We start from the raw sequence: 230,686 nt of genomic DNA, 5'->3' as shown, positions 1-230,686 counted from the left end.
GCCGGGGGCCGCCCAGGCCGGCCCCGGGAGGGCGGCGGGGCGCCGCTGTCGGGGCGGGTGGTTCTGCTGCCGCGCCTCAAGGAGCGCGACCGCATCGCCTCGACGCTGGAGCGGGCCGGGGCGGAGGTATTGCGGGCCGCCGCGACCCGGACGGTTCCCGGTGAGGCGGCGGCGCTGGAGGCGACTGCGCGCAGGATCAAGGTGGGCGAGGCGGCCTGGCTGGTGCTCACCTCGGCCCGGACCGTTGAGGCGCTGGCACCGTACCTACACGTTCCGGTGCATTCAACGCTGCGGGTGGCAGTCGTCGGCCCGGCGACCGCGCGCGCCTGGACCGAGCTCACCGGGACCGCCCCCGACCTGGTGGCCCGGGGATCGGCCGCCGCCCTCCTGGAGGAGCCCGCGCTCGCCGGCCCCCCACCAGCCCCGAATGCGGCGCGGCGGGTGCTGCTGCCGGCCTCGGCTCTGGCCGACCCGGCACTGGCGGATCGCCTGCGTCAAGCGGGCTGGGAGGTGGAGCAGGTGGCCGCCTACACGACCATCACGGCCGACGCCCACGACCTGCCCCCGGGGCTGGAGCGCGCGTGGGCCGCCGGCGGCGTGGACATGGTTGTGCTCACCGCCCCGTCCAGCACGCGGGCCGTCCTGGATCTGCTCGGCCCGCCGCCGCGGGGAACTGGGTTGGTTGCCATCGGTGCCACCACGGCGGCGGCCACCCGCGGGCTCGGCCTGCCGGTCGCTGCCGTCGCCTCCTCCCCCACGCCCGAGGGGGTCCTCCAAGCCACCATTGACGCCACCTGGGCCGCCACGGGCCCCGCTCCTGCACCTCAGGAGCCGCCGTGATCGCTGCATACCGGCAAAAGTGTCACGATTGGCGACTTTTCCATCTCCACCGCCGTTCCGGCGCACCTGCCCCTCAGGCATTTGCCCAGGTCAGGGCCAAATACTCGGATGTGTTCGGGAGCCGTAGCCCCAACTCGGGGCCTAAAAGTCGCCATTCGTGACACGAAACCATCCCTCAGCCCCCAAACCTCCACCACCCCGCACAAGCCCATTCCAACGCCTTGGACGACCACAGGAGCTCCTCATGACCGATGCCCTTCGACCGGCCGCCGACTTCCTGTCGCGCCGCTGCGTCCCTGCCCCGCAGGCCCCCACGGTCCGCCCCCGGCGCCTGCGCACCACCCCAGCGATGCGTCGCCTGGCGCGCGAGCACGTCGTGGACCCGGCCGCCCTCATCCTGCCTGTGTTCGTGCGCGAGGACATTGACGCCCCCCGCCCGGTGGAGGCGATGCCGGGAGTCGTCCAGCACACACTGGACTCGCTGCGCCGTGAGGCCGCCGCCTGCGCCGAGGCCGGCGTCGGCGCCATCGACCTGTTCGGCGTGCCCGCCACACGAGACGAGGCCGGCACAGCGGCCTGGGCGGAGGACGGCATCCTCAACCGCGGGATCGCGGCCGTGCGCACGGAGGTCGGGGACGAGGTCGTCGTGTGCGCGGACACCTGCCTGGACGAGTTCACCAGCCACGGCCACTGCGGGCTCATCCGCCCCGACGGTCCGCGCGCCGGCGAGGTCGACAACGACGCCACGCTGGCCACCTACCAGGCGATGGCGATCTCCCAGGCGGAGGCCGGGGCGCACATGGTCTCGCCGTCGGGGATGATGGACGGGCAGGTCGCCGCGATCCGCGCCGCCCTGGACGCCACCGGCCACGACGACGTCGCGATCCTGGCCTACTCGGCGAAGTACGCCTCGGCCTACTTCGGGCCGTTCCGTGAGGCCGTGGGCTCCACGCTCACCGGGGACCGGCGCGCCTACCAGCAGGATCCGGCCAACCGCCGCGAAGGCATGCGCGAGGTGATGCTCGACGTCGCCGAGGGAGCCGACATCGTCATGGTCAAGCCGGCCGGTCCCTACCTAGACGTGCTGGCCGACGTCGCCGCCGCCTCACCGGTGCCGGTGGCCGCCTACCAGGTCAGCGGCGAGTACGCGATGGTGGAGGCGGCCGCGCAGCGCGGGTGGGTCGACCGCGAGCGCGTCATCGCCGAGTCGGTGCTGGGGATCGTGCGCGCGGGGGCGGACATGGTCCTGACCTACTGGGCCCGGGAGATCGCCGAGAACCCGGCCCTGCACTGATACAAGAGCCACGGAGGGCAGGATCGTTCCGGTAGGTTGGGAATCAGCTCCGGCCGGCGCGAGACCACCTCCCGAACCGGCCCTGACCAGTCTCTTCACAGTTTTACCGACAGGATCGCCCGTGACTCAGCAGCCGCGCCCCACAGCCTCCGCCCCCACCAACACGACTCACGCGCCCAACGCCGCCCTGTTCGAAGCGGCTCGCGCCGTCATCCCCGGGGGCGTCGACTCCCCCGTGCGCGCCTTCGGCTCGGTGGGCGGCACGCCGCGGTTCATCGCCTCGGCGAGCGGCGCCCACGTCACCGACGCCGAGGGGCGGAGCTACGTGGACCTGGTGGGCTCGTGGGGCCCGGCGCTCCTGGGCCACGCCCACCCGGAGGTCGTCGACGCAGTCCAGGAGGCCGCCGCCCGCGGCCTGTCCTTCGGCGCCCCCACCGCCACGGAGACGCTTCTGGCCGAGGAGGTGCGCCGCCGGGTTCCGGCCGCACAGAGGGTTCGCTTCGTGTCCACCGGCACCGAGGCGACGATGACGGCCGTGCGCCTGGCCCGCGGCGCCACGGGCCGCGACCTGGTGGTGAAGTTCGCGGGCTGCTACCACGGGCACAGCGACGGCCTGCTCGCGGCGGCCGGCTCGGGCCTGGCCACCGGCGGACTGCCGGGCAGCGCCGGCGTGCCCGCGGCGGTGGCCGCTCAGACGATCGTGCTGCCCTACAACGACGTCACCGCCCTGGAGGCCTGCTTCGCCGAGCGGGGCGCTGAGATCGCCGCGGTCATCACCGAGGGGGCCCCGGCCAACATGGGAATCGTGCCGCCCGCGCCCGGCTTCAACGCCGCGATCCACCGCATCACCGCCGAGCACGGTGCGCTCATGATCCTCGATGAGGTCCTCACCGGCTTCCGCGTGGGCCCGGCCGGCTGGTGGGGGCTGGAGGCCCTCGACGGCTGGACCGCGGACCTGCCGAACGTCGCCGCCGAGACCGCCGCCGGCGCCGGTGACGCCGCTTCTGAGCCCGCCGACGCCGCGGCCCCCTCCTGGCCGGGCGCCGACTGGCGCGAGCGCGCCGCCTGGGTACCGGACCTGGTGACTTTCGGCAAGGTCGTGGGCGGCGGGATGCCGCTGGCCGCCGTCGGCGGACGCACGGAGATCATGGACCTGCTGGCGCCGGACGGCCCCGTCTACCAGGCGGGCACGCTCTCGGGGAACCCGCTGGCCACGGCGGCCGGCCTGGCCACGCTCCAGCTGGCCGACGACGCCGTCTACGCCTCGGTGGCCTCCCGCGCCCAGGCCATCGGCGAGGTGGTCTCGGCGGCCCTGACCGAGCAGGGCGTGCCCCACCGCGTGCAGCGGGCGGGTTCCCTGTTCTCCTTCATGTTCGGTCAGCGGGCCGCCGATCAGGGCGTGGGCGACTACGAGGCCGCCCGCGCCCAGGAGACCTGGCGCTACGGGCCCTTCTTCCACGCCTTCCTCGAGGCGGGGGTGGGCCTGCCGCCGTCGGTCTTCGAGGCCTGGTTCGTCTCGGCCGCGCACGGCGAGGCGGAGCTGGAGGCGATTGCGGCCGCGACCCCGGCGGCCGCTCGCGCCGCGGCCCTGGCCCAGGCGAGCTGACAATCCCTCAGCGAGGCCGCCTGCCCCGTCCCCTTACGGCCGCCAGGGCGGCGGGGCGAGGGCGGCCTCGTAGGCGGCGACGTCGACGTCGGCGTTGAGGCTGATGACGATGCGCATCCGGGAGTCGGGGTGGGCCGCCAGCCAGCGACCGATCGTCTCCAGGGTCACCAGGGCGGCCTGCCGCTTGGGGTAGCCGAAGACGCCCGTGGACAGCGAGCACAGGCCGACACTGCCCAGCCCCGCGGCGTGCGCGACGTTGAGGACGCTCGTGTAGCACGAGGACAGCAGGCGCCGATCCTTCAGGGTCGGCCTGCGCCCGTCCTCGATGACGGGCCCCACCGAGTGGATGACGTGCTGGGCCGGCAGGTGGTAGCCGCCAGTGAAGACGGCCCGGCCGGCGGGCTCCCCGCCCTGACGGCGGGTGGGGTCGAAGGTCTCCGCCCACGTCATGTAGCGGGCGCACTCGGCACGCAGGGCCGGACCGGCGACGGCGTGGATGATGTTGTCGATGCAGCGGTGCCCGGGGGCGAAGCAGCCGAGCATCCCGGAGTTGGCGGCGTTGAGGACGGCGCCGGCGCGCAGGCGGGTGAGGTCGCCGCGCCAGAAGGCGACGTTGCGGCCCAGCAGGCCGGGCACGTGGTCGGTGATGGCCAGGGGCGGGATCTCGGTGGCGTCGATCATGCCGCGCTCGGCGGCCTCGGCCTCCAGGAGGGTGTCGAGGTCGGCGGCGATGTCCTCGGGCAGGGGCGCCGGGGGCCGGGCGGTGAGGAGGAAGTCGAGCATGGTGCGCAGCTCGTCGGGGTCGGTGGGGACCGTGGAGTCGATCCAGTCCGTGGCACCCTCGGGGTCGGAGCGGATGAAGGCGTAGACGAGGTGGCGCACCAGCGCGTCGCGGCCCGAGGCGCCGACGGGGACCGCCCATCGGGCTCTGACAGCGTGACTGACGTGGGACTCCAACTTCACGCGGGCCATCATAGGATATCAAAACGTAATGTTCTGCCCTTGACTGGGCGAGCCGGGTAACAGACGACGACGTCGCCCGGAAACGTTGGGTTCCCGGGCGACGTCGGAGAACCGGAGGGACCGGAGGATGGCCCCACGGCCCCTCGGTGCACGGCAGATCAGGCCTGAGTGCCGGCGGCCTCCTCCTCGGCGATCTTGGCCTTGAGCTCGTCCATGTCGAGCTCGCGCACCTGCGTGATGAGAGAGTCGAGCGCGGAGGCGGGCAGGGCGCCGGCCTCGCGGTAGACCAGCACATTGTCACGGAAGACCATGAGCGTGGGGATCGAGGAGATTCCCAGGGCTCCGGCGAGGTCCCGCTCGGCCTCGGTGTCCACCTTGGCGAAGGTGATGTCGGGGTTGGCCTCGGAGGCCTTCTCGTAGATGGGGCCGAAGCGCATGCACGGACCGCACCAGGAGGCCCAGAAGTCGACGAAGGTGATGCCCTCGCCGTGGATGGTGTCCTTGAACTCGGGGCCGGTGATGTTCTTGGTGGCCATGAGCATTCCTTTCAAGACTGCGGAGACATATCGGTTCCACTGCGGCCAACACGGCCGGGGCCCAACCTATTCCTGGGGCCGTCCGTCCTCTTGACGGGGCCGCCCGGCCTGCATCCAACACCGCTCGACCTCCCGCCGCCTGCAGCCGGGGACATCCTGCGCGTCCAGGGACAGGATTCCGGTCCCCGACGGCGTCGAACGCCCCCGGGCGCACAGAAACGTCCCCGACGAGGTCACCTCCTGTGAACGCGAGTCGGCAGCACCCAACCTGACGACTCCGATAAATTGGACGCCGTGGAGCCATCTGAGGACAGTCCTTTTCTGGACAGGCTCGCGGCCGCCCGCCTCACCGCACGCGAGTTCGACGTCGCCCGTTTCTATGAGGACAACCTGCCCGGCGCCGCTCTGGTCAACCTCGAGGAGGTCTGCTGCGCCGTAGGGGTCTCCTCGGCGACGGTGGGCCGGTTCGCACGCAAGCTCGGATATCCAGACTTCCGCGCCATGAGTCGCAGCCTGCGCACCGGCGTGCGCGAAGAGCTGTCTTTACCGGTTGAGCGCCTTAGGCGGATGCACGATGACGCTGCACCGTCGCCCCAGTCCGTCCTTGAGCAGCGCGTCGGCTCGGCTCAGGAGGTGCTCTCCGGATGCTCCTCCGCAATCGATACGGAGGCCTTCACCCGCGTCTGCGAGCTGGTCGGCGACACCGACCGCCCCCTCTACCTGGGCGCCGTCGCCACGGGACGACCCCTCATGCAGTACTTCGGCCTCCTGCTCTCCTACCTCAGAGGCGGTGTCACCATCCTGGACGGCACCGACCACTGGGCGCACGCCCTGGCCGGACTGGAGGCCGACGCCGTCGTCCTCACTGCGACTTTCGACCGCCACCCGGCACCAGTCGAAGCCCTGCTGCGCCTGGCAGGCCGACGCGGCGCAACCTCGATCCTCCTGACCAATCGGCGCACCGGGCCGCTCGTGCCCCTGGCGGACATCCTTCTGACGACGCCGCTAGTCACCCAGGAGGCGATGTTCCGGACACGGGTGGCCACACTCGTCGTTCTCGAGGCGATTCTGGACGCGGTGGCAGCCGAGCACCCTGAGCACCTCCGCGCCGAGAGGGTCGAGGAGACCTTCATCCTCATGCGCGGTTACCTGTAGTGGCTCCGCCAACCGCCGAACTCCGCCTCGGCCGACGCACCAACGCACCAACGCACCAGCACCGATGGACATATCGGAAGAACGAGCGTTAGTTTACTTCCACAGTCCAACAAAATCGTCACTAAACTGACGATCGGCTCCGCTCACTTTGGAGGAGACCACATGTCGGCCAAACCAACCATCGTCACCAATCCCTTGACCAACCGTGGCACCGCTTTCACCGAGGAGGAGCGGCGTCGGCTCGGACTCATCGGCCGTTTCCCCTCCGCCGTCGAGACCCTTGACCAGCAGGCGACTCGGGCCTACGCACAGCTGACCGCCCAGCCCACGAACCTGGAAAAGTACGTCTTCCTCGACCAGCTCCACAACCGCAACGAGATCCTCTACTACCGGGTGCTCGCCGACCATCTCTCCGAGCTGCTGCCGATCGTCTACGACCCCACGGTCGGCGAGGCCATCAAAAAGTGGAGCCGCGACTACCGGCGGTCGCGCGCCGTCTACCTGTCCGTGGACCGCATCGAGGACGTGCGACCCTCTCTGGAGGGTCTGGGTCTGGGGCCCGATGATGTCGACCTGCTCGTTGTCTCCGATGCCGAGGAGATCCTCGGGATCGGGGACTGGGGCGTCAACGGCACCGACATCTCCGTGGGCAAGCTCGCCGTCTACACGGCGGCCGCCGGCATCCACCCCGAGCGGGCAATCGCCGTCAACCTGGACTGCGGCACGGATAACGAGGCCCTCCTCAATGACCCCGCCTATCTGGGCAACCGTCACGCGCGCGTGCGCGGCGAGCGCTACGACGCACTCATCGACGAGTACCTGTCCGTCGCGGCCGAGCTCTTCCCCCGCGCGCTGCTCCACTTCGAGGACTTCGGCCCGTCCAACGCGCGCCGAATCCTGCTGGCCAACCGGGAGAAGTACCGCATCTTCAACGACGACATGCAGGGCACCGGTGCGATCGTCATCGCCGCGGTGGTCTCCGGCATGAAGGTCACCGGCCAGAGCTTCGCCGACCAGCGCCTGGTCGTCTACGGCGCTGGTACCGCGGGCACCGGCATGGCCGACCAGATCCACGCCGGCATGGTCCGCGACGGGCTCAGCCCCGACGAGGCGCGCTCCCGCATCTGGCTCATCGACCGGGCGGGCCTCATCACCGACGACATGGAGGGCCTGCCCGACTACCAGCAGACCTACGCGCGACCGGCCTCCGAGGTGGCGGACTGGACCCGCGAGCACGGCAGGATCGGCCTGCTTGAGACGGTGCGTCGGGTTCACCCCACGATCCTCATCGGAACCTCCACGGACCACGGGGCCTTCACCCGTGAGGTTATCGAGGAGATGAGTAGCGGCGTCGAGCGCCCCATCGTTCTGCCGCTGTCCAACCCCACCGAGCGGATCGAGGCCATGCCCGCCGACGTCATCACCTGGTCCGGCGGCAAGGCGCTGGTCGCCACCGGCATTCCGGTGGAGCCCTTCGAGTACGAGGGGACCACGTTCACGATCGGCCAGGGCAACAACGCCCTGCTCTACCCGGGCCTGGGGCTGGGGGTCATCGTCTCCGGCGCGAGCCGGGTGACCGACGGCATGCTACTCGCCGCCGCGCAGGCCGTCGCGAGCCAGGTCGATCCCACCAACCCGGGTGCGTCCCTCCTGCCTCCGGTGGAGAACCTGCGCGCATCCTCGGCGACGGTCGCCGTCGCGGTCGCCCGCCAGGCCGAGGCCGACGGCGTCGCCACCGCGAGTCACGACAACCTCATCCAGGCGGTTCAGGACGCCATGTGGCAGCCGGTCTACCCCGAGGTCAAGGCCTGAGCCGCCGGCTGACGGGAGCAGAAAGACGGCGCGCGGCCGGGCTCACCGCCCGGACCGCCACTCTGCTCCTGGACTCAGGCCAGTCCACCCACGCCGCGGTAGCCACCGTTGAACGGCTCAACGAGCTGCTAGGCACCCGTTTCACGTTGCTGCCTACCTGGTCACAGGTCACGCTCGCCGACGCCGATGGGGCCGTAGCCGCGGTCCAAGCCATTCGCCCTGTAGGGGTGCACATGGGACGCGCGACTCTCATCCAGCGCCGTCTGAGTGCCATCAGTTCACTGAGCCTCGACGAGCTGGAGGACCTGCTGGAGAAGGCGGAGGCCCAGCCCTCCAGCCCTACCTGGATGTTCGCCCTGGCGGCGGGCCTCGGCGCGAGTCTGCTGGCCCTTATCTTCGGGGCCCACCACCTGCCGTCAGTCACCCTCGCCTTCGCCGCGGCGGGAGCAGGCGGCCTCGCGCGGCGCGCATTGGCAGAGCGGACGACGGCAGTCACCCAGACCTTTGCCGCCGCTCTTATCGGCGGCCTGGTCGGCGCACTCGCCGTCCACCTCGGCTGGACCGGCACGGCTCGGCTCGTGGCCGTGTGCCCGGGGATGGTGCTCGTGCCCGGCCCCCAGGTCCTCAACGGTGCCATCGAGATCGCCGAGCGCCGCCACGACATGGGCCTGGCACGACTGGCGGACGCCGCGCTGACGATCTTGGCCATTAGTGCGGGCATCATCGGAGGCCTGCTCATCGGCGGCACTGGCCTGCCGCTGAGCGCGACGACCGACGCGATCCCACTGTGGCTCGACGTCCTAGCCGCTGCCGTCCTCGCCATGTGCTATCCGGTGTACTTTTCCATGCCGATCAGGACCTTCGGCTGGGCGTTCCTGGCCGGCGGGCTCGCGCACGCGGCGCACTGGGTCGCACTGACGCGGTGGCAATGGAACGCGCCCGCCTCCTCTCTACTGGCCTGCCTGGTGGCAGGCGGCCTGCTCACGCCGGTGTGCCACTCACGGCACATTCCTTTCGCGGGAGCGGGCTTCGCCGCGGTCGTGGCCCTTGTGCCCGGCGTGTACCTGTTCCGCGCTGCCGCAGGGACACTGAGCCTGGTGGGAGAGGCGCACGCGGAGGCGGCACTGGAGGCGACAGCGAGTGATCTGGCCACGGCCGTCATCATTGTGCTGGCGATGGCAGTCGGGTTGGTGGTGCCCCACCGGATATGGATCCGCCTCGCGCACTAGGGCGTTCCGCGCGTCGGGGGTAGCGCGACCTCCTAGCCAGGGACATTCCACGCGGCCGGATGCGCGCTGCTCCGGAGGGGGACACCCTGCGCGTCCGGGGACAGGATCCCGGTCCCCGACGGCGTCGAACGCCCCCGGCCGCACAGAAATGTCCCCGACGGCGTCGAACGCCCCCACCCGCAGCAAACGGCCCCACAGCCACAGTCGCCGACAGCCACCCACGCATGGCGGTTTCCAGACACCCACCCACCTACGATGTTTGACAAGCCCCCAATATATGCAATCTACTCCCTTGGGATGTCATACAATCGCCATTAGACTGACATCATGGACGTGAGCATGTTCGTCGACGACACCATGGGGGAGCTGGTCGACATCACCGGCTCCGACCCGGTGACCGGCAGCTGGCGGCACAAGGCCTTCATCCCCACGCCACTCAGCTCCGACGAGCCACCCCTCAGCGGAGGCACCTACCGGATGGTGGCAGCAGCCGGCCGTGCACTGGCCGCCCTCGACGCCACAGCCCAACAGCTGCCGAACCCCTACCTGCTGCGAACCCCCTCCCTACGGCGCGAGGCTCAGTCGACGTCGGCCTTGGAGGGGACATACGCCCCCCTGCGCGAGGTGCTCACCGCCGACGATGACGCCCCCACGACCGCCGAGATGACGGAGATCCTCAACTACGTCCGCATGGCCAACAGCGGTTTCCTGTGGGCGCAGGAGAGGCGCCCCATCACCCTGTCACTCATCGAGGACCTTCAAGGCGAGCTCATGCGGGGCACTCCTCTTGAGTCCGCTTCAGGTCGCCTGCGCGACACCCAGGTCATGATCGGCCGCCGCCCCGGTACGCACAGCATGGCCCCGGTCCACGCGTCCCGGTTCATCCCTGTACCGCCCGGGGACCGCCTTCGCGCCGGCGTGCGAGCCCTCGTCGACTGGCTGCATCAGGACCACACGGGAGACATCGACCCGATCATCGCCGCGGGCATGGCCCACTACCAGTTCGAGGCCCTTCACCCCTTCCGGGACGGCAACGGGCGCCTGGGGCGGTTCCTCATCGTGCTCACCCTCCTGAGCTCGGGCGTTCTCAGCGAACCCACGCTGACGGTCTCGCCGTGGTTCGAGGAGCGTCGAGCCGAGTACTACGACGCGCTACTGCGAGTCAGCACCCACGGTGACTGGGACACCTTCCTGGCCTTCTTCTCCCAGGGACTGGCTGCGGCGGCCACCAACACGCGCCACCAGATGCTCGCGCTGGCCGCTGCCCACCAGAGCCTCAAGGAGACGGTGCGCGCCTCCAGCCTGCGGTCCGCTCACGCCCTTGACCTCGTCGACTTCGCGGTCGCGAATCCGAGCTTCACGGTGCGCAAGGTCGAGGCAGCCCTTGGCGTCTCGTACGGGAGAGCCAACAGCCTGGTCGCCCAGCTGACCGACATCGGGGTGTTCGACGTCGTCGAGACCGGCTCGCAAACTCGCCGCTTCGCCGCCCCTGCCGTCCTGAAGGTCCTGCTCGCCTGAGCCCGCCCGCCCCGCCTTCCAAGACGGCCGGGGACGTCCTGCGCTTCCGGGGACAGGATTCCCGTTTCCCGACGCACGGACCACCCCCGGCCGAACAGAAACGTCCCCGACGGCGTCGAACGCCCCGTACGGGGTGAACGGTCCCCATGGGCGGGAGGCGCCCGCCGCCCCCAGACTTGACCCGCCAGAAGCAACCGACCTGCCATCAGTTTTCAGGAGGGCACCCCATGGCGATCTACATCCGCACCCGCCCCACCACGAAGACCAAGGTGCTCGGGTGCCTGTGCGCCCTGGCCGCCGCCGGCATCGCGCTCCTCTACCCGACCGCCCTACTCCTGGACCCCTCCATCCCGAACCCTCTGGGCGAACCCATCGTTAACGATGCCGGGAATCTGGAAGAGCAGTCCCTATCCATTCTGATCGGCGTCATGACCATCTACAGTTTCATGCTGATCGCCATGATCTTCGGTGCGCTCTCCGGCTTCAAGGGCACGGACCGTTGGCTGCCCAAGGACGCGACGATGACCCATCGCGATATCGCATCGGCACGGTTCCTTCACATCTCCCAGAGTCCCGCCAGGCGCGCCGTAGGCATGCTGTGGACGGTGCTTGCAGTCATACTGATCGAGGTCAACCCAGTTATCACAACAGGCATCCCACACCTCCTGATATACAACGAATCGGCCCCAGAGCTGGAGCAGGCCGCCGTGATGGGCATGGCCTTCCTTGTCATCGGGCTGATCGCGGCACTGGTATGGGCCGCCTCGCGTCGGGAGACGATCGCAGTGTGTATGACGCCGCAGGGCATGGCAGCCGTCAAACCATTTCCTCTCGCCCTCCCCCTGCCCTCCGGCCGCAACAACCTCAGCATCCAGGAGGTTCCCGCGCGCTGGGGTCGTGTGAAGGTACAGGCCGCCTACGCCCCACCGACCGGAGGTACCGAGCCAGGCAGGCCAGTTCTCCTCTCGCAGCTCAGTCTGACGGCGAGGCCCTCACGGCTCGACGACGCCCGCGCACAGGTCGAGGCCCGACTCGACGAGGTCTGGCGGGCCGCCCAGCTGGTGCGCACCCCACCCGAGCCGGAGGGGGCAGCCACCGCCCCGACGTCGGCCGAGAAGAAATGTCCCCATCGGTGAACGCAACATGGCCCTGTCCCAAGCGCCGTCTACCATCGGAGCATGCCGACTGACATCGGCCCGGGCACTCGGCTGCGGGCGTGGGAGCGAGCCACGGAGTGGCCGTTGACCGGCGCCGCCGCCGTCATCCTGGGCGTCTACGCCTGGGAGGTGCTCACCAACGCGCAGGGCGGGGCCAAGGACACGGCCGAGCTCGTGATCAACACCGTGTGGGCACTGTTCGGGGTCGACTACCTTGTCCGCCTGGCACTGGCCCCGAGCCGGGGTCACTGGTTCCTCCACCACCTACCCGACCTGGGGATCATCGCTCTGCCGTTCCTGCGGCCGCTGCGGCTCCTGCGCCTGGTGACGCTCGTGAGCGTCATACAGCGCAGCGCCGGCACCGCGTTGCGCGGGCGCATCACCCTGTACACGGTTGGCAGCGCAGCCCTGCTCATCTTCACCTCGGCACTGGCCTCGTTGGATGCGGAGCGTCATGAGCCAGGCACCTCGATCCGGACCTTCGGCCAGGCCCTGTGGTGGGCGCTGACGACGTTCACCACCGTCGGCTACGGCGACTCCGTCCCGGTCTCCACGCAGGGGCGTTTCATCGCAGTGCTGCTCATGATCGGCGGGGTGGCGCTCGCCGGCGTCGTCACGGCGACCCTGGCCTCGTGGATCGTCTCGCTGGTCGAGGAGGAGAACGCAGAGCAGGAGGCCGCCACGCAGGCGCAGGTGGCAGCCCTGCAGCAGCAGGTCAGCGAGCTGAGCGAGCGTATCGACCGCCTTCTGGAGGCACCCGACTCGGGCAGGTGAGAGCACGCTCCACCTCTCGGACCGTCACCGTCCACCACGCAGTAACTGAGCCGGGCAGACCAGTCCTCCTCCCGCGGCTCAGCCCGACGACGGCGCTGCCCTCACGCTCCAGAGGCACCTGCCCCTCTCCCCTCGTGCGCCAACACGGACAGCCGTCCTGACATCACCACATACCGCTATTCGGCGGATCCCAACCGCCGACACGGACGATTTTCTTCACTACACTTCCCGACGACGCACCACCCAGATCGAGCCACTGTGCCACTGCACCCCGGCAACACGCCCGGCACCTCCCAACCCTTGAGAAGAGCAGCATCGCCATATGAACGAGGACAAGCCGTTTCAGCCGCTGCACATACCGGCGGCCGTCATCATCAGCGCCTTCACCGTCATTGCACTCACAGAGATATACGGGCTCGACACCGAATCCACGTCATTCGACTTACCCACAACCATTGTCATCCTCATTTTCTGGATGATCTCTACAGGGGTGGCCGCATGGAATTCCCCGCAAGCGCAAGGGGCCGCAAGCGCGGTATTCACTATCACCGCCCTCATTGGCGAGAAGATACCAACAAGCAGTGAGTACGATCAAGGCGACCTTTCAAGAATCTCTCCTACCTTGTGGGTACTGTCTGGCATCATGTGCGGATCCGCCGTAGCAACATGCACCGCCATCAACCGCATGAGCAAGCATCGCTCGTCTCTCGACATCAAGGGCCTGATTCTCGATAAGATTGCGGTAGTGATACTTGTCAGTATCCTAGCGTCCGCACCTCTTGTCAGCGCATCATATCCACGCCTATGGGCCTCATCCGGAGATCTCGGAGCAGCTATCACTGCTTTCTTTTGCGGTTTCGCAATGACCTCGCTCGCTGGCATGGCGCCCCACGTCTCGTTGATCTACCTGGCTATCACCATCGGCCGCTACTACACGTTCGACGACGCAGATGCGGCGAGGAGCTACCTGGTCGAGACTCTCCCCATCCCTCTTCTCGCCATCTCCGCCACAGTGGGGCTGTTCAGCATGTACCACGACAAGCGGCCACGGTCGACCACGTCGGGGAAAGCCTTAAAATCCAGCACCTCAGCACAGCAAAAGGACGCTCATGAGTCATGAGACCTCATTCCAGCAGCTACGCACGCCAGCGGCGGCTCTCGCCTCCATCACCATCGTCCTCAGCCTGCTGGAGGCCCGGGCTGCAGGCCGGCACGACACTGACACCATCTGGTTCATGCTGGCCCTCATCGGCGTATCGGCCACGCTTCTCGGACTTGTCTCACGGAGTTCGTGCCGCGCTCAAGGGTTATCGGGCACCGTCTTCGCCGTCATCGCAACCACGGCAGTGGACCTGCCGGCGACCGTCGAGGAGCACATCGACATTCACCTCTCCCAAGTCGCACCCACACTGTGGGCACTGTCCGGCATCATGTTCGGCACCGCTGTTGCCACATGCCTGACTCAAGGCGGCTGGCACCGGCGCCTCATACAAAGCGAGGCACCCACAACATCCCTGGCCACCATGTCCGTCCTCGGCTTCCTGCTCGGGATCGTGTTCTCCTTGCCGCTCGTGTCACGTCCCGAGGTATTCACTTCCCTGCACGCGGGAATCCTGCTCGACGCGGCTGTCTACTTCCTCTGCGGCGCCGTCATCACCCTGCTCACCGCGGTGTCCCCGATCGTTCCCCTCACCTGCCTCGTCTCCGTGCTCATCGGCTACGTCGTGACGGATGGCCTCGAGGACGCCGTGCGCTACTCCGTCGCAGTCGTCCCCGTGCCGATCGTCGCCACCGCAGTCACGGTTCAGTTCTTCAACATCCACCGGCTCGCGGCGACGCCGTCGCCCACCGAGCAGTAAGCGAGCCGGGCACTTCTCGCGTGGCCCGACCGAAGAACGGTCGCCTCACGCGAGAAGTGCCCGGCTCGACGAAGAAGGAAAAACCCAGTCAGCCCCGCAGCTCGGCGGCGACCAGCTCGGCGAGCTCGACGGCGTTGAGGGCCGCGCCCTTGCGCAGGTTGTCCCCCACGGCGAAGAACTGCAGGCCGTGGCCCGGAGCGAAGGCCTGGTCGGCACGCAGGCGCCCCACGAAGGTGCCGTCGCGGCCGGCGCCCTTGAGGGGGCTGGGCACGTCCTGGTAGGTGACGCCGGGCGCCGTCTCCAGCAGCTCGCGGGCGCGCTCGACGCTGATCTCGCGCTCGAACTCGGCGTTGATGCTGAGCCCGTGACCGGAGAACACCGGGATGCGCACGCAGGTGCCGGAGACCAGCAGGTCCGGGATCCCCAGGATCTTGCGGGACTCGTTGCGCAGCTTCTGCTCCTCGTCGGTCTCACCGGAGCCGTCACCGGCGTCGTTCCCGGCCCAGGCCACGGCGTTGAAGGCGATGGTGTCGACGTAGACCTCCGGCGCGGGGAACTCGACGGCCCGCCCGTCCAGGGCCAGGCCCTCCATGTCCTCGTTCACGACGGAGCGCACCTGCCCGGCCAGCTCGGCCACCCCGGCCCGCCCCGAGCCGGAGACGGCCTGGTAGGTGGAGACGATGAGGCGGATGAGCCCGGCCTCCTCGTGCAGCACCTTGAGGGCCGGCATGGCCGCCATGGTGGTGCAGTTGGGGTTGGCGATGATGCCCTTGGGGCGCTCGCGCAGCGCGTGCGGGTTGACCTCGCTGACCACGAGCGGCACCTCGGGGTCCTTGCGCCAGGCCGAGGAGTTGTCGACGACGACGGCCCCGGCTGCTGCGAAGCGGGGGGCGTGCTCGCGCGAGGCCGCTCCCCCGGCGGAGAAGATGGCGACGTCGATGCCGGCCAGGTCCGCGGTGGCGACGTCCTCGACCTCGACCTGGGCGCCGCGGAAGTCCACGACGGTCCCGGCGCTGCGGGCAGAGGAGAAGAAACGCACCGAGCGGGCGGGGAAGTCGCGCTCGGCCAGCATGGCGCGCATGACGCGGCCGACCTGGCCGGTGGCCCCCACGACGGCGACGCAGACACCGTCGGCCACTCCGGTGTAGGTGTTCACGGGATTGCTCATCGTCCGGTCCCTCCGTAGACGACCGCCTCGGCGGCCTGGGCGTCGAGGCCGAAGGCGGAGTGGACGGCGCGCACGGCCTCGTCGAGTACGGCGTCGTCGACCACCACCGAGATGCGGATCTCGGAGGTGGAGATCATGTGGATGTTGACCCCGGCCTCGCTCAGCGAGCCGAACAGGCGCGCCGAGACCCCCGGGTTGGAGCGCATACCGGCCCCCACCAGGGACAGGATGCCGATGTCGGGGTTGAAGTGCAGGCTTCGGAAGCCCAGCTCCTCGCGGGCGGCCTCGAGGGCCTCGCGGGCGGTGGCGGAGTCGCCGTCGGGGCAGGTGAAGGAGATGTTGGTCAGGCCGGTCCCCTCGGCGGAGACGTCCTGGACGATCATGTCGATGTTGGCGTCGGTGCCGGCCACGATGGCGAAGATGCGGGCGGCGGCGCCGGGGACGTCGGGCACGCCCACGAGCGTGATCTTGTCCTGGCTGCGGTCGTGGGCGATTCCGGAGATGACGGGGGCTTCCACGTGGTCCTCCTTGGCGTTCGGGCGGGGGCGGGCCTGGGCCCGTGCGGCGATGGCATTGCGGTGCGCGGTGTCGACGACGGAGGCCGAGGGCCCGTCGTCGAGCCCGGCGGGGTCTGAGGACGAGGCCGGGGCGGCTCCCGCGGACTCGTCGGCGGCCTCCGGGCTCGCGGCACTGGGGGCGCTGGGCGCGCTGTCGGTGTCGGCGGCGACGACGTCGTCGAGCTGGGCGGCCACGACCGAGGGCACGAAGGCGCCTTCGCGGCGACCGTCGTAGATCCAGGTCCCGGTCTTGTCGGAGAAGGAGGAGCGCACGTGCAGCGGCACCCCGAAGCGGCGGGCGTACTCCACGGCGCGCAGGTGGAGGATCTTGGCGCCGTGGGCGGCCAGCTCCAGGGTCTCCTCGCTGGAGAGGGACTCGATGCGCTTGGCGGTGGGGACGATGCGGGGGTCGGCGGTGAACAGGCCGTCGACGTCGGTGTAGATCTCGCAGACGTCGGCGTTGAGGGCGGCGGCCAGGGCGACGGCGGTCGTGTCGGAGCCGCCGCGCCCCAAGGTGGTGGTGTCCTCGACCTCGTTGATGCCCTGGAAGCCGGCGACGATGGCGACCGCACCGGTCTGGATGGAGCGGGCCACGCGCTCGGGCAGCACCCCGACGATGGAGGCCTTGCCGTACTTGGAGTCGGTGAGGACACCGGCCTGGGCACCGGTGTAGGCCTGTGCCGGCACGCCGAGCTCGGTGACGGCCATGGCGAGCAGGGCCATGGAGATGCGCTCCCCGGCGGACAACAGGATGTCCATCTCGCGGGCGGGGGCGTCAGTGGTCAGGGCGGCGGCCTGGTCGAGGAGCTCGTCGGTTGTGTCCCCCATCGCGGAGACGACGACAACAACCGTATTGCCGGCCTCGCGGGTGGCGACGATGCGCCGTGCGACGCGCCGCATCGCGTCGACGTCGCTGACGGACGAGCCGCCGTACTTCTGGACGACCAGTGCCATGGGGCGCTCCTCGGGTCCTGGAATCAGTGCGTGTCTAGCATCAGGTGCTCCGCGCCGGAGCGGGCGTCCTGGCAGGGGCTTCCGGGGGTGGAGCCGTCGCCGTGCGGCGCCCACGACGACGTGGCTGGGGCAAGCATACGGTGCGCCGTGTTGCCGGCACATCACGCGGCTCGGAGCCGGCGGCCCACAGCCGGCGGCCAACACTTCGACCGAATCTTCAGAAACGACCCGGAGCCGCGTCGTTTCTGAAGTTTTTGTCGAAGTGTCGGAGTGAGGCGGGCTCGGGCGCGCACCATCGCCGCCGCCCAGGGCATGGACGCCGACGCCGCCCGCCCCCGAGCCCTGGAGATGCTCTCCCTCGTCCACCTCGATGAGATGGCGCGCACGCCCTCCCGGGTCCTCTCCCGCGGCCAGAAGCAGCGCCTGGGCCTGGCCCGCGCCCTCATCCACGCCCCCAAGGTCCTGCTCCTGGACGAGCCGGCCGCCGGCATGGACCCGCGTTCGCGCGCCGACCTGCGTGTCCTGCTGCGCGACCTGGCCTCGGGCGGCACCACGATCCTGCTCTCCAGCCACATCCTGTCGGAGATGGAGGAGATGGTCGACGACGTCGTCTTCATGTCTCACGGGACCGCCGTCGCCTCGCCGTCGGGGTGGGCTCCGGCACCCGACCAGGCGGGTTCCGGCGCCGCAACCCCGGTCGCGGTACGGCGGACCTGGCGGATGCGGGCACTGGACGCCGGGCGCCTGCGCGAGTGGGCGCACTCCACGCAGCTGCCCGTCACGGCTGAGGAGGACGGCGCCGTGCGCGTCCCGGTCGCCGATGACACGGCAGCGGCCCATCTGCTGCGGGAGGCCGTCGAGGCCGGGGTGGAGGTCGTCTCCTTCGCCCCGCTGTCCGGAACCCTGGAGGAGACCTACCTGGCCCTGGAAGGAGAACGCCGATGACCTGGACCGGTGTGCGCACCATCATGGTGCTCGAGCTGCGTCAGCGGGTGAGGGCCACGCGCTGGCGCATCATGCTGGGGATCTGGCTGGCGGTCCTCATCCTGCTGTGCGGCGGGCTGGTGATCACCGTCAAGGTGCTGATGCCCAACAGCTCCAGCACGGAGTACCTCTTGTCCCTCTATGACCTGGTCGTCTGCTTCGTGCTGGGGATCGGGCTCATCGTCGCTCCCACGCTGTCGGCGACGTCCATCAACGGCGACCGGGCCGACGCGACCCTGGCGCTGCTGCAGGCCACGGCGCTGCGCAGCCAGGAGATCGTCGTCGGCAAGCTGCTGGCGGCCTGGGCGTCTGCGCGTGCCGGCCGGCAGGCTGCCGCGCGGTGTGCGTCTGGCCTGACCCTCCCATCGAGCCGGGCAGGTTTCGCGTAGCCCTAGCGTTTTTCCGTCGGGGTGGGCGAAGAGTGCCCGGCTCGGCGCGAGGAGTGGAGGTGGCGGTCAGTCCTCGACGCGACGTCGGCCCTCGAAAGCCCGCCCAAGGGTGACCTCATCGGCGTACTCCAGGTCGGCACCCACGGGCAGGCCGGAGGCGAGCCGGGAGACGGGCACGGCCATGGTGCGCAGCATGCGGGTGAGGTAGGCGGCGGTCGCCTCACCGACGACGTCGGGGTCGGTGGCCAGGATGACCTCCTCGACCTCGCCGTCTCCCAGGCGGCTGAAGAGCTCGCGCACGCGCAGGTCGTCGGGGCCGACACCGTTGATGGGGTCGATGGCGCCACCGAGCACGTGGTAGAGCCCCCGGTACTCGCGGGTGCGCTCGATGGCGACGACGTCCTTGGGCTCCTCGACGACGCAGATGACGCGCTGATCGCGGCGGGGGTCACGGCAGATGGTGCACTGGGGGGCCTCGGCGATGTTGCCGCAGGTCTCGCAGAAGCGGACCTTGGCCTTGACGGCGCGCAGGGCCTCGATGAGGCGCTCGACGGCGGCCGAGTCGGCGGCCAGGACGTGGAAGGCCATGCGCTGGGCGGACTTGGGACCGATGCCGGGCAGCTCGCCGAACTCGTCAATGAGGTCCTGAACGGCGCCTTCGTAGACGGCGGGCATGTCAGCGTCCTTCCTGGGTCACGGTGACCTCTTCGATGACCTGGGCGCCGAGGATCCGCTTGACGACCTCGAGCCCGACGACGCCGGCGTCCTCGGCGTCGGGGTCGTCCTCGCTGGGGGTGTCGTCGGCCAGGGAGTCGGTGTCGGCCTCCTGGGCGGCAGCGCGGGCGGCGGCCATGGCGGCGGCCAGTCGCGAGCCGGCGATGCCCGACGGCGCCCAGGTGGACTCGTCCTCGGGTGGTGCGCTCGAGGCGCTGGGCTCCTCGGGGGCCGGGCCCGGGGTGAAGGGGCTCGACGGCGTCCCCTCCCAGGTGACGGGGGCCAGGCCGGGTGATCCGGCGGTGGTCACCGGGGCGCCAGGGGCGACCGGCGCGCTGCCGGCCCCCGGTGCCTGCGGGGACGGGGAGGAGGACGTCTGCTGGAGGGAGCGGGGGGCCGCCGGAGTCGACGCGGCCCCACCGGGAATCTCCGGCAGGGCGCGCAGACGGTGGACGGTGGCCAGGGGCGCCTCATCGGGCGCCTGCGCGGCGGGCGCGGAGCGGGACTGCGCGGGAGAGGCTGAGGCAGCAGGAGCCGACGTCGGGGCCGGAGCGGGAGCGGACTGGGGGCCGGTGGGCGCGGGTGCCGTGGGCGCTCCCGAGGAGGGCGGGGCGGCGGGCGGCGGGGAGGAGGGCACGGAGGCCGGTGCTGACTGGGTGGGCACGGTTCCACCTCCGGGGACGGCGACCGGCCCCCAGCCGTCGTCCGGGTCGGTACCGCCCGCGGCGGGGGCGGGCGCTGAGGCCGGCGCCGGGGCTGACCCGCCACCGGGGATCGCGACGGGCCCCCAGCCGTCGTCGGGATCGGTGGGGCTGGCGGGAACCGTCGATGCCATCGGGGCCGCGTGGGCGGCGGGCGCCGGGCGCGCGTCAGCGGGGACGGCCGGGGAGGCTGGGGGGACCGCCTGGAACTCGGTGGGGGCGGCAGGATCGGCACCGGCCGGAGCCGGCTGCGGCGCCGGTGAGGTCGCAGTCTCCTGCACGGCGGGGGCCGGGGCGGAGTGGGGTCCCGCGGGGTCGGTGGGCTGAGCGGGGCCGGTAGGCTCGTCGGCACTGATGGCCCCACCGGCATACCCGGAGTCCTCGGCGTAGGGATCGGCGCCCCAGTCGTCCTCGGGCGGGGGCTCGAGGATCGGGGAGCCGTCGTCCCAGGTGGTGGAGGCGGGCCGGTGCACCTCGGGACGGGTGGCCGACTCGACGTCGGTCGGCTGTGCTGCCCCCTGACCTGCCGCCTGGCCGTCGTGGGCAGCACTGGTGGGGTCTTGGGTGGCGAGCGCCTGGGGCGCGGAAGCGGATGAGGCGACTGGCGCACTCGCGGAGCCGTGCAACCCCGCACGTCCGACGCTGTGGCCAGAGCTGGCAGCACTACTGCCGACGACCGGGGCCGCCGCAACCTCGACCGGACCCTGGCCACCGGTGTGCGTCCCGGCGCCGTTGGCGTCCTCCGCCCCGCCACCGGCGGCCGAGCCTGCCGAGTCGAAGGCTCTCGCTTGCGGGACGGCTCCGCCCGGGCCTGCATCGGGGGTGCCGCCGTAGGAGCCCTGCGACCCGCCGAGACCGGTTGTGTGGCCGACGTCGCGACCGGGAGCGCTCGCTTCTCCTGCCCCGGCGGGCGCACCGCCAGGTCCTCCAGGACCGTGCGGGCCTCCTGAGCCTCCCGGGCCTCCTGGGCTTTCCGGCCCGTCGTCACCGGCGACGATGGCGTGCACCTCGAGACGCAGGCCGAGGGCCTGGTGGAGGGCCGCGGAGAAGATGGGGCCGTGCCCGCCGTTCTCGAAGGCTCCCACGAGGCCGGGGGCGGCGAACAGCAGCGTGAAGACGCCCCCGGAGACGGTGCCCGGTCGGGAGTTGGGACCGACGAGCGCCCAGGTGGCGCGCCGCGAGCGCTTAGCCGCCTCGAGGACCTCCTCCCAGCGGGTGCGGATCATCTCCGCGTCGGCCGCCTCGGCCCTGCCCGGGCCGCCGGCGGCGCCGGCGCCTCCCCGGGCAGAAGGAGCCGAGGGCGTGGCAGAGGCCGCCTCCCAACCGGCGTCGGACTGGGGTGCCTGAGGGGCTGCTGGCACACTCGGGACGGCCGGGGCACTGGCCGCCTCAGATCCACGTGAGGGCTGTTCGACCGGTCGCGGGGCCGGCACCGCCGCGGCCGAGGGTGCGGCAGGGGCCGCTCCCCAAGCGACGTCGGACTGGGATGCTTGAGGAGCCTCAGCAGGTGCTGTGCTCCCGGGTCCCCCGGCGTTCTCGGGTCGCCGGCCCCCGCGTCGGCCGGCGGCGTCGGCGGAGGCCCGGCGGGCGATCTGGGCGGCCATCTCGCGTCCGGACCCGGCGGGCGCGGCACCGGCAGCGTCGCCGACCGCACCGGCACCCGCACCACCAAGGGCGGGCGAGGCCGACTGTCCGGCGCTCCCAGCGGGTCCGGCGGGGCCTCCAGCAGCTGCAACACCGTCGGCCCTGGCGGCCCCGCCGGCCGGGATGAGCAGGCGGGCCACGAGCAGCTCGAGCTGGAGGCGCGGGGAGGTGGCGCCGACCATGGCGGTCAGGGCCTGGGCGGTGGTGTCGGCGGCGCGGGAGAGGGCGGCGGCCCCCATGGTGCGGGCCTGAAGGTCCATGCGCTCGAGCTCACCAACCGGCATGGAGCCGAGCGCCGCACCGGCCTCGGAGCCGGCCAGGGCGATGACGAGGAGGTCACGCAGCCGGGTCAGCAGGTCCTCGACGAAGCGGCGGGGGTCGTGCCCGGAGGAGACGACCCGGTCAACCACCCGGAAGACGCCGGCGCCGTCGGATGCCGCGATGGCGTCGACGCACTGGTCGAGCATGGTGGTGTCGGTGTAGCCCAGCAGGGCGACCGCCCGCTGGTAGTCGACGCCGCCGTCGTGCGCCCCGCCGATGAGCTGGTCCATGACGGAGAGGGTGTCGCGCACGGAGCCACCGCCGGCGCGCACCACGAGGGGGAAGACGCCGGGGCCGATCTCGACGCCCTCGGCCTGGCACAGGTGGCCGAGGTAGCCCTCGAGGACGTCGGGCGGGACGAGGCGGAAGGGGTAGTGGTGGGTGCGCGAGCGGATGGTGCCGATGACCTTCTCCGGCTCGGTGGTGGCGAAGATGAACTTCACGTGCGCCGGCGGCTCCTCGACGAGCTTGAGCAGCGCGTTGAAGCCCTGCGCGGTGACCATGTGGGCCTCGTCAAGGATGAAGATCTTGTAGCGGTCGCGGGCCGGGGCGAAGGCGGCGCGCTCGCGCAGGTCTCGGGCGTCGTCGACGCCGTTGTGGCTGGCGGCGTCGATCTCGACGACGTCGAGGCTGCCGGGGCCGCCGGTGGCCAGGTCCCGGCAGGAGGGGCAGGTGCCGCAGGGGGTGTCGGTGGGGGCCTGGGCGCAGTTGAGGCAGCGGGCCAGGATGCGCGCCGACGTCGTCTTGCCGCAGCCGCGTGGGCCGGAGAAGAGGTAGGCGTGGGTGACGCGGTCGGCCCGCAGCGCCGCCATGAGCGGAGCGGTGACGTGGTCCTGCCCGATGACCTCCTGGAAGGTGTCGGGGCGGTAGCGGCGGTACAGAGCGGTGGTCACGGCCCGAGCCTAATCGGCCGGGCCGACCCCGTGCGAGGCACCGGGCGGGTCGGCTCCTATCTGGCACGATAGGGGGAGCCGGTGCGTCGCCGACTGAGAAACGGAGGAACCATGCCCGTCACCGAGGTTCTTGTCACCCGCAATGCCACCTACTCGGCCGAGGTCCTCGCCCGGGGCGGCCTGGCGGCCAAGGGCACGCAGAAGGTCGCCGTCGTCGCGTGCATGGACTCGCGCGTGGACGTCTTCGCGGCCCTGGGGCTCGCCCCGGGCGAGGCGCACGTCATCCGCAACGCCGGCGGCCTGGTCACCGAGGACACGATCCGCTCCCTGACGATCAGCCAGCGGCTGATGGGCACTGAGGAGATCCTCGTCATCCACCACACCGGCTGCGGCATGCTCTCCTTCTCCGACGAGGAGCTGTGCCGCGCCCTGGCGGAGGAGACGGGTGCGCGGCCGACTTGGGCGCCGGGGGCCTTCACCGACCTGGCCGCCAGCGTGCGCCAGTCGATCTCCCGCATCAAGGCCTCGCCGTTCATCCCCCGCACCGATGCCGTACGCGGCTTCGTCCTGGAACTGGCCACCGGCCGCCTGGTGGAGGTCGACGCCGTCGAGGCCTGATCCCCTCAGGCAACCGGTGCACATCAGACCGGCCTCCACCCGAGTACATGAGGACCCCTCGCGCACCCGCCAGAGCCCGCTTACCCTTGCTACCTTCCGGTCCTGGGGGATTCGCTGGATGACGCCGCACGAGGGGCCGAGCGAGAGACTACCCGATCCGGCCCCCGGTTGCGAACCGTCCCAACCAGCCCCGCGTGACAGATCCCACCGCCCCGGGCTGGCCCCGGGGATGGGCGGTCCGATATATTCCTTTCTCGTTGCACGTGGTTGTCGCCGCGTGGAGCGCCTGGAGGATTCGCCTAGTGGCCTATGGCGCACGCTTGGAAAGCGTGTTGGGTGCAAGCCCTCGGGGGTTCGAATCCCCCATCCTCCGCCGCCACCCCGGAATCTCTGCGATTCCGGGGTTTTTGCAGTACTCTCCTCTGCCCCACGGCAGGCGATCCGTAGGGACCTCTCCCCATCGACGACGCCGTCAGCCCCTGCCACGATTGCACCATGCTCACGAAAGCCTCACCCCTGATCGCCCTGCCGACTGCGCTCCTTCTCGCCCTGAGCCTCAGCGCCTGTGATGAGGATGCGGTGAGCATCCCCTCCACTCGCGCCTCCTCCTCAGCCGAGGCCGACTCCACGGAGTCCCCCAAGGACAAGGAGGCCAAGGACTCCGATGACGACTCCTCGACCACTCCCGAGGCCAGCGCCTCAGCCGACTCCAGTACCGGAGCAGAGGGCGACGCCAAGACCGTGGACATCAGCGACCTCAAGACCGGCAACTGCGTCACCGAAATGGTCACCGGCACCAAGCACGGCGAGACGGGCACCACGGGCGCGAAGGTCGTCGACTGCTCCACTCCCCATCAGTACGAGGTGATCGGGACCGGACAGTCCACAGCCTCCAGCTACACCGAGGCCGACACCCCGGAGGAGATCTCCACCGTCTGCACGCCGGTGCTGAAGAGCTATGTGGGGTCTCCCTCCACGGCCGAGAAGTACCAAGTAGCGGCCCTCACCCCCGTGCAGTCCTCCTGGGACCAGGGGGACCACTCATTCACCTGCTTCGCCCAGAACCCGGATGACACACCATTGAACAATTCCATCAAGAACTCCTAGTCTGTCCTCATCGAGCAGGACGGCCGCGCACAGGCGGAGCACCGGCTGAGAAGAGCCACTTCTTCTTTCCCACGTCTCGCGAACACCGTCCTGCCTCCCACTCCGGCCGGGTGGCGACTCTCCGTTTCTCCGTCTCATGTCGCCACCCGGTCCTTATCCCGGATTTTTCAGCCGACTTTGCGACCGTGGTCAGATTCCCGCAGAAAACCGGCACAATCCCACCATTCCGGCTGTTACGGTTCGAGTCATGCGCACCCTGACCTCACTCCTCGCCCTCCCCGTCGCAGCCGCTGTCACCATGGGGCTGACCTCCTGCGGCCTGTTCTCCTCGGAAACCACCACCGCCACCAAGGACCTCGAGGTCGGGCAGTGCTACAACACCGTGAGCAAGGAGTCCGGCGGAAAGAACGCAGTCGGCGAGGTCACCGTGGTCGACTGCTCCAAGGCGCACACCTACGAGGTCATCGCCCAGAGCACCTTCGGCGACGACATCAAGAAGCTCCCCGAAGGAAAAGCACTCGACTCCCTGGGCCAGGGCTTCTGCCTGGGCGAGGACTTCACCAAGTACGTCGGAATCGAGTCCAGCCAGACCAGCTACCAGATCGAGTACCTCATGCCCAGTGACGGCACCTGGGCCCAGGGTGACCGCAAGATCAGCTGCGTCGTCACCCAGGGGGACAAGTCACAGGTCAAGGGCTCGGCCAAGAACTCCAAGAAGTAGCCCCCACCGGTTCCCTCAGCGGCTGAGGGCCCTACTCCGTTGACGACGGCGTTCTGCCCCGGCAACGTCCGGGGACGACGGCGTCCCGTCGCCCACCGGCCCGAGTCCCGCCAGCAGCTCCTCACCTACAGCGCGACCGGTCGCGCGGGTCTGCTGTTTGCCTCCGACCGCTGAGGCATCGGTCCCGATGCTCTCCTGCTCCATGAGGGCGGTGGAGATCATGAGCTTGATGCGGTTGAGCTGGTTGACCTCGCTGGCGCCGGGGTCGTAGTCGATGGCCACGATGTTGGCCTGGGGGTAACGGCGTCGGACCTCGCGGAACATGCCCTTGCCCACCACGTGGTTGGGCAGGCAGGCGAAGGGCTGGCAGCACACGACGTTGGGCACGCCGTGCTCGATGAGCTCGATCATCTCGCCGGTGAGCAGCCAGCCCTCCCCGGCCTGGTTGCCCAGGGAGAGCACCGTCGAGGCCTTGCGGGCCAGCTCGACCGTGGAGGGCTCGATATCGAAGGTACCGCCGGCGGCGCGCAGGGCGGCACGGGCCGGGGCCTGGAGCTGCTCAATGAACCAGACGGCCGCCTTCTTCTTGGCCACACTCCCCTTGCCGATGCCGTAGGCGTCCGCCTCCCACTGGGCAGTTACCAGCCCGGACAGGAAGAAGGGCAGGAGCCCAGGGACGGCCGCCTCGCAGCCCTCGGCCTCGATGACGTCGATGACGTGGTTGTTGGCGTCGGGCTGGAACTTCACCAGGATCTCGCCGACGACGCCGACACGTGGGCGCCGGGGCTCGTCGCGGCGGGGCAGGTCGTTGAACTCGCGGACCATCTCGCGCAGGAGGCGGCGGTAGCCGATGCGCCCGCCCCAGGTGGGGCAGCGGCCCTTGTGCTCGAAGTACTCGGCGATGATGCGGTTCCAGCGATCGACGAGCTCCTGGGTGGAGCCTTCGACCACCTCGTAGGGGCGCACCCGCAGCAGGCAGGTGTTGAGGGTGTCGCCGATGATGATGCCCTGGAGCATCTTGAGGCCCATGGTGGCGGTCAGCTCGAATCCGGGGTTGGACTCGATGCCCTGCAGGGAGATCGCCAGGACCGGCACCTGCGGGTAGCCGGCCTCGCGCAGGCCCTTGCGCAGCATGGCGGCGTAGTTGGTGGCCCGGCAGATGCCGCCGGTCTGGGAGATGGCCACGACGCAGGAGTCCGGGTCGTGGCTGCCGTCGGTGAAGGCGCCGATGAGCTGGCCGATGACCATGATGGCGGGGAAGCAGGCGTCGTTGTTGACGTAGCGCAGGCCCACCTCGAGGTCGTCACGGGTGGCGGACTGAAGCAGCTCGACCTTGTAGCCAAGGCGCCGCATGAGCGGCTCGAGGGGCCGGAAGTGCACGGGGCTCATCTGGGGCATGAGGATGGTGTGGGTGGCGCGCATGGCCTCGGTGAAGACCGGACCGGTGGCCCCCGGCAGCTCCCGCCCTCCGACGGCGCCGCTCGCCTCGCTCCGGTCGGCCGTCTTCTCAACGGTCCGGGCGGCGGCCATCGCGGAGGGCTCATCGACGGGAGCGGTCGTGTCGATCTCGACGGCATCGTCGACAGTGCCATCGGCCTCGTCGCAAGCCTCCCTGACGGCCTCCTCGGCGTGAGCCGTCTTCTCCGCGGCACGGGCCTCGGAGGCGGCGGCCAGGGAGCGCAGGCGGATGGTGGCGGCGCCGAGGTTGGAGACCTCGTCGATCTTGAGGCTCGTGTAGACCCCTCCGGCGGACTCCAGGATCTCCTGGACCTGGTCGGTGGTCAGGGCGTCGACGCCGCAGCCAAACGAGTTGAGCTGGACGAGCTCGAGGTCGTCGCGGGTGGTGACGAGCTCGGCGGCCTGGTAGAGGCGCGAGTGGTAGGCCCACTGGTCGCGCACCCGCAGGCGTCTGGCGACGCCCTGGGTGGCCACGGGCTTGGGAGTGGGCAGGCCGACGCCGGTGACGTCGGACCAGTCGGCGGGCGCCTGCGGGTCGGGGCGGAGCTCGTCCACCCGGCGGCGCAGTGCGGCCACAGCCCGGCTGAGCGCCCCGGTGGCGACGGCGTGCTCGGCGCCGTCCCCGGGGTCGAGGGCCTGGTCCGTGCCGGGTGACGAGCCGGCCTGGCGGGCGATGGCGGCCCAGTCGGTCTTCTTGGGCTTCTTGGGCCTGGCCGGTCTGGCGGGGCGCCCTCCCGACTCAGCTTTCCCGGGCCGGCAGGGCTTACCGGCATCCCCGGTCTCCTCGGAGATCCTGGGCTTCCCGGCCCGCCCTGCAGTCGTGGTGGTCGCGACGTCGGATCCGCCGGCGACCGGCCCGGTGCTGGTCTCGGAGACACCCGGTTCCGGCACCTCGGTGGCTGCGGTGTCGGGCTCGGGCAGGAGGGAGTCCTCGGACAGGACGGCCAGTCCCAGGGTGTTGATGACGTCGGGGACGCCGTGGTTGATCTCGGGGTCGATGTGGTAGGGCCGTCCGGCCAGGACGATTCCCTTGCGGCCGTTATCCTCCATCCACCTCAGGGCGCGGCGGCCCTCGGCGCGCACGTCGGCCTTGAAGGCGGCGTCCTCGGCGAAGCCGGCGGCCACGGACCGGCGCGCCTCGGGCAGGGTGACGCCCCAGTCGGCGAAGACCTCGACGAGCCGTTCGGCCAGGGTGGCGGGGTCGGCCAGGTTGAGGAAGGGGGAGAGCATTCGCACGCCCGAGCCTCCGGAACCTGCTCCTCCCTCAGCGCCGTCGGCGCCCTCGCCACCGTGGGGCCGCCCGTCGCGTACGGCCTCGACGTTGTTGCGGATGACCTCGGGGTAGGTGGCCACGATCGGGCAGTTGAAGTGGTCGGCGACGCCCTGGACGAGCTCGCGCTCGTAGAAGACGCAGGGGAACCAGATCGTCGTGATGCCCTTGGCGATGAGGGCCTCGATGTGCCCGTGGGCGAGCTTGGCCGGGTAGCAGACGTTCTCCGAGGGGATCGTGTCCATGCCGGACTCGAAGAGCTCGTGGTTGGAGCGCCCCGAGATCATGACGCGGAAGCCCAGCGAGGTGAGCACCGTGAACCACAGGGGGTAGTTCTCGTACATGCCCAGCACCCTGGGGATGCCGATGTCCCCGCGCGTGGCCGCGCCCTCGCGCAGGCGCCGGTAGGAGAAGGCCCGCTTGTACTTGTAGTCGTAGAGGTTGGGCAGGTCGGACTTGGTGGCGCGCCGCTCCTGGGTGGCGCCCCGCTCGCAGCGGTTGCCGGAGATGTGGCGCTGACCGTCGTTGAAGGTGGTGATGGTCAACTGGCAGTGGTTCTGGCACAGCTTGCAGGTGGCGGTCTCGGTGGTCAGGCTGAAGCGGGAGAGCTCGCCCAGGCTCATGAGGCCCGAGGGCACGCCGCCGTAGGTGGCCCGGGCGCTCAGGGCCGCACCGAAGCAGCCCATGAGGCCGGCGATGTCGGGGCGCACCACCTCCCGGCCGGTGAGCAGCTCGAAGGCCCGCAGCACCGCGTCATTGAGGAAGGTGCCGCCCTGGACCGAGACCCGTTCGCCGAGCTGGTCGGCGTCCTTGAGCTTGATGACCTTGTACAGGGCATTGCGCACCACCGAGTAGGACAGGCCCGCACTGATCTCCCCCACCGTGGCCGACTCGCGCTGGGCCTGCTTGACCGAGGAGTTCATGAACACGGTGCAGCGGCTGCCCAGGTCCACCGGCCGCTCGGCGTGCAGGGCGGCCTCGGCGAACTCAACGATCTCCAGCCCCATGGACCGGGCGAAGGTCTGCAGGAAGGAGCCGCAGCCGGCCGAGCAGGCCTCGTTGACGCTGATGGAGTCGATGGCGTCGCCCTTGATGCGCAGGTACTTCATGTCCTGGCCGCCGATGTCGATGACCGAGGTGACCCCGGGGTTGAGGTAGGCCGCCGCCCGGTAGTGCGCCATCGTCTCGACGACGCCCTCGTCGATGCGCAGCGCCGCCTTGACCAGGGACTCCCCGTAACCGGTGACGCAGGAGCGCACGATCCGCACGCCATCAGGCATCTCGCGGTGGATGCGGCGCAGGATCTCCACGGCGGCCGTCACCGGGTCGCCCTCGTTGCCGGCGTAGTGCTCCCACACGATCCGCCCGCGCCCGTCCAGGACCACGGCCTTGATCGTCGTCGAGCCGGCGTCGATCCCCAGGAAGCAGTCACCGTCCCGGAACTCCCCGCCCGTCCCCGACGCCGAGGCCGCATGGGGTCCCTCGTCGTCGATACCGTCGAGCTCGTCGTCCGGTACGTCCGGCTCAGGTCCGCTCTCCTCGGAGGGCTTCTCGGGGACCGGCCAGTGGGCCCGCTCAATGTGCGCGCGGGCGTGCCGCTCGCGGAAGGCCTCCAGCTCGGCGGCGTCCTTGAACAGCGGGCGCATCCGGGAGGTGCCCAGGGACAGGGCCTTGCGGGTGGCCAGGCGGGTGGACAGCTCGGAGATCGGCGTCGGCTCGCCCGAGGAGAGCAGGGCGGCGCCGATGGCGACGTAGAGCTGGGCGTTGTCGGGGCATGTGAAGGAGTCGACCTGGTCCGCCAGGGTCCGCTCGAAGGCGGCGCGCAGCTGGGGCAGGAAGTGCAGCGGCCCGCCCAGGAACATGACGTGGCCACGGATGGGACGCCCGCAGGCCAGGCCCGCAATGGTCTGGGTGACGACGGCCTGAAGGACGGAGGCAGCCAGGTCCTCACTCGCAGCACCCTGGTTGATGAGCGGCTGGAGGTCGGACTTGGCGAAGACGCCGCAGCGCGAGGCGATGGGGTAGAGGGTCGTGTGGCGCGAGGCCATATCGTCCAGGCCGGCGGCGTCGGTGTGAAGGAGCTGAGCCATCTGATCGATGAAGGCACCGGTACCGCCCGCGCAGGTGCCGTTCATGCGCTGCTCGGGGGTGGGGTGGAGGTAGGTGATCTTGGCGTCCTCACCACCGAGCTCGATGACGACGTCGGCCCGCGGATCGCACACGCGCACCGTCTCGGTCTCGGCGATGACCTCCTGAACGAAGGGCAGACCCATGAGGGTGGCCAGGGACAGCCCGGCGCTGCCGGTCACCGCCCCACGCACGACGGCGCCCGGATATGCCCGGCCGACCTCCTCCAGCAACCGGGTCAGCTCACCACGCACATCCGCGTTGTGACGACGGTACTCAGCAAACACCGGCGACACCGGACTCCCCGACGCCGAGTCGGCCGGGGCACCCGCAGGCACCTCGGGCAGACGCTCAGGGAGAAGGACCAGCTTGATGGTGGTCGAGCCGATATCCAACCCCATCCGTAGGGCACTGGTGCCGTCTGCCGGGGCACGACCGTCACAGCCCAGGTCCACCGACTGCGCAACCGACCCCGTGGTCGCGGAGGAGGCAAACCTCCGCGAGATGGAGACAGGATCGGGAACAGACATGCTTCACCTCGGCGCGCGCCTACGCCGACCCTCTGTGAGCCGACGACGATGTGGGCTGGACCCCACCGTATCGAGGCGAACCATCAGTCTCAACGGTGTTGAAATGACCGTGCGACCCGCCCTCCACCACCTCGACTTCTTGGTGCAATGACGGCCAGAATCTCCTGCGGTTATGTGACGCCCACTCCAAGAACCTGAACAACGTTGAATATCGCACCGATAAACTTCCCTAAAAATAGGGCGACCGTCACACCCTCTCGGGTTCGCTGACCCCGATCAAGTGCTGTGTTCTCCCGGAACTTCTCCGGTTTCTGCAGGACTGGTCACCACGGGCAGCAGCGGCACTCGTAATCTCCTGGAGTGACCAGTGATGCCCTCAGCGCTCCACAGCCGAGCGCCTCGCCCGAGGAGGTGAGGCTCGATCACCCCCGCCCTGGTCACACACGACGCCGAGGACCCCGGCGTCGGCCGACGACCGGCAGCACCCAGCCACCCTCCACGCGGGATGCGATCCTGACCGCCGCGCGCGAGTCGTTCCTGGCCCTGGGCTACGAGGGCACGACGATCCGGGCAGTGGCCCGCACGGCCGGGGTGGACCCGGCACTCGTGTCGTACTACTTCGGTTCCAAGGGCGATCTGTTCGGGGCGGCCGTCAACCTGAGGGTACGGGCGAGCGAGGAGATCGCGGCCGTCGTCAGCGGGGACCTGCGCTCAGCCGGCCCCCGCCTGGTGAGGCTGTCACTGACCGCCTGGGACGATGCCGCCGGTGGGGCGACCTTCCGCACCCTGCTGCGGTGGATGGCCACGGACGTCAGCTCCCCAGAGGCGATCCAGAGCTACGCGACCGAGCAGATCGCCACCCCCATGGCCGAGGCCCTCAAGCAGTCGGGCCTGTCGGGGATATCAGCACGAGAGAGGGCCACCCTGGCCGGGTCCCAGCTGGTGGGACTGGCCATGATCCGCTACGTGCTGCGCCTGGAACCCGTCGCAAGCGCCAGCGTCGACCATCTGGTGGAGGTCGTCGGGCCGACGATCCAGCACTACCTCACCGGCCCGTTGCGCCCCAGGTGAGTCAACCGGACAGAGACGCAGCAGCCACCGTCGGCGTGATCACCCCAGTCAGCCCGGCCACCACAGTCAACGCGCTACGTCACCACCGGACATACGCATGTAGACATAGACCGTCATGAGAAAGATCATCGGGATGACCACGAGCAGCCCTATGACGGTCAGCAGCCCACCGAAGTAGACGGGGATGATGGTGAGCGCCAGCAGCGGCGCATTACCGCCTTGCCTCATGAGACGGTATGAGCGACCAATCGCCTTGAAGCAGGAGCATCCCTCGTTCATGACAACGACCACCGCCACCCAGCAGAAGTAGCCGACCACCAGGCCTCCGAGGGGGAAGAGGGAGGCGATGGAGCCCGCAAGACCGACGAGCACGAGCGCGGCAGCCGCGTCGAAGCCATGAGGAGGCACAACGAGGGAGCGGAGCGTCACCTTCTCCCCGCGGGCGATCCGAAGCGCGGCGGTATAGAGACCCAGCGCCACCATCAGCCCCCAGAGCAGCGCCATCGGAATCCCGATCGCGGCAATGAGCGCGCCATTGTCCTCACCGACCACGCTGACAAGTCCGGACACCACCAGCGCCATTGCCAGGAGGCTCAGCGGGATCCAGGCGATGATGAGGGGATTGGCGAAGGTCTTGGCCCAGGCCCATTTCAAGGCATCACCCACCTCGATCCGCGGCACCGGAGGCTGCGCGAGGACCATGGAGACGGGTAGCTGCTGGCAGCCGTAGGCCCCGTCGAAGCCCGGCGCCGGGGGCATGTAGCCGTAGTGGCCAGCACCGCTCGACGCGCCAGGAGCTTCAAAAGACTCGGACACGGTGTCTTCTTTCTGGACATGGAAGCATGCTCGCCCCGGTTGGGAACCGGGGCGAGCATACGCGCGATCGGAATACAGTCAGGTCCGACTCAGAAGGTCTCGTAGCGCGCGGAGCTGAGGAAGACGCCGTGGCCGGTCTCGGTGTTACGGCAGGTCATGCCGGTCTCCTCGGAGCTGCACACCCAGGACCCGAAGGTGACGGACTGACCGTACTCCACCACCTGGGGCGAGGAGGCCCCGCCACCGCGGAAGGCCTCATCGAGCGAGAAAGCGCCCTCGCTGCGGCCGCCGAGCTGCGGAGTGCCCCCGGAGCTGAGGTCGAACCACCACTTCGGCGAGCCCGCCTCGTCCCGGCCGTAGGTGCCGTCGGAGCGGTAGGACAGCACACCGCAGCCGGCGAAGTGGGCGGACAGGTCGCAGCCGATGTTGCCCGACGGCGACACGATCATGGCCGTCTTCTCCGAGACGAGGTTGTCCGGAACGAAGGACGTGGCCTGACCGGCCGACTCATCAGCGGGGGCGGCAGGCTCGGAGGGCGCCTGCGCGGTAGCGTCCTTGTCAGCCGGTGCGTCAGCAGGCTTGTCGATGGCCTGATCGGCCGGTTTGTCGGCCGACTTGTCAGAGCTGTCGGAGGGAGCCTGCGCGGGCTGGGCGGCCTCGGAGGACTTCTGCGCCTCAGGAGCCGCGGGCTGCGGCTTCTGAGCGGTCCCGGCGTGGGCCCCGCCGGCGTTGTTCGCGTTGCCCTGAGCCTGCGGGGCCTTGGAGGCACTGCCGCTCTGCTGGCTCGGAGCGTCCGTCTTGCCGGAGGCCGCCACCTTGGTGGCGCCGTTCCCGCCGGCGGCGGGCCGGGGCTCACTGGCCCGCGGGCTCGCAGGGCGGGACTGAGAGCCGGAGGAGGGCTGCTGCGCGGATGAGTTGTTGGAGCCCTTACCGGTGGGGCTCGGGATGCGAGGAGAGGCGTGCCCCGCCTTCTGCCCGGAGGTCGCCTCGGCGCTGGCCGTCGACTGCGCCTTCGCAGATGAGCCCGTAGTGCCCTGCTGATTGGCGTCGGAGGCACCGCCGGACTGACAACCGGCCAGGAGCATGGCGGTCGAGGTGAGAACGACGAGGGACAGGGGAATGGTGAAGCCGCTTCGGCGGACCGCGATGGTCATGGCTGCGGCATCCTTTCGGTCGAGGTCGGTGCAGCCAACACGGTACTAGAGCCCCGAAGAGGAGGGGAACAGTCAGAAAGTCAGGCGTCCCGCCGATTTCCGGCATCAGACGTCCCATCTTCCCAGCAAACCACCAGATATCGCAGTGATAACGCCAATCACAGAGAGATGACGAAATGACCGTTCTACAGGACACATTCCATCTAGTGAGACAGATAACGGAATGGTCCCCCCCTCCTCGGAGGAGTACGCAGAAGGTCCACCCCGGCGGACCAGCACCGCGGACGGGCTGGGGTGTTGGGCGGCCCACGGCTCCCCCACACACCTCCGGTCGCTTCATTCACTAGAATGTTGCCGTGATCTTCAAGGCAGTGCGAGAGAGGCCCCCCTACCCCGACCACGGGGTCACCACTCAGCGCGATTGGGCCGTCATCGCACCTCGACAGATCCGCCTGGCTGACCTCACCACCACCCGCGCGACCCTTGATCTGCGCAGCCTCCTGGATGACGACTCCACCTTCTACGGTGACCTGTTCGCCCACGTCGTCTCCTTCAAGGGGGACCTCTACCTGGAGACCGGCCTGCACCGGGCACTGCGCGCCGCCCTGCAGGGACGCACCGCGATCCACGCCCGCATCCTGGAGGTCACGGAGGACGGGGTGCCGCGGCTCGCCCCTGCGCCGCCGAGCGCCTGACCCTCACCGGCGGCACTCAGTAACTCACACGAGGCCCACGGGCCGCGGCTCGGTCCCATGTCACATCGAGCCCACCACCACCCGATGAGTGCCGTCGTCCATTACTCTGGTTCGCGTGAGTAGTCCCGCAGATCCGCGCACCGAGTACCGGCGGCACATGCAGCACCGTCAGGCCACCGTCATCGGCACCATCCTGGCTGTCATGGTGGTCGCTGTCGCCGTGAGCCTCCTGGTATCGCTGGGCATCCTGCCCGCCTACAACCCGGGCTTCTCGCAGCCCAAGAGCACGGCGACCTACGTGCCCCAGCCCTGCCCGCCCAGCGGCGCCAAGACCGTCGACGTCACCACGATCGAGAAGATCAACATCTACAACGGCTCCGAATCGGTGGGCCTGGCCACCACGGTGCAGCAGGATCTGAAGGAGGCGGACCTGCATATCACCTCGGCGAACGACTGGCCCGGAGGCATCTACAACGGCGAGGTCCAGATCATGGCGTCCAAGGGCGGCCTGATCAATGCCTACTCCCTGGCCCAGATCTTCCCCAACTCCACAGTGCAGCTCGATCGCAGCCTGTCCGACAGCGACACCACGGTCTCGGTGGTCCTGGGCAAGGAGTACCTGCAGAACGCGCTGAAGTCGGACGAGATCAAGCTTCTCGGCGCCGACAAGCCCATCACCGCCCCCAGCGACTGCGTCCCGGCGGACAAGGCCGCCACGAGTAAGCCCAGCTGATCCGGGGCCGCCGAGTCCGGGCGGGATCGCCCAGACGACGCCCCTCCCCCTTCGCCCGAGTGGCAGCCGATGTACGCGGTGCGGCACATCGGCTGCCGCCTTTCTGCGGCACCTGCCAGTGAGGGGCTCAGGAGCGGTTCTCAGCAGCGCCCTCAGCGCCATCGGTGCTCGACGACGTCGGGGCCTCTGCTGGGGACGCGGCCGAGGGGGAGTGAGCGGCGCGGCTGGAGTAGGCCGGCCCCTCCAGCTCGGTGCCGGCGGGGGCCGAGGCCGGGGAGGCCTGCTCCAGGTTGGTGCCGCGCAGCTTCGAGATCCAGCGCATGGTGTGGTAGACGCCGATGGCGGCCGCCGAGCCGAGGGCAATGCCCTTGAAGGTCATGTCGCCCCAAACCAGGGTGTAGTCGGCGATGGCCACGACCATGGACACGGCCGCCGTGTTGAGGTTGACCGGGTCGGAGAAGTCCACGCGGTTCTGCACCCAGATGCGCACCCCCAGCATGCCGATCATGCCGTAGAGGACAGTGGCCGCCCCGCCCAGGACACCGGCCGGGATCGTGGCGATGATCTGGCCGAACTTCGGCAGGAGGGACAGGCCCAGGGCGCTCAGCGCCGCCACCACGTAGGCGGCGGTGGAGTAGACGCGGGTGGCGGCCATGACGCCGATGTTCTCCGCGTAGGTGGTGGTGCCCGAGCCACCGCCGGTGCCGGCGAGCATGGTGGACAGCCCGTCGGCGAACAGGGCCCGGCCGGTGACGTCGTCGAGGTCCTCCCCGGTCATGGCGGAGACGGACTTGACGTGGCCGATGTTCTCGGCGATGAGGACGAGCACCACGGGGATGAACAGGCCCAGGTAGCGCACGTCGAAGGCCGGGGCGTGGAAGTCGGGCAGCCCCAGAACGGGGGCCTTGGCGACGTTGTCGAAGTTGACCTCCCCGCGCAGCATCGCGGTGGCGTAGCCGATGAGCACGCCGATGAGGATCGCCAGTCGCCCGATAATGCCCTTGAACATGACGGTGATGACCAGGATCGAGACGATCGTGACGACCGCCGTCACGGGGCCCTTCGTGACATTGCCCCAGGCCGCGGGGGCCAGGTTGAAGCCGATGAGGGCGACGATCGCGCCGGTGACGATCGGCGGCATGAGACGGTCGATCCAGGCAGACCCGACCAGGTGGACGATGACGCCCACCACCAGCAGGCACAGCCCCACCGAGATGATCCCGCCCTGCGCCAGGGCGGCCCTGTGGGGATCAAGGGGAGCACCGCTGTCACGTGTATAACCGGTCACGGCTCCAATGGGGGCGAGAAGCGCGAAGGAGGAGCCCAGGTAGCTGGGCAGGCGCCCGGAGGTGATGCCCAGGAACAGCAGGGTGCCCACACCGGTGAAGAACAGCGTCGTCGCCGGGTCGAAGCCAGTCAGCAGCGGCACCAGGAAGGTGGCGCCGAACATGGCGACGACGTGCTGGACACCGATGCCGATGGTGCGCGGCCAGGTAAGACGCTCACCGGGGGCGACGACCTCGCCCGGAGCGATGGACCGGCCATCGCCGTGCAGGCGCCAGCCACGAGAGGGGGAAGAGGACACGAGTGAGCTCCTGCCTAAGCAACGAGGGGAATGACTGTGTCCCGTGGGAAATCCACTCGCGGGAGACCCGCGGGACGCTTGGCAGGACCCGGCAGAGCCTGCCGGGACTTCAGCATAGCCCCTGCGCGGGAGGTGCGCGGACCGGGTCCCCTCGCGGGCGCCTGACGGGCCCCTCGCGGGCGTCCGGCCGCCGCCCGGAGTCGTCCGTGGGGAGGATGCCGCCATCGGGCCCCGACGGTGCAAGATGTGGGCATGAGCACCGCCGGGACCTCCCCTCCAGGACAGAGCGCACCGCCCTTTTCGCCGGGTTCGGAGCAGTACGTCAACGGGCTCCCTCCGGGATTCGTCTTCCCCGGCACCGAGAACCTCGACCCGGCAGAGATCTTCTCCGGCCCCGGCTACACGGCACCCCTCCCTCGTACCGACTCCAGGGCGTCGGCCGCCCTGCTCGGTGGACTGCTCAGCTTCATCCCCCTCATCGGCGTCGCCGCGATCTTCCTGGGCATCAGTGCGCTGCGGCGCCTGCGCCACAGCTACGACTCCGGTGAGGGACTGGCCTGGCTGGGGCTCGTTCTGGGAGGAGCCTCCATGGTCCTGTGGTCCTGCATCCTCGTGCTCGTGCTGTTCGTGACCTAGGGCCACACGGCCACACCCTGCCATCAGGTCCCCTACAGTGGTCCCGTGAAGCCTTTCATCATGGTGACTACGCGCCCCGAGCACGAGGCGGCGCAGGACGAGTACGAGTCCTTCCTGGCTCAGAGCGGCCTATCACGCGGCGACCTGCAGCACATCGCCCTGGAGGAGGTCGACTTCCTCGACTCCTTCACCGCGGCCGATGTCTCCGGGGTGCTCATCGGGGCCAGCCCCTACAACGCGGACACGCCGGCGGCTGAGAAGACCCGCAGTCAACGCAACGTCGAGGAGCAGATCCGCGAGCTGCTCGGGGTGGTTCTCAAGGAGGGCATCCCCCTCCTGGCCACCGGCGTCGCGCTGCAGGTGCTGGCCGATTACCTGGGCACCGGGACGCAGGAGGAGTTCGGTGAGGAGCTGGGCGCCGTCGACCTGTTCCTGACGGCGGAGGGTCGCGAGGACCCGGTCCTGGAGGGACTCCCCCAGGTGGTCACGGTGTTCGCAGGCCACTATGAGGGCGTCGGGGAGGTGCCCGCGCACGCGACCCTGCTGGCGAGCTCGCCCGACTGCCCGGTCCAGATGCTGCGCGTGGGCAGGAACGTCTACGCCTGCCAGTTCAACCCCGAGCTCGACGCCGTCCGGTTCGAGCGGCGCGTCAGCATCTACGACGAGGCCGGTTACGGCGACCCGGACATGAGCGAGGACATCCTCACTCAGGCCCGGTCCGCTGAGGCGCACGACGCCGGACAGATCATCCGCAACTTCGTCTCGTACTTCGCACGCGACTGAGCTGCCACTCCTGGGGGCCGGACGCCCCGAAGGACTCGGGGGTACAGGCGCAGCTCCGGAACGGAGAGCCACGACCATCAGGACCTTGCCATGACTTACCCACCTGCCCATCCAGGGCCGCCACAGGAACAGAGCGGCCCATCGAGTCCGTCGTACGCTCCGCAGGCCGCCTACGGCCGACCTCCGGTGAGCGCTCCACAGGGCGGGACGACCTACGGACAAGCGCCGACGCCGGCCGGCTACGGCGCCTACGTGCTCCCTGAACAGGGTGCGATCCCAACGCAGTCGGCGCCTCACTCACCCGGGGCCTCCGCCCTCCCGGGGCAGCCCCATCCGTCTGCGTCCGCACACGTCTTCGCACCGCAGTACCAGCCGCATCAGCAGCAGTACCAGCAGTACCCGCACTACCCACGAGGCGCGGGATCGGACACCGGGGCCGGGTACCTGGTCGGGGCAGTCACCGCCCCGGGCTACTCCGCCCCGGGTTACGCCACCTCCGCCAGACCGCCGCAGCTGGGCGGTGCGCGCCCGGAAGCCACCTCACCTCAGTCCATCGGCACAGGACAGGGTGTTCCGTGGCGCGGTGCGAAGACCCTGGCACTCGTGGCCCTGCTCGCGCTCTCCGCACTGGAGACCGTGAGCTTCATTACTTCTATGAATGTGTACCTTGCGGGCAAGCAAAGCTGGCTCTCCATCTCCAGACTGACGGCCTCACTGATATACCTCAGCATCACACCGAGCCTGTGGTGGCTCTTCCTCGCCGTCCGGCGCCTCTTCCGAAACCAGCCCATTTCCGAGATGACAGGATTAGCGCTGTGGTACGGATTTCTGATGCTCATGCTCCCAACCGGGACCGCCCAGTCCCATCAGGTTCACATCAACGCCGTCATCATTGTTCTTTCTTTCGTCGTCGCCACAGTCGGGGCAGTCGCCACCGTACGACTCAACCAGAGGCTGCAGGAGCCGCGGTCCTGGATCGTGACCCTCGCCGTGGGCTCTTGTCAGTTCATCCTCTTCAACGCGATCCACCGTTTCGCAAATTTAGGCTGGATCACCTACATCTTGGTATCGCAAGGTCGGAGTGTCACTCACTACACGTCACACCTCTGGCTCGTGTGGTCGGAATCCGATGGGGGCGGCATTCCTCTGATACCGAGCCTGGCATTCTCCAGCCTCATCGTCGTCCTTTCGGGTATCAGCTCCATCCAGGCGGCCCGAGGCTCTTACGACAAGATTTTCAAGATAACCTCCATTGCCTGCGCATCCCTGCTGACCCTCTACAACATCATCGTCTCCACCGCCTTCGGAATACTCTCGAGTGACGGACACAGCCACACGCCATCCGAAACCGGTTTCATGCTGCTGACAGTCGTCGTCATCGGGATCATCACCATCGGATCGGCGGTGGCTGCCGCCCGTCAGCTCACCAACCGGGAGTCCGTGAGCGGCATCCAGCAGGGACTTCATGCTGGAGGGGCAGGGGGCATGCAGAACCGCTTCAGCCGGCACCATCGGTCCCAGTCACCGTGGGGGAGCGGATACAGCGGGTACTGAGCCCATCCGGAATCGCGGGTCCAGCACGCAGCGTCGCCCTGGTCATCGACACCGGCCGGCACCTCAAGCACAATGCCACGTATGCGGCAGCCACCTCAACCTCCTCAGAGCAGCCCCAGCCCAACGCCGTCGGGCGCCTCCGAGCATCACCCGGCGACGCCGTACGGCGTGATGCCTGACGGGCCGGCCCCCTCCTCGCCACCCCCGCATGCGCCCTACACACCGGGCCACGTTCCCCAGAGCGGGCAGCGGGCCGACTACCCCCATCTTTTCCGCGGGCAGACAGCTACTCCGACACAGCCGGTGGCCCCGCACCTGTCCAGCATTGGCCAGCCCGCCAGCGGGATCGTCGCCAACGGGACTGATGCCGCCCCCTACTCGGCGGGTCCCACCGCCAGCTTTCCCAGGTTCTCTCCCAGTCCTGCTTCTGTGACCCCGCAGTCGTTCGCCCGGCCATCGATGGTCAGCGCACCGCCACTCGGTGTCACCCACAAGGCCGCCCTCTCCTCACCCGCCCCCTGGAGGCGCGACCGAGTGGCCGCCCTCGTGCTGACGCTGTTAGCAGTTGGGATTCATGTGATATGGGCAATCAATGACGCGTCCGCGCACCCCGCCTTCCCCTCCTTGCAGAATCCCACAACGCAAGACTACTACAAAGCACTGTATTACATTCCACATACATTGGGTGCCTGGTGGCTCATCCTTCTCCCTATTCCCATCATCACCATCACCAGGAACCAAGCCAGTACCATCACGACCGCAGCCGCACTTCAAATATTCTTCATCGACACATTGATCCTTAACAACAGCATCATCGGAAACCCCCTCCCCATTTTGTGTCTTCTGGCCACCGGTGGTGCGGCGATCTTCACGACCCTGATGGGGAGGACCACCCGCCCCCCTCGACAATGGCTGGTCAACCTCGGAATGGCGGTGAACCTATTCCTCCTCGTGTCCATGGCCCATCGACTCATGAGACTGTGCATCCATGGAGAAATATATCAATCGGACCTGAGCGACCATTCAGCCAACGTGTGGATGTCCCCCTCAGGCAGGCCGGACGGTCAGGGAATACCGCTCACTGCCGGGGTGGTCATCATGATCATCGTGGCCACCATCGCCTCGATCAGTCTTTATCTGGGATTCTCATCCCCCACCAGCCGAGCATTCCGCTACACCGTTGGAGTCGCCCCAGCTCTCATGGCGCTGGTCAACATGTATATTCTCTCCGTGTTCGGCTTATCCGGCGCCATCGTCTCCTCGGTGCTCGGTCTGACCAGCATCGGTACGGGTGCCCACCCGCACGCGGAGTTCCGGGCCTGGTTGGCATCGATCCTCCTCGCCCTTCTCGCCATCGGCCTGACGGTGCTCATGCGCCGCAACTCCTGCGTCAGACAGCACACGCCGACGCCCTGGAGCACATCACAGACCTTGACCATTGGGTTACCCAGTGTCGGAGCCGCCGCTCCCACGTACGCCGAAGGTGCACCGACGCACCCATCGGAAGTGACTGGCATCACTCCACCAGGGGCATCCATGCGCCCGTCGGCTCCGAACTCCTGGTGACGGCGCACCACGTCGGTACGCCACTCACCTGGCCACGTCGCCTACCCATGTCACCAAGGAGTTCTCCCATGCGTACTCGCAAGATCGTGTCAGCCGCCCTGCTCGTTGCCGCCCTCGCCGTCGGTACCGCCGCCTGCGGTTCCACGAATGCCGACAAGAACAAGATGGAGCAGACCTCCACCCCCAGCGGCACCATGAGCGACAACAAGATGTCCGATGGCAAGATGAGTGACGGTAAGACCGCCGACACCAAGATGTCCGACGGGAAGATGGCCGACAATGCCACCCCCGACAGCATGTCGGACGGCAAGATGAGCGACGACAAGATGTCGCCCGCCCCCTCGGCCAGCAGTATGTCGGACGGCAAGTAGTGCCCACCCAATGAGCTGATCCTCACGACGCGCGTTGGCCCGTACCCGCCACGGTGGGCACGGGCCAACACACTGACAGACCGGCGGAGGAGGTACTCGACAGAGCTGACAGCGGTCCAGTCGGCAGCGGCAGTCCCGACCCGCGCTCCCGCGGATAGGCTCGGCCGGAGGTTCTGGACCATGCTGACCAGGAAGACGGTCAGGACAGGTCGGCGTACTCCTGTGGCACATCGGCAACAGCCTGAGCGATGGGGGTGTCACCGTCGTAGAAGGGGATGACCTTGCCGATGCTGGCCGGCTCGGCGAGCACGGCGGCGATGACATGAGCCACGTTGCCACGCGACGTCGGTGCCTTCGAGGTCGGGGTGCCCTTGGGGACGCGAGCCACGGTGATGGCACCGGTGGGTTCATCCAGGGTCAGCAGGCCCGGCCCCAGGATCGTCCAGGCCAGGTCGGTGGTCTGCAGGTGTCGGTCTGCCGCGATCTTGGCAATGGCGTAGGCGCGCAGCGGGTGGTCGTCGGGAACCTCGCCGTAGGCGGTGAGGAAGGAGACCATGACGTAGCGCGTGACCCCGGCTGCGGCGGCGGCCTCCATGGAGCGGATGGCGGCGGCGCGGTCGACGGCGTCGGTGCGCTCCGGGCCGCCCTTGCCGCCGGCCCCGGCGGACCAGACGATCGCGTCAGCACCGGCGAAGACCCGAGTGAGCTCAGCGACGTCGGCTTCCTCGACGGACAGGACCAGCGGGGTGGCTCCGGTGGCGGCGACGTCGGCGGAGTGGTCGGGGTTGCGGATGAGGGAGACGACCTCGTGGCCGGCGTCCACCAGCAGCGGGGAGGCCAGCAGCGCGACCTTGCCGTGGCCCCCGATCATGACAATGCGGGACATGCGCGAGTCCTTTCTGTATGTCCTGGGTTTTCGGGATCGATCAGACGATTCGGCCCGGGTGGGTACCCCAGCATTCACCTCGCCCGCACCGCACGCACCCCCTCCCGCGCTGGGCGAACTGGGACACAGAGGCGGGGCGCACCTGTCGACCGCTGCCCCAGTCGCCCTCGCGGCGCGAGGGCACTGCACGAGGGGCGGAGGCCATTGGAAGAGGGTTGTGCGTAGTCATGAGGTGCGGGGGTTCGTGCAGTATGCACAGCCCCTGGCCGGTGCATTGCCACCTTCGTGGAGTAGACGCTCGGAGATGGCATCCCGGGACCACCCCGACCGCATCGGACCTGCGACGAGATCGGCCGCAACCAGCAAGAGCCGACGAAGACCCTGCCGATCCTGTCCTTGCATCACGGAGACGCAGGCCGGCCAAGCATGTGAGCGGGGACCTCTGCACCTCCCATCGGGGATATAGTTGTATCCCAGATGAATGCACCTCTTCAGAGTCTCTAAAAGCCGCCATTCCGCCTGTTAGGCTCTTCGTATGCGACTAGGAGAACCGCCGGGCATACAAACCGGACAGCCCTTGACGTACTACCAGCACCTCTGCACCAGACTTCACGAGTCATCATTTCCCGGGCATGAAGTGCACATCGGCACGATCGAGCTGGGCACCTCAACGAGGGTCATTCACGTCCACATGAAAGATGGTGTGGCCATCATACTGTCTCTCCTCACAGTCGAAGGAGACGCACTCGAAGGAGTCAGCCTCACCTCCTCCCCCACCCTCATCAAGCAGACGCTACAAGAGAAGGGGCATCACAGCTCACTCTTCGACGATATGCTCGTCTTTTATGACGCTCTTACCGTGCTCCACTTTGGCGATGACGGCTCCCCCTCATTCATGGAGTGGTACGACCCGAGTTACTGGGACATAGCCTCGTTCATTGAAGAGACCTTCCCTCAATCATCTCCGAAGCAGCCTTGAGAACGCGTCAGAGCATCCACCGATGAGCAACCACGACGGCCTGGAACCTTAACCGTGAGAACAGAAGCAGAACACAGCCCTCAAGGGCGCACGTCCCCGCTGGGGCGACGTCAGGCCGGCGCCTGATCCTCTGAAGCCCGGATCAACCCCGTCGGACTTCCAGCGCCCGTCAGTCGCGGGCGTGGACGGACACGAAGTTGGCCAGGAGCTTCCAGGAGTCGGAGACGTCGTCGAGGCGCACGCGAGCCTGGAGCTCGGCGAGCTCGTCGTCAGCGAAGTAGCCGTGACCGGCGTAGAAGCCGAGCCGGTGGGCGAGGTAGTCGCCGTCGAGCTCGGGATGGAACTGAGTGGCGTACAGGTTGCTCCCGATCCGGAACATCTGGACTGGGCAGGCCTGGCCGGCCCCCAGGACGACGGCATGGGGCGGCAGCGTCGTGACCGCCTCCTTGTGGGCGACGAAGGCCTGGAAGACCTTCGGGACGCCGGTGCAGATCGGGTCGGCCAGGCCGGCCTCGGTGAGAGTGACCTCGGGGGCGGTGACGGCCTCGCCGTAGGTGGTGTCGACGACGGCGCCCTGGTGGCAGGCGAGCGTGCCGACGCCGTAGCAGGCGCCGAAGAAGGGGAAGTCGGCCGCGACGACGCGGTCGAGCAGTCCGGAGAGCTCGGCCTCGACCCGCTTCTGGGTGGCGGACTTCTTCTCCGGCGGGGTGGAGGCGTTGAAGGGGGAGCCACCCACGAGGATTCCGGACCAGTCGTCCAGGTCGATCTGCGGCAGGGACTGGGACTCCAGGCGCAGGCGACGGAGCGTGGACTCATCCAGGCCGGTGCGCTTGAGGAATGCCTCGTACTCGGCGTCGGCGGGCTCGTCGTCGCTACGGGTGGCCAGGAAGAGGAAGGGTTTCACGAGATGACCTTAACGGGGGCTGGCAGCCTGGGCAGCATCCTTCTCCACGCCGTTCCCAGAATCACGTTCAGGCGCCGGCCCGCAGGCCCCGGAGGACCTCCTCGACGGCGGCCAGGGTGACACCGGAGGCCTGCCTCAGGGAGAGCTGCGCCTGCCCGAGGTTCCCACCGGCGGCCGGGGCGTCGAGGTAGGTCAGGGCGGAGACCGCCACGCCCCTTGCGGCCAGGACCATGGCCTCGGCCACGGAGTCGGTGACGGCGGCGTCGGCACCCAGGGAGGCCAGGGCGCGGGACTCGGCCGGGCTCGGACGCAGCGGCCCGGGCACGAGTGCGACCACGGAGCTGCCGCTCACGCCGCGAAGGCCCCCCAGACGCTCGGTGAGCCTCGCGTCCCAGCCCGCCGAGACCATGCCGGCGGCCGGGAAGAGAGGGCCACCGAAGACGTTGAGGTGGTCGGCGACGACGCGCACCTGGCCCGGCGCCGGCCCTCCGGCCACGTCACCGGAGCCGCGCAGCGGTGTGGCGCGGGTGACGAGCAGGGCGGCGCGCAGGCGGGCCCCACTGGCGATGCGGGCCAGCGCCGTCGCACTGCGTGCGGCCTCGCCCTCGTACATGCTGGTGCGACCGCGGGCGACGAGAACACCGAGACCACCGCGCTCGTAGGACATGAGAGCGTCCTCCTGGCCGGGAGCGCCTGGAGCCTGGACACCGGGCAGGAAGGACAGGCGCACACGGGCCGATGGGCGGCCCCAGGCCTGGTCGAGATCGCGCAGGAAGGCGGGCTCGGCGATGACGAGGAGGTCATGGCGGGCGCGACCCGTGGCCAGGAGGATGGAGGCGCCGTCGGGGTCCTCGTCCCAGATTCCTGGTGGGGCGGACTGCTGGACCATGGATTCTCCTCGGGTGCGCCCGGGTCGGGCGATGGGACAGGGAACGATGGCCGGCGTTGGAAGCCGGTCAGGGTGGAGCGAAGTCTACGCGAAGACGCCGGCGACCGCCGCCGAGATGAGGCCCTTCCGCACTCACCAACAAAAACTTCAGAATCGACGCGGCTCCGGGTCGATTATGAAGATTCTGTCGATCTGTGTGCGGGCCGGCGGGCAGGGCGGAAGACGGGGTCGACCAGGCCCGGTGCGGCCACGCCTCCGCGATCTACATCGTGCGGTTGAAGTAGATGTTCCCTCCGATGAAGCTCACCAGCTGGAGCCACAGGACGACAACCAGGGCCGGCTTCATCGACCCTCCGAAGGCACCCACGGCACCAACAACAACATTGCCGAAGAAGCCGACGACGCCGGTGAGCGCCCAGGCCCGCTGCGAGGCGGCCCTGTCCCGCTCGTCCTCACGCTTCTCGAGCTCACGGACGAAGAAGGTCTCGTATCCGCGCCTCTTGGCGAAGATCAGGGCGACGTAGACGAGCATCATGGCCGACGCCCCACTGGCGCCACCGTAGAGGAAGCCGTTGGACATCGGGATCGTCAACGCCGCCACCCACAGAAGGATCACGACGACGACAACGTAGGCCATGCGCCCGACGGCGGGCGGCCGAGGTCTGGTGGCCTTCAGGCCCTCCCGAGCACTCGACGTCGAACCGGAGGAGGACGAACCGGTGGCCGCAGCGGAGGAAGGAGTGGGCGTGGGCTCTGACTCAGACATGGAAGATCTCCTCAACAGTGGTCTCGAAGTAGCGGGCAATGGCGATGGCCAAGGGAAGGGAGGGGTCGTACTTGCCCTTCTCGATGGAGTTGATGCTCTGTCTGGAGACGCCCAGGGCGGCTCCGAGCTGGGCCTGAGTGAGACCGCGGGCCTCGCGCAGGCCGCGCACGTCGTTATCCATGGTCCTCACCGCCCGGGGCGCGGCGAGACAATCGGCTCATGCCGCAGCCGCGTTCCGGACGGCACGCAGTCTCGGTGACAGCCACGCGACACCGATGATGGACACGCTGACCAGGGCGGCGCCGATGAGGTGAACGACCAGCAGAAGTGGTCCGGAGGAGACATGACCACCCGCTGGGAACACGAAGCCCACCACGATTCCGGTGGGGAGGGAGCAGACGAGACCGGCTTGCTGCGCGCCGAGCTTCTTGAGGAGCTCGGGCGCCTCCTCGGCACGGACCTCGGGCAGACGGCGAGCCGAGTACCGGTAGACGAGCAGATAGAGGACGATCCCGGCGACAAGGCCGCCAACCACCCCGGCGACGAAGGTGACACCGGAGGAGGTCGACGACGCGGCGGCCAGGGCAGGAGAAGCGGAGACGGCGGAGAACATGGCGATCATCCCTTGAATAGCCACTCACCCCCGAGAGAGGGTGTCATGTTTGCTTGACATGTCTAGTGTGCTTGACAGGACGCACCATGTCAAGCGTGCTTCACTCGGAAAATCCGGGCCGCCGGCACCCACCCCGCACTCACCGACAAAAACTTCAGAATCGACGCGGCTCCGGGTCGATTCTGAAGATTCTGTCGATCTGCGTGCAGTCCAGGCGGCGCACCACCTTCACGCAAACGTTATTGCACGTGATGTGCAAGGACAAAGGAGTGTCACCTACTATCCCACCATGGTTGAGCGCATGTACACCATTAATGCACTAATCGATCAAGTTCGATCAATCGTTACGGAGTTCTTCACTCAGGAGGGCTGGACCGTCGCCCCCTTCTCCGCCGACACCCTCCAGATCTCCCGCGGTAAGAGGGGCATGTCCATCTCCTTCGGCGCGCTCATGGGCAGCAACTTCTATCTCTCGCAGAACCTTCAGTTCGGGACCGGACCGCACGGCGAGACCCTGGTGCGTTACCTCTCCTCGACGGGGTCGGCCTTCATCGGCGGCGCCCTGGGTATGCGCAAGGCCGTCAAGGCCCACGCCGAGTACTCCGAGAAGCTCGCCGACGCGCTGCAGTCGCGAGACATCCTCATGAGCGTGAGGTAGCCGCCGGCACCTGCGCGCCTCCCCTCTCATCTCATCCCTGTCCACCCACTGCGCCTCCGGTCCTCCGTCGGCCGGAGGCCTTCTGCTGCTCAGCACCCCTCAGGCGGTCCGACGTCGGCCCCGCACCTACGGCCGCTCCCTCACCGGGCACAATCAGGGCATGACTCGTACCGGGCCGCAGGGCCGCACGCAGCCTTCGCAGACCGACCCCATCGGGGCACTGCTCTCCTCGCCCCCGGACCTGCCGGTGGTCGGGGTTCTGCCCGAGCTGCGCGAGCGCCTTCGCCCCGCCCCTTCCGGTTCTGACGACGTCGCCCCCTGCCTGGTCCTCACCGCCCCGCCCGGCACCGGTAAGACGACACTCATCCCGCCGCTCCTGGCCGACGTCCTGACCAACGTCCCTGCCGGCACCCCGCAACGCGCCCCGGAACGCGGGCCGGGCCGCGTCGTCGTCACCCAGCCACGGCGCATCGCCGCCCGCGCGGCCGCCCGCCGCCTGGCCGACCTCCTGGGGGAGGGGGTCGGCGGCACCGTCGGATACGCGGTGCGCGGGGAGCGGCGCGCCGGCCCGGACACGCGGATCGAGGTCGTCACCGCCGGTCTCCTTCTGCGCCGTCTCCAACGGGACCCGGAGCTGGCCGGCATCAACGCCGTCATCCTCGACGAGGTCCACGAGCGCTCCTTGGACAGCGACCTGCTCCTGGCCCTTCTGACGGACGCGCGTGCCGCCCTGCGCGAGGACCTCACCCTCGTGGCCATGTCCGCCACGCTCGACGCCGACCGCCTGCGCCCCATCCTGGGCGGCTCGTCGGACGACCCCGCCCCGCTGGTGGAGGTGCCCGGCCGACTCCACCCTCTCGAAGAGGTGTGGGCGCCGCCGGGGCGCACCGGTCGCCTGGGGCCGCGCGGGGTGCCGCGGGAGTTCCTCGCCCACGTCGCCGCCACCGTGGAGCGGGCCCTGGCCGAGCGCTCCGGTGACGTCCTGGTCTTCCTGCCCGGCGCCCGCGAGGTCGACGGCGTCGTCTCCCGCCTGCGCGGCGCGGTTCCTGCGGGCGTGGACGTCCTGCCGCTGCACGGCCGCCTGCCCGCGAGCGCCCAGGACGCGGCCCTGGCCCTGAGCCCGGCGGGGCGGCGGCGCGTCGTGGTGGCCACGAACGTGGCGGAGTCGTCGTTGACGGTGCCCGGGGTGCGGGTGGTGGTGGACTCCACGCTGGCGCGCGAGCCGCGCCTGGACGTGGCCCGCTCCATGAGTGGCCTGGTGACGGTGGGGGTCTCGCGGGCGGCCGGGGTGCAGCGGGCCGGGCGTGCGGGTCGCGAGGGTCCCGGCGTCGTCTACCGCTGCTGCTCGCCGACGGACTGGGCGCGCTCGCCGCTGGCTCCGACCCCGGAGATCCTCTCGGCCGACCTCACCGGTGCGGCCCTGGAGCTGGCCGTGTGGGGCGTGCCCGACGGCGCGGGTCTGGCCTGGGTGGATGAGCCGCCGGCTGCTGCGCTGGGGGCCGCCCGGGAGGCGTTGGAGCGCCTGGGCCTGGCCGGAGGAGATGGCGTGACGCCCCTGGGGCGGGCGGTGGCCGGTCTGCCGGCGGACGTGCGGGAGGCGCGGGCCCTGCTGGCGACGGCACCGGTGCTGGGGGCGCGACGGGCGGCCCGGGCTACGGCGCTGCTGACCGCCGACCTGCGTGCGCCCGGCGGGGACCTGACGGCACTGGCCCGACATGTGCGCAGCGGCGGGGCCGGGTCGGGGGCGTGGAAGGCGGAGGCGCGCCGACTGGAGCAGGCCTGCCGGCGCTCCGTCTCCGAGCAGCTGGAGCACACCGAGGACCCGGTCTCCACGAGCGCAACCCCGCAGGCACCGAGCGCGACGAGTGGGTCGGGCTCGCCGGCCACGGGCCGCGGCCGGGATGTCGCGGGGAGGCCCGACGGCGTCGGCGGAGGCGCTCGCCGGTCCGGGAGTGGTGAGGAGACCGCGTCAGGTGACCTGGAGTCGGCGGTGGCGCTGGTGGCCGGGACGGCGCAGCCGCAGTGGATCGCGCGACGTCGGGGGCCGGCTCCCCGGGCGGGCAAGGAGGCGCACTACGCGAGCGTCGCCGGGACCGGGCTGCGCCTGCCGGCGGGCTCGGCACTGGCGGAGTCCGAGTGGCTGGCGGTGGCGGGCGTGGACCTGACCGGTGGGCGTGGGGACGCACTTGTCCGGGCCGCGGCGCCCCTCGATGAGCGGACGGCCCTGGAGCTGGCCGGGGCCTGGCTGGCCGAGGAGGAGCGCGCCGTCTGGGAGGGCGGGCGGCTGCGCACGGAGCGTCTGCGCCGCCTGGGGGCCATCACGCTCGCCACCACCCCGGGGCCGCTGCCGGGTCCGAATCAGGTGGCGGGCGCCGTCGTCGCACAGGTGCGCGCCGAGGGGGCCGATGCCGGCCTGGACGTGCTGCCGTGGGATGAGGAGGCTCGCGGCCTGCGCGCCCGCCTGGCCCTGCTGCATGAGCACCTGGGTGAGCCCTGGCCGGATATGAGTGATGCGGCCCTGGCGGAGCGGGCCGAGGAGTGGCTGGCACCGGCGGTGATGAGCCTGGTCGGGCAGTCGGGCGGGTCGGCGTCGTCGGGCTCGGGGGGCCGGCGTTTCAGCCTGGAGCGGCTGGACGTGGCCCAGGCGCTGCGGGCGCTGCTGCCGTGGCCGCAGGCGGCGCGCCTGGACGAGCTGGTGCCTGAGCGTCTGGAGGTTCCCTCGGGCTCACAGGTGCGGGTGGACTACACCGCGATGGTCGGCGGCTCGGCCGGTGCCGCGGGCTCAGCGGGCTCGGCCGACGCCGGGCGGGCGGGTCGGCCGGTGCTGGCGGTGCGGGTCCAGGAGTGCTTCGGGTGGGCGGCCACGCCGCGGATCGTCGAGGGCAGGGTGGCGGTGCTGCTGCACCTCCTGTCGCCGGCGCGCCGTCCCGTGGCGGTCACCGACGACCTGGCCTCCTTCTGGGAGCAGGGCTATCCGCAGGTGCGCGCCGAGATGCGGGGCCGCTACCCCAAGCACGCCTGGCCGGAGGACCCGTGGAACGCGCCCGCCACGAGGGGGACCGGGCGGCGTCGGTAGGCGGGGGCGAAGCCCACCGTGCGGCGAGGAGTCACCAGGTGGAGGCGTCCAGGCGGCTGAAGCGGAAGCCTGTGGGGTTGCGCTCGGTGTCGGGGTCGGCGTCGGGCACGACGTATCCGACGATCTGAAGGTTCCAGGTGCCGCGCCCGCCCCACAGGGTGGCCGTGGTGCGGGTGCGGCCGCGCACCACCGGGAAGCCGGCGATCGTGTCCGCCTGGACGGAGAGCACCTCGTGGTCGTGGTAGCGCATGGCGCCGTTGGCGATGTCGCCGAGCCACTCGACCTTGGGCTGGGGGTAGCCGGTCATGTGGGTCAGGACGCAGTAGTCGGTGAGCAGGGCGTCGATCGCCTTGGTGTCACCGGCGACCATGGCGTCGCACAGGAGTGAGTAGAGGTCGGCGGCCGCACGGGGCGCGATCTCGGAGGCGTGGGGGTGCGGGCGGACCTGGGTGCGGGAACGGGACAGGGGGCGGGATTCGTGGGGACGGCGACTCATAGGCTAAGAGTAAGGCCCGACGCCAAATATATGGGGGACCAAGAGCGTTCCTGCGGCCGGGTCGGGCATGTCGTACGAACGACATGAGGCGTCTACTCCACGAAGGTGGGAATGCACTGGCCAGGGGTTGTGCGTACTGCACGAGCCCCCGCACCGCGTGGAGTGCACCCACCCCTCCCCCAGTAGCACCCCACCCTCGTGCATTACGGGCATCTCACGACGTCGATCAGCCGGCGGCGGCCTGATCAAAACGGCCAACGGCAAAGCAAGAAACGGGGAGGGCCCGCCGTGCAGCTCGTGGCTGCACGGCGGGCCCTCCCGTGGTGGCGGTAGCGCTGGGATTCGAACCCAGGGTGGCTATGAACCACACAGACTTTCGAGATCTGCACCTTCGGCCGCTCGGACACGCTACCTCGCCTATGAGGTTACACGGACGTCGCCCCGCGCCCCAATGCGACGTCCTGCGGTATCAGTCACGACCGACGTCGCTCCCGGCTGGCCCGGTCGGATGGGCCCCCGTCAGCGGCGGTCGGCGAAGAAGGCGGTCAGAAGGTCCTGGGACTGCTGGGCGCGCAGGCCGGCGCGCACCTCGACCTGGTGGTTGGAGCGGGTGTCACGCACGACGTCGCGCACCGAGCCGCAGGCCCCGGTCCGGGGCTCCCAGGCCCCCAGGACGAGTCGGGCCACCCGGGCCAGGACGATCGCACCGGCGCACATGGTGCACGGCTCGAGGGTGACCACGAGGGTGCAGCCGTCCAGGTGGGAGTCGCCCAGGGCGGCGCCGGCGGCGCGCAGGGCGCGGATCTCGGCGTGCGCCGTCGGATCGTGCTCGGCCTCGCGGGCGTTGGCGGCCTCGGCCAGGACGGTCCCGTCCGGCGAGAGCACGACGGCGCCCACCGGCACCTCCCCCACCTCACCGGCCGCGCGGGCCAGCTCCAGGGCGCGCACCATGGCGGCGTCGATGGCCGGGGTGGCGGCCGGACTGGCAGCCGAGCCGACGACCGCGCCGCCGGCCCGCCCCCGGGCGACACCCGCCTGCCCACCGAGTGCGCCGGCGTCAGAGCCCGGGCCGGAGGTGCTCGGCGGCTGAGCAGAAGGTGAGGACGTCACGAGTTCATTATCTCGTTATAGGCTCCCCACAACATGCCCGGGCTCAGACAGCCACCCCGCCCCCACCGGTCCCCGGCGCCTCGCTCCCGGTATCGAGGCAACCCCAACGCCCCCGGGCGCGCCCGGGGCCAGCGCCCCAAACCCCACGAAGACCCCGTGAAGACCCCGTGAAGACCCCCATGAAGAACGGAGCAGGTCGGTGAGCCGGTCCCCCGAATCGAGCGATAAGAGCGAGCCCGCAGCAGGCGACCCCTCAGAGGGCTCCTCCCCGCCGGCCCCGTCGTCGGACCGCCTCTCACCGCTACGGCTCCCCAGCGGCTCCCTCCCCGGCGCACTGCTCGGCAAGCTGCCGGGCAAGCAGCCCCTCAACCCGGTGGTGTTCTTCGTGTCGGCCACCATCATCGCGATCGTCGCCCTGGCCGCGATCGTGGTCCCCGACGTCGTCAAGAGCGCCTTCGGGGCGGCCGTGACCTGGACGAGCCGATGGTTCGGCTCCTTCTACATCCTGCTCATCACGGCCGCGCTCGTCTTCATCCTGACCCTGGCCTTCTCCCGGTTCGGGCGCATCCGCCTGGGCCCGGACAACTCGACGCCGGACTTCTCCACCTTCGCCTGGACGGCCATGCTCTTCGCCGCCGGCATCGGCACCGAGATCCTGTTCTTCGCCGTCGCCGAACCGGTCGACCAGTACGTGCACCCGCCCACCGGCGACGCCCAGGCCACTCCCCAGGCCGACCGCGCCCGCGAGGCCATCGTCCTGTCCCTGTTCCACTACGGCATCTCCGGCTGGGGCCTGTACGCCCTGGTGGGTCTGGCCATGGCCTACTTCGCCTACCGACGCCGCGACACGCTCACGCTGCGCTCCACCCTGCGCCCGCTGCTGGGGCGGCACACCGAGGGCGTCATCGGTGACATCGTCGACGCCGCGGCGCTGGTCGGCGGGGTCTTCGGCATCGCGGCCTCACTGGGGGTCGGCGTCGTCCAGCTGAACGTGGCCCTCAACATCCTGTTCGGGCTGCCGCAGGGCTTCCCCACCCAGATCGGACTGACCGCCCTGGCCGTCGTCATGGCCACCGTCTCGGCCGTCTCCGGCGTCGACCGGGGCGTGCGCGTCCTGTCCACCATCAACGTGCTGCTGGCCATCGGCCTGGCCCTATGGGTGCTCGTCACCGGTGACGCCGCCTTCCTCATCGACGCGCTCATCGGCTCCATCGGGGACTTCTTCACCCGCTTCCCGCAGCTGACGCTGGAGACCTACGCCTACAACCGGCCCGAGGACTGGCTCAACGCCTGGACCCTGTTCTTCTGGGCCTGGTGGATCGCGTGGGCGGCCTTCGTGGGCATGTTCCTGGCCCGCATCTCACGCGGCCGCACCATCCGCCAGTTCGTGCTCGGCAGCCTCCTGCTGCCCTTCTGCTACATCCTCATGTGGGTGGCGATCTTCGGCAACCACGCCCTGGACCTGGTCATCCGCGGCAACGGCGAGTTCCGGGACATCACCCTGGAGCGACCCGAGCAGGGGCTGTACTGGCTCCTGGAGCACCTACCGGGCCAGAAGATCCTCATCGCCCTGGCCCTGTTCGTCGGGATCCTCTTCTACGTCACCAGCGCCGACTCCGGCGCCCTGGTCATGGCCAACCTCTCCAGCCGCATCCGCTCGGCGCGCCAGGACGCCGCCCCCTGGCTGCGGATCTTCTGGGCCACCCTGACCGGGATCCTCACCATCGCCATGCTCGTGGCCGGAGGCATCCCCATCCTGCAACAGGCCACCATCGTCATGGCGCTGCCCTTCTCCGGGGTCCTCATCCTCATCATGTACACCCTGTGGCGCTCCCTAAGCACCGAGGACACCTACAACCAGGCCCTGAGCCGGGCCGACCGCAACCGGGCCCTGGGCTTCAACGGGTCGGCCGCGGGGCTGGAGCAGACGCCCTGGCGCGAGCGCCTGGCACACACCCTCAACTCGGTGTCCCCCGACGAGGCCGGCAACGCCATGGAGCGGCGCATCGTGCCGGCCCTAGAGGCGGTGGCCACCGAGCTGCGCAAGGAGAACGTCTCCGCCGAGGTCTTCGTCGAGGGCCCCGAGGCCCAGGACCCCGACGACGAGCGCACCTTCCTGGGGCGCGCCAGCCTGGTAGTCGCCTCCCACCCGGCCACCGACAGCGGCGAGGAGCAGTCCAGCTCCATCGACTCCTTCCGCTACGTGGTGCGCATGGTGGTCACACCGGTGCCCACCTACGGCTTCGCCGTCCACGAGGCCGACGACCTCACGGTGCGCCTCGAGGTGCGCCCGCACAGCGGCGGCCAGGGCTACGACGTCGTCGACTGGAACTCCGACCAGGTGGCGCACGACGTCCTCGACCACTACGAGCGCTGGCTGGAGTACGTGGGCACCTCCGAGAAGACCGAGTCCCGGTACTCGCGCCGGCTCTGAGACGCGCTCGGCCGCGCCCCTCTCCGGTCTTCCACCGCCGGAGACGTTCCGCGCTGCCGGGGGGCTGCCGGGGGTCAGTCCGCCTCGACCGTGTAGGAGGCGAGGCGCTCCTGGAAGGCGGGGTCGTAGTGGTTGACGACGCCCTGCCCCTCGTCGAGGGCGGCGATGGTCCGCATGTCGGCGTCGTCGAGCTGGAAGTCGGTGACGTCGAGGTTGGTGATCATGCGCTCGCGGTGGACCGTCTTGGGGATGACGATGATGTCCAGCTGGATGAGGTAGCGCAGGGCCACCTGGGCGGCGGTCTTGCCGTACTTCTCGCCGACCTCGGTGAGCACCGGGTGGGTGAAGATGTTGTTGCGGCCCTGGGCCAGCGGCCCCCAGGACTCCAGGGCGGTGCCGTACTTGGCGTACCAGGCGCGGTTGTCGGCCTGCTGGCTGAAGACGTGGGTCTCCATCTGGTTGACGGCCGGAGGCACCTCGACGTGCTGCGCCAGATCCATGAACCGGTCGGGGAAGAAGTTGGAGACGCCGATGGCGCGGACCTTGCCGGCGGCCAGGGCCTTCTCCATGGCGCGGTAGGTGCCGTAGTAGTCGCCGAAGGGCTGGTGGACGAGCAGCAGGTCGATGTAGTCGGTGCCCAGGCGGCGCAGCGAGCCGTCGATGGAGCGGGCGGCGCGCTCGTCCCCGGCGTTGGAGATCCACACCTTGGTAGTGACGAAGATGTCCTCGCGGGGCAGTCCACTGGCAGCGACGGCCGCGCCCACGCCCTCCTCGTTGCGGTAGGCCTGGGCGGTGTCGACGTGCCGGTAACCGACCTCGAAGGCCTCGAGCACGGCCCGCTCGGTCTCCTCCGGCGGGGTCAGGAAGACGCCGTAGCCGATCTGCGGGATGTCCACGCCGTTGTTGAGAGTGATGGTGGGGGCAGTGCCGTTGGCCATGAGTTCTCCTTCGATGCGGTCGGTGACGGCAACCTAGCCCCGCAGGCGGGCGCGACGTCAGCCCCGTTCGCCCCCGGCCCAACCCGCGTGCGCGCGCCGTCCCGACCCCGGCCACGTGTCTGGGCCTGAACCTGGCCGCACAGAACCGTGGTCACCGGGAACTAAAACGGCCCAGTGTCCAACACAACGGGACCTCGGCGGAGACTCGGACACCGGCGCTGCTTCCAGCCCGCCGGGGCGACGTGGCCACGCCGTGAGCGCGGACGAGGCCGGCGCGCGTTGTGAGGGTACGGCCTGGGCTGCGGGATTAGGCTGTCCCCATGCGCCTCCACGTTGCCGATCACCCTCTCATCGACCACAAGCTCTCCGTCCTGCGTGACGAGAGGACTCCGTCGGCGGTCTTCCGCCAGCTGGTGGACGAGCTCGTCACCCTGCTCGCCTACGAGGCCACCCGTGAGGTGCGCACCGAGGAGGTGGAGATCCGCACCCCCGTGGCGCCGGCCCAGTGCCGCCGCCTGGCCGCCCCGCGGCCGATCGTGGTGCCGATCCTGCGCGCGGGCCTGGGGATGCTCGAGGGCATGACCCGCCTGCTGCCCACGGCGGAGGTCGGCTTCCTGGGGATGAAGCGCGACGAGGACACCCTGGAGGTGGAGACCTACGCCAACCGCCTGCCCGACGACCTCTCAGGCCGCCAGTGCTTCGTCGTCGACCCCATGCTCGCCACCGGCCACACCCTCGTGGCCGCCATCGACTACCTGCTTGAGCGCGGGGCGCGCGATGTCACCGCGCTGTGCCTCATCGCCGCCCCCGAGGGGGTCAAGACGCTGGAGGAGGCGGTCGGCGAGCGCGCGAACGTCACGGTGGTGACCGCCGGGGTGGACGAGCGGCTCAACGAGCACGCCTACATCGTCCCCGGTCTCGGCGACGCCGGGGACCGCCTTTACGGCATCGTCGACTGAATCGCGCCCCCGTCCGACTGCCTCCTCCAGTGTCCCGCAGCCCGACGACAGCAGCGGTTCCTCCTACGGTTCGAACTCACCCTCCTGCGCATCCGGGGCGGCAAGCCCTCAGGACAGTGACATCGTTGAGTTGGCAGCACGCACCCCACCCCCATCGTTAAATATTATAAATACTACAGTTTCGCTAAGCTACTCAACATAAGAGAACTCTCACGCTCACCTGTGGTCCCTCTAGGGCTGGCTCGTGACAGTTGAGGCATGAACACCTCACGCCGCATCCTCGCCCTGGCTCTGCTCATGCTCGTCCCGGTGGCGCTGGCGCTGGCCGCCGAGTTCATGGCCGTCGTCCCCGGCCCGCCCGCGCAGCCCAGCCCGGTCCACCTGACCTCTGCTGGCCAAGGGGGCTGATGCTGATGACCACCGTCCCCTCGTCTCCGCCCCCACTGGCCGGCGACCCGGTCTCCGGCCCCTCCGTGCCCGCCCGGCTGCGCATCGTCGCCTGGATGCTGTTCGTCGTCGCCCTGGGGCTGACCAGCATGATCGTCTCCGTGCGCTCCACCCTCATGGCGGACATCTCCCGCTCCGCCAACGCCGACGTCACCCACGAGGTCAAGGAGCTGCAGAACTTCGCCGCCACCGGCGTCGACCCGCGCACCTCCCGGCCCTTCACCTCCACCACCCGCCTCATGGAGGTCTACCGGGACGGCCAGCAGCTCACCGACCGCGAGGCCGTCATCATCTACAACCACTCCACCGGCAAGGCCACTCAGGCCTCCGGCGCCTCCGCCCCGACCCTGAACCCGACCAGCACGGATCCCCTGTTCGTCAAGATGCTGCAGACGCCGTCGGGCGCCACCTCCTACGGCAGCGGGGAGGTCCGCTGGGCCCGGGTCGAGCTCGAGCCCGACAACCCCTCCCAGCACCTGTCCGTCATCACCATGAGCTTCACCGCCTCGCGCGTGGACCAGCTCAACGCCACGATCTGGCTCATGGTCGGCATCAGCGCGGCCGTCCTGGTCCTCACCGGCGTCGTCGGCCTGTTGGTGGCCCGCCAGATCCTGCGGCCCCTGCACGACCTGCGCACCGCGGCCGCCTCGGTCTCCACCCAGGACCTCAACCGCCGCCTGCCCGTCAAGGGCCGCGATGACATCGCCGGCCTGACCGAGGAGTTCAACGGCATGCTGGACCGACTCCAGGAGGCCTTCGACGGCCAGACCCAGTTCGTCCTGCGCGCCCACCAGGAGATCTCCGGTCCCCTGGCCGTCATGGACGCGCGCCTGGCCAGCCAGCCGGCCACCCGCACCGTCCTCCAGCAACGCGCCCAGATCGCCGAGCTGCAGCGGGTCCTCGACGACCTCCAGTCCCTCACCCAGGCCGAACGGCGCGACTTCGCCCACCTCACCCCCGACGTCGACGTCACCGAGCTGGCCCGCACCCTGTGCGACGACGTCGAGGCCATGGCCCCGGACCGCTGGAGCCTCGACCTCAGGGCCCGCGGCACGGCCACACTCGACGTCGAGCGCCTGCGTCAGGCCACCGGCCACCTCGCCCGCAACGGGCTGCAGCACGGCGACGGCCCCCTCACCCTCACCGTCGCCCCCGGCACCGACGGCTACGGCCGCAGCGGGCTGGAGATCTCTGTGACGGACCGGGGTCCCGGACTGTCCGACGACGACGTCGACTGGCTCTTCGAACGCTTCACGCACGGCGAGGCGGACGGCAGGCCGCGCGGCAGCGGCCTGGGCCTGGCCATCGTGCGGGCCATCGCCGACGCCCACGACGGCACCGTCTTCGCCGTCTCCGCCTCGGGCCAGGGCGCCACCGTCGGCCTGCGCATCCCGGCCGACAGCTCCTGGAACCTCTCCTCGGACCACGATCCCGCCGCCGTCGTCTCCCCGGCCACCGCCCCCTCCTCACGCACCTCGGCGGCCACGGCGCCCCGGGTGAGCGACGGAGAGCCGGCGGCCGCCCACGATGACGGTGCCCACGATGACGCCGCCCACAATGGCCGCGCGCACGGCGCCTCGGGAGAGGAGGCCGGCTCATGACCACCGCGACTGACTCCGTCGCCTCCTTCGAGACCGATGTGCCCACCATGCGCGAGACCCTGCCGCTCTCCCTGGCCAGGAGCGGCGAGCCGGCCCCGGCCCGGCGCCTGCCGTGGCGGCGCATCATCTCCGCCGCCCTCGCCGTGTGCCTGTGCGCGGCCGTGGGCGTGGCCGCCTGGCGCGCCGGCGGCGCCGAGGGGAGCCTGACCGTCACCGGTGCTCTCACCCTCATCATCTTCATCGCCTCGGTGTGGGCCTGGGCCTTCACCAGCGTGGACGACACCTACATCTCCCTGGGGGCCGCCACCGCCCTGGTCCTCACCGGCGCCCTGAGCCCGGACGAGATGTTCGCCAGCCTCGGCGACGACACGATCTGGCTGCTGGTGGCGGCCTTCGTCATCGCCGTCGGGGTGAGCGCCTCGGGCCTGACGGGCCGCCTGGCGGCCTGGCTGGTCACCGGCACCGACCACCCGCGCGTCCTGCTCCACCTGGTGACGGCCGCGATCGTCGCCACCGTCTTCGCGGCCCCCTCCACCTCGGGTCGGGCCGCCCTGCTGCTGCCGGTCTACACGGCCCTGGCCGGCGCGCTGCGCACCGGGTCGGGCGACGACGACGCCCTGGCGGCCTCCCGCAAGCGGCTCATCCACGCCCTGTCGATCATCTTCCCCACCGTCATCCTGCTGTCCGCGGTCGGCTCCTTCCTGGGGGCGGGCGCCCACCTGGTGACCTCCCACATCGTCGCCTCGGCCGGCGGGCAGGAGTTCTCCTTCGCCGGCTGGCTGCTGCTGGGCCTGCCCCTGGCGGCCCTGTCCAGCCACCTGTCCACCGAGCTCATCGTGTGGCTGTTCACCCGCAAGGAGGACATGCGCCGTCGGGTGCGCGTCGACATCGCCGACCTCGCGGCGGCCTCCCCGACGCCGGTCACCGGCCCCCTGACTCAGGCCGAGAACCGGGCCGCCCTGCTCGTCGGCACGGTCGTGGTGCTGTGGTGCACCGAGGCCCTGCACGGGATCGACCCGGCCATCGTGGCCCTCCTGGGGGTCCTGGTGACCTCGCTACCCGGTTACGGCTCGGTGGCTCTGCGCAAGGCCCTGGCCAAGGCGCCCTGGTCTCTGCTGGTCTTCATGGCGGCCACCCTCGCCATGGGGGACGCGCTGGTGTCCACCGGCGCCGCGAAGTGGGTGGCGACCTCGGCCTTCAACGCCGTGAGGATCCACTCCCCCTGGCCCTTCATGCTGGTCGTCGTGGTGCTCTCGACGGCGTCGCACCTGGTCATCCAGTCGCGTTCGGCCCGCTCGGCCGTCCTCATCCCGATCGTCGTGGCCCTGTCCCCGGCGGTGGGTGTCAGCCCGGCCGCGGCGGCCTTCGCCTCGACCGCCGCCGCGGGCTTCTGCCACACGCTGCCGTCCTCGGCCAAGCCCGTGGCCATGTTCTCCGACATCGAGGGCATGGAGACCTTCTCCCCCGACGACCTGCGGCGCCTGTCGCTGCTCCTCGGCCCCCTCATGGTGGTCCTGGTCATGGCCTGCAGCGCCTGGCTGTGGCCGCTGCTGGGCCTGAGCTGGTGAGGCCGGGACGCCCACTGCGCCCCGGCTCCCGCCCTGTCCCCTGAGAACCCCGTACACACTGCACTCCTGGAGGAAAGTCATGCCCACGTCCATTCCCACCCGTATTCTCGTCGCCCCCTCCGGATTCAAGGAGAGCCTGTCGCCTGAGGGGGTGTGCCAGGCGGTGGCCGCCGGGGTGCGCCGCCTCCTTCCCGGCGCCGTCGTCGTCGAGCTGCCCCTGGTCGACGGCGGTGAGGGCTCGGCGGCCACGATGGCCCGAGCCACCGGCGGCGACCTCGTCACCACCCGCGTCACCGGCCCCGTCGGTGATCCGGTCGACTCCTACCTGGCCCGGCTGGGCGGCTCGGCCCAGGGGACCTGGCTGGTGGAGATGGCCGCGGCGGCCGGCCTGCGCCTGGTACCCGCCGGGATGCGCGACCCCGGCGCCACGACGACCACCGGCGTCGGCGAGCTCATCTCCGTGGCCCTCGACAACGGGGCCCGACGCATCATCATCGGCTGCGGCGACTCGGGGACCTGCGACGGCGGGGCCGGCGCACTCGTCGCCCTGGGCGCCCGGCTCCTGGACGCAGGCGGCGATGAGGTCGACCCGATCGGTTCGAACCTGGCCCGGATCCAGCGGATCGAGATCTCCGGCATGGACCACCGCCTGCGCGACGTCGAGGTCCTCGTGGCCGGTAACATGCACAACCTCCTCACCGGTGAGCGCGGCGTGGCCCGCGTGTTCGGGCCGCAGAAGGGGGCGAGCCCGGAGCAGGTGGAGGCGCTCGAGGCGGGCCTGGTCCACTGGGCCGGACTGCTCACCGAGGCCTTCCCGGCCCAGGCGGCCCACCGCGACCTGCTCACCGGCCCCGGGACCGGTGCCTCGGGCGGCCTGGGGGCCGGGCTCGCCGCAGGACTGGGGGCCAGACTGTACTCGCGCTTCGACGTCCTCATGGATGCCGACCTGTGCGGCGTCGACCTCGATGCCCAGATCGACCGCGCCGATCTGGTCATCACCGCCGAGGGCGCCGTCGACTTCCAGACGCCGCGCGGCAAGATCCCCGCCGAGGTGGGACGCCGGGCCAAGCTGGCAGGCAAACCGGTCATCGCGTTGGCCGGCTCACTCGGTCAGGGATCCGAGGCCGTCCACGCCGCCGGGATCGACGCCGTCATGGGCATCATCCCGGTCCCCATGGACCTGCCCGAGGCCGTCTCCCGCGCCGACGAGCTCGTCACCGACGCCACCGAGCGGGCGCTTCGCCTCATCCTCCTGGGCGCCGCCATCGCCGCCTGAGGCACCCGCACGGGCGGGGACGTTCTGCGCCGCCGGGTGCCATCGGCTCCCGCCGGGGACACCCCACGCGTACGGGGACAGGAATCCTGTCCCCGACGGCGTCGAACGTCCCCGCTCGGACAGAAATGTCCCCGGCCGCCAGGACACACATCTCAACCACCACTCTTGTACCAAGCGACGGCGATTTGGACGCGGTCACGCAAGTGGAGCTTGGCCAGGATTCGGCTGACGTTGCGGCGCACGGAGGCGGGCTGCAGCACGAGCCGCTCGGCAATCTCCTCGTTCGACATGCCTTCCGCAATGAGCCGAGCCACGTCGAGCTCCCTGGGCGTGAGCGCCCCGAACCTCTCCCGCAGCCCCTCGCGCTGCGCACCGGACAGCGCCCGCGGAACCCCACGCGCAATGAGCTCCTTGGTGACGCGCGGCGTGAGCACGGCATCGCCCTGCGCCACCGCCCGCACCGCCTGAGCGAGCTGCGCAGCACGCACATCCTTGAGCAGGAACCCCGAGGCCCCCACCTCCAGCGCCCCGAAGGCGTAGTCGTCCTCGTCGTAGGTGGTCAGCACCAGCACCTTCACTGTCGGGAACCGCCGCGCCATCGCCCGGGTCGCGCTGATCCCGTCCATGCCCGGCATGCGCACATCCATGAGCACGACGTCGGGCAACCCCGTTGACCGGTTCAGCCCCTCCAGGACCTCCAGCGCCTCCTGCCCGTCACCGGCCTCCGCCACCACGCGCAGATCCGGCGCCTTACGGATCATGAGTGCCAGCCCCAGGCGCGCGTAACGCTGATCATCCACGATCATGACCGACGTCGGCCTCAGCCCCTCCGACTCCGCGCCCACGCCTCAGCCCTCACCGCGAGTTCTCGGCACCGTCGCCGCGACCCGCCAGCCGCCGTCGCACTCGGGCCCCCAGTCCAGTGAACCTGCCGCAGCCTCGACCCGGTCCCGCAACCGCAGCAGGCCGGTCCCTTCCACAGCCCCACCACGGCGGTCGTCGTCTTCCCCACCGCTGTCACTCGAGGCGCCGTCGTTGCGAACCGTCACCGTCACCGCCGACTCGCCGTGGTCCCAGGACACCTGCACCTGCGACAGTGCGGGCGCGTGCCGCACCGCGTTGGTGAGCGCCTCCCGGGTGAGCGCGAAGCACAGGTCGGCCTGCCCGGCATCGTCGGCCCGCTGCCCGGTCTCAGCGAAGACGACCGTGACGCCCAGCGACCTCACCCTGCCGACAACGCTCCTGATCTCATCCCAGGGCCGGTGCCCGGCACCGTCCCGGTCCGGTGAGTCCGCCGGCTCACCCTCGGCGTCGGCCAGGGCCCTGACCGCCCGGCGCGTCTGCTCCAGGCACTCCCGGGCCACCTCGTTGATGCCACCGAGCGCCTCGTCAACCTCCGGGTCGACGCTGCCGGCCAGCCCCTCGGACAGGGCGATGATCGTGGTCAGGCCGTGCCCCACGGAGTCGTGCAGCTCGGCAGCGATACCGGCCCGGTTCACCGCGCGGTCGCGCTCGGCCCGAAGCACCCGGAAGCGCTCCCGCTCGGTTTTGGCCTCGGCTTGCGCCGCCCGCCAGTTCGCGACGCTGCGCGCAAGCATGGCCACGATGGCCGTCAGCAGGACGGCGACCACCTGGCTGAGCCACTCCTCCATCAGAATCCCTGGCGGGGCCACCAGGACCGCGCTGGCCGTCGCCATGAGGCAGGCCGCGCCGATCACCGCGAGGTGCTGACACAGCGGGAGCCGAATCACCGCGCTCCCCAGCGCCACCAGCACCGGGAAGAGGAAGAAGTTGTTGAGCCCCAGTGCCGAGGCCACCACGTACACGGCACACTCGGCCAGAAAGACCGCCAGCGGGTACCTGTGTCTCGCAGTGAGGAGTGCCGTGGACCCCATGGCCGCCAGAACGAGAATCGCGAAGCCGATTCTGGTTGGGGCGATCCCTGCAACCAGGCCGCCGTCGCCGACGCGGCCGGTCAGCACCGCGCTGCCGATCATGCCGCCCTGGTAGGTGGCGCACAGGATGAGGAGCAGCGTGGACAGGATGCCGGGGCCGGCCTGCGCGGGCGCCGGCTGGCGCACCCACTCCCCCAGCGTCCGCCAGTCGATCCGCATCCTCATGGCCGACGACGAACTACGCTCTGCACCGAACACCAGCGCCCCTCCTCCCCGTTGCGTCCGTACCCTACGCCGCTAGATCTGAGCCCCGACCGCAGCCAGCGGGCCGCCAAGCGCGGTTGCGGCAAGGGGAGAACGCCATCGGTCAGCCCTGGGAGCGGAGGTCCTTGAGGACTTGGCGCAGCTCGGCAGGGTCGTCATCGTAGGCGCCCATCGCCTGAGCGTCGGCCACCATGTCCGACAGGGCCTCATTCGCTGCCCGCCGCTGACGCTCACGGAACTCCAGCACGTCAGTGAGGAACAAGCGACGATGCCGTCTGACCTTCTCGAACGGGATCTCGCCGGCCTCCAGCATCCTGACCAGCGTCGGCCGCGAGATGCCCAGCATGTCAGCCGCCTCCTGGGTCGTCAGACGCTGGTCCTGCGGCGCCACCGTGACAGCCAGACCTCGACGCATCGCATCCACGACCTGAAGAAGGGCTTCAGCCACGGCGGGTGGGAGGTCAATCGTCTCACCATTGATGGTCAGCGCCGCACCGGAGGACGCCTCAAGTTCCGTCACCAGCTCGGTGAAGCGCCCGGCGACATCCTCCTCGGGAAGGTAGGTCTTGCTCTCAATCGTCACGGTCATGGCGCACTCCTACACTGCTGTTCGTCCACTGTTTTCGAGTTGATCGTTTTGAGCGATTTGAGTGTAGGGCTTGGTGGGCGTTGACACAAGGCGGGGCGCTATCACTTCTGCCAGTCTCCTCGAGCCCCAGGCAACCAGCGGCCTCTGCTCGACCTACTCCAGCCCGTCTCACTCGGCCGCCAGGACGGTGCCGATCGGGGTCCGGGTGGCGCCCCGGATCGGAGCGAGTAGCACCGCGACCAGGGCCAGCAAGGACAGGAGGGCCACCAGCAGCACTGGCCCGACGCCGGGGCGCACTACCAGCGGCATCCCCGCCCTGACGTAGAAAAGGGACTCGCCGGCCGTGGTCACCACCAGTGGCACGAGCGAGATCAGCAGGGCCGTCCCCACGTACAGGCCCGCCTCGATGACCACCTGCCGGCACACGCCGCGCACCGTGCTCCCGGCGCAGCGCAGCACCGCGAGCTCACGCTGCCGGGACCGGGAGGACATGCCGACGACGGCCACGGCCCCCAGCAGCGCCACGGCCCCGAGGATCGTCGCCAGCACCAGCGAGTCCACCTGGTTGATCGCCACGTTCAGGCGCGCCGCCTCCACCACCGCCTGCCCCGTGGCGAGACTGGTCGTGAGTGCCGCGGTGAAGGAGATCGCCAGGGCCAGCAGGCCGATGGCACTCGCCGACGACTCGCTGCGCCACAGCGCCGAACGCCGCGCGATGAGCCACGGTCCACCCAGCCGCGCCAGCGGCGCCGACCACAGCCGCAGCAGCCGCGGGATGAGCGCGGGCGCCAGCAGCACCACGAGGACCGCGAGCAGGAGCGATGCCAGGATCGCCTGGCCCCCACCGGTCGGCCATCCGTCGATCTTCCTTCCCGGCGGAGCCAGAAAAGCGAGGAGCAGCTGCCCCGCGCATGCGAGCGCCCAGAGTCCGGCCAGGATCCGTCGCCCCACACCCATGCGCCGTCGCCCACTCGGGGCCGCATCGCGAACCGCCTCCACGGCGGGCGTCCTCACCGCGGCGCGCGCCGGGCCCACGGCCCCCAGGACCGCGACGGCGACCACAACCACCATGGTGAGCAGCAAGGTCATCGGCGTCTGGGCGACCTCGATCCGCCCCATACGCGCCGCTGCCAGGCGGGTGAGCACCGAGGCAAAGGGCTGGGCCGCCACCTGCCCCAGCAGGATCCCGGGCACACAGGCCACCAGGCCCAGCACCGCCACGGTGGCAAGGACGGCGGCGAGCACCTGGCGGGGCAGGGCGCCAGCCAACCGCCACAGGGCCCAGCTCGTGCGCAGTGCCTGCACGCAGGACTGCCCGACGACGGCCACCACCGGAACCGTCACCATCGCCGTGTAGAAGGCGACCGAGATACCGGGAACGACGAGCTCGGCCGGGTCCACGCCCGCCGCCCGCGCCGCGGCGACGACGTCGGGACGAGTGACGGTCATGCGGTGCACCAGGCAGACATTGATGAGCCCCGCGGCAAGAGCCAGCACCGCCACCGTCCCCGACCAGGCCCGCCACTGGGCGGCCAGGGCGCGCAGCGTGTAGCGGGTCATGCCGCAGCTCCCGTCTGGTTGACGGCGGCCAGCAGCTCGTCGGGGGTGGCACCGCGGCGGCGGTCGACGATACGGCCATCGCGCATGATGAGTACGCTCTCCGCCAGGGCTGCGGCCCCCAGGTCGTGCGTCACAAGGACGACGGCGGCCCCATCGTCGGCCAGGCGCCGCAGCTCGGCCAGGACGAAGGCGGCCGAGCGGGTGTCCAGGGCCCCGGTGGGCTCATCGGCGAAGACGACCGGTGGACGACGGTAGAGGACCCGGCCCAGGGCGACGCGCTGCTGCTCGCCGCCCGAGAGCGTGGTCGCGACCGCGTCGGCGCGCGACTCCAGTCCCAACCCGGCCAGGACCTCCCGCACCCTCACCGAATCGGGGCGCCGTCCGGCCAGAGTGTCGGATATCGTGATGTTCTCCCGCACCGTCAGGTAGGGCACGAGGTTGTAGGCCTGGAAGACGAAGCCCACCCGGTCGCGGTAGAGCTCGGCCACCCGCGCCGCCGGGAGCCCGCCGAGGTCGCGCCCCATGAGCGAGACGCGGCCCGACGTCGCCGGCTCCAGCCCGGCCAGGCACAGCAGCGCCGTCGACTTGCCCGAGCCGCTGGGGCCGACCAGTGCCGTCACCCGCCCCGGCATCATCGTGCAGGAGATGCCGTGCAGGATCTCGATCGGTTCCCCGCCGGGGGTCGGGAAGGACTTGCGCAGATCGCGCGCCTCCACAGCGGCCGGAACGACCGCGCCTCCGACACCGATGGCACCACTCGCCCCATCCGCACCGCCCAGGCCACCAAGATCTCCGGTTGTACGTCCCCGCATTGGCTGAGCCGACCGGCCCTGCTGTGTCCGTTCACGTCGAGCTGCCATGGCCCTGAACCGTCCTCTCACCTGCAAATCCACCGGTACCGCTGGACGCCGTCGGGCGCCCGCGGTTCAACCTAGGCGGACACTTGGGTCCCAGGACCCGCAGACCGCGAACTGTCCACAGATGATGACAACCGGACCCACCGACAACGCGGCGGGGACATTCTGCGCGGCCGGGTGCCCCCGGCCGTGTCGAAGGCCCCGACCACGACAACACAAGGGCCGGTCGCGGTCAGCCCTTCGACCAACCACGCCCGGCCCCGCACACGGACCTGTGACAGGCCCGCAGCCTTACGACATCAGAACGCCGCGACGACGGCCCCGTCGGGCCAGGTCTTGTTGATGTAGTCACGCAGCTTCTCATCGTTGAGGAGCTTGGCGAGCTTCTTGAGGTACTCGTTGTCCTTGTCGTCCTTGCGCACGACGAGCTGGTTGGGGTACTCGGAGTCCTTGCCGCCCTTCTCCAGGACGAGCGCGTCCTTCTTGGGGTTCAGCCCGGCGTCGATGGCGTAGTTGCCGTTGATGACCGCGGCCTCGGCGTCCGGCATCGACTTGTAGACCTGGGCGCCGTCGACCGTGGTGAACTTCAGCTTCTTGGGGTTGGAGGTCACGTCGGTGTCGCTGGGTAGCTCGGCGGACTTGTCCAGCTCGATGAGCCCGGCCTGGGCCAGGAGCTTGAGGCCGCGGGCCGTGTTGGCCGGGTCGTTGTTGAGGACGATCGTGCCGCCCTCCTTGATCTCCTTGACGTCCTTGTAGCCCTTGGAGGTGTAGATGCCCATGGGCTCGATGTGGACGTCGGCGATGGAGACGAAGTCGTAGCCCTTCTCCTTGTTCTGCTGGGCCAGGAAGTTGGGGGTCTGGTAGAAGTTGGCGGCCAGCGAGCCGTCCTCCAGCGAGGAGTTGGGGGTCTGGTAGTCGTTGATCTCCTTGATGTCCAGCTTGATACCGGAACCCTTGGTGAGGTTGTCCTGGACCCACTTGAGGATCTCGACGTGGGGCTTGGGGGTGGCACCGATGGTGATCGTGGCGGTGTCGCCGTCGACCTTGATGCCCTGGACGTCGCCGCCCTTACCGGACTTGGAGCAGGCGGCCAGGGTGAGGGCGGCGGCGGTGGCCAGGCCGCCGGCGATGACGGTGCGCCGGGAGATGGAGGAGGACATGGTGGTTCCTTTCGCGGGGCCGGGCGGCCCCAGTGACGGGAGGGAGGAAAGGCTTGACAGTGCTGGGGCCGACGACGTGGCCGACCGGTTCCAGGCGGCTCAGCGCGCTTACCCGGCTGGTGATCGCCTCAGCGGTGGTTCACCAGCCGGCTGAGCATGTCGCCGACGAGCTGGATGATGCCGACGATGAGGACGATGACGACCACGGTGATGACCATGACGTCCACCTGGTTGCGCTGGTACCCGTACTGGATGGCGAGGTCACCCACGCCGCCGCCGCCGACGGCGCCGGCCATGGCGGAGTAGCCCAGGAGGGTGATGATGGTGACGGTGGCCGACTGGATGAGGATCGGCAGGGCCTCGCGCACGAGGACGCCCCAGGTGATCTGCAGGCCGGAGGCACCCATCATGAGGGCCGCCTCGACCTTGCCGTGATCGACGTCGTTGATGGCCGTCTCCACCAGGCGCGCGTAGAAGGGGATCGCGCCGATGGTCAGCGGGACGCAGGCCGCCTGCCACCCCAGGGAGGTGCCCACGAGGATCCGGGTGATCGGGATGAGGGCCACCATGAGGATGATGAAGGGCATGGAGCGTCCGATATTGACGATCTGCGAGAGCACCCAGTACAGGGGCGGGTTGCGGAACTGGCCCCGTTTGCCGGTAGAGACCAGGGCGAGCCCCAGCAGAAGCCCGAGGACAACCGTCACGGCCCCGGAGACGAAGGTCATCGACAGGGTCTCAACGAGGGCGTAGCCGAGCTTGTTCTGGATGGCCGGGTTGTCGAACCAGGTGCGACTGCTCGGCACCGCGGCCTGGGTCAGCGGAAGGAGGATCGAGTTCATGAGCGGACCTCCGCAGCAATACCGGCGTGACGCAGGGTGCTCACGGCCTGTTCGGTGTCGGATCCGGGGACGGTGACGGCCAGGCGCCCGATCTGGGCCTGCCCGATCGTCTCGAAGACGCCGGCGGCGATGTCCCCGCCGAGCTCGGCGACCATGGACATGAGGGCGACGGCGGCCGGCTGGCCCGGGTGGGCGGTGATGGAGACGTCGATGACGCTCTCCCCGTGGGCGACGGCGGCCTCAGGCACCTTCGGGAAGGGCACGATCTCGCGTGAGAGCCGGGAGCCGACGTCGAGCACGATGTCCTCCAGGCGACCGCTCTCGACGATCTGCCCGGCCTCGAGCAGGCTGACGGAGTCGCAGACCTGGCGGACCACGCTCATCTCGTGGGTGATGATGATGACGGTCAGGCCCAGGGTGTCGCGAACGTTCTTGATGAGGTCGAGGATGGAGCGGGTGGTCTCCGGGTCCAGGGCGGAGGTGGGCTCGTCGCACAGGAGGACGGCCGGGTCGTCGGCCAGCGCCCGGGCGATGCCGACGCGCTGCTTCTGACCGCCGGAGAGCTGGGAGGGGTAGGAGGCGCCGCGGTCGGCCAGGCCCACGAGGTCGAGCATGCGCCTGACGATCGGGTGACGCCTCCCGCCGGGGACGCCCGCGAGCGCCAGCGGGTAGGCGATGTTCTGCGCCGTGGTGCGCTGGTCGAGAAGGTTGGCGTGCTGGAAGACCATGCCGATGCGGCGTCGGGCCTCACGCAGCTGACCGGGCGACAGGGCGGTCATGTCCTGGCCGGCGACGCTCACGTGACCACTGGTGGGGCGCTCCAGGGAGGTCAGGCAGCGCACGAGCGTGGACTTGCCGGCCCCGGAGGTGCCGACGATGCCATGGATGGAGCCGGCGGCGACGTCGAGGCTGAGCCCGTCCAGGGCCCGCACCTCCTTACCGCTGCGCAGGCGGTAGACCTTGTGGACGTCCCGCAGGGAGATCATGGGGGCGTCGGCGGAGCCGTCCTCCTCGGCGTCGGTGCTTGCGGCCTCGGGGCTCTCAGGTTCGGTGTCCCGGGGCTCGGCGCTCACGCCCTCCCCGGGCTCGACGCGCGGGGAGTCGGAGGAGTCGTTCTCCTCGGACCGGCCGGGCTCGGCGGTCGACTGTTCGCTTGTGCTCACGTATTCCTCCATCGTTCCTGGCGGAAGCACCCGCACCATGAAGGGGGTTGCTGCAATGTCGTCGAGCCAGGTCTCTCGGTTGCTCTGGATGGCCGCGAATAACTTACGCAGCGCCGCCTTCGCGACGCAAGCGACGCCACTGCCAAGGGACCGAGGTCACGCCCGCACCCGGCGGCAGGGACCACTGTGCGGGCCGGGTCCGCGGCCCGCCGGTCCCTCCCTGCCGCTCGACCCGGCCGTGATCGGCGTTTCAGCAACATCCTGGCTATTCCCAGGTCGCGTGTCGGCGACGCTACTCGCACTGCACAGGGCGACGTGCTTGGATCTGCCCATGAGTGCGACCTCAGAGCCGACCGCCCCCGACATCCTGGGTGAGCCGTGGGTGGCCCGCCGCATCCCGGTGACCGAGTCGCCCACGAAGGCCCCCGGCGCCGATCACGCCGTGCTCGTCTTCCAGCGTGAGGCGGCCGGTCGGGCCAGCCGGCCACGGCACTCGCGCGCGGTGCTCTATCTGCACGGCCGCAGCGACTACTTCTTCCAGACCCACCTGGCGCAGGCCTACCTCGACGCCGGTTTCGAGTTCTACGCGCTGGACCTGCGGGCCTGCGGGCGGGCCGGTACCGGGCACGCCTCACCGCACGACGTGCGCGACCTGCGCGTCCATGACGAGGAGATCGCCGAGGCCCTGCGCATCATCCGCTCCGAGCACGGGCACGACGTCGTCGTCCTCAACGGGCACTCGACCGGCGGACTGCAGGCGGTCATCTGGGCGGCCGACCACCCCGGGACCGTGGACGCGCTCGTCCTCAACTCCCCGTGGCTGGACCTGCGCGGATCGGCGCTGGTGCGCTCCTACGGCTCGGCCTGCGTGGACCTTGTCTCGCGACGGGACCCCGAGCGGGTCATCGGCGAGCCGGGCAGGGGCGATGAGGACAACTACGTGGCGGCCCTCCACCGGCGCTGGCGCGGAGAGTGGGACTGGGACCTGGCGCTCAAGCCGACGCCGTCCTTCCCGGTGCGGGCCGGGTTCCTGGCGGGGATCCGGCGTCTGCAGCGCGAGGTCCACCACGGGCTGGGGATCCGCGTGCCGATCCTCGTGTGCTGCTCAACGGCCAGCAGTGGCGTCAAGGCGACCCTGGAGGAGGCGCAGCGCTCCGACGTCGTCCTCGACGTGGAGCAGATCATCGACCGCTCCCAGTACCTGGGCGATGACGTGACCGTCCGCCAGATTCCCGAGGGCGTCCACGACCTGGCCCTGTCCGGGCCGCTGGCGCGTGCCGAGTACCTTCAGGCCGTCATGCGCTGGCTGGACAACCGCCTGCACTGAGCCGTCAGTCGAGGAGCGCGGCGAGCTCGTCGGCGAGCTCATCACTGACCCGTTCGACGACCTCCAGGGTGTCGACGAAGTCGGCCATGGTGCCGTACCAGGGGTCGGGCACGTTGAGGACGCTGCGGGAGGCCCCGCCCGCGACGACGGCCTCGGCCTGCTGGGCGGAGGCCGGGTCGAGCTCGCGGTACATGCGGATGCGGGTGGGCTCCGCCCCGAGTCCCGCGGCGCGGCGCTGGAGGACGTTCCAGTGGGAGTCGGTCATGGCCAGCAGGAGGTCGGCCTCGGCGATCTCGGCGTCGGTGACGCGGTGGGCGGTGTGGGAGGCGATGGCGCTGTCCGTGGCGCGCGAGACGTCGTCGGCGCCGGCGCCGTAGCCGGCCTCGGTCAGGACACGGCGGGCCCGGGAGTCGATGGGGTTGCCGCGCTCCTCGTCGGAGACGCCGGCGGAGGTGACGGTCACGCCGCCCGGTCCGGAGTCGGGGATGCCGGCGGCGGCGAGGCGGTCGCGCAGGACGATCTCGGCCGTGGCGGAGCGGCAGATGTTGCCGGTGCACACCATGATGACGCGGTAGGGACCCGCGCCGCGGGGGCCGGGTAGCGAGGCGGGCGCCGGGGCGGTTGAAGAGGTGGAGGCTGCGGAGGTTGTCTCGGTGCTGGCGTCGGAGGAGCTCACGCCCCCGAGCCTTGCGCACGCCGCGGTCGCCTGTCCACTGAGGTCGACTGAGGTGAGGCGTCCGCGCGTTCGTACCCTCCACCCCTCGAATGCGCGGCATGAGGTACGAACGCGACGTCGGCAAGAGGCCACTGCGGGGCCCCGGCTAGAGCGCGCGGCCCTCGAGGACGTCGGCGACCCAGGAGCGGGCCACGACGAAGTCCTTGTCGCTGGTGCCGGCCAGGACCGCCGTCGGGCGGGCGTCCAGCCGCGGGTAGGAGCCCAGGAACCGCACCACCGGGCAGGTGCGGTGCAGCCCGATGAGGGCCGCCTGGACCCGCTCCTCGCGCACGTGCCCCTCAACGTCGATGGAGAAGCGGTAGCGCCCCAGGGAGTCGCCCACGGGCCGGGACTCGATGCGTGAGAGGTTGACGCCGCGGGCGCTGAACTGCTCGAGCATGTCCAGCAGCGCGCCGGAGCGGTCGTGGGGGAGGTGGACGAGCAGGGTGGTCTTGTCGGCGCCGGTGGGCTCACCCGCGCGGCCGGGCCGGGTCACCTTCACGAAACGGGTGACGGCGTCGGGGTTGTCCGCCACGCCCCCGGCTATGACCTCCAGCCCGTACTCCTTGGCGGCCAGCGGGTTGCACAGGACGGCCTGGAACCCGGTGTCCCCGTCGGTGGTGGCCAGCGCGCGGGCGGGCGCCGACGTGGAGGTCCCGGCCACGTACACGGCCTCGGGGAGGTTCTGGTGGACCCAGCCGCGGCACTGGGCCCAGGCGTGCGGGTGGGTGGAGATGGCGCGCACGTCCTCCAGGCGGGTACCGGGCCGGCCGGCCAGGACGAAGGTGATCGGCACGGCCATCTCGGCGGCGATGACCAGGGGCGTGGAGGCCACGAGGTTGTCCAGCGTGGCGTTGACCCCGCCCTCGACGGAGTTCTCAATGGGCACGACGGCGGCCTCCACCGTGCGCTCGCGCAGGTGGTTCAGGGCGGTGGGCACGTCCGGGCACGGGTCGAGCTCGACGTCAGCGGGGGCGACCTGGCGCAGCGCCATCTCGGTAAAGGTGCCGGCCGGCCCCAGGAAGGACCAGAGCGGAGCGGGAGCAGTCATGGGCACAGGGTAGCCAGTCCGGGCCGCCGGGCCGGTGGCGGCTTGCTCCGTGGAACACGGGAGCCCTCCCGCGACGGCGGCGGGCCTGGCAGGCTGGAGCCATGAGTGTTTTCCGCAAGCACGACGACGGCCCGGTCTCCACCGCCCTGGAGGCCCAGGGCCTGACCTGGCTCGCCGAGGCGATGGCCGACGGCGGGGCGCACGTGGTGCCGGTGACCAGCGGTCCGGGCTGGCTGGAGGAGCCGCGGCTGACGACGACCGGCGTGACCCCGGCCGGGGCGGAGGCCTTCGGCCGGGCGCTGGCCGTCACCCACGCGGCGGGTGCCCCGGCCTTCGGGGCGGCGCCTCCCGGCTGGGACGGCCGGGCGCAGATGGGCCGCTCGGACATCCGGCTGCGGCCGCACGCCGCGGAGGAGGGCGAGCCGCGCCGCTGGGGCGAGTTCTACGCCGAGGACCGGATCCTGCCCTACCTGCAGCCCAGTCGGGACAACGGCTCGATCAGTGTGGGTGGGGCCCGCGTCGTCGAACGGCTGTGTGAGCGGCTGCGCGACGGAGACTTCGACACCGACCAGCCGGCCCTGGTGCGCGCCGGTGCCCGCGAGCGCGGCGCACGGGTCGCGGTGGCCCGCACGCACGGGGACCTGTGGTGCGGCAATGTCCTGTGGACCCCGGCCGACGAGGCCGCCCAGTGGGCGCCGTCCCGGGCCGGGCTCGGGCCGCAGGTGTCCGCCCCCGAGACGGTTGACGGGCCGACGGTGGTCGGCGTGCTCATCGACCCGATGGCGCAGGGCGCGCACGCCGAGACCGACCTGGCGGCCCTGGGCGTGTTCGGGCAGCGCTACCTGGATCGCATCTACGCGGCCTACCACGAGGTCTCGCCGCTGGCGGAGGGCTGGCGCGAGCGGGTGGGCCTCCACTCCTGGCACATCATCATGATTCACGCCTTCCTCTTCGGTGGGGGCTATGGCGGGGAGGCGGTCGCCGTGGCCCGCCAGTACCTGTGAGCCGATGCCGGCCAGGACATCGCACCCATTTTGTCCGCCTGGGACGACTTTGAAACCGGCTAGGAGAAGAGCCGTCCGCGTTTGTGCTGGTCAAAGCAATTTGCCTGCGCGTCGACCAGCAGAGACGACGTCAAAGTCGTCCCATCTGGACACTTTTCGGGCTACGAGGCCCCGTAGGCTGGCCGGGTGAGACCTCGACGACGTCAACAGCGCCTGGTGCGCGCGGTCGTGTACGTCCTCGTGCTGCTGGTGGTCATCGGCATGATCCTGGCGGTGGTGGGTCCGACGCTGGCCACCGCGGCTCCAACGGTGTCGGCGCCCCAGCCGGCCTCCGATGCCGCCTCGTCCTCGCGGCCGGCGCCGGTGATCGTCCTGGGGACGAACAATCTCACCTGGGCGGACCTGCGGGAACAGGCCTCCCATGACGGCGTCGGTGGGGACTCCGGCTCTCCCGGCGTCGGCTCGGCGGCCGCCCGCCTGCTGGCCTTCGCCTCCCGGGGCGAGCCGATGAATCTGTCCGTGCGCACTCCGGCGGACCGCACCTGCCCGGCCGACGCCTGGCTCACCCTGGGCCGGGGCAAGCGCGCGAGCGCCATCGAACCGGCTGCTTCCTGCGCCGGCCCCACTGCCGCGATCCCTCGCGACACCCCCCTGGTCGGGGCGCTCGGGCATGACGTCTCGATCCAGACCGTCGGCCCCGGCACGCAGCTGGCCATGGGAGCACCGGGGGGCTCAGCGAACAGGCCCGCCCCCTTGACCCCTTCGGTGGCCGAGGCCCTGGCCGCCGGCGCGGACCTCACGATGGTCGACACCGCCCGGGACGCCTCCACCGACGCCGAGCGGATCACCGCCCTCGACGACGCCCTGCGCACGGTCCAGGAGCAGGCGCGTCCCGGCACCCGCCTCGTCATCGCCTCCCTGGCCGACGACGAGGCCCCCGGCCCGCAGATGGCGGTCCTGCCCGCGGGTACGACCAGTGCGCGAGGCACCTCCGACGGCCTCGTCATCGGCGACTCCACGCACCAGCCGGGCCTGGCCCAGCTGACCGACCTCACCCCGACTCTCGTGTCCGCCCTGGCCGGCCGCCACGACCCGGCCTTCGACGGTCGGGCGCTCACGCTGCCCGAGACCGGCCGCGCGGGCACCGCAACAGCCGCCGCTGGCGCGGCCACTGGGGACGCCCGCATCTCGCGGCTCGCCGACGACGCCCTGCACGCCCGCGCCTCTCAGGCCACAGTGATGCCGGCCGGCGCCCTGCTCATGGGGCTGACCGTGGCGCTCCTGGTCTGGGCGGCCGTCGCGCTGCGCGACCCGGGGGCGAGCCGGCGTGAGCCCCTCCGCCGCCGGGTCACCCGGGTGGCCGTCTACCTCAGCGCCCTGCCGACGGCGTTGCTGCTGGTCAATGCTGTCCCATGGTGGCGCGTGGGGGCCCGGGCCGGTTCCCCCTCGGGGTGGGCCTCGGTCGTCGCCATGGCTGCAGCCGCGCTGGTCGCGGCCGGGATTGCGGGACTGGCCGCCGGTATCGCGGCCCTGGCGCGGCGGCACAGGCGGCCCCTCCCTGCCACCTCACCGAGTCCGTCGCCCTCAGCACTCTGCGCCACGGCCACCGCTGAGCCGGTCGGATCCCCCGATACCCCCTCCGCGCGGGGGGAGGCCTCGGCCGAGCCGCAACCGGACGAGGCCGGCAGTCCCGCTCCCGCCTTGTCGTCCCCGTCCATGAGCGGGGCGAGCCTGACGGCGCTGCTGGTGGCGGTGGCGATCCCGCTGGCCTGGCTGGTCGACGCCGCTGCGGGCGCCTCCCTGGCCTTCAACAGCCCGCTGGGAATGAACGCGGTGGTGGCGGGCCGTTTCTACGGGGTGTCGAATACGGCCTTCGCGCTGGTGGCCGGCGCGCTCGTCGTCGTCATCGCCGGCGCCTGGGTGGCGCTGGGCGGCGGCCGGCGGACCGCGCTGCTGGTGACGGCCCTGCTGGGCGGGGCGGCGTTGATCGTTGATGGCGCCCCGCAGCTGGGCGCGGACGTGGGCGGCGCCCTGACGCTGGTGCCGACGCTGGCCTTCCTCGGTGCGGGCCTGGCGGGCCTGCGCCTGAGCTGGCGGCGCTGGCTGGGCATCGGGACCGCAACAGTCCTGGTGGTGAGCGGGTTCGCCGTCGTCGATCTTCTCCGGCCCGGTGGGCCCACGCACCTGGGACGCTTCGCCCGTCAGGTGGCCGACGGCTCGGCCGCCGGCGTGCTGGGGCGCAAGGCGTACGCACTGGTCGGCCCCTTCATCACGAGGCCGCTCACGGCGATCGCCCTGGCCTGCACCGCGGCCCTCGCGGCCGCGGCCCTGTGGTGGGGGCGCCGCCAGGTGGGGGCCTGGCGCTCCGGCACAAGCCCCTACGCCTGGCTCGCCCCCGCCGCCCACGGGGACATGGTCCACGCTGAGGGACCGGATTCCTGTCCCCCCACGCGCGGAGTACCCCTGTCCGGGCGATGGGGGACGACGGCGCTGAAGTCCTTGGGGGTGCTGACCCTCGTGGCCGTCCTGGTCAACGACTCCGGCGTCACGATGGCCGGCTTCATCCTGGCAGCCGCCGCCCCCGCCCTGCTGGCGCTGATGCTGTCCGGGAGAGAGCCGGCGCGCTAGCGCTCGGCCGTCTCCGAGGCAGCCGCCTGCGAGCCGTCAGTATCGTGCGGCTTGTCCGCAGCCTCGACGTCGTCGTCGGCCTTGGGGGGCTGCGGCACGGCGCGGTAGGTGAAGAAGTGGTCCTGCTCGGCGGCCGCCTTCTCGAAGGAGGCGCGCGGCACGCGGTGGCGGCGCAGCTTGCGCCGGGTCACGGCCCGCAGGACGTCCTTGTACTGGGAGGCCCGGTGCATCGTGCCGGCCCGGTCGTTACCGGTGATGCGGTGCGTGATGTCGCAGGGGACCTCGATGACGGCGAGTCCGGCCACGAGGACGTCGATGGTCAGACCGACCTCCACCCCCCAGCCGTCGGCCAGGGGCACCGCCTTCTCGTAGGCCTCACGGGTCAGACATCGCTGACCGGACAGCGGCGCCACCGGCAGCCACCCGGTGGCCAGTGAGATGGCCCGCCTGGCGGCGCGCACGACCCGGCCGCGGCCACCGGCCCCGGACTGCTTGGGGGGCACCGCGATGGACATGTCGGCGACGCCGTCGACGACCGGGGGCACCAGCTCGGCGCAGGAGGCGGCCGAGTCCCCCAGGTCGGCGTCGATGAACATCAGCAGCCGGGCGGGACCGTCGGAGTAGTCGCGCATGGCGACGACGGAGGCCCCGGTCTCCATGGCGGAGGCCTTCCCGCGCGAGACGGAGTGGCGGACCGTCACGGCGCCGGCGGCGCGGGCGTGGTCCTGAGTTCCATCGGTCGAGCCGTCGTCGACGACGATGACGAGGTCCACCCGCGGAATGGAGCGGCAGGCCCGCACAGTGGTGGCGATGCGCTCAGCCTCATCCTTGGCAGGGATGACCACGGCAACGCGCTGGTCGGGCCGCTTGTTGGAACTCACGCCCCCAGGGTATCCAGACTCCCGGCCTCCAGCCGATACCTGAGCGCCCCGTTACCGCGCGCCCGTCTTGTGAGGCCCGTCAAGTTCTCTGCTTTCGTCCTACGGGGCGCGGATTCTTCAGGCTCCCCGCGCAGTGGACGCGCGCCGGCGACACCCTGAGCACCTCTCGCCAGCCACAGCGACACGCCGGTGTGAGGCAGCAGGAAGGCAACCACCCCCAGCCTTTCTTCAGTGATTTTGTGTCAAACCTTCATCATAGGACCACGGTCCCCGGAGAAACTGAGAAATCTTGCTGCAATGAATCACATTTCCTCATTCAGGCGCTAAAGTTGCCCGTTTCGGCATGTCACACCCGGTTCTCGTGGCACAGTGGAGGTAAGGAGCCCGTCAACGGAGCCGGGTTCCGCCGGCGCATTTCGCGTCCTTCCGTGTGCCGGGGCGACTCCCCTGCCGCCCCGGCACGCCTTGGCCCTCAACGCGAACCGCCCAGCCGCAGCACTCGCCACCCCGGCTCATCGATGCAGGAAGCAGAGCATTCACGTCGCGGCGCGCCCGCCTCCGACAGATCCCGTCGGGCGCAACGGAGACATGACCGGCCCACGGGCAACCCCGGGGGCCGGCCGACGAACGGCCGGCCCCCGCTGCTCCGCCTCTGCATCCTTCGTGCAGGTCAGTGCAAGGCGCTTGCGAGCAGATCGAGCCCCACGCTGCCCAGGTCGATGCCCCGGTTGTGGAAGGCGCGCAGGTCCAGCTCACCACCCTCGGCTCGGGCCTGCGCCTGGGCGCTGCGCCGACCGGCCCGCCAGACCCGCTCACCCACTGCGTAGGCCAGCGGCTGGGCCGGCCACCCCAGGTGCCGGGAGACCTCGAAGCGCAGGCGCCCTTCGGAGATCACGGTGTGGTGGCGCAGCACGGCGGTGACGGTCGCCCGGTTCCACTCGCGGCCGGCTCCCGGGAGGGCCGCGACATCATCGGGCACGGGGATCCGGGAGTGGACGCCCAGGTCCACGAGGACCCGGGCCAGGCGCCAGCGGCGGGCCGCCAAACGGCCGAAGCGGTCCTCGGGCGTGGGCATGAGCCCGAGCTCGTCGGCGAGGGACTCGGCGTACAGGCCCCAGCCCTCGTCGCATCCGGGGACGGACCCCAGGTAGCGCTGCCAGGCGGTCAGGCGCGTGCTGGTGGCGTGCGCACCGACGTGGACGTGGTGGCCCGGGACCGACTCGTGCAGGACCGTGGTGCGCTCCATCCACGGCCACACCAGCTGCTCGCCGTCGGCCAGGGAGCGCATGACGATGCCGGGCCGGCGCTCCCCGCCGGTACCGCGCGGCTCCTCGTAGTGGACGGCGCCGTCTCCGAGCTCCCCGAGGCGCACCCAGGGGCGGCCCAGGCCGTCGGGCGGGTCGAGGAACCGGCCGACAACGGCGTCCCAGGCCTCGTCGGCGACCTCCTGCGCCCAGGTCGTGTAGTCCTCCGGGCGCAGGGCGTGGGTCGGGTCGGCGCGCAGGTGCCGGTTGAGGCTGCCGGCATCGGCGCCGGCCCCCAGGACGTCGACGGCGATGGCGTCCTGCTCGGCGATGACCCGCCCCAGCTCCTCGGTGGCCCAGGCGTAGGTCTCCTCGGGGTCCACCCGGGTACCCAGGACGCGGCGCATCCACAGGGCGTGGCGCTGAGGGCCGACCCCCTCGGCCTGGGGCGCCCGCGGCGAGAGCGTCGTGCGCAGGTGCGAGGCGAAGTCCAGCGCAGCGCGGCGGGCGACGATGTCCGCCTCCTGGAGCTGTACGTGCAGGGTGGCCGGCAGGTCCTCGGGCAGTCCCCGGGTCCGGCGTCGGGCGAGGTCGCGCGCCTGCCCGGCGACGACGTCGACCTGGCTGAGCGGGGCGATCGCACCGGTCTCGGCCGAGGCGGCCAGGGAGGCGGCCAGCCCCTCCAGGGCGGCGGGCAGCGCCTCCAGGCGGGTGCGGTGGAGGTTCCAGGCGTCCTCCCACTTGGCCTCGGCCTCGGCGAGGTCCGCCTCGTCGGAGCCGGCGCGGTCGGGGGTCTCGGGGGGCCGGCGCAGCTGGCGGGCGATCTGCTGGAACGGCGAGGAGAGGAAACCGAGGTTGCCTCCCTCCTCCCCGGCGGAGATGAACTGGATGGAGGTCTCCAGACGCTCCAGGAGGTGGCGGCGCAGAAGCTCGTCGGAGCCGGTCGAGCGGTCGACGGCGGCCACGCGGTGACGCAGGGAGCGCTCGGCACTGAGGCGCTCGGACAGTCCCGCGGGCGAGTAGTCGGGCAGGATGGCTCCGCCGGGCAGGCCGGTGCGGGCGGCCGCCTCGGGATCGTGGGCGCACAGGAGCTGGGCGTACTCGTCGGCAAGATCGCGCAGGACGACGCTGGCAGCCGCGGTCTCGGAAGGTGAGCGGACCGAGGAGCGGGTGGCGGCCTGGGCGGAGGTGTGAGCGGCGGGCGCCCCGGAGGCCGCCGCCTCGACCTCACGCACGCTCAAGGGGGCACCGGCCGTGCGGACGGCTCGCCAGGTTCCTGAGCTCGGGTGCTGCGGGTGGACTGGCGGCCGCTCGGGTGGCCCGGTGCTCACCGGGCTGGTGACGGACGCAGGTGTGACGTCCGCTGCACCGGTGGGGGCGTCCTGCGTGCGGGAGACGGTCGGAGGTACAGCGGGTCCGGATGGAGAGTGGTTCGAGGGGTCATCGGTCATGACAACAGGCCTTTCGCTTCACTCGCCGCATGGCGTGCGGGCCCGGCGGCGACATTGCCGTCTCACCAGGGTGCCAGGAACCGAAACAAAGGTCCATAGGCATCATGGATCTGACAGCGAAAAGAAGTGGATGAATCGGAGGGCGTCCCACCCCGCGGGAAGGCGGCGGACGCGGATGGGAACTGGTGCTGGTCTGATCCCGAGGTGCGAGACTCGGTGACGAGCCCGGGCCGGTCCCTCAGTAGCGGACGTAGCGGACGCGGGGAGCCGCGACCCACCCCCTCTGATCGGCGCGGTCACCCGAAGGCGGAGGCCGGAGATCAGCGGGTGGCTACTGGATAGCGGTCGAGAGGCATCGATGGCGCCGACCGACCGATGAACAAGGACGCAGCAGGTTGACGCGCACGGCCGTCGACCGCGGCGCGGAGCCGCAAACGGTACGAGTCATCAGTGCTCCTCTCATCCTGGACGGGCCGGGCCGCCCCGGCGCGAGGTGTTCGTCGTGCTGTCGTCCTGCGGTGATGGACGTGACACGATTCAATGACGCCGTGCCGACGGTGTCAAGGATCTGCGGCCACGGTTCACCCGTACCGATATGCGCGCAGGTCAGAGGCATCTCGGTGACTCTCCGACTTCGCCGCGCTGCCGCCGTTGGCAGCGCTCACAGGCAGGTGGCCCCCGCCTTCGAGCCACATCGGCCAGGCCCGATCCGACCACATCGTGGTCACTCGTCATTGACAGCGAGTGCCACGTGTGCGCAACCATGTCCCACCCCATCCTCCTCGACGTGCACCCGCTGTTGGCACCGACCAGCGGTGAGGTGGAGCTTCAGTGCGCGCAACGAGGAAGCGACCCGACGCCGCTTCATCTCCTAGTGTGGTCCTGCCTGCAGGGCTACACCCAGCTCATCGCCGTCGGCGCCACCACCGCCGACGCCGCCTTCATCCGCGCAGCCCTGCGCACCATCGTCACGATTGGAGACAGCTGATGACAGCCAAGAAGACCCTCAAGAAGACCGGCGACCGCACTCTCATCGTCTACGCCCACCCCTACGACGGCTCCTTCAACCACGCCATACTCGAGGCCGCCACCTCCGCCCTGGACAAGGCGGGCAGGCCCTACGACGTCGTCGATCTCTACGCCGACGGCTTCGACCCGCGCATGCCCGCTGAGGAGCTGGCCCTGTTCACGGAGGGCGGCACGCTGGACCCGCTCGTGAGCCACTACCAGAAGCTCATCGAGGGGGCCTCGCGCATCATTGTCATCTGCCCGATCTGGTGGAGCGAAGTGCCCTCCATCGTCAAGGGCTTCGTCGACAAGGTCATGAAGCAGAACTGGGCGTACCACCCCACGGCCTCCGGGGTGAAAGGGCACCTCACCCACATCAAACAGGTCCTGGTGCTCACGACCTCGACCGCCCCGACCTGGTTCCTGCGCCGGTTCTGCGGCAACTACGTCGGCTCGGTGTTCCTGGGCGCCGCCATCAAGCAGGTGGGCATGCACGGGCGGACCTGGGTCAACTTCGGCAAGGTGGGCAAGGTCAGCCGACGCCAGCACAAGAAGCACCTCAAGCGCGTGGCCCGGCTCGTGGTGAAGTGACGCATGAGCCCCAGCATCACCGCAGAGCGCCTGGCCGAACTGAACTCGGGACGAGACGAGTCCCGAAACCTGGCAGAGGTCCTAGCCATCAGCCACTCCACGCTTCTGACGCAGGTGGTGCCGGAGGCGCCCGAGGAGCTGGTGGAGGCGGCCAGGCACGCCGACTCGCTCGGCATCCTGGCCCGCATGCAGGCCATGGGCGAAGCGCTGTCTGCGCACCTGGGTCGCTCCGCCTGCTTGGATCTCACTGACCACCCGGCGGACACAGTCCGGGGCTGGGCAGTCTTCGCCCTGGTCGCTCAGGAGAAGGACGCCGACGTCGACACGCTGTTGGCCCTGGCACGACCGGCTGCGGACGACCCGCACTTCGGAGTGCGCGAGTGGTCATGGATGGCAGTGCGTCCGCACCTGGTGCCCCAGCTCGACGAGGCGATCCGCGCGCTGCGGCCATGGACCTCGGACCCCTCGGAGCGCATTCGGCGCTTCGCCAGTGAGGCGCTGCGTCCACGCGGCGTGTGGGCACGGCACATCCCCGCACTCAAGAAGGAGCCCGAACGGGGCCTTCCGCTGCTCGAGCCGCTGCGTGCCGACTCCTCCCACTATGTGCAGGACTCCGTGGCGAACTGGGTCAACGACGCCGCCAAGACCCAGCCCACCTGGGCCATGGAGCTCTGCGGGCGCTGGCAGGAGGAGTCGCCCACCCCGGCCACTGAACGGATCATCAAGCGAGCACTGCGCTCGATCCGGCGGTGACAGCGGCCAGAGGTCGTCGAGTCCGGTCAGGACCGCCCTCCCAGTAGTCACGTGGGTGGTGGGTTCTGGGGGGAATGCCCCCGTCCGTCAGTAGGACCGTGGAGGTACGGCATACTTCGGTGGTGCCTGAAACCACGCGCCTTCCGTTGAGCCGATGGCGTCTGCTCCCCCGCCGCCTGGTCCAGTTCGCCCTCCTGGAGCTGGCCTGCTGTGCCTTCGCCATCGCCATCTTCGTCGGGCTCGCGGTCAGCGCCCTGATCTGGAGCCATACGGATCCTCCGATCGCCCGCTACGACGCCCTGCTGATCTACGTCGTCGTGGTGCAGATCGCCTTCGTGGCCCTGAAGCAGGAGACCTGGCGCGAGCTCGGCGTCATCTGCACATTCCACCTCATCGGGCTGGCGCTGGAGGTGTTCAAGGTCCGCACCGGCTCCTGGGCCTATCCGGACGCGGGGGCGGTGCGCATCGGCGGGGTGCCGGTCTTCTCCGGATTCATGTACGCCTCCGTCGGCTCCTACATCTGCCAGGCCTTCCGGCGCCTCGACCTGCACGTGGGAGGCTTTCGGTGGTGGCCGGTGAGTCTGCTGGCCGTGGCCGCCTACCTCAACTTCTTCACCCACCACGTCATCGTCGACCTGCGCTGGGTGATCGCCGCCGGTTTCCTCATCGCCTTGTGGGGAAGCGCCGTCCACTTCACTGTCGGCGGGGACCGCTACTGGATGCCGACGACGGTGGCCTTCATCCTCATCGGGGGATTCCTCTGGCTGGCGGAGAACCTGGCCACGGCGTTGAGCGCCTGGCGCTACCCCGACCAGGCCGACGGCTGGCACCTGGTGCACGCCGGCAAGTTCGGCAGCTGGGCGCTGCTCATCTCGCTCAGCTTCGTGCTCGTCGCCGCAGTCAAGGCGAAGGAGGGCACCCTCTACGGACGCGGCCTGCCGCGCGTGACCCGCCGGCGCCTGCGCATCGCCGAGACCTGAGCAACGCCGAGCCGGGCGTTCTTCGCGGTGCCCAACAGAAGTTCCGTAGGGCTGCGAGAAGAGTGCCCGGCTCGGCGAAAAAGGGTCAGAGGTTGACCTGGCGGGAGATGATGCCTGCCTTGGCGCGGCGGACCTCAGGGCTCAGGGGGCTGGAATCGGCCAGTGCGGCGTCCAGGCGCTTACCCATGGCCTGCAGCGGCTTGGTGAGCTCCTCGGCCTCCGTACCCGGGACCAGCTCCCACACCGGGATGGCCAGGCCGTTGGCCCGGAAGGCGCCGACGAAGCGCGCCCCCTCCTCCAGGTCGGACTCGCGCGCGGCGTGGATGCGGGCGAAGGCGTTGAAGAACTCGTCCTCGTCCTCCCCGCGCGCCCAGCGCACGAACTCCTTGGTACCCAGCCGGCACCAGTAGGCGTGCTCGACGCCGGGAACAGGCCGGGTCGGGGCGATCTCCTCCTTGGCGCGCTCGATGGCCTCCTCAATGACCTGGCGGGCCTGCGCGTCACCGGCACCGGCCTGGGGGTCGACCCAGAAGTCGAAGGTCTCGCGCACGGAGACCACCGGCGGCTCGCTGGTGTCGAGGATGTCCTGGAGGCGCGGACCAGGCTCAGGCAGTCCGTCGGTGCGCAGGGCCTGCCCCTCGGGCAGCTCAAGAGTCGCCAGGACGGCGGCGGCGACGTCGCGGGAGGCGTCCCCGGAGTGCATGGAGGTCTGCATGGCCACGAGGACCTCGCCGTCGGAGCGCTTGAGCCCCTGAACGAACTCGGGAAGGAGCGTGACGAGCTGGACCTGATGGCCGCCGTACTCCTCGGTCAGGCGCACGGTGGCCGTGGCGGCCGGGATGATCTGGGCCATCGCCACGAGGTCCTCCTCGGCCGGCAGACCGGCGAAGGGGCGGGCGACGAACTCGATGCTCTGCTTGCGGGGCTTGGCCGACGCGGCGGCCGGACGGCGCCCGTGGCGCTTCTTCTTCGACATGCCCGCCAGCCTACCGGCCGCATCGCACCCCTCCCAGGCCGACGACGGCCCGTCGCCGCCCCATGGCGCTGTTCACTCGCGGTTCACGGCAGCTCTCCCCATCGCCCTGCCGTCACATCACAGGCAGAACGACAACGACGCCGCGAGAAGTAGTGAATGCTATCCCCATGCGATTCAGTGCGGCGAACCTTCGGCACCTGTGTGTGCGTCTTGCTCGAACGATCTTCCGAAGTCGTTCACTCACCGCCGCGCTCGTCCTCATCATGGTGACCGCGTCCCTGTCCATCGCCCAGGCGTGGGCACGACAGGGCCCCGTCATGGCCTCCTCGCTCACCGAGCCGAAGGCGCCGGCCTTCTCAACCTGGCAGGCGCCGGCCGAGACGAACGAGACCATCTCCTGCGGTCCCTCCACCGACACGCGTCCTCCGGCCGGGGCGACGTGGCGCGAAGCATGGCGCTTGACAACGGACACCACCCAAAACATGCAGATCAGCTATCCACACGTCTCAAGATGCGGAAAATATTTTGTTGTTGAATCAGCCCCGAAGGACACTCCTGTGGGCTTGACGGGATATCACCTCGAAGGCAATCAGCTAAAAGAAATATGGAAAGTACCATCTAAGAGCGCCGATGCCTGGGGTGGCAATCCCTGGTGGGGAGGTCACATGGTTCTCAGGTATGAACTTCTTAACCCCATCAATGGAACCATTGAACGTGCACCCTGGTCAACCGACGACTTACCCTACGTCATGTCCTCCGAGCTCGCCCTCACGTGCAACATGTATGAACACACCAACCACTGTGCTGCCTGGGAGTGGAATAATGGAGCGCCAAAACAGCGCTGGGAGCGTCAATACGACCAGCAAGTTGAACCTGTCGCCTTCGGGGTCGCGGGAGACGGTTCCACACCAAGCCCCCTCGTCCATCTATCTCAGCCAGAAGGACACAGCCTGCAGTCCAACAGTACTGGCATCATGAACCTCGCAGATGGAACGATCACCACACTTTTCAATGAAATCACTCCTGGCGCAGAAGCCGACTACATACCGGCCCGAGACGGATGGGTCCGCATCCCTAAAAAATCTGACACCGCCGAGACCTACTCCCTCCAGGGGGAGCGTATTGGATCGTTTACTCTATCGGGAAGCACCGCTCCACTTCTCATCTCTGAGTCCGGGATCCCGACTCTGGAACAGTTCCAGAAGGCCTACGAATCAGGAGACACGTCCTGGGCAAAATACGTCATCGAATGCACCACGAAAAACGCGTGCACATTCAATGGAAGCCCAATAACCCTTCCATTCGAGCGCTCCTTCGTCTACGCGCCAGCACGAGGCGAGCTCCAGATCCACTGGAACCTGTCCAGCGATCAACAAGTTCTGGCCGTCTCAACCTACAGAATAGGCGGCGTAGATCAAGAGGTGAACGACAGAACATCCCTTGTCATCGATACGCAGACCGCGCACGTCATCACACCCCCTACTTCCTCATCACACATCATCACGAGCTTGGGCGACTCAGGACTCATGGTAGGAATTCAGGGATCTGAAATCGTTGGGTACACGCCGAGCTGAACTAGTCAACTGGCACGCTGGACGTTATGACCGCCTCAACGACTGCTTCCTGTCGCTGCTCAAGCGCCGCGACCACGAGATCAATGACGCCAGACAGCTCATCCAGCTCGGCCAACGCCTCAACTGGGGCCGCCTCACGCTTGTCGAGCTCAACGGTCAGCTCTCCGAGCCTCCGATTCTGTTGGGCCACCCATCGTGCGATGCTCTCACGGTCGACGGCACTACGCCGACGCACCAATCCGGCCATTCGCATGACTGCTCTCAATTTCTCCAGGATCGGCTCCTGCTGCTTCTCCCAAGCTCGCGACCATGTGGGCGACATCGTCAATATTGAAACCGTATCCACAATAACGTCATCACCATCGTCGAGTGCCGCCGAACGCTCCTGCAGGCTCTTCGCGCTGTCATACACGCTTTTACCGAACCAGTCGAGACCCTGCGGGTCACCGAACTCCTGCCACGCAAGCGTCACATTACGGTAGTCCCGCTCAAAACGCTCATAGCGCGCTGCGAGCTCTCGCGATTCGGGAGCACTTGGATCAAGGGTGCCTACTCGCAGAGCAGTCGAGTCATAATCATAGGTCACTTGTCCATAGGAACTGGCCGCGAGCCTTGCCATCCGACGAGAAATAATACCGCGACGAAGATAGAAAAATAATTTTCCTGCGCCCCAAAGGCTTATGACGGCAGCAATGGCGACGGCTGCACGTGCACGTCCACTACCGTAGGCACCCAAGTACGTCTCAGCCCTATTTCCAATAGCCAGAACGCCACCATTCCAGTCCTGGTGAGAGAACTGTGTCACCGCGGCATCCTGAATGGCGACCTGCTCCGAACGCTTAAGCGATACGTCAGCGCCCGGATACACGCCGACCTGATGAGCGCGGGGCGCCACCGCTATGATAACGACCCCTTCTTTCCAGTTCCTATAGTCAACCGTTCTAATATCGTTCTTGTACTCCAACTCCTGGTCTGCGAATGACGCCACAGCCGCGTCCAGGTTCGTATTCCCCCATCCGGTCAGAGAAATGACCTCCAAACGAATGTCCTGACGGAACCTCAACTCCCCCAGCTCACGCTCCAACAACTCACGATCAAACACTCCCGCTTGGTCATGCACACTGACAGTCGGCGCATAACCCAGCATCGGGGAGAAAAAGATCGTGACCGGCAGCGTAAGAATCATGGCCGCGAACAGCAATACACTGGCCGCAAATGAGATCGCGCTCGACGCCCCGCCTCCTTCACGTTCATGTTTTTTTTGAGTCATGTGCGCCTCAACCCACCCTTTCGCTTCTTCTTGGCCTTGAACTTTTCGTCCACTGCCGGCATCGCTATGGCATAAAAATAAGCATCTGATATGTCACGGACTGGCGAGTACACAGACATGGGGCCCGGAGTATCCGTCCTCAAGGCAACAAAGGAAGCGGCCGGAGATTGGGGGTTCATACGAACAGTCACGGAAACATTGGAGAACTCATGACCTTCATCAGCAGATTTTGAGGGTGTCACGTAGTACACACCATGGGCGCCCACTCTAAACTGAGGCCTGGAGGGAGGCTTCGTAGCACTCTTCAGGCCCTGCCGACTTTCTTCGCGGTAGCGCAGTAGGTATTTTCGATATTTTTCATAATACTCCCGGCTAGATTTACCCCGAAATAACTCATCGACCGCTTGCTCTGCGAACTTTTTTGCCTCGGTGGAGAGGCGAGTCAGTTCACGAAGAGCATCGGACGGGGGCATTGTTCGGGTTAATACCTTCGTGGCAGTAGCATCAAGCTCGGCCCGCTTCAGTTTCACCCATTTCAGCGCCTCATGAGAGAATGATTCATGTTCCTTCGGGACATAGGAGAAGATACGTGCTACTGCCGCAATATCTCGCTGCACGAGCTCGTACTCGTTTTCCCATGATTCCTGCCAGGCTCCTTTCCTCGTTAAAAGCTGCGCACAGTTGACAACCGTTTGCTGCATGGCGCGGAGCTGCACGGAGTAGGACTTGGCATACTCAGCAAGACGACCACGCCTCATTCCGTACCACTGAAGTCCGACGGGGTCCCCTATGATCTTCCAGGCGCGCTCAAGTCGGCGATAGTGCCGCTGAAGCACCTTATACCGGGCGATCACTTGAACGCCGTAGATGTCGCCAGCAGGGATGAGTCGAAGGTAGCCAATGACGGCCGCACGCCCGGCCATCGCCTGCGAGTACGCCTCACGCGCCTCTTCAATGCCGGCCATCGCCCGTTTCCCTCGACCCAAATAGTATCGAATCCACTTGTTCGCAGCGATGAAGAAGATGAAGAATAACGTGAACTGAGCACACATCCTGGCAGGATCCAACTGATATCCAATGTATTCGGATGCGACTTCTGCTGATTCTATAACGCGCCCATCATCGTCGTCAGATATAATTTTCCATTCTGCGACATCCCATACCTCCTCCCTTCCCTTCTCACTGATATGCAACTGGGATCCGTAGTAGTACCCGGCTACCTGCCCCTCCAGACTTTCGTCATAGTTGGCGTTGGGCGCACCGGCGATCACGAACACGTTGTCGGCCCAGTGCTCAGAATCAGTCCATGATATCCAGGGGACGTCAGTGGGATGGGTGCGGGCGTAGTTCTGAACCTCCTGCTCAAGGTTCTGAACTCTCGAGCTGTTCACATCCACCACAGCGATGTGAGTCGGCTGCCGAAAGGTGAGCTTCTCAAGTTCCGCCTTGACATGGTCCTGATGAAGAACACCGGGCTCATCATGGATCTCCACCGTCGGGTGAAATTGTTTCGCGGGGTAGAAGGGGGATTGTCCACCGTTGATGATGAATGGTGCGACCACAAGCGCCACACCAATGAGGAGATTACCCGCATACCCGAGGATCGCTCGTATCCCACCGAGCTCAGAGACTGTTGGCAGCTTTTTCACAGAGCAGTACCCCCAGAATTTAGGGCTGCGTCCGTCCGAGTCGCGGCGCCGGCATTCACAGCGGCGTCGAGCTCGGCCAAACTGGCCGTCCTCTCGGCGAGACGAGTGGCCTGAGCGAGAACACCGCGCCCGAACCACTGAGCACCGCAAGGTTCCCCGAAGTCCTTCCACTGCTGGCTGACGGTGTCATACTCGTCGCGGAATCGTCGGTAGTCGGAACCAACGTCCCGGCTCTGGCGGGACCCCTCCGGCAGGGTTCCCGCCTGCAGCTCGGTGAGATCGTAGGTGTAGACGATCCGCATCATGTCCCGGTACGCCACTTGAGCTCGCCGCCGGGCGGTCATCCCCCGCCATATGTAGAAGGCAAGCCATCCGCTCCCCGCCATGAAGGCGAGGATCGCACCGGCCACCCGCATCATCGTGCTGCTTCCATCGCCTGACCCGATGTAGGTCGCCAGCTGCCGCCCCATCGCCACAGTCCCACCATCCCAGTCACCCTGGGCGTAGTGGCTTCCCGCCGCGTTCTCGATGGCTGTGCGCTTGTCGGCAGACAGCTGCAGGTCCTTCGCCGCGTAGCAACGCACCCAGTGAGACTCGGGTGCCACCACGAAGAGGACCGTTCCGTCCACCAGGCTATCGACGTCGGAGCCCTTGAGCCAGGAGGAGCCTTGTGCGCCGTCACCCGCGTACTTGACAGTCTCCTCATCAATGTTGCTGATACCGGCTCCGGGAACCGAGAGCACCGCGATGCGAACCTCACGATCGTAGTTCTGCTCCTCCAGGCCGCGGCGAAGAGTCTGCTCGTGATAGATGCCGGCCTCGTCGCGAACGTCCACGTCAGGACGATGTCCAGATGCGGAAGGATACAGGAGCGCCGCCGGCAGAAGCAGGATCGCGATCAACGCTCCCGCAATATTCATCACAAAACATGTGACCGCACGAAGACCTCCAAGATGGACAATCGTAGATTGTTTCATGACATTCCTTGTTGATAATCGAGCCGGCCTCGAACGATGTACCGCTTCTACTCTCAGCAGGTCGAGGTTAGCAGCATCAATTATCTGATTTAAACCGCATAAATTTGACTCTTCGTACTTGAGAGGTAAGGTAGGTGAAACCTATTAAGAGTATAGGTGAGGGTAGTGCATCGTTGCGGTGAGTAAAGATCGAGGTCCCCCGGTGGTGGGAGCTGTCACACAGAGTAACTGAGAGACCTCGACGTGCCTGAGAAGATTACCTTCACCTGCCCTGAGCTGACGGCCTTTCTGAGCCTGCACGCCCTGGGATTCCGCGGCCTCATCCGCACCGGAGGCCTCAAAGACCACCTGACAACAACCACTCGAACCCCACGATAGGCCCCACCTAGCACACCCTCGAACGCGAAGAGCCGATATCCATTTCGACGCACCATCACCGTGATGACGGACATATGCCAGAACCTCCTCATTGAGGGACGCCTCATTCACTTTAGGAATAGTGAGCACAACAACATGCACTTTTCGTCGGAACTCCATGCTCTTAATTTCCGCCACCAATGGAGCCGGCTGAAAGAGATGAGCGTCGTCGCGAACCTCTACTGTTGGATGATATTCTCCCCCGAACGGTCAGAACCACATGACCGGAAGCGATGAGATCAGTACCAGACACAGCATAATATTGGACACGAATGCAGTCACTGCCCTCAGACCCCCAGCACGTATCAGCATCGACGATCGCATTGTCATCACGTCCTCTCGCTGATGACGGAAATTCTTAACATGACTCAGAAGCTGGATGATGAACCGGCTCCTGAGAAGTCACCCCCGCTGTAGTCTACGGAGGAGCTGCTTCCCGAGTACCCTGACGATCCATCTCCACCCGAATAGGAGGACGACCCCGAGGTCGTCGACACATAGGATGCGGCGGATTCGTACCCCACCACCAGATCGGATACCGAGGTGAAGGAGCCGAGCCATCCCGCCCCTTCCCAGCCCGACGAGGAAGCATCGCCACCAAGCGGTGAGCCGGAGAACTGGTAAGTATTCGAGCTGTGGTTACTCCCACCGTCGTCGCTGGAGAATAACCATTGCCCCGCACGCACAACATCATGTTCTGAATCTAGTGACGCGAAATAACGACGGCGACGTTCTTCGGCGTACTTGGACGTATCGGCATTCACTGCGCGACGCATGAGATCCAAAGCCTTCTCCCGAACTGATTGCGCCGTCCTCTCCAGCTCGTCAAGAGCATCGGAAGGACGTATCCTGCCGCTCGCCAACGCTATTTCTATATCGCCGAGGCGCGAGCGCTGCTCCTTGATCCACTTCCGCTCCTTCTTCACACCTAGAGGCACGTCCCGAGACGCGGAGATCGTATCGCAAAGCGATCTCAACGCCTGCAGGTCCTCCTGCACCCGCCCTTGCTCGTTCTCCCATGCCTTCTCCCAGGTCGATGACATGTTGAGGATGGATGCTGTGTTTGAGATCGTCGCCCCAAGCGACTCCAGCATAACAGCGCGCTTCTTCAATCTGGACACACGCTTCAGCATTCTCCAGGCGAACCACTGCGGTCCGCGAGGATGCCCGAATGCTTGCAAGTCTCTAGTGATGCTCGCATACTCCTGGCAGTACCACCGGTACCACATCCTCACTCGAGCCCCATACGGTTCATTCTCAGGGATGGTGCGCATATTCAGCTTGACATCCTCGTCACCGAGGGAGACTCGAGAGTAGCTCTCCGTCAGCTCCTTCCCAACAACTCTTGCACGCAGGCCACGACGCAGGTACTTCCGGAGCGCCCATATTCCGATGATGCTTGCCGGAGCCGGGATGATGAAGGTGGTGAGCCAGCTCCCTTCAGCGGGGCGCCCTAACAGGTCGGCCGTCTTCTTCGCCATTGCCAGGATTCCATCATCCCACTTATGGTCATTGAATGCCTTTTTTGCAGCACTTTGGATCGACGCTTGCTGACTCAAGGGCAGGCGCACATCCTTCCCGAAGTAACACCCCACCTTCCTGGAATCGGGTGCGACTGCAAGGATAACAGTACCGTCACTCCAGTAGTTGGAGTTGGATGAGGAGATCCACGGCCTTGGAGAATTCTGATGAGCGCGAGCATACTTGAGCACCTCACCGTTGAGGTCATCAATCATGTATCCGGGCACCGAGACGACCACGACGTGAACATCTTGACGAAAGCCCACACCCCTTATACTGTCCGCCACTGATTCGTTTGAAAGAATACGGGCCCTGTCATCGATCTCCACCGTTGGGTGATGCGTTCTTCCGAAGGGCCAGAACCACATGACGGGAAGTGACAGGATGAGCGCTGTAAGCACTGACACACTGACAATAAAACTCAGGGACGAGGACGTCGCCCTCAGAATCCGGAAAGCTACCCTCAACACAATCACCTCTTGCCAAGATGATGATGACGCCAAGGCGATCCTGCGCCTTGGAGCACCCGTCGAATCGCATCAAAGGCAGTGACGCGCATCAACATCATTCCGTCGAAAGAATGGCACACACCCCCACGCCGACTATTAAATTGTTCATTCACTTCTGCTGTATTCATGTTTGTGTTCGCTTCAGGGATTCTTGGGACTGGGATCTGGACGGGCTGGAGTACCGGGTATCAGTATCCCGGAAAGCTCCCATCCCCGAGGAAGCTTCGGGTCGCCGCATGCCGTCGGGGACTCACATGGCTCACATGACCCAGATGACTCACGGCGTCATCATCGGTCCACTGCCCGTCCCCGGCTCCGCCGGCGATTCCCACAGTATCCGGCCACCCATCGATGCCTCGTCGGCCTTGCACCTCGGCTCCAGGAAGACCAAGGGACGGCTCCGCACCGGCCGCGCAGAGCGACAGGCAGTTCACTGACCGGCGGACGTCGGCCCCGATCCAGGAGAGCTCATCGAGCGCCACGGAGGGCTGCAGCCGGCCGGCTGCCAGCTCGGCAGTCATCTCACTGAGACGCTGATGGTGGGCCCGGACAAGCTCGCGCGCCTCCACCGTGCCACCGGGAGTGAAGGCACAGGAGTCGATCCACTGGCACAGGTCCAGGAGCAGGTCGAGATCCTCCAGGACGGGACGCTGCTCGTCGAACCAGATCCGCTCCCAGTGGGAGGACAGGGTCAGGAAGGCGGCATGTCCGACGATGGCGTTCTCGGTCAAGTCCAGTACGGCCGAGCGCCGCTCGAGCTCGGTGACCCTCCCGAGCATCCCGGGCTCGAACCACTGGGTGCCGCGCGGGCTGCCGAGGTCCTGCCAGGAGCGGGTCAGATTCTCGTACTCGTCACGCAACCAGCGGTAGTCGGCCATGACCCGGGCGCTGCGCGCCTCCCCCTCCGGGACGAGGCGCGCCTGGAGCTCAGTGACCTCGTAGTCGTAGGTGACCCGGGAGTAGGCACGCCGAGCCTCCCGGGCCATCCGGCGAACGGACAGACCGCGCCGCAGGTAGTAGGCGATCCCGCCTACGCCCAGAAGGGCCGGCAGCAGCGTGACAGCAGCGAGGGCGGGCTCCCACATCGCCACGGCCATCGGAGAGAGCGCGGCCGCCAGGCCCGCAGTCATGATGGCGCAGAAGGACAGCAGCGAGCGGATGCCACCGAGGCGGACAACGAGAGGAAGGTGCGTGGGCGGCATCCGTCGTCCTCTCGTCGCGTCTCGAAGGGGCTGGCCAACCGGCGGTCCCGCGGCCGCCCGCCGCGCCACATCCTTCCCAGCGGCCCGGTCCTCTGCCATGGGGAGAGCAACACAAGTGCCGGCCCGGTCTCCCGCAGTCATCCGGGCGGAGCCTGGCCTGTACTGCACGAGGGCCGGGGCCTGCTGGAGGAGGGTCGGGGGTACTCCACGAAGGCCCGACCTACGTGCAGTACGCACACCCCCTGGCCAGTACACTCCGCCCCTCCCTCAGTAGGCCGACCCGGGGCCGGCTCGGGACCGGCTCAGGATCGAGCGGCGATGGCCTCGATCTCGACGCCGGCCCCCAGCGGCAGGGCGGCCACGCCGAAGGCGGCCCGGGCCGGGAGGGCCTCACCGGTGAAGTAGCGGGCGTAGACCTCGTTGACGGCGGCGAAGTCGGCGATGTCGGCGAGCAGGACCGTGGTCTTGACGACGTCGTCGTACCCGAGCCCGGCCTCGGCCAGGATGGCGCCCACGTTCTTGAGGACCTGCTCGGCCTGGGCCTGGATGTCGCCCTCGACGAGCGCGCCGGTGGCCGGGTCGAGCGGCACCTGCCCGGAGACGAAAACGAGCGAGCCGGCCTCCTGACCGGTGGAGACGCCCTGGGAGTAGGGGCCGACGGCGGCGGGGGCGTTGGTCGTGGCGATACGGCTGACGGTCATGGTTCCTCGTTCCTCCTGGACACTGGGATTCGGCCGCGTCCCTGATGAACGGAGCGGCGGTCCGGGTGGCAGCGCAGTGACGCCGACGCCCGGGCCAGAGTACCCACGCCCAAGGACAGGCCGGGGTTGGGGCCCACCGGTCAACCGCACTTCCCGCCGGGCCCTCGCAGCGGGGTTCCCCGCAGCGTCGTCGGGCGGTATCCCGGCCTCGCCGACCACCGTGTCCCGGCCTCGGAACGACTGTTGTTTCGCACAGCGAAACGGGCTGATCCGACCAGTGGCACGTGACACACTGTGCCCATGCACCCACGCGCAGGACAGCCAGCACAGCCCGAAGACCTCATCGACGTCGACGAGGTCGTCTCCGCCTACTACGACCTCGTTCCCGACCCCGCCGTCCCGGCTCAGAAGGTCGTCTTCGGCACCTCCGGGCACCGCGGCTCCTCTCTGGACACCGCCTTCAATGAGGCCCACATCGTGGCCACGACCGCCGCCATCGTGGAGTACCGCCGCTCCCAGGGCACCGACGGCCCGCTCTACCTGGGGCGTGACACGCACGCCCTGTCCGAGCCCGCCTGGCGCACCGCCGTCGAGGTGCTCGCCGGGGCCGGGGTGACCACCGCCGTCGACGCCCGTGGCGCCTACACGCCCACCCCGGCCGTCTCGCACTCCATCCTCCTGGCCAACGGCGCCGGGACCGAGGCGGGGGTGCGCACGAGCGGACCGGGTCTGGCCGACGGCATCGTGGTGACCCCCTCCCACAACCCGCCGCGCGACGGCGGCTTCAAGTACAACCCGCCCACCGGCGGCCCGGCCGGCTCGGAGTCCACCACGTGGATCGCCAACCGCGCCAACGAGCTGCTCGCCTCCGGCTGGCAGGACGTCCCGCGGGTCCCGGTCCCCGAGGCGCTCGACGGCCCCCACGTCGTCAAGCACGACTACCTGGAGACCTACGTCGCCGACCTGGAGAGCGTCATCGACCTTGAGGCGATCCGCAAGGCCGGCGTGCGCATCGGGGCCGACCCGCTGGGCGGCGCCTCGGTGGACTACTGGGGCGCGATCGGTGAGCGCTACGGCCTGGAGCTCACGGTGGTCAACCCCGAGGTGGACCCGGCCTGGCACTTCATGACCCTGGACTGGGACGGCAAGATCCGCATGGACTGCTCCTCACCCAACGCCATGGCCTCGCTGCGCTCCACGATGACGCCCGACGCCGAGGGCAGGACCCCCTACGACGTCGCCACCGGGAACGACGCCGACTCCGACCGCCACGGCATCGTCACCCCCGACGGCGGGCTGATGAACCCCAACCACTTCCTGGCCGTGGCCATCGAGTACCTCTTCACTCACCGGCCCGGCTGGCCCGCCGACGCCGCCGTCGGCAAGACCCTGGTCTCCTCCAGCCTCATCGACCGGGTGGCCGCCGCCATCGGGCGCACTCTCATCGAGGTGCCGGTGGGCTTCAAGCACTTCGTGCCCGGGCTGCTCGACGGCTCCATCGGCTTCGGCGGCGAGGAGAGCGCGGGGGCGTCCTTCCTGCGCAAGGACGGCACCGTGTGGACCACGGACAAGGACGGCATCATCCTGGCCCTGCTGGCCAGCGAGATCATCGCCGTCACCGGCAAGTCCCCCTCCCAGCTGCACGAGGAACAGGTGGAGCGCTTCGGCGCCAGCGCCTACGCCCGCATCGACGCCGCCGCCTCCAAGGAGGAGAAGGCCAAGCTCGCCGCCCTGGCCGCCGAGGACGTGACCGCCACCGAGCTGGCCGGCCAGGAGATCACCGCCCGGCTGGTCGATGCGCCCGGCAACGGGGCCGCCATCGGCGGGCTCAAGGTCACCACCGAGGACGCCTGGTTCGCCGCGCGCCCCTCGGGCACGGAGGACGTCTACAAGATCTACGCCGAGTCCTTCCAGGGTGCCGACCACCTGGCCCAGGTGCAGGAGGAGGCCAAGAAGGTAGTCTCCGCGGCCCTGGGCGGCTGACGGCAGGCTGACACAGGCGCGCGGAGACGCTGGCGAATGCTCGACGTCGGGCGACCGACTGGTGAAAATATGGGTATGGGCACCACCGATTCCCCGGTTCTCCACATTCGCACGGCTCGGACGGCCCGGGCGGAGCAGGCTCAGGATGCGGCCATGGCCGCCGCACTGGAGGCCATTTGCTTCCCACCCGAGTATGCGGCCAGTCCAGCCACGATCGCCGAGCGGATGGCCACCTACGCCGACCACTTCTGGCTCATCGAGGACGAGGGCGGCATGCTGCTGGCTCTGGTCAACGGACCGTGCACCCATGAGCGCGATCTGAGTGACGAGATGTACGAGACCCCCACGATGCACGACCCTGACGGGGCCTGGCAGATGATCCTCGGCGTCGCCACGGCGCCGGCTGCCCAAGGGCAGGGGCTGGCCACCCGCCTGCTGCGCACCGTCACCGAGACGACGCGCGTCCACGGCCGTCAGGGTCTGGTGCTCACCTGCCTCGACGACCTCGTGCGCTTCTATGCGCGCCTGGGGTTCGTCGACGAGGGCCTGTCCGCCTCCCACCACGGCGGCGTGCCCTGGCACCAGATGCGGCTCACCCTGTCCTGACCGCCCCACAGCACACCACCCACGGGGACATTCCACGCGGCCGGGTGCGTGCCGCCCCGGACGGGCGCGCTCGACGCCGTCGGGAACAAGGAATCCCGTCCCCTCACGCGCAAGGTGTCCCCAGCCGCGAGCATAAGTCCCCGACCACTGGCGGGGGTGAGCGATTAGGGTGGGGGTGTGAGTCAGTCCCGCCCGTCGAGGCCCTCCACGCACCACGTCGAGCACTCCTCCACGCACACCGATCCCGCAGGCCCCGAGCAGGCCGCCGGGTCGGAGGGATCCCCTGTGTCTCCCGAGCCCACCGGCTCCGTGACGAGCCCGGCCGCCGTGTCGGCCGACCAGGCCCTGACACCGCCGGGAGTCACCTCGGCACCAGCCGGCACCACCGCTCCGCGCCACGCCCCTTCTCAGCAGTCCCGGCCCGGACCGCAGGACGACATCATGCTGGCCACCGGCCGCCCCCGGCAGGTCGAGCGCCCCAAGCCCCCCACCCAGGAGCAGATCCGCCGCCAGCCCGGCCGCAAGGCCTGGGTGCCCAACCAGCACGGTGCCTGGTCGATGCTGGTGCTGCCGCCGATCGTCGGCTGGGTGGTGGGCGGCTTCAGCTGGGTGAACCTCCTGTTCCTGCCGACATGGTGGGGCGGCTACCTCACGTACTGGTCCTGGTCGCAGTGGCTGCGCACCCGCTCGGCCCGCAAGCGCGCCATCATCATGCTGCCGCTCCTGGTCTACACCGGTTGGACGGCCTCACTGGCGCTCATCACCCTGCTCGTGGCGCCCTACCTCATCCAGTGGGCGGTGCCGCTGCTGCCGCTGTTCGCCATCGCGCTGCACCAGGTGTGGCGCGGTCACGAGCGCTCGCTGCTCTCGGGGCTGTCGACGACGATGGCCGCATCCCTCATGGCGGCCGTCACCTACAGCCTGGCGGTGCACGGCGAAGGCGGCTTCCTGGGCCTGGGAACACCGAGCTCTCCCCTACCGGGGGCCTCCCCCAGCGGTGCCCTGACGGGCTGGTCCTGGATGTGGCTGGTCACCGCACTGACGGCCGCCTACTTCGGCGGGACCGTGCCCTATATCAAGTCGATGATCCGCGAGCGCTTCAACTATGTGCTGCTGGCCGGCACGGTGGCGGCGCACACAGTGGTGGCGGTGGTGACGTGGTGGCTGGCGTCGTCGGGGATGCTGCCGTGGGGGCACGCCGTTCTGTGGGTGGTGCTGACCGTGCGGTCGCTGGTCATGCCGCTGTGGCAGTGGCGGCTGGTGCGCAGGCGCCACCGCCCGCTGCGCCCGGGGACGATGGGCATCGTCGAGGTCGTCATGTGCGTGGCCTTCCTGGTGACCATCTCGGTGTGACGAGGCCTGCGACGACGCCGCTCCATCGGGCCTCAGTGCTCTGTGCGCCAGGCGGCCGCGGCGGCCAGGACCTTCTCGTTGTCCGACGTCGTCCCGATGGAGACCCGCACCCCCTCGCCGGCGAAGGGCCGCACGAGGATGCCGGCGGCACGGAAGTGCTCGGCCAGCGCCGTCGTCTCCTGCCCCGCACCGAGCCAGAAGAAGTTGCCCTGGGCCTCGGGCACCTGCCAGCCCTGGGTGCGCAGGGCGTCCACGACCCGGTCGCGCTCGGCGGCGACGGCGGCCGAGCGCTCGGCGGTGCGGGCCAGCTCACCCTCCCCCAGGGCGGCGACGGCCGCGGCCTGTGCGGGCAGGTTGACTCCGAAGGGCGTGGCCACGGAGCCGATGGCGGCAGCCAGGACCGGCTCGCACACGAGGTAGCCCACGCGCATCCCGGCCAGGGCGTGGGCCTTGGAGAAGGTCCGTGAGACCACGAGGTTGGGGGCTCCGGCCAGGAGGGTGAGGGCGTCGCCGGCCCGCGGGTCGGTGACGAAGTCGAGGTAGGCCTCGTCGATGAGGACGACGACGTCGCGCGGCACCCCGGCCACGAGCTCAGCCAGCTCGTCGGCGGTCAGGATCGTCCCGGTGGGGTTGTTGGGGGTGCAGGCCATGACCACGCGGGTGCGGGGGGTGATGGCCGCCAGCATGGCGGGCACGTCGTGGCGGGCGTCGGTGGTCAGCGGGACGCGCACGGCCCGGGCCCCGGCGACGGCCACGCAGATCGGGTAGGCCTCGAAGGAGCGCCAGGGGATGACGACCTCGTCGCCGGGCCGGCAGACGGCGTCGAGCAGGTGCTGGATGAGGGCGACCGAGCCGTTGCCGACAACGACCTGCTCGGCCTCCACGCCCCAGCGGCGGGCGAGGGCCTGCATCAGGGTCTCCCCGGTCATCTCCGGGTAGCGGTTGACCCCGGTGGCGGCGCGGGTGATGGCCTCGACGACCGCGTCCTGCGGCGGGTAGGGCAGCTCGTTGGAGGAGAGCTTGGCGATCTGCGCCGCTGCGGCGGCGTCGGGGCGGGCCCCGGGCACGTAAGTGGGCAGGGCGGCGACGTCGGGGCGGATGCGGACCGTCGTCGAGGGACCGTTCTCCGAGCCCGCGGCGGGGGCCGCCGACTTCGGTCCGCCGGGCACTGGGGTCGCTGCAGGAGTCATGCCCCCATCTTGGCACCGGCACAGGTTGCCCAGGCACAATGCACCCATGGAGATCGTGGCACGAACCATTGGAAACGCGGCCGGTCTGTGGCTGGCCACGCGCCTGATGTCCGGGCTGAGCGTGCCCGAGGAGGCGGGCACCTCCCGGATGTGGCTGAACCTGCTGGTCCTGGGCCTGGTGCTGGCGCTGGTGAACTCGCTCATCAAGCCGGTGACGAAGTTCCTGACGCTGCCGCTCTACATCATCACCTTCGGGCTGTTCGCCCTGGTGGTCAACGGTGCGATGCTCTCGCTGACGGGGTGGCTCACCGACCACATCGCGGCCTTGGGCGCCGGCGGCTCGGTGCCGCTGGGGCTGGAGGTCTCCTCCTTCGGCTCGGCGGTGGTCGGCTCGATCATCATCTCGGTGATCTCCTCGATCATCGCCGCGATACTCGTGCGCCGCGAGGACTGACGCCGACGACGTCGGCCGCTCCAGCTGATACCGACCAGCGCCTCCCGGCGCCGGTGGGCATCACCCACGGGTCGGTCATCGTCGACTCGGCGCGCGCCTGCAACCTCATGACCCACAACACCTAGTGCTGGCCCGTCGGCTGCGGGGCCGGGGTGGGCAGCGGGTAGGAAGGCTTCGCCGACGGCACTGCACCCCGGTAGGTGGTGCCGCCCTTGTAGACCCCGTTGGGGTCGGTGTTGCGCTGGATCGCGAAGGTGTACTCGGTGGTGGTCGTCCCCTGCTCGCCGGCTCCCGAGGCGTGCGAGAAGGACTTGTTCCAGTCGGCCAGCTCGGGGGCCTTGTCCTCCAGACCCTCAGTGGCCTGGGCGTAGGCAGTGGAGGCGTGGGGGTAGCCGTTCGTGCTCGTCTGATGGGTGTCGAGCATGGCGACCTGCCGGTGGGGGCCGGTGGGTGTGGGGGCGGCGTCGAGCCCGGGGACGGCGTCACCGGTGTTCTCCAGGTGGAGGGCGCGGACGTCGTCGGGGATGTCGGCTCCCGCGGTGGGGGAGCCGGCGGTGAGGAGCGTGGTGATGTTGTAGCGGTCCTGGATCGCCGGGTCGGCGGCGATGTTGGAGACGGTGATTCCGCCCTGGGAGTGGCCGTAGAGGGCGACCTCCTCCCCCGGTTTGATGCCGGCCTGGCGCATGGCGGTGACGACGCCGCTCTCCATGGCCGTGGGCGTGCCTCCCACGCCCTCGAGATTGGTGAGCAGGTCCTGCGGCTCGCCGTCACCGACGGTCCAGTCGGTGGTGCCGGGGACGTAGACGACCCAGGAGACGCGGCCGTCGGCGTGCTCGACCCGCTGGATGGAGATGACCCCCGCCTCCTCGTTGCCCTGCCCCAGGGAGTTCCTGGAGGACTGCACCTCCTGGCAGTGGGTGATGGTCTCGGAGATGCTCTGCGGGGACCTGGCCTCCTTGCCCTTACCGGTCATGCCGGGCTTCACGGGACTGGCGAGCCCGAAGGGGTCCTTGGCGGCGGGCGGGAGCACAGTGGTTCCGTTGCCACCGACGGGGGTGACCATGATGCCGGTCTGGGTGCCGTAGACCCCCGCCCCCACTGCGACGGCATCCGCCCCCAGGGTCATGGTGACGCGCTGCATGGGCGTGAGGCTCTTAGTGTCGACGGTCTGCGTCCCCACGGTGACCTGTCCGGGGAGGCGCTGCTTCGCCCAGGGGTCGAGGCGCTCGGAGACCTGTTGGAGGTAGGTCTGGACCGTGGCGGCCTCCCGCCCGGTCTTGGCGTTATTGAGCCAGCGCGTCAGCAGGACGATCCTGACGAGGTCCTCCTTGACCCACTGCTCGGTGGTCGGGTCGCTGAGCAGGAGCTGGAGGGCCTCAACGGCGGCCTGGCCGTCCTCGTTGTTCTCCAGCAGCTTGTAGAGCATCCAGCCCGCCACCGGCGACGACGCCAGCACCGCTGAGATCGTGGGGAAGTGAGCGGTGAGGGAGGACCCCAGAGCCAGCTGGAGGAGGCCGGAGTCGAAGGCCCGGACGTCCACGGGCCCCACGAGGCCGCCACCGGGAGTGGCGCCGCCCTCGGCCAGGGTGTGGGCCTGGGAGCAGGCGATGACGTCGGAGGCGATGCCGCGCAGGGCGCTGGCAACGTCTTGGAGCGATCCCGGCCCCGTGCTCAACGCCTCCAAGGCCTGCAGGGCGTCAGACTTCTCCAGATCGACATCGAGACCGCTATGGACAACACCGTCATCAGTACCCTCATCGCGAAGGAAACGAGGAGTAATAGAAAGATCCTCGCTTTCCTGAATAGGAACGCACTGACCATTAACATCCTTCCACCGTCTGGCCGGAGGGGAAAAAACATTCGAGTCAAGAGGGTCGAATTGAAGTGGAGGTGACGGCGGAGGCGGCGCCGTACTCACTTCGGTGATCGCGTTGGCGACGAGTGTTCGCGCGTCATCGAGGGATCCGGCGGCTGAGGTGAGACTGCTGGCCAGGGAATCGAGGTCGTTCGTGTTCACGGAGACGGCTCCACCCGCCACCACCACGGCGGCGCCCCCGCCCCAGATGGTCCAGGTGTGGCCGGTGTCCTCCGGAGCCGGCCCGGCGTACGGGGCGGGAGGAGTCTTGGGTTTCGGGGGCGACGACTTGGAAGCCGGCGATTCCGTCGCGTGGGGGTCCTGCTTCCAGGCTGGGTACGGACCGCTGGAGTCGTCCATGGCGACCGGGCTCATGACGGACTCGTTCCAACCGGCCCAACCGACGAGTTACGTGACTCGATGACACTGACCTTGGAGGAGGCCGTGTCATAACGCGTCGCCAACGCGCTCAAGAGCCCGGAGGCCTTGGTGAGCGCCGTCTGGCAGGCGGTGGAGTCCGCCCCCACCCAGCTGGCGGGGACCGATGTGGGGAACAGGGCGACGGCGTGGTCATAGTCCGACCTGGAGTGTGACAGTGAGAAAGACATGACTCGACGGTAGGGCGCCTCCGAGGCGACCGCAGCGCCCGCCTACGGCCCTGTGGACCGGCCTTGCAGGCCGGCGCCTGTGGCCCCCGGTGGACCGCGCGCCGGGAGAAGGGCTCGACGAGCTACGGCAGCCCGGCCCCAGCCGCGTATCCGCTCAGTAAAGGACTCGGCCCGCGGTCCGGTCTCCCGGACCGCGGGCCCAAGCCTCGCGAGGTCCTCCTGCTACCCGGCTTCCCATAAGGCCGGGGAGGCGGATCCTCCTTCACCAGAACGTCCGGTCCGGGCTCCCTAAGACCCGTTCCAGACTCGGAGACCTGCCAGTCATCGGGCTCCCCAACCCTCGTGACCGGTTCCGTCCGGCGGCAGTAACTATGTAACCCACCGATCCTGGACAGACCCCCCGGATTCCCCTATGAACACGCTGAGAAATAGGCGCCATTCCGCCGTTTTCACGTAGCCTGCACCACATTCCGGCGATTACCCAGAATACTCCGGCACTTCTTCAGGGCCGTTCCCACGGCTTGCCCATCAAACCGAGGCCGGTGGCCTGCGCAGACACACGACGGCGTCGGCCCGCCGCCCCTCCTGGCCGTCGGGCCCCGTCGCCCGCCTCTGGCGCTCCTCGCCGACGACGACCTCCCAGCCGGCGGTCGCCTCGGCCAGGCCCTCGAGGAGCTCGGCGGCCGTGTAGGTCCGGGCATGGTGGGTGTGCCAGGGCGGGTTGACGGCGTGCACCGCCGCGAGCAGGTGCCCGCCGGGGGCGACGCGGGCAGCGGCGTCGGACAGGAGGGCCACGAGGTCCAGGGAGCCCGGCTCGGTCCCGCCGTGGACGTAGAAGCTCGTCACCAGGTCGAAGGGGCCGGCCGGCAGGCCGTCTCCGGCGTCGTGCACGCGGCCGGTCACGCGCGAGGAGATCCCGAGCCGCTCGGCCTGCCGGGTCAGGCGTCCGATGGCGGTGGCGGACAGGTCCAGCCCGATCACCCGCCAGCCGCGCTCGGCCAGCCACAGGACGTCGGCGCCCTCGCCGCAGCCGATCTCCAGGGCGGTCCCGGGGCTCCAGTCGGTGGCGAGCTCCGGCAGCCAGTCATTGGGGCGGCCCGACCAGAGCTGCTCGACCGAGGCGTAGCGCTCCTCCCAGCGGGAGGCGGAGTGAGCTGCGTCGGGCTGCGGATCAGAGTGCTGCTGGCGGGGCTGCGTCATGGCTGGATCCTACCGACGCCGGGTCACCCGGCAGGCGGTTCGGCGACGGCGCCCGGCGGCCGGACGGGGACGCGAGCGCGTCACCGATCTATCCTCTGCCTCATGACGATCGACACCTCCTGGGTCGCCCAGCGCAATGCCGCCTTCCTCGCCGACCCCGCCGCCCGCCTGGCCGGGAACGCCGTCGCCACCACGGACGTGGAGCAGGTCTCCCTGGATCGGGCCGTGGTGACCTCCATCGACACATCCGTGTCCGACCTCGTCCCGGACGCCTCGATCACCGATCAGAAGCAGTCAGGGCGCTGCTGGGCCTTCGCCGGCCTCAACGTGCTGCGCGCCTCCATGATCAAGGACCTCGAGCTCGACTCCCTGGAGCTGAGCCAGTCCTTCCCCTTCTTCTACGACAAGCTGGAGAAGGCCAACGCCTTTCTCACCCGCGTCATCGCCGAGGCGGACCGCCCCCTGGATGACCGAGAGGTCGTTGCCTCCCTGTACTCCCCCATCCCCGACGGCGGCTGGTGGCCGGAGTTCGCGCGCCTGGTGGCCAAGTACGGGCTCGTGCCGGCCTACGCCATGCCGGACACGGTCTCGGCCGGTGACTCCGAGGCGATGAACGAGCACCTGGCCACGCTGCTGCGGCGCACGGCCCTGCGGCTGCGGGCCGCGGTGGCCGACGGCGTCGACCCCGAGCCGCTGCGAGTAGCGGCCCTGGAGCAGGTTCACCGGATGCTGTGCATCCACCTGGGGCCCCCGCCCGAGGAGTTCGTGTGGCAGTACCGCGATAAGAACAAGGAGTTTCACCGGGTCGGGACGCTCACTCCGCGACAGTTCGCGCAGCGCTACGTCACCGGGGTGGAGGAGTTCGTGGTCCTGGCCCACGACCCGCGCCCCGAGATCGCGGTCAACACGCGCTACGGCATGGGGCGCAGCGACGTCATGGTGGGCGAACCGGTCCAGGACCACGTCACCGCCGAGCTCGAGGTGCTCAAGGCCGCCGCGATCGCCGCGATCCAGGACGGCGAGCCGGTGTGGTTCGCCTGCGACGTCGCCAGGCAGCGGGACAAGAAGGCCGGGATCTGGGACGCCGCCCTGCACGACTACAAGGGCCTGTACGGGGTGGAGCTGTCGATGACGAAGGCCGAGCGGCTGGTGGCGCGCGAGTCGGCGCTCACGCACGCCATGTGCCTGACCGGTGTCGACCTGGTCGACGGCGTCCCACGGCGCTGGCGGGTGGAGAACTCCTGGGGTGACAAGCTCGGGGACAAGGGCTTTCACACGATGAGCGACTCCTGGTTCGACGAGTACGTCTTCGAGGTCGTCGTGCGCGCGAGCCGCCTGCCGGAAGAGGTCCGCGCCGCCCTGGAGACCGAGCCCGTCATACTGCCCAGCTGGGACCCGATGGCCTGAGTATCCCGAGCATCGGTGCTGGTTCTCCGGCGCCGGCACCCCGGCACGTCGGCCTCACCGCCTCCGACGTCCCCGGACGTCTCTGGAGTTCTTTCGGCATTTTCTCCCCTGTTGTCAGCAGGGGTCCCTAAGGAATCCCACATCCATTCCGGTTATGGTTCGCCTTAGCGTGAGATCACGCGAGATCAGACGACCGGGAGGCGGGCACGCAGATGGCACGTGGCGGGAGGGGATTCCAAGGCACAGTGCTCAAGGCACTGCGCGTGCCGGAGCACAAGCTCACGGTCACCGGGGTGCGCGAGCTGGCGCCCTACACGGAGCTGACCGTCCACTGCCCGAGCCTGCTGGGCGCCGACACCGCCATCCTGCCACCCACCACCTGGGTGCGGATGTGGATCCAGCAGGGGGGCCGCCAGCACCAGCGCGCCTACACCCTTACCCGCATCAACCGCGCGCACGCCACCGCCATCATCCTGGTCCTGCACCATGAGCCCAGCGGCCCCGCGTCACGGTGGGCGAAGCGGGTCAAGCCGGGAGCCACCGTGTCCGTCCAGCTCATGGGCGGCACCAGCTACCGTCTGCCGTCTCCCGGCGACCGGATGCTGCTGGTGGGCGACAGGGCCTCCGCGCCCGCACTCGCCGACGCCGTCGCCGCCTCCCCGGCGAGCAACCGGGCCACCGTCGTCATGCTGGCGCCCGAGGACGGCTTCCTGCCCCTGGCCGCGCGCGACCATCGGCTCATCCGTGTGGACCCCGAGGTCTCCGAGGAGAAGCTGCTGGCCGCCGTCGACCGCACCTTGTGGGCGGACACCGGGGACCTGGCACTGGAGTGGGTCTGGATCGCGCTGGAGAGCAGCGCCACCAAGGCGGTGCGGCGCCACCTGATCGCCTCCGGCATGAGCCGGCGCAGCATCCAGCACCAGGCCTACTGGATCCGCGGCCGAGCCATGGGCGTGGCCTCCGAAAACTAACCCCAAGGTAGCACCGGGCAAGGGGGCGAATGTACCCTGGAGCCGTTCATCAACGCGACATGTTCACCGAGGTGCTCTCCATGCGACTCATCAAGCTCGCCATCTTCGTCCTCGCCCTCACCGTCCTGACCACCTCAATCGGGAGCATGCTGTTCGGGTGGCAGCTCAGCCGCCTCAACTCATCACTGTGCATGCTCCTGCTCGGCCTTCTCCTGCTGCGAGCCCAGAACTCGGATCCAGGCAAGCAAAACCTGCCGCCGGCAGGAATCCGGATGCTGGGAGCTATCGGGCTCATCATCTCAACGCTCATTCTCGCGCAGGGCCTCTACCGGTCCGACCTCGTCGTACTCCTCACCCTGCCCGCAGTGGGCCTGCTGGGCTACGTCCTGGTACGCAGCCTGAGGGAGTGGCAGGCCCGTGAGGTCACCACGAGCACGTCCTCAGCCCGATAGGGCACGTCACCCGCCGGCTTGGATCCGGTCCAGGATCTCGGGAACACGCCGAGTGATTGCCACCCAGAAAAGGCTGTCATCCATCGAGCGATAGCCTGCGTGTGCCGCAATATTGCGTGTGGTTCGAATGGCCCGACGCTCGGCGTCCAGATTCTCACGATCATGGAGCCTTGATGCGTTCTGCCTGGCACGTGGAGTGAAGCGGGCCCGTTGACGATCCTCGTTCACAGTGGCACCGCCTCGAGCAGCTCGTCGGACACCGCACGCGCCCCGGACTCCACCTGCGTCAAGACCGACTCGCTCAAGCCTGCACGCTGGGCCAAGTGAACCCGTGAGAGCCCTGCATCCAGACGCGCAGCACGAATGAGTGCCGGTGCGTCATCAGTACGGAAGCGACCCATGAGGTCAGCATATGGCACAACCAGCCGCTCGGGCCCTGCGACGACGTCGGTCGAGAACGTACTTTCGCCCCGAGGACTGCGCTGGCCCCCAGACGACTGGAGGCGGAGCCACGTCGTTCGGGGGAGAAGGACGTCCTCGGGGCAAGACGCAGTCCCCGACATGCGCCGTTCGGAATCAGCGCCGCCGCACACAGCGGTAGCGGCGGCGCCCCGGCCAGCGCGGGTCCGATGGCGCAGGGCCGATGTCGAAATCGAGCGCCCGATAGAAGCCGACGGCGTCATCGTCGGTCTCGGCGACAACCTGCCCAGACACACTGACAAGAGCATCAACGAGCGCCCGCCCGATTCCGTCGCCACGTAGCCCCGGAGCCACGGCAATGTACTCCAGCACGACGCCATCGGGTCGAGACACGTAGGCGGCCACAGAGGTGGGCGCACCCTGCGGACCCGTGCCCACAACCTCCACGACAGCCAGCTCCTCGGTGAGGATCCTACGTAGCTCGGCGTCGGGCAGTCCCGCGGCCTCGCGCATAAGGACCAGCATCTGCTCACTGGCCAGGTCTTCCCCCACCAGCCGTCTGACCGCCGGTCTCGTCGACATCCACACTCCCTCCACGGGCTCGTGATCTCTGGGCGGCACAGCACCTATGGCATCACAGAGCCATTGCATTTTCGCTGGTCAGAGCCAATTTTAGGGATGCGGGACCGACCTGCCGTGTAGGTTGACGGCAACCGGGTAGTGCTCCCCGTCAACGATGACGGGCCACTTGTTGAAAACACCACAAGAATCCGGCAGGATTTTGCCTGGTCGTACCACTCCCCATGATATCCGCCCACGAGGTCACTAGTATGCGACTCCTCCCTCCTCTCGTCTCCACTCTTGCCACCACCGTTCTGGTCCTCACCTTCGGCAGCGCCTTCTTCGGCTGGGAGACCTCCCTCCTGACGCCTTTGAGCCTGCTGACGGTCAGCCTCATCATGCTCCAGGCCCAGCACGTGCAGCAGGCTGAGCCGGCCCGCCCCATCCCCGGGCCACCGATCCCGGTACTGAGCGCCATCGGCCTCGGACTGGCGATCGCCCTGCTCGGCCACGGCCTCTACAACCACGACGCCGTCGCCGCCGTCAATCTGCCGGCGGCCGGGATCCTGCTCTACGTCGTCGTCAACGCCTACCGCCAGCGCAAGCCCGCCCCGCAGCCCGTCTTCATCACCACCCCGGAGGCTCCCCTCGCCGAATAGGCCCAGGTCTTGCGCACGACAGCGCCTACGGGTATAAATTGTAGTGAGCAAAGACTCCGCACTTCCTACGGGAACTGCGAGCTTACCCCCTGGTGATATGCTGCGGCACCCAGGGGGTCGCTTGTTCCTCCTGAAGCTTCCAAGGTGACGGTCTGATCATCGAGCCGAAGAACCTGCTGGTCGCCGTGTGTGATGTAGCGACGATAGGTATGGGAGACCATGTCCGGAAGCCACAATAGGTGCTCGATCGCTGGCGACACGTGCTTCACAATAGTATGACGAGGCACAAGCCCGCGCCTACGCGCCTGCTTGATCGTGTACAGGTCTCGATCCGCGTCCTTGATGGCACGCTGCCTCTCGAGGACGAACATGGACACCGGCGACCATGTGACACCTTCATCAGGGCCCGAACCAGCCAGCGCCACCACCAACGTGTGCAAACACGCTTGGCGCATGCTTTTCGCGTCACCTTCCGTTCCAAGAGAACTGTGCACCGAGATAACGCATGTGTCCTTGTAGCTGGCCAGATAGTCGAGCATGTCGGCGATCTTGTCTCGCCCTTCCGCGCGCTGAGCGAACTCAACAGTGTGCCAGTAGTCCCCGTCAGCAATGCGCGTGAGATCCTCACGGGTACCGAGTAGATCCTTCCGACGCAGCAGCACCGCCGTCATTGTGTAGAAAGGCGACTCACCAGGCTTCGCCTCCCCGGGCAGGCGATAGGACTCATCCACGAAGGCGACCAGGCTTTCATCGTTGGGCAGCCCCTTGTAATGACTGCGAAGAAGTTCCACCTCACCGCCATAATGTGTGCTGACCACGATGGGACTCCTCTGGCATCGCAACGAGAGAAGACTATCTTAAGGAAGTCGGTACGGCTTCTCCACGCTCTCTGAGCATCCTGTCTTCATCACCACCCCGGAGGCTCCCCTCGCAGAGATCGGCGGCAACCTGCCACAATGAGCGGCATGGTCGATCTCTCCACCGTCTCCCCCGCCATCGCACTGGGCCCCCTGGACGGCCGCTACCGCGCCGTCGCCGCACCGCTGGTCAACCACCTCTCCGAGGCCGCCCTCAACCGGGCCCGCCTGCAGGTCGAGGTCGAGTGGCTCATCCACCTCACCGACGGCGGCGTCCTGCCCGGAGCGCCCCGCCTGAGTGACTCCGAGAAGGCCTACCTGCGCGGCGTCGTCGAGGACTTCGGGGCCGAGGAGATCGCCGAGCTCGGCGCCATCGAGGCCGAGACCCGCCACGACGTCAAGGCCGTCGAGTACCTCCTCAAGCGGCGCCTGGCCGCGGCCGCTCAGGCCCCCGGCGTCGTCGGCGCCGACGGTGGCTCCACCGTGCTGCCCACGGTCGGCGAGATCGTCCACATCTTCTGCACCAGCGAGGACATCAACAACCTCTCCTACGCCCTGACGATCCGGGGCGCCGTCGAACAGGTGTGGCTGCCGGCCGCCCGCGGGCTGGTCGAGGACCTGGCCGCCATGGCCCACGAGCACGCCGACGCCGCCATGCTGGCGCGCACTCACGGCCAGCCGGCCACCCCCACGACGCTCGGCAAGGAGCTGGCGGTCCTGGCCCACCGGCTGCGCCGTCAGGTGCGCCGCGTCGAGGCATCCGAGTACCTGGGCAAGATCAACGGTGCCACCGGCACCTTCGGCGCGCACGTCGTCTCCGTGCCCGGCGTCGACTGGCAGGCCGTGGGCCGCGGCTTCGTGGAGCACCTGGGCCTGACCTGGAACCCGCTGACCACGCAGATCGAGTCCCACGACTGGCAGGCCGAGCTCTACTCCGACGTCGCCCGCTTCAACCGGATCGCCCACAACCTGGCCACGGACGTGTGGACCTACATCTCGCTGGGCTACTTCCACCAGCGCCTGAGCGCGCAGGGCTCCACCGGCTCGTCGACCATGCCGCACAAGGTCAACCCGATCCGCTTCGAGAACGGCGAGGCCAACCTGGAGATCTCCTGCTCGCTGCTGGACACGCTGGCCGCCACACTCGTCACCTCCCGCCTCCAGCGGGACCTCACCGACTCCACCACGCAGCGCAACGTGGGCGTGGCCCTGGGGCACTCGCTGCTGGCCGTGGACAACATCCGGCGGGGCCTGGCCGGGCTCGACGTCGACCGCGCCCGCCTGGAGGAGGACCTCGAGGCGACCTGGGAGGTGCTCGGCGAGCCCGTCCAGCAGGCGATGCGGGCGGCATCCGTCGCCGGGGCGACCGGCATGGCCGACCCCTACGAGCGCCTCAAGGAGCTCACCCGCGGCAAGAAGGTCACGCCCGAGGGGATGCGCGAGTTCATCTCCGGGCTCGGCATGCCCGACGACGTCGAGGCGCGCCTCCTGGCCCTGACGCCCGCCACCTACACGGGCCTGGCCGCCGAGCTCGTCTCCCACCTGGACGACTGAGGGCGCACCGGCGGGTCCGGCACTGGCACAGACCGCCAGCCGGCCAGCAGTTCCTTTATGGACACATGACGTCCTTCATCGACACTCATGGTCGTTGATCGACACTTTCGGGCCCTTCATCAACACTCTACGGCCCTTCATGGACATCTCATCGACACTTCATGGACACTCTGGGACCCTTCATCGACACTTTATGTACAATTGACATGTGATTGTCGATCTGACTGACCTCACGGAAGCCCTCGCTCGTTTGGCACTGGAGGGCGGCGACTGCCTTGAGATCGAGGCGAAGACATTCTCCGAGTACTCCCGCAACGCCCTCGGTCCCACACTGTCGGCCTTCGCGAATCTTCCTGGAGGCGGCACCATCCTCCTGGGTGTCGGCGAGGATCCGGTGTCCGTCGTCGGAGTCCAGGACCCGCACGAGCTCCAGCAGGCCCTCATCTCCCAGGCTCGTCAGGGCTTCTCCACCGAGATCGCTGTCGATACGCACGCCATCACCGTTGAGGGCAAGACCGTCGTCGCCGCCAACGTGCAGGAAGTTCCCGTCAACAGCAAGCCATGCCGGTGGAGGGAGACGGGGGCGGCGTACCTCCGCCAGTACGACGGCGACTACCGCATGTCGCAGCAGGAGGAGCAGCAGCTCCTTCTGCGCCACCAACGTCCTCGGCAGGACTCCGTTGCCGTTCCCGGCACCTCCATCGACAGCCTCGACAACGATCTGGTTCAGCGCTTTCTCCGAGCGGTTCGCGCCGGCTCCACCGCGCTCGGCGGACAGTCTGATACCGAGGTCCTCCTCAACCTGAACATCCTCACCGAGGACGGAGAGGCGACCCGGGCAGGGCTGTACGCGCTGGGCCGTTATCCCCAGAGGCAGTTCCCCGGCCTGTCCATCACAGCCGCCGTCACCGACACGAATGACGCGGTCAGGGCAACAGATCGGCTCACGATCGCGGGCCCCCTGCCTCAGATGCTCGCCGACGCCGTTGACTGGGTCGCACGCACCACGCAGACACGCATCCAGTTCGGGGATGACGGACATGGCCGCGATGTCCACGAGTTCCCGCTCGTCGCGGTTCGTGAGCTCATCGCCAACGCTCTCGTCCACCGAGACCTCTCCGAGCCCGCGCTGTCGAAGGGGATTGAGATTCGTCTGCTGCACGACCGCCTCGTCATCTCCAGCCCAGGTGGTCTGTGGGGGCTGAGCGTGGATCAGCTCGGCACACGAGACGGGAAGTCTGCGGTCAACGAGCACCTCTACACCATCTGCACCTTCGCCACGGACCACGAGGGACGGCGCGTGATCGAAGGCCTGGGCTCCGGTATTCGGGAGGTCCGTCGCGCCCTGCGAGAGGCAGACATGGAACCCGTCCGCTTTCAGGACACCGGCGTGCGCTTCACGGCTCTGCTTCCCCGAAGCGCGCTCCTCTCACCTGAGGATCTCACCTGGTTGTCCGGCCTTGAAGCCCAGGGCTTCGGCATCGAGCAGCGCCACGCACTGGTCGAGATGCGGCACGGAAAGTCGTGGACGAACTCCTCCTATCGCCGTCGCTTCGGCTGCGACTCCCAGCAGGCCCGTCGTCAACTCCAGGAGCTGGTGAACCGGGGCTACGCCGAGGCCCAAGGACAACGCGGCTCCACCTCCTACGTTCTTGCCTCCGACAGCACTCGACCGACTTCCGACACCACAGACATAGCTGTTCCCCCAGAGATCTCCGCCCTGTCCACCAACACGCCCGCCGTCTGGGCCAGCCTCGAGGACGGGCCGCGCACGCGCCAGCAGATCGTCGAGGCCACAGGCCTGTCACCGCGCCAGGTGACGTACGCGCTCAAACATCTCGAGGAGGCCGGATTCGTTGAGAAAGACGGCCGTCGAGGTGACACCACCACCACGTACCGCCGCGCCTGATGGGCGGGCCCGCCAAAGTCATCTCCCATCTGGACGACTGAGGGCGCGCCAGCGGGTCCGGCAATGGCCCAGTGTCCACAGCGCTGACATCAGCGCGCCAGCCGTCGAAGCGCCTGGCACAGATCGTTGGAATCCCAGGGTTTCTTCTCAGGCTGGGAGGTCAGTGCAGTGTTGATGTCAGCACCGTGGACACTTCCGGTCCTTCATCGACACTCCACGGCCCTTCATGAACACCTCATCGACACTTCATGCACACTCTGGCGCCCTTCATCGACAATCAGGGGCCTTCTCATGGCCACTTCGGCGCGTTTCGGGGTTCAGGGGCCAGGCAGTGCCCAGCTACCCGACGGCGGCTGAGGGCTGGGCCGGGGGCACGGCGCCCCCGGTCAGGAGCTGGCGGGCGCACAGCCCGGCGACGCACTCCTCGGCCGGGTTGAGGCCGAGCCGGTTGACGTCGATGTGCAGCAGGTCCAGGGCCCGGCGCCCACCGGTGCCCGCCCCCATGACTCCGATGGCGCGCCCGGCGTCGTCGGCCAGCTCGCCGATGGCACCGGCCGCCTGGCTCCAGGACGGGATCTCATCGAACTGGAACTCGATGACCTCCAGCAGCTGCTGAACAATCGGCCCCAGGGCGCTGCCGTCGCGCAGGTGCGCGGGAAGCCGTGATCCCCACATCCGCAGGTGGGCGGAGAGCAGCTCGGCCTCGGGCAGCGGCGCACTGCGGGCCGCCAGCGCCAGGAACCGCGCCGCCAGGGCCGCCCGCGGCACCGGCCTCGGGATCTGCCAGACCTGGTGGTCCAGGCACCATCGGCTGGAGACGTAGAAGTGGCGCTCGGCCTCCTCGACACCGGCCACTCCCCCGTACTTGTCGTACTCGGGGCCGTAGACACCGAAGGTGATGCCGGGCCGGCTGGCGCCGATCCCGCCGGTCATCGGGTCCGAGACGAGGCGCTGGACCGTGCGCGCCTCGGCCTGCTGGGCCACGGCCCCCAGCTCGCGCATGCTCGCGTAGGCCTCATCCAGAACGCCCTCGACGGCCTTGAGCCGCAACCGGATGTGGTGGCCGCGCAGGTCGACGAAGCGCAGGAAGTGCGCCGAACGGATGTCCCACTGGCCGCGGGCCCGGGTCAGCCACTGGGCGACCTCGGGCAGCAGGGCGTCGGTGTCGTCCCCGCCGGCGCAGTAGATCCGCGCATACAGCCAGCCGACCCCCTCGCGCTGACCAGCCATCGCCGCCCCCCGCTGACGCATCGAGCTGTGCTGGGCGCGCAGGTTGCCGAAGTCGGCGGCCGCCATCTCCAGGGGCTGGATCCCCGGGATCGAGCCACCCACCTGCGGAGTCACGCCTCCCTGGCCGGACGGGTCGGACTGAATGGACTGGCTGGACTGATCGGGCTGCCCAGCGCGCTCCGCCTGCTCACCGGCCCGCGAGCGCCCCCCGAGCCAGCGCAGCCTGCGGGAGCGGATGAGCCGGCTGGGCTGGTTGCGCTGCTCGCGCCGGTTGGACTGGGCGTCGTCGTGGGCGCTCATGCCATGCCTCCCAGGTTCTTGGGCCACTGGAGCCCCACCAGGTACTCGGCCACCGTCGGCTCGCCGTCCTGGGTGAGTCCCAGGGCCTGGCCGCGGGCCGGGAGGGCCTCGACGAAGCTGATGTGGGCGGCGCCGGGGTCGATCCAGCCGCGCAGCGCCAGCAGCGAGACCGGCGAGGTGAGGTCCACGTAGCGGGGCTTGTGCTGGTCGAAGGTGGCGCCCTGGGAGGGCATGTGCTGGTGAACGAACACCTCCGTCGGTATGTCCCACTGCTTGCGCAGGTCGTCCATGTGCAGCAGGGTCGTGGTCAGGTCGCGGTCCATGAGCGGGGCGATCCGGTCGGCCGGGAAGGTCCAGGACTCGCGCCGGGTGACCAGCCGGCCGGCCACGGTCCGCTCGGCGTGCGTCACCTCGTCGGGCAGGGGCCCGTTCAGGTCCCGACGGCGGCTGGTCCAGTGGTCCGCGAACGGGGGCAGCCGGGACCACGGGTCGCTCAGCAGCACCAGCCAGGACAGGTAGCCGCCCAGGAGGTACTGGGGTGTCAGGCCCAGGTAGGCCAGTCCCACGGGCCCGGCGTCGTCGGCCAGGAACAGGGTGCTCGTGGCCGGGTCGTGGAGGAGCCGCAGGGAGCTGAGGGGGACCGCGTCCGGCGCTCCCGGCTCACCGGGCAGGCCCAGCGGCGGCAGGAGTCCGCAGGAGACGGCCTGACCGGTGTTGCACTCGGTGCTGGCCTGGATCTCCAGGACCCGCTCGGTGCCCCAGGCGGTGCGGATCCGTGTGGCCAGGCGCTCCCGGAAGCCGGAGCCCAGGAGCCGGTGGAAGCGGGCCTGGAGGGAGCCGTTGGCGTTGGTGAAGGCGTTGACGACGGTCAGGCCCCCGCCGGCGGCGTAGGTCCGGGCGCTGGGGGCCACCGGCTGGAGGAAGGCGCCCAGGTGCCTGGGCGAGCCGGAGTGCCCGCCGGACAGGGCGGCGCGCTCCTCATCAGGGCCGGCGGCGTAGTCGAGCCCGGCGGCGCGCAGCATCTCCTGGTCGCCGTCGGGGGCGTGGGCGATGGTCATGAAGAAGGCCAGCGGGTCCTTGCACACCCCGCCGTTTCCGAACAGGGAGACGAAGCGGGCCACCATGAGGTCGTAGATGTGGGAGCGGGCCACCCAGGGGTCGGCGAGCTCGCCCAGGGTCTTGACGTCCTGCTCGAAGGGGGCGTCCTCGAGGGGGTCGACCCAGCTGCGGGTGGACTCGCGGTCCTCGTAGAGGAAGCCGCTGGGGCGCTCGCCGAGCTCGCCGTCGGGGAAGACGCGCTCGGCCAGGCGCACCGTGCGGTTGAGGAGCTCGGCGCGGCCGGGCCCGTCGGCGGCGCCGACGGCGTCGTCGAGCCGGGCCAGCCAGGCCAGGTCCTTGCCCCACTGGCGCTGCTGCTCCGGTGAGAGTGAGGCGGCCAGCAGCGGGAAGGGGTTCTCCCCGCGGTACCAGGGCACGTGCGGCACGATGGCGCCGGAGGCCAGCAGCCGCTCCAGGCGCAGGCGGGGGTCGGCGCCGCCCACTCGCTCGCAGGCGTCGCGCACGCTGAGCACGGCGTGCATGCCGCCGCCGGTCAGGGCGTCGTGGGTCTCCTGGAGCCAGCGGGCGGGCTGGACACTCTCCTGGCGGAAGACCATGCCGTTGCCGTACTCGTGCTCGCCGAGGACGGTCAGCGTCTCCGCCTCGGCCTCACTGGGCGGGTACTGGCCGTAGGCGCCGGCCGCGCCTGGGCCGGGATCGGCGCTGTAGGCCCGACGCACGGGGGCGGGCTCGAGGTAGAGGGCGCTGTCGGGGGCCAGGTCCTGGGCGGTGGTACTCAGGATGCGGTAGGCCAGGTGGGTGGCCACCATGCGGTGGCTGCGACCGGTGGAGGGCCGGCCCGCCTCGTTGACGGTGGTCAGCCCCGAGAAGGGGCTGGTCTTGAGGGCGGCCCGGGTGGCCAGGGTGTAGAGGGTGCGCAGGACGCGGGGGTCCTCGAGCCTGCGACCGCGGGCGGCCAGGGTGGAGATGAGGGCCGGGGCGGCGATCGCCAGGGCCTCCTGGTAGCCGGGCTCGTCGAGGCCGGCCGCCAGCAGCTCGCGGCTGCGGTCCAGGTCGACGTCGACCAGGACGGCCAGGCGCGCGCGGGTCTCCTCCTTGCGGGCCACCAGGGCGTCCCAGCGCTCCAGCAGCGCGCGCAGCTCAGCGGGCAGGGCGGCCAGGACCTCCTCGGACAGGCCGGTGGCGCGCCCCTGGAAGACGCGGCGCTTGGCGCGCAGGACCGGGCGGCGCTCGGTCTTGTCCAGGGTGGGGACGATCTCGTAGAGCGGGTCGAGCAGCTGCTTCGCGGCGCCGTCGAGCACCTCGTCGAGCCGGCGCAGGTAGTCCAGGTTGCCGATGACGGCGGCGCTGGTCTCGGGGACGGCCCGCACCGGGAGCCCGCCCAGACGCACGAGGGTCGGCAGGGCCACGGCGGGCTGGGCCAGGGCCGGGGGCTCCGGCTCCGATGCCGGTACCGACGCTGGTACGGCGGAGGACGGAGCGGACGGGATGGGCTCCCCGGGGGTCACGGCGGATACGGGCTGCGGCTGTGGCTGTCGGGAGGGGGAGGCACCGGCACGAGAGAGAACCGGCTGCGTCATAGGAGGAAACCTTTCACGAGGGCGTACAGCCAGTAGCCTATCCATACAATGCTCATCACGAAGGCCAGCAGTCCGAGAAGAGAGCACGCCAGCCCGTAGATGAAGTAGCCCCAGCGCACCGCGGGCCGCATGACGGCCAGGGCCGGCGGCAGGGGCTGGCGCCTCAGGACGCAGCGCAGCACGAACATGGATCGCCCGCGCAGGTTGACCGAGCCGGTGGCCGCCTCGATGGCGGCGACGCCGTCGGACTGGGTGAGGGGGTTGAGGTTGGTGACGAGCATCGTGAGCTGGAAGGCGCACAGGGTCAGGGCGACCTGGCGCACTGTTCCCGTCGAGGCCCAGGCGATGGCCGCCTCCAGGCCGCAGACGACGCCGTCGGAGAAGATGCCGGCCAGGGCCAGCATGGTCAGTCCGCTCCGGGAGCGCACCCGGTAGGAGTCGGTGCGGTCGACGTAGGCGATGGGGATCGCCCAGAACATGAGCGCCACCCCCAGTCCCCGGATGGGGGTGCCCAGGTAGCCGGCGACGATGGCGTGCCAGGACTCGTGCAGCAGGATGCTCACCAGCTGGATCGCCACCGCCGTGACGAGGACGAGGACACCGGGGCGGGGCCCACCGGCCAGGGAGCTGAGCACCATGGCCCCGGCCGCGTAGCCGCAGGTCGCCAGTGCCAGGAAGACCCAGCTGAGCGCGGGGGCCGGTAGGCGCTGGAGCAGGGTGACGATCGGGGCGACGATCCGGTGGTACTTGCGGGCGATGATGATGCGGGGCAGCCACCAGCCCCCGCTGCGGCGGGGCCTCTCGACCTTGAGGTGGCGGGCCTGGCGGGGCTGGGCGGTGTGGCGTCCGCGGGTGCGCCTGGTGCGCACCGGGGCCTCAGGGACGGCGGGGGCGGGTTCGCCGCCTGCCAGGAGGCCCTTGTCGCGCAGGTTGTCGACCAGGCCCGTGATGCGCTGGGCGCCCGCCTCGTCGATGTCCTGGGGCAGCTCCTCGATGATGGTCGGCAGGGGGCGCACCCCGTCGAACTGGCCCACGATGAAGGCGGCGGCCGCGCCGAGCCTGTGGTACTTGCCCGAGTCGGAGTCGAACAGCATCGGCTGGTCGTCCATCCCGACGATGAGGCTCACGCCGCGGCGCAGGCGCGGGATCGGAGACGTCGGGGGGCTACCAGGGCTCGTCGGCGGGCTCGTCGGCGTGCTCATCACCGTGCTCATCACCGTGCTCATCGTGGGCTCGTGGCTCCCTCAGGTCGGTTCGCGGGGCTCCGGGGTACCGCGAGTGGCGGGCAGGAGACCCCGGTCCCCTACCCGCCACCATGGGGTCGTCAGCAGGACGTCGTCGATGCGCTGGCTGCGCAGGACGGGCACGAGGCCGAGGCGGCGCTGGCCGGGCACGAGGCCGAGGCGGCACTGGCCGGGCAGGACGCGCTGGCGTGGCTGAAGGCACAACCCAGGGCGTTGCCCTCGGGCAGCTCCTCGACGCCGAAGTCACTGTCGGCGAGGGTGAGATCAATCGAGCTGTTCGTCATATGCTGTTCACCTCCTTCTCTCAGATGTCTTGTGGGCAGGAGCGGGGCCCGTTCGGGCCCCGGGGGTCCGGTCTGCCGGGACCGGGCCCCAACCCCGCGAACGGGGTGGTCTGTGGGACTCTGTGACGCGGTATGCAGTTCTGGGTCCGTATGGCCGACGGCTGTCAGGGGCGCTCGCGGCTGGTGGGCCGGGGCTAGCCGGCCGCCTCATCGGGCCTCATCGGGCGGTTCTGTCAGCGGGCTGGCGATGGTGACGGCGAACATCTGGTGGCGGCTGACGCCGTCGGAGTCCAGCAGGTGACGCACCGCCGAGGTGGCGAAGCCGGCGAAGACCGTCCCCACCAGTCCCCGGGCGATGGCGCGCAGGTGCAGCGAGTAGATGAGAGCGGCGCTGCGGCTCATGGTGAAGCGGTAGCCGGCCGCCCCGCCCCAGGTGTCGGCCTGATCGAGGTTGGCGGCCACCGAGACGATGGCGCCGGCGCGGGCGAACTCCTTCTGCACCGCCATGCCCTCGATCTCCTCGGCCTGCGGCAGGGGGCGGACGAGGTCGACGCCGTCGAGCCGCACCCGGTAGATGCTGGGCTCGGCCCCGCGCGGGCGCAGGAGGAGGACGAAGGGCTCCAGGGGGCAGGACGCCGCGTCCTGGCCCCAGGTGCTCGCGTCGTCGGCCAGGGCGTCGCGCACCATCGCCAGGAGGGGCTCGGCCTCAAGCGGCTCGGTGCCATAGCTGGTCGACGACGAGCGGCGTTCGAAGGTCTCGTGCAGGCTGTAGGGGTAGGACTCCTGGGGGCCGAGGGCGAGTGCATCCGGCCCCTGGCAGTCCAGCGGCGGGCGCGGGCGGCGCGCGGCCAGGCCGTCGGAGGTCGGCTCGGCGGGGCGGGCGTCCGATCCGGCGGAGAATCCGGCGATGAGCTCGCGCAGCGTCTCGAAGTCAGTACGCACGGCTGCCTCCCAGGTCGACGACGATGCAGGCCGGCTCCCGGGCCGGGTCGGTGCCCAGCGCCCGGGCGATGCGCTGCTCGTCCCAGCGGGCGCGGGCGCGCAGCGGCACCCCCAGGGCGTCGGCGACGAGGCGGATGACCTCGAAGGAGCAGCCGCAGTCCTGGACCGCGATGCGCAGGGCGAAGGAGAAGTACTTGCGGGCCACCTTGTCCACGTTGCCGGTCAGGACGATCCGGGCGCCGACGCCGTCGGGCAGGGGCTCCGTGCCCGTGTCCGACGCCGAGGGGCCGGGCCCGATGAGGGCCAGGGCGTGGTCGCGCTCGATGTAGACGTAGGTGCCCGGGGCCGGCCGCTGCCCGGCCGCCCCCTTCACCTCGTGGCCCACCCGCCCGCGCTCGGGGACGATGACGTAGGCGGTCACCGAGCCGATGTTGCCGCCGGCGGCCGTCCAGCGGCGCAGCTTGGCGCTCAGCGGGGTCTGGACGACCTCGGCCCGCTCCTGGCCGGTGGGCTCGGTACCGAGCGGCTCGCGCACACCGACCGACAGTGCCAGGATCGTGGCTAGCTCGGACAGGGTGGGGCGGGTGACGACGTCGGGCTCGGCGCCGTCATCGGTGAGCGGGTGCACGATCGGCCAGGGCTGGTCGAGGCGCTTCAGGTCGGCCGGCGGCAGGGGCGTGCGCGGGCAGACCGGCCAGTCGCGGAACTCTCGCTGGAGGCGCAGGTTGGAGGGCTTGTAGTGCTGCTGGTGACCCTTGGAGTCGACGAAGGCGGCCGGCGGGATGGCCACGGACTGCTCGTAGCGGGCCCCCACGGGGGCCGAGGGCGCCACCGGCACCGGCTCCTCGCCCCGCCCGGCCACCGCGCAGACGGGGCAGCCGGGGCGGGAGACGACCGGGCGGTCGGAGTAGGTGAAGGTGGCCAGGTCCGTGCGCCGGGCGTCCCCGGGAAGGTGGGTGACGGTGGCGCGGGCGATGAGGGCGGCCACGGCCCGGGAGGCCAGGCCGATGACGATGTCGCGGCGGGCGGCCTCGGGGCGGGGGCCGAGGTCGGGCTCATCGGCGCACGCGCAGGCCAGGCAGGGCGAGAAGGCCTCGTCCACGTAGGGGCCGACCGTCACCGCCTCCTGCTCGGCGCGCACCCGCAGCAGCGCGATGCCCTCCTGCCGGCAGCGGCGCGCCACCTCCTGGGAGCGGGCCGCGCAGCCGATGGTCTCGATGAGGACGGTGAGCGTGTCCCCCCGGCGGGGTGCGCTGTCGAGCCGCACCTCGGGCAGGGTGGGCTCCAGGGCGGACACCATCTCGCCGGCCAGCTCGGTGTCCCCGACGACGGCGACCCGGGCGGCGGCCAGGCGGCGGGCGGCGTCCTGCCAGGAGTCGTTGACGCCGGTGGAGTCGCCCAGGCGGGAGAGGAACCGGGCCAGCTCGGGCGCCGGGTCGCCGGGGGCGGGCTCGGTGTCGCCCTCCTCGACGATGCCGCCGGTCCACAGCAGGGAGACGGCCTCGAAGGCCGCCTGGGGGCCGATGCCGGTGACCTCGCCGATCTCGTCGAGGGTGCGGGTGCCGTCGCAGGCCTGGAGCAGGGGGCCCATGTGCTCGCGGGCGAAGGCGCCGCCCAGGACCTGGCTCTTGCGGGCGCCGTCGATGATCCAGCCGGTCTCGTCGGGCCGCGCGCGCAGCCCCAGCCGGACCACGGGTCTGCGGGGGATGCGGAACTGCAGGTCGCGGCGGGCGGCGCGGCCGACGTCGCCGGCGCGCATGACGGAACCCGTATCGTTCCCGGCCATCTCAGGCCACCTCCCCACGTCGCTCGGGCAAGAGGGCCGCGAGCGCGGGCAGGCCGTCGCGGCGCCCCTCGTAGCGGCCCGAGCAGGTCTCGCAGCGGTCGACGGCCACGGTCGGCGAGCAGGTGGTGATGCCGGAGACGAGGTCGATGGTCCACACCTGTCCGCCGATCGGTGCGACGTCGGCGTCCGTCGGGGCCGGGTCCTGGGGACCGGGGGCGTCCAGGACCTGCAGGGCCAGGGAGATGAGGCCGGCGCCCAGGAGCACGTGGTGGTGGGCGTAGGCCTGCTCCAGCGGGCCGTGCTCGGAAGAGACCTCGGGGGGCAGGGGGCGGTAGCCGTGCTGGCGGCGGCGCCGGTCGTAGCAGCGGTAGCAGGCGCTGCGGCCGGGGACCACGAGCGGCCCGCAACGCAACTCGGTGGGGAACAGCTCCAGGCCCAGGGAGGGCATGCCCCGGGTGAAGGAGAGGGTGTCGAGGTCCTCGCGCAGTCCGGACTGGTCGGGGTCGGCGATGAGAACCGCGCGGTCGGCGTAGGGGATGTAGGCGCTGACCAGCCCCTGGTCGACCGGGACGACGACGTCGCCGTCCCCGGCGAGCCGCGCGGCGACGGCGCGCGCGAACCCGCCCTGGGGCAGGTATGCCGTCACCGGCCCCGTGGGGGCCTGAGGTGCCGGCTGCTGTGCCGGCTGCGCGGCCGGCGCGGGCGGCGTCATGCTCATGTCGGGTCGGGGCTCCTGGGAGTCGGTCGGTGAGGTGGATGGTGGTGCGGACGTCGTGCTCATGGCTCAGGCGAAGGGCTGGCGGACGGGGTTGATCCCCTCCTCGTCGTGGACGGTCAGCCCCATCGCCCGGGGCGCCTGGTAGAGGCGTGGCGTGGCGAGGTAGCGGGCGTGGTGGCTGAAGGACAGGGGCATGGCCTCGGGGATGAGGGCCTTGATGACGTGCATGCCGACCTGGCGGGCCTCATCGGTGGTGATGTCGACGACGATCGCCTCGGCGCCGGCCCGCTCCAGGTTGGCGACGACCTGCTCGAGCGGATCGGGGCCGCCGCTGCCGTCGGGGCTGCCACTGCCGCCGGCGCCGGCCGACGGTGCCGTGAGGGTGCCGATCCCATTGAGGGCGTGGACGGGCCGCTCCCCCTCCAGGAGGAAGTCGAAGACGTGGCGCATGGACAGCTCGGCGTCGGCCAGGGCGCCACCGACCACGGTGAGGTCCTGCCCCTTGATCTCCTGGGCGCGCGGGCCGCGGGCGTGGCTGCGCAGGGCGATGCGCAGGGAGGCGAGCTCGCGGTGGATCTTGGCCAGCGCCCGCTGCGGGTCGATATCGCAGGTGGCGGCCACCACCTGGGCCAGCTCGGGGTCGACCTGCGAGGTCTGGACGGCGTAGAGGGTGGGGACGCCGTAGTCGGTGGTGGCGTCGAACAGGTGGGTCTCCAGCTCGGTGGAGGTGCCCACCCGGTGGTACTCGGCGGCGACCTCGCCCAGGGTGTCGGGGTCGACGGCGACCGCGGGCAGGCGCAGGCGCTGGAGCCAGGTCAGGGCGATGGAGTCGCGCTCGATGACCTCGAGCAGGCCCCCCAGGACCGCCTCGCGCAGGTCGGAGTGCGCGGCAGTGCCGGTGGAGATGGGGTTGACGAACTGCTCGGAGGGGGTGCGCACCGGGAAGTTGAGGTATGTCAGCACCGCTGGGACGAAGACCTCTCGGCCGCGGGTCAGGGACCAGCCGCGCACCCATCGCAGGGGGACGCGGGGGTCTGAGGCGATGAGCCCGCAGTCGGGGTCCGCCAGCTCGGTGGCCGAGCACGCCGGCCAGCGTTCCGGTCCGATCGCGGCCTCGCCGAGACCGGCGGGGGTGTCCCACACCAGCTCCTCCTCCGTCCATGAGCAGCTGGAGTAGCGCTCCATCGTCTCCACGATCGCGATGTGTCTGGCGCGATCGGCGTCGATGGCCCCGCCGGCCCCGTCGAAGTTGCCCGCCTCGGCACGGTGATTCCAGGTGCGCTGTGACCTCAGCGCCTCAGAGGGATCACCCAGAAGACCGGTCCAGATCGCGAAGACCGGCTCTCCGGCCGCTTGGGGCAGCTCGGTGGAACGGGAAACCAGGCCGAAGGGAGACTCGAGTGACGCAGCACGAGCCAGTGATGGCGCGACGCCCTCAATGAGCGCAGAGCGGTACACGGACCCTCCTTCCTGGGAACGACAGAGGAGGCACACTTGGGGAAGTGCCGTTGGCCAAGAGCCTGCCGGAATCCAATGGGGCCTCGCATCGGCCTTTGATCTACTGCTTCATTCGCCATTCGGCTGGCTCTGTCCACCTTTGGTCGGGGCGCGTCTCGGAGCGTTTACACGGCGAATCTCCTTTTTCAGGTATTTTGTTCACTGTTCCCAGCAGGCCGCGCCCCCCACTGACCGCGGGCTGCACACATCTGCCCAAGGAGACTCATGTCTTCCCAGATTTCTCCCGATCGTGTCGGCCTGGCCCTGGTCGACGACGACGCGATGGCCCTGGCCCATCTGGAGTCCTACTTCTCTGATGTCGAGGACCTCAAGGTCCTCACCGCAACACGCTCACCGCGGGCCGTCCTGCGGTTTCTGCAGTCGCACCAGGTCGACGTCCTCATCACCGACGTCCACATGGAGCACATGGACGGCGTGGAGATGACCAGGGAGGTGCTCCGCCTCTCGCCGTCGACCCGGGTCATTCTGCTGACCACGGTGGACACCGACGAGGACCTCCTGCAGGGCCTGGGGGCGGGCGCCAGCGGCTTCCTGCTCAAGAGCGCCCCGGCCGAGGAGATCATCGCAGCGGTGCGCACGGTCCACTCCGGGGCGAAGGTCGTGGCTCCGACGCCGACGACGCGTCTCATCGACTACGCCCTGGCCTCCGTGCGCGGCGCGGACGGCAGCGTCCACCTCTCGGAGAGGGAGCGCGACGTGCTCCACCTCCTGTGCGAGGGGGCCTCGAACCGCAAGATCGCCTCCCTGCTGGCCATCGCCGAGGCGACGGTCAAGTCCCACATCACCGGCCTGTTCCACAAGACGGGGACGGCCTCGCGCCTGGAGATCGTGGTGTGGGCCTTCAAGCACGGCTACGCATCCAACAGCCCCATCACCATCCCGGCCACCAGCGCCCCGAGCGGCTCGTCCCCGGGCTCCGCTGCGCGCTGAGGCCCACCCGACCTCTGGGGTGCCGGCCCCGACTCCCTCCCGTCTCAGCCGTTGCAGGCCCGGATGATGATGAACAGGAGGACGAAGAAGACCCAGCCCACAACCTTGGCCGGGCTCGTGCTGGGCTGCGAGGACGGGGCCGGCCTCCTGGCGGTCCGCAAGGACGGCGGGGCGTCGTCACCGCCCACCCCGAAGGAGGCCCCGGGGGCGCCTGCGGCGCTCGGGGCACCGGCGGCCGGCGTTTCCCCCGCGGCCCAGGGGTTGTCCTCCGCCCGGCCCGGAGCGGCTCCGACGGGCCCGGCAGTCCCCGGCACCGGGAACGGTGCCGTCGGCGCGAAGCGTCCAGGCGGCATCGGAGCCGGTCGCGGCGGCATCGTCACCGACGGCCGCTGCGCGGGCGGGACGGGCGACGGCGAGACCCGGGCCGCGGCCGTGCGCGAGGCGGTGCGGGCGGGGCCGGTACGCGGTTTGGCCGTGCTCCGGCTCGACGACGGTCGCCGCCCTCCCTTCCCGTTCCGACCGGCTGCGCCGGCGGGCTCGGCGGAGGCGGGCTCCTGGCCCAGGTCGCCGGCGTCGTCGAAGAGCGGTGAGCCCATGAGCGGATCGCCCAGGACGGAGCCGAAGGGGTCGTCGCCCAGGCCGATGTCGGAGGGCTCCCAGCCCGTGGGTGCCAGCGACACGGAGTTGTCAGCGTTGTCAGCGTTGTCAGCGTCGTCGGTCCAGGACGCAGCGTCATCGGCGCCGTGGCGCCCGCCGCGGCCGGAGCCGGCGGAAGCACCTCCCATGCGGCTCACCCAGGCCCGCAGCTCCGGGGAGCAGCCCGGGTTGTCCACGATGACGCCGCGCAGGTCGGGACGGTTGCCGGCCAGCACCATGAGCCGTCCGGCGCCGGCCCTCGGGTCCTGGGCGAGCTGGAGATCGGGGTCGGCGGGGCCAGGGCAGGCATGGGCAGCGGCGGTCATGGCACGAGCATCCCACGTCCCCCTTCCCCGTGTCCCGGTTCCGTACCCATCGGGCCGGCCCCGCCCGCACTCCGTGCGGCCATCACCGACCACATACCCCTAGGGGGTACTTGACCGATCTACCCCCCGGGGGTATGTTCGATCCCGACCGAGACAACGGAGGAGAGATGGCCGGCTACACCGGATCCAAGGAGGACTACCTCAAGCGCCTGCGCCGCATCGAGGGGCAGGTCCGGGGCATCTCCCGCATGGTTGAGGAGGACGTCTACTGCATCGACGTCCTCACCCAGATCTCCGCCGCCTCCAAGGCTCTTCGTGCCGTCAGCCTCGGCCTGCTGGAGGACCACATGAGCCACTGCGTCCTGCACGCCGCCCAGGCCGGCGACGAGGAGGGCACCGCCAAGATCCGCGAGGCCTCCGACGCCATCGCCCGGCTCGTGCGGTCCTGAACAGCGCGGTCCGCCCCGTGCCGGACCGTCTCGTTCCCGTTCCGATCCACCCGTTTTCCGCACACGCTTCCCAAGGAGTGAGAGATGACTGAGTTCACCGCCGATGGCATCGACCGCACCACCACCCTCAAGGTCTCCGGACTCACCTGCGGCCACTGCGTCGCCCACGTCACCGAGGAGCTCGAGGCGCTCGACGGCGTCAAGGACGTCTCCGTCCTGCTCAACAAGGGCGGGCAGTCCACCGTCACCGTGCTCTCCGACATCCGCCTGGAGGACACGGCCCTGGCCGAGGCCATTGATGAGGCCGGGGACTACACGCTCGACGCCGTCGAGCGCGACGTCCGCGAGCGCTGAGCCCGGACACCCCAACGTCGACGCCCGGCGTCTGGGCGCCGCAGAGCAGCAACAGACAAGGAGGCTCCCATGAGTACGACCAGCCAGGAATCCGGCGGGCAGCAGCGCACCGTCAGCCTCTCCATCGGGGGCATGACCTGCGCCAGCTGCGTGGCCCGGGTGGAGAAGAAGCTGAACAAGCTCGACGGCGTGAGCGCCTCGGTCAACCTCGCCACCGAGTCGGCCCGCGTCACCGCCCCGAGCGCGGTGAGCGTCGATGACCTCCTGGCCACGGTCGCCCGCGCCGGCTACACCGGCGCCCTGCTGGATGCCGCCTCACCGGATGAGCCGGTCGAATCGGAGGCATCGCCGGCCGGGGAGCCCGCGTCGACGACGTCGGCAGCATCGGTGTCATCGGCAGCATCAGCGTCGGGGCCGTCCGCACCCGGCTCGGCCGAAGGCCGGCGCAGTGCCAAGGGCACGGGCGGCCGCGCGACGCTGTCCATGGCGGCGGCACCGCCGGAGACACGCCCCGGTGCTCCCGTCAGCGCCGGCGGCGCGTCCCCCCGCTCCGCCTCCGGGCAGGACGCACCGACACTGGGCGCCTCGCACGTGGAACGGGCCGCCGACCTGCGCCTGCGGCTCCTCTACTGCCTCATCCTGTCGGTGCCGATCATGGCGATCTCCATGGTGCCGGCCCTCCAGATGCCGGGCTGGCAGTGGACGGTGGCGCTCATGGCGCTGCCGGTGGCGGTCTGGGGGGCCTGGCCCTTCCACAAGGCGGCCTTCCGGGCGCTGCGGCACGGGGCCTTCACCATGGACACGCTCGTGTCGCTCGGGGTGATCGCCGCGACCGCCTGGAGCCTGTGGGCGCTGGTGCTCGGCGGGGCCGGGCACATCGGCATGCGCATGAGCATGGAGCTGCTGCCCCGCTCCCAGGGGCACGCCGCCCACATGTACTTCGAGTCGGCCGCCTGGGTGACCACCTTCCTCCTGGCGGGCCGCTACGCGGAGGCGCGCGCCAAGTACCGCTCCGGCGACGCCCTGCGCGCCCTGCTGGAACTGGGCGCCAAGGAGGTCACCCGCGTCGTCCTCACCTCGCCGTCGGGCAGCCGCGACGCCGCCGACGTCCTCGATGAGGACGGCTCGCCCCGCGCGGAGGCCACCCGCACCGAGGAGCGCATCAGCACCGAGGAGCTGGCCGCCGGGGACCTGTTCCTCGTGCGGCCGGGTGAGAAGGTGGCCACCGACGGCGTCGTCGTCGAGGGCCGCTCGGCCGTGGACGCCTCACTGCTCACCGGGGAGTCCGTACCCACCGAGGTCGAGGCCGGGCAGACCGTCACCGGGGCGACCGTCAACACCTCCGGCGTCCTGCTGGTGCGGGCCACGGCCGTGGGCGAGGGGACGACGCTGGCCCGGATCGGCCGGATGGTGACGGCCGCGCAGGCCGGCAAGGCCCCCGTCCAGCGGCTGGCGGACCGGGTCTCGGGGGTGTTCGTGCCGATCGTCCTGGTGCTGTCGGCCGCGACCCTGGCGGGGTGGCTACTCACCGGCCACAGTCCGCAGGCGGCCTTCACCGCGGCGGTGGCCGTGCTCGTCATCGCCTGCCCCTGCGCGCTGGGGCTGGCCACGCCGACGGCGCTGCTGGTCGGTTCGGGCCGGGCCGCCCAGCTGGGCGTGGTCATCAAGGGCCCCGAGGTGCTGGAGTCGACGCAGGCACTGGACACAATGGTCATGGACAAGACCGGCACAGTCACCCAGGGGCGCATGAGCCTGGAGATCGATGCCTGCCGGGAGGTGGGCAGATCGGAGCCGACGTCATCGCAGGTCCCGGACTCGGCCGGCAGTGGCGAGGTTGGCGCCGGCGCAAGCGGCCAGGAGGACGCCCTCGCGAGCCTGAACCCGCTCGGGGACGAGGCGCTGCGCCTGGCGGGGACGGTCGAGTCCGCCTCGGAGCACCCGGTCGCCGCGGCCATCACGGCGGCCGCCCGCGAGCGCTTGGGCGACCTGCCGGCACCGACCGGCTTCTCCAACCATGAGGGCCGGGGCGTGTCCGCCACGGTGGAGGGGCGCCGGGTGGCGGTGGGCCGGCCGGGCTGGCTCGCCGATGAGATGGGCGCCGAGGTTCCCGAGGCGGTGCGGGCCGCTGTGGAGGGGGCCCAGGACTCCGGGGCGACCGCCGTCGTCGTCGCGGTCGGCGCGGCGGATACCACTGACACCGTCGAGGCTGAGGCAGACGCCGACAAGAAGCCGCTGCAGGCAGTAGCCGTTCTCGTAGTGCGGGACACGGTGCGGCCCTCCTCGCGGGCGGCGGTGGCGGCTCTGCGCGAGCTGGGGATCCGCCCGGTGCTGCTGACCGGGGACAACGCCCGGGCCGCTGAGCACGTGGCGGCCCAGGTGGGGATCGGCGCCGCCGACGTGCGCGCCGAGGTGCTGCCCGCCGACAAGCGCGACGTCGTCGCCGACCTGCAGGCCCAGGGCGCGGTGGTCGGCATGGTGGGTGACGGGGTCAACGACGCCGCCGCCCTGGCCCAGGCCGGCACGCAGGGGCTGGGTTTCGCCATGGGCTCGGGGGCGGACGTGGCCATCGAGGCCGCCGACATCACCCTGGTGCGCACGGACCTGGACGCGGCGGTGGCCGCGGTGCGGGTGTCGCGGGCGACCCTGCGGATCATCCGCCAGAACCTGTTCTGGGCCTTCGCCTACAACGTGGCCGCGATCCCGCTGGCGGCCGCCGGCCTGCTCAACCCGATGATCGCGGGGGCCGCCATGGCCGCCTCCAGCGTCATCGTGGTCACCAACTCCCTGCGCCTGCGCCGCGCCGGTTGACCGGCCGGCTGAGAAGCCGAGGGTACATGCGAGCTCGGCGTCGAGAACCGCTGAACTCACGGTTCTCGACGCCGAGCTCTTGACCGGTCCACGACTCAGCGTCAATGGACCTCACAGACCGCAGAACGAGGGGAGATCCCTCAGCCCGCCTTGGTCAGGTGGGCGATGATGCCATCGATGTCCTGCTGCATCCGCTCCCGGCGCACGATGTGGCCGCCGGCATCCTCGAAACGCTCGTGAGGAATACCCGCCGCCTTCAGCGCTCCACCGAAGTTCCTCTGCGTCGGCAGGACGTTGCTCTCGTTGATGTCGATATCGACACCGGAGACGAGGAAGATGCGCTTACCCCGGTACTTCTCGATGTTCTCCATCGGGTTGTCCGCGGTCACGCGCGCCTCATCCCAGGGAGCCCCGTAGACCATGGCCCCCTTGAGCTCGACGAGCGCGGAGCTCGCATTCGCCCAGTGGGTGATCTTGGAACCGTCCGGACCGCGCAGGTCCGAGGGTCCGGAGTGGCTGGAGACGGAGGCGAAGTGGCCGTGGTACTTGGCCGTGTACTTCAGTGCCCCGAAGCCGCCCATGGAGAAGCCGGAGACGGCCCGTCCGGAGAACTCGGCAATGGTGCTGAAGGTGGAGTCCACCCAGGGGATGAGCTCGTTGATGTGGAAGGTCTCCCAGTTCCGGGGCCCGGCGTTGGAGGCGACCGGGTTGCAGTACCAGCCGGCCGAGCCGCCGTCGGGCATGACAACGATGAGTTCACGCCCTGCGGTCAGGTCCCGGATGCCCTCGTTGTCGAAGGCCCTGAAGTCGGCGCCGACGCCGCCTCCGTGGAGGAGGTAGAGCACCGGGTAGTGGCGCGAGGGGTTGTAACCGTCGGGCAGCAGCACGTTGACGGCAGGGTTGGTGCTGATGGACGGAGTGGCGAACCGGTAGTACTGCATCCGGCCGCCGTCCTGGTGCTCGACGACGTTCAGGCCGGCGGCCTGGGCGGGCGCCGCAGCGGCGACGGACACTCCGGTGCCCACGGCGGCGAGGGCGGCGGCCCCACCCACTCCCTTGAGCATGCTGCGTCGGTTGATCGCCCGGCCGCGCACGGGGCGCGCCGAGCCCTGGGGCGCGAATTGATCTGATGTCTGGTTCATCGGGTGGACAGCTCCTTGTCTTGTGACGGTGCTGGAGAGGAGCGATGAATCGCTCTCGCGGAATGCGCCTCAACCAGCCGGTGGAGGCGGACAGTGTCGGCCCCCGCGGCGCCACGGTGGCCGACACTGTCAGAGCATGCTACAAAAACCGTCCAGATTAAATATATGGATCGTCTTCCCCATGAGCCGATTCACTGCCGAGGCGATGCAGTGCGGGACGAGGTGGCGCCGGCTGCGGTGCTCCCGCTATGCTCACCGCCATGACGACTCTTTCGCCCCAGGCCCGCGCGATGATGGTGCGCACCCTTGGCGAGGGTCGAATGTGCATGCGCTGACAGCGCCAGCCGTCGCTGTCTGACACGTAACGGTGAGAGTCCGAGCCGCTTGAAACCGGCTCGTCGTACTCCGCGGAGGCCCCAACGCCCCCGTGTTCATCCCTTGAGAACCCGCCGCCTCGGCCGGCCCGCGCGCCGGCCGCCCCTGAGCCCGACGCCGCAGCAGCCGCCTTGCGCTCGCGAGTGTCACGCCCCCAGGGGACCCGAGAGGACCTTCTGTCATGCACGCCCACCTCAGCCCCGTCTCCAGCTCCAGCGACTCCGCCGACTCCACCTGTCCGGCCCGCCCGGACCTCCAGGCCCCTCAGGCGCCTGCCACCTCCTCCCCCGCAGCAGCCTTCGCCTCGGCGGACCGCTCCGCCCTCCTCACCGCCCCCGCCGTTGACCCGGCCGCCTTCGACGCGGTCCCCGACCGCCGCGGCACGGCCAGCCTCAAGTGGGACTCCGCCGTCAAGCGCGGCCGCCCCGAGGACGTCCTGCCCCTGTGGGTGGCGGACATGGACCACGCCACCGCGCCGGCCGTCACCAGCGCCCTGCTGTGGCGCACCCGACACGGCATCTTCGGCTACTCCGAGCCCGACGACGCCTACCGGGCGGCCCTGACCGGCTGGTTCTCCCGCCGCTACGGCTGGCAGGTGGAGGCCGAGTGGAACACCGTGACCCCCGGCGTCGTCCCGGCCCTGGCCCTGGCCGTGCGCGCCCTGACCGCGCCGGGCGAGGCGGTCCTCATCGAGGAGCCCGTCTACTACCCCTTCCGCGACGTCGTCGAGGTCAACGGGCGCACCGTGGCCGCCGTCCCCCTCGTGCGTGACGCCGACGGCGTCTACCGCCGCGACCTGGGCGCCCTGGAGGAGAGCATCGAGGCGACCGGTGCGCGCCTGCTGCTCCTGTGCAACCCGCACAACCCGGTCGGCCGGGTCTGGAGCCGGGAGGAGCTCGCGGCCCTGGAGGAGGTCACGTCCCGCCACGGCGTCGTCGTCGTGGCCGACGAGATCCACGCCGACCTGGCCCTGCCGGGCTTCGCGACGACCCCCTTCGCCTCCCTGGGCGAGGCGGCCGCCGCGCACACGATCACCTGCACCTCGCCGTCGAAGTCCTTCAACCTGGCGGGTCTGCAGGTCGCCAACATCCTCATCGCCGACGCCCGTCTGCGCAGGGCCTTCCGCCGAGAGCTGGCCACCACCGGCTACTCCCAGCCCAATACCCTGGGCCTGACGGCCTGCCGGGCCGCCTACGAGAGCGGGGACGCCTGGCTCGACGCCCTGCGCGAGCACATCGCCGCCGCCCGGGCCCATGTCGAGGCGCGCCTGGAGCGGATCGAGGGGATCGAGGCCGCCCCCTGCGAGGGCACCTACCTGCTGTGGCTGGACTGCTCGGGATTCCTTCAGGCCGCCGGGCTCGAGCCCGAGCGGCTCGACGAGGTCATGCTCCACGAGGCCGGCCTCTGGCTCGACGACGGCCGGATCTTCGGCGCCGGCGGCGAGGGCTTCACCCGCATCAACGTCGCCTGCCCCCGCGCCACCCTCGACGCCGCCCTGGACCGGCTGGAGGCGGCGGTGGCCGCCGTGACCGCGCGCGCCGCAGAGCATGCAGAGCATGCCGGGCAGGGCCCCGCCGCCCTGTCCGCCTGAGCCGCTTCGCCCGGGCCGCGCCAAGCGGGCCGGCCCGCAGGCGTCCGGTCACCGGCCACCACCCGCGTCGCCGTCCACCGTCAGCCATCATTCCTTCCCGCCGCTCCCCCGCCCATGAGGAGAAAGCACTCATGACCAGTCCGTCCGCACCCCAGCCCGCCACTCGCCCCGAGTGTCCCGAGCCGCCGGCCGCCCGCACCTTCCCAGTTCACCACCACCCGACGTCGTCGGCCCCGGACCCACAGCTCCGTCTGGAGACGCTGCTGGTGCGCTCGGGCACCGGGACCGACCCGGCCACGGGCGCGATCACAACACCGATCCACCTGTCGACCGCCTACGGCCACCCGGGCCTGGGCGAGTCGACGGGCTACGACTACACGCGCACGGCCAGCCCCACCCGCGACGTCCTGCAGGACGCCCTGGCCCGCCTGGAGGGCGGGACGGCCGCCTTCGCCCTGTCCTCGGGGATGGCGGCCCTGGAGCTGGTGACCCGCACGCTGGCGCCGCACGGCAGCCGGATCGTGGCGCTGCGGGACCTGTACGGCGGCTCCTTCCGCTTCCTGGAGGTCCTGGCCGAGGAAGGGGCGGCCGACGTCGACTTCGTCCTGGGCATCGAGGGTCTGCGCGGGGCGCTGGCCGACCCGGCCGACCTGGTCATCATCGAGACGCCCACGAACCCGATGATGGAGGAGATCGCGATCCCCGAGGCGGCCGAGCTGGCCCACGCCGCCGGGGCGAGGCTGGTGGTGGACAACACCTTCTACACCCCGGTGGTGCAGCGGCCCCTGGAGCTGGGGGCCGACGTCGTCGTCCACTCGGGCACGAAGTACCTGGGCGGGCACAACGACGTCATGGCGGGCGTGGCCGTGGTGACCGACGACGCCCTGGCCGAGCGGCTGAACTACCGGCTCAACACGACCGGGGCGACGCTGGGGCCCTTCGACTGCTTCCTGCTGCTGCGCGGCCTGAAGACCCTGGCACTGCGCATGGAGCGCCACGAGGCCAACGCCACTGCGATCGCACAGTTCCTGCGTTCGAGCCCGTACGTGACACGGGTGCTCTACCCGGGGCACTCGGGCATGGTGAGCTTCGACCTGGCCGAGTCGGTGGACGTGGCCCGCTTCCTGGCCTCAGTGCGGGTGTTCACCTTCGCCGAGTCACTGGGCGGCGTGGAGTCGCTGGTGACGTGCCCGTCGGTGCAGACGCACGCGGACGTTCCGGTCGAGGTGCGCGCCTCCTACGGGTTGAGCGACCGGCTCATGCGCCTGAGCGTCGGCATCGAGCACGTCGACGACCTCATCGCGGACCTGGCCCAGGCCTTCGAGGCCGCCGGCGCCTGACCACGGACTGAGCCGGAACCCGGAACACCGAGGGCGGCCCGCCGGCAGCTACTGGTGGGCCGCGTCGTCGGGGTCGGGGAGTGCCGGACATGGAAAACACCCCGGCTCCGACTGTTCAGCCGATGACGGGGTGTTGGTGCGCCCGAAGGGATTCGAACCCCCAACCTTCTGATCCGTAGTCAGATGCTCTATCCGTTGAGCTACAGGCGCATGTCGTTGCCGACGGGTAGAACACTACTCAGCGTCCACCCAGGGGACAAATCCGTTCCCCGTGAGGATGGGCACAGGGCCGGAGTCCCCGCCGACGACGGGGCTCCGGCCCTGTGGGCGCTGCTGTGGCAGCGGTGCTCACCTTCGAGCCACTGGGCTTCTATCCGACGCCAGTGCCTCCGGCACTCCCGGCGTTGAACGTCCAGCCAAGTGCACCGAGCACGACGACGAAGAGGATGCTCAGGACGGCACCGATGACCGCCCAGATGAGAGTGGCCTTTGCCCAGTTCCTCTTGCTGGCGGAGTGGCCGCTGCCGAAGGCCAGGATCAGCATGTAGATGAGCCCGAACAACGGGATGCCCGCCAGCAGGATCGTCAGCATCCAGCTGCCGACGGAGTCCGCGCTCTCAGACTCCTCAGACCGCGCCGCCGCCAGCGCTCCGCCTCCTGCCGGACGCGCGAACGGCGAGCCCGCCGCAGGAGGAGCCATGTCGGGGAAGGACGGGGCCTGCCCGGCTGCGGCGTCGGAGGAGGGGGCTGAGCCCCACTGGGGCGCCGAGCCCTGCGACGCGAAGGCTGAGGACGACGGCGCGGACTGGGTGACCGCCTGTGTCGCGTCGGGGGCGAAGGCCTCCGTGGCCTGCTCGGCCTCAGCGCGCGCGGTCGCCGTGGGGAAGACCGAGGACATGCCGACGTCCCCGTCCTGACGGCCCCCACTGAAGGGGTGCGAGTGCGGGGCGGGCTGCTGGGCGAAGGGCTGCTGGTCCTGCAGGCCTGCCGGCTGGGCCTGCGGCTGCTGCCCCTGCCAGTGCAGGGTCTCCCGACTCGCCTCGGTCCCTGGAGCCGCACCGGCGGCGGGGGCCGAGGAGGTGCCCGGAGCCGAGGGGATGCCGGGGGCGGACTGGTCGAAGGGCGACGCCGCGGCTGCTGCTGCGGCTGCGACGCCGTCGTCGGCCGTGGGCCCGCCCCAGGCGGGCTGTACCGGCTGGCTGTAGGGCGCCGGCTGGGCGGCATGCTGCGCGTTCGGCTGCTCGGGCTGGAAGGGCGAGGCGGGGGCTCCGAATCCGGCACTCCCGGCCGGGTCGGGCTGGCCGAACTGTGAGGGCTGACTGGGCTGGCCCGGCTGGCTCGCCCCTCCCTGCTGGGTGAAGGAGCCGGCCTGAAGGTAGGGGTCTGCCGACGCCGCACCGGGCTGGGCTGCCGCCTGTGCGGCATGTGCGGAGTAGGCGCGCGTCTGCTCCTCAGGAGGAGGCCCGGCCGGCAGGTCGGGCTGAACGGGGCGCCACGATCCTGCCTGGGCGCCGGGCGCAGCGCCAGGGGCGGAGCCGGGCGCCTGCCCAGTGGCCTGCTGCTCGGCGCGCGCAGCGTCGAGCAGGTCCTGGTTGATGAGGACGGTCCGGGCGTTGAACTCGTCGCCCTGATCGGGGCGGGGCGAGCCGGCGGTCGGCGGCTGGGTTGCGTCGTGGTCAGACATGAGTTCCCTCTCAGTCGAGTACAGCATCACGCTATCCCGGATCGACGCATGAAGACACGCAGGCACCCCGATCGGCCAGAGGCGAACGCCCGATCGCGACCCGATTCACGGGGATCATTCAGCCACTGGGGAGCCGCCGGGGCCGCCGCGACGGACGCCCCGGGGACGACGAGGCCCCGGCACGCCGCTTCGCACCGGGGCTCATCAATCCGGCGGAGATGGGGAGATTCGAACTCCCGAGGGGCTTCCACCCCAACCTCCTTAGCAGGGAGGCGCACTAGGCCACTATGCGACATCTCCATCGCCTTCCCACGGCTCCACCGAAGGACGCACGGGCAGCCTACCGGGAGGATGCCGGTGCGAGCAAACCGCCGAAGACACGGTGCGGGCGCCTCGACCTGCTCACCGCCGTCGGGGCGACGTGTGAGCTGCCGCCTCAACCGCCAGTCATCAGGTCCCATCGGCGCGGTACCGCTCACGTATGAGGTCCACGTAGTCGAGGAGGTCCTGACGCAGGCGCTTGGGGGTGATGACGCAGGCATCCGGGCCGAGCCGAAGCAGAATCGTCATGGCATGCAGGTGGTCCATGAACTCCAGCCGGAGAAAGGTCCATCCCTCATCTTCGGGAGGTTCGCCGTCTGCATCGGTCGTCGTTGCGCGCAATGTCCACTCCTGCACATCGCTCCAGCGTTCATCCCGTACCCAGGCAGTGGCTGTGATGGCCTCGAACCTTTCAAGAAACTCCTCGCGCTGTTTCTGCCATGCCGCGGTCATGTCGAAGCCGGAGTCGTCAGCACACTCCTCAGCGAGTACATCAGCCTCTTCGATCCGAGAGAGCCTGGTGAAGCGAACCTCGGTGCCGTGTGAGGCGCACAGGTACCAGCTGCGACCAGCAGCAACTATTCCGTGCGGATCGACGACGTCCTGCGTCGTCATCCTCGACTTGTGACGGAAGACCATACGCAGTCGATGGCGCGTCAAGACCGCTTCCTGGACAGCATGGAAGACGGCGTCGGCCCGCTCACTCTCGGGCAGGGGAAGCCACCCTTGAGGATCAACCACGACGCGCGAGGCGATGCCCATGGACCGGCTGCGATGGCTGTCGGGGACGGCGGCGAGCAGCTTGCGAGACGCGGAGGCGAGGGCGTCGCCAAGGCCCAGTGGCGCAGCACCCCAGCTGGTGAGACCGGCGAAGAGAGCCCGGCTCTCCTCACGGCTCAGTCCCGTCACGTCAATGCGAAAGCCGGGGTCGATTCTCACTCCGCCATGAGGTCCCCGCTCGCACCATACCGGCACTCCCGCAGCCGACAGCGCCTCAACGTCCCGCAGCACGGTACGCCGTGAGACCTCCAGCCGCTGCGCCAGGTCCTCGGCGGACAGACGACCATGGGTGCGCAGCAGCCAGATCATGGACAGTAGGCGGTCAGCACGCACCGACTCATCCTCGCACGTACGTGACACAAGGTGACACCAATGCTCTCTAACCTCGACGTCGTCCGCCCACCTCGTATACCCGTGAGAGTCTCAGGAGCATCACCATGACGACCTTCGTTCCCAACAGCGTCATCCTCTACGTCTCCGACGTCGAGGCGAGTACCACCTTCTACCGCCGGATTCTCGGTCATGAACCGATCAAGACCTATCCAGGATTCAGCGTCTTCACGCTGTCTGACGATATGACCCTCGGACTACAGGCGGCCGATGAGATTGAACCCGCTGCCGAGCCATACGTAGGCGGGACCGAGCTGAGTCTCAGCAACGTCGAGCGTGCCGATGTCGATCGTCTTCACGCGCAGTGGAAGATGCTGGGCATTCCGATGGTTCTGGAGCCGACCGTCCTCGAGTTCGGCTACACCTTTGTGGCAACCGACCCCGATGGGCACCGCCTGCGCGTGTGCGCCACCGATACCTCGAGCTTCGTCTGACTCAAGGCGCTCGGCGCCCTGCCCGCCACCGGGTGCAGGCATCAATGCGCTGCAGCGCTATGAGTTCATCAAGACAGCTGCTGTCACCTGAGTACGGGTGGGAACCGCCGGCGTTGACAGACCCCGCCCACAGTGCGGAGGTCGGTCATCGAGAGAGCGCTCGGTGACCTTCCAGCCCCAACCCACGGGCGCGATGCGCCTCCAGCGCCTGCCTACCGAGATGCTCACTACCCAGCACCTCGCCGACGACGCGAACAGCCTCATCCCAGTCGATCGGCTCCGGCGCATACGCCTTGGCCAGCGCTGGATAATCTTCCAGGAGTTCTTCACGAACCCTGGAGCTGAGTGGGTTCACACGTCCCTGCGCTCGAGACAGCACCCCATTGATGGCCGCATTCAGAGCAATCCTTCGCCGTCCGGTGATACCGTGCTCGGCCTGGAAGGCCAGGTAAGTCTCTTCCTTCCGATACTGGACCGCTATAGACAAGGTGTGCAAGGCATCCTGCAACTCTTCGATGCGTTGAGACTGCTCATCAACTCGGCGACGTAATTCGTCTAACTCTGCACTAGACTCGGGCATTAACTGCGACCTCCCCTCACTCCTTGCGACAGAAGCCTAGAGTAGCGCCCACATGACCCACTCGACAGAGTCGGCGATAACTTGAGCGGTGCCACCCAAGGAACCTTGAAGCGCATCGAATAACTTCTCGTGAACCTCACGCCCGGCAGGGTCAGATATGCCTGAGCATGCTCACTGAACACTCCCCGCTCGTCGCCGTCGGGACACAAGCTGGCCTTGCCGCCTCGACACCGCGGCTCGCCAACGACTCCTCCACCCAAGCACCCCCTCGCTCCAGCCGACTACTCCACGAGCCTCGGGGACTACTGGCCAAGGGTTGTGCGTACTGCACGAACCCCCGCACCCCGCGAAGTACACCCAACCTTCCTCCAGTAACCCCCGACCTTCGTGCATTGCGCCCAGAAGACGCCGAGAGCCACTTGGGTGACCACATCCGAGCACGAGCAAACCCTCGGCAGCCGAATTGCTACCGAGGGTTCGAGTAAGCATGACATGGCGGAGAGGGGGGGATTCGAACCCCCGGTGCGCCAGGCGCACAGCGGTTTTCAAGACCGCCACATTCGGCCGCTCTGTCACCTCTCCTAGTCGCACCCTAGGGGTGCGGCAGGCACAGACCCTACCATCCCTGTGGGCCCCACGGTCACCACGAACCCACCGGTCGTCGACGTCGCGGTCGTACCTTATGCCTCGCGTTCGAGGGGTAGAGGGTACGAACGCACGACCTACCCTACGAACGCGAGCCGCCTGCCCCGACTGCCAGGCTCCGGCCGGCTTCCGCGGCAGGCCCTAGGACCTGCCGAAGAACCCGCGCCGGTGCGGCTTGCTGGCACGCGCCGGCAGCAGCGAGCTCGGCTCGTCGAGCCGCCCCTCGGCCAGGGCCTGCCCGATGGCCGGCCACACCGGCAGGCGCGCCATGAGGGTCGCCTGCAGGGCGTGGTAGATGTCCGGGTGCCCGGCCCAGGTGCGGGTCGAGGGCCGGTTGTCGCGGTCGAGCTCGTGGGTCCACACGCCGGGCGCCTCGATGAGGAACTCCTCGGCGTAGTCGATCCAGGCCCGGTAGCAGTGCTCGTAGTGCTCGACGTCGATCTCCCCGTGCCCGTCGTCGAGCAGGGCCTGACGGATGGCGGCCGACGCCGAGATGCCCTCGCAGACGACCCAGTGCATGCGCTCGTGGACCACCGGCCTGCCGTCGAAGTCCGTGGTGTAGACGAAGCCCGGGGCGCCGTCGACGCGCCAGCCGTCGGTGCGGGCCTGATCGAAGATGTGCTCGGCGGCCTCAAGCATCCAGTCCGGCGCGCTCATGGAGCGGTTGATGAGCGCCCCACGCAGCTGCACGGTCAGGCGCGCCCACTCCAGCGCATGGCCCGGCGTGACGCCGTAGGGCCGGAAGGGGTGGGCGGGCTCGTCGCGGTTGTAGTCCAGGCGCGGTTCCCAGGAGGTGGAGTAGTGCTCGGGCAGGCGCCAGCCGTGCTCGCGGGCCTGGACGTTGACGGCGAAGTCGGCGATCTTCAGGGCCCGCTCCAGCCAGCGCGCCTCGCCGGTGACGTCGGCGGTGGCCAGGTAGGCCTCCACCGTGTGCATGGCGGCGTTGATGCCGCGGTAGTCCTCGGGGCCGGTGAAGTCGGCGGCGTAGGACTCCACCGGCATCTGCTGGGCCTCGTCCCACCAGTAGCGGTCCTGGACGGCGATGGCGTCGCGCAGCAGCTCGTGGGCGCCGGGCCGGTCGGCGGCCGTCGCCGTGGCCGCGGCCAGGAGCACGAAGGCGTGCTGGTAGCACTCCTTACGGGCTTCGCCGTCGATCGGGACGCCCCGCCCCTCGGCGTCGGGCTCGGGGCCGATCGCCGAGTACCAGCCGCCATTGACCGGGTCGCGCAGGGGGCCGTTCAGGGCGCGCACGCCGTGGTCGGCGTAGCGGCGACAGCCGGGGATCCCCATGAGCGCCCCCAGGGAGAAGGCGAATGTCATGCGGCCGGTGATCCACAGCTCGACGGGATGGGAGGGGTCCACCTCACCGTTCTGACCGATCCAGCCGAATCCGGTGGGCACCTGCGCGGCGCGCGCGTAGTGCAGCAGCGCATGCGTCTCGTAGGCCAGCCAACGCTTGTGCTCGGGGGCGCCGAACCATCCCAGTCCCATGAGTCCTCCTTGATCCGCTGGGGATCCCAGGCTATCGACCCGTCTGACGCGGATCAATGCTCCGGATTGCTCTTGAGCGCCTCGCTCCCGCGCCCACTCGACGCTGCCCGCCGGGGACGGCTACTTCTGCTTCGGCCAGGCCGACTCGGCCTGCTTGAGCGCCTCCTTGGGGGTCATCGCCCCGGTCGACCACCGGCTCAGCCCGAGCCACATGGCGCTGCTGCCCACACTCACGGGCATCGAGTCCGAGGCGTCCATCTCCACAGTCGTCTGGCGCGACTGGAGCAGCCGCGTGGCGCGCCGACCGACGTCGCTGGGCGCCAGGTCCGGGTCAACGCCCTGGTTGGCGGTCGCCACCCCGCCCAGCGCCGCCCGCGTGCGGGCCCACTCATGGGAGGTCAGGTACTCCATGACCGCGGTGACCGCGTCCGAGCGGGTGAAGGCCACGAGGTAGTCGGTGCCCACCAGCACGGAGTCCGAGCCGCGGTCCGCCGCCGGGGTGAGGAAGGCCGAGACCTTCGTACCCGCCGGGGCCGTCGTGCCCTTCGACGACGCCGTCGCCCCGGCAGTGGCGCTCGCGGTCGGGCGGGGGGTCTGGACCGTCACCGGGTTGGCGCCGTCGGCGTCGGTGATGACGGTGCCCTCGGGGAAGCGGCTCTCGAAGGACGATGAGGCGTGCAGCATGAGGCAGCTGCCCTTGGTCAGGTCGGCCCCGGCCTGCACGGGGGTGCGGGAGATGACCGAGCCGCGCCCACCGGCGACGTGCCCGTCATCCAGGACCAGGGAGTTGACGGCGGTGAGGGCCTCCACGGCGTTCGATGAGTCGACGGGAACCCGGTGCGAGGCCCAGGTCTCGTAGACGCCGGGCCCCTGGGTGGAGAGCAGGGCGTCCTCGAGCCAGTCGGTCAGCACCCAGCCGGTCGACTCCCCGTCGGCAGCGCCCACGCACCAGGGCGTCACGGAGCCGTCGGGGTGATCGGCACGGACCTTGTTGGTGAGGGCCTCCAGCTCGGCCCAGGTGTCGGGCACCTCGTAGCCGGCCTTCTTGAAGGCGTCCGGCGAGTACCACACGAGGGACTTCACCGAGGCCATGAGCGGGGCGCCGTAGGGCACGGAGGCGTGGATGCCCACCTGGATCCAGTGCCGGTCCCAGCCGGCCTCCACGTTGCTGTTGACACTGTTCGGCAGCGGGTGGACGACGCCGGTGTCCACGAGCTCGGCCACCATGGCGGGCTGAGGCACGATGGCCAGGTCGGGCAGGTTCTCGGGGTTGTCCTGGCTCGACGGCGAGGCCCCCGCGCTGGTGGACAGGTTCGCTCCCGAGCCGTTGAGCAGCTGGGAGCGCAGCTCGGTGGTGCCGGCGTGCTCGACGTTGATGCCCGTGCAGCTCTCGAACTCGGCCACGGAGGCCTCGAAGCGCTCGGCCTCGGTGCCGGTCAGGCCGCTGGAGATGGTGACGGTGGCGCCCTTGTGGCCCTGGTAGGCCTGGTAGGCGGCGCAGCCAGTGGCCGACGCCGAGCCGGACCCGCCGGCTGAGCAGGCGGCGGTGGCGGCGGCCGCCAGGGTCAGGGTGCTGGCCGCGGCCAGGAGGCGGCCGCCCCGACGCAGCCGACGGCTCGCGCGTCGTCGGCCAGGGGCGCTCGCCCCTCCGGACGGGCCGGTGGGGCGAGCGGCGTGCTCGGCGCGCTCCTTGGGGATGGAGTTGTTGCGGGAGACAGGGAGGGGGGACTGTCGCATCAGAGGTGCCTTACTCGTTCGATGAGGGCGTCCAGGACGGCGGCGCAGCCGTCCCGCCACACGGGCTCGGTCAGGATATCGCCGCGGTCGCGCACCCACTGCGGTGCGCTGCCCATGACGACGCCGGCTCCGGCCCACTCGATCATCTCGACGTCGTTGGAGCCGTCCCCGGCCGCCAGGACGTGGGCGGAGTCGGTGCCCAGGCGGGCGATGAGCGCCTCGAGGGCGGAGGCCTTGGTGACGCCCTCGGGGGCGACGTCGAGCCAGGCCGTCCAGCCGATGGCGTACTCCACCGAGTGCAGCCCGGAGTCGGCCACGATCTCGGAGAAGCGCTCGACGGACATGCCCGGGGCCCGCAGGACCACGCGGGTGACCGGCTGGGAGACGAGCTCGTCGAAGGTGACGACCTGCTGGTCCTCGATGAGCTCGCCGTCGGGGAAGAGCCGGGAGACCTTGAAGCCGATGCCGGGGTCCTCCACGGCGATGATCCCGTCGGGCACGGCGGCGTGCAGGGTCTCGATGGCGGTGCGCGGGTCGAAGGTGCGCGAGTCGACCACCTCGTAGCCTCCGGGGGCGTCCGGGTCGAGCCGCAGGGTCAGGGCGCCGTTGGCGCACACCATCCAGCCGGTGGACAGCCCCAGGTGGCGCACCACCGGCATGGCGGCGGCGATCCCGCGGCCGGTGGAGATGACCACGGGGACCTCGTGGGCGCGCAGGCGGGCGATGGAGGCCATGACCCGCTCCGAGACGCGCCCGTCCATGTCGAGGATGGTGCCGTCGACGTCGAGGGCCACGACGAGCCCGTGGCCGGGTGCGAGCCGGGCGCCGCCGGCGGCCTCCAGGGCGTCGAGGTCCTGCATCCGGTCCTGGACGAGGGCGTGGTACTCCTCGTGGTCCAGGGGCCGACGGCGCAGGACACGCTCACCGGTGCCTGCGGTGTCGCCGGCGCCGTCCTCGAGGTGCCCGACGTACTCCGTGGAGCCGCCCAGGCGGGTCAGGGGCTGGCCGGCCGGGGCGATGCCGGTGGCGGGGTTGACGGCCGGGCCGTTACCGGTGGGCCCCGAGCCCCCGGGGTCACTGACGGCGTCGGTCTCGCGGGCGGCACCCGGCCTGGAGGCGGGGGTGGGGTTCATGGGGCCGACCCTCAGGCGGTGGCGCCGACGGGCTCGATGACCTCCAGGCCGCCCAGGTAGGGGCGCAGGCCCGCGGGCACGCGCACCGAGCCGTCGGCCTGCTGGTGGTTCTCCAGGATGGCGACCATCCAGCGGGTGGTGGCCAGGGTCCCGTTGAGGGTGGCCACGGGGCTCGTGCCGCCCTCGCGGCGCTCGCGCACGGCCAGTCGGCGGGCCTGGTAGGTGGTGCAGTTGGAGGTGGAGGTGACCTCCATCCAGCGCTGCTGGGTGGGCAGCCAGGCCTCGCAGTCGAACTTGCGTGCGGCCGAGGAGCCCAGGTCCCCGGCGGCGGTGTCGATGACCCGGTAGGGCAGCTCGACCAGGGCCAGCATCTCCTCCTCCATGGCCAGGAGCCGGGCGTGCTCGGCCTCGGCTTCCTCGGGGCGGCAGTAGGAGAACATCTCCGCCTTGTTGAACTGGTGGACGCGGATGATGCCGCGGGTGTCCTTGCCTGCGGCACCGGCCTCGCGCCGGTAGCAGGTGGACCAGCCCATGTAGCGCTTGGGACCGGCGGACAGGTCGAGGATCTCGTCGGCGTGGTAGCCGGCCAGGGCCACCTCGGAGGTGCCGGTGAGGTAGAGGTCGTCGGCGGGCAGGTAGTAGATCTCGTCGCTGTGGGCGCCCAGGAAGCCGGTGCCGCCCATGACCTGCGGGGTGACGAGGGTGGGGGTGGTCATCGGGGTGAAGCCGTGGGCAACGGCGGCGTCCAGGGCCGCCGTCATGAGCGCCAGCTCCAGGCGCATGCCCCAGCCCTTGAGGTAGTAGAAGCGGGCGCCGGAGACCTTGGCGCCGCGGCGGGTGTCGATGATGTCCAGACCCTCGCCGATCGCCAGATGGTCGGCGGGCTCGAAGCCCTCGGCGGTGAAGTCGCGGGGCTCGCCGCCCTCATGGCGCAGGACGACGTAGTCCTCCTCGCCTCCCGAGGGCGCCCCCTCGATGAGGTTGGCGAACTGGCGGGCCAGGTCGTCGAGCTCGGCGGCGGCGGCCGAGGAGGCGGCCTCGGCGGCCTTGACCTGCTCGGCCAGCTCCTTGGCGCTGGCCAGGATCGCCGGGCGCTCCTCCGGCGAGGCCTTCCCCACGGACCGGGAGACCTGCTTCTGCTCGGCGCGGAGGTTCTCGAAGGCGGCCAGCGACTGACGGCGGGTCTCGTCGGCGGCGATGACGCGGTCGACGAGATCGACGTCGGCACCACGGGCTCGCTGGCTGGCGCGGAAGGGCTCGGGGTTCTCACGAAGCGCACGCAGGTCGATCATGGTCACGAGTGTAGTCAGGACCGCGCCCCAGACAGCATTCGAGCAGCATCCCGGGCGGATCCGGGCCGTGAGCGGCACGGGCGGCGGAGACGGGAAAAGCCGGGGGACGATCAAAGTCACGGGTGAGTGGTCGAGCCGACACCCGAGGGCGGAACGGGCCGGAATCGACGTCGATCCACCGGTGCCACCCAGCCGCCGGGATGACCCGAGGGCACTGAGATCCAGGAATTATCCGGGAGATTGGGTGGTAGGGGCGCGGAGCAGGCAGAGCCGTGATGCATACACGCTCACCCTCGCCCGCACCACCTCCTGACGGCGAACGTGACCCACACCCCTCTACCGACGCAATCCACCTGTGAATAGAATCTATTTCAATCGGTGCACCCTATCGTTCCCGACGGTGTTTCCGGGTCGCCGCGTTGGAGGCTCGCCGACACCTCCCACCGCACCGCTCTCCCCGCTCCTCCCGGCTAGTCGTCTGCCTCCGATTTTCTGTCACTCCGTCATATCAGGCTCGCCGATCGCTGTGAATGCGGGCCCCGACCACAGGACCACAACTCATGCCGACCTCATCATCTCCGTCCTTCTCCCAGCTGCGGGCGTTCGTAGCGCTGTGCGACCACCAGCACTTCGGCGAGGCCGCCACCGCGCTCGGAGTCAGCCAGCCCAGCCTGTCCCAGGCCATCACCGCACTGGAGAAGCGCGTCGGCGGCGAGCTGGTGGAGCGCACCACCCGTCGCGTCCTGGTCACCTCCCTGGGCGAGGCCCTGCTGCCCTTCGCCCGGGACGCCGTCCTGGCGGCCGAGGCCTTCAACGAGGCCGCCTCCAGCCAGGGCGCCACCCTGAGCGGCACGATGCGCCTGGGCATCATCCCCACGATTGCGCCCTACCTGGCCCCCGTTCTCATCGACGGCCTGCGTGAGGCCCTGCCCCAGATGGACCTGGACCTGCGTGAGATGGTCACCGGGGACAACCTCGACCAGCTCGCCCAGGGACGCCTCGACGCCGCCATCATCGCCCTGGAGGACGACCTCCAGCGCACCACCGCGATCCCGATGTTCGACGAGCAGCTCGTCGTCCTCACCGCCGCCGGCCACCCCTGGGCCGGCCGCACGGACGTGAGCCCCGCCGAGCTCGACGGCCAGCCCCTCCTCCTGCTCGACGAGGGCAACTGCCTGCGCGACCAGACCCTGGCCCTGTGCCAGCGCTACGGCTCCCAGCCTCCGGTCGCGGTGGCCACCACCCTGTCGACGGTGACCCGCATGGTCGCACACGGCTCCGGCGTGACGATCATCCCTGAGGGCGCCCTCCAGCTGCTGATCCCCTCCTCGGAGTACGGCGTCGCCCGTTTCGGCGACGAGGCGCCGGTGCGCCACATGGGCCTGGTGCACCGGGTCTCCTCCTCCCGCGGCGCCGACTTCGCCCAGCTGGCCGCCCTCATCTCGCGCCTGGTGAGCGAGGCCGACCTGCCCGTCTCCTCCGCCACGGCCCCGGCTGCGGCCTGAGCCCGCCTCCGGGGCGCTTCTGACCAGCGGCATGCGCTCCCGATCCTCTCGCACTCGCCGGGCCCTCGCGGGCCGTGACCGGGACCGCATGGGCGACTAGCCTGCCCTTATGACGGGCGGCACCGACGGCGGCACCCGGGCGACGATGCGCACCGGGCGGCCGCTGGCCTGCGTCGTCGTCAATCCCTCCAAGCCGCGCGCCACCGCTGCGGTGCGCTCCCGGCTGGAGGATGAGCTGTACGAGGCCGGTTACGCCCGGCCCGTATGGCTGGAGACAAGCGTCTCCGAGCCGGGCACGATGCAGGCGCGCCTGGCCCTGGCCGCCGGGGCCAGGCTGGTGGTGGCCGCCGGCGGTGACGGAACGGTGCGCTCAGTGGCGGCCGGCCTGGCCGGCACCGGCGCCCAGATGGGCATCGTCCCGTTGGGCACGGCGAACCTGGCGGCCCGCAACCTCGGAGTGCCGGTCGGAGACCCGAGGGCCGCGGCCAAGGTGGTGGCCCAGGGGGTTGATCTTCCCGCCGACCTGGCCTGGGTGAGGACCGAGCCCTGGTCCGATCCCGACGTCGACCCCGACCCGGCACCGGGGAGCACCCCCAGAGGACAGGCCGGCTCTGGCACCCTGACGGGCCGAGCCTCAGCAGCCCCGCCGGGCACCCCGCCCACCCGGGCCGACTCCCAGCAGCTGTCGGCTGAGGCGGCCCGGGCCGTGCGCACGATCCAGAGGGCGACCCGCAGGCCCCGACAGTGGACCCGGCCCACGCTCGGCGACGAGCACGCCTGCATGGTGGTGGCCGGGATCGGTTTCGACGCCGGACTGGTGGCCTCCACGCGCCCGGCCCTCAAGGCGAGGGTCGGCTGGGGCGCCTACGCGCTGGCGGCCATGGAGAACCTGGGCTCGCCGCGCATGGACCTGGTGCTGAGCCTTCTGGACGAGGCCGGACAGCGGCGCGTGGAGCGCCTGAGAGCCCGTAACCTGCTGGTGGCCAACGGCGGCCGCCTCCCGGCCGGCATCACCCTGCTGCCGCAGGCCCGCACCGACGACGGCCTGCTCGACGTCGCCGCCATCGACACGGTGGCCGGCCTGGCGGGCTGGAGCTCGCTGGCGCGCCAGGTGCTGCCGCCCTACGCGGCGCGCTACTCCGAGTCGGGTCGCTCCCTGGGGCGGGTGGCGCTGCGGCGCGGCGGGGAGGTGGCCGTCCAGCTCTCGACGCCGGCCCTGGTGGAGGTCGACGGGGACCTGCTGGCGCCCACGCAGGGCATGCGGGTGCGCATCGACCCCGGGGCGCTGCTCATCCGTCGCCCCGCGGCCTGACCCCGGTTCGCTCCTCCCAGAAGCCGGCGACGTCGATCGCCCCGCCGGTGGCCTCGAAGTCGGCTCGCACGGCCCGGCGCAGCTCGGCGTCGTGCAGCCAGTCCAGGGCGACGGCGGCCAGCCCGTAGGCGCCGTCGAGCGCGGCCGCGTCCCCGGTGGGGGCGCCGGCGGCCTCGGTCATGGCGGGGGTGTGGAGGGCGACGTCGGGCCGGTCGGTGACCTTGATGAGCGGGTGGATGCCGGGCACGCGCTGGGAGACGTTGCCGAAGTCGGTGCCGGCGGCGATCGTCTCGGGCAGGACCCCGGTGGCCAGGGGGTCGCGGCCGCGCTCGCGCTGGGAGCGCACCCAGGAGGTCAGCAGGGGGCCGTTGTCCCGGACGGGGACCTCGTTGCAGTACTCGGAGGTGAGGATCTCAACGCCGGTGCCGGTCATGAGGGCGGCGCCGTGGAGGACCTCCTCGACCCGCTCGGCGATCTCCTTGAGGGTCTCGAGGTACTTCGAGCGCACCATGATGGACAGCTCGGTGCGTTCGGGGATGATGTTGGGGACCTGGCCGCCGTCGGTGATGATGGCGTGGAGGCGGTCCATGGGGAGCATCTGCTGGCGCAGCAGGCCGATGCCGGTCAGAGCCAGGGTGGCGGCGTCCAGGGCGTTGCGGCCCATGAAGGGCTGGGAGGCGGCGTGGGCCGGCACACCGTGGAAGATGACGCGCAGGCGGCGCACGCCCAGCCAGGTCTGGTGGGTGACGTCGTGGGCGTAGGAGTGGGTCTGGATGGCGGCGTCGACGCCGTCGAGCATGCCGCGCACGGCCAGGATCTCCTTGGCGGTCGAGTTCTCCTCGGCGGGCGTGGTCTGCAGGACGACGCGGCCGGGCAGGGCGCCCGGGTGGGAGCGGGCCAGGGCCGCCAGGGCGAGGAAGGCGCCCACGGAGTTGGCGCACATGACGTTGTGCCCGCAGCCGTGGCCGATGCCGGGCAGGGCGTCGTACTCGGCGAGGATCGCGATGGTGCCGGCGGACTCACCGGAGCCCGCGGCCGCCGCGTCCGCATCCCCACCCCCGGGGATCTCGGCGCGCAGGGCGGTGTCCATGCCGTAGACGCCGACCTCGGGCTCGATGCCGTGGCGGCGCAGGAGATCGGCGACCGCGGCCACGGCGTGGTGCTCCTCGTAGCCGGTCTCGGGGTGGTCGTGGATATCGTGGGAGAGCTCGACGATCTGCGGGGCCAGCCCGGCGACGACCTCACCCAGGGCGGTGCGCAGGCCAGCGGGGGCTCCGGCGTCGTCGGGCAGGGCCGGTGCCGGGCCGACGACGCCGCGGCGCTCCTCGGTCTCGGCGGTCATGCGCTCCTGGATGGCGCCGGAGGGGACGGTGGGGCGGGTCAGGTCGTTCAGGTCGCGCATGGGTCCATCTTGGCCCAGCCGACCTCCCCGCGCTCAGTCGCGGGGTGCGGCGAGCCGACGGGCCGCGTCAACCACGACGGCGCGCTGTCGCTCGTGCGCCTCCTCATCATCGAGGGGCCCGCACAGCATCCGCGCCACCTGGGGCACGGTGGACCACCAGCCGGTCAGCGACATGATCATGAGCATGAGCGCCCCGGGGTCGACGTCCCGGGTCAGGGCGCCGGAGTCCTGACCGCTGCGCACCCCGGCGATCTTGCGCTGGTAGTGCTCCCGCCGCAGCTCCTCCTCGGGGACCTCGTCGTCGAAGGTGAGGGCCTCCCAGCACAGCAGCCGGATGAGCTCGGGGCGTTGCCGGTGGTAGTCGTACAGGCGCCCGGCGTAGTCCCCCACGTCCTCCCCCACGTCGAAGGCGGGCGGCACGGCCTCGGCCACCCTGGTCAGCTCGTCGCGCAGGACTGCGGAGAACAAGCGGTCCTTGGAGCCGAAGTAGTTGTAGACGCGCTCCTTGTTGACGCCCGCACGCTTGGCGATCCGCTCGATGGTGGTCCCGGCGGGCCCACGGCGGGTGAACTCGGCGGTGGCGGCGTCCTTGATCTTGCGCTTGGTTCCCTCGGTGTCCCAGGCCATGACACTCCGTCTCCCGTGTCCGCGAGCGCCGGCGGCAAACTCCAACGCTACCGTTGCACTTTCTCTTCCAGTCTACTAGGGTCATTTCCAACGCTTACGTTGGAAAGGGGCTCTCATGTCTCCCGCGCACCGACCCGATCAGCATCCCGACGTCGCCCGCTCCCCCGAGCCGTCAGCCCGGTCGACGACCCGGTCGACCTCCCCCACCTACCCCGCCGGCAGCGGCGCCACCGCGGCCCTCGTCGTCACCGCGCTGCTCGTCCTGACCCAGCTGTACGCCGCCATCCCTCTGCTCACCCCGATCTCGACCGACCTCCACGGCAGCGCCACCGTCGCCCTGTCGACGGCCTTCAGCCTCACCTACGCCATGGGCTTCCTCATCTGGGGGCCGGTCTCCGACCACTACGGCAGGAGGAGGACCATGGCGCTCGCGCTGGGGACCCTCACCGTCTCCACCGTCTGCTGCGCCCTGGCCCCGTCCCTGCCGGCGCTCGCGGCCCTGCGTGCGGTCCAGGGTCTGAGCGCCTCCGGTTTCGCACCCGTGGCGCTGGCCTACCTGTCGGAGGCGCTGGCACCGCCGAGGCGGGCCGGGGCGATCGGGGCGATGTCGACGTCGTTCCTCGTGGCGGGCATCGTCGGCCAGGTCCTGGCCTCACTGGTCGCGCTGCACCTGGGGTGGCGGTGGTTCTTCCCCCTGTGCGGAGGGCTGCTGGCTGTGGCCCTGGCGGCCGTCCTCGCCGTCGTGCACGACGCCGCTTCCGGCCCATCGACCTCCTCCCTGCAGGGGCAGTTCGCGTCGCTGGGCCGGCTCGCGCTCAGACCCGCGGTTCTGGCGCTCAGCCTGGCGCACGTCACGCTGCTCATGGTGTTCGTCGCCATGTACACGGGGATCGGCGGCCACCTGGAGACGCTGGGCATGCGGCCTTCGACGGTCATCCTCATTCGGCTGGCGGCCCTGCCGGCCATGTTCCTCAGTCTCATCGCGGGCCGGATCGCGGCCAGGTGGTCCTGGGCGCGGACGGCCCGACTCGGCTTCGGAGTGTCGGCGCTGGGCATGCTCGGTGAGGCACTGCTGGCTCAGAGCCTGGCGGGCCTGGTGGCCTGCAGCGTCGTGTACGTCGCCGGGGTCGCGCTGGCCGTACCGGCGATGATCAGCCTCTATGGGCAGGTCTCCGCCCCCAACCGCGGCAGCGGCATGGCACTCAACGGATTCATCCTGTTCGTCGGCACGAGCGCCGGCCCGCTCCTGGCGACGTCGTCGCCCACCTTCCGGACGCTGTCTCTGACGCTGACCGGCATCCTGACCGTGGCGCTCCTCGCGATCACCGGTTTCAAGGCACTGGCCGACGCCGAGCACTGACCACCACCCGCACCGCGGGAGCCGCCTTCACTCCGTCCTCAGCTGAAGAGCGAGGCGGCCACCATGGTGTCGCCCTCCTTGACGCCCGGGGGGATCGCGAAGAGGGCCGAGGCCTCGTGCTTGAGGTACTCCTGGAGGGCGTCGCTCTTGGTCATGCGGTCCAGGATCGGGTAGAAGTTCGTGCGCGGGTCGCGCACGAAGGCGATGAAGAACAGGCCGGTCTGCAGCAGCCCCAGGGAGTCGGAGCCGTCGGTGTAGTTGTAGCCGCGGCGCAGCATCCGGCGCCCCTGGTTCTGCTCGGGTGAGACGACGGCGATGTGCGCGTCGGCCGGCACGAGCGTCTCGCCCTTGTCGTCCTTGGCCTTGTAGTCCACGGCCGTGAACTCCTCGGAGGACTTCGTGGGGTTGGCGATGCTCAGCGGCGCCCCGTAGCGCTTGTCGCGCCCCATGGTCTGCTCCTGCTCGATGAGCCGCAGGCGGTCCCAGATCTCGGCGAGCATGCGGATGCGCCGGGCCACGTAGTAGGTGCCACCGGTCATCCACTCGGCTGCGGCGTCGTCGCCCTTCTGGACCCACAGGTGCTTGTTGAGCTGGTCGGAGGAGTCCTCGGCCTTGATGTTGTTGGTGCCGTCCTTGAAGCCGAACAGGTTGCGCGGCGTCTCCTGGTCCACGGAGGTCGACGACGTCCGCCCATAACCGACCTGGCTCCACCGCAGTGCGGCGGTCCCGAAGGCGATGCGGGTGAGGTTGCGGATCGCGTGGACGCACACCTGGGCGTCGTTGGAGCAGGCCTGGACGAGCAGGTCGCCGTCGGACTGGGCGGCGTGGAGCTGGTCGCCGGCGAAGGAGGGCATGCCCTCCTTGAGGACGGCGGGCATCTTGGCGGCCAGGCCGAAGCGGTCCTTGCCGTCGGCGTCGACGAACAGGCCCTTGCCCACGCCGAAGGTGATGGTCAGACCGTTGGGCTTGTAGCCCCAGGCCTCGCCGGTGTCCTTGGGCGGCAGCTGCTTGTTGGAGCTGGGCTGGCCGCCGATGAGCTCGCCGGCGGCCATCTGCTCGGCGGCCACGGCCCAGTCGGACAGGAGGGTCTTGAGCTCCTCGACGTCGGTGGTGGAGACGTCGAAGGCCGCGGTGAACATGTTGTCCTGGGCGGGCGTGGTGATCCCCGCCTGGTGGTCACCCCGGAAGGGGTAGGTCGTGAGGATGGCGTCCTCGGGCCGGCGGGAGGCCTCCCAGACGCGTCCGCCGGCCACACCGGCCAGGCCCGCGAGCGCGGCTCCCAGGCCCGCACCGGTGAACATGGCGCGGCGGCTGGTGCCCTTGGTGGCGGGCTTCCCGGCCTGTCCAGGCTTCACGGGCTCATCCGCCTTCTCCGGCTTCTGCGGCTCGTCAGCCGTGTCGGACGTGCTGGCGTCCTCAGACTGCTCCGCCGCGTCGGAGGCCGGAGAGCCGTCACCCGGGCCCTCCGACGTGGGGGCCTGCGACTCCTGCTGCGCCTGCGCGGTCTCGTCCTGGGCCGCGTCGTCGGCGACCGGGGAGGTGTCCGACTCGTCGGTCGGCTTGCCACTCACTGCTGTCTCCTTCCGGGGTGTCCGGGTTGCTCTGGCGCCGATGCCTCAGAGGACGGTTCCAGTGACCTTGGACAACGACTCGCTCAGGGCGTTGACGGCGTCGGAGAACTTGCGCTGCACGTCGGTGTAGGCGTTCTTGTCCGGGGTCTCGCCGGCGTCCTTCTGGACCGCGGCGATGGTGGAGTAGTCCGCGTAGGTGGGCTGGCCGTTGGAGGCCTTCCCGGATGCGTGGGCCGCGATGAGCTTCTCGACCGCCGCGAACTGGGTGGTGATCTTCTCGGCGAGCTTGGCGTCCTTCTTCTTCATGAGCTCCTCGACGTTGCCGTAGGCGACCTTGGCGCCCTCGACGTTGGCCTGGAAGTCGTAGAGGTCGGTGTGGGAGAAGGTCTCCTCCTCACCGACGATCTTGCGGCTGGCGACCTCCTCGAGGAGGCTGGAGGCGCCCTTGGCGACGTCCTCGAGCCCGAGCTCGAACTTCTTCCCGCCGGAGCCGGTGATGTTTCCGTAGACGAGGTCGTAGAGCGACTTGGTGTCGGCGTTGAGCTGGTCGGCGACCTTCTTGCGGGAGGCGTCGTCGGCGAACTTGAAGGGGCTGGAGGAGTCCTGGGCCCACAGGTCGGCCTCGATGCGGTGCCATCCGGTCCACTTGGCGAGGACGTCCTTGTCCGTGACGGCCTTGCCTGCATCGGCGGCGAGGTCCTGGATGCGGATGTCCAGGGCGGCGTCGAGGTCGCCGGCCTCCTTGATGCCGAAGGACTCGGCGGTGGGCTCGATGCGCTCGTAGTACTGACGTGCCAGTGGGTAGAGGCTCTTGGCGGTGGCGGTGTCACCGGAGGTGTAGGCGGTGACGAAGCCCTGGGTGGCGGTGAGGAGCTGGCCGGCCTGGTCACGCACGTAGGCGGTGTAGTTGGTGACGGCGGTCTCGCGCGCCTTGGCCTCGTCGGCGCTGACGTCGACGGCGGCGCCCTTGGTGATCTTCAGCTCGGTGACGCCCTTGAGCTCGCCGACCATGTTGGGCTTGCAGGCGGCGTAGTAGGTGCCCTCCTTGAGGGAGGTGGTGAGCTTCGTGGTGGTGCCGGGGCCGATGTTCTCCTGCTCTGAGACGATCTGGAGCTTGTCCTCGGTGAGAATCTCGAACTCGTTGGGCGCCGTGCCGGAGTTGGTGATGGTGAAGGTGACGACGCCCGAGGGGAAGGACGCGGACGAGAGCTTGCAGGAGTCGTCGGTGAGGGTCACCGTGATCTCCTGGGCCGCCCCGGAGCCGGAGGCGCCGCCCTTGGCGTTCTTGGGGTTGTCGGCGCAGGCGGCCAGGCCCAGGCCCACAGCGGCCAGGGGGAGCAGGGTGAGGATATTGCGTCGCTTGATGATGGGCATGGTCTTTCCTTTGTGAAGAGACGGCGTGGATAGGGGAGGGGAGGGTACTCGGGGTGGTCAGGAGGCCTCGACGGCGTCGTTCGAGCCTGCGGAGTCGGCGGCATCGGCAGAGTCCTCGGTGCTCGCGGCGGCCGGGACGGCGTCGACTGCACGCCCGGACGAGGGCCATCGGCCCGTGATCTGGAGGGTGAGGAGGACCAGGGTCGGGACGATGTAGACCCACCAGCCCACGACCTGCAGGACGGTGGGCTGGAGGTTGAACTGGAACATGGCCTGAAGCAGCACGTAGAGCCAGTGGAAGGGCGAGGTGCTGTCCGGCAGGTAGGAGGACAGGTTCCAGGCGTGGCTCATGATTCCCGGCAGGAGGCCGGCCTCCTGGAGGTCTCCGATGCCGTAGGCGATGATGCCGGCGGCGACGACGACGAGGAAGTAGCCGGTCACGGCGAAGAAGACGCGCAGGTTGATGCGCACCGCGCCTTGATAGATGAGGACACCCAGCACGATGGCGATGGCCAGTCCCGCAATGACGCCCACTGTCGCCTGCATGGCGGAGGTCTCGATGCTGGAGCGCACGGTGGCCCACACGAACAGGGCGGTCTCCACCCCCTCGCGCCCGACGGCGACGACGGCGATCCAGACGATGCCCCAGCCGGAGCTGCCTGCAGAGAGGGACTTGGACAGTGATCCTTCCAGCTCGCCCTTGAGCTCGCGGGCGTTCTTCCCCATCCAGAAGATCATCCAGGTCACTAGGCCGACGGCGACGAAGGACAGGGTGCCGCCGAGGATCTCCTGGCCCTGGAAGGTGAGGGTCTTGGGGCCCCAGGTCATGATGGCGCCAGCGACCAGCGGGATCAGCGCCGCCAGCCCGACCCCCAGCCACAGCTTGGGCAGGGCGTCGCGGCGACCGGATTTGACCAGGTAGGCGACGATGATGCTGACAACGAGCGCCGCCTCCAGGCCTTCCCTCAGGGCGATGAGCAGGTTGGCGAACACTCGACCTCCAGGTCACGAAATTTGTCTCGGATCACTACAAGCAAGGTAAGCCTAGCCTGTGGCGATCTGATCACCAAGACCTCGCGATCGTCGTATCCATATTGGCTGCACCCAGGAGCCCCTGCCAGAGCCGGCGTCCGTCAAGGACGCGGATCCGCTGCCGAGAGCCATCAACACGAGGGCGGCGCGCCGGCGGAGAAGAACTCCGCCTGCGCACCGCCCCGGGAAGGCGGGCGGGGGCGAGGGCGCACGGTCCGTGTCGCCTCAGTCTCGCCCCCACCCGTGAGTCGAGCCGCTCGCGCAGCCTCAGCTCGTCGAGTCCTCGCTCTCGCCAGTGCCCGCCGCGGCAGCCGGGGTCCCGACGGCGTCGCCACCATCGACGGCGTCGCCGGCCTCACCCAAAACCACGGAGCCCCCGCCGGTCGTTCCGACGCCGACCGCCACCTCGGCCCGGGCGTCGGCCTCCTCCTTGAGCCGGGTGTTGACCTTCTCGACGTCGAGCCGCATGAGCAGGAAGAGGATGAGCGCGTTGGCCGCCAGCGGCAACCACACGTACATGATGTAGATCATCTGGATGGCGGACTCCGGCTGGACCTTGAGGTCCCCGTCGTACCCGGAGGCGGCCAGCAGCCACCCGGACAGGGCCGTGCCGAGCCCGCCGCCCACCTTCACGCCGAGCGACGTGCAGGAGAACATGAGCCCGTCGATGCGCTTACCGGTGCGCAGCCAGGTGTGCTCCGAGGCCTCGGCGATGAGGGCGTTGAGCGTGCCCTGTAGCGAGCTCATGCCCAGGGCCGCGATCCCGGAGAGGATCAGCATGAGCGGGAGGCTGTTCATGTAGGCGGCCACGAGCACCCCGAGCCGCCCCAGGGTCGCGATGACATAGCCGACGATGTTGATCCGGTACATGCTCCCGAAGCGACTCACCACCACCGGCGTGATGAGGAGCCCGATCATGAGCGGGATGTTGATGGACCAGGCGAAGGTCTTCAGCAGGTCCTCGTCCCCCAGGACGTACTTCATGAAGTAGATGCCCATGTTGAGCATCGCCGTGAAGATCTGGGTGAGCAGGAAGACGATGAGGATGATGAGGTAGTACTTGTTGGACACAAGCATCTTGGCAGACTCACCCACCGAGAGCTTCTCCTCCTCGGGCTCCTCCTCACCCACGAGCTCCTCGGGCGGCAGCTCCTTGACCGAGAGCACCGAGAGCGTGTTGACCGCCAGGCCGAGCAGCGCGTAGATGATCGCCATCGTCCGCCAGCCGACGGCGCCGCCGCCGAACAGGGCCACGCCGCCCACGGTGATGCTCTGGATGAGCAGGTTGGTCCCGAAGGCGAACATGAAACGGATGGAGCCCATCTGCACGCGCTCGGCCCCGTTGCGGGTAATGAGGGCGGTCAGCGAGGAGTAGGCGATGTTGTTGGCCGTGTAGAACACGGCGTTGAGCAGGGTGTAGGCGATGAAGAACCAGGCGTACTTGGCGGTGTCCCCAAGGCTCGTGGGGATCGCGAAGATCGCGATGATCATGGCGGCGCAGCCCACGAACCCCCACAGCATCCACGGGCGGGCCTTACCCATCCGCGTGTTGGTGCGGTCCAGCAGCGCCCCGAAGATGATGTCGGAGAAGCCGTCGAAGAGCCGGGAGACCATCATGAGCGTGCCGACGACGCCCGCATTCAGTCCGGCGGTGTCCGTCAGGTAGATCATGACGAAGGCGGACAGGAGCACGTAGACGACGTTGCCGGCGACGTCGCCCGATCCGTAGCCCACCTTGTTGTACCACGTCAGGTACTTCCTCTCACTGGCCGCCTCCAGCCCGCTTCCTGCGGTGGGGGCGCCGGTCTTCTTGCCGGCGGAGTCGCTGCTCATGGCTTCACCTCGTTGTGAGTGCTGGTGTGAGTGCTGGTGTGGGTGATGAGGGGGTTGAGCAGGAGATGGAGCTCCATCCCCAGCTCCTGGCTGTCGACCTGGTAGCGGGGCCGCAGGGCGGGCCCGCAGCTGTTGGATCCGATGCCGGCCATGGCGGCGTCGAGGCACAGGACCGTGCTGCCCGACGGCGTCAGCTCGGTGTTGCGGCGCCGCGCGGCCAGCTCCTCCTGCGTGTAGCGGGAGGCGTTGAAGGAGAAGGGGGTCGGCCCGACGGCGGCCAGGCTCAGCCCGCCCCCGGAGACGACGACCTTGTTGCAGTCGGCGTGGCTGCCGTTCTCCTGGGGCCTGATGTAGTCCTCGTGGAGGTCGACGACGTCGGCGCTGAAGGCGCCGTGGTAGCTGGCGCGGTGCTTGTCGACGTAGCTCTCCTGAGGGCCCAGGCCGTAGTAGTCGACCTGGCTCATGGACTCGGGCAGGAAGAGGCGCAGCCCCAGGCGCGGCAGGCTGGGGAAGCCCAGCGTCCGACGCAGTCGCAGGCTCAGGCTCAGGACGCCGTCGTCGGTGAGGATCCACACGAGCCGTCCGCGCAGGGCGGGCTGGACCGAGGGCGCCACGAGGCCGACGTCGGCGCTGATGGTGACGCACCCAGGCTCCTCGTCGACGTCGACGCCGTAGGCGCGGGCCACGGCCTGGTGGTAGTGGGCGCGCTCCCACTCCAGGCGCGCGTGGCGGTCGTTGTCGGTGGGCGCCCGCCAGATGTTGAGCTCCACCGGGCGCTCCAGGAGCTCACGGCCCTCCGAGGACAGGGACACGGGCAGGCCGGTGCGGGTGTCGATGGCGCAGCTGAGCCTGTCGCTGTCGACCTCGATCCGGGTGCCCTCCCGCCTGACCGGCAGGCGGGTCTCGCCGATGGGCCGGCCGGCGAGCGCGGCGACCCAGCGGTGGCGTCTGTCGGCGTTGCGCAGGGCGATCTCGTCGAAGCCCAGGATGTGCCCGGCGGTCAGCAGCGAGTCGGGGCGCGCGAGCCGGTAGGTGACCAGCAGGTGGCAGCGCCCGGTGGGTGGGACCTTCGGTTCGCAGCGCAGCATGACGCTCGTGTGCGGCGGGACGGGCTCCACCAGGTCGAGGTCCTCGCGGTCCACGACGACACCGTCGCAGCGCACCTCATAGGAGATGCGCAGGTACTGGGACAGGTCGGTGTGGTCGAGGTCGTTGTGGATGGTGAGCAGGCCCTCGTCCTGGTCGTACTCGACGACGCGCGCGGGGCGCTGGACGTTCTTGAGCTCGGCGAGTCCCGGGTGGGGGACGCGGTCGGGCGAGACGAGCCCGTCGACGCAGAAGTTTCCGTCGTGGACGGCCTCGTCGTGGTCGCCGCCGTAGAGCTGGATCGGCCGGCCGTCGTCGCTGGTCCCGGCGGTGACCGCGTGGTCGCACCACTCCCACACGAAGCCACCGCACATGCGCTCGTCGGCCCGGATGATCTCCCAGTAGTCCTCGAGGTCGCCGGGGCCGTTGCCCATGGCGTGGCAGTACTCCACGAGGATGAAGGGCTTGTCCGGGTCGGAGTCCAGGTAGTCGCGGATCTCCTCGATGGCCGGGTACATGCGGCTGTACAGGTCGATGCAGGAGTAGTCGTAGCGGCGCTTGGAGTCGCGGTAGTAGGAGCTCTCGTAGTGGGTCAGCCGCGTGGGGTCGAACTCCTTGGCCCAAAAGAGCGCCGCCTCGAGGGTGCAGCCGTAGGAGCACTCGTTGCCGGCGGACCAGGAGATGATGCTGGGGCGGTTCTTCTCGCGGTGGACGCACAGCCTCATGCGGTCGACGGTGGCCTCCGTCCACTCGGGGTTGTCGGCGATGGGCTCGTTCCAGTGCTCGACCTGGTTGTCCCAGGAGGGGTCGGCCAGGAAGCGGCTCTGGGTGCCGTGGCTCTCGTTGTCGGCCTCCGACATGACGTAGAAGCCGTGCTCGTCGCACAGCTGGTAGAAGCGCGGGTCGTTGGGGTAGTGGGAGCTGCGCACCGCGTTGATGTTGTGCTCCTTCATCAGGCGCAGGTCCCACAGCATGTGCTCCAGGTCGACGACGGGCCCGGTGGTCGGGTCGGAGTCGTGCCGGTTGACACCACGCAGGGTGATGGGCCGGCCGTTGAGGTGCACGACGGCGTCGCTCACCGTGACTTCGCGGATGCCCACCCGGTCGGTGATGACCTCACCCGGCGTGGTGATGACCAGGGTGTAGAGGTAGGGGTCCTCGGCGCTCCACAGGTAGGGGGCCTCCACGGTGAGGCGGGCGCGGTGGGTGTAGCCGTCGTCGCCGGCGAAGGGCTCCAGCTCGCCGGCGGCCACCACTGCGCCGTCGTGGTCGACGAGCTCGACGCAGGTGGGGACGGTCCCGCCCCGGTAGGCGCCCTGGATCCTGACCAGGGCGGTGGCCGGGCCGGCGTCGAGGCCGGTGCCCACCACCGGGCCCAGCGAGGTGGTGGTGACGTAGTCGAACAGGACCGCGGCCGGGCGGCTCAAGAGGTAGACGTCGCGGAAGATGCCGCTGGTGCGGAACTTGTCCTGGTCCTCCAGGTAGGTGCCGTCGCACCACTTGAGCACCAGGACGGCCAGGCGGTTGGTGCCGGGGCGCAGGAGCTCGGTGACGTCGAACTCCGCGGAGGCGTGGGAGACCTGGCTGTAGCCGACGTAGGTGCCGTTGAGCCACACGTAGAAGCAGGAGTCCACACCCTCGAAGGTCAGGTAGGTGCTGGGGGCGACGGGGTCCGGGGTGTAGTCGAAGTCGCGGACGTAGGCGCCGCAGGGATTGTCCTGGGGGACGCGGGGCGGGTCGAAGGGGATGGGGTAGCGGACGTTGGTGTACTGGTGGCGGTCGTAACCCAGGTGCTGCCAGGTGCTGGGCACCTGAATCATGGTGAAGCCCTCCGGGAGGCGGGCGGGGTCCGCCTCGCCGGGTGAGTCGCCGTCGGCTGAGGTGACGCCGGCATCCTGCTCCCAGAAGGGCTCGGCCAGCTCGTGGATGCTGGGCAGGTAGCGGAAGGCCCACTGTCCGCTGAGCAGATGGAAGCGGTCGGAGTCCTCCCGCCTCCAGGGGCTGGTGGCGATGGGACGGGATGCGGGCACGTAGTAGGAGCGTGGCGGCAGCGTGTGCTCATGGAGGACGTCGAGGTCCTCGAAGTGTCTCGGAACGATCATTGTTCGGCTCCCCAGAGGGTTGACGGGAACAGAGGACGCGCAGCAGTGCGACGCCTGCGTAGTGACGTTAACATACTAGATCGACGCCGGCTCCGCTAGGTATATCTACCGACAAATTCTCGATTCGCCACCCCCCGAGGTGGACTACTATGGCAACGTCACCATTTCATCAGGATGTGGATGCCCCTGACACTCCTGATAACCTCTCGCCATGCCAGGGCAGAGCCGAGGGGCGCAGGGAGCGCCGTCGATGAGCGACGTGGCCCGCCTGGCGGGAGTCTCCGCTCAGACGGTGTCCCGCGTGGCGGCGGGCTCGGAGCACGTCCGTCCCGACACCCGCGAGCGGGTCCAGCGCGCGATGAACCAGCTCGGCTACTCCCCCAACCGCGCCGCCCAGGCCCTGCGTCGCGGCTCCTTCAAGACGATCGGCGTGCTGACCCAGCAGATCCAGCGCACCGGGGAGGCCCTGACCACCGCGGGCGTGCTGGAGGCCGCCACCGCCGTCGGCTACGCCGTCAATCTCGTCCAGGTGGAGCACCCCGCCTCCGAGGAGCTGCGCGAGGCCGTCTACCGGCTCTCACACCAGGCCATCGACGGACTCGTCGTCGTGCAGGCCGGACGGGCGGGACGCGAACAGCTGGCCCTGCCGCCCTCGATGCCGGTGGCGGTCTCTGACTCCACGCTCGTGGACTACTACCCCTCGGCCAGCGCCGACCAGATCGGTGGGGTGCGCGACGCCGTCACGCACCTTCTGGAGCTGGGGCACCGCACCGTTCACCACGTGTGCGGGCCCGAGGACTCCCAGTCCGCCCTCATCCGCAAGGCCACCTGGGCCAGGACCCTACGAGAGGCGGGCAGGGACGCCCCCGAGCCAGTGGCCGGAGGCTGGGAGGCAGCAGCGGGCTACGAGGCCGGCCTGCGCCTGGCCGCGGACCCGGAGGTGACGGCCGTCTTCTGCGCCAATGACGAGCTGGCCCTGGGACTCATCCGAGCCATGCACGAGCGAGGCAGGCGCGTTCCCGCCGACGTCTCGGTGGTCGGCTTCGACGGCCTGGCCGTGGGCGAGTACACCTTCCCGCCGTTGACCACCGTGCGTCAGGACTTCAGGAGGCACGGCCGCGAGATGGTGAGCCTGGTGCTGGAGCAGGCGGGCTCCGGGCCCCGGGACGGCGGCCGCAGCGTCATCATCCCCACCGAGCTCCTCGTGCGCGGCTCGACCGCCCCGCCGGCCGCCTGAGCGCGCGGCGCAGTATCGACCCGGCTCAGCCCGGCCCTCCCTTCAGTCGGCCTGCGGCAGGAGTATCGAGGCGCCCAGGGCGAAGGGGTAACCGGGTTTGAGGATGCACTGGACGACCGGCTGCGCCATCTCCAGGACGCTGTCGGCGTCGAGTCCCTCCTCGCCGTTGGGGCCGGCCTCGGCCACGAGGTCGGAGTAGGGGATGGTGAGGTCGAGCAGGGCCATGCCGTCCTGGTGGGTGGCGGAGTCCCAGGCACCGCCCTCCATCTCCTGCAGGGTCCCCAGGTGGAAGCTCATAACGCCGCGGTCGTCGACCTGCGCGGGCACGGACAGGATGTGGTGCGGCTCGGGGTCGCGCGGCGCACGCAGGGTGAACAGGATGATGCCGCCGTCGCGGGCGGCGCGCAGCATGACGCGGCCGATATGGATGCCGAAGCCGACGACGTCGAAGACCCCCTCCATGGCCTCCGCGTAGCTCAGCGGCTCCTCCAGGGGGATGGGGGCGCCCTCACCTGGGTCATTGATGGCGCGGCGGCCCGACGGCGTGGCCGCCTTGAGCAGCAGGAGACGGCCGGAGTCGGTGAGGACGCCGGTCTCGACGCGCTCCTGCCAACCGGCCGGGGCCTGGGCTGGGCCGGGCTCGGACTCCACCAGCCCCATCCCCAGGACGGCGGACAGGTCGGTACCGTCGGCGGGCCGGTGCCAGGTGATGGTGGCGTCGTCGTGCCAGATGGGGACGACCCCGTTGAAGGGGATGCCGAAGCGCACGTGCTCGCGGTCGCCATCGACGGGCCGGGACTCGTCGACGTGACTGACGTGACTGACACGGCCGGCGTGCCGGCCGGACCGACCCGCCGGCCCCGCGCCGCCGGCGCCGTTGTCCTGCGGTCCTGCCAGGTACTCGCTCATGAGTCCACCCTAGCTGCCGCTCGGTCGCCCCGTGCACCCGCACGGGCGGCCAGGCGCTCCTCCTTGCGGGCGCGCTCCCACTCGTGGACCTGCCGGGCCGAGAGCGCCAGCAGGGCCAGGACCTGCAGTGCACTGGTGACGACCAGGCCAAGAGTGGCCTGCCGGACCCCGAGGCTGGAGACCTGAACCATGTCAGTGACGATGCCCAGGACGAGGGTCGCCATGAGGGCGATGCGGCCGCGCGGGTGCCCGTGCCAGGCCGCCACCCCCAGGGCGGCGGTCAGGAGCGTCAGGCCGGCGGACACCGTGGCGATGAGGGCGACGACGGCGGTGATCGCCCCCGGGTCCTCCTCGGGGACCGGGGCGGCCTCCAGCACCTGGGTGATGTCGATGCGGGCGACGCGCATGATCTCAACCGCCACCGTGAGCCCGATGAGCACCAGGGCGATGACGAGCTGGCTGGGACGGCGCCGTCGGGCCTCGAGGTCGGCCAGGCGGGCCTGCTGCAGGGAGAGCCCGGAATCGGAGCCGGGCACTACCTCGTTGAGGTCGAGCACGTGGAGGGAGCCGTCGGTGACCACCCGGTCCCCTCCCCCGTTCCTGTCGTGGTAGGAGGTGAAGAAGTCCGGCCAGATCTCCAGCTCGGCGGCCTCGTTGGCCCAGCGGACGTCGTCGACGACGTAGTTGCGCTCAATGTCGATGTCGGCGTCGATCTTGTGGGTGACCTGGAGGGTGAGGACGCTCAGGCCGACGGCGCGGTCGTAGGTGGCGGCGGCCAGCCAGTCCACGTGCCCACCGCCGGGCAGCGACCAGCCGGGCGGGCAGTACCAGAAGCGGACGTGGTGGCGCTGGGCGGGGTTGCCCTCGACCTCCTTCTGGTAGGCGAAGCTCTGCTTGCGCCCGAAGAGCATGAGGTTGGAGACGGGGGCGGCCGGGTAGGAGCGGCGCAGCAGCGAGGAGATGACGATCCTCCAGGAGGAGCGCAGGGTGATGGGGTCGGCGCGCACCCAGCCGGCCGCGACCATCGCCTCGTGAATGTCCTCCTCGTCTCCCTTGACGGCGAGGTTGACGGGGTCGCCCAGGAGCCCGTCGGGGGTGCGGGTGCGGCCGATGAAGTAGTCGGGGACGTAGAGCCAGGTGAGGACCTGGTGGAGGCGGGGCAGGGCGAGGTAGGCCAGGACCGCCCAGAACAGCAGGGAGTTGACCACGAGCACCGCATCGAGGTGCCAGCCCGAGCCGATGAGCAGCCAGGCCAGCCACAGCGTGGCGACGGCGGCGATGGCGAAGAAGACGGCGTCGAGGACGTCGTCGACGCTCCAGGAGCGGGCGTCGACCTCCGACATCTTGGACGGCCCGTCCCGGTAGACCGGCGGCGCCGTCGGACGGGGGCGAGTCACCTCGGATGACGTCATGGCAGCACGCTACCGAAGATGAGGGACTCCGGAGGCCGGCCGAACCGCCGCAAGCCGCCCCCCTCACACGCTGCCGCGCCCCTCGGACCTGTGGGCACGGGGGACGCGGCAGCCGGGGAACAGCATCGGCGGGAGTCTCAGGACCGCCGAGGGAAGAAGGTCATCTGATCTACTTCAGCACGAGGTCCTGGGTGTCGGTGTACGCCTCGTACTGCTTGCCGGACTGGATGCCCTTTCCGGCTGCGCGGTCGTAGACGATGGTGGTGGTGCCCTCGGAGAAGGGCTTCAGCTTGGCCGTCTGCCCCGCGGAGGCGAAGCCGAACCAGCCCTCCACCTTGCGAGAACCGAGGTCATCGGAACCGAGGACCTTGAGGCCGTCATCCTTCATATCATCCTCCAGCAGGCTCCCATAATCGTCCGCCTTGAGGGAGGAGTCCCCCTTGTCCTGGAGCGACGCGGAATCTGAGAGCGTGCTGCTGTAGCCGAAGTCTCCACTGAACTCGAGCGTGCAGTGAAGCAGGTACGCCGTGCCGCTATCACTGCCACCCGTGCTCTGCTTGAACTTCGGTGCCGGGTAGTCCTCAATGGCCTTGTCACAGGTCTGCGTGAGACCGATCTGCTCGTCCTTGAAGGTCACCGGCTTGATCTCCAGGATCTTGGAGCCGGACTTGGTGGTCCCATCCTTGCCCTCGGAGCTCTTGGAGTCCTTGGACGAGGTCGAGTCCGAGGACGCCGTGGAACCCGAGTCCTCCTTGGTGGAGCTGCTTGCGGCGGCTCCGTCGGATGAGGGCTTGGCGGTGTCCTTCTCACTGCAGGCGGACAGTCCGGCGGCCATGGCGACGGCGGCGATGGTGGAGAGAACCTTGACGGTGGGGCGCATGGGAGTTCCTTTCTGGCGCGCTGCGAACACCGAAATTGTGTGCCACGCGCGCGCTCCCCCACTATGGGGAGACCACCCGGGGAAGTGCTCCCCACCTCCGCCCGGATGCGCTCAGAAGTCCCAGTCCTCGTCCTGGGTGGCCTCGGCCGTGCCCATGACGTAGGAGGATCCTGAGCCGGAGAAGAAGTCGTGGTTCTCGTCGGCGTTGGGGGACAGGGAGGCGAGGATCGCCGGGTTGACGTCGACGGCGTCGGCCGGGAAGAGCGCCTCGTAGCCGAGGTTCATGAGGGCCTTGTTGGCGTTGTAGCGCAGGAACTTCTTGACGTCCTCGGTCAGGCCGAGCTCGTCGTAGAGGTCCTCGGTGTACTGCTCCTCGTTGTCGTAGAGCTCCATGAGCAGCTCGAAGGTGTAGTCCTTGAGCTCCTGCTGACGCTCGGGCGAGGACTCGCGCACGGCCAGCTGGTACTTGTAGCCGATGTAGTAGCCGTGGACGGCCTCGTCGCGGATGATGAGGCGGATGAGGTCGGCGGTGTTGGTCAGCTTGGCGTGGCTGGACCAGTACATGGGGGCGTAGAAGCCGGAGTAGAAGAGGAAGGACTCCAGCATGGTGGAGGCGACCTTGCGCTTCTCGGGGTCGTCGCCGCGGTAGTAGTCCAGGATGATGCGGGCCTTGCGCTGGAGGTTCTCGTTCTCCTCGCTCCAGCGGAAGGCCTCGTCGATCTCCGCCGTCGAGATGAGGGTGGAGAAGATCGAGGAGTAGGAGCGGGCGTGGACCGACTCCATGAAGGCGATGTTGGTGAGCACCGCCTCCTCGTGGGGGGTGCGGGCGTCCGGGATGAGGGAGACCGCCCCGACCGTGCCCTGGATCGTGTCCAGGAGGGTCAGGCCGGTGAAGACGCGGGTGGTCATGTTCTTCTCGGCCTCGTTGAGGGTGGCCCAGGACTGCACGTCGTTGGACAGCGGCACCTTCTCAGGGAGCCAGAAGTTGCCGGTGAGGCGGTCCCAGACCTCAAGGTCCTTGTCGTCGGTCAGGCGGTTCCAGTTGATGGCCTGGACGCGGTCGACCAGCTTGATGGGCTCGTGCATCAGTTCCTCCCGGGGTTGGCTGCGCTGGCCTCATGCTACCGACGAGACCGCCGGCCGGCAGTGACGCCCGACCGGTTGGCGACTGTGGTGCCCGCCGCGCTCCTGCCGTCGGGGGCTTCCGGACGGGAGGACGACCAGAGACGTTATTGACTCACATAATGTGAGTGACTAACATTTTTTGCATGAGCCCACGCGCCTCCACCGCCGACCTGCTTCGGCGCACCGCACTGCGGATGTTCACCGAGCAGGGGTTCGACGCCGTCCCGGTCACCGCGATCGCCAAGGCCGCCGGGGTCTCTCACATGACCTTCTTCCGCCACTTCCCCACCAAGGAGGCCGTGGTGGTGAGCGACCTGTTCAATCCACTCATCGCCGAGGCGGTGCGCGCTCAGCCGCAGCGGTGGCGGCCACTGACCCGAGCCGTGCGGGGCCTCGTTGCGGCGATGAGTCAGGAGTCGGCGCGCAAGGAGATGTCCTCCCAAGAGTTCCATGAACGCATTCGGCTGGCAGCCCTCACCCCGTCGCTGGCGGCCGCCGTGCGAACCGCGGGTCAGGAGACCGAGCGCGCCATCGCCGCGGCACTTGCCGCTCCCGGGGTGGACGACGCGGCGGCGCGGGCCGCGGCCGGAGCCGTCATGGGAGCGGCGAGCAGCCTCCTGCTCGCCTGGGCCGGCGAGAGCAATGCAGCCGACACCGGGGCGGCCGATGCGGCAGCAACCCTCAGTCGGGGTCTTCTCAGCCTGCTGGGGGAAGCATGAGCGGTACAGCACCAGCGGCCCTGGAGGTTGCGGGCGTCCACGTCGCCCTGCGGGGGAAGCCTGTTCTGCGCGACCTCAGCCTCTCACTCGCCGACGGCGAGTGTCGCGCCATCGTGGGTCTCAACGGCGCCGGGAAGACCACGGCTCTGCGCGTCATCCTGGGCATGCTGCGTCCCGACGCCGGCAGGGTTCTTCTGCACGGCCGCGACATCGCCTCCTCCCCCAGGGATGTCTGGCGGCGGGTGGGCCATCTGGTGGAGAGGCCCTTCTCCTACCCCGAGTTCACGGCTCGGCAGAACATCGAGGCGTCCATCCGGCTCCACGGCGCCGATCCTGAGCGCACCGAGCGGGCAGTGCAACGGATGAGTGAGGCGCTGGCGCTGACCGGTTGGCTCAATATGCCCGCACGCCGCCTGTCACTGGGTACGCGCCAGAAAGTGGGGCTCATCGGCGCCCTGGCGCATGAACCGGACGTCGTCGTCCTCGATGAGCCGACCAATGGGCTCGATCCGCTGGCGGTCGTCGGATTCAGGGATCTTCTGCGGGAGGTGACCGGGCGCGGCGGAACGGTGCTGGTGACCGGGCACCACTTCGATGAGCTCACGCGCATCGCGGACCGTGTCGATGTCCTGCACCGGGGGCGGATCATCGACACGATCGTGCCTGAGGAACCCGGCCGCCCCGGAGGCACCGACCTTGAGAGAGTCTTCTTCGACGCCGTCCTGGCGGCGGACCTGGCCGCAGACAGCACTGTCCTGGAGTCAGGGGCGGGGCCGGACGCCCGCACGGAGGCGAATCGCGAACGAACGGAGGTCCCCTAATGGCCATGGATCGCAGCACCGTCGGGGTCGTGATCGGCCTCGAGACCCACAAGCTGGCTCGGGGCACGGTCGTGCGCGTAGCGACGGCAGCCGCCCTCGTTCTGGTCATGGCGACCACGGTCGGCGGGTACGCCGCCGCGATGCACGCCGGAGATACTGATCTGGGTCGAAAGGCCGCCTCAATGGTGACCTCGCCCGGCTGGGACGGCTACACGGCCCTGGGGGCGACGAGTGTGAGCGTAACAATGCTCCTGGCCGTGGGCGTGGTGATGTCATGGAGTACGGGGCGGGAGTTCATCGACGGCACCGTCGTCGGCCTGTTCGCGATTCCGTCTCGCTTGGGCATCATCGCGGCGGCGAAGATGGCGGTGGTTCTGACCTGGGCGACCATCCTGGGAGCTGTTGAAGCAGGAGCGCTCACAACGGCGGGGCTGCTGCTCGGCCTGGGACCGGAGGGGGCCGCCGGGTGCTGCACGACACTGATGCTCGTTGCCGCTCTGCTGGGCGCAAGCGTGCTGCCGGTCATGTGGGCGGCGACGCGGTGGCGCGGCTACCTGGCCGGTATCGGGCTCACGCTGGTGATCCTCGTCGTCGCCAATCTTGCCGCAGGGTTCGGGCTCGGTTCCTACGTCCCGTGGTCCGTCCCGATCGTGTGGGTCTCGCACCAGACGGAGGTCAGCACGCCGTTGCTGGCGACACCGGTGATGACCGCCGCGATCGGCGCCTGGGTCACCCTCCGATCCTGGGACCGGCTCCAGCTGGGCGCAGACTGACCGCAATTCCCTTGGAACAACTGTTATGACGAGGAGGCAGCCGCCTGCTGGGCGGCGGCGAGGATGGGCGCGCCCTGCTCGGGCGGGTCTCCCTTGCCGACCACGGCACCGGACTTCATACCGAAGGTAACGGTCTTGGACTCGTGGCTGTCATTCATCTGCGTGCCCAGCTCGATCCGCTCAAGCATCTGGTTGCCGAGGACCGGCGCCAGAACCGCAGCGGCGGACGCAACGTCCACGCCGTCCTCATACGTCCCCAGTCCATTGACGATCAAACCGGGCCTATGGTTGACGGCATCAGCCGCAGCCAGATGCACGAACGCTCCCTCGGATCGCTTATCCGCGGGGACAGCATCCAGCACTCTTTTGAGCGGCACAGAAGTGAGATCGACACCGCTGGAGTGCGTGACGACACAATACAAGGAGTTCACCGTGATATCCTGCTCGGCCCTCAGTGAGCCAACACCCACGATCGGAGACGTCTTCGGCAGGATGAAGCCATCCGGAAGGGTCTGCAACTCATCATAGCGAAGCGTGATGCTCTCCTCGGTGAGTCCCACGCTCTCAATGTCAGAAGAGACCACCTTCATGGCGGCTGACACCGCCTTCTCGGGGTCATTCATCGGCAGGGAGCAGGACATCGATGTCGTACCCTGAACCCATCTGACTTCAAGACTCACGTCGTCACTATCAGCCAGACTCACTACTTCATTGCGGGCATCGCGAACGATCGCGAGGACTGAGTCCTGCGCAGGATCATCCTTGAGCTGCACGGTCACAGACCAGTAATCATCAGACATGAGGTCCGGACTGATATACATCTCAACAGATGTCACGCCATCAAGCCCGGAAAGATACTTGCGTATCTTCCGCTTCTTCTTGTTACGCGCAACAGCGAACGGCGAGCACCCACCCACGCCGAACGCAAGAGACGCGACTCCTAACGCCAGCACCTCACGACGTCGAACACTCATCGATCTCAGTCCCCTTCCCATGTAGATGTCCGGCATATGCAATTACGGCAGGGACGCCTTCGGGGCCGTCCCATCAGGACTGGGAGGCGACCGCCTGCTGGGCAGCGGCGAGGATGACCGTGCCCCGTTCAGGCGGGTCGCCCTGGCCGACGACGGCGCCGGACTTCATGTCGAAGGCGACCATGGTGGGCTGATTACTGTCTTTCACCGCGGTAGTCAGCTCCACCCGCTGGAGCACCTGATTACCGAGGACCGTGGCCAGAACCGCAGCGGCGGACGGACTATCCACATCCTGTCCGTACTGCCCCAGCCCCCTCACTGTCAGACGGGTCTGATGGCGGTCCCTGTCCTCCGCCTCCAGGCTCACGACCGCCCCATATCGCTTGTCGGAGGGAATGGCTTCCAGTGCACGCTTGATCGGTACGGATGCGAGGTCCTTGCCCTTAGCGTGAGAGACGAAGCAGTGCGACCGTCCGACCAGAATGCTCTGCTCGATCTTGAGTGATCCGAGGCGCAGCACCGGGGAGGTGGACGGCAGGATGAAACGATCCGGAAGACTCTCAATAGTTCGATACTCGAAGGATATTTTCTCCTCCTCGATCTGCACTCGTTCCATTCCGGACGACACCGCCTCCACTGTGGCGGATGCCGCCTTGTCGGCATCCTTCATCGGCAGGTAGCAGAACAGGGAGGTCTCACCCTGCGTCCAGGTGACAACCATCCTCACCTCGTTGGCCCCGGTCAGGTTCAGCACCTTGGCGTAGGCGTCGCCCACAACCGTTGCGACTGATTCCGCGGACGGATTGCCCTTGAGCACCACATTCACGATCCAATGATCCGCCGCTAAGAACTCCAGGAGCACGTCCACCTGAACGGATGCGACCACATCAAGCCCGGAGAGGTACTGACGCACCTTCCGCTTCCGTCTATTGCGCGCGAGAGCAATGGGCGAGCACCCGACCACGCCGAAAGCAAGAGAGGCGGTCCCTAAGGCCAGGACCTCACGACGTCGAATGCTCACCAAAGTCCTGCGTCGCGGAGAATCTTGTCGGCCTACGCACTCCATCAGCAACGAACCGGCGTACCCGTGCGCGCCAGGGCGATGGCGGTGAGGAGGAAACGGATGACGCTGCGTCGACGATGAGCCATGGTGCCACCGTAGGTCCCCGCTCCGGCACACGGGATGGGGATCATTCCCCTCTCCGGCTCTTGGAGTGCAAGACGCCCCGGGCCCACCTGAGTGCAGAACTCAGGTGGGCCCGGGGACTATCCCTGTGAGAGGTGGGGGCCGGCGGCCGACGTCAGGCGCGGCGACGGCTCGCCAGCAGAGCCCCTCCCATCACGGCGACCACGGCGATGCCCAGAGGCAGACCAATCCTGACACCAGTGCTGGCCAGCGGCCCCCCAGAGGGCTCCTGGGGCTTCGCCGGCCCGCTAGGTGCAGCAGGCGGAGTAGCACTCGGCGAGGAGGGGGCGCCAGGCGTGGCAGGGTCGCTCGGCGTCGGGGTACCGTTCGGACTGGGAGACGGCGACCCACTGGGCACCGGCGTCGAGGACTCGCTCGGATCCGGAGTCTCACCAGGCGTCGGGGTCTCGCTCGGCGTCGGTGAAGGTGAGGCCGGCTCACTGGGGGACGGAGACGGCGTCGGGGACGGCGAAGGACTCGGCGAGGGATCCGGCGTCGGGGTCTCGCTGGGAGTCGGGGTCTCGCTCGGCGTCGGTGAAGGTGAGGCCGGCTCACTGGGGGACGGAGACGGCGAAGGACTCGGCGAGGGCTCCGGCGTCGGGGTCTCGCTGGGACTCGGCGAGGGCTCCGGCGTCGGGGACGGCGAGGGCTCAGGGGTGTAGGCGTTCGTGAAGGTCACGAGCACCGCCTGCTCCTTCTCGCTGATGGTCACCTCCTGGGAGGCGGGTGCCTCCCAGGCGTACCCCTCGACCTGAGCGGACTGAGCGTCCTCTGCGATGGTGCACTTGGTGCCCACAGGCAGCTCGGGCCCGGAGGCCACCGACCCGTCGGCCTTGACCTTCAGCGTGCCCTTGACGTTGTTGTCGCAGGTGTAGGAGAAGGCGAACTCGTTGTCCACCGACTCGACACCGGTGACGACCTTGGTTACCGAGAAGGTGCCCATGTCACGGGCGTACGTGTTGGTCATCGTCACCGCGGCCGTCTGGTCCTTGGTGATCGCCACGGTCTGCGCGGCCGGGGCGGTCAGCGTGTAGCCGTCCTGACCGGCCTTGGCGCTGTTCTCGGTGATGGTGCAGGTCGATCCGGCCTTGACCTTCTTGGACTTCTCCGAGGTCGCGGCTCCAGTCACCGTCAGCGACCCCTCGGTGCCATCGGTGCAGGTGTAGGTGAACTCGAAGGCGGACTTGCTGAAGTCACCGTCACCGGCCAGAGCCTTGGTGACCGTGAAGTCACCCTCTTCCGCAGCGGCGGGGTCGGCGGAGTTGCGCAGCGTGACGGCCGTGGACTTCTGGTCCTCAATGGTCAGGCTGTTGGTGTTCTGGTCGCCTACTGCGAAGGTGTGGCTGCCCCAAGCGACACCGGCAGGAGTGGCCGAGGCCGTCGTCGTGTCCTCGTCGAGGGTCAGGACCGTCCCAACCGGGAAGGTGCCGTTGTACACGGCCTTCTCACCAACGGTGACGGTCATGGAGGTGGCACCACCAGTGCGAGACTGGTTGACGGTCCCCGGAGCCTTCCATCCCGGATAGGTGTCCACGGTGGCACCGCCGGGCAGGGTGTAGTTGATGCCCACCTCGAAGGTGGTGCCGGCCGGCACCTTGCCGGTCTCGGACCCGGTGAGGAGCTTGGTGATGTCCAGCCCACCAAATCCGGGCTTCATCTCAACATTGATGGTGAAGGACTTGCTGTAGTGCACCGAGTAGGTGTGCTCCAGGCCGCTCCCCACCACAGAGGCTTTGTTCGTGTACTCCACGCCAGGTTGAACGACGCCGTCGGCCGTGGACGGAGTGGAGGAGTAATAGATGTGGTAGTTGGTCCGCGGCGCGAAGGGGCCCGTCACAGTGATGGTGGCGGTACTGCCCTGGATGGCGACATCGAGGTCGAAGTCGCCCTGACTGGTGTCCTGGTCGGTGCCGCTGGCATCCGTAACCTGACCGTAGATGTAGTTCCGCCCCTGGGCGGTTCCGATCTTCAGCTTCCAGTCGCTCTTAGTCGGCACATAGACCTGCCCCGGACCCAGCTGGTCGGAGAAGGTGATGGTCGAGCGGGTCCTACCGTCCACAGTCAGCGACTGACCGTTCTTCTCGAGAGCCTTCTTGACCTGGTCAGGCCCGAAGGTCACCTCCCAGTCCACCACCTTGGAGGTGCTGGTGATGTCAGCGGCCCACTTGCTCATCCACTGCGGCTCGTGTGCATGTCCGACATTCTCAGCAATCTTGCCGCCGGGCACGGGCACCTCGGTCTGCTTGCCGTTGGCGTCGAACGTCACATTGGCCGAGTCGCTGGCCTGAGATGCCAGCAACAGCGCAGCCCCGTCACCCCGCAGTCCAGTAAAGCCCTGGCCGACGATGGTGTCGAGAGTGCTGTTGAAGGTGCAGGTGATGGCGTGGTCGTCCATCACGCACTCGCCAATGGTGTGCTCCGCACCCTCGTGGGAGACCTTCATCGGCTCGGAGAGGCTCTCCCGGTTGCGGAACTGCTTGGGCAGCTGGATCTGGAAGGAGTCGCCACTCTTGGCGCTGGCGTTGCGGGCATCCCAGGCGAACTTCAGCTTGAGGATGTCATCGACCTTGACCGAGGTGTTGTCGGGCTCCTCGACGCCATTGGCGTTGGAGACCACGAGCGACAGGCCGGAGACGGTGATCTTCGGGTTGATGGCGGCTCGGGCCTGCGTAGGCAGGACCGTCAAGAGTGCGGCGACGAGCGCGACAAGTGCGACAAGAGCACCTACCGCGCGCTTAGGAGTACCAAGCACCCTGGGGATAGGGATGGCGGACACGGGCGACCTTTCGAGAAGATTATGAGAATTGACTTACAGTTGCCTGAATTTAGATTCTTCAAGGGTGTTGTTCAGTGATGCAGGACACATCGGCGGTCACAACTTTGCGGCCATCACGTCTCAAGCCGCTAAAGCACGCCACTGACCCATCCCCCCACGTCGCCGTCAACGGCCTCCGCCTCGGCACCCCCGCCCCACAACAAACATGTATGACCGCCGCGCAGCCCACCCGGGCGAGGCCGTAGGCGAGCCGACATCCGCCTACCTCTTTTTACTGCTCCACCACATCTGCTCCCCGGCGCTCGGTCTCCCAGGCATCACAATGGATACAGATGCCGCGTCCGCTCCTCAGTCAGATAGTTGACTGAGATAATAGTTCCATGAGCCCCACGGTTCGGGTGGGTGAGACCTCCACCCTTGTCAGCAACCTCGTCGACCAGCTCATGCAGCGGTTGGCGGCCGACGACACACCCCAACGCCTCCTCGTCGGACTCACCGGCGCTCCCGGTTCGGGGAAGTCAACGATCGCCGCAGACCTGGAAGGCCGACTCAAGGAGGCCGGCCTCTTCGCTGGGCTCGTCGCCATGGACGGCTTCCACCTGTCCAACACCGTCCTGGACGACCTGGGGCGCCGCAACCGCAAGGGCGCCCCGGACACTTTCGACGTCGAGGGCTACCTGGCAGCCCTGGATCGGGTGCGAGCTGACGGCGCTCCTCAGGTCTTCGTCCCGGTCTACCGACGGGACCTGCACGAGTCGGTGTCGGCTGGGGGCGTCGTCTCCGGCACCGGCGTCGTCGTCACCGAGGGCAACTACCTTGCGCTCGAGACGCGCGGCTGGGGCGCAGTACGAGAGCGGATCGACCTCCTCATCCATATCGATGTGCCTGAGGAGGTCCTTGTGGTGCGGCTTATTAACCGACATGAGGACTTCGGCAAGAACGCCCTCGACGCCGGTCACTGGGTGCGCACAGTGGACCTGCCCAACGCCCGTCTCATCGCCACGAGCGTCCACCGCTGCGACGAAGTATGGCGCAACCCCAAGGACGAACCCGGCTCCGACGATGACGTCAACGACGCTGACGACATCGACTAGCGCCTCGGCCCGCACCAGCATGAGCGCGGCGACCTCCTCCTGGCACACAGTCACCGACTCCCTGCCGACCACGCACTGGCACCCGCCCGGATTCCCGGCCGACGAGGATCCGCGTACCACTTGCGCGATCTGCGTCGTCACACCGAGGAGTCACCACCTGCAGTCGACTGACAGGGTCACGAGGAAGGTCAGGGAACGTGTGACTCATGCCGCTATTGCTGGCATATAGTTAACGTGCCGCCGCGTTACGGCGCGGAGTGGAAGGAAGCGCCGGTGCACCCGTGTCGTCATGTGGGCCCGGCGCTTGCGGTGTAACCACTACCAGTCCAGTCATCGGGTACACTCAAGCTGCTCAGGGCAGTAGCCCTGTGAAGTAGACCCGGCAGCCTTCCGGACGGTGGGCGAGCCGGGTTTCGCGTACTAACAGAGCGGTCGCACATGTAGCTCCTCATCCAGTACAACGTCGGGGCCAAGAGGAGCTTATCCTCTTGGCCCCGACGTCGACCATGGGCCGGCAGCCGGCTCACAGCATGCAGGAGACGCAGCCCTCGACCTCGGTGCCGGTCAGGGCGGCCTGGCGCAGGCGGATGTAGTAGAGGGTCTTGATGCCCTTGCGCCAGGCGTAGATCTGGGCGCGGTTGACGTCGCGAGTCGTGGCCGTGTCCGGGAAGAACAGCGTGAGACTCAGCCCCTGGTCCACGTGCTGGGTGGCCACGGCGTAGGTGTCGATGATCTTCTCGGGGCCGATCTCGTAGGCGTCCCGGTAGTAGTCGAGATTGTCATTCGTCATGAAGGGCGCCGGGTAGTAGACGCGGCCGATCTTGCCCTCCTTGCGGATCTCCACCTTGGCCACGATCGGGTGGATCGAGGAGGTGGAGTTGTTGATGTAGGAGATCGAGCCGGTGGGCGGAACGGCCTGCAGGTTGCGGTTGTACAGGCCGCCCTTCTTGACCTTCTCGGCCAGCTCGGCCCAGTCCTCACGCGTGGGCACGTGCACGCTGGAGGCCGCGAAGATCTCCTTGACGCGTTCGGTGACCGGCACGAAGTCCTGGGTCACGTACTTCTCGAAGAACTCCCCGCTGGCGTAGGTCGAGTCCTCGAAGCCCACGAAGCTCTCCCCGCGCTCCACGGCCATCTCGTTCGACGCCGTCAGGGCGGCGAACAGGACGCTGGCGAAGTAGACGTTGGTGAAGTCCAGGCCCTCCTCGGAGCCGTAGTGAATGCGCTCGCGAGCCAGGAAGCCGTGGAGGTTCATCTGTCCCAGGCCGATGGCGTGCGACTCGTGATTGCCCCGGTCGATGGAGGGCACGCTGGGCAGGTGGGTCTGGTCGCTGACGGCGGTCAGGCCGCGCACGGCGGTGCGGATGGTGCGGGCGAAGTCCGGGGAGTCCATCGTCTTGGCGATGTTGAGGCTGCCCAGGTTGCAGGAGATGTCCTTGCCCACGTGGGCGAAGGTGAGGTCCTCGTTGAGCTCGCTGGGCTCGGAGACCTGAAGGATCTCGGAGCACAGGTTGGACATGACGACCTTGCCCTTGATGGGGTTGGCCCTGTTGACCGTGTCCTCGAACATGACGTACGGGTAGCCGGACTCGAACTGGATCTCGGCCAGGGTCTGGAAGAAGGTGCGGGCGTTGATCTTCTTCTTCTTGATGCGCCCGTCATCCACCATCTCGCGGTACTTCTCGGTGACGTTGATGTCCGCGAAGGGCATGCCGTAGACGCGCTCGACGTCGTAGGGGCTGAAGAGGTACATGTCCTCGTTGTTGCGGGCCAGCTCGAAGGTGATGTCCGGGATGACGACGCCCAGCGAGAGGGTCTTGATGCGGATCTTCTCGTCGGCGTTCTCACGCTTGGTGTCCAGGAACCGCATGATGTCGGGGTGGTGGGCGTGCAGGTACACGGCCCCCGCTCCCTGGCGGGCCCCGAGCTGGTTGGCGTAGGAGAAGGAGTCCTCCAGCAGCTTCATGACGGGGATGACGCCGCTGGACTGGTTCTCGATGCGCTTGATGGGGGCGCCCATCTCCCGCAGGTTGCTCAGCAGGAGGGCCACTCCTCCGCCGCGCTTGGACAGCTGGAGGGCGGAGTTGATGCCGCGGGCGATCGACTCCATGTTGTCCTCGATGCGCACGAGGAAGCAGGAGACGGGCTCCCCGCGCTGGGCCTTGCCCTCGTTGAGGAAGGTGGGGGTGGCCGGCTGGAAGCGGCCGGACATCATCTCGTCGACGAGGTCGAGGGTCAGCTGCTCATCGCCGTCGGCCAGGGTGAGGGCCACCATGGTGACGCGGTCCTCGAAGCGCTCCAGGTAGCGCTTCCCGTCGAAGGTCTTGAGCGTGTAGGACGTGTAGTACTTGAAGGCACCCAGGAAGGTCTCGAAGCGGAACTTGTGGGCATAGGCGGCCTTGAAGGCGGTCTTGACGAACTCCGGGGAGTACTTGTCCAGGATGTGGCCCTCGTAGTAGCCCTCCTCGACCAGGTACTCGAGCTTCTCCTCCAGGTCGTGGAAGAAGACCGTGTTCTGGTTGACGTGCTGGAGGAAGTACTGCCGGGCCGCCTCACGGTCGGCGTCGAACTGGATCCTGCCGTCCGCGTCGTAGAGGTTCAGCTTCGCGTTGAGCGCGTGGTAGTCCAGATCCGGGGAGGACACGGTCTCAGAGCCGGTGTCCGTCAGCGTGTCTGCCAAAAGTCTTCCAATCCTTCTTTGACGCGTGAGACGTCCGTGGGAGTGCCGAGCAGCTCATAGCGATACAGGAACGGCACCCCCAGCTTGCTGGCGATGATGTCACCCGCCAGGCAATAGGCCTGGCCGAAGTTGGTGTTGCCCGAGGCGATGACGCCTCGGCACAGGGCCCGGTTGTCCGGGTTGTTGAGGAAGGCGATGACCTGCTTGGGCACCGCCCCCTTGACGGAGCCGCCACCGTAGGTGGGCACAACCAGGACGTACTCATCGTCCACGGTCAGCGGCGGCTCCGTGCGCCTCAGGGGGATGCGCGCCGTCGGGAAGCCGAGCTTGCCCACGAATCGGTGCGTGTTCTCCGAGGTGGAGGAGAAGTAGACCAGCAGAGGCCCGCTGCTCACGGCGCGCCCCCGCGACCTCAGACCGCGACGGACTCGACGGCCAGGGCGAGGGTCTTGATCTTGTCCGGACGGAAGCCGGACCAGTGGTCCTCTCCGGCGACGACGACGGGAGCCTGGGCGTACCCCAGGGACTTGACCTGCTCGAGGGCCTGGGCGTCCAAGGAGATGTCCACCGTCTCGTAGGACAGGCCGGCCTTGTCCATGGCGCGGTAGGTGGCCGTGCACTGGACGCAGTTGGGCTTGCTGTAGATGGTGATCGCCATGTCCGTCTCTTCCTCAGGGTCGGGTGGCGGTGACTGCGGCCCGTCCCTGGGCAGAGACTGCGCCGGCAGCACCACACACTTGTCATTCACGGGAGGCCAGAACGGCCCCGCGGAGCAAGACACTACCCCTTGGGGTGACCTGGGTCCATCACCCCAAGATAGTGTGTTCAACGTGGCCCTGTGCACACCACCCCTCCCCTCTGTGGAAAACGTTCACCGCACTGTGGACGGCTGGTGGAGACAGTCCGTGGACGCCTCCTCGGCGACGCTCGCCCCCATCTCCGCAATCCGCACAACGATGGTCCTGCACAGGTGCGACATCTATTCGGGACCCTTAACCACAGGCAGGGGTGGCCACCGTCGGCGCTCCACCCCCAGGCCTGGGGATGAAGACGCAGAATTCACCCCTTCAGACATGCCCGTTCGGCGTGTCGCCGCTTTCAGTAAACACCCAGAAAGCAGTCGGGGCTAGGAGTGGTTGAAGGCGATTGTTCCGGTCGCCACCTTCCGCTCATGTCGTATCGCAGGGTCGACGAGAGTCGCAGAGCCACGAGGATGTACCCGGAGTATCCGGAGCATGCAGCCTCACACCGAGTAAGAGACTCACGCTCTAGCATCTTTTACACAGATCGATTCATCGTTATGATATTGTAATAATACGGTTCCCAACCCACCTCCCCCAAGGACATCCTCATGCAGCAGGTGTTGCACGATCTACCACTGACACTGGCCTACATCGGCGCCGATCTGGTCGCCCTCACGCTCCTGGTCGGAGCCCTCTACATTCCGCGGCACGGTCGCCGCGACCTCGTAGCCGCCTACATCGGCGTCAACGTGGGCGTCCTGGCCGTCACCCTGCTGCTGTCGACGAGTCAGAACGTCGGAGCGGGCCTGGGCCTGGGCCTCTTCGGCGTCCTGTCCATCATCCGCCTGCGTTCGTCCTCCCTCGCCCAGGGGGAGGTGGCCTACTTCTTCGCCGCGCTGGCCCTGGGCCTGCTGGGCGGCATCAAGAGCCACCTCGTCATCGTCGCCATCCTCATGGCCCTCATCCTCGCCTCCCTGTGGGTGGGCGACCACCCGGCACTCATGCGCCGCAACCGCAACCAGACCGTCACCCTCGACCGAGCCATCAGCAACGAGAACGAGCTCATCACCGAGCTCGAGGACCTGCTCGGCGCCCAGGTGCGCAGCGTCGACCTCAAGAGCCTGGACCTGGTCAACGACACCACCATCGTCGAGGTCCACTACCGGCTGCGTCCTTGGTCCCGCACGGTGAAACCGGCTCAGCCACAGGTCGCCCAGGTGCATCAGGAAGGCACGCCGCAGGTGCCCCATCTGGTTGAGGAGGCTCCGCCTCAGGCTCTCAGTCAGGCCCCCGCTCAGGCTCAGCCCACCAACCAGCAGCTCTGGCCCGAGGTCCCCGTGGCCGACAGCGCCGCGAGAGCGGCCACCGCCCCACCCCGGTACGACTGGATCACCGGTCACCGCCAGCAGCCCGCCTCCCAGCAGCACGCTCCGGTAAGCACCCCACCGTCCATGGTGCAGCCCCACTACAACTGACCGGCCGGCTTCACCACTCCGGCGGTGCCGCCACGTAGACATCGCGCGTGCCCACGGCGTACCCGCCACGGGCTCACGGCGTACTGACCACGCAGCCACCGCCGCCTCCCCGTCACCGCTGCCACCCAGCAGCACCGGCTTCCCCACTCTCGTGACTCCCGATCCCGGAAAGGACTGCACCGTGCTGCACACCGACGACATCAACACGATCACCCTCGCCGAGCTCAACTCCGAGGCGAGCCTCCTGACCCGCATGGATCGCAAGTACCTGGTACCCCCCGGCGACACCCAGCACGTCATCGACTACCTGGCCCCGCGAGCGCAGGTCCTCCAGATCGACGGCCTGCGCCACTTCCGCTATGCCTCGACCTACTTCGACACCCCCGGCCTGGACGCCTACTTCCTGGCGGCCCGCAAGCGCCGTCGGCGTTACAAGATCCGCACCCGCACCTACCTGGACTCCGGACTGTGCTTCCTGGAGGTCAAGACCAACGGCTCACGCGAGTCCACGGTCAAGGACCGCTTCAAGTACGATCCCGACGACGCCGACCGCGTCACGCCCGATGGTCGCCTGTTCGTCATCGAGCGCCTCGTGGAGTCCGGCACCTGCTCCCCGGACGAGGCGCGCATGATCGCCGAGGCCCTCGTCCCGGTCATGGACTCCACCTACAGCCGCACCACCCTGCACCTGCCCCACGACGAGGCCCGCGCCACCTTCGACACCCAGCTCACCTGGGACCTGTTCGGCCCCGACGGCAGGCGCCTGGGGCAGGGTGTCTCGGTGAGTCACCTCAACGTCGTCGAGACGAAGAACCCCTCCACGGCCTCCCCCACGGACCGCCTCCTGTGGCATCAGGGGCATCGGCCGGCCCGCATCTCGAAGTACGCCACCGGCATGGCGCTGCTGTACGCCAACCTGCCCACCAACCGGTGGAACCGCACCATCAAGCGGGACCTGGGGCGCTACTGGCGTCAGGCCCAGTCTCGTCAGCTCGCGGCCTGAGCCGCAGCCGCCACGCTTCCGCCTCACCCCTCACCAGCGCCTTCGGAGGTCATGGGCACCGCCCACCTCCGGAGGCGCTGTTCACCGCCTCATGCCGTGGCGGGACAAGTCATGCCTCCCCCATGCCCTGTTCACAGCCCGCTCATGGAATGCGCCCGTTGACTGTTTCTCACCGGACGGAGCCGCACGCCACCGCGGCGCGCTGAGGGCGCACCTCTGCCGCCCATCCCGCGGCCCGGCCCCTTCACCGGTCCGATTGACCCGACAGGAGCCTCCCGATGAGCCTGACCACTCTGACCTACATCGCCGCCGACCTGATCGCCCTCGCCGTCCTGGTCGGGGCGCTCTACGCCCCCCGCCACTCCCGCAAGGACCTCATGGCCGCCTACATCGGTGTCAACGTGGGCGTCCTGGCCGTCACGCTTCTGCTGTCGACGGCGAGCGTCGCGGCCGGCCTGGGCCTGGGGCTCTTCGGCGTCCTGTCCATCATCCGCCTGCGCTCCACCGAGCTGGCCCAGCACGAGGTGGCCTACTTCTTCGCGGCCCTGGCCCTGGGCCTGCTCGGCGGGATCCAGACGGCGCCGATCGGGATGGTGGCCGCCCTCATGGGCATTGTCGTCGCAGCGCTGTGGATCGGTGACCACCCTGCGCTCATGCGCCGCAACCGCCACCAGGTGATCGTCCTCGACCACGCCATCACCAACGAGACCGCCCTCATCGCCCACCTGGAGCACACCCTGGGCGGGCAGGTCCGCTCGGTGGAGGTCCAGCGCCTCGACCTGGTCAACGACACCACCACCGTCGACGTCCGCTTCCGCGTGCCGCGCCACACCCCCGCTGAGCTCGAGCTCACCCCGGCATCCGACGACGTCGTCCCCGCCCCGCAGCCGGCCGCCGAGCCGTCCGGCGCCGTCACCCGAGAGGCGCAAATCGCTCAGCCCTGGGTCGGCGCGCGCCTGAGCGCCGCGCACACCGACGCCCGCCCCCAGCACGTTGAGACCCAGCCCCTCACCATGACGCCGGCCGCCCAGTACGTCACCCGCTCCGCCGCGCAGTCGGCAGCGTCGCCCACGGCCGGCTCCGGCAACCAGGCGGCCTCCTCCGCGGCCATGGCCTCCCAGTGACCGGCGGCCCGAACGAATCCGACAGGACAGACAAGGACCCCGATGATGACCACGAAGACCTCGATGACAACTGAGAGAAGCTTCCCGGCCGCTTCCTCCGCTGGGTCCCAGGCTCCGACGTCGGCCCCCTTGAGCACCGACCACCTGGCCTCGACCAGCCTCGCCGAGCTCAACAGCGCCGCCGGCCTGCTCACCCGGGTGGACCGCAAGTACCTGGTGCCGCTGGAACGTGCGCAAGAGCTCGTGGGCGGCCTCACCTCCGAGGCCCGGGTCCTGGACATCGATGGACGGCGCCGGTTCTCCTACGCCTCGACCTACTTCGACACCCCGGGGCTGGAGGCCTTCATGCTCGCGGCCCGCAAGCGGCGTCGGCGCTTCAAGGTGCGCACCCGCACCTACCTGGATACCGGCCTGTGCTTCCTGGAGGTCAAGACCCGCGGCGCGCGCGGCACCACCGTCAAGCGGCGCATGGGCTACCACCCCGACGACGCCTCCCGCCTCACCGGCCCGGGCCGCTCCTTCGTGGCCGCCTGCCTGGCGAGCACGGGGGTCACTGGTCCGGCCGCGGCCCGGGAGATCGCCGCCGCGCTGCGGCCGGTGCTGGCCACCACCTATGAGCGCACCACCCTGCACCTGCCTGACGCCGAGGCCCGGGCCACCATTGACACTGCCCTGACCTGGCGACGCCTGACGCCCGGGGCCCGCACGAGGGCCGCCGCCGGCGCCGGGGCTCCGCAGGCCCTGCGCCCGGCCCACCTGGCCGCCGCCATCGACGACGGCGAGCCGGTAGCGGTGACGGGCGTCGCCGTCGTCGAGACGAAGAACCCGGCCACCCCCTCACCTGCGGACCGCGCCCTGTGGGACGCCGGTCACCGCCCCACCCGCATCTCGAAGTACGCCACCGGCATGGCGCTGCTCCACCCCGAGCTGCCCGCCAACCGGTGGTACCGGACCCTGACCCACGAGCTCGCCGACCTGTTCGGCACCGACCGCTCCAGCCTGGAGAGCATCGGCGCCACCCGCACCACCGCAAGCGCCGCTTGAGCGCCGCACCCAGACCACCCACGATCCGATACCGGACCCGAGAAGACCACGAGAAGAAAAGGCCCAGAAACCATGAAGACCACCAAGACGATGACGACCAAGCCCCTGAACCGACTCCGCCGTCGCGCGACCGGAGCCGTCGCGCTCCTGGCCGCGATCGCCCTGGCGGCCGGCTGCTCGACCTCCTCGGCCTCCGGCAACGCCAGCGCCTCGAGCTCGAGTGAGTCGGACACGACGTGGACGACGATCTCCTCAGCTGTCGCCACGGCGTCGACCGGCGCGAGCGTCTCCGACATCCTGGGCGCCAACGCCCCGGTGGAGGACGCCTCGAGCTCTGCGGACGACGCCGGGACCACGGACACGTCGTCGGCCACCACGATCACGTTGTCGGGGTCGTCGGCCTCGGCCAGCGGGTCGGCGTCGAGCACTGTGAAGGTCGACGGGGGCACCGTCACCATCAGCGGCGGCGGCACCTACGTCCTCAGCGGTGAGCTCAGCAACGGGCGGATCGTCGTCAACGCCCCCAAGGCCGATGTGCGCCTGGTCCTCAAGGGCGCGAGCATCACGAGCTCGGACGGGCCGGCCATCGACATCCAGGACGCCGGCAAGGCGATCGTGGTCCTGGCCAAGGACTCCAAGAACACGCTGAGCGACGGCGCGAGCTACGCCTCGGGGCAGGAGGCCACCGCGGCCCTGTTCTCCTCCGACACCCTCACCGTCACCGGGACCGGCCAGCTGGACGTCACCGGCTCCTACAAGGACGGCATCTCCTCCAAGAACGGCCTCATCATCACCGGGAACGCCACCATCAAGGTTAAGGCCGCCGACGACGGCCTGCGCGGCAAGGACTACCTGGTGGTGGAGTCCGGGACGCTGACGGCGGAGGCAGGCGGCGACGCCCTGAAGTCCAGTGAGGGCGATGATGAGACGAAGGGCTTCATCTCCCTGGGCAAGGCGAGCATCACGCTGACCTCCACCGACGACGCGATCTCGGCGACCACGGACGTCACCGTGAAGGACACGACCCTGACGATCACGGCCGGCGGCGGCCAGGCGAACGCCACCGTTGAGGAGCAGGCCCCGCCCGGGCAGGAGTCGACGGCGGACTCCTCGACGCCCTCACCCAAGGGCATCAACGCCGGGGTGAGCTACACGCAGGACTCCGGGAAGGTCACCGTCAACGCGGCCGACGAGGGGCTGCAGGCACCGTTCGTCAACGTGGCCGGCGGGGAGCTGTCCATCGCGGCCGGCGACGACGGCATCAACGCCTCCAACGGCGACCACGTCATCGAGGGCCACGAGAATGCCGACTCCGAGTCCGACGACGGCTCGGTGCTCACGATCAGCGGCGGTGAGGTGGAGGTCTCCTACGCCTCCTCCGACGGTATCGACTCCAATGGCTCGGCCTATGTCAAGGGCGGGATCGTGGTGGTCTCGGGGCAGGCCGGTGCGATGGACGGCTCGGTGGACGCCAACGGTGAGAGCCAGCTCGTGGGGCTGACGGGCTCGCCGTCGGTGAGCGCGGGGGACACGCTCACCGTCACGGACGCCTCGGGGTCGCAGGTGGCCTCGGTCAAGGTGGACTTCACGGCTGAGGCGATCACGGTGCTGGGGCTCACGGAGGGTCAGCAGTACACGGTGGCGACGTCGTCGGGCGGCTCGGCCACGGGGACGGCCTCGGCGCTGTCGGCCGGCATGGGCGGTCCCATGGATGGTGGTCAGGGAGGACAGGGCGGCCAGGGCGGTCAGCCCGGCGGCGGGCAGGGCCAGCAGTCCAACGGGCAGCAGTCCGGCAACCAGAACAGCCAGTCGAACAACCAGTCCAGCACCGCCCAGAGCAGCTGACCCGGTCTGGACACTGAAGTGGGGGGCCGCAGCGCAACGCTGCGGCCCCCCCTTGCATCGTCGCAGGTCTTCATCTCGACGTGTCGACGCAGGATCCGAGGTCAACGAGCTCCGGAAAGACGCGGATGCGGCTCGTGAGCGCAGATGACATCAATCCCGTCCTCCACGCATTCCTTGAGCCAGGCTCTTGACTCCCGCCATGCTCGAGCATCAGTCCGCGTCATGTGCTGGAAGGCCCTGAGCCCCAGAGGAGCACGTCCACCGAAGAGCTCGGTCTTGACGTCCATCACCGCATCGCCGGCATGAATAAGAGGGGGCTTGTTCTCCCGGTCAATGACGACTGCGCAGTGCCCCTCAATATGCCCATCAAGTGCCACCAGGCTCAGGCTGTCGTTGAGCCTGAAAGAGGGGCGCGAACGCCATGTCTCCGACAATGTGACAGGCTTCCACTGCGGTGCATGCGACCACTGGACAGGGTGAAGCCTGCGCACCATATCCTTGCGCAGCGCGGGAATGATGAGGTCCATCTGAGCACGTGACGCGTAGACGCTCGCCCAAGGGAAGTCTGCAATACCTCCCACATGATCGACATCGTGATGGGTCAGGACGATACTCCTCACGTCGTGCGTATCGATGCCGAGTGCCTGAACCTGCGTGATCGCGGGTTCTGCGGGGTTGAGGGCGGGGCGGACTCTGCGCAGAAAGGTATCGCCCAAGCGATCGCGGGGATTGCGTAGGTCGGCGGATCCCAGACCTGCATCGACAAGGGTCCAGTACTTTCCCGTCTGTACCACAAGGCAGTGACATACGAGTGTCGCAGGAGCGGTCAGACTTCCTCGACCATTCACAAGAAGTTGGCTCGGTGGGTGGAGTGTGCCACAGTTGAGGTGATGAATCGTCATGACAACCAGACTCCCCCTTCAGGCCGACCTCAAGGCAAGCGGATCGGCGACGTGGCTCGTGAGACAGGAATCGCAGCACACGTTCTACGGCACTGGGAGGATGAGGGGATCCTGAAGCCTGCGAGAGACTCCCTCGGGCACCGTCGGTATCGCCCTGAAGAACTCAGCCGGGCCGCAGCGGTGCGACGCGCGCAGGAGGCGGGGTTCACCCTGGAACAAATCAGACGCTTCATCCGAGCAAGCGCACAGGAGCGCAAGGCCCTGCTGAACGATCATCGGTTGGCACTCTCCAACCAGCGCGAGCGGCTCACTCGCGCCATCGGTCTCGTCGACGGCGCCATGCGCACATCCCCCAACACCTCCTGCCCATACAGTGTGTGAAGGGGATGCAGGTCAGAAACATGCGCACCACCCCAAGATAGCGCCAGTCAATCCCGGCGCGACGCTAGGAGCCGCATGACACGCTCAGATCATCATCGCGCGGATGCGCTTTGATATAGCGCCTTGCCGTCCCGTCAGAAGCGATCTGAACAAGTCGTTGATGGACGGTTTCATCAGTCGGATCGAACCAACGACCGTTAGCTTTCCGAATTGCGATGGCAGCCATCACATAATCGCCGCGATAATAGTCCACCTCAAACGAGATCTCGCGACCGTCCGCCGCCCCGACCGTCAACACACCTCCCTCGGAATCCACGTCATAATCGTACGAGGAAATTTCTTGAAAAAATACCCGAGTGACCTTACCAAGCCGTCCGCGCTTCTCAACGTAATCAATTCCCGTCTCGACATACTCATTTTTCAGAGACATGATCATGAGATACGACAAAGATGACAGGAAGATGCCGCCGGCGAGGGACATCAGAGCCAACAAGAAGACCCAGGCAGTGTCTTCATATGAGAACAGAGAGGTATCCTGCGAATATATCCAGGCCTGAATAGAAAACCACAGACAGAACACCCCAACGACATTTAAAGCAATCCCTACGGGCGCTAGGATGATAACGGCAATTAACGGGAACCTCGGGGCTCGCACCCTCACGGCACCCTCAGTGGAGACCGAGTATCGTTTCGAGTTTCTGCGCCCTAAATACACTCTCACCGCGGGGCCGACAGCAACAGCAATGGCTATAAGAATGTAGTTGAAGTTTCCCATGCACTGACATCTCAGTTGTTTAGACTTACGTTCTGCACCGTACTCCGGAATAGTTGAGTCACACTCAAGGACCGCCTGACTGGCCGCGTCAATCCGTGTTGTCAAACATAGAGATGCACTCCTCAGCACTCCACGACGTTGACGGCCAGGCCGCCGCGGGAGGTCTCCTTGTACTTGGCGAGCATGTCCTCGCCGGTCTGGCGCATCGTCTCAATGACGGTGTCGAGGCTGACGGCGTGCCGTCCCTCGCCCCACAGGGCCATGCGTGCGGCGTTGATGGCCTTGACCGCGGCCACCGCGTTGCGCTCGATGCAGGGGATCTGGACGAGCCCGCCCACCGGGTCGCAGGTGAGCCCCAGGTTGTGCTCCATGGCGATCTCAGCGGCGTTCTCCACCTGGGCCGGCGTCCCGCCCAGGGCCTCAGCCAGGCCGGCGGCCGCCATCGAGGAGGCCGACCCGACCTCCCCCTGGCAGCCCACCTCGGCCCCCGCGATCGAGGCGTTGGTCTTGATGAGCCCGCCCACGGCGGTGGCGGCGAGCAGAAAGCGGCGGGCGCCGTCGTCGTCGGCCCCGGGGATGAAGCGCTCGTAGTAGGCCAGGACCGCCGGGACGATGCCGGCCGCGCCGTTGGTGGGGGCGGTGACGACGTGGCGCCCAGCGGCGTTCTCCTCGTTGACCGCGAGCGCGAACAGGTCCACCCAGTCCATGCCGCGCAGGGGGTCGGCCATGGTGAAGGCGGCACCCGGGCCACTCGACTGGGCGCGCAGCCGCTCGTGGAGGGCCTTGGCGCGTCGGCGCACACCGAGTCCGCCAGGCAGGATGCCCTCGGCGTTCACGCCGGCCTCGATGCAGGCGCGCATCGTGGCGCGCAGGCGGTCCAGGTAGGCCATGACCTCCTCGCGGCTGCGGGCGGAGAGCTCGTTGGCCAGGACGACGTCGGAGACGCTCAGGCCCTCGCGCTCGCAGATCGCCAGCATCGCGGCCGAGGTGGTGAAGGGGAAGGGCGCGGGAGTGGCGTGGACCTGGGTGGCGGAGGCGGTCGCCAGGGCCTGGATCGACGGGGCCCCGGGCGCGCCGACGTCCTCCATGACGAAGCCGCCGCCCACGGAGTAGTAGGTGCGGCGCAGGATCTCGGCGCCGCTGGCGCAGTAGGCGATCAGGGTCATGCCGTTGACGTGGTAGGGCAGGACCCGCCCGGGCAGGAAGTGGATGTCGGCACTCGGGCTGAAGGGGACGGGGCCGACGCCGGCGACCACCAGCTCGCCGGCGGCCTCGGCCTCCTCCATGAGGGACTCGCACACGACGGCGGGGACGGTCTCGGGCTCGTAGCCGGCCAGGCCCATGACGGCGGCGCGGTCGGTGGCGTGCCCGCGGCCTGTGGCGCCGAGGGAGCCGTAGAGCTCGACGGTGACGCGGGTGGGCTGCGTCAGGCCGGCGCCGAGGGCAGGTGAGTCGCACTCGCCGTCGGATGCCCCCGCACCGCCCGGGCGGACCGCCTCGGCCAGGGCACGGCTGAAGGCCCGACCGGCACGCATGGGACCCACGGTGTGGGAGGAGGAGAGGCTGCGGCGGGTCACGTCCTTAATGATGCATGTCCGGCGCCCGGGACCCAACTCCGTGCCGGGACCTTGGTCCGTCTCAGTCCGTGGGGCGCACCAGCCACCAGGCGGCGTAGGGCGGCACGGGCACGCGCCCCTCCCCCGCCCCGTCCAGTGACGTGGACCCGAAGGGGACCGTGTCGGTCAGGACGTCGGTGGCCCCCATGACCCCGAGTCGGGCCAGCTGGTCGGCAGCCACCGACCGCCACTGCGGCGTCACGTTGTACACGCCCACAAAACTGCCGCGCGGGTGGTCGCGGTAGGTCACCAGCACCCCGGGGTCGTCGACGTCCTGGACCTGGGTGCGCACGGCGGCGTCGAGTTGCGGCAGGCCGGCACGCACCCGCGCCATATACGCCAGGTCAGTGAAGACGCGCCCCTCGACGGTGGAGCGGTCGCGCCGGTTGGCCAGCCGGGCCTCGTCGAGGCGGGGGCGCCCGGCCCAGCGCGAGTCGGTCTCATGGCCGGGCTCGGTGTCCCAGTTGGGGTCGTTGGGCTGGGCGAGCTCGTCGCCGCTCCACAGGACGGGGATGCCGCCCCACCCGTAGACGATGGCGTGGGCCATGCGCAGGGCGTGGATCCGTTCCTCGCGCCAGGTCCGCAGCGACTCGATCTCGTGCTCGGGAGTCTCGTCGGTGATGCCCTCCCAAGCCTCGGTGGCGGCCTCGATCCCGATGAGTGAGGCGGCCGTCCCGGCGATGCGCCGGTCCCCGGTGGCCGGGTTGTGCTGGAAGACGAGGCCTGCGGCGTCGGAGGTGGGGTACTCGCCGCTGTACCAGTCGGCCAGGAAGGACCGGTGGTCGTAGCCGGACAGACCCACGGCGGCCGCGTCGTCGTCGTCGATGGCCCAGCCGATGTCGTCGTGGCAGCGCAGGTAGGTAATCCAGGTGGCGGTGGAGGGCTCGACCGGCAGGTTCTGGAGGGCCTCGACGGCCAGCGTCGTGTCGCGCGCGGCGAGCATGGACCAGACCTGGACCATGAGGGAGTTGTGGTAGGCCAGGTCGGAGACCTTGCCGGTGTACTTGCCCTGTCCGAGGTACTGGAGGAGCTCGGTGGGGGCGACGATCGCCTCGGCCTTGAGGTCGACCGCGGGGCAGGCGATGCGGGTCAGGGCGCGCAGGACCTCGGTGATGGCGTGGACCTCGGGCTGGCCCTGGCAGTCGGTGCCCTTGCGCTTGATGGTGAAGGCGATGGCGTCCAGGCGCAGCACCTCGACGCCGCGGTTGGCCAGGTCCAGGACGATACCGGCGAACTCGGCCATGACGCGGGGGTTGCGCCAGTTGAGGTCCCACTGGAAGGAGTTGAAGGTGGTCCATACCCAACCGCCCACGCCGTCGTCCCAGGTGAAGTTGCCGGGGGCGAAGTCGGGGAAGACCTCCGGCAGGGTGCGTTCGTAGGCGTCGGGCTCGGTGCGGTCGGGGAAGATGAGGAAGTAGTCGCGGTAGTGCTGCTCGCCTGCGCGCGCTCGCGCCGCCCACTCGTGCTCGACGGCCACGTGGTTGAGGACGAGGTCCACCACCAGGGAGATCCCCTCGGCGCGCAGCTCGCCGGCCAGGTGCTCGAGGTCCTCCATGGTGCCCAGGTCCGGGCGCACGGTGCGGTAGTCGGCCACCGCGTAGCCGCCGTCGGAGTCGCCGGGACGCGGGGTGAGCAGGGGCATGAGGTGGAGGTAGGTGACGCCCAGCTCGCGCAGGTAGTCGATGCGGTCCTCCACGCCGCGCAGGGTGCCGGCGAAGCGCTCGGTGTAGGCGGCGTAGCCGACGCGGCCGGGGTGCTGGGCCCAGGTGGGGTCAAGGGTGCGAGCCAGGTCCAGGCGGCGCAGCTCGTAGTCGCGCTCCGCGTAGGCCCGGGCGGCCAGGGCCAGCAGGTTGAGGGCCTCCTCCTCGGCGGCGTCGCCGTAGAGGGTAGTGAGCCCGTCGAGGAGGTCGGGGTACCAGGCCTCGGCGCGCGTGAGGAAGATGTCCCGCTCGACGGCCTCAAGCGGGTCCAGGACGTGGAAGACGATGTCGTTGAGGGAGGCGGGGAGTGGGGCGGTGGCGCTCATGAATCCATGGTCCCCGATTCGACGCCACCGCGGTACTGATTTCCTCATTCTCCCGTCGGCCGGGGCATCAGGACCCGACGGCGTCGTAGGACTCGCGATGGGCCAGGATTTGAGCGGAGTGGGTGTGGATCCAGGTGCGCAGTGCGTCGATGGGCGCCTGGAGGCTGCGGCCCAGGTCGGTCAGCTCGTAGTCGACGCGCGGCGGCACACCCGGTAGTTGAGTGCGCGTCACCAGGCCGTCGCGCTCCATGGATCGCAGCGTCTGGGTGAGGACCTTGGGGGTCACCCCGCCGACCCGCGAGCGCAGCTCGCCGAAGCGGCTCGGTCCCTCGGCCAGGACCGTCACCACCAGCGGCGTCCAGCGGTCGACGACGTGGCGCAGTACCGTGCGCGACGGGCAGGCGGGAGAGAGGATGTCGAAGTCGAAGACCGCCGTCCGGGATCCCTCCCCGGCCGGAGCCGCACAGCATGGGGCGCTCTCCCGAGGAATATCCTCTCTCGACTCGCCTGGGGAAAGCTCCATCGCACCCTCCACGCCCGCGGTGTCGGTGCCGCGAGCAGAGCCGGTGCCGGCGCTCCTCGCACTGCTGGCGCCGCCTTGAGCCGCCTTCCGACGCTCAGCCATCAGCCCCTCAGTCCGTGACACAACACACTCCCTTAGTTACTTTGAGGTACTCAGTATCCAAATCATACCATCGAGTCATCGCGAGGTGGCCGGCACCCGGCGCACTCACCTCGGAGCAGCATCGCACCCACTGGGAGGAAGACTCATGAAGATCACTGTCATCGGAGGAACCGGAATGGTCGGCTCGGCCACCGTCACCGAGGCCGCCGGCCGCGGCCACGAGGTCGTCTCCGCCTCACGCTCGGGCCGTCACGCCGAGGGCGCTACGCAGGACGTCACCCTCACCCTGGCCGACACGCAGGCCGTGGTCGACCTCATCAACAGCTCCGACGCCACCGTCATCACGGTCTCCGCCGGTCGCGGAGAGTCCGCCCAGCCCGTCATCGACGCTCACCGGGCCCTCATCGCCGCCGCCCCTACCGGTCGGCTCATCGTCGTCGGCGGCGCCGGCTCCCTGCTCACGCCCGACGGCACCCGTCTGGTGGACACCCCCGGATTCCCCGAGGAGTACAAGACAGAGGCCCTGGCCTTCGCCGAGGTCCTCGACCTCTACCGCGAGGCCGGCAGCGCCCTGAACTGGACCCTGCTCTCCCCCGCCCCGGAGTTCACCGACAAGCCGCGCACCGGCACCTACACCGAGGGCGGCGACCAGCCCACAGGCAGCGAGATCTCCGTGGCCGACTTCGCCGTCGCCCTGGTGGACGAGGCTGAGAAGGACGCGCACCGCGGCCACCGCTGGACCATCGCCAACGCCTGAACCCGCGGCCGCTCACAGCGCACCGCCGAGCCGGGCCGGTTCCATACGACCGGCCCGGCTTGGCCGGCACCCCCTGCGCGGTGCACGCTAGGCGCCGACCTGCTGAGCCAGGTCGCGAGCAGGAAACCACATGACCTTTCGCCCTTGCTTGGCACTGGTGAGCAGACCCCGATGCTCGAGGTCCTGCAGGTCCGTGCGGGCTGTCTGCGGGACGACACCATGGGACGTTCGGTGCGCCTCCACAGTCACGCTGCCGGAGGGATCGCGAAGGAAGGTCTCGACAAGCGCGACCTGCCGGTGGTTGAGTCCGAGGTTACGCAGGAGCCGGGTGGCTTCGCGCAGCTGGCCGGTCTTGCGTGCCAGGTAGGCATCGAGCTCGTCGATCGCCTGTACCACGACCCGTGCCTGAGCCAGGAAGAAGTGCGTGAGGTCCCCTTCGTCCTGCTCGGTGAGCAGGAAGCCGCGCGCGTACCTGGCGGGGGCCTTGCGCAGCAGGCGCGAGATCGACAGGAATTCTGTGAGGAAGAAGCCCTGGCGGAGCATCGACCAGTAGAAGACGGCCCGCGATGTTCGCCCGTTGCCGTCTGCGAAGTAGTGGTCGTAGCCCATCATGAAGTGCAGCGTGAGCGCGCGCAGGAGCGGCGGCATGTAGGGGACTGTGCCGTCAGACCGGTCGACGTCGTTCGCAAAGCCGCAGAGAGTCTCAAGTCGTTCAGGCAGGGTCTCGGCCGGGGGTGGGACATGAAGGACCTGTTCCTCGGTCTGGGTGCCGTAGATGCGGACTCTCAACTCCCCCGGGCGCTGAAGTCGACCTGCGTCAGCGGGGTCGTCGAGCGTGCCGTCTGTGACGATCCGGTGGATCTCACATACAAGCTCTGGCGTCAGCCGTTCGTCCCTGAGCTCGATGACACGCTGCATCGCGCTGTAGTTGTTGAGGATCATTTGCTCGCTGCGGTCACGGGGGGCCCGGTCCTCCCTCAGCATCTGCTTGGCCCGTACCCGAGAGGTCGAGGCCCCCTCCAGTTGCGAGGACGTCATCGCCTCCTCGATGAGGGAGCGCACGAGGTAGCGATCTCGCGTCGCGGCGTTGGCGATGGGCTCGGGCAGCTCGACCTGCCCCCGCGCTCGCGCGGACACGTCATCGATGGCGCGCAGGAGCGGGTCTGGCAGGTTGTAAGTGAGCCGGGTCCCGTCCTTCATCGTGAACGGAGTGGGCCGGGCGGCCTGGGTTCGGCGCAGCCGCACGGCCACCCACCACTCCTCGCGTGTGAGGCCAGCTGGAGGATCGTGGCGAAAGAACCACTCCCAGGGGTCATAGTCGGTGTCCGCCGCTGTCGACGGCGACACGAGCACCTCAGTCAGGCGGCCGTCTTTAGCCAGTCTAGCCAGAAGCACCTCCAGGGCCGCTGGCGGTGGAACAGGAACCTTCATGACACAGATCCTCACTGCCGACCTGTCACTTATTGCTAATCTAGCCCAAATTAGCAGTTACTGACAGTTGTGGGCACCATGTTTGCGCTGGGCCCCACACATGGGCACGCTTCTTCCTATGACTATAGTCGACAAGCCCCAACCTCCGATTGCCCTGACCATCGCCGGCTCCGAGGCCTCGGGCGGCGCCGGCGCCCAGACCGACCTCAAGACCTTCCACACCCTCGGCGTCTTCGGCTGCACGGCCCTGACCTGCATCGTCTCCATGGACCCCAAGGACGGCTGGAACCACCGCTTCGTCCCGGTGGACCCCGGCGTCATCGCCGACCAGATCGAGACCTGCGCCGCCGTCCACTCGCGCGTCGACGCCGTCAAGATCGGCATGCTGGGCACCGCACCCACCATCGACGTCGTCGAGCAGGCCCTGGAGACCTACGACTTCCCCACCGTGGTGCTCGACCCGGTCCTCATCTGCAAGGGCCAGGAGTTCGGGGGCGCCCTCGAGGTGGACAACGCCCTGCGCACCAAGATCCTGCCGCGCGCCACGATGACCACCCCCAACCTCTTCGAGGCCGCCACCCTGGCGGGCATGGAGGAGATCACCACCGTCGAGCAGCTCAAGGACGCCGCCAAGCGCATCCACGACCAGGGCGTCCCCAATGTCCTGGCCAAGGCCGGCCCGTCGTTGGGCACCGGCACCGCCCTGGACGTCTTCTACGACGGCACCACCTTGGAGGTCCTCGAGGTTGAGGCCGTGGGCACCGAGCGCGTCCACGGCGCCGGCTGCACCCTGGCCGCCGCGGTGACCGCCGAGCTCGCCAAGGGCGCCGTCCCACTCGAGGCCGCCGTCACCGCCAAGGAGGTCGTCTCCTCCTCCATCCGGCACGGGCTGCGCGGCAACATGCCCTTCCTCTACGTCTACCAGGGCGAGTACCGGCCGGCCTGAGGCCTCGCCACCGAGGCGCCTCCCGGTTCCTCACCGATCTTCCCGCCTCACCATCCGCCGCCGACGGTCTCCAGCTCCGTCGGCGGCGGATGTGCATTATCCACGCTCGTTTTTGTCACTCCTGGCGACTTTTCAAGCGGACGGCTGCGGCCACCGACCCACCCGCACCGACCTGACCTGCACAGATACCCCCGTCCCACCAGCGTGAAGCAGCACCGACGCACCTAAAAGTCGCCATCTGTGACAGATCGGCCCGAGCGAACCGGGCACACCGAGGTTTGCCGCACAACGGGCCTGTTGGCGGACCTTCTCCACGGCGGTTTTCACAATCATCGAGGGCCAGGAGGTGCGCTTGGTCCCCTCATGAGCTGGGCCGTGGGCGTCCTGCGCCTGCGCACGGTCCGCCTACCGGCACCGACTCCTGCTGAGCCGGTCTACTCGTAGGCGGGCTCGGGGGTGACGTCACGGGCCATGTTGGCGAAGCGCGACACGTGCCCCTGGAAGGCCACCGGGATGGTGCGTGTCTGCCCGTTGCGGTGCTTGGCCACGATGATGTCGGCCTCGCCGGGGCGCTCCTCGTTGTTGTAGTACTCCGGGCGGTGCAGCAGGATGATGATGTCCGCGTCCTGCTCCAGCGATCCGGACTCGCGCAGGTCGCTCATCTGGGGCTTGTTGCCGGTGCGCTGCTCGGGACCGCGGTTGAGCTGGGCCACGGCGATGACCGGGATCTCCAGCTCCTTGGCCAGCAGCTTGAGGGATCGGGAGAACTCGGAGACCTCCTGCTGACGCGACTCGACGCGCTTACCCGAGCTCATGAGCTGGAGGTAGTCGATGACCATGAGCCCCAGGTTGTGCTGCTGCTTCATGCGCAACGCCTTGGAGCGGATCTCCGGCATGGTGAGGTTGGGCGAGTCGTCGATGAACAGCGGCGCGTTGGAGACGGGGTTGTAGGCCACGGCGACGTCGGTCCAGTCGCGGTCCTCCATCTGGCGCGAGCCGCGCAGCTTGTTCATGTCGACGCTGGACTCGGCGGCCAGGATGCGCATCATGAGCTCCATGCGCCCCATCTCCAGGGAGAAGTAGCAGCTGGTGATGCCGTGGTGGATCGACGCCGAGCGGCAGAAGTCGACGGCGAGCGTGGACTTCCCCATGGCGGGGCGCGCGGCCACGATGATCATCTGGCCGGGGTGGAGCCCGCCGGTGAGCTCGTCGAGCTCGATGAAGTCGGTGGGCACCCCGGTCAGGGCCCCGTTGTCGCGGTTCTGGGCGGCCTCGATCTCCAGGTTGGCCTCCCCCAGGAGCTCGGAGACGGCGACGTAGTCCTCCTTCTCCCCCTCGTGGTGGGCCACCGAGTAGACCTCGGCCTCGGCCAGGGTGACGAGCTCGGCGATGTCGCCGGCGTCGGTGGAGTACCCCAGCTGGGTGATGCGGGTGCCGGCCTGGACCAGGCCGCGCATGAGCGCCTTGTCCTTGACGATGCGGGCGTAGTAGCCGGCGTTGGCTGCGGTGGGGACGGTGGCCATGAGAGTGGCCAGGTAGGGGGCGCCGCCGATGCGTTCGAGCTCGCCGCGCTTGGAGAGCTCGTCGGCGACGATGAGCGGGTCGGCGGGCTCGGAGCGGTTGTAGACCTCGACGATCGCGTCGAAGATCGACTCGTGGGCCGAGCGGTAGAACTCCGGGCCGCGCAGGACGTCGATGACGTCGGTGATGGCCTCCTTGCTCAGGAGCATGCCGCCGAGCGTGGCCATCTCGGCCTCGAGATCCTGGGGCGGGAGGCGGTCGAAGGCGGAGCTGTCGGTGCGGACGCTTCCGCCGTCGGCGCTGCCCGAGCCGGCCTGAGCGCCCATGCCGTTGTCCATCCGGCCACCTTCCGCACTGTCACGCCGGTTGGTCCCGGCTCGTCCTGCTGCTCCCGACGACGGCCCGCCGCGTCAGGAGAGACGCTCGCCCGCGTGGAGCGCGCGCGTGACGATAACGCCATCGGGCAGGCCCCGCAAACTCTCAAGTTCACCCGCCTTGGGGATATCCGCACCACCGCTGTGGGAAGACCCCCAGAGCCTGGGGACAGAGGCGGATACGCTGTGGACACAGATGTGTGCACCTGTCGCCAGCACTCCGACACTGAGCGACCTTTCGTTGGCATGACAGCGATACGACGGTTCAGGTTTCCCATAGGCTCTTCCCACGACATCACAATGTGATCTGTGGACAAGTGGGTAAACCTGTGGACAAACATCACGTTCGACTTGAGGTCCACGCTGTTTGTGGCTCCCCTACAGGGCGGTCCGCGCCGGTTATCCCCAGACCCCACCGTCTCGGCCAAGCAACGGCTTCATCAGGCATATCTCCAGCAAATATTCAGCCTTCTAGTATTTTCCTTGGTGGCGAATAGTTGTGCGATCTCCCAGGAAAATTCGGGCGATCAGTAGGCTCAGTCACGTCCACGTCACACCCCTTGCGACCTCATCCTCAACCTCATTCTCAACCTGCCCGTGAGCACTGCCGAGGCGCTGATGATCTGACGCGGTCCCTGGTCCACAATGGAGGCCGTGCCCGACACCAGCAGCTCCGCCTCCACCGGTCTCAACCGCCAGGTCCTGTCCCTGGCCGTGCCGGCACTGGGCGCCCTCATCGCCGAACCGCTTTTCGTCCTGGCGGACTCGGCAATGGTCGGCCACCTCGGCGCGGTGAGCCTGGCGGGCCTGTCACTGGCCTCAACGATCCTGACAACCACGGTGGGTCTGTTCGTCTTCCTGGCCTACGCCACCACGGCGACGACAGCGAGACTGTTCGGGGCCGGCCGGCGCGCCGAGGGGCTGCGGGCCGGCGTCGACGGGATGTGGCTGGCGCTCCTGCTGGGGCTGGCTGCAGGGGCGCTTCTGGGACTGGCCGCTCCCTGGCTGACCGAGGCGATGGGTGCCGATGGTGCGGTGGCTCAGGCGGCCGTGGCCTACCTGCGCGCCTCCTGCCCGGGACTGCCCGGGATGTTCGTCGTCCTGGCGGCCACCGGCGTGCTGCGCGGCCTGCTGGATACGCGCACGCCCTTCGTCGTGGCCACGGGAGGGGCGGTCTTCAACATCGTCGTCAACGCGATCCTGCTCTACGGCGTCGGGATGGGGATCGCGGGCTCGGGCGCCGGCACCGCGATCGCGCAGACGGCCATGGCGCTGGCGCTGGCCGGTCCGATCGCCCGGGAGGCCCGGGCCGCCGGCGTGGGCCTGCTCCCCCGCCGTGAGGGCCTTCGGGCCTCTTTGGGCAGTGGAACGCCGCTGCTCATCCGCTCACTGAGCCTGCGGGTGGCGATCCTGGCCACCGTGTGGGCGGCGACGGCGCTCGGGGAGGTGTCGCTGGCCGCCCACCAGGTGGTCAACGCCCTGTGGACCTTCGCGGCCTTCGCCCTGGATGCGCTGGCCGTGGCGGCGCAGGCCCTGATCGGCACCGCTCTGGGACAGGCGCAAAGGGAGGACGCGGACTCGGCCGTACCGGACGCTGAGGCCCTCACCGAGGAAGAGGCCGGGACTGCTGCGGCGACCGCCGGCTGGTCCATTGATGAGCTCTTGCGACGGATGCTGGCCTGGGGCGCCGGGACGGGTGCGCTCATCGGGACGCTCATGGCGGTGGGCGCCGCCTGGTTGCCCCGTGCCTTCACCTCCGACGCGGGCGTCATCGCGGCCGCGACCCCGACACTCCTGGTCGCGGCGAGCGCGCAGCCACTCGCCGGAGTCGTCTTCCTGCTCGACGGCGTGCTCATGGGCGCCGGTGACGGCCGCTACCTGGCCCGAGCGGGCCTGGTGACGCTGGTGCCCTACGTGCCGCTCGCGCTGCTCATCGGGGGCGGCGTGCTGCCGGGGTCTGACGGGGCGACATCGGGTCTGGTGATGCTGTGGGTCGCCTTCGCCTGGGTCTTCATGACCGCCCGCGGCGCCACCACCTACCTGCGGGCCCGCGGCACCGCCTGGCGCCACTGATCGGCCCCTCACCGCGTTCGCCGCACCGCCTGTCCCCCGCCTGTCCCCCACCTGTCCCTGCGCGTTCGTACCTTATGTCGCGTGTTCGAGGGGTAGAGGGTACGAACGCACGCTCTACCCTACGAACCGGACAGCCGGCCAGCACAACGCCGTCGGGCCGGAGTCCCCGCGCGGAGGACCCGACCCGACGGCTGAAGGATGCCCGGCGCTCAGCGCGCGGGAACGACGTTGACCTCGAGGGGGGCCACGACGTCGGTGTGCAGTCGCACGGAGGCGCTGTGACGACCGGTCGACTTGATCGGCGGCACGACCTGGATCTTGCGGCGGTCGACGGCGGGGCCGCCGGCGGCCTTGACGGCGTCGGCCAGGGTCGCGGTGGTCACGGCGCCGAAGAGGCGGCCGTTGTCACCGGCGGTGGCGGAGACGGTCACGACGTTCTCCTGCAGCCAGGCGCGAGCGGTCTGGGCGTGCTCGAGGGACTCGATGGAGCGCTTGCGGCGCGCCTCGGCCATCTGGTCGATCTGGCGCTGGGCGCCCTTGGTCCACGGGGTGGCCAGCTTGCGGGGCAGGAGGTAGTTACGGGCGTAGCCGTCCTTGACCTCCACGACCTCGCCGGCGGAGCCGAGGTGCGAGACGTCGTGCGTGAGAATGAGCTTGGTGGTCATTGCGCGTGCCTCCGATCAGCGAGCCGAGCTCGAGTAGGGCAGCAGAGCCATCTCGCGGGCGTTCTTCACGGCCTTGGCGATCTTGCGCTGCTCCTGGACGGAGACACCGGTGACGCGACGGGCGCGGATCTTGCCGCGGTCGGAGATGAACTTCCGCAGCGTGGCGGTGTCCTTGTAGTCGATAGTGCCGACCTTGATGGCCTTGACGGGGCTGACCTTCTTCTTCGGCTTGCGAAGTTGGGGCTTCGCCATGGTGGTACTCCTTGGTCTGAGCGCCTGGGCGCTCTACGAGATGAAAAGTGTTGTGTGTGAGGGAACGGGTCGACGTCGTGGCGACCTTTAGAACGGGGGCTCGTCACCGAAGGAGGTGGAGCCGCCCGTGGCCCACGGGTCGTCCGCGGCGCCGCCGGCGGGGGCGTTGTACCCGGACTGGCCCTGGCCGCCGAAGCCGCCACCGCCGTTGTAGCCGCCCTGCTGGGGACCGCCCTGGTTGTATCCGCCCTGACCGCCCTGGTTGCCGCCGAAGCCGCCGCCCTGACCTCCGCCGAAGCCACCCTGACCGCCACCGCGCGGCTGGCGGGTGACCTGAGCCTTGGCGTAGCGCAGGGAGGGGCCGATCTCATCGACCTGCATCTCCACCACCGTGCGGTTCTCGCCCTCACGGGTGGTGTAGGAGCGCTGGACCAGCCGGCCCTGGACGATGACGCGCGTGCCCTTGGTCAGCGACTCGGCCACGTTCTCCGCGGCGTCGCGCCAGATCGAGCAGCGCATGAACAGGGTCTCCCCGTCCTTCCACTCACCGGCCTGGCGGTCGAAGGTGCGCGGCGTGGAGGCGACCGTGAAGGAGGCCACCGCTGCCCCGGAGGGCGTGAAGCGCATCTCGGGGTCCGCGGTGAGGTTCCCGACGACGGTGATGATGGTGTCTCCGGCCATGGCGTTGTCTCCGTTCCCGGTAGAGGCTCAGGCCTCGGGACGCAGCAGCTTGGTGCGCAGAACGGTCTCGTTGAGGCCGAGCTGGCGGTCGAGCTCCTGGGCGATCTCGGGCGTGGTGGTCATGTCCACGACGACGTAGAAGCCCTCGGACTTCTTCTTGATGTCGTAGGCCAGCCGGCGCTTGCCCCAGATGTCGACCTTGTCCACGGTGCCCCCGTTGCTGGGGACGACCTGCAGCAGCTTCTCGAGCGTCGCGTTGGCGGTGCGCTCGTCCGTCTCGGGGTCGAGGATGATCATGATCTCGTAGTGACGCATGCTTGGTACCCACCTCCTCTGGTCTGTGGCGGTCACGGTCCTTCCGTGACAGGAGGGTGATGCGTGCGGCGCACCATCCGGCGGAAACAGGCTTCACTCCGCCTTCCGCCCGACGGCGCAGCCAGTTCGCCACATTACCGGACAACCCATCGGCCCTGAAAGCCGAGACGGTGGGCCGACGACGTGCCGTGCAACACGTCGTCGGCCCACCGTCAGGTGCCCGCGGGAGGACGGGGGTCAGCCACCGCGGGGTGGTGGGGCGCTAGCCGACACCGCCCTGGTTGTTGCGGTTGTTGTTGCCGCCGCCGGGGCCACCCCCGCCGCCGGGGCCACCCCCGCCGCCAGCGTCACCACCGCCGCCTTGGTTTCCATTGTTGCCGCCTTGGTCTCCACCGCCTTGGTTTCCACCGCCTTGGTTTCCACCGCCTTGGTCTCCATTGTTGCCGCCTTGGTTTCCACCGTTGTCGCCTGGCTTCCCATCCGAGTCATCAGTGGGTTCCGGTCGGTCGGTCTTCTGCCCCTCAGGCTGAGGGGTGCCCTGCGGCGTCGGCTCGGTGGTGGGCTGCGGCGTGGGGGCCGCAGTCGCCTCGGGAGGAGCAGTGGGAGTCGCAGTCGCCTCATCCTCCGGCTCAGCGGTGGGTTTGGCGGTCTGAGGGATCGTTCCTCCACGGGTGGCAAGGAGCTGGGCGGCCGGCGGGAACTCCTCGACCTCAAGCCCCTCGTGGGCGTCCGACATGTAGTTGATGAAGATGTCCGCCGGATAGGTCGAGCCGGTGATCTCGTCGTATTCGCCCCACGGCTCGATCGACTCCTCCGAGCCGTCCGCTCCGGACTGGTAGAGGGTGACCGCGGTCACCACCTGTGGCGTGAAGCCCACGAACTGAGCGGACTTGTTGTCCGACGACGATCCGGTCTTCGCGGCAACCGGGCGTTCCAGCTCGGCCACCTTGTTCGCGCTGCCGTTCTCGCCGTTGACGACCTGCTGGAGGGCGTAGGTCGTGTCTGCCATGACGTCCTCATCGAACTCTCGATGACCCTTGGTGTCCGCCGTGTAGCGGTTCTTGCCGTCGGGGTTCTTGAGAGAGGCCACGATGTGGGTGTCGCGCCGGATGCCCTGCGAGGCGAAGGTGGAGTACGCCGTGGCGATGTCGATCGTGTGCGGGGAAGCCGACCCGAGGACGTTCTGGACGAGAGCCCGCTGCTCCGGGGTCTTCAACCCCTCGGTGTTCTCCGGGTAGCCGGCGCGGTTCGCCACCTTGGCCGTGATCCCCTCCTCAATGTCGTCGGCATTCATGAGCTCCTGATTGAGCTGGAGGTAGGGGGTGTTGAGCGACTGCTCCGTGGCCTGGGTGAGGCTGGCCCACTTCAGGGAGACGTTCTTGAAGTTCTGGAACTCATGTCCCTCAATGGTCATCGGCGAGGTGGCCGGATAACCGCTTTCCAAGGACCACCCGTTGTCCAGGGCGGCCACCAGTGCGAAGGGCTTGAAGGTTGAGCCGGCCTGGGCGATGGCATCGGTTGAGGTGTTGACCTGGTTGACCAGGTAGTTATCACCCCCGTAGAGCGCCAGCAGACCGCCCGTCTTGGGATCGATGGACACCAGTGCCTTGTGCAGGTTCGGGGAGGCACCGGGAGGCAGGGAGTTGACCGCGTTGACCGCGGCCACCTGGTCCTTCTCGTTGATCGTGGTGACGATCTTGAATCCACCGGTGTCGATCTGCTCCGGTGAGAGCTTGGCCTTGCTCTCAAGCTCGGAGCGCACCATTTGGAGCAGGTAGCCGTTGGTGCCGGAGTAGACCTGCTTGGTCTGGGGCTCCTTCGTCTTCGGCATTCCCGTCTGCTTGGCCTCGTTGTACTGGGCCTGGGTGATGTAGCCGTCGTCGAGCATGAACTGCAGGACTCGCCCCCACCGCTCCTGGGCCTTGTCCGGGTTCTCGGCCGGGTCCCAGGCGCTGGGGGACGGCAGGATTCCCGCCAGGAGCGCGGCCTCTGAAGGGCTCATATCCTTGGCAGGCTTTTTGAAGAAGGCCTGTGAGGCCGCCTCGATGCCGTAGGCGCCACGGCCGTAGTAGACCGTGTTGAGGTAGTCGCCCAGGATCTCCTTCTTGGGCTTCTCCCGGTCGATCTTGATGGCCATGATGGCCTGCTTGAACTTACCGGAGTAGGAGCTCGTGGTGTCGACGTAGTAGTTCTTCACGTACTGCTGCGTCAGGGTCGAGGCGCCCTGGGTATCGCCTCCACGCAGGTTGTTGAACAGGGCGCGCGCGATGCCCTTGGGGTCGACGCCCTTGTTGGAGTAGAAGGAGCGGTCCTCAGAGGCCACCACCGAGTTGCCCACGTAGTCCGGCAGGGTGGAGGCGTCCACGGACTGCCGGTTGATCTCAGCAAACTTCCCCAACTCACTGGTTCCGTCGGCGTAGTAGACCGTGCTGCTCTGAGCCAGCGCGAACTCGCTGGGCTTGGGCACCTTGACAGTGTTGTAGGCCCACATGAAGGCGCCGATGGTGCTGAGTACACCCAGCAGGAAGACACCCAGGACGAAACGCCAGCTGGGGATCCAGCGATGAATCTTGCCCTTACCGGCGCGGGGATAGTTGAAGAAACGGCGCTTGCGCCCCGACGCGGCGTCCTTGGAGCGCTCGGCCTTCGACCGCTTGCGCTCCTTTCCGGGCTTCTTACCAGCCCCAGAGACCCTGCCCAGGGCCTGTCGACCGGCGCCGGCCACCTGGGTCAGCTTGTTGCCGAGGGGGCGGCTGGGTCCGCTCCCATTCGTGCCTTCTGCCACGCGCTCCTCGTTTCGGTTGACTGTCATGGAGATGACTGGGTGTCGCGACGGCGCGGGGGATAACGCTCCGGTTGCGACGCTGAGGTCCTCATCATGACCGATGTTGGCTGCCGGCGCCGACTCGGACGCCGACGGCGATCGGGAGGGATCGCTGCGGACAAGCCATATCGGGCACCGATATACGTCCAGTATGGGGGAACAGAGGGCCGTGATGGTAGCGATGCGGACCTGGGAACCAACCATGACGCCACCGACTCACGTTATCTGGATGTCACCTAAATCGCCCTGAACAGTGCACTCATGCGCTTTGGGGGCCGGTGATAGCGCAGCGGGAGCCGGAATGTGAGTTCGCGCCCAGACGGCAACGAAGCACTCCGAAAACAGCCGATATCAACCAGGACAATGGTCCCCGACCGCTGTTGAGACACTGGGCGGAGCCCTGACAGGTGGTCAGTTTCACGCATCGGCTCCTCGCCTGCTCGAGGTGCTCGAGGAGCACCGCCCCTCACCCGTCCCACCCAACCGTGGAGATCCGCCATGGACGCCAGCTCAGCCCTTCAGACCCTCAGCATCATCCTTCAAGTCGTCATCATCCTCGCCTGCCTCATCATTGGGGCGAAGAAGGGCGGGATCGCCCTCGGTCTCATCGCCGGGATCGGGCTGCTGATCCTCGTCTTCGGCTTCCGCCTGGAGCCGGGCGAGGCCCCTGTCGACGTCATCCTCACCATCCTGGCCGTCATCGGGTGCGCCGCCACCCTCCAGCAGTCCGGCGGCCTGGACGTCATGATGCAGGTGGCCGAACGGGTCCTGCGCCGACATCCCGAGCAGATCACCATCCTGGGGCCGTGCGTCACCTGGTTCCTCACCGTCCTGTGCGGAACCGGCCACGTCGTCTACACGATGCTCCCGATCATCGCGGACATCGCCATCAAGAAGGACATCCGACCCGAACGCCCCATGGCCGCCTCCTCGGTCGCCGCCCAGATGGGCATCACAGCCTCGCCGGTCTCGGTCGCCACGGTCTCGATCGTCTCCATCATCGCCAAGAACACCGACCGGCACTGGTCAGTCCTCCAGATCCTGGCGATCTCCATCCCCGCGTCGTTGTGCGGGGTGCTCCTTGCCTCCCTATGGTCGATGCGGCGGGGCAAGGACCTGGACAAGGACGAGGAGTACCAGAAGCGCCTGGAGAACCCGGAGTTCCGCGCCACCGTCCACTCCAGCTCCGAGACCCTCATCGGCAAGGTGTTCCCACCCGAGGCCTACCGCGCCACCTGGATCTTCCTGGGCGCCATCGCCGCCGTCGTCGTCCTGGGCGCCTTCGAGGTGCTGCGTCCCCAGTTCCCCACGGGCGACGACGGCGCCCTGGAGCGCCTGAGCATGAACCTGGTCATCCAGATGGTCATGCTCGCCGCCGGGGCCCTCATCCTGCTGACCTGCAAGGTGCAGGCCGGCAAGATCGCCTCCACCGCCGTGTTCAAGGCCGGGGCCACCGCCATGTTCTCCATCTTCGGGGTCGCCTGGATGACCGAGACGGTCGTCCACGCCCACCTGGAGAGCCTGGAGCACAGCCTCTCGGGCGTGCTGTCCCATCACGTGTGGATGTACGCCATCGTCCTGTTCATCATCGGCAAGCTGGTGAACTCCCAGGCGGCCGGCCTGCTCATCGTCGCCCCCATGGCCCTGTCGCTCGGAGTGAGCCCGGTCATCGTCGTCGGGTTCATCGGCGCCTCCTACGGGTACTTCATCCTGCCCACCTACCCCTCGGACCTGGCAGCGATCGGCTTCGACCCCACCGGCACCACGCGCATCGGCAAGTACGTCATCAACCACTCCTTCCTGGTGCCCGGGCTCATCGGAGTCCTCACCTCCTGCATCGTGGGCACCGCACTGTCCCAGATGCTCCTGTCCTGAGCACTCGACAGCACTCGACGGGCCCTGCCGGTCGGCGCGGACAGTGAGCGACCCGGCCGGCAGGTGCGACGTCGAACACACCACTGAAGCCGTCCTTCTGGGCAGAACGTAACAGGACCGTGTCGTCGCGTCTGTCTAGGCTCGTGCCATGACAACGACAGACGCGGCCACCACGTCCGCCATCGCCCTGCGTTTGGAGCTGCTGGGGATCGCCGCCCCGGCACAGGTCAAGCAGAGCGAGGCGGACCGTCTCATGTCCCCGATCCTGGCTCGCCAGCGCGAGCTCTCCCGCCGCCTGGCCCACCGACCCTGTGCCGCTGACCAGCGCATCCAGACCTTCCTCGACTCCTACCTGAAGGGCGCGGCCGCCACCCCGAGGCTGCCCCGCTCCACCTTCGTCCTGGACCAGCCGGGCCTGGCACGGGCACTGTCCCTGCCGGCGGACTCCACCAGCTTCACCTCCGACTACGTCGAGAGCTACCAGGTGCTCGGCGGCGTCCTGCACAATCCCCGCAATGACCGCCGCACCACCGCCGGCGTCTTCCACGTCGCCGAGGGCGGCCTGCCGATCCCCGACGACAAGATCGCCGTCCCGCGCGACGTCTTCGCCCGCCTGCTGGCCCACGCCGTGGAGGCCCCCGAGGACCTGCTGACCCTGCCGTGGGCCTCCCGGCAGGAGGACCCGGCGCGCTGCTTCGTGTCCCTGCTGCTGCGCCCCGTCGTCGTGCCCGAGGTCCCCGGCTTCTCCGCCGAGCGCTCCATGGAGATCCGCTTCATCGCCCCCGGCGGCCTGGTCTCCAACCTGGACTTCGTCGAGGGCATCTTCGGCAACGGCGGCGACCCCTACCTGCCGGAGAACGACTCTTCCCTGGCCCCGGAGTCGTGGACCGGCCACACCGGCTGCGTCATCCTCGCCCCGCACCTGACCACCCTGACCAAGAAGGAGCTGGGCCTGCCCTCCTGGGAGGAGGCCACCGAGCGTCAGCGCCGCGACGGCCAGTGCTGGAAGGACGAGGCCGAGCTCTACAACGGCGGCAAGGCCTTCAAGTGCGTGGCCCGCGACGAGCGCGGTGTCATCGTCACCGTCATCGCGGACAACTACTTCGGCTACTGCAAGAAGGAGGTCAAGACCCAGATCGGGTACTCGGCCAACCTCTTCGGCTGCGTGGAGGAGGAGCACGCCGGCGGCGCCGTCGCCTACCCGCGCTACAACCTGAGCCAGGAGTACACCGACACCCACACGCCCGAGGGCCTGACCCTCGAGCACGTCGTCGAGCGCAACCCCGGCCGCTTCGAGCGGCGCGAGGACGGCTCCGCCGTGGCCATCGACGACCCGACCGTGGTGCTGGTGCCCGCCGGCGCCCACTACTCCATGCGCAGCCAGACGATCACCTGGACCGGCCCCGACGGCCAGGAGGCCTCGATCCCGCTGCTGGTGAGCAACACCTATGTGGCCCCCAACGGCTACCGGGTCCATGCCAAGCACCGCGAGGGCGACGCCACCCAGTGGCACCTGGTGGGCACCGCCCCCTGGTCCACACAGGCCCACAAGCCGGCCACCGTCTCCGGCGGCGGCAAGTCGGAGATCTCCAAGTCCCTCCTGGACGCCTTCGTCTTCGGTGAGGCCTACGTCGGTGATGTCGACGAGGACTTCGACGCCGTCCAGACGATCCTCGACGGCAACTACGCCGACCGCTTCGTCGACCCGACCAACAAGAGCGACAACCACCGCTCGATCCTCTCCGAGCGCCGCTCGCTGGGAAGCGTCATCAAGCTGCTGACGCCATCACCCTTGTACACCGAGGAGTACAACGCCTTCCTGGAGTCGATCCCGGCCCACATCAAGGAGCTCATCTTCACCGTCAAGCGCTTCTACCAGCCCAGCTGGGGCGAGGACTGGCGCAGCCACTTCTCCGTGGGCATCATCAACGGCCGCACGGGCAACTCCCTGCGCCTGGACGGTGAGGTCATCAAGGTCAACATGCTTCGCGTGGGCTTCGAGGACGACGGCGCCTGGCGCCTGCTGTCCCTGCGCCCGGACTTCTCGCCGGCGGCCAAGGTCCAGACCGAGGACGACATCACCGCCTCGATCGTGGTCCCCGGCGGCCTGGTCTCCACCCCGGACTCGGAGCTGTCGCGCAAGTTCGTCACCAACTGCGAGTCCCTGCTCTTCCAGCGGCCCGACGACGCGATCGTGCGCGGTTACGACAAGCAGACCGAGTCGGACATGTCGGATCCGCAGGCGGACCTGTTCATCTCGAACTTCCAGCCGCTCACGCCCGCCGACGCCCGGGCGATGGCCGCCGACGCCCCGGGCCTGTCCCGCTTCACCCGGCCCATGCAGGACCTGGTGGCCCGCGCCGCCGCCCTGCCCGAGGCCGAGGACCCCACCGAGGAGACCTACTGGGTCTCCACGGCCGACCCGCGCCTGGTCAACGGAGTTCCCACTAAGAACCCCCGCTACCTCCAGGTGCGTCCCGACATCGCCAACCCGAAGGATGTGGCGCTGGCGGACCTGGCCAACCACCTCTTCCGCGACGTGCCCCTGAACGAGCCGCTGCGCCACAGCGTCGACGTCGTCGCCGCCGGGCGCCGCAACAACCCGCCCGAGGACGGGGTTCCGCCACTGTGCGCATACAACCCGCTGCACTACATGGAGCTGCCCGAGCTGTTCATGGAGTTCATCTCCTCCATGACCGGCAAGTCCCCCTCGACGACGGGCGCCGGCAGTGAGGGGGCGCTGACCAAGTCGCCGTTCAACGCGCTGCCGGCCATTTACGACCTCAACGCGGCCCTGCTGTCCTACGCCCTTAGCGGCTATGACGGCTGGCTGTCCTCGGCCGGATACATCGGCCCGAAGGTTCAGGTGGCCCACGACATCTCGCTGCTCATCCCGGAGATCTTCTCCCGCATGAGCGCCGAGGAGCGGGATGCCCACCGTCTCGTCGAGGGCGGCTACCTCGAGCGCATCGAGGACTTCGAGTACGAGGGTCGCACCGTTCAGGCCTCGCGCCTGGGCTACCGGATGAACCAGGCCTTCGCCTCGACCTTCTTCGGCCGCATCTTCCTGCACCCCGACGTCGTCTTCACCGAGGAGATGCTGCGTCCCGAGCTGCAGGACGAGGCGGTCTTCGCCGACTCGGTGGACATCATCGTCACTACCCACAAGGTGGTGGCCGAGCACTACCGGGCCGACGGCTCCATCGAGTGGGCCGTGCCGCCGCTGCGGGCCCTGCTGGAGATCATGATCGACGGCACCTCCCGCGAGGGCTGGGACCTGACGAGCCCGGAGTTCCGCGCCATGTTCGAGCGCGAGAACATCCTGAGCTCGTCGTGGTACGCGGAGCGCCTGGACGCCAAGGTCGCCCGCGACACCCGCCAGGCCCAGCAGGCCATCGAGGACCTCACCCGCTTCTACACCGCGGAGAACAACGAGGAGGTCGTCGAGCGCCTGAACATCGAGGGCCGCCTGGCTGAGGCCCGCGCCTGGCTGGACAAGGTCAGCTCCCCGGCCTACCGCGAGCACCTCGTGGGCACGCTCGGCCTCCAGCCCTCGCTGGCCTGAGCGGCGTCGCGCCGGGCCGGCACCGACCTCCCGCCGGCCCGCCGCACGCCGCCTCACTGACGGCAACGGAGCGCGCGTGGAGCAACAGGAATCCTGTTCTCAACGCGCGCTCCGTCTCAATGAGAGCAGTACCAGTCTCTGTCGCAGAGTCACAGATCCGGGCACCCCGACCTCCTACCCGGTTCCCGTTCCGGTGCCTGCGGGTACTTTCGTGAGGTCCGGGGCGGGCGTCAGCCGACGTCGGCGTTGCCGGACAGGTGCCAGGTGGCGTTGGCCCAGGGGAAGACGTACTGCATGAGCACGTAGACGACTCCGGCGATGAGGACGAGCGACTCAATGGCCTTGAGCCACGCGGGCCCCGGCAGGTGCCGCCAGATGAAGCCGTACATCAGTTGACCCCCGGATCGTTGAGCACGGAGTCCGGACGACCCTCAGAGCGATCCATCCAGTACGCGAACTTCGCGTGGACGATCCAGCGCTTGTCGTTGCCGTACGCGCCAGCGGTCGACCCGTGGCAGGTGGTCAGCGTGATGTACCGGTCGGTGGGCTGGGCGTCCGGCTGGTTGGGAACCGGGGCGATGACCTCGACCTGCTCGGGATCGACAAGCTCGTGACCGGTCACCTTGAACACGTACCAGGTCTTGGCGGTGGAGACGACGATCTCATCACCCTCCTGAAGTACGTCGATCTTGAGGAAGGAGTTGCCGTAGGTGCGGCGGTGCCCGGCGATCGCGAAGTTGCCGAGCTCGCCGAGCTGCTGGGTGTTGGTGTAGTGGCCCGCCGCGGCCTGGTCCAGAACGTCGGATCCGGTGCCCTCAATGATCGGCATGTTGTTGTTGGTGACGCCGTACCACTTGGGGACGACGAGCATTCCGATGGTCTCGCCGTAGCCGACCTGCTCCATGACGGGCGGAGCATCGGTGTGCTTCGTGCCCGCTTTCTGAGGAGACTCGACCTGCTTCTCATGGAACTGGGTGGCCACCGCCCGCGCACTCGCGTTGGCATCAATGCCGGTCCACCACAGCTGCCAGCACAGGAAGAGGGCGACGACGAGACCGGCGGTGATGAGCAGCTCACCGATTCCGGTCAAGGTGCCGTTGAAGACTCGGACAGCACGACTCTGGCCGGGCGCTCGATGTCGCACAAGACCTCCTCCAGTCATCGCCCCTCCTCAGAACGGGGACATCATCAGGCTAGCGGCCAGTCTAAGGGGGGACACCCCCCACATGACCAACCAGGAGTGGTGGACTCATCACAGGGTGCACCGTGAGGAAGCTTCCCAGCATGTCCTAGGCTAGGACCGGATGTATTGCGGTGGTCTCATGCCACCATCCCCAACCAGTGAGGAGACCCAGGGTGGCCTTGGAGAAGAAGTCCGCAGCGGACGACGCCGACAAGAGCTCGGAGAAGGTCTCGAAGAAGAGCTCCGACAAGAACACTGCGAAGAGCGCTGAGAAGGACAAGGGCTCCAAGAAGACGGAGACGAAGAGCAAGGCGGACAAGAGCTCGAAGAAGAGCTCGTCGTCGAAGAAGAAGCACCCTGAGCGCTCCGGCAACCCGGCCAAGGCGGCCAAGGCCCTTGAGGAGGAGTCGCGCGCCGCGGCGAACCGGGTCTCACGCACGCCCAAGAAGGTCAAGGACACCGCCTCACCGCGCTGGTACGCCCCCACCATGGTGACGCTCCTGGTCATCGGATTGCTGTGGGTTGTCACCACCTACCTCTTCGAAGGCAGGTACCCACTGCCCTACTTCGCCGAGCACCACGCCACCGACTGGCTGTTCAACGGCAACCTCTACATCGGCTTCCTCATCATGATGTCGGGTTTCCTCGGTCTGCTGCGCTGGAAGTGACAGGTCTCAGACACTCACGTGGACAGACATCCGCGAAGGCCCCCGAGCACCGGCTCGGGGGCCTTGTCATTGTCTCGTCTCACTCCTGAGACCTTCGGGTGTCGTGACCTCTGAGGTACCGGCAGGGCGGGTCGAGCGGATCTGCGGAGTGGCCTGATCGCGTCGCAGAGGGGGACGGCGCATGTCACATGCATTCCGCGTACGACCTCGGAGCGCTCCTCACTCGTCCTCCACAGACTTCCTGTGGATCGGTGGACAACTGACTCCCCACAACCCACGTCGACTTTCCCCATGTGTGGACACGCCTGTGGATAACTACACGCCTGTGTTTCCACACCTGTGTCCACAGATGTGGATGAACCACAGCCATGTTCTTCCACCCATGTCATTCACAACGTACGGGTCGCGGAGAGTGTCTCAGACGAGGAAGGCCCGAAGGAGATTGAGCGCCACGAGAGCGATCACGACCACGATCGTTCCGACGATCCCCACGGCTTTCCGCTTCCCGCGAGGAGCCCAGGCGTAGATCGCTGAGACGATCCCTCCGACGAGGAGTCCACCGAGGTGCCCCTGCCAGGAGATGTTGGCGCCCAGGACGGAGACGACGGCGTTGATCCCGACCAGCGCCATGATCCCCGAGGTGTCTCTTCCAAAGCGCCGCTGCACGATGAACATGGCGGAGAACAGGCCGAAGACCGCTCCCGAGGCGCCCACCGTCAGCGTGAGCCAGGACTCGGTACCCGGCCAGGAGAGCCAGTAGATCATTGTCGAGCCGCCCAGGGCGCTGAGCAGGTAGATGCTGGTGAAGCGCCACCGCCCGAGCAGCGGCTCAAGGGTGCGGCCCAGCACCCACAGAGTCAACATGTTGAAGCCGATGTGCATGTAGTCCGCGTGGAGGAAGGCGGTGGTCAGGAACCGCCAGGGCTCCTGGGCTGCCACCACCGGCATGAAGCCCAGCCGGAGCTCCAGCGACTGCGCCGCCAGGCCGGGCACCAGGATCTGAAGCGCGTAGACGATGACGCACAGACCGATGAGGATCTTGGTGACGAGAGCATCGGAGACCATATTCCCACCCAGCAGCGTGCGCGGCTGGCGATGACCGGCCTGCGACCGACGAGCGCAGTCCACGCAGTGCACCCCCACGGAGCTGGGCACCTGGCAGGCGGGACAGGTGGGTCGGTCGCAGCGCTGGCAGCGCACGTAGGCCACCGTGTCCGGGTGCCGCGGGCACACCGGTGGTGCCTGCTGCGCGAACGAGTTCTTCGAGGTCATCGGATACTCCTGTGCGGATGATCGGGGCTGAGGGTGTCGTGACAGGTGAACCGGGTACGACGACGCCGCCGGGACGCGGGTCCCGGCGGCGTCACAGGGGCGAATCACACCCGATTCCGGTGGTTCGGTAGCAGCGCGGTGGCAGGCCGGTCGCCGCTGAGCGGCCGTCCCATCCCCTCCTGGGGACTACTCGGTGATGTCCACCGAGGTGATGATGACATCCTGCACCGGGCGGTCGCGCGGGTCGGTCTCCACACCGGAGATCGCGTCGACGACGGCGCGGGAGGCCTCGTCCGTGACGGCACCGAAGATCGTGTGCTTGCCCTGGAGCCACTCGGTGGGGGCGGTGGTGATGAAGAACTGCGAGCCGTTGGTGCCCTTGCCCAGGCGGCGACCGGCGTTGGCCATGGCCAGGACGTAGGGGGCGGCGAAGGTCAGAGAGGCGTCGATCTCGTCGTCGAAGACGTAGCCGGGGCCTCCGGTGCCGTCACCCAGCGGGTCACCGCCCTGGATCATGAAGCCGGGGATGACGCGGTGAAAGATGACGTTGTCGTACAGCGGGGCGTGGGACTCCTCGCCGGTGCGAGGGTCCGTCCATGCCTTCTGGCCAGTGGCCAACCCCACGAAGTTGGAGACGGTCTCGGGAGCCTGCTCGGGGTAGAGCTCCAGGCGGATATCACCGAGGTTGGTGTGAAGAGTCGCTTCCATGGGTGCCATGGTGACACGGTCCTGAGCCCATCGGCATGAACCCTGAGCGGCGTGCGGCGCTGTTCACCCCAGGCAAAACGTCTGGACATCGTGTAGGCCAGGCCGCTCAAGGGTGCAACCATTGGTACACGTTGCACAACAACAGTCTGTATCCGTTTCCAACCTGGGAGGCAATCATGTCCTGCCTGACGAAGACATGCTGCGACAAGAAACTCGACACCACTCATCTGCGCAAGGAGGCAGCATCCTTCGCCGGGTCCGTCGTCGGCCAGGCTGAGAAGGCAGCCCAGTGGGCGGCTCCGCACGTCAGCAAGGCCGCCGGGGGTGTGGCCCGCGCCGCCAAGGACGCACAGGAGCGTCTGGAGCCCGTGGTCCACGATGCCCGCCACCGGGTTGTCGAGGACTACATCCCGCGCGCGCAGCGCGCCGCCGTGGCTGCCCAGGCTGCCGCAGGTACGGACGGTACCCTGACAGAGCGCGCCCAGCGCGTGGCTGTTGCCGCAAAGTCCGCCGCATTGGAGGTTCCCGTGAAGAAGCAGAAGAAGCACCGCGTGCTCAAGACCCTGGGCTGGCTCGCCGTCGCCGGCGCGGCCGCTGCCGGCGCCTACGTCGTGTGGCGTCGTAGCCAGCCGGTTGAGGACCCGTGGGCCGAGGAGTACTGGGCCGACTCCACCGAGGATGAGGCCGGCTACGGCATCAGCCCCGAGGACGCTCAGGCCTGACGGCCCCAGTTCTGTCGACGACGGCGCCGCGACGGGTTCTACCCGCGCGGCGCCGTCGTCGTTCCAATCGTCATTCCATGGGACTGGTGCGCGGACGACGTCCTGCCGGCCGGCCCCGGTGTCGGCAGTGGGCGGGGTTCGTGCGCTCCGCCGCCGCAACGGTGGCCGGGGCTGACCGGGCCGGCTCAGTCCCGATGACGGTGAACCCGGAAACCGGGGCCGATGTCGCCGGCCGGGACCATCTCTGCCAGGGAGGCGGGGTCGCCGAGCGACCTCGCCGCGACGAAACCGGTGATGGTGTCCACGCCGTAGTCGAGGAGAACCGGGTTGAGCGGCGTCGACGGACCGACCAGGACGGTGTGCGCGTCGCGGGAGAGCTCGATGAGGCGCGGCGCGGTCTTGTTGACGAAGCTCGATGAGGAGATGAAGACGAGATCGCACTCGGGCAGGACGTACTCGCAGGCGCTGTCCGGCCAGTCGCCGGGCTGAAGGTTGCGCTCAAGGCAGATGTACTCACCGGCGCCGGCCAGGGCGGCCTCAGCGAAGGGGAAGTGCCCAATGACGGCGACCCTCTTGCCGACGATCATCTCCTGGTAGGGGTCGAAGACCTGACGCCAGGTCAGCCCCTCCCCGGTGGGCTCGAAACCGTTGGCTGCGGCCGTCTCCTCCCGCGAGTACCAGGAGTTGATGGCGGCCTGACCGATGCTGGCCTCAGCCAGGTTCCAGGACTTCACCAGGGCGCCGACGTCGCGCAGCGGTCGCCCGTCGAGCGGCCCGTCATCGCTGAGGGCCGGGCGGCTGCGCACATCCATGGTCCAGGCCGCGCCGACACCTCCGGCGGAGTTGAGGACACGGCTCCAGCGGGGCCCCTGGCCCGCCGTCCGCACGACGACGTCCTCAGGCAGTCCGTCTAGAAGCGCGTCGTAGATCTCCCATGGCTGTGACATGACCTCATCCTTCTGCACCGAGTGGTAACTGAGCCTGACCTATCCTAAGCAGTCCCGTTCGACGGCGCAGCCCTTCATCCCAGCGCCTCAACGGTTCTTCACGGCATCACGTCAGTGGGGACGTGCCTGAGCGGAGCTCTTCACGCCGCGGCCGTGCACGCATTACTGATCCGAAAGAACACCAATGCATTACTTTCCGACCGACGACGTAATTCATTGTCGACACTCAACCGTAATATTGATTGCTGTTGAGTTGCAGGGGTCGTGGCCGGGCTCTCCATAGAATTCCTTGATGCTACCGTGTCAAGGCCCATACCCCTAAGACTGAGGTAGCGCTTCATGCTTCGCCGACTTTTCGTCCGCTCACGTCGGAGGAAACTGACGTCATCACGTCAACCATCACACCGGTCTCGTCAGAGGCTGAAGAGTGGTGCCGCCGTCTCAGCAGCGGCTCTGATTGCTGCCGCACTGGGCACGGCAACGATTCCGGCACCCCCGGCCGAAGCCATTCACGGCAATCCTGCCGGGGGGTCAGGAAAATTCAGTCAGGTGATCGACTGGATCGACTGGACCGAGATGACCAACACCGTGCCGGGTAAAGGCGCGGCGATCCTTCCTGATGGAAGCACCGGCGTGGTCTGGTCGACTCCGACACAGGTCTCCGGCAATATGTGGCGCACCAGTCGTTGCACCGTGTCCAACGTGCGAACCACTGCTGTAGGGAGAAAAGAGTCGGGTCTACCCACGGATCGGGGCCTGAGTGTCGGATACAAACCGGGTAGCTGGAGAGGAGACGGCCTGCCTCATCTTTATAATGACGGCACGAACTACACGGCCGGGACCGCCAAAAGGCCCTACGTGACCTCATCCAACCTCCCCCTGGGTATTGCCAACCTGCAGGACTCCTCAACCCATCAGTTCCAAATCGACTGCAGCTCCTACCTCGTCACCTCCGCCTCCAAACCCGCGAAGAGCCAGCTGGAAAGTCTCCCCAATAAGGTGGAGGTTCCCATGGAGGGCATGGTTTTCGCCGATGCGGAGTCCTCGAGCTGGCACAACCCGCACGGCCAGAAGGAGTACATCTCTGTTTCCCCGCTTCCCTACGTCTCCGACCAGGCCGTTTCCTTCCGTCTGCTGGAGAGCACCCGGACAGAAGGGTGCACAACGAACTCCTGGGTGGGCAAAGTTACCGTCTCCACGCCTTTCGGCTACAGGTCGGGCTTGAAGTTCCGCCCGGACAACGCCGAGTGCAGCTCGTTCTTCAACCCGGGTTATGGCCCCTCCTCGGTCATGCTTCTGAGCAACACCCGTAGTGGCTACGTTGAGATCCACGGAGGCGGTAAGGGCGCCGTCGCCCTCGGCATCGTCTCCTACATGGACTACGGCGACGCACCTGAGAGCTACGGCACCGCCGGCAGCGTGTTCCAGCCCGCATGGAACGGCGGGGAGCTGTCTAACAACGGAGACCGCAACATCACCTACGGTGATACCCCGTACGAGGGCGACCCCGGCGATTGGTACAACCTGAGTCAGGCCGCGGATCAAGGGCGCGTGGCCACCACCAATTCCGCAGTCGTGCGCCTGGGCTCCCTGACGGACCACAACAGCAGCATCCCCCACACCACTGACGCCTCAGGCGACGATACTGCCGATATCGATGACGAGGACGCCCTCCCTGCCAGTTGGGACCGCGTCATCTGGACCGATATCGGCAAGAAGTGGAGCCAGGAGATCACCTGCTCGGGCAACCAGACCAAGGTTGCCGGCTGGGTGGACTGGAACCGGGACGGCACCTTCTCCGCCGGTGAGCGCTCCGAGGTGACCTCCTGCTCCGACGAGGGCACGGCCACCCTGACCTGGACCGTCCCCGACGATGCCAAGCGGAGCACCATCAACGGAAACGGTGCAGCCACCTTCATGCGTCTGCGCATCACCGGCAACCTGGCCAACGGTCAGGCGGCTGAGGACCCTCAGCCCACCGGTATCGCACTCAATGGCGAGGTCGAGGACCACCAGGTGCAGGTCCAGCTGCCCAACCTGACCATGGTCAAGCAGGTGGATAACACCGCGGCCGGGTCCCTGGGCCTGTCCGCCAACGACTGGACGCTCACCGCCTCTCCCAAGAGCGGTAAAACGGCCTCCGGGGCCGGCGGCTTCGACGCCGCCTACCTGCCCCAGGGCCAGACGGTTCTCTCCGAGTCCTCGTCGTCGCCCAAGGCCGCCGGGTATAAGGGCACCGTCACCTGCGTACCGCACCCGAAATCGGATATCAGTGTTCCGGTATCGACCGCCGACGCCGCCTCGAAGACCCTGGACCTGGCCACCGGCGAGTGGATGCAGTGCACGATGGTCAACACGGCACTGCCCGGGCAGGTCGTCTGGAGCAAGGTTGACGAGGCCGGCAAGCCCCTGGCAGGGACCGTCTTCACGCTGGCCTCGACATCACTGAACGGCGGCCAGAAGGAGGTGGCGGACTGTGTCGTCGCCGGTGGCCAGGCCACGTGCCCCAATGGCTCGGTCGACCAGGACCCCCGTGCCGGGTTCTTCAGGGTCTCTGGGCTGACCTGGGGCGATTACTCCCTCACCGAGACTCAGGCACCGACCGGCTATCACCTCTCTGAGACAACCCTGACCAAGACCCTGGACGGGTCAGCACCCGCTGCCGGTAAGGACGACAACACCCCCACCCTCGACCTGGGGCAGGTCGTCAACACTCGGATCAAGGGGTCGGCCACCTGGACCAAGACCGATGAAGGCGGCCACGCCATCAAGGGCGCCCAGTGGTCGCTGATTCCCCTTGACTCCAACGGCAGGCCCCAGCCGGACCGGGCCCGCACCATCACCGACTGCGTGGGCACCTGCGCCAAGGGGGGCCTGGACACCGACACGAACCCCGGGGGATTCAATCTGGTGGACCTGGACTACGGCTCCTACCAGCTCATTGAGACCAAGGCGCCGACCGGCTACGTCCTGGACGCCACCCCACGCACCATCACCATCTCCACTCAGGGCCAGGTCGCAGCGCTGGGCAACATTTCCAACCGCAAGTCGGCGGTCCCCGCCATCCCCTTCACCGGAGGAAGCGCTGCTGACAGCTTCCTCATCGGCGGAGGGGCGGTACTGGGGATCACCGCACTGGTCATGACGATCCAGGCCTACCGACGCCGTCGAGCCCTGGACTCCTGACTCAGCTCATGACCTGAGCAGACGGTCAGGACGCACGTGATGGGCGGCAGACACCGAGGTGTCTGCCGCCCATCCGCATGAACCATCAGACCGGACACCTCACAGGAGCGGCAGGAGAATATCGGTGACGGCGTCGACAGGCGGGGTGGTCGCCGGGTCGGTGAGGTACTCCTCGATGATCGGATGGTCTCGCGGCTCCTCGCCCGAGCTCGGCAGCCACTGACCGTAGAGCCACAGGTAGGCGGCATGCATCGAGGAGTACGGGCCGATGTAACGCATGATCGCGTACCGGCCGGCCGGCACCATCCTCTCTGCAAGGTCGTGGGGAATCTCCGTACCGGGGTCGACGACGGTTCCAGCCGCCGAGCGCAGATCAGCCGGGGGAACGGCGTCGGGATCGTCCGCATAGATGGCAACCATCAGGCTCCCGGCACCCACACGGTCTCTGACTCGGCTGAACGCCCGGCCGATATCCATGTAGGAACCGCGGTGCTCGGATACGGCGAGTCGATAGCCGAACCGCGCTTCCACGCGCACCATCCACCCGGGGGCCTCTCTCACCGACGACGTCAATCCCGAACCACAGCTCGTCACCAGTGAGTCGATCGATGCCGGGCGTCCACCGATGCGGAATCGGCTGGGAGTCGTCCTGTAAGAGCGGAGAAAGGCTCGGCTGAACACGTCGGTGCCGGTGAACCCGGCTTTCCAGGCGATCCGTTCCACCGGCCACGAGGTCTCTGTGAGCATGGCGGCCGCCCGCTCCAGACGGAGACGGCGTACGGTCTGAGCGGCCGTCTCCCCGCGCACCGCCCGGTATATGCGGTGCCAGTGATAGCGGGAGAACCCGGAGACGTGAGCGAGGGTCTCCAGGCTGAGGTCGTCGTCAAGATGCGCGTAGATGTAATCGGTGACAACGTCGAGCCGGCGTTGGTACTGCTCAGCCCTCATCTGTCCGAAAGGACCCCGATGGACAGGTGAATCGAGCCGTCCGGAGCGTAGTACTCGTAGTCGGCACGATAGTCACGGGTCAGGTCCTCGCGGGCCCAGACATCCACCCACGCCTCATAGACACTCTCCGGCCGAGCATCGGCCAGCGTGACGATGTCGTAAGTGGACTTCGGGATCGTCACAGTCACCTGGCCAGGGGGAACCGGACCTCCTGCCTCGATACGCCTGCCGATGACAAGGGTGTAGACGCCGTCGACATCGTCGCCGGGAGTCTCGTAGTCGGTATAGACCGCATAGATGCCAGGGCCGGCGCCGGGCTTCTCGGGTTTGAGGAGCCCGGCGTCGGCAGCGGCCCGCCAGTGAGGAGGAATGGTGCGGGCCGCCTCTCGGTTCGATGTCCGAAGAGGCAGGCCAACGACGTCGAAGGAGTCAATCGTTTCTCTCATGCGCACCATGATGCTCATATGGGGCCCAGAGCTCACCGACGATTCTTGCGGACCTGGGCGGGCCGTCAGTCCTGTGAGTGGGTCAGGACGATCTTGCCGGTGGTGGTTCCCGTGCGCACTGCAGTGACGGCCTGCGCGGCCTCCTGGATCGGGAGCCGGTCGGTGACGTGGACACGGAGCTCGCCGGAGGCCACGAGCTCCACCGCACGCCTCAGGTGGCCTCCGACGAGCGCCGGGTTCGCCCGACTGAAGGCCCCGAGGTTGAAGCCGGTGACGCCGATGCCCCGCAGCCACAGCGACGTGGTGCTCACCTGCTGGTCCTGCGCCTGGGACGCGTCCCCCAGCGCGAGGAGCCGTCCTCCCGTACGCAGCAGGTCGAGGCTGCGCAGTCTGGCCGGTCCGGCCACCGGGTCGGCGACGACGTCGAACTGGGCGGGTTCGACGTCGTCGAGCTCCTCGGTCAGCCAGGCCTCGTCATAGCCCAGGTCCAGGATCTCCTGGCGCTTGGCCTCACTGCGGGTGACGCCGACGACGCGGCCCGCACCGAGCAGCCGGGCGACCTGACCCACCTGTGAGCCGAGGCCACCGGCGGCGGCATGGACCAGCACGCTCTCACCGCGGCGCAGGTGGACGATCTCCTCCAGGGCGACGAGCGCCGTCGTCGAGTTGGCCGGAACTGCCGCGGCCACGACCGGATCAAGCCCCGCAGGGAGCGGTACAACGAGCTCAACGGGAGCCACAGCGACCTGCCCGTAGCCGCCACCCCCGGTGATGGTCAGGGCGACGACGGCCTCCCCGACCCGGTAGCCATCCACCCCGTCACCCAGGGCACGGACACGGCCGCTCACCTCCAGTCCGGGGGTCCAGGGCAGGTCGATGGGCACGAGACCCTCGGTGAAGAGCGCCTCGACGTAGCCGACACCGGCATGGTCCACATCCACCGCGATCTGACCCGGTCCGGGCTCAGGAGTGGGGGCCTCCTGGTAGCGCAGCCCGGAGGCGGGGCCATCGAAGCTGATGATCTGCATGGCCTTCATGTGCAGCACCTTTCTGTATCAGTCATCAACACCGTATCAGATATCTGATACCCGACACGGAGCAGCACCATCGCGATTCGTGGACCCAGTAGTGATCTCAGGCCCGTGAAAGTAGTGGTCGTCGACACCTCGACCGCTACTCGGCGCTGAGGTCGCCCCGCAGAAGCGCAGTGACCCGCCCGAGCATCTCGGTGAGCTGCTGGCGCTCCCTGACAGTGAAAGCCTCCGCCATGCGTTGCTCGATGCCTCGCGCTGCCTCATCGGCACGGAGCACCAGGGCCTCACCCTCGGGCGTGAGTGAGGCGATGAGGACCTTGGCGTGGTCGAAGGAGGGGCGGCGGGCGACGAGTCGCTTCTGCTCCAGCTTGGCGATGACGGTGGCCATCGTCTGCGGGGTGACCGCGGCGGCCCTGGCCAGCTGTGCCGAGGACTGTTCAGGCACGTAGTACAGGGACAGCATGGCCGCGTACTGGGCCACGGTGAGCCCAAAGCTCCTGAGGGCCTCAGTCTTGGCGGCCATCATGGCCTGCTCCGCCGACTTGATGTGCAGGCCCAGCCGCACCCCGGTGTCCTCGGCGAGCTCGCGACGTCCTCGCCTCGGGGGCGGAATGTCGACGGTGCGGCTCACGATGCTCATCCTAGGAGGCGTCATCATCGGGGAAGAAGATCTCCTCGATGGTCAGGCCGAAGACGCGCGCAATGGTGAAGGCCAGGGGAAGGGAGGGATCGTAACGACCGGCCTCCAGAGCGTTGACCGTCTGGCGGGAGACACCCAGCTCTTCGGCGAGCCGGGCCTGAGTCCAGCTGCGCTGGGCACGCAGCACCTTGAGATCGTTCCTCACCGGTACCGCCAGGCAGTCCACAACGTTCCGATGATGAAGAAGACTCCCCACACCATCACGACCCATGAGGCATTGAGAAGAGGCAGGCCCACTTCCTCCATAAAACCGTAGGCAAGACAGGTGAGAATCGTTCCTGCCGATGAGATGACCAGAGCATCCAGCATCTTCTTCTGCTGCATCTCATCAATCTCTCGAAACATCTTCATCATCGCCCACGCACACACGCAGGCTCCGATCATGGGAAGCAGCGCACTGACGAATCGCCACGGAGTTCCCTCCACGGAATGGGACCAGAATCTGCTGGAGAAAATAGCCAGCGAATAAAGCAGCATGCCTATGGTGAACCGAATGAGGTAGGCGACGTGTGCTTTACGGTCACTACTCATGATGCCTGCGATGCTAACAGAATCGGAAGCCCAAGACCAAGCACATCAAGACCCCAGTGAGCGACCACCAGCGACCACAGGCCGCCACGCCACCGCCACCGCATGCACCCCAGGAGTAGTCCCACCAAGAATGTGGTGACGAACCTGGCGACCTGCGCCCGAGGACTCAATGGCGTCAACGCCGTGTGCTGAAGTGCGAAGAAGAACGCGATAACGACCAGTGCCGCAGCCTTATGGAAACGAGATTCAAGGACCTCGGCAGCATACCCGCGGTACAAGCCTTCTTCCGCCAGGGCGATCGTCACCGGCATGACGAGCAAGGCCCACCATCCCATCCACATGGGAACGCCATGCAACACTCCTGAGGCGGGAGGAGGACCCTGATAGGCAATCAGATTGCCGATGAAGGTGGAGACGAAGAACCCGATGAACAGAATGATGAAGGCCAGCAGCCCCCAGGCGGTAGCCGGCCGGCTGGGAGCCAGGAGATCGCTCAGGCGACGATTCTGCCGAGCCAGCAGCCGAGACAGGACAAGCAGAGTAATGACGTCAACAATCACCACCGTCACATTGGCCCACAGCAGGGCCCGGTTGTAGATCCAGTCAACGAAGGGCAGAACGACACCGGTGCCGACGAAGAGCAAGACGGTTCGCATCAGGAGGAGCGCAACCACGCCGCGCCCGATTCGTGTGATGGGAGAAGAGAAGGTCATGACATGAATATAAAGCGACCTTGTCATTCAGTCAAGGTTGCTTTCCTTTTCGGTGATGTCCTCCCGACCGCCACGTCGTCACCAGGTATGCGCTGCCCGGCATTGCACCGGTGACGACCGGGAAGGCGGGGATCACCCATCGGTGAGGGCGCACCTCGATCCCGTGGGCCCGCAGCGTCCGTTTTGCAAAGATCCAGAAGGGCAGGACGACCGGTAGCGCCGTCGCCACTCCCGGGGTGTAGCGCCGAGCGAGGACCGTCGTGGCCAGGTGGCTGAAGGTGTGCATGCCGTAGCCGTGGAGCGTGACCTGGTAGAAGGGCGAGCGTCCCCAGAAATAATCCCCGAGATGGGCCACCATCATGGACCATCTCGGGGAGAGGAGTATGAGAAATCGGTGGTGGAGCCAACGGGACTCGAACCCGTAACCCCCTGCTTGCAAAGCAGGTGCGCTACCAATTGCGCCATGGCCCCTCGGGGAGGGTGATCACCAGGCCCGTCGGCTGCTAGTCGACGGGGTCGGTGACCTCGGCCCACGCGGCCCGTTCCATGCGGGCCGCCTCGAACCTGAGCCACGCGGCATAACCCGCAGCGGCCAGGAACGAAAAGACCGCGGCTGATACGACTGCACGGTTCCTCATGAAACCTCCTCATCGTCTCACCGCGGACGGTGGGCCTAGCTGGACTCGAACCAGCGACCTCATCCTTATCAGGGATGCGCTCTAACCAACTGAGCTATAGGCCCTTGCGACCGGAGAAGATTAACCTACCCGGCCATGACAGACCAAATCCGATCACTCATCCGCAAGCGTGAGATGGATCCCACCGACGAGGGTGGCGGTGATGTTGTAGAGAAAGGCACCCAGAGTGGTCAGGGCGGTCATCAGCACGATATCCACCACGGCGATAATCGTGGAGACGGCCAGGGCTCGTGGCAGCTCGAGGTAGGCCACGATCGCGGAGAAGGTGTTGGAGCGCTCACCGGCAACCGTCTTGACGAGCTCCTCGATGGTGGAGAAGACGTGCATGGCATCGAGCATGAACCACACGACCGCCGTGGCGACGATGAGCATGATGCCCGCGGCGAAGCTGAGCAGGAAGCTCGCCTTCATCACCGACCAGGGGTCGACCCGGGTCAGGGCCAGACGCACGCGGCGCGGCCCGGCAATGGTCTTCTTGCTCTTCTTGCTCTTGCCGCCCGACGCGCTGCCGGAGGCATCCGCACCACCCACAATGGATGCGGCACCTGTGGACCCACCGTCAGGGGACATGGAAACCGGCTGGCTCATGCTTCGACCTCACTCTCGTTGTCTTCCAACGCTACCGTGTCCGCCGCTGAGTCCGCAGGAGAGTCGCCAGTGTCACCTTCTGGGGGCACATCGGCCCGGGCCTGGTCGGCGGAGTCCGCCGACTCGGCACTCGGGGCGCTATCGGCGGCATCGACCGCCTCCTCCATGTCCCGTTCGGTGTTGCGGGCCACCGCGATGATGCGGTCTCCGGCGTCGGGCTTGGCGAAAGTCACGCCCTGTGTGGTTCGCCCGGTGCGAGAGACCTCGACGACGGCGGAGCGGACCACCTTGCCCGAGGCCATGATGCACAGGACCTCGTCGCCGGAGTCGGTCACCAGGGCGCCCACGAGGTTGCCTCGCGCCTCGACGAGGTTGGCGACCTTGACGCCCAGGCCGCCGCGGCCCTTGACGGGGTAGTCGACGACGTTGGTGCGCTTGGCGTAGCCGCCCTCGGTGACGACGAACAGGTCGGCGTCCTGCCAGGAGGGGTCAACGACGTCCATGGCCAGCAGGTAGTCGCCCTCGCGGAAGCGCATGCCGGTGACGCCGCTGGTGGCCCGGCCCGTGGGCCGCAGGGTGTCGTCGTCGGCGTGGAATCGCAGGGACTGGCCGGCGTGGGAGACCAGCAGGAGGTCCTGCCCGGTGCTCAGGAGCCGGGCGGAGACGAGCTCGTCGTAGTTGCCGTCCTCGTCCTGGCGCAGGTTGATGGCGATGACGCCGCCGGAGCGGTTGGAGTTGTACTCGCTCAGGCGGGTCTTCTTCACCAGGCCGCGGCGGGTGGCCAGGACCAGGAAGTCGGCCTGGTCGTAGTCCCGGAGCTCCATGACCTGGGCGATCTCCTCGCCGGGCTGGAAGGCCAGGAGGTTGGCCACGTGCTGGCCCTTGGAGTCGCGCCCGCCCTCGGGCAGCTCGTAGCCCTTGGCGCGGTAGACGCGACCGTAGTTGGTGAAGAACAGCAGCCAGCGGTGCGTCGTGGTGACGAAGAAGTGGTCGACGACGTCGTCCTCGCGCAGCGTGGCCCCGCGGATGCCCTTGCCGCCGCGGTGCTGGGAGCGGTAGGAGTCGGTGCGGGTGCGCTTGGCGTAGCCGGATCGGGTGATGGTGACGACCACGTCCTCCTCGGGGATGAGGTCCTCCATGCTCATCTCGCCGTCGAAGGGCACGATCCGGGTGCGGCGCTCGTCCCCGTACTTCTCGACGATCTCGGCCAGTTCGTCGGAGACGATGCCCCGCTGGCGCTCCGGGGAGGCGATGATCTCGCGCAGGTCCTTGACGCGGGCGCGCAGCTCGTCGGACTCCTCCTGGATCTTGAGGCGCTCCAGGGCGGCCAGACGGCGCAGCTGGAGGGAGAGGATGGCCTCGGCCTGGGCCTCGTCGACGTCCAGCAGGCCCATGAGGCCGGTGCGGGCCTCCTCGGTGGTGGGCGAGCGCCGGATGAGGGCGATGACGGCGTCGAGGGCGTCGATCGCCTTGAGCAGGCCCTCGAGGATGTGGAGGCGCTCCTCGGCCTTGCGCAGGCGGAAGCGGGAGCGGCGCACGATGACGTCGATCTGGTGGCTCACCCAGTGGCGCACGAACCCGTCCAGGCTCAGGGTGCGCGGCACCCCGTCGACCAGGGCGAGCATGTTGGCCGGGAAGTTGTCCTGGAGCTGGGTGCGCTTGTAGAGGTTGTTGAGGACCACCTTGGCGACGGCGTCGCGCTTGAGGACGATGACCAGTCGCTGGCCGGTGCGCCCGGAGGTCTCGTCACGGATGTCGGCGATGCCGGTGACCTGGCCGTCGCGCACGAGCTGGGCGATCTTGTCGGCCAGGTTGTCGGGGTTGACCTGGTAGGGCAGCTCAGTGACGACGAGGCACTGGCGCCCCTGGATCTCCTCGACGTTGACCACGGCCCGCTGGGTGATGGAACCGCGGCCGGTGCGGTAGGCGTCCTCGATGCCCCGCCGTCCCAGAATGGTGGCGCCGGTGGGGAAGTCGGGTCCGGGGATCCGTTCGATGAGGGCGTCGAGCAGCTCCTCGCGCGAGGCGTCGGGGTGCTCGAGGTACCACTGGGCTCCGCGGGCGACCTCGCGCAGGTTGTGCGGCGGGATGCGGGTGGCCATGCCGACGGCGATGCCCTCGGAGCCGTTGACCAGGAGGTTGGGGAACCGGGACGGCAGGATGACCGGCTCCTGGTTGCGTCCGTCGTAGTTGTCCTGGAAGTCGACGCTGTCCTCGTCGATGTCCCGGAGCATCTCCATGGCCAGGGGCGCCATCTTGCACTCGGTGTACCGGGGGGCGGCGGGCCCCAGGTTGCCGGGCGTGCCGAAGTTCCCCTGGCCGGCCACCAGCGGGTAGCGCAGCGACCACCACTGGACCAGGCGGGCCAGCGCGTCGTAGATGGCGCTGTCGCCGTGGGGGTGGTAAGTCCCCATGACGTCGCCGACGACGCGGGAGGACTTGGAGAAGGAGGCGGTGGGGCGGTAGCCGCCGTCGTACATGGCGTACAGGACGCGGCGGTGGACAGGCTTGAGCCCGTCGCGCACGTCGGGCAGGGCCCGGCCCACGATGACGCTCATCGCGTAGTCGAGGTAGGAGCGCTGCATCTCCATCTGGAGGTCGACCGGCTGGATGCGCTCGGGGACGGCTATGCTCGTCGCTCCCTCGTCGCCGATGATCTCTTCAACTTCGTCGCTCACAGGATTCCTTCGTGTTCAGAGGATGTCGCCGACGGCGGGCCGGCGGTTCACGTGTCGCTCGTTGCTGCTCAGATGTCCAGGAAGCGGACGTCGGAGGCGTTGCGCTGGATGAAGGAGCGCCGCTGCTCGACGTCGTCGCCCATGAGGATCGCGAAGGTCTCGTCGGCGTCGGCCGCCTCATCGAGCGTGACCTGCTTGAGGATCCGGGTCGTGGGGTCCATGGTCGTCTCCCACAGCTCGTGGTCGTTCATCTCGCCCAGACCCTTGTAGCGCTGGATCCCGCCGTCCTTGGGCAGGCGACGACCCTTCTCCTGTCCGGTGGCCAGGAGCTTGTCGCGCTCGGCGTCGGAGTAGGCGAACTCGTGCTCGGCGTTGGACCACTTGAGCCGGTAGAGCGGCGGCATGGCGATGTAGGTGTGGCCGTGCTCGATGAGGGGCCGCATGTAGCGGAACAGGAGGGTCAGCAGGAGGGTGGCGATATGCTGGCCGTCAACGTCGGCGTCGGCCATGATGACGATCTTGCCGTAGCGCAGCTTGGTGATGTCGAAGTCCTCGCCGATGCCGGTGCCGAAGGCGGTGATGAGGCTGCGGATCGTGTCGGAGGACAGGGCCCGGTCCAGGCGCGCCTTCTCGACGTTGAGGATCTTGCCGCGGATCGGCATGATCGCCTGGTGCTCGGGGTCGCGGCCGCCGACGGCGGAGCCGCCGGCCGAGTCGCCCTCGACGATGAAGATCTCGGAGTCCGCGGCGCTCTTCGAGGAGCAGTCGCGCAGCTTGCCCGGCATGGAGGCGGACTCCAGGACGCCCTTGCGGCGGGTGGCCTCGCGGGCCTTGCGGGCGGCCAGGCGCGCGGCGGCGGCCTGGGAGGCCTTGGTGATGATGGCGCGCGCGTCGCTCGGGTGGGAGTCCAACCAGTCGCCGAGCTGGCCGTAGACCGTCTGCTGGACGAAGGTGCGCGCCTCGGTGTTGCCGAGCTTGGTCTTGGTCTGGCCCTCGAACTGCGGCTCGGAGAGCTTGACGGAGATGACGGCCGTCAGTCCCTCACGGATGTCGTCACCGGTGAGGTTGTCATCGCGCTCCTTGAGCAGGCCCTTGTCCCGGGCGTACTTGTTGACCAGGGTGGTCAGCGCCGTGCGGAAGCCCTCCTCGTGGGTGCCGCCCTCGGTGGTGTTGATCGTGTTGGCGTAGGTGTGGACCGACTCGGAGTAGGCGCTGGTCCACTGCATGGCGATCTCCAGGCTGATGGAGTGGGTCTCGCCCAGGGACTGCTCGGCCTCGAAGTCGATGATCTCGGGGTGGATGAGCTCGGCCTTCTTGGACTTGTTGAGGAAGGCGACGTAGTCGCGCAGGCCGTGCTCGTAGCAGTAGGAGTCGGTGCGGAATCCGACCTCGGGGGCGTCGGGGGCGGAGTCGTCCCCGGCGATCTCGTCGCCGGCGTCCTGGACGCCGATGCGCTCGTCGGTCAGGGTGATGCGCAGGCCCTTGTTGAGGAAGGCCATCTGCTGGAAACGACGGCGCAGCGTCTCGTAGTCGAAGTCGACCGTCTCGAAGATGCTCGGGTCCGGGTAGAAGGTCTGGGTGGTGCCGGTGGACTCGGTGGTCTCGCCCTTGACGAGCTCGGTGATGGGGCGGCCGCCGTCGGCGAAGGACATGCGCCACACGAATCCCTGCCGGCGCACCTCGGTGTCCACCCGGGTGGACAGGGCGTTGACCACGGAGATGCCCACGCCGTGCAGACCACCGGAGACGGCGTAGCCACCGCCTCCGAACTTGCCGCCGGCGTGCAGGATCGTCATGACGACCTCGACGGTGGGCTTGTGCTCGGTGGGGTGCTCGTCGACCGGGATGCCACGGCCGTTGTCGCTGACGCGCACACCGCCGTCGGCCAGGATGGTGACCTCAATGTGGTCGCAGTAGCCGGCCAGGGCCTCGTCGACGGAGTTGTCGACGACCTCGTAGACGAGGTGGTGCAGGCCCCGCTCACCGGTGGAACCGATGTACATGCCGGGGCGCTTCCGGACCGCTTCGAGCCCTTCGAGGACGGTGATGTCCGAGGCTCCGTAATCGTGATTCACAGTGGCGTCCTGGTCAGACACGTGTCAGTTGCTCCTCAATCTGTGCGCATCGGGACCTCAGTGGTCCGATGTCTCCGTCCGGCCCCTTCACACGACGATCCTGAGGAGGATCGTGCGCACACGTAGGTGGGTACATCAGGACGGTCCTGGGCGCACCTTGGGCGGTTTCACCGCATTCTAGCGTAGATAGGCCCGTGAACCGCGGCACCGTGAGCAGCTGGGAGCGTGCCCGTGGTCACCTCTGTCTCACGCGGATCACCGCGTCGCCCGGTGCCCGGCATGCGCCCCGTGATTTTCCGACGACGCCGGCCCCGACCGGCGCGTTGACGATGATACCCGCGGTCCCACTACCCGTAGGTATCGCGCGGACCACGGGTGCCGCGCAGGCCGACTCCGCGGCGTTTCCATGAGGGACCGGCCGGCCCCAGGATCCGCAGCTCCACCCCGTCACCGGTGCTGATCCCTCCGGCCTGGCGACCCCCGGGCCCTGAGCGCAGGGCCTCAACGATCCTGGCCTCGATGGTGGGCTGGAGGAGTCGGAGCTGCTGGGCCCAGCTCGACGACGAGGCGCGCAGGGTGATGCGTCCGGCGTCGAAGGACTCGATGGTGCAGTGCTCGGCGACCTGCTCGCCCACGATGGTCGGCCACCGGGCGACGACGCCGGCCACCGCGAGCTTTCCGGCCCAACCGTTGTCGGCCACCATGCGGCGCAGCTCGCGTTGCCCGGTGCGGGGGTCGAAGGGGGTGGGGCCGGGCCGGTCGCGTCCCCGTGCCAGTCCGGGGCCGCGATCGGCCGGGTCGTCCGGGTTCTGACCCAGCGCCCGGGCCAGCTCGCGCCGCTGGTCCCAGGGCGCCGCCTGCTGCGCGTCCTCGCCCCCGGAACCACGGGCCGGCCCGCGCGGCCTGCGGGCCGGGACGCGGCTGTCGCCCTTCTCCCAGGCCTGGGCGCGCTGGCGGGTCAGGGCCCGCTGGGCGAGGACATCGGGAAGCGGGCCGTCACCGGTGGGCGGGGAGGGCTCAGCCACGGGTGACCTCCCCGTCGGCCACGTGGTACCGGGCGCCGGCGAGCTCGGCGGGGACGTCTTCGTCGACGGCGGCGGTCAGCAGGACCTGCTGGGCTCCGGCGACCATCTGGGCCAGGGCGCGGCGGCGCTGCTCGTCGAGGGAGGCGAAGACGTCGTCGAGGATGAGTACCGGCTCGCCGTCCCCGCCGTAGGCGTCGATGTCGGTGCGCAGCATGTCGTAGGAGGCCAGGCGCAGTGCGAGGGCCAGGGACCACTGCTCGCCGTGGGAGGCGAATCCGCGGGCGGGCAGGCCGGTGAGGAACAGGGAGAGGTCGTCGCGGTGCGCCCCGATGAGGTTCGCGCCGCGGTCGATCTCGCGGGCGTGGAGCTCACCCATGGCACTCTCCAGGCGCGTGGCGAGGGCGGTCTCATCGAGGAGCGTCTCCTCGCCAGCGAGCCAGGCCGACTCGTCGTGGGGGTCGGGTTCCGGGGATCCCTCGTGGGTCAGCAGGCTCGAGCGGTAGGCGAGCTGGGCGCGGGAACGCTGCCCGCAGGCCCCGGAGACGGTCTCGTAGGCGGAGGCCACCCAGGGGCGCAGGCGCCGCACGACGTCGACCCGGGCGGCGATGAGTCGAGCGGCCGCGGCGGCGAGCTGGGCGTCCCAGATCTCCAGGGTGGAGAGCATGGAGGCGGTCGACGAGCGGGCCGCGCGCGCGGACTTCAGGAGGCTGGCGCGCTGGGCGAGGATCTTGTCGTGCTCGGCGCGCACCCCGGCCAGGCCCGGGCGCAGCGTGATGACCAGGTCGTCGAGGAAGCCTCGGCGGATCCCGGGCTCGGCCCGTACCAGGGAGAGGTCCTCGGGGGCGAAGACGACCGCGCGCAGCACCCCGAGCAGGTCGCGGGGCCGGCAGCCGCCCCGGTTGAGGCGGGCCCGGTTCGCCTTACCGGCGATGATCTCGATCTCCAGGACGCTGGGTCTTTCCCCATGGACGGCTCGGGCGCGCACGACGGCGCCGGCCGGCTGAGCCTGGCCCGGTGCCGTCCGTCGGACGAGGGCGGTGTCCGCGCCGATCCGGTGGGAGGAGAGCGTCGCCAGGTAGACGATGGCCTCGACCAGGTTGGTCTTGCCCTGTCCGTTGGAGCCGACGAAGGCGCTGGGGCCTGGCTCCAGTGACAGCACCAGGCTGCGGTAGGAGCGGAAGTCGTCCAGGGAGAGGTCAGAGACGTACATGCACCGTCGAGTCTCAGGCTCCGAAGCGGATCGGCATGAGCAGGTAGCGGAAGGAGGAGTCCTCGGTGCCCCCGATGGAGTCCATGCCGGTGAGCACCGCGGGCTTCGAGGCGTGGGTGAAGTCGAGGCGGACGTAGGGCTGGTTGAGGGCGCCCAGGCCGTCGAGGAGGTAGCCGGGGTTGAAGGCGGTGGAGATGTCGTCGCCCTCGAGGTGGGCGACGAGCTGCTCGGTGGCCTGGGCGTCGTCGCCCTGTCCGGCGTCCAGCTCCAGGTTGCCCTGGGTGAAGGACATGTGAATGGGGGTGGAGCGGTCGGCGACGAGGCTGACGCGGCGCACGGCCGCCATGAGCTCGTCGGTGCCCACGGTGGCGTGGATCGAGGTGGACTCCGGGAAGAGGCGGCGCACCGGCGGGTAGTCGCCGTCGGTGAGCAGGGAGGTGGTGCGTCTGCCCCCGGCCTCGAAGCCAATGAGGCTGGAGGCCGCCGACTCGCTGCTGAGGGCCACGGTCACGTCGCCGGAGGAGGTCAGGGACTTGGCGACGTCGGACAGGGTGCGGGCCTTGAGCAGAGCCGTGGTGGACAGCTCGGTGTTGGACGGCGACCAGGTCAGCTCCCGCATGGCCAGGCGGTAGCGGTCGGTGGCCATGAGGACCAGCGAGCTGCCCTCGACCTCGATCTGGACGCTGGTGAGCAGGGGCAGGGTGTCGTCACGGGAGGCGGCGATGGAGACCTGACCGACGGCGCGGGCCAGGTCGTGGGCATCGATCGTGCCGGCGACTGTGGGCATGACCGGAAGTGCCGGGTAGTCGTCGGCGGCCATGGCCGCCAGGGAGAAGCGGGCCGATCCGCAGGAGACGGCGACCTTGTTGCCCTCAACCTCCAGGTCGACGGGCTTGTTCGGCAGCGCCTTGGCGATATCGGCCAGGAGCCGTCCGGAGACGAGGACGACGCCGTCCTCCTCGATGTCGGCGGCCACCTCGCAGTGGGCCGAGACCTCGTAGTCGAAGGAGGCCAGGACCAGGCTGGAGCCCTTGGCCTCCAGTCGCACCCCGGCCAGGACGGGCACCGGCGGGCGGGCGGGCACGGATCGTGCAGTCCAGGTGACGGCTTCGGCGAGGATGTCTCGGTCAACCCTGAGCTTCACAGTAGGTGCCTCCGTCAATCGTGTTCGGTCGGTCGGTAGGCGTTGTGGCACTACTGAGCCGAAGAGGAAACGTGGGTGCCGGCAGGTCGCCGGCGGACAGTCATCATCGGAACCGCGTCGCTGGGAACGCAGTCCTGGGTCGAGAGTGTAGACGGTAGTCCGTGAGAGTCACCCTGTCACCAGCGATCACTCATGGTCATCCCATGAGCCTCCCTGAATGACAGGTCCCCGGGGTCCGGACCGACCTCGTTGGCCGATCGTGCTTCGCGATTCATGTCATTTGGGTTTGTAGGTGTAGTAGCACGTGTGGATGCTGGGGATAACAGGATCTTTCGCCGCCATGACGCCAGTGACGCTGGGGAATGACAGGTGGGTGGTCCTGGTGAGCAGACAGGGGTGTCGGTGGAGAGACTGAATGACATGCATGTCATTCCACAGTGGTACTGCCGTACCTCCACAGCGACACGCTCGCTCCTCCACGTGCCGTCCTCAGCACCGTCCACAGCTGCGTTGGATGCGGTCGGGGACGGTGTGTCGTCGGGTCAGGCGGGAGACTGGGCGGCCTGCTTGATGCGGCTGGTCAGCTCGGTGACCTGGTTGAAGGTGGAGCGCCGCTCGGCCATGAGGGTGCGGATCTTCTTGTCCGCGCTCATGACGGTGGTGTGATCGCGCCCGCCGAACTCCCGCCCGATCTTGGGCAGGGAGAGGTCGGTGAGCTCGCGGCACAGGTACATGGCGATGTGGCGGGCCGAGACCATGGTGCGTGAGCGGTTGGCCGAGCACAGGTCGTCGATGGTGATGCCGAAGTAGTCGGCGGTCTGCGCCATGATGAGGGAGGTCGTGATCTCCTGGCCCTCGGGGTCGGAGATGATGTCCTTGAGGACCATCTCGGCCAGGGTCTGGTCGACGGGCTGCTTGTTGAGGGAGGCGAAGGCCGTCACCCGGATGAGTGCGCCCTCGAGCTCGCGGATGTTGGTGGTGATGCGCGAGGCGATGTACTCCAGGACGTCGAAGGGCAGGTCGAGGCCCTCGGCCGTGCCCTTGCGGGAGAGGATCGCGATACGGGTCTCCAGGTCCGGGGGCTGGACGTCGGCAAGAAGGCCCCACTCGAAGCGGGAGCGGAGGCGCTCGTCGAGCCCACCGAGGGCCTTGGGGGGCTGGTCGGAGGTGAGGACCACCTGCTTGCCCGAGGAGTGCAGGGAGTTGAAGGTGTGGAAGAACTCCTCGAGGGTCGACTCCTTGCCCTGGAGGAACTGGATGTCGTCGACCAGGAGGATGTCGACCTCGCGGTAGCGGCGCTTGAAGCCCTCCATGCGGCCGTCGTCCTGGTTGCCGTCGCGCACGCAGGCGATGAAGTCGGAGACGAAGACCTCGGAGTTGACGTACTTGACGCGGATTCCCGGGTTGAGGGTCTGGGCGTAATGGCCGATGGCGTGCAGGAGGTGCGTCTTACCCAGGCCGGAGCCGCCGTAGATGAACAAGGGGTTGTAGGCACGGGCCGGAGCCTCGGCCACAGCCAGTGCCGTGGCGTGAGCGAAGCGGTTGGAGGATCCGGTGACGTATGTGTCGAAGGTGTATCTCGGATTGAGCTGGGAGACGTCGTGGGCCGCCGTGGGTGTCAGCAGTCCGGTGGAGTTCTGGGAGCCGGTGCCCCCGGGGCTGTAGGTGCCGGGAAGTCCCGACCCGGTGGGAAGGGGAGCCGACATCGTCGACGGGGCGGAGGAGGCGGAGGCCTGGGAGTGAGGCATCGGTGAGGGAGTCGTCGCCGAGTAGGGCGACGGCTCCGCCATCTGCTCGCCGTAAGCGGGCACCGTTGGTGCGGCGGGCGCAGCGGACAGAGTCGACCCGACGGAGGGCCCCGACAGCTGGGGTGAGACCGAGGGGGACGGAGAGGATGTCGGCGCGGGGGTGACGGTCGCCAGATTGACGGGCTCGGGAGCCACAGGAGACATGGGTGCGCGCGACACCTCTGAGGAGGTGTCGACTGTGACCTCCATGGGCATGGGGCGTCCCCAGACCTGGCTGATGGCGGCGCTGATGGGAGCACGTGCCTGCTCGACGATGTCCTTGGCGAAGGCTGATCCGACGACGAGGACGAGCGTGCCGTCGACGTCGATGAGATGGGTCATGCGAATCATGGACATCTTGCCCTGACCCAGTTCTCCGGAGCTGGAGAGCACCTCAAGTGCTGAGAGCCATTTGGTGTTGGCGGCGTCGGGCAC

General features: G+C 68.9%; 192 protein-coding genes, 7 tRNA genes, 1 other RNA gene, 2 pseudogenes and 1 riboswitch (1 of these 203 cut by a window edge). Of the genes and pseudogenes, 82 read left to right on the top strand and 120 right to left on the bottom strand.

Going from position 1 to position 230,686, the window contains the following annotated elements; translation table 11 throughout:
- The 3 genes from FBF36_RS01010 to hemL all read left to right on the top strand — a co-directional run.
- On the top strand, window positions 1-840 hold the 3' portion of the coding sequence (locus tag FBF36_RS01010) for a uroporphyrinogen-III synthase (protein WP_138136997.1). 30 nt of this gene lie to the left of the window's left edge; 840 of the gene's 870 nt are visible here — the last part of the coding sequence; the start codon falls outside the window, past its left edge; its stop codon occupies window positions 838-840.
- A 244-nt stretch (window positions 841-1,084) separates the two neighbouring features.
- A complete protein-coding gene (hemB, locus tag FBF36_RS01005) occupies window positions 1,085-2,134 on the top strand; it encodes a porphobilinogen synthase (RefSeq protein ID WP_138136995.1) in 1,050 nt (349 codons plus the stop codon).
- A gap of 121 nt (window positions 2,135-2,255) precedes the next feature.
- Entirely contained in the window at window positions 2,256-3,740 is a 1,485-nt protein-coding gene (gene hemL / locus FBF36_RS01000) for a glutamate-1-semialdehyde 2,1-aminomutase (RefSeq protein WP_412784059.1), read from the top strand.
- Between the two features lie 33 nt (window positions 3,741-3,773).
- Here the strand turns inward: hemL and FBF36_RS00995 are convergent, their stop codons facing one another.
- Window positions 3,774-4,715, bottom strand: a complete 942-nt coding sequence (locus FBF36_RS00995; protein ID WP_009394118.1) for a macro domain-containing protein — start codon at window positions 4,713-4,715, stop codon at window positions 3,774-3,776.
- Between the two features lie 146 nt (window positions 4,716-4,861).
- Window positions 4,862-5,239: a thioredoxin family protein gene (locus FBF36_RS00990; protein ID WP_034491325.1), complete on the bottom strand. Its 378-nt coding sequence runs from the start codon at window positions 5,237-5,239 to the stop codon at window positions 4,862-4,864.
- A 294-nt stretch (window positions 5,240-5,533) separates the two neighbouring features.
- Between FBF36_RS00990 and FBF36_RS00985 the strand changes: the two genes are divergently transcribed.
- The 8 genes from FBF36_RS00985 to FBF36_RS00950 all read left to right on the top strand — a co-directional run bounded on the left by FBF36_RS00985 (window position 5,534) and on the right by FBF36_RS00950 (window position 14,743).
- Window positions 5,534-6,394: a MurR/RpiR family transcriptional regulator gene (locus FBF36_RS00985; RefSeq protein WP_192574981.1), complete on the top strand. Its 861-nt coding sequence runs from the start codon at window positions 5,534-5,536 to the stop codon at window positions 6,392-6,394.
- A 162-nt stretch (window positions 6,395-6,556) separates the two neighbouring features.
- Complete coding sequence (locus tag FBF36_RS00980) at window positions 6,557-8,206, top strand: NAD-dependent malic enzyme (RefSeq protein WP_138136990.1); 1,650 nt, start codon at window positions 6,557-6,559, stop codon at window positions 8,204-8,206.
- Window positions 8,173-9,435 (top strand): threonine/serine exporter family protein, encoded by a 1,263-nt coding sequence (locus tag FBF36_RS00975; protein WP_009394130.1) that lies wholly within the window; start codon window positions 8,173-8,175, stop codon window positions 9,433-9,435. Before FBF36_RS00980 ends, FBF36_RS00975 begins: the two co-directional genes overlap by 34 nt.
- A gap of 327 nt (window positions 9,436-9,762) precedes the next feature.
- A complete protein-coding gene (locus FBF36_RS00970) occupies window positions 9,763-10,953 on the top strand; it encodes a Fic family protein (RefSeq protein ID WP_009394132.1) in 1,191 nt (396 codons plus the stop codon).
- 227 nt (window positions 10,954-11,180) lie between these two features.
- Window positions 11,181-12,089 carry a hypothetical protein gene (locus FBF36_RS00965; protein ID WP_138136988.1) on the top strand — a complete coding sequence of 303 codons (909 nt, stop codon included), beginning with the start codon at window positions 11,181-11,183 and terminating at the stop codon, window positions 12,087-12,089.
- 42 nt (window positions 12,090-12,131) lie between these two features.
- Entirely contained in the window at window positions 12,132-12,884 is a 753-nt protein-coding gene (locus tag FBF36_RS00960; protein ID WP_009394140.1) for a potassium channel family protein, read from the top strand.
- Between the two features lie 322 nt (window positions 12,885-13,206).
- Window positions 13,207-14,004: a hypothetical protein gene (locus tag FBF36_RS00955; RefSeq protein WP_009394141.1), complete on the top strand. Its 798-nt coding sequence runs from the start codon at window positions 13,207-13,209 to the stop codon at window positions 14,002-14,004.
- Complete coding sequence (locus FBF36_RS00950) at window positions 13,994-14,743, top strand: hypothetical protein (RefSeq protein ID WP_009394142.1); 750 nt, start codon at window positions 13,994-13,996, stop codon at window positions 14,741-14,743. Before FBF36_RS00955 ends, FBF36_RS00950 begins: the two co-directional genes overlap by 11 nt.
- Window positions 14,744-14,831: 88 nt before the next feature.
- On the opposite strand, the gene FBF36_RS00945 is transcribed toward FBF36_RS00950, so the two are convergent.
- Together FBF36_RS00945 and FBF36_RS00940 are read right to left on the bottom strand one after the other, a co-directional pair.
- Entirely contained in the window at window positions 14,832-15,911 is a 1,080-nt protein-coding gene (locus tag FBF36_RS00945) for an aspartate-semialdehyde dehydrogenase (protein WP_009394144.1), read from the bottom strand.
- The gene (locus FBF36_RS00940; RefSeq protein WP_075376036.1) at window positions 15,908-17,422 is read right to left on the bottom strand and encodes an aspartate kinase; all 1,515 of its coding nucleotides are present in this window, start codon (window positions 17,420-17,422) and stop codon (window positions 15,908-15,910) included. The genes FBF36_RS00945 and FBF36_RS00940 overlap by 4 nt, the downstream gene beginning before the upstream one ends.
- Window positions 17,423-17,713: 291 nt before the next feature.
- Between FBF36_RS00940 and FBF36_RS00935 the strand changes: the two are divergent.
- Together FBF36_RS00935 and FBF36_RS00930 are read left to right on the top strand one after the other, a co-directional pair.
- Window positions 17,714-18,367 (top strand): annotated as a pseudogene (locus tag FBF36_RS00935) (ATP-binding cassette domain-containing protein); the annotation flags it as partial.
- Window positions 18,364-18,726 (top strand): annotated as a pseudogene (locus tag FBF36_RS00930) (ABC transporter permease); the annotation flags it as partial. The pseudogenes FBF36_RS00935 and FBF36_RS00930, both read left to right, overlap by 4 nt.
- 135 nt (window positions 18,727-18,861) lie before the next feature.
- Here the strand turns inward: FBF36_RS00930 and recR are convergent.
- Together recR and FBF36_RS13640 are read right to left on the bottom strand one after the other, a co-directional pair.
- Complete coding sequence (recR, locus tag FBF36_RS00925; RefSeq protein ID WP_009393585.1) at window positions 18,862-19,470, bottom strand: recombination mediator RecR; 609 nt, start codon at window positions 19,468-19,470, stop codon at window positions 18,862-18,864.
- 1 nt (window position 19,471) lies between these two features.
- On the bottom strand, window positions 19,472-23,068 hold the full coding sequence (locus tag FBF36_RS13640) for a DNA polymerase III subunit gamma and tau (protein WP_263970026.1): 3,597 nt from the start codon (window positions 23,066-23,068) through the stop codon (window positions 19,472-19,474).
- Window positions 23,069-23,179: 111 nt separating this feature from the next.
- On the opposite strand from FBF36_RS13640, the gene FBF36_RS00910 reads away from it, so the two are divergent.
- Window positions 23,180-23,686: a beta-class carbonic anhydrase gene (locus FBF36_RS00910; protein ID WP_009394683.1), complete on the top strand. Its 507-nt coding sequence runs from the start codon at window positions 23,180-23,182 to the stop codon at window positions 23,684-23,686.
- A gap of 46 nt (window positions 23,687-23,732) precedes the next feature.
- On the opposite strand, the gene ffs is transcribed toward FBF36_RS00910, so the two are convergent.
- Window positions 23,733-23,827, bottom strand: an RNA gene (gene ffs / locus FBF36_RS00905) — signal recognition particle sRNA small type.
- A gap of 147 nt (window positions 23,828-23,974) precedes the next feature.
- Here ffs and FBF36_RS00900 point away from each other — a divergent pair.
- The 3 genes from FBF36_RS00900 (at window position 23,975) to FBF36_RS00890 (ending at window position 25,514) form a co-directional block, all read left to right on the top strand.
- A tRNA-Ser gene (locus FBF36_RS00900) sits at window positions 23,975-24,059 on the top strand.
- A 122-nt stretch (window positions 24,060-24,181) separates the two neighbouring features.
- A complete protein-coding gene (locus FBF36_RS00895) occupies window positions 24,182-24,793 on the top strand; it encodes a septum formation family protein (RefSeq protein WP_009394681.1) in 612 nt (203 codons plus the stop codon).
- Window positions 24,794-25,040: 247 nt separating this feature from the next.
- Window positions 25,041-25,514, top strand: coding sequence for a septum formation family protein (locus FBF36_RS00890; protein WP_009394679.1), 474 nt, complete (start codon window positions 25,041-25,043; stop codon window positions 25,512-25,514).
- A 15-nt stretch (window positions 25,515-25,529) separates the two neighbouring features.
- Here FBF36_RS00890 and FBF36_RS00885 read toward each other — a convergent pair whose 3' ends face one another.
- A complete protein-coding gene (locus tag FBF36_RS00885; RefSeq protein ID WP_138137741.1) occupies window positions 25,530-30,770 on the bottom strand; it encodes an acyl-CoA dehydratase activase-related protein in 5,241 nt (1,746 codons plus the stop codon).
- A 489-nt stretch (window positions 30,771-31,259) separates the two neighbouring features.
- On the opposite strand from FBF36_RS00885, the gene FBF36_RS00880 reads away from it, so the two are divergent.
- Entirely contained in the window at window positions 31,260-31,970 is a 711-nt protein-coding gene (locus FBF36_RS00880; protein ID WP_034493584.1) for a TetR/AcrR family transcriptional regulator, read from the top strand.
- 66 nt (window positions 31,971-32,036) lie between these two features.
- Here the strand turns inward: FBF36_RS00880 and FBF36_RS00875 are convergent, their stop codons facing one another.
- Window positions 32,037-32,786, bottom strand: coding sequence for a hypothetical protein (locus FBF36_RS00875; RefSeq protein ID WP_225792412.1), 750 nt, complete (start codon window positions 32,784-32,786; stop codon window positions 32,037-32,039).
- Between the two features lie 89 nt (window positions 32,787-32,875).
- The gene (locus FBF36_RS00870; RefSeq protein ID WP_009398645.1) at window positions 32,876-33,940 is read right to left on the bottom strand and encodes a hypothetical protein; all 1,065 of its coding nucleotides are present in this window, start codon (window positions 33,938-33,940) and stop codon (window positions 32,876-32,878) included.
- A gap of 356 nt (window positions 33,941-34,296) precedes the next feature.
- Between FBF36_RS00870 and FBF36_RS00865 the strand changes: the two genes are divergently transcribed.
- Entirely contained in the window at window positions 34,297-34,635 is a 339-nt protein-coding gene (locus FBF36_RS00865; protein WP_009398644.1) for a hypothetical protein, read from the top strand.
- A gap of 157 nt (window positions 34,636-34,792) precedes the next feature.
- Complete coding sequence (locus tag FBF36_RS00860; protein ID WP_009398643.1) at window positions 34,793-35,368, top strand: LytR C-terminal domain-containing protein; 576 nt, start codon at window positions 34,793-34,795, stop codon at window positions 35,366-35,368.
- Window positions 35,369-35,495: 127 nt separating this feature from the next.
- Here the strand turns inward: FBF36_RS00860 and FBF36_RS00855 are convergent, their stop codons facing one another.
- Window positions 35,496-36,953: a uracil-xanthine permease family protein gene (locus tag FBF36_RS00855; RefSeq protein ID WP_034493580.1), complete on the bottom strand. Its 1,458-nt coding sequence runs from the start codon at window positions 36,951-36,953 to the stop codon at window positions 35,496-35,498.
- Between the two features lie 252 nt (window positions 36,954-37,205).
- On the opposite strand from FBF36_RS00855, the gene FBF36_RS00850 reads away from it, so the two are divergent.
- The 5 genes from FBF36_RS00850 to FBF36_RS00830 all read left to right on the top strand — a co-directional run bounded on the left by FBF36_RS00850 (window position 37,206) and on the right by FBF36_RS00830 (window position 41,863).
- Window positions 37,206-37,589, top strand: coding sequence for a DUF4190 domain-containing protein (locus tag FBF36_RS00850; protein ID WP_009398641.1), 384 nt, complete (start codon window positions 37,206-37,208; stop codon window positions 37,587-37,589).
- 45 nt (window positions 37,590-37,634) lie between these two features.
- Window positions 37,635-38,372, top strand: coding sequence for a glutamine amidotransferase-related protein (locus FBF36_RS00845; protein ID WP_034493578.1), 738 nt, complete (start codon window positions 37,635-37,637; stop codon window positions 38,370-38,372).
- A gap of 603 nt (window positions 38,373-38,975) precedes the next feature.
- On the top strand, window positions 38,976-39,926 hold the full coding sequence (locus FBF36_RS00840; RefSeq protein ID WP_138136985.1) for a hypothetical protein: 951 nt from the start codon (window positions 38,976-38,978) through the stop codon (window positions 39,924-39,926).
- A gap of 534 nt (window positions 39,927-40,460) precedes the next feature.
- Complete coding sequence (locus FBF36_RS00835) at window positions 40,461-41,492, top strand: hypothetical protein (RefSeq protein WP_050792697.1); 1,032 nt, start codon at window positions 40,461-40,463, stop codon at window positions 41,490-41,492.
- A gap of 68 nt (window positions 41,493-41,560) precedes the next feature.
- Window positions 41,561-41,863 carry a hypothetical protein gene (locus FBF36_RS00830; protein WP_009398636.1) on the top strand — a complete coding sequence of 101 codons (303 nt, stop codon included), beginning with the start codon at window positions 41,561-41,563 and terminating at the stop codon, window positions 41,861-41,863.
- A 199-nt stretch (window positions 41,864-42,062) separates the two neighbouring features.
- Here the strand turns inward: FBF36_RS00830 and FBF36_RS00825 are convergent, their stop codons facing one another.
- Window positions 42,063-42,749, bottom strand: a complete 687-nt coding sequence (locus tag FBF36_RS00825) for an SDR family oxidoreductase (RefSeq protein WP_009398635.1) — start codon at window positions 42,747-42,749, stop codon at window positions 42,063-42,065.
- Between the two features lie 577 nt (window positions 42,750-43,326).
- On the opposite strand from FBF36_RS00825, the gene FBF36_RS00820 reads away from it, so the two are divergent.
- The gene (locus tag FBF36_RS00820; protein WP_198283013.1) at window positions 43,327-43,728 is read left to right on the top strand and encodes a hypothetical protein; all 402 of its coding nucleotides are present in this window, start codon (window positions 43,327-43,329) and stop codon (window positions 43,726-43,728) included.
- 169 nt (window positions 43,729-43,897) lie between these two features.
- On the opposite strand, the gene FBF36_RS00815 is transcribed toward FBF36_RS00820, so the two are convergent.
- From FBF36_RS00815 to FBF36_RS00795, 5 genes are all read right to left on the bottom strand, one after another.
- A complete protein-coding gene (locus FBF36_RS00815) occupies window positions 43,898-44,632 on the bottom strand; it encodes a glutamine amidotransferase (RefSeq protein ID WP_009398631.1) in 735 nt (244 codons plus the stop codon).
- A 67-nt stretch (window positions 44,633-44,699) separates the two neighbouring features.
- On the bottom strand, window positions 44,700-45,521 hold the full coding sequence (locus FBF36_RS00810; RefSeq protein ID WP_075376023.1) for a purine-nucleoside phosphorylase: 822 nt from the start codon (window positions 45,519-45,521) through the stop codon (window positions 44,700-44,702).
- 262 nt (window positions 45,522-45,783) lie between these two features.
- Entirely contained in the window at window positions 45,784-46,287 is a 504-nt protein-coding gene (locus FBF36_RS00805; RefSeq protein ID WP_225792411.1) for a hypothetical protein, read from the bottom strand.
- On the bottom strand, window positions 46,280-46,468 hold the full coding sequence (locus FBF36_RS00800) for a helix-turn-helix transcriptional regulator (protein ID WP_009395015.1): 189 nt from the start codon (window positions 46,466-46,468) through the stop codon (window positions 46,280-46,282). The genes FBF36_RS00805 and FBF36_RS00800 overlap by 8 nt, the downstream gene beginning before the upstream one ends.
- A gap of 36 nt (window positions 46,469-46,504) precedes the next feature.
- Window positions 46,505-46,900, bottom strand: coding sequence for a PTS sugar transporter (locus FBF36_RS00795; protein ID WP_225792410.1), 396 nt, complete (start codon window positions 46,898-46,900; stop codon window positions 46,505-46,507).
- Between the two features lie 289 nt (window positions 46,901-47,189).
- Here FBF36_RS00795 and FBF36_RS00790 point away from each other — a divergent pair, with 289 nt between their 5' ends.
- Both FBF36_RS00790 and FBF36_RS13635 read left to right on the top strand, forming a co-directional pair.
- Entirely contained in the window at window positions 47,190-47,558 is a 369-nt protein-coding gene (locus tag FBF36_RS00790; RefSeq protein ID WP_009395013.1) for a hypothetical protein, read from the top strand.
- Between the two features lie 160 nt (window positions 47,559-47,718).
- Complete coding sequence (locus FBF36_RS13635; protein WP_138136983.1) at window positions 47,719-50,634, top strand: ATP-dependent RNA helicase; 2,916 nt, start codon at window positions 47,719-47,721, stop codon at window positions 50,632-50,634.
- A 31-nt stretch (window positions 50,635-50,665) separates the two neighbouring features.
- On the opposite strand, the gene FBF36_RS00780 is transcribed toward FBF36_RS13635, so the two are convergent.
- The 3 genes from FBF36_RS00780 to FBF36_RS00775 all read right to left on the bottom strand — a co-directional run bounded on the left by FBF36_RS00780 (window position 50,666) and on the right by FBF36_RS00775 (window position 52,240).
- Window positions 50,666-51,130: a nuclear transport factor 2 family protein gene (locus FBF36_RS00780; RefSeq protein WP_009394826.1), complete on the bottom strand. Its 465-nt coding sequence runs from the start codon at window positions 51,128-51,130 to the stop codon at window positions 50,666-50,668.
- 324 nt (window positions 51,131-51,454) lie between these two features.
- Window positions 51,455-51,543, bottom strand: a tRNA-Ser gene (locus FBF36_RS13195).
- A 106-nt stretch (window positions 51,544-51,649) separates the two neighbouring features.
- A complete protein-coding gene (locus FBF36_RS00775; RefSeq protein ID WP_225792409.1) occupies window positions 51,650-52,240 on the bottom strand; it encodes a nucleoside deaminase in 591 nt (196 codons plus the stop codon).
- A gap of 199 nt (window positions 52,241-52,439) precedes the next feature.
- On the opposite strand from FBF36_RS00775, the gene betT reads away from it, so the two are divergent.
- Complete coding sequence (gene betT / locus FBF36_RS00770) at window positions 52,440-54,674, top strand: choline BCCT transporter BetT (RefSeq protein ID WP_034491411.1); 2,235 nt, start codon at window positions 52,440-52,442, stop codon at window positions 54,672-54,674.
- A 74-nt stretch (window positions 54,675-54,748) separates the two neighbouring features.
- Here betT and FBF36_RS00765 read toward each other — a convergent pair whose 3' ends face one another.
- Entirely contained in the window at window positions 54,749-55,612 is an 864-nt protein-coding gene (locus FBF36_RS00765) for an aldo/keto reductase (protein WP_009394337.1), read from the bottom strand.
- A 320-nt stretch (window positions 55,613-55,932) separates the two neighbouring features.
- Between FBF36_RS00765 and upp the strand changes: the two genes are divergently transcribed.
- The 5 genes from upp (at window position 55,933) to FBF36_RS00745 (ending at window position 61,463) form a co-directional block, all read left to right on the top strand.
- A complete protein-coding gene (gene upp / locus FBF36_RS00760; RefSeq protein WP_009394339.1) occupies window positions 55,933-56,571 on the top strand; it encodes a uracil phosphoribosyltransferase in 639 nt (212 codons plus the stop codon).
- Between the two features lie 258 nt (window positions 56,572-56,829).
- Entirely contained in the window at window positions 56,830-56,979 is a 150-nt protein-coding gene (locus FBF36_RS13215) for a hypothetical protein (protein ID WP_009394340.1), read from the top strand.
- Window positions 56,979-58,619: a sensor histidine kinase gene (locus FBF36_RS00755; protein ID WP_225792408.1), complete on the top strand. Its 1,641-nt coding sequence runs from the start codon at window positions 56,979-56,981 to the stop codon at window positions 58,617-58,619. Before FBF36_RS13215 ends, FBF36_RS00755 begins: the two co-directional genes overlap by 1 nt.
- On the top strand, window positions 58,616-60,187 hold the full coding sequence (locus FBF36_RS00750) for an SLC13 family permease (protein ID WP_138136981.1): 1,572 nt from the start codon (window positions 58,616-58,618) through the stop codon (window positions 60,185-60,187). Before FBF36_RS00755 ends, FBF36_RS00750 begins: the two co-directional genes overlap by 4 nt.
- Window positions 60,188-60,266: 79 nt before the next feature.
- The gene (locus FBF36_RS00745) at window positions 60,267-61,463 is read left to right on the top strand and encodes a glycerate kinase (protein ID WP_138136979.1); all 1,197 of its coding nucleotides are present in this window, start codon (window positions 60,267-60,269) and stop codon (window positions 61,461-61,463) included.
- 152 nt (window positions 61,464-61,615) lie between these two features.
- On the opposite strand, the gene FBF36_RS00740 is transcribed toward FBF36_RS00745, so the two are convergent.
- The 8 genes from FBF36_RS00740 to FBF36_RS00705 all read right to left on the bottom strand — a co-directional run bounded on the left by FBF36_RS00740 (window position 61,616) and on the right by FBF36_RS00705 (window position 69,805).
- Window positions 61,616-62,308 (bottom strand): response regulator transcription factor, encoded by a 693-nt coding sequence (locus FBF36_RS00740; protein ID WP_009397758.1) that lies wholly within the window; start codon window positions 62,306-62,308, stop codon window positions 61,616-61,618.
- Between the two features lie 3 nt (window positions 62,309-62,311).
- The gene (locus tag FBF36_RS00735) at window positions 62,312-63,616 is read right to left on the bottom strand and encodes a sensor histidine kinase (RefSeq protein ID WP_225792407.1); all 1,305 of its coding nucleotides are present in this window, start codon (window positions 63,614-63,616) and stop codon (window positions 62,312-62,314) included.
- Window positions 63,617-63,725: 109 nt separating this feature from the next.
- A complete protein-coding gene (locus FBF36_RS00730; RefSeq protein ID WP_009397760.1) occupies window positions 63,726-64,211 on the bottom strand; it encodes a helix-turn-helix domain-containing protein in 486 nt (161 codons plus the stop codon).
- 168 nt (window positions 64,212-64,379) lie between these two features.
- Window positions 64,380-65,771, bottom strand: a complete 1,392-nt coding sequence (locus FBF36_RS00725) for an FtsX-like permease family protein (protein WP_009397762.1) — start codon at window positions 65,769-65,771, stop codon at window positions 64,380-64,382.
- Window positions 65,768-66,487, bottom strand: coding sequence for an ABC transporter ATP-binding protein (locus tag FBF36_RS00720; RefSeq protein ID WP_009397763.1), 720 nt, complete (start codon window positions 66,485-66,487; stop codon window positions 65,768-65,770). Before FBF36_RS00720 ends, FBF36_RS00725 begins: the two co-directional genes overlap by 4 nt.
- A gap of 440 nt (window positions 66,488-66,927) precedes the next feature.
- Window positions 66,928-67,788: a MetQ/NlpA family ABC transporter substrate-binding protein gene (locus tag FBF36_RS00715; RefSeq protein WP_009397766.1), complete on the bottom strand. Its 861-nt coding sequence runs from the start codon at window positions 67,786-67,788 to the stop codon at window positions 66,928-66,930.
- 128 nt (window positions 67,789-67,916) lie between these two features.
- Entirely contained in the window at window positions 67,917-68,630 is a 714-nt protein-coding gene (locus FBF36_RS00710) for a methionine ABC transporter permease (protein ID WP_009397770.1), read from the bottom strand.
- Window positions 68,627-69,805 (bottom strand): methionine ABC transporter ATP-binding protein, encoded by a 1,179-nt coding sequence (locus FBF36_RS00705; protein WP_009397772.1) that lies wholly within the window; start codon window positions 69,803-69,805, stop codon window positions 68,627-68,629. The genes FBF36_RS00710 and FBF36_RS00705 overlap by 4 nt, the downstream gene beginning before the upstream one ends.
- Window positions 69,799-69,888: riboswitch (SAM riboswitch) on the bottom strand. (Overlaps the previous gene by 7 nt.)
- 236 nt (window positions 69,889-70,124) lie before the next feature.
- On the opposite strand from FBF36_RS00705, the gene FBF36_RS00700 reads away from it, so the two are divergent.
- Complete coding sequence (locus FBF36_RS00700) at window positions 70,125-71,120, top strand: alpha/beta hydrolase (RefSeq protein WP_009397774.1); 996 nt, start codon at window positions 70,125-70,127, stop codon at window positions 71,118-71,120.
- Window positions 71,121-71,124: 4 nt separating this feature from the next.
- Here FBF36_RS00700 and FBF36_RS00695 read toward each other — a convergent pair whose 3' ends face one another.
- Both FBF36_RS00695 and pheA read right to left on the bottom strand, forming a co-directional pair.
- Window positions 71,125-71,682, bottom strand: coding sequence for a low molecular weight protein-tyrosine-phosphatase (locus tag FBF36_RS00695; protein ID WP_009397776.1), 558 nt, complete (start codon window positions 71,680-71,682; stop codon window positions 71,125-71,127).
- Between the two features lie 259 nt (window positions 71,683-71,941).
- Window positions 71,942-72,886 carry a prephenate dehydratase gene (gene pheA / locus FBF36_RS00690; protein WP_009397778.1) on the bottom strand — a complete coding sequence of 315 codons (945 nt, stop codon included), beginning with the start codon at window positions 72,884-72,886 and terminating at the stop codon, window positions 71,942-71,944.
- A 101-nt stretch (window positions 72,887-72,987) separates the two neighbouring features.
- Between pheA and FBF36_RS00685 the strand changes: the two genes are divergently transcribed.
- Both FBF36_RS00685 and FBF36_RS00680 read left to right on the top strand, forming a co-directional pair.
- Window positions 72,988-73,890, top strand: a complete 903-nt coding sequence (locus tag FBF36_RS00685) for a fructosamine kinase family protein (protein WP_138136977.1) — start codon at window positions 72,988-72,990, stop codon at window positions 73,888-73,890.
- 186 nt (window positions 73,891-74,076) lie between these two features.
- Window positions 74,077-76,518: a hypothetical protein gene (locus FBF36_RS00680; protein ID WP_225792404.1), complete on the top strand. Its 2,442-nt coding sequence runs from the start codon at window positions 74,077-74,079 to the stop codon at window positions 76,516-76,518.
- Here the strand turns inward: FBF36_RS00680 and FBF36_RS00675 are convergent.
- Window positions 76,515-77,399 carry a glycosyltransferase family 2 protein gene (locus tag FBF36_RS00675; protein WP_009397618.1) on the bottom strand — a complete coding sequence of 295 codons (885 nt, stop codon included), beginning with the start codon at window positions 77,397-77,399 and terminating at the stop codon, window positions 76,515-76,517. The genes FBF36_RS00680 and FBF36_RS00675 overlap by 4 nt on opposite strands.
- Window positions 77,400-78,069: 670 nt before the next feature.
- Window positions 78,070-80,094 carry a DUF885 domain-containing protein gene (locus tag FBF36_RS00670; protein ID WP_138136975.1) on the bottom strand — a complete coding sequence of 675 codons (2,025 nt, stop codon included), beginning with the start codon at window positions 80,092-80,094 and terminating at the stop codon, window positions 78,070-78,072.
- Window positions 80,095-80,857: 763 nt separating this feature from the next.
- Between FBF36_RS00670 and FBF36_RS00665 the strand changes: the two genes are divergently transcribed.
- The 4 genes from FBF36_RS00665 (at window position 80,858) to FBF36_RS00650 (ending at window position 83,426) form a co-directional block, all read left to right on the top strand.
- Window positions 80,858-81,082 carry a hypothetical protein gene (locus FBF36_RS00665; protein ID WP_009394244.1) on the top strand — a complete coding sequence of 75 codons (225 nt, stop codon included), beginning with the start codon at window positions 80,858-80,860 and terminating at the stop codon, window positions 81,080-81,082.
- Window positions 81,082-81,693 (top strand): NAD(P)H-dependent oxidoreductase, encoded by a 612-nt coding sequence (locus tag FBF36_RS00660; protein WP_009394246.1) that lies wholly within the window; start codon window positions 81,082-81,084, stop codon window positions 81,691-81,693. The genes FBF36_RS00665 and FBF36_RS00660 overlap by 1 nt, the downstream gene beginning before the upstream one ends.
- Window positions 81,694-81,696: 3 nt before the next feature.
- Window positions 81,697-82,446 (top strand): DNA alkylation repair protein, encoded by a 750-nt coding sequence (locus tag FBF36_RS00655; protein WP_009394248.1) that lies wholly within the window; start codon window positions 81,697-81,699, stop codon window positions 82,444-82,446.
- 122 nt (window positions 82,447-82,568) lie between these two features.
- Window positions 82,569-83,426: a DUF817 domain-containing protein gene (locus tag FBF36_RS00650; RefSeq protein WP_034491368.1), complete on the top strand. Its 858-nt coding sequence runs from the start codon at window positions 82,569-82,571 to the stop codon at window positions 83,424-83,426.
- An 85-nt stretch (window positions 83,427-83,511) separates the two neighbouring features.
- Here FBF36_RS00650 and FBF36_RS00645 read toward each other — a convergent pair whose 3' ends face one another.
- Window positions 83,512-84,402, bottom strand: coding sequence for a DUF5926 family protein (locus FBF36_RS00645; protein WP_009394252.1), 891 nt, complete (start codon window positions 84,400-84,402; stop codon window positions 83,512-83,514).
- 482 nt (window positions 84,403-84,884) lie between these two features.
- On the opposite strand from FBF36_RS00645, the gene FBF36_RS00640 reads away from it, so the two are divergent.
- Window positions 84,885-85,976, top strand: a complete 1,092-nt coding sequence (locus FBF36_RS00640) for a serine/arginine repetitive matrix protein 1 (RefSeq protein ID WP_225792403.1) — start codon at window positions 84,885-84,887, stop codon at window positions 85,974-85,976.
- 1 nt (window position 85,977) lies between these two features.
- Here FBF36_RS00640 and FBF36_RS00635 read toward each other — a convergent pair whose 3' ends face one another.
- From FBF36_RS00635 to FBF36_RS00625, 3 genes are all read right to left on the bottom strand, one after another.
- Window positions 85,978-87,246 (bottom strand): DUF5129 domain-containing protein, encoded by a 1,269-nt coding sequence (locus FBF36_RS00635; protein WP_034491372.1) that lies wholly within the window; start codon window positions 87,244-87,246, stop codon window positions 85,978-85,980.
- On the bottom strand, window positions 87,243-88,817 hold the full coding sequence (locus FBF36_RS00630) for a DUF5129 domain-containing protein (RefSeq protein ID WP_225792402.1): 1,575 nt from the start codon (window positions 88,815-88,817) through the stop codon (window positions 87,243-87,245). The genes FBF36_RS00635 and FBF36_RS00630 overlap by 4 nt, the downstream gene beginning before the upstream one ends.
- 74 nt (window positions 88,818-88,891) lie before the next feature.
- Window positions 88,892-89,731 carry a DUF5129 domain-containing protein gene (locus FBF36_RS00625; protein ID WP_225792401.1) on the bottom strand — a complete coding sequence of 280 codons (840 nt, stop codon included), beginning with the start codon at window positions 89,729-89,731 and terminating at the stop codon, window positions 88,892-88,894.
- A 384-nt stretch (window positions 89,732-90,115) separates the two neighbouring features.
- On the opposite strand from FBF36_RS00625, the gene FBF36_RS13630 reads away from it, so the two are divergent.
- Entirely contained in the window at window positions 90,116-90,250 is a 135-nt protein-coding gene (locus tag FBF36_RS13630) for a hypothetical protein (RefSeq protein ID WP_009394262.1), read from the top strand.
- Between the two features lie 407 nt (window positions 90,251-90,657).
- Here the strand turns inward: FBF36_RS13630 and FBF36_RS00615 are convergent, their stop codons facing one another.
- The 3 genes from FBF36_RS00615 to FBF36_RS00605 form a co-directional block, all read right to left on the bottom strand.
- Window positions 90,658-92,139, bottom strand: coding sequence for a DUF5129 domain-containing protein (locus FBF36_RS00615; RefSeq protein ID WP_225792400.1), 1,482 nt, complete (start codon window positions 92,137-92,139; stop codon window positions 90,658-90,660).
- Window positions 92,140-92,507: 368 nt separating this feature from the next.
- Window positions 92,508-93,521 carry a DUF5129 domain-containing protein gene (locus tag FBF36_RS00610; protein ID WP_009394269.1) on the bottom strand — a complete coding sequence of 338 codons (1,014 nt, stop codon included), beginning with the start codon at window positions 93,519-93,521 and terminating at the stop codon, window positions 92,508-92,510.
- A gap of 302 nt (window positions 93,522-93,823) precedes the next feature.
- On the bottom strand, window positions 93,824-94,222 hold the full coding sequence (locus tag FBF36_RS00605; protein ID WP_009394271.1) for a RidA family protein: 399 nt from the start codon (window positions 94,220-94,222) through the stop codon (window positions 93,824-93,826).
- 300 nt (window positions 94,223-94,522) lie between these two features.
- On the opposite strand from FBF36_RS00605, the gene pgm reads away from it, so the two are divergent.
- The 3 genes from pgm to FBF36_RS00590 all read left to right on the top strand — a co-directional run bounded on the left by pgm (window position 94,523) and on the right by FBF36_RS00590 (window position 98,164).
- Complete coding sequence (pgm, locus tag FBF36_RS00600) at window positions 94,523-96,205, top strand: phosphoglucomutase (alpha-D-glucose-1,6-bisphosphate-dependent) (protein ID WP_009394277.1); 1,683 nt, start codon at window positions 94,523-94,525, stop codon at window positions 96,203-96,205.
- Between the two features lie 75 nt (window positions 96,206-96,280).
- Complete coding sequence (locus FBF36_RS00595; RefSeq protein ID WP_009394278.1) at window positions 96,281-96,811, top strand: GNAT family N-acetyltransferase; 531 nt, start codon at window positions 96,281-96,283, stop codon at window positions 96,809-96,811.
- A gap of 177 nt (window positions 96,812-96,988) precedes the next feature.
- The gene (locus tag FBF36_RS00590) at window positions 96,989-98,164 is read left to right on the top strand and encodes a YwiC-like family protein (protein WP_192574980.1); all 1,176 of its coding nucleotides are present in this window, start codon (window positions 96,989-96,991) and stop codon (window positions 98,162-98,164) included.
- Window positions 98,165-98,196: 32 nt separating this feature from the next.
- Here FBF36_RS00590 and hisC read toward each other — a convergent pair whose 3' ends face one another.
- Entirely contained in the window at window positions 98,197-99,354 is a 1,158-nt protein-coding gene (hisC, locus tag FBF36_RS00585; RefSeq protein ID WP_138136973.1) for a histidinol-phosphate transaminase, read from the bottom strand.
- Window positions 99,355-99,400: 46 nt separating this feature from the next.
- On the opposite strand from hisC, the gene FBF36_RS00580 reads away from it, so the two are divergent.
- Window positions 99,401-99,808 (top strand): phage holin family protein, encoded by a 408-nt coding sequence (locus tag FBF36_RS00580; protein WP_009397253.1) that lies wholly within the window; start codon window positions 99,401-99,403, stop codon window positions 99,806-99,808.
- Window positions 99,809-99,929: 121 nt separating this feature from the next.
- On the opposite strand, the gene FBF36_RS00575 is transcribed toward FBF36_RS00580, so the two are convergent.
- The 3 genes from FBF36_RS00575 to FBF36_RS00560 form a co-directional block, all read right to left on the bottom strand.
- Window positions 99,930-102,038: a hypothetical protein gene (locus FBF36_RS00575; RefSeq protein ID WP_034492793.1), complete on the bottom strand. Its 2,109-nt coding sequence runs from the start codon at window positions 102,036-102,038 to the stop codon at window positions 99,930-99,932.
- Entirely contained in the window at window positions 102,035-102,271 is a 237-nt protein-coding gene (locus FBF36_RS00565) for a hypothetical protein (protein WP_009397249.1), read from the bottom strand. The genes FBF36_RS00575 and FBF36_RS00565 overlap by 4 nt, the downstream gene beginning before the upstream one ends.
- A gap of 528 nt (window positions 102,272-102,799) precedes the next feature.
- Window positions 102,800-103,471 carry a class I SAM-dependent methyltransferase gene (locus tag FBF36_RS00560; RefSeq protein WP_138136971.1) on the bottom strand — a complete coding sequence of 224 codons (672 nt, stop codon included), beginning with the start codon at window positions 103,469-103,471 and terminating at the stop codon, window positions 102,800-102,802.
- Between the two features lie 102 nt (window positions 103,472-103,573).
- On the opposite strand from FBF36_RS00560, the gene FBF36_RS00555 reads away from it, so the two are divergent.
- The 3 genes from FBF36_RS00555 (at window position 103,574) to FBF36_RS00545 (ending at window position 106,301) form a co-directional block, all read left to right on the top strand.
- On the top strand, window positions 103,574-104,878 hold the full coding sequence (locus FBF36_RS00555; protein ID WP_138136969.1) for an aminopeptidase C: 1,305 nt from the start codon (window positions 103,574-103,576) through the stop codon (window positions 104,876-104,878).
- A gap of 212 nt (window positions 104,879-105,090) precedes the next feature.
- Window positions 105,091-105,849: a siderophore-interacting protein gene (locus FBF36_RS00550; protein ID WP_034491976.1), complete on the top strand. Its 759-nt coding sequence runs from the start codon at window positions 105,091-105,093 to the stop codon at window positions 105,847-105,849.
- Between the two features lie 59 nt (window positions 105,850-105,908).
- Window positions 105,909-106,301 (top strand): hypothetical protein, encoded by a 393-nt coding sequence (locus tag FBF36_RS00545; protein WP_009395643.1) that lies wholly within the window; start codon window positions 105,909-105,911, stop codon window positions 106,299-106,301.
- 224 nt (window positions 106,302-106,525) lie between these two features.
- On the opposite strand, the gene FBF36_RS00535 is transcribed toward FBF36_RS00545, so the two are convergent.
- Complete coding sequence (locus FBF36_RS00535; protein ID WP_225792399.1) at window positions 106,526-106,702, bottom strand: helix-turn-helix domain-containing protein; 177 nt, start codon at window positions 106,700-106,702, stop codon at window positions 106,526-106,528.
- Between the two features lie 175 nt (window positions 106,703-106,877).
- Window positions 106,878-107,303, bottom strand: coding sequence for a GNAT family N-acetyltransferase (locus FBF36_RS00530; protein ID WP_138136967.1), 426 nt, complete (start codon window positions 107,301-107,303; stop codon window positions 106,878-106,880).
- A 248-nt stretch (window positions 107,304-107,551) separates the two neighbouring features.
- On the opposite strand from FBF36_RS00530, the gene FBF36_RS00525 reads away from it, so the two are divergent.
- Window positions 107,552-107,941: a hypothetical protein gene (locus tag FBF36_RS00525; RefSeq protein WP_034491974.1), complete on the top strand. Its 390-nt coding sequence runs from the start codon at window positions 107,552-107,554 to the stop codon at window positions 107,939-107,941.
- Window positions 107,942-108,006: 65 nt separating this feature from the next.
- Here the strand turns inward: FBF36_RS00525 and FBF36_RS00520 are convergent, their stop codons facing one another.
- The gene (locus FBF36_RS00520; RefSeq protein WP_198282998.1) at window positions 108,007-108,759 is read right to left on the bottom strand and encodes a hypothetical protein; all 753 of its coding nucleotides are present in this window, start codon (window positions 108,757-108,759) and stop codon (window positions 108,007-108,009) included.
- A 147-nt stretch (window positions 108,760-108,906) separates the two neighbouring features.
- On the opposite strand from FBF36_RS00520, the gene purB reads away from it, so the two are divergent.
- Both purB and FBF36_RS00510 read left to right on the top strand, forming a co-directional pair.
- Complete coding sequence (purB, locus tag FBF36_RS00515) at window positions 108,907-110,352, top strand: adenylosuccinate lyase (RefSeq protein ID WP_138136965.1); 1,446 nt, start codon at window positions 108,907-108,909, stop codon at window positions 110,350-110,352.
- A gap of 208 nt (window positions 110,353-110,560) precedes the next feature.
- A complete protein-coding gene (locus tag FBF36_RS00510; RefSeq protein WP_009395626.1) occupies window positions 110,561-112,261 on the top strand; it encodes an ATP-binding protein in 1,701 nt (566 codons plus the stop codon).
- Window positions 112,262-112,600: 339 nt separating this feature from the next.
- Here the strand turns inward: FBF36_RS00510 and FBF36_RS00505 are convergent, their stop codons facing one another.
- The 8 genes from FBF36_RS00505 to FBF36_RS00465 all read right to left on the bottom strand — a co-directional run bounded on the left by FBF36_RS00505 (window position 112,601) and on the right by FBF36_RS00465 (window position 122,862).
- Window positions 112,601-113,791, bottom strand: a complete 1,191-nt coding sequence (locus FBF36_RS00505; RefSeq protein ID WP_009395623.1) for a thiopeptide-type bacteriocin biosynthesis protein — start codon at window positions 113,789-113,791, stop codon at window positions 112,601-112,603.
- Window positions 113,788-116,430, bottom strand: coding sequence for a lantibiotic dehydratase (locus FBF36_RS00500; RefSeq protein ID WP_138136963.1), 2,643 nt, complete (start codon window positions 116,428-116,430; stop codon window positions 113,788-113,790). The genes FBF36_RS00505 and FBF36_RS00500 overlap by 4 nt, the downstream gene beginning before the upstream one ends.
- The gene (locus FBF36_RS00495) at window positions 116,427-117,632 is read right to left on the bottom strand and encodes a PqqD family protein (RefSeq protein ID WP_050792677.1); all 1,206 of its coding nucleotides are present in this window, start codon (window positions 117,630-117,632) and stop codon (window positions 116,427-116,429) included. Before FBF36_RS00495 ends, FBF36_RS00500 begins: the two co-directional genes overlap by 4 nt.
- Window positions 117,633-117,754: 122 nt before the next feature.
- Window positions 117,755-117,958: a hypothetical protein gene (locus tag FBF36_RS00485; protein ID WP_034492667.1), complete on the bottom strand. Its 204-nt coding sequence runs from the start codon at window positions 117,956-117,958 to the stop codon at window positions 117,755-117,757.
- Window positions 117,959-118,165: 207 nt separating this feature from the next.
- Complete coding sequence (locus tag FBF36_RS00480; RefSeq protein ID WP_138136959.1) at window positions 118,166-118,900, bottom strand: hypothetical protein; 735 nt, start codon at window positions 118,898-118,900, stop codon at window positions 118,166-118,168.
- Entirely contained in the window at window positions 118,890-120,686 is a 1,797-nt protein-coding gene (locus FBF36_RS00475; protein ID WP_138136957.1) for a bacteriocin biosynthesis protein, read from the bottom strand. The genes FBF36_RS00480 and FBF36_RS00475 overlap by 11 nt, the downstream gene beginning before the upstream one ends.
- A gap of 1 nt (window position 120,687) precedes the next feature.
- Window positions 120,688-121,404 (bottom strand): hypothetical protein, encoded by a 717-nt coding sequence (locus FBF36_RS00470; RefSeq protein ID WP_009393254.1) that lies wholly within the window; start codon window positions 121,402-121,404, stop codon window positions 120,688-120,690.
- A gap of 66 nt (window positions 121,405-121,470) precedes the next feature.
- The gene (locus FBF36_RS00465; RefSeq protein ID WP_009393252.1) at window positions 121,471-122,862 is read right to left on the bottom strand and encodes a YcaO-like family protein; all 1,392 of its coding nucleotides are present in this window, start codon (window positions 122,860-122,862) and stop codon (window positions 121,471-121,473) included.
- Between the two features lie 264 nt (window positions 122,863-123,126).
- Between FBF36_RS00465 and FBF36_RS00460 the strand changes: the two genes are divergently transcribed.
- Entirely contained in the window at window positions 123,127-123,852 is a 726-nt protein-coding gene (locus FBF36_RS00460) for a response regulator transcription factor (protein WP_009393250.1), read from the top strand.
- Window positions 123,853-123,896: 44 nt separating this feature from the next.
- Here FBF36_RS00460 and FBF36_RS00455 read toward each other — a convergent pair whose 3' ends face one another.
- A complete protein-coding gene (locus FBF36_RS00455; RefSeq protein ID WP_138136955.1) occupies window positions 123,897-124,814 on the bottom strand; it encodes a hypothetical protein in 918 nt (305 codons plus the stop codon).
- A 167-nt stretch (window positions 124,815-124,981) separates the two neighbouring features.
- Here FBF36_RS00455 and FBF36_RS00450 point away from each other — a divergent pair, with 167 nt between their 5' ends.
- The 3 genes from FBF36_RS00450 to FBF36_RS00440 all read left to right on the top strand — a co-directional run bounded on the left by FBF36_RS00450 (window position 124,982) and on the right by FBF36_RS00440 (window position 128,425).
- The gene (locus FBF36_RS00450) at window positions 124,982-125,263 is read left to right on the top strand and encodes a metal-sensitive transcriptional regulator (RefSeq protein ID WP_034492093.1); all 282 of its coding nucleotides are present in this window, start codon (window positions 124,982-124,984) and stop codon (window positions 125,261-125,263) included.
- Window positions 125,264-125,347: 84 nt separating this feature from the next.
- Window positions 125,348-125,617, top strand: coding sequence for a heavy-metal-associated domain-containing protein (locus FBF36_RS00445; protein WP_009395977.1), 270 nt, complete (start codon window positions 125,348-125,350; stop codon window positions 125,615-125,617).
- 69 nt (window positions 125,618-125,686) lie between these two features.
- Window positions 125,687-128,425 (top strand): heavy metal translocating P-type ATPase, encoded by a 2,739-nt coding sequence (locus FBF36_RS00440; protein ID WP_138136953.1) that lies wholly within the window; start codon window positions 125,687-125,689, stop codon window positions 128,423-128,425.
- Window positions 128,426-128,565: 140 nt separating this feature from the next.
- Here the strand turns inward: FBF36_RS00440 and FBF36_RS00435 are convergent, their stop codons facing one another.
- Window positions 128,566-129,567 carry an alpha/beta hydrolase gene (locus tag FBF36_RS00435; protein WP_009396065.1) on the bottom strand — a complete coding sequence of 334 codons (1,002 nt, stop codon included), beginning with the start codon at window positions 129,565-129,567 and terminating at the stop codon, window positions 128,566-128,568.
- A 556-nt stretch (window positions 129,568-130,123) separates the two neighbouring features.
- Between FBF36_RS00435 and FBF36_RS00430 the strand changes: the two genes are divergently transcribed.
- Both FBF36_RS00430 and FBF36_RS00425 read left to right on the top strand, forming a co-directional pair.
- Window positions 130,124-131,533: a MalY/PatB family protein gene (locus FBF36_RS00430; RefSeq protein WP_138136951.1), complete on the top strand. Its 1,410-nt coding sequence runs from the start codon at window positions 130,124-130,126 to the stop codon at window positions 131,531-131,533.
- 131 nt (window positions 131,534-131,664) lie between these two features.
- Entirely contained in the window at window positions 131,665-132,873 is a 1,209-nt protein-coding gene (locus tag FBF36_RS00425; protein WP_009398259.1) for a PLP-dependent transferase, read from the top strand.
- 134 nt (window positions 132,874-133,007) lie between these two features.
- Here the strand turns inward: FBF36_RS00425 and FBF36_RS00420 are convergent.
- From FBF36_RS00420 to FBF36_RS00405, 4 genes are all read right to left on the bottom strand, one after another.
- Window positions 133,008-133,083, bottom strand: a tRNA-Arg gene (locus FBF36_RS00420).
- Between the two features lie 160 nt (window positions 133,084-133,243).
- Window positions 133,244-134,557, bottom strand: a complete 1,314-nt coding sequence (locus FBF36_RS13210; RefSeq protein WP_225792397.1) for a hypothetical protein — start codon at window positions 134,555-134,557, stop codon at window positions 133,244-133,246.
- A 213-nt stretch (window positions 134,558-134,770) separates the two neighbouring features.
- Window positions 134,771-134,857: transfer RNA gene (locus tag FBF36_RS00410), tRNA-Ser, on the bottom strand.
- 150 nt (window positions 134,858-135,007) lie between these two features.
- The gene (locus FBF36_RS00405; protein WP_034492724.1) at window positions 135,008-135,991 is read right to left on the bottom strand and encodes a helix-turn-helix transcriptional regulator; all 984 of its coding nucleotides are present in this window, start codon (window positions 135,989-135,991) and stop codon (window positions 135,008-135,010) included.
- Window positions 135,992-136,095: 104 nt separating this feature from the next.
- Between FBF36_RS00405 and FBF36_RS00400 the strand changes: the two genes are divergently transcribed.
- Window positions 136,096-136,482, top strand: coding sequence for a VOC family protein (locus FBF36_RS00400; protein WP_009397139.1), 387 nt, complete (start codon window positions 136,096-136,098; stop codon window positions 136,480-136,482).
- 145 nt (window positions 136,483-136,627) lie between these two features.
- Here FBF36_RS00400 and FBF36_RS00395 read toward each other — a convergent pair whose 3' ends face one another.
- The 6 genes from FBF36_RS00395 to serS all read right to left on the bottom strand — a co-directional run bounded on the left by FBF36_RS00395 (window position 136,628) and on the right by serS (window position 143,360).
- Entirely contained in the window at window positions 136,628-137,062 is a 435-nt protein-coding gene (locus FBF36_RS00395) for a hypothetical protein (RefSeq protein WP_087944018.1), read from the bottom strand.
- A 493-nt stretch (window positions 137,063-137,555) separates the two neighbouring features.
- A tRNA-Ser gene (locus FBF36_RS00390) sits at window positions 137,556-137,644 on the bottom strand.
- A gap of 204 nt (window positions 137,645-137,848) precedes the next feature.
- Window positions 137,849-139,198, bottom strand: coding sequence for an AGE family epimerase/isomerase (locus tag FBF36_RS00385; protein ID WP_138136949.1), 1,350 nt, complete (start codon window positions 139,196-139,198; stop codon window positions 137,849-137,851).
- Window positions 139,199-139,318: 120 nt separating this feature from the next.
- Window positions 139,319-140,935, bottom strand: coding sequence for an ABC transporter substrate-binding protein (locus FBF36_RS00380; protein WP_138136947.1), 1,617 nt, complete (start codon window positions 140,933-140,935; stop codon window positions 139,319-139,321).
- A complete protein-coding gene (locus tag FBF36_RS00375; RefSeq protein ID WP_138136945.1) occupies window positions 140,935-142,068 on the bottom strand; it encodes an HAD family hydrolase in 1,134 nt (377 codons plus the stop codon). Before FBF36_RS00375 ends, FBF36_RS00380 begins: the two co-directional genes overlap by 1 nt.
- Before the next feature lie 11 nt (window positions 142,069-142,079).
- Window positions 142,080-143,360: a serine--tRNA ligase gene (gene serS / locus FBF36_RS00370; RefSeq protein WP_009395699.1), complete on the bottom strand. Its 1,281-nt coding sequence runs from the start codon at window positions 143,358-143,360 to the stop codon at window positions 142,080-142,082.
- Window positions 143,361-143,920: 560 nt separating this feature from the next.
- On the opposite strand from serS, the gene FBF36_RS00365 reads away from it, so the two are divergent.
- Window positions 143,921-144,865 carry a LysR substrate-binding domain-containing protein gene (locus tag FBF36_RS00365; RefSeq protein WP_009395698.1) on the top strand — a complete coding sequence of 315 codons (945 nt, stop codon included), beginning with the start codon at window positions 143,921-143,923 and terminating at the stop codon, window positions 144,863-144,865.
- Window positions 144,866-144,974: 109 nt separating this feature from the next.
- The gene (locus FBF36_RS00360; RefSeq protein ID WP_138136943.1) at window positions 144,975-146,177 is read left to right on the top strand and encodes a diacylglycerol/lipid kinase family protein; all 1,203 of its coding nucleotides are present in this window, start codon (window positions 144,975-144,977) and stop codon (window positions 146,175-146,177) included.
- Here the strand turns inward: FBF36_RS00360 and FBF36_RS00355 are convergent.
- Complete coding sequence (locus FBF36_RS00355) at window positions 146,155-147,579, bottom strand: amidohydrolase (protein ID WP_138136941.1); 1,425 nt, start codon at window positions 147,577-147,579, stop codon at window positions 146,155-146,157. The genes FBF36_RS00360 and FBF36_RS00355 overlap by 23 nt on opposite strands.
- Before the next feature lie 33 nt (window positions 147,580-147,612).
- On the bottom strand, window positions 147,613-148,206 hold the full coding sequence (locus FBF36_RS00350; protein WP_009395294.1) for a TetR family transcriptional regulator: 594 nt from the start codon (window positions 148,204-148,206) through the stop codon (window positions 147,613-147,615).
- A gap of 115 nt (window positions 148,207-148,321) precedes the next feature.
- On the opposite strand from FBF36_RS00350, the gene FBF36_RS00345 reads away from it, so the two are divergent.
- Window positions 148,322-149,566: an MFS transporter gene (locus FBF36_RS00345; protein WP_009395293.1), complete on the top strand. Its 1,245-nt coding sequence runs from the start codon at window positions 148,322-148,324 to the stop codon at window positions 149,564-149,566.
- 38 nt (window positions 149,567-149,604) lie between these two features.
- On the opposite strand, the gene efeB is transcribed toward FBF36_RS00345, so the two are convergent.
- From efeB to FBF36_RS00320, 5 genes are all read right to left on the bottom strand, one after another.
- Window positions 149,605-151,137: an iron uptake transporter deferrochelatase/peroxidase subunit gene (gene efeB, locus FBF36_RS00340; RefSeq protein WP_009395292.1), complete on the bottom strand. Its 1,533-nt coding sequence runs from the start codon at window positions 151,135-151,137 to the stop codon at window positions 149,605-149,607.
- Between the two features lie 45 nt (window positions 151,138-151,182).
- Window positions 151,183-152,511 (bottom strand): iron uptake system protein EfeO, encoded by a 1,329-nt coding sequence (gene efeO, locus FBF36_RS00335; RefSeq protein WP_009395291.1) that lies wholly within the window; start codon window positions 152,509-152,511, stop codon window positions 151,183-151,185.
- 57 nt (window positions 152,512-152,568) lie between these two features.
- On the bottom strand, window positions 152,569-153,504 hold the full coding sequence (gene efeU / locus FBF36_RS00330) for an iron uptake transporter permease EfeU (RefSeq protein WP_009395284.1): 936 nt from the start codon (window positions 153,502-153,504) through the stop codon (window positions 152,569-152,571).
- A 306-nt stretch (window positions 153,505-153,810) separates the two neighbouring features.
- Window positions 153,811-155,376, bottom strand: a complete 1,566-nt coding sequence (locus FBF36_RS00325) for an MFS transporter (protein WP_009395281.1) — start codon at window positions 155,374-155,376, stop codon at window positions 153,811-153,813.
- On the bottom strand, window positions 155,373-158,564 hold the full coding sequence (locus tag FBF36_RS00320) for a glycoside hydrolase family 2 TIM barrel-domain containing protein (RefSeq protein WP_138136939.1): 3,192 nt from the start codon (window positions 158,562-158,564) through the stop codon (window positions 155,373-155,375). Before FBF36_RS00320 ends, FBF36_RS00325 begins: the two co-directional genes overlap by 4 nt.
- Window positions 158,565-158,814: 250 nt before the next feature.
- Here FBF36_RS00320 and FBF36_RS00315 point away from each other — a divergent pair, with 250 nt between their 5' ends.
- Complete coding sequence (locus FBF36_RS00315) at window positions 158,815-159,801, top strand: LacI family DNA-binding transcriptional regulator (RefSeq protein ID WP_009395270.1); 987 nt, start codon at window positions 158,815-158,817, stop codon at window positions 159,799-159,801.
- Window positions 159,802-159,843: 42 nt separating this feature from the next.
- Here the strand turns inward: FBF36_RS00315 and FBF36_RS00310 are convergent, their stop codons facing one another.
- The 4 genes from FBF36_RS00310 to nrdF all read right to left on the bottom strand — a co-directional run bounded on the left by FBF36_RS00310 (window position 159,844) and on the right by nrdF (window position 164,088).
- The gene (locus FBF36_RS00310) at window positions 159,844-160,710 is read right to left on the bottom strand and encodes a hypothetical protein (protein ID WP_225792396.1); all 867 of its coding nucleotides are present in this window, start codon (window positions 160,708-160,710) and stop codon (window positions 159,844-159,846) included.
- The gene (locus tag FBF36_RS00305; protein WP_009394443.1) at window positions 160,707-162,122 is read right to left on the bottom strand and encodes an LssY C-terminal domain-containing protein; all 1,416 of its coding nucleotides are present in this window, start codon (window positions 162,120-162,122) and stop codon (window positions 160,707-160,709) included. The genes FBF36_RS00310 and FBF36_RS00305 overlap by 4 nt, the downstream gene beginning before the upstream one ends.
- Window positions 162,123-162,291: 169 nt before the next feature.
- Window positions 162,292-163,002 carry a hypothetical protein gene (locus FBF36_RS00300; protein ID WP_009394441.1) on the bottom strand — a complete coding sequence of 237 codons (711 nt, stop codon included), beginning with the start codon at window positions 163,000-163,002 and terminating at the stop codon, window positions 162,292-162,294.
- 111 nt (window positions 163,003-163,113) lie between these two features.
- Complete coding sequence (gene nrdF / locus FBF36_RS00295) at window positions 163,114-164,088, bottom strand: class 1b ribonucleoside-diphosphate reductase subunit beta (protein ID WP_003783772.1); 975 nt, start codon at window positions 164,086-164,088, stop codon at window positions 163,114-163,116.
- Window positions 164,089-164,270: 182 nt separating this feature from the next.
- On the opposite strand from nrdF, the gene FBF36_RS00290 reads away from it, so the two are divergent.
- From FBF36_RS00290 to FBF36_RS00280, 3 genes are read left to right on the top strand one after another with little or no spacing between them, the layout of a single operon-like run.
- The gene (locus FBF36_RS00290; protein ID WP_225792395.1) at window positions 164,271-164,846 is read left to right on the top strand and encodes a TetR family transcriptional regulator; all 576 of its coding nucleotides are present in this window, start codon (window positions 164,271-164,273) and stop codon (window positions 164,844-164,846) included.
- A complete protein-coding gene (locus FBF36_RS00285) occupies window positions 164,843-165,667 on the top strand; it encodes an ABC transporter ATP-binding protein (RefSeq protein WP_009397025.1) in 825 nt (274 codons plus the stop codon). The genes FBF36_RS00290 and FBF36_RS00285 overlap by 4 nt, the downstream gene beginning before the upstream one ends.
- The gene (locus FBF36_RS00280; protein WP_009397024.1) at window positions 165,667-166,440 is read left to right on the top strand and encodes an ABC transporter permease; all 774 of its coding nucleotides are present in this window, start codon (window positions 165,667-165,669) and stop codon (window positions 166,438-166,440) included. Before FBF36_RS00285 ends, FBF36_RS00280 begins: the two co-directional genes overlap by 1 nt.
- 23 nt (window positions 166,441-166,463) lie before the next feature.
- Here FBF36_RS00280 and FBF36_RS00275 read toward each other — a convergent pair whose 3' ends face one another.
- From FBF36_RS00275 to FBF36_RS00265, 4 genes are all read right to left on the bottom strand, one after another.
- Entirely contained in the window at window positions 166,464-167,414 is a 951-nt protein-coding gene (locus tag FBF36_RS00275; RefSeq protein ID WP_034492631.1) for a hypothetical protein, read from the bottom strand.
- A 73-nt stretch (window positions 167,415-167,487) separates the two neighbouring features.
- On the bottom strand, window positions 167,488-168,327 hold the full coding sequence (locus FBF36_RS00270) for a hypothetical protein (RefSeq protein ID WP_009397022.1): 840 nt from the start codon (window positions 168,325-168,327) through the stop codon (window positions 167,488-167,490).
- Between the two features lie 152 nt (window positions 168,328-168,479).
- On the bottom strand, window positions 168,480-168,608 hold the full coding sequence (locus FBF36_RS13625; protein WP_009397021.1) for a hypothetical protein: 129 nt from the start codon (window positions 168,606-168,608) through the stop codon (window positions 168,480-168,482).
- 107 nt (window positions 168,609-168,715) lie between these two features.
- The gene (locus FBF36_RS00265; RefSeq protein ID WP_138136937.1) at window positions 168,716-171,376 is read right to left on the bottom strand and encodes a DUF5979 domain-containing protein; all 2,661 of its coding nucleotides are present in this window, start codon (window positions 171,374-171,376) and stop codon (window positions 168,716-168,718) included.
- Window positions 171,377-171,756: 380 nt separating this feature from the next.
- Here FBF36_RS00265 and FBF36_RS00260 point away from each other — a divergent pair, with 380 nt between their 5' ends.
- Window positions 171,757-172,470 (top strand): phosphoribulokinase, encoded by a 714-nt coding sequence (locus tag FBF36_RS00260; protein WP_009397007.1) that lies wholly within the window; start codon window positions 171,757-171,759, stop codon window positions 172,468-172,470.
- A gap of 523 nt (window positions 172,471-172,993) precedes the next feature.
- Here FBF36_RS00260 and nrdE read toward each other — a convergent pair.
- The 3 genes from nrdE to nrdH are packed head-to-tail and all read right to left on the bottom strand — an operon-like array spanning window position 172,994 to window position 175,808.
- Window positions 172,994-175,150, bottom strand: a complete 2,157-nt coding sequence (gene nrdE, locus FBF36_RS00255) for a class 1b ribonucleoside-diphosphate reductase subunit alpha (RefSeq protein ID WP_009397003.1) — start codon at window positions 175,148-175,150, stop codon at window positions 172,994-172,996.
- Complete coding sequence (nrdI, locus tag FBF36_RS00250; RefSeq protein WP_009397001.1) at window positions 175,135-175,545, bottom strand: class Ib ribonucleoside-diphosphate reductase assembly flavoprotein NrdI; 411 nt, start codon at window positions 175,543-175,545, stop codon at window positions 175,135-175,137. Before nrdI ends, nrdE begins: the two co-directional genes overlap by 16 nt.
- Window positions 175,546-175,562: 17 nt before the next feature.
- Window positions 175,563-175,808: a glutaredoxin-like protein NrdH gene (gene nrdH / locus FBF36_RS00245; RefSeq protein ID WP_003788409.1), complete on the bottom strand. Its 246-nt coding sequence runs from the start codon at window positions 175,806-175,808 to the stop codon at window positions 175,563-175,565.
- A 693-nt stretch (window positions 175,809-176,501) separates the two neighbouring features.
- Between nrdH and FBF36_RS00240 the strand changes: the two genes are divergently transcribed.
- The 5 genes from FBF36_RS00240 (at window position 176,502) to FBF36_RS00220 (ending at window position 182,384) form a co-directional block, all read left to right on the top strand.
- Window positions 176,502-177,368: a DUF4956 domain-containing protein gene (locus FBF36_RS00240; protein WP_009396998.1), complete on the top strand. Its 867-nt coding sequence runs from the start codon at window positions 176,502-176,504 to the stop codon at window positions 177,366-177,368.
- Between the two features lie 181 nt (window positions 177,369-177,549).
- Complete coding sequence (locus tag FBF36_RS00235; RefSeq protein ID WP_009396996.1) at window positions 177,550-178,371, top strand: polyphosphate polymerase domain-containing protein; 822 nt, start codon at window positions 177,550-177,552, stop codon at window positions 178,369-178,371.
- Between the two features lie 278 nt (window positions 178,372-178,649).
- Window positions 178,650-179,495, top strand: a complete 846-nt coding sequence (locus FBF36_RS00230; RefSeq protein WP_138136935.1) for a DUF4956 domain-containing protein — start codon at window positions 178,650-178,652, stop codon at window positions 179,493-179,495.
- A 42-nt stretch (window positions 179,496-179,537) separates the two neighbouring features.
- Window positions 179,538-180,539, top strand: coding sequence for a polyphosphate polymerase domain-containing protein (locus tag FBF36_RS00225; RefSeq protein ID WP_138136933.1), 1,002 nt, complete (start codon window positions 179,538-179,540; stop codon window positions 180,537-180,539).
- A 72-nt stretch (window positions 180,540-180,611) separates the two neighbouring features.
- A complete protein-coding gene (locus tag FBF36_RS00220) occupies window positions 180,612-182,384 on the top strand; it encodes a carbohydrate-binding domain-containing protein (RefSeq protein WP_034491280.1) in 1,773 nt (590 codons plus the stop codon).
- A 101-nt stretch (window positions 182,385-182,485) separates the two neighbouring features.
- On the opposite strand, the gene FBF36_RS00215 is transcribed toward FBF36_RS00220, so the two are convergent.
- Window positions 182,486-183,286 carry an MBL fold metallo-hydrolase gene (locus FBF36_RS00215; RefSeq protein WP_087943956.1) on the bottom strand — a complete coding sequence of 267 codons (801 nt, stop codon included), beginning with the start codon at window positions 183,284-183,286 and terminating at the stop codon, window positions 182,486-182,488.
- On the opposite strand from FBF36_RS00215, the gene FBF36_RS13755 reads away from it, so the two are divergent.
- Window positions 183,275-183,667, top strand: a complete 393-nt coding sequence (locus FBF36_RS13755) for a MerR family transcriptional regulator (protein WP_087943955.1) — start codon at window positions 183,275-183,277, stop codon at window positions 183,665-183,667. The two genes, FBF36_RS00215 and FBF36_RS13755, sit on opposite strands and share 12 nt — an antisense overlap.
- Before the next feature lie 64 nt (window positions 183,668-183,731).
- Here the strand turns inward: FBF36_RS13755 and FBF36_RS00205 are convergent, their stop codons facing one another.
- The 4 genes from FBF36_RS00205 to FBF36_RS00190 form a co-directional block, all read right to left on the bottom strand.
- Entirely contained in the window at window positions 183,732-184,442 is a 711-nt protein-coding gene (locus tag FBF36_RS00205) for a hypothetical protein (protein WP_138136931.1), read from the bottom strand.
- A 122-nt stretch (window positions 184,443-184,564) separates the two neighbouring features.
- Complete coding sequence (locus tag FBF36_RS00200) at window positions 184,565-186,019, bottom strand: L-serine ammonia-lyase (RefSeq protein ID WP_269719375.1); 1,455 nt, start codon at window positions 186,017-186,019, stop codon at window positions 184,565-184,567.
- 61 nt (window positions 186,020-186,080) lie between these two features.
- Window positions 186,081-188,084: an alpha-amylase family protein gene (locus tag FBF36_RS00195; RefSeq protein ID WP_009394061.1), complete on the bottom strand. Its 2,004-nt coding sequence runs from the start codon at window positions 188,082-188,084 to the stop codon at window positions 186,081-186,083.
- Between the two features lie 67 nt (window positions 188,085-188,151).
- Window positions 188,152-188,607: a winged helix-turn-helix transcriptional regulator gene (locus tag FBF36_RS00190; protein WP_034491285.1), complete on the bottom strand. Its 456-nt coding sequence runs from the start codon at window positions 188,605-188,607 to the stop codon at window positions 188,152-188,154.
- A gap of 247 nt (window positions 188,608-188,854) precedes the next feature.
- Here FBF36_RS00190 and FBF36_RS00185 point away from each other — a divergent pair, with 247 nt between their 5' ends.
- Window positions 188,855-189,466, top strand: coding sequence for an NAD(P)-dependent oxidoreductase (locus FBF36_RS00185; protein ID WP_009394057.1), 612 nt, complete (start codon window positions 188,855-188,857; stop codon window positions 189,464-189,466).
- Between the two features lie 87 nt (window positions 189,467-189,553).
- On the opposite strand, the gene FBF36_RS00180 is transcribed toward FBF36_RS00185, so the two are convergent.
- The gene (locus tag FBF36_RS00180) at window positions 189,554-190,897 is read right to left on the bottom strand and encodes a Fic family protein (RefSeq protein ID WP_009394055.1); all 1,344 of its coding nucleotides are present in this window, start codon (window positions 190,895-190,897) and stop codon (window positions 189,554-189,556) included.
- A 118-nt stretch (window positions 190,898-191,015) separates the two neighbouring features.
- Between FBF36_RS00180 and FBF36_RS00175 the strand changes: the two genes are divergently transcribed.
- A complete protein-coding gene (locus FBF36_RS00175) occupies window positions 191,016-191,843 on the top strand; it encodes a hydroxymethylpyrimidine/phosphomethylpyrimidine kinase (RefSeq protein ID WP_034491276.1) in 828 nt (275 codons plus the stop codon).
- Window positions 191,844-192,277: 434 nt separating this feature from the next.
- On the opposite strand, the gene dnaB is transcribed toward FBF36_RS00175, so the two are convergent.
- Window positions 192,278-193,702, bottom strand: a complete 1,425-nt coding sequence (gene dnaB, locus FBF36_RS00165) for a replicative DNA helicase (RefSeq protein ID WP_009394040.1) — start codon at window positions 193,700-193,702, stop codon at window positions 192,278-192,280.
- A 681-nt stretch (window positions 193,703-194,383) separates the two neighbouring features.
- On the opposite strand from dnaB, the gene FBF36_RS00160 reads away from it, so the two are divergent.
- Window positions 194,384-195,811 (top strand): MATE family efflux transporter, encoded by a 1,428-nt coding sequence (locus FBF36_RS00160; RefSeq protein ID WP_009394036.1) that lies wholly within the window; start codon window positions 194,384-194,386, stop codon window positions 195,809-195,811.
- Between the two features lie 209 nt (window positions 195,812-196,020).
- Here FBF36_RS00160 and rplI read toward each other — a convergent pair whose 3' ends face one another.
- The 5 genes from rplI to FBF36_RS00135 all read right to left on the bottom strand — a co-directional run bounded on the left by rplI (window position 196,021) and on the right by FBF36_RS00135 (window position 200,536).
- The gene (gene rplI, locus FBF36_RS00155) at window positions 196,021-196,476 is read right to left on the bottom strand and encodes a 50S ribosomal protein L9 (RefSeq protein WP_009394034.1); all 456 of its coding nucleotides are present in this window, start codon (window positions 196,474-196,476) and stop codon (window positions 196,021-196,023) included.
- 15 nt (window positions 196,477-196,491) lie between these two features.
- On the bottom strand, window positions 196,492-196,728 hold the full coding sequence (rpsR, locus tag FBF36_RS00150) for a 30S ribosomal protein S18 (protein WP_003783656.1): 237 nt from the start codon (window positions 196,726-196,728) through the stop codon (window positions 196,492-196,494).
- 87 nt (window positions 196,729-196,815) lie between these two features.
- Complete coding sequence (locus FBF36_RS00145) at window positions 196,816-197,409, bottom strand: single-stranded DNA-binding protein (RefSeq protein ID WP_009394032.1); 594 nt, start codon at window positions 197,407-197,409, stop codon at window positions 196,816-196,818.
- A gap of 27 nt (window positions 197,410-197,436) precedes the next feature.
- Window positions 197,437-197,724: a 30S ribosomal protein S6 gene (gene rpsF / locus FBF36_RS00140; RefSeq protein ID WP_009232745.1), complete on the bottom strand. Its 288-nt coding sequence runs from the start codon at window positions 197,722-197,724 to the stop codon at window positions 197,437-197,439.
- A 262-nt stretch (window positions 197,725-197,986) separates the two neighbouring features.
- A complete protein-coding gene (locus FBF36_RS00135) occupies window positions 197,987-200,536 on the bottom strand; it encodes a transglycosylase domain-containing protein (RefSeq protein ID WP_009394030.1) in 2,550 nt (849 codons plus the stop codon).
- Window positions 200,537-201,046: 510 nt separating this feature from the next.
- Here FBF36_RS00135 and FBF36_RS00130 point away from each other — a divergent pair.
- Together FBF36_RS00130 and FBF36_RS00125 are read left to right on the top strand one after the other, a co-directional pair.
- Window positions 201,047-202,423 (top strand): anaerobic C4-dicarboxylate transporter, encoded by a 1,377-nt coding sequence (locus FBF36_RS00130; protein WP_009394023.1) that lies wholly within the window; start codon window positions 201,047-201,049, stop codon window positions 202,421-202,423.
- A 148-nt stretch (window positions 202,424-202,571) separates the two neighbouring features.
- Window positions 202,572-205,988, top strand: coding sequence for a hypothetical protein (locus FBF36_RS00125; protein WP_009394021.1), 3,417 nt, complete (start codon window positions 202,572-202,574; stop codon window positions 205,986-205,988).
- Window positions 205,989-206,218: 230 nt separating this feature from the next.
- Here the strand turns inward: FBF36_RS00125 and FBF36_RS13205 are convergent, their stop codons facing one another.
- Together FBF36_RS13205 and FBF36_RS00120 are read right to left on the bottom strand one after the other, a co-directional pair.
- Window positions 206,219-206,377, bottom strand: coding sequence for a hypothetical protein (locus tag FBF36_RS13205; RefSeq protein ID WP_009396324.1), 159 nt, complete (start codon window positions 206,375-206,377; stop codon window positions 206,219-206,221).
- Window positions 206,377-207,150, bottom strand: a complete 774-nt coding sequence (locus FBF36_RS00120) for a class E sortase (protein ID WP_034492272.1) — start codon at window positions 207,148-207,150, stop codon at window positions 206,377-206,379. The genes FBF36_RS13205 and FBF36_RS00120 overlap by 1 nt, the downstream gene beginning before the upstream one ends.
- A gap of 194 nt (window positions 207,151-207,344) precedes the next feature.
- Between FBF36_RS00120 and FBF36_RS00115 the strand changes: the two genes are divergently transcribed.
- Window positions 207,345-207,839 (top strand): cell division protein CrgA, encoded by a 495-nt coding sequence (locus tag FBF36_RS00115; protein WP_034492274.1) that lies wholly within the window; start codon window positions 207,345-207,347, stop codon window positions 207,837-207,839.
- A gap of 417 nt (window positions 207,840-208,256) precedes the next feature.
- Here the strand turns inward: FBF36_RS00115 and FBF36_RS00110 are convergent, their stop codons facing one another.
- The gene (locus FBF36_RS00110; protein ID WP_034492275.1) at window positions 208,257-209,111 is read right to left on the bottom strand and encodes a rhomboid family intramembrane serine protease; all 855 of its coding nucleotides are present in this window, start codon (window positions 209,109-209,111) and stop codon (window positions 208,257-208,259) included.
- A 186-nt stretch (window positions 209,112-209,297) separates the two neighbouring features.
- Entirely contained in the window at window positions 209,298-209,819 is a 522-nt protein-coding gene (locus FBF36_RS00105; RefSeq protein WP_009396329.1) for a peptidylprolyl isomerase, read from the bottom strand.
- Between the two features lie 176 nt (window positions 209,820-209,995).
- Here FBF36_RS00105 and FBF36_RS00100 point away from each other — a divergent pair, with 176 nt between their 5' ends.
- Window positions 209,996-210,541 carry a hypothetical protein gene (locus FBF36_RS00100; RefSeq protein ID WP_009396330.1) on the top strand — a complete coding sequence of 182 codons (546 nt, stop codon included), beginning with the start codon at window positions 209,996-209,998 and terminating at the stop codon, window positions 210,539-210,541.
- A gap of 185 nt (window positions 210,542-210,726) precedes the next feature.
- Here the strand turns inward: FBF36_RS00100 and FBF36_RS00095 are convergent, their stop codons facing one another.
- Complete coding sequence (locus FBF36_RS00095; RefSeq protein WP_034492277.1) at window positions 210,727-211,488, bottom strand: Rossmann-like domain-containing protein; 762 nt, start codon at window positions 211,486-211,488, stop codon at window positions 210,727-210,729.
- 549 nt (window positions 211,489-212,037) lie between these two features.
- Between FBF36_RS00095 and FBF36_RS00090 the strand changes: the two genes are divergently transcribed.
- Window positions 212,038-214,674, top strand: a complete 2,637-nt coding sequence (locus tag FBF36_RS00090; RefSeq protein ID WP_034492278.1) for a CshA/CshB family fibrillar adhesin-related protein — start codon at window positions 212,038-212,040, stop codon at window positions 214,672-214,674.
- Window positions 214,675-214,773: 99 nt separating this feature from the next.
- Here the strand turns inward: FBF36_RS00090 and FBF36_RS00085 are convergent, their stop codons facing one another.
- The 18 genes from FBF36_RS00085 to dnaA form a co-directional block, all read right to left on the bottom strand.
- A complete protein-coding gene (locus FBF36_RS00085) occupies window positions 214,774-215,622 on the bottom strand; it encodes an AraC family transcriptional regulator (protein WP_009396333.1) in 849 nt (282 codons plus the stop codon).
- Entirely contained in the window at window positions 215,619-216,077 is a 459-nt protein-coding gene (locus FBF36_RS00080) for a GyrI-like domain-containing protein (protein WP_178387613.1), read from the bottom strand. Before FBF36_RS00080 ends, FBF36_RS00085 begins: the two co-directional genes overlap by 4 nt.
- 56 nt (window positions 216,078-216,133) lie before the next feature.
- Window positions 216,134-217,105: a quinone oxidoreductase family protein gene (locus tag FBF36_RS00075; protein ID WP_009396335.1), complete on the bottom strand. Its 972-nt coding sequence runs from the start codon at window positions 217,103-217,105 to the stop codon at window positions 216,134-216,136.
- A gap of 136 nt (window positions 217,106-217,241) precedes the next feature.
- On the bottom strand, window positions 217,242-217,742 hold the full coding sequence (locus FBF36_RS00070; protein ID WP_009396337.1) for a MarR family winged helix-turn-helix transcriptional regulator: 501 nt from the start codon (window positions 217,740-217,742) through the stop codon (window positions 217,242-217,244).
- A gap of 1 nt (window position 217,743) precedes the next feature.
- A complete protein-coding gene (locus FBF36_RS00065) occupies window positions 217,744-217,947 on the bottom strand; it encodes a helix-turn-helix transcriptional regulator (protein WP_009396338.1) in 204 nt (67 codons plus the stop codon).
- Complete coding sequence (locus FBF36_RS00060; protein WP_009396339.1) at window positions 217,944-218,333, bottom strand: hypothetical protein; 390 nt, start codon at window positions 218,331-218,333, stop codon at window positions 217,944-217,946. The genes FBF36_RS00065 and FBF36_RS00060 overlap by 4 nt, the downstream gene beginning before the upstream one ends.
- Window positions 218,330-219,046 (bottom strand): CPBP family intramembrane glutamic endopeptidase, encoded by a 717-nt coding sequence (locus tag FBF36_RS00055; RefSeq protein WP_009396340.1) that lies wholly within the window; start codon window positions 219,044-219,046, stop codon window positions 218,330-218,332. The genes FBF36_RS00060 and FBF36_RS00055 overlap by 4 nt, the downstream gene beginning before the upstream one ends.
- 31 nt (window positions 219,047-219,077) lie before the next feature.
- Window positions 219,078-219,485: an HXXEE domain-containing protein gene (locus tag FBF36_RS00050; RefSeq protein WP_412784068.1), complete on the bottom strand. Its 408-nt coding sequence runs from the start codon at window positions 219,483-219,485 to the stop codon at window positions 219,078-219,080.
- Window positions 219,442-219,517: transfer RNA gene (locus FBF36_RS00045), tRNA-Ala, on the bottom strand. Before FBF36_RS00045 ends, FBF36_RS00050 begins: the two co-directional genes overlap by 44 nt.
- A 32-nt stretch (window positions 219,518-219,549) precedes the next feature.
- Window positions 219,550-219,684, bottom strand: coding sequence for a DLW-39 family protein (locus FBF36_RS13325; protein ID WP_009396342.1), 135 nt, complete (start codon window positions 219,682-219,684; stop codon window positions 219,550-219,552).
- Between the two features lie 30 nt (window positions 219,685-219,714).
- Window positions 219,715-219,788, bottom strand: a tRNA-Ile gene (locus FBF36_RS00040).
- A gap of 49 nt (window positions 219,789-219,837) precedes the next feature.
- Window positions 219,838-220,332 carry a DUF3566 domain-containing protein gene (locus FBF36_RS00035; protein WP_009396343.1) on the bottom strand — a complete coding sequence of 165 codons (495 nt, stop codon included), beginning with the start codon at window positions 220,330-220,332 and terminating at the stop codon, window positions 219,838-219,840.
- Complete coding sequence (gene gyrA, locus FBF36_RS00030) at window positions 220,329-223,010, bottom strand: DNA gyrase subunit A (RefSeq protein WP_009396344.1); 2,682 nt, start codon at window positions 223,008-223,010, stop codon at window positions 220,329-220,331. The genes FBF36_RS00035 and gyrA overlap by 4 nt, the downstream gene beginning before the upstream one ends.
- Before the next feature lie 68 nt (window positions 223,011-223,078).
- Window positions 223,079-225,106: a DNA topoisomerase (ATP-hydrolyzing) subunit B gene (gene gyrB, locus FBF36_RS00025; RefSeq protein WP_009396345.1), complete on the bottom strand. Its 2,028-nt coding sequence runs from the start codon at window positions 225,104-225,106 to the stop codon at window positions 223,079-223,081.
- Between the two features lie 326 nt (window positions 225,107-225,432).
- Window positions 225,433-226,110, bottom strand: coding sequence for a DciA family protein (locus FBF36_RS00020; protein WP_192574978.1), 678 nt, complete (start codon window positions 226,108-226,110; stop codon window positions 225,433-225,435).
- Window positions 226,103-227,320, bottom strand: a complete 1,218-nt coding sequence (gene recF / locus FBF36_RS00015) for a DNA replication/repair protein RecF (protein ID WP_138136929.1) — start codon at window positions 227,318-227,320, stop codon at window positions 226,103-226,105. Before recF ends, FBF36_RS00020 begins: the two co-directional genes overlap by 8 nt.
- Window positions 227,321-227,333: 13 nt before the next feature.
- Window positions 227,334-228,464, bottom strand: coding sequence for a DNA polymerase III subunit beta (gene dnaN / locus FBF36_RS00010; RefSeq protein ID WP_009395775.1), 1,131 nt, complete (start codon window positions 228,462-228,464; stop codon window positions 227,334-227,336).
- Window positions 228,465-229,006: 542 nt separating this feature from the next.
- Complete coding sequence (dnaA, locus tag FBF36_RS00005) at window positions 229,007-230,686, bottom strand: chromosomal replication initiator protein DnaA (protein WP_034492035.1); 1,680 nt, start codon at window positions 230,684-230,686, stop codon at window positions 229,007-229,009.

This window comes from Actinomyces sp. oral taxon 171 str. F0337 (assembly GCF_005696555.1).
Lineage (GTDB): Bacteria > Actinomycetota > Actinomycetes > Actinomycetales > Actinomycetaceae > Actinomyces > Actinomyces oris_E.
This window is presented reverse-complemented; position numbering and strand designations above follow the sequence as displayed.

Coding starts and splice junctions, on each gene's coding strand:
- hemB (WP_138136995.1), top strand. CDS start 1,085: ATGACCGATGCCCTTCGACCGGCCGCCGACTTCCTGTCGCGCCGCTGC.
- FBF36_RS00995 (WP_009394118.1), bottom strand. CDS start 4,715: ATGATGGCCCGCGTGAAGTTGGAGTCCCACGTCAGTCACGCTGTCAGA.
- FBF36_RS00990 (WP_034491325.1), bottom strand. CDS start 5,239: ATGGCCACCAAGAACATCACCGGCCCCGAGTTCAAGGACACCATCCAC.
- FBF36_RS00980 (WP_138136990.1), top strand. CDS start 6,557: ATGTCGGCCAAACCAACCATCGTCACCAATCCCTTGACCAACCGTGGC.
- FBF36_RS00970 (WP_009394132.1), top strand. CDS start 9,763: ATGGACGTGAGCATGTTCGTCGACGACACCATGGGGGAGCTGGTCGAC.
- FBF36_RS00965 (WP_138136988.1), top strand. CDS start 11,181: ATGGCGATCTACATCCGCACCCGCCCCACCACGAAGACCAAGGTGCTC.
- FBF36_RS00960 (WP_009394140.1), top strand. CDS start 12,132: ATGCCGACTGACATCGGCCCGGGCACTCGGCTGCGGGCGTGGGAGCGA.
- FBF36_RS00955 (WP_009394141.1), top strand. CDS start 13,207: ATGAACGAGGACAAGCCGTTTCAGCCGCTGCACATACCGGCGGCCGTC.
- FBF36_RS00950 (WP_009394142.1), top strand. CDS start 13,994: ATGAGTCATGAGACCTCATTCCAGCAGCTACGCACGCCAGCGGCGGCT.
- FBF36_RS00945 (WP_009394144.1), bottom strand. CDS start 15,911: ATGAGCAATCCCGTGAACACCTACACCGGAGTGGCCGACGGTGTCTGC.
- FBF36_RS00940 (WP_075376036.1), bottom strand. CDS start 17,422: ATGGCACTGGTCGTCCAGAAGTACGGCGGCTCGTCCGTCAGCGACGTC.
- recR (WP_009393585.1), bottom strand. CDS start 19,470: ATGCCCGCCGTCTACGAAGGCGCCGTTCAGGACCTCATTGACGAGTTC.
- FBF36_RS00910 (WP_009394683.1), top strand. CDS start 23,180: ATGCCCGTCACCGAGGTTCTTGTCACCCGCAATGCCACCTACTCGGCC.
- FBF36_RS00895 (WP_009394681.1), top strand. CDS start 24,182: ATGCTCACGAAAGCCTCACCCCTGATCGCCCTGCCGACTGCGCTCCTT.
- FBF36_RS00890 (WP_009394679.1), top strand. CDS start 25,041: ATGCGCACCCTGACCTCACTCCTCGCCCTCCCCGTCGCAGCCGCTGTC.
- FBF36_RS00885 (WP_138137741.1), bottom strand. CDS start 30,770: ATGGGGTTGGATATCGGCTCGACCACCATCAAGCTGGTCCTTCTCCCT.
- FBF36_RS00870 (WP_009398645.1), bottom strand. CDS start 33,940: ATGACCATCGCGGTCCGCCGAAGCGGCTTCACCATTCCCCTGTCCCTC.
- FBF36_RS00860 (WP_009398643.1), top strand. CDS start 34,793: ATGCAGCACCGTCAGGCCACCGTCATCGGCACCATCCTGGCTGTCATG.
- FBF36_RS00850 (WP_009398641.1), top strand. CDS start 37,206: ATGAGCACCGCCGGGACCTCCCCTCCAGGACAGAGCGCACCGCCCTTT.
- FBF36_RS00830 (WP_009398636.1), top strand. CDS start 41,561: ATGCGTACTCGCAAGATCGTGTCAGCCGCCCTGCTCGTTGCCGCCCTC.
- FBF36_RS00825 (WP_009398635.1), bottom strand. CDS start 42,749: ATGTCCCGCATTGTCATGATCGGGGGCCACGGCAAGGTCGCGCTGCTG.
- FBF36_RS00810 (WP_075376023.1), bottom strand. CDS start 45,521: ATGGTCCAGCAGTCCGCCCCACCAGGAATCTGGGACGAGGACCCCGAC.
- FBF36_RS00805 (WP_225792411.1), bottom strand. CDS start 46,287: ATGTCTGAGTCAGAGCCCACGCCCACTCCTTCCTCCGCTGCGGCCACC.
- FBF36_RS00800 (WP_009395015.1), bottom strand. CDS start 46,468: ATGGATAACGACGTGCGCGGCCTGCGCGAGGCCCGCGGTCTCACTCAG.
- FBF36_RS00795 (WP_225792410.1), bottom strand. CDS start 46,900: ATGTTCTCCGCCGTCTCCGCTTCTCCTGCCCTGGCCGCCGCGTCGTCG.
- FBF36_RS00790 (WP_009395013.1), top strand. CDS start 47,190: ATGGTTGAGCGCATGTACACCATTAATGCACTAATCGATCAAGTTCGA.
- FBF36_RS13635 (WP_138136983.1), top strand. CDS start 47,719: ATGACTCGTACCGGGCCGCAGGGCCGCACGCAGCCTTCGCAGACCGAC.
- FBF36_RS00780 (WP_009394826.1), bottom strand. CDS start 51,130: ATGAGTCGCCGTCCCCACGAATCCCGCCCCCTGTCCCGTTCCCGCACC.
- FBF36_RS00765 (WP_009394337.1), bottom strand. CDS start 55,612: ATGGCCAACGGCACTGCCCCCACCATCACTCTCAACAACGGCGTGGAC.
- upp (WP_009394339.1), top strand. CDS start 55,933: ATGCGCCTCCACGTTGCCGATCACCCTCTCATCGACCACAAGCTCTCC.
- FBF36_RS13215 (WP_009394340.1), top strand. CDS start 56,830: ATGAACACCTCACGCCGCATCCTCGCCCTGGCTCTGCTCATGCTCGTC.
- FBF36_RS00755 (WP_225792408.1), top strand. CDS start 56,979: ATGCTGATGACCACCGTCCCCTCGTCTCCGCCCCCACTGGCCGGCGAC.
- FBF36_RS00750 (WP_138136981.1), top strand. CDS start 58,616: ATGACCACCGCGACTGACTCCGTCGCCTCCTTCGAGACCGATGTGCCC.
- FBF36_RS00745 (WP_138136979.1), top strand. CDS start 60,267: ATGCCCACGTCCATTCCCACCCGTATTCTCGTCGCCCCCTCCGGATTC.
- FBF36_RS00730 (WP_009397760.1), bottom strand. CDS start 64,211: ATGACCGTGACGATTGAGAGCAAGACCTACCTTCCCGAGGAGGATGTC.
- FBF36_RS00725 (WP_009397762.1), bottom strand. CDS start 65,771: ATGACCCGCTACACGCTGCGCGCCCTGGCCGCCCAGTGGCGGGCCTGG.
- FBF36_RS00715 (WP_009397766.1), bottom strand. CDS start 67,788: ATGTCCTCCTCCATCTCCCGGCGCACCGTCATCGCCGGCGGCCTGGCC.
- FBF36_RS00710 (WP_009397770.1), bottom strand. CDS start 68,630: ATGAACTCGATCCTCCTTCCGCTGACCCAGGCCGCGGTGCCGAGCAGT.
- FBF36_RS00705 (WP_009397772.1), bottom strand. CDS start 69,805: ATGGAGGAATACGTGAGCACAAGCGAACAGTCGACCGCCGAGCCCGGC.
- FBF36_RS00700 (WP_009397774.1), top strand. CDS start 70,125: ATGAGTGCGACCTCAGAGCCGACCGCCCCCGACATCCTGGGTGAGCCG.
- FBF36_RS00695 (WP_009397776.1), bottom strand. CDS start 71,682: ATGGTGTGCACCGGCAACATCTGCCGCTCCGCCACGGCCGAGATCGTC.
- pheA (WP_009397778.1), bottom strand. CDS start 72,886: ATGACTGCTCCCGCTCCGCTCTGGTCCTTCCTGGGGCCGGCCGGCACC.
- FBF36_RS00685 (WP_138136977.1), top strand. CDS start 72,988: ATGAGTGTTTTCCGCAAGCACGACGACGGCCCGGTCTCCACCGCCCTG.
- FBF36_RS00670 (WP_138136975.1), bottom strand. CDS start 80,094: ATGACCGATGACCCCTCGAACCACTCTCCATCCGGACCCGCTGTACCT.
- FBF36_RS00665 (WP_009394244.1), top strand. CDS start 80,858: ATGTCCCACCCCATCCTCCTCGACGTGCACCCGCTGTTGGCACCGACC.
- FBF36_RS00660 (WP_009394246.1), top strand. CDS start 81,082: ATGACAGCCAAGAAGACCCTCAAGAAGACCGGCGACCGCACTCTCATC.
- FBF36_RS00655 (WP_009394248.1), top strand. CDS start 81,697: ATGAGCCCCAGCATCACCGCAGAGCGCCTGGCCGAACTGAACTCGGGA.
- FBF36_RS00645 (WP_009394252.1), bottom strand. CDS start 84,402: ATGTCGAAGAAGAAGCGCCACGGGCGCCGTCCGGCCGCCGCGTCGGCC.
- FBF36_RS00640 (WP_225792403.1), top strand. CDS start 84,885: ATGCAGATCAGCTATCCACACGTCTCAAGATGCGGAAAATATTTTGTT.
- FBF36_RS00635 (WP_034491372.1), bottom strand. CDS start 87,246: ATGACTCAAAAAAAACATGAACGTGAAGGAGGCGGGGCGTCGAGCGCG.
- FBF36_RS00610 (WP_009394269.1), bottom strand. CDS start 93,521: ATGCCGCCCACGCACCTTCCTCTCGTTGTCCGCCTCGGTGGCATCCGC.
- FBF36_RS00605 (WP_009394271.1), bottom strand. CDS start 94,222: ATGACCGTCAGCCGTATCGCCACGACCAACGCCCCCGCCGCCGTCGGC.
- pgm (WP_009394277.1), top strand. CDS start 94,523: ATGCACCCACGCGCAGGACAGCCAGCACAGCCCGAAGACCTCATCGAC.
- FBF36_RS00595 (WP_009394278.1), top strand. CDS start 96,281: ATGGGCACCACCGATTCCCCGGTTCTCCACATTCGCACGGCTCGGACG.
- hisC (WP_138136973.1), bottom strand. CDS start 99,354: ATGACTCCTGCAGCGACCCCAGTGCCCGGCGGACCGAAGTCGGCGGCC.
- FBF36_RS00580 (WP_009397253.1), top strand. CDS start 99,401: ATGGAGATCGTGGCACGAACCATTGGAAACGCGGCCGGTCTGTGGCTG.
- FBF36_RS00575 (WP_034492793.1), bottom strand. CDS start 102,038: ATGAGCCCGGTCGCCATGGACGACTCCAGCGGTCCGTACCCAGCCTGG.
- FBF36_RS00565 (WP_009397249.1), bottom strand. CDS start 102,271: ATGTCTTTCTCACTGTCACACTCCAGGTCGGACTATGACCACGCCGTC.
- FBF36_RS00560 (WP_138136971.1), bottom strand. CDS start 103,471: ATGACGCAGCCCCGCCAGCAGCACTCTGATCCGCAGCCCGACGCAGCT.
- FBF36_RS00555 (WP_138136969.1), top strand. CDS start 103,574: ATGACGATCGACACCTCCTGGGTCGCCCAGCGCAATGCCGCCTTCCTC.
- FBF36_RS00550 (WP_034491976.1), top strand. CDS start 105,091: ATGGCACGTGGCGGGAGGGGATTCCAAGGCACAGTGCTCAAGGCACTG.
- FBF36_RS00545 (WP_009395643.1), top strand. CDS start 105,909: ATGTTCACCGAGGTGCTCTCCATGCGACTCATCAAGCTCGCCATCTTC.
- FBF36_RS00535 (WP_225792399.1), bottom strand. CDS start 106,702: ATGGGTCGCTTCCGTACTGATGACGCACCGGCACTCATTCGTGCTGCG.
- FBF36_RS00530 (WP_138136967.1), bottom strand. CDS start 107,303: ATGTCGACGAGACCGGCGGTCAGACGGCTGGTGGGGGAAGACCTGGCC.
- FBF36_RS00525 (WP_034491974.1), top strand. CDS start 107,552: ATGCGACTCCTCCCTCCTCTCGTCTCCACTCTTGCCACCACCGTTCTG.
- purB (WP_138136965.1), top strand. CDS start 108,907: ATGGTCGATCTCTCCACCGTCTCCCCCGCCATCGCACTGGGCCCCCTG.
- FBF36_RS00505 (WP_009395623.1), bottom strand. CDS start 113,791: ATGAGCGCCCACGACGACGCCCAGTCCAACCGGCGCGAGCAGCGCAAC.
- FBF36_RS00500 (WP_138136963.1), bottom strand. CDS start 116,430: ATGACGCAGCCGGTTCTCTCTCGTGCCGGTGCCTCCCCCTCCCGACAG.
- FBF36_RS00495 (WP_050792677.1), bottom strand. CDS start 117,632: ATGAGCACGCCGACGAGCCCGCCGACGAGCCCTGGTAGCCCCCCGACG.
- FBF36_RS00485 (WP_034492667.1), bottom strand. CDS start 117,958: ATGACGAACAGCTCGATTGATCTCACCCTCGCCGACAGTGACTTCGGC.
- FBF36_RS00475 (WP_138136957.1), bottom strand. CDS start 120,686: ATGGCCGGGAACGATACGGGTTCCGTCATGCGCGCCGGCGACGTCGGC.
- FBF36_RS00470 (WP_009393254.1), bottom strand. CDS start 121,404: ATGAGCATGACGCCGCCCGCGCCGGCCGCGCAGCCGGCACAGCAGCCG.
- FBF36_RS00460 (WP_009393250.1), top strand. CDS start 123,127: ATGTCTTCCCAGATTTCTCCCGATCGTGTCGGCCTGGCCCTGGTCGAC.
- FBF36_RS00455 (WP_138136955.1), bottom strand. CDS start 124,814: ATGACCGCCGCTGCCCATGCCTGCCCTGGCCCCGCCGACCCCGATCTC.
- FBF36_RS00450 (WP_034492093.1), top strand. CDS start 124,982: ATGGCCGGCTACACCGGATCCAAGGAGGACTACCTCAAGCGCCTGCGC.
- FBF36_RS00445 (WP_009395977.1), top strand. CDS start 125,348: ATGACTGAGTTCACCGCCGATGGCATCGACCGCACCACCACCCTCAAG.
- FBF36_RS00440 (WP_138136953.1), top strand. CDS start 125,687: ATGAGTACGACCAGCCAGGAATCCGGCGGGCAGCAGCGCACCGTCAGC.
- FBF36_RS00435 (WP_009396065.1), bottom strand. CDS start 129,567: ATGAACCAGACATCAGATCAATTCGCGCCCCAGGGCTCGGCGCGCCCC.
- FBF36_RS00430 (WP_138136951.1), top strand. CDS start 130,124: ATGCACGCCCACCTCAGCCCCGTCTCCAGCTCCAGCGACTCCGCCGAC.
- FBF36_RS00425 (WP_009398259.1), top strand. CDS start 131,665: ATGACCAGTCCGTCCGCACCCCAGCCCGCCACTCGCCCCGAGTGTCCC.
- FBF36_RS13210 (WP_225792397.1), bottom strand. CDS start 134,557: ATGTCTGACCACGACGCAACCCAGCCGCCGACCGCCGGCTCGCCCCGC.
- FBF36_RS00400 (WP_009397139.1), top strand. CDS start 136,096: ATGACGACCTTCGTTCCCAACAGCGTCATCCTCTACGTCTCCGACGTC.
- FBF36_RS00395 (WP_087944018.1), bottom strand. CDS start 137,062: ATGCCCGAGTCTAGTGCAGAGTTAGACGAATTACGTCGCCGAGTTGAT.
- FBF36_RS00385 (WP_138136949.1), bottom strand. CDS start 139,198: ATGGGACTGGGATGGTTCGGCGCCCCCGAGCACAAGCGTTGGCTGGCC.
- FBF36_RS00380 (WP_138136947.1), bottom strand. CDS start 140,935: ATGCGACAGTCCCCCCTCCCTGTCTCCCGCAACAACTCCATCCCCAAG.
- FBF36_RS00375 (WP_138136945.1), bottom strand. CDS start 142,068: ATGAACCCCACCCCCGCCTCCAGGCCGGGTGCCGCCCGCGAGACCGAC.
- serS (WP_009395699.1), bottom strand. CDS start 143,360: ATGATCGACCTGCGTGCGCTTCGTGAGAACCCCGAGCCCTTCCGCGCC.
- FBF36_RS00365 (WP_009395698.1), top strand. CDS start 143,921: ATGCCGACCTCATCATCTCCGTCCTTCTCCCAGCTGCGGGCGTTCGTA.
- FBF36_RS00360 (WP_138136943.1), top strand. CDS start 144,975: ATGACGGGCGGCACCGACGGCGGCACCCGGGCGACGATGCGCACCGGG.
- FBF36_RS00355 (WP_138136941.1), bottom strand. CDS start 147,579: ATGCGCGACCTGAACGACCTGACCCGCCCCACCGTCCCCTCCGGCGCC.
- FBF36_RS00350 (WP_009395294.1), bottom strand. CDS start 148,206: ATGGCCTGGGACACCGAGGGAACCAAGCGCAAGATCAAGGACGCCGCC.
- FBF36_RS00345 (WP_009395293.1), top strand. CDS start 148,322: ATGTCTCCCGCGCACCGACCCGATCAGCATCCCGACGTCGCCCGCTCC.
- efeO (WP_009395291.1), bottom strand. CDS start 152,511: ATGCCCATCATCAAGCGACGCAATATCCTCACCCTGCTCCCCCTGGCC.
- FBF36_RS00325 (WP_009395281.1), bottom strand. CDS start 155,376: ATGAGCAGCGACTCCGCCGGCAAGAAGACCGGCGCCCCCACCGCAGGA.
- FBF36_RS00320 (WP_138136939.1), bottom strand. CDS start 158,564: ATGATCGTTCCGAGACACTTCGAGGACCTCGACGTCCTCCATGAGCAC.
- FBF36_RS00315 (WP_009395270.1), top strand. CDS start 158,815: ATGAGCGACGTGGCCCGCCTGGCGGGAGTCTCCGCTCAGACGGTGTCC.
- FBF36_RS00310 (WP_225792396.1), bottom strand. CDS start 160,710: ATGAGCGAGTACCTGGCAGGACCGCAGGACAACGGCGCCGGCGGCGCG.
- FBF36_RS00305 (WP_009394443.1), bottom strand. CDS start 162,122: ATGACGTCATCCGAGGTGACTCGCCCCCGTCCGACGGCGCCGCCGGTC.
- FBF36_RS00300 (WP_009394441.1), bottom strand. CDS start 163,002: ATGCGCCCCACCGTCAAGGTTCTCTCCACCATCGCCGCCGTCGCCATG.
- nrdF (WP_003783772.1), bottom strand. CDS start 164,088: ATGCACGAGCCCATCAAGCTGGTCGACCGCGTCCAGGCCATCAACTGG.
- FBF36_RS00290 (WP_225792395.1), top strand. CDS start 164,271: ATGAGCCCACGCGCCTCCACCGCCGACCTGCTTCGGCGCACCGCACTG.
- FBF36_RS00285 (WP_009397025.1), top strand. CDS start 164,843: ATGAGCGGTACAGCACCAGCGGCCCTGGAGGTTGCGGGCGTCCACGTC.
- FBF36_RS00280 (WP_009397024.1), top strand. CDS start 165,667: ATGGCCATGGATCGCAGCACCGTCGGGGTCGTGATCGGCCTCGAGACC.
- FBF36_RS00275 (WP_034492631.1), bottom strand. CDS start 167,414: ATGAGTGTTCGACGTCGTGAGGTGCTGGCGTTAGGAGTCGCGTCTCTT.
- FBF36_RS13625 (WP_009397021.1), bottom strand. CDS start 168,608: ATGATCCCCATCCCGTGTGCCGGAGCGGGGACCTACGGTGGCACCATG.
- FBF36_RS00260 (WP_009397007.1), top strand. CDS start 171,757: ATGAGCCCCACGGTTCGGGTGGGTGAGACCTCCACCCTTGTCAGCAAC.
- nrdH (WP_003788409.1), bottom strand. CDS start 175,808: ATGGCGATCACCATCTACAGCAAGCCCAACTGCGTCCAGTGCACGGCC.
- FBF36_RS00240 (WP_009396998.1), top strand. CDS start 176,502: ATGCAGCAGGTGTTGCACGATCTACCACTGACACTGGCCTACATCGGC.
- FBF36_RS00230 (WP_138136935.1), top strand. CDS start 178,650: ATGAGCCTGACCACTCTGACCTACATCGCCGCCGACCTGATCGCCCTC.
- FBF36_RS00225 (WP_138136933.1), top strand. CDS start 179,538: ATGATGACCACGAAGACCTCGATGACAACTGAGAGAAGCTTCCCGGCC.
- FBF36_RS00220 (WP_034491280.1), top strand. CDS start 180,612: ATGAAGACCACCAAGACGATGACGACCAAGCCCCTGAACCGACTCCGC.
- FBF36_RS13755 (WP_087943955.1), top strand. CDS start 183,275: ATGAATCGTCATGACAACCAGACTCCCCCTTCAGGCCGACCTCAAGGC.
- FBF36_RS00215 (WP_087943956.1), bottom strand. CDS start 183,286: ATGACGATTCATCACCTCAACTGTGGCACACTCCACCCACCGAGCCAA.
- FBF36_RS00205 (WP_138136931.1), bottom strand. CDS start 184,442: ATGGGAAACTTCAACTACATTCTTATAGCCATTGCTGTTGCTGTCGGC.
- FBF36_RS00195 (WP_009394061.1), bottom strand. CDS start 188,084: ATGAGCGCCACCGCCCCACTCCCCGCCTCCCTCAACGACATCGTCTTC.
- FBF36_RS00190 (WP_034491285.1), bottom strand. CDS start 188,607: ATGGAGCTTTCCCCAGGCGAGTCGAGAGAGGATATTCCTCGGGAGAGC.
- FBF36_RS00185 (WP_009394057.1), top strand. CDS start 188,855: ATGAAGATCACTGTCATCGGAGGAACCGGAATGGTCGGCTCGGCCACC.
- FBF36_RS00180 (WP_009394055.1), bottom strand. CDS start 190,897: ATGAAGGTTCCTGTTCCACCGCCAGCGGCCCTGGAGGTGCTTCTGGCT.
- FBF36_RS00175 (WP_034491276.1), top strand. CDS start 191,016: ATGACTATAGTCGACAAGCCCCAACCTCCGATTGCCCTGACCATCGCC.
- dnaB (WP_009394040.1), bottom strand. CDS start 193,702: ATGGACAACGGCATGGGCGCTCAGGCCGGCTCGGGCAGCGCCGACGGC.
- FBF36_RS00160 (WP_009394036.1), top strand. CDS start 194,384: ATGGAGGCCGTGCCCGACACCAGCAGCTCCGCCTCCACCGGTCTCAAC.
- rplI (WP_009394034.1), bottom strand. CDS start 196,476: ATGACCACCAAGCTCATTCTCACGCACGACGTCTCGCACCTCGGCTCC.
- rpsR (WP_003783656.1), bottom strand. CDS start 196,728: ATGGCGAAGCCCCAACTTCGCAAGCCGAAGAAGAAGGTCAGCCCCGTC.
- FBF36_RS00145 (WP_009394032.1), bottom strand. CDS start 197,409: ATGGCCGGAGACACCATCATCACCGTCGTCGGGAACCTCACCGCGGAC.
- rpsF (WP_009232745.1), bottom strand. CDS start 197,724: ATGCGTCACTACGAGATCATGATCATCCTCGACCCCGAGACGGACGAG.
- FBF36_RS00135 (WP_009394030.1), bottom strand. CDS start 200,536: ATGACAGTCAACCGAAACGAGGAGCGCGTGGCAGAAGGCACGAATGGG.
- FBF36_RS00130 (WP_009394023.1), top strand. CDS start 201,047: ATGGACGCCAGCTCAGCCCTTCAGACCCTCAGCATCATCCTTCAAGTC.
- FBF36_RS00125 (WP_009394021.1), top strand. CDS start 202,572: ATGACAACGACAGACGCGGCCACCACGTCCGCCATCGCCCTGCGTTTG.
- FBF36_RS13205 (WP_009396324.1), bottom strand. CDS start 206,377: ATGTACGGCTTCATCTGGCGGCACCTGCCGGGGCCCGCGTGGCTCAAG.
- FBF36_RS00120 (WP_034492272.1), bottom strand. CDS start 207,150: ATGACTGGAGGAGGTCTTGTGCGACATCGAGCGCCCGGCCAGAGTCGT.
- FBF36_RS00110 (WP_034492275.1), bottom strand. CDS start 209,111: ATGACCTCGAAGAACTCGTTCGCGCAGCAGGCACCACCGGTGTGCCCG.
- FBF36_RS00105 (WP_009396329.1), bottom strand. CDS start 209,819: ATGGAAGCGACTCTTCACACCAACCTCGGTGATATCCGCCTGGAGCTC.
- FBF36_RS00100 (WP_009396330.1), top strand. CDS start 209,996: ATGTCCTGCCTGACGAAGACATGCTGCGACAAGAAACTCGACACCACT.
- FBF36_RS00095 (WP_034492277.1), bottom strand. CDS start 211,488: ATGTCACAGCCATGGGAGATCTACGACGCGCTTCTAGACGGACTGCCT.
- FBF36_RS00085 (WP_009396333.1), bottom strand. CDS start 215,622: ATGAGGGCTGAGCAGTACCAACGCCGGCTCGACGTTGTCACCGATTAC.
- FBF36_RS00080 (WP_178387613.1), bottom strand. CDS start 216,077: ATGGTGCGCATGAGAGAAACGATTGACTCCTTCGACGTCGTTGGCCTG.
- FBF36_RS00075 (WP_009396335.1), bottom strand. CDS start 217,105: ATGAAGGCCATGCAGATCATCAGCTTCGATGGCCCCGCCTCCGGGCTG.
- FBF36_RS00070 (WP_009396337.1), bottom strand. CDS start 217,742: ATGAGCATCGTGAGCCGCACCGTCGACATTCCGCCCCCGAGGCGAGGA.
- FBF36_RS00060 (WP_009396339.1), bottom strand. CDS start 218,333: ATGAGTAGTGACCGTAAAGCACACGTCGCCTACCTCATTCGGTTCACC.
- FBF36_RS00055 (WP_009396340.1), bottom strand. CDS start 219,046: ATGACCTTCTCTTCTCCCATCACACGAATCGGGCGCGGCGTGGTTGCG.
- FBF36_RS13325 (WP_009396342.1), bottom strand. CDS start 219,684: ATGAGGAACCGTGCAGTCGTATCAGCCGCGGTCTTTTCGTTCCTGGCC.
- FBF36_RS00035 (WP_009396343.1), bottom strand. CDS start 220,332: ATGAGCCAGCCGGTTTCCATGTCCCCTGACGGTGGGTCCACAGGTGCC.
- recF (WP_138136929.1), bottom strand. CDS start 227,320: ATGTACGTCTCTGACCTCTCCCTGGACGACTTCCGCTCCTACCGCAGC.